This is a genomic window from Aeromonas sp. R7-4 (genome assembly GCF_040908055.1).
GTDB classification, from domain to species: domain Bacteria; phylum Pseudomonadota; class Gammaproteobacteria; order Enterobacterales; family Aeromonadaceae; genus Aeromonas; species Aeromonas sanarellii.
In genome coordinates this window covers 54100-268851 of record NZ_JBFODA010000031.1, presented here as the reverse complement: position 1 = coordinate 268851, position 214752 = coordinate 54100, and the positions used below count along the sequence as shown (strand labels likewise).

183 protein-coding genes, 3 tRNA genes, 5 pseudogenes and 2 riboswitches (1 of these 193 only partly in view) are annotated in these 214752 nt (G+C 63.6%); of the genes and pseudogenes, 79 read left to right on the top strand and 112 right to left on the bottom strand.

Translation table 11 applies throughout. The annotated features are described in order from the left end of the window. Positions 1-8: 8 nt before the first annotated feature. Entirely contained in the window at positions 9-1427 is a 1419-nt protein-coding gene (locus AB5Y72_RS08665; RefSeq protein ID WP_201972752.1) for an IS66-like element ISUnCu16 family transposase, read from the bottom strand. A gap of 104 nt (positions 1428-1531) precedes the next feature. Between AB5Y72_RS08665 and AB5Y72_RS08660 the strand changes: the two genes are divergently transcribed. Further along, positions 1532-2149 (top strand): nitroreductase family protein, encoded by a 618-nt coding sequence (locus AB5Y72_RS08660; protein ID WP_042075063.1) that lies wholly within the window; start codon positions 1532-1534, stop codon positions 2147-2149. Between the two features lie 254 nt (positions 2150-2403). On the opposite strand, the gene AB5Y72_RS08655 is transcribed toward AB5Y72_RS08660, so the two are convergent. The 4 genes from AB5Y72_RS08655 to AB5Y72_RS08640 form a co-directional block, all read right to left on the bottom strand. After that, complete coding sequence (locus AB5Y72_RS08655) at positions 2404-6159, bottom strand: AAA family ATPase (protein WP_325781968.1); 3756 nt, start codon at positions 6157-6159, stop codon at positions 2404-2406. Beyond that, entirely contained in the window at positions 6156-6338 is a 183-nt protein-coding gene (locus AB5Y72_RS08650; protein WP_203091269.1) for an exonuclease SbcC, read from the bottom strand. Before AB5Y72_RS08650 ends, AB5Y72_RS08655 begins: the two co-directional genes overlap by 4 nt. A gap of 82 nt (positions 6339-6420) precedes the next feature. Then, the gene (locus AB5Y72_RS08645) at positions 6421-7647 is read right to left on the bottom strand and encodes an exonuclease SbcCD subunit D C-terminal domain-containing protein (RefSeq protein ID WP_325781966.1); all 1227 of its coding nucleotides are present in this window, start codon (positions 7645-7647) and stop codon (positions 6421-6423) included. Between the two features lie 100 nt (positions 7648-7747). Continuing rightward, positions 7748-8176 carry a GNAT family N-acetyltransferase gene (locus AB5Y72_RS08640; protein WP_325781965.1) on the bottom strand — a complete coding sequence of 143 codons (429 nt, stop codon included), beginning with the start codon at positions 8174-8176 and terminating at the stop codon, positions 7748-7750. A gap of 179 nt (positions 8177-8355) precedes the next feature. Between AB5Y72_RS08640 and rdgC the strand changes: the two genes are divergently transcribed. After that, entirely contained in the window at positions 8356-9267 is a 912-nt protein-coding gene (gene rdgC, locus AB5Y72_RS08635) for a recombination-associated protein RdgC (protein ID WP_325781964.1), read from the top strand. Between the two features lie 193 nt (positions 9268-9460). On the opposite strand, the gene AB5Y72_RS08630 is transcribed toward rdgC, so the two are convergent. Continuing rightward, positions 9461-10357, bottom strand: a complete 897-nt coding sequence (locus AB5Y72_RS08630; protein ID WP_368198871.1) for a LysR family transcriptional regulator — start codon at positions 10355-10357, stop codon at positions 9461-9463. Positions 10358-10501: 144 nt separating this feature from the next. Between AB5Y72_RS08630 and AB5Y72_RS08625 the strand changes: the two genes are divergently transcribed. The 3 genes from AB5Y72_RS08625 (at position 10502) to ybaL (ending at position 15995) form a co-directional block, all read left to right on the top strand. Continuing rightward, positions 10502-12025: an MFS transporter gene (locus tag AB5Y72_RS08625; RefSeq protein WP_325781962.1), complete on the top strand. Its 1524-nt coding sequence runs from the start codon at positions 10502-10504 to the stop codon at positions 12023-12025. 162 nt (positions 12026-12187) lie between these two features. Next, positions 12188-13969, top strand: a complete 1782-nt coding sequence (ggt, locus tag AB5Y72_RS08620) for a gamma-glutamyltransferase (RefSeq protein ID WP_325781961.1) — start codon at positions 12188-12190, stop codon at positions 13967-13969. Positions 13970-14345: 376 nt separating this feature from the next. Beyond that, positions 14346-15995 carry a YbaL family putative K(+) efflux transporter gene (ybaL, locus tag AB5Y72_RS08615; RefSeq protein ID WP_325781960.1) on the top strand — a complete coding sequence of 550 codons (1650 nt, stop codon included), beginning with the start codon at positions 14346-14348 and terminating at the stop codon, positions 15993-15995. A gap of 102 nt (positions 15996-16097) precedes the next feature. Here ybaL and AB5Y72_RS08610 read toward each other — a convergent pair whose 3' ends face one another. Next, on the bottom strand, positions 16098-17375 hold the full coding sequence (locus tag AB5Y72_RS08610) for an FAD-binding oxidoreductase (protein ID WP_209794494.1): 1278 nt from the start codon (positions 17373-17375) through the stop codon (positions 16098-16100). 49 nt (positions 17376-17424) lie between these two features. After that, entirely contained in the window at positions 17425-18036 is a 612-nt protein-coding gene (puuR, locus tag AB5Y72_RS08605; RefSeq protein ID WP_042075077.1) for an HTH-type transcriptional regulator PuuR, read from the bottom strand. Positions 18037-18346: 310 nt separating this feature from the next. Between puuR and AB5Y72_RS08600 the strand changes: the two genes are divergently transcribed. From AB5Y72_RS08600 to AB5Y72_RS08580, 5 genes are all read left to right on the top strand, one after another. Further along, a complete protein-coding gene (locus AB5Y72_RS08600; protein WP_325781959.1) occupies positions 18347-19810 on the top strand; it encodes an NAD-dependent succinate-semialdehyde dehydrogenase in 1464 nt (487 codons plus the stop codon). A gap of 147 nt (positions 19811-19957) precedes the next feature. Next, positions 19958-21247, top strand: coding sequence for a 4-aminobutyrate--2-oxoglutarate transaminase (gene gabT / locus AB5Y72_RS08595; RefSeq protein WP_042075081.1), 1290 nt, complete (start codon positions 19958-19960; stop codon positions 21245-21247). A 234-nt stretch (positions 21248-21481) separates the two neighbouring features. Continuing rightward, on the top strand, positions 21482-21619 hold the full coding sequence (locus tag AB5Y72_RS08590; protein ID WP_209794491.1) for a hypothetical protein: 138 nt from the start codon (positions 21482-21484) through the stop codon (positions 21617-21619). After that, positions 21619-22962 (top strand): APC family permease, encoded by a 1344-nt coding sequence (locus AB5Y72_RS08585; protein WP_325781991.1) that lies wholly within the window; start codon positions 21619-21621, stop codon positions 22960-22962. Before AB5Y72_RS08590 ends, AB5Y72_RS08585 begins: the two co-directional genes overlap by 1 nt. Before the next feature lie 483 nt (positions 22963-23445). Next, positions 23446-24789, top strand: coding sequence for an APC family permease (locus AB5Y72_RS08580; RefSeq protein WP_042075087.1), 1344 nt, complete (start codon positions 23446-23448; stop codon positions 24787-24789). A 75-nt stretch (positions 24790-24864) separates the two neighbouring features. Here AB5Y72_RS08580 and AB5Y72_RS08575 read toward each other — a convergent pair whose 3' ends face one another. After that, entirely contained in the window at positions 24865-25278 is a 414-nt protein-coding gene (locus AB5Y72_RS08575; RefSeq protein ID WP_325781958.1) for a hypothetical protein, read from the bottom strand. Positions 25279-25533: 255 nt separating this feature from the next. Between AB5Y72_RS08575 and AB5Y72_RS08570 the strand changes: the two genes are divergently transcribed. The 4 genes from AB5Y72_RS08570 to AB5Y72_RS08555 all read left to right on the top strand — a co-directional run bounded on the left by AB5Y72_RS08570 (position 25534) and on the right by AB5Y72_RS08555 (position 31758). After that, positions 25534-26688: a Na/Pi symporter gene (locus AB5Y72_RS08570; RefSeq protein WP_325781957.1), complete on the top strand. Its 1155-nt coding sequence runs from the start codon at positions 25534-25536 to the stop codon at positions 26686-26688. Positions 26689-26821: 133 nt separating this feature from the next. Then, positions 26822-27292, top strand: coding sequence for an FKBP-type peptidyl-prolyl cis-trans isomerase (locus AB5Y72_RS08565; RefSeq protein ID WP_325781956.1), 471 nt, complete (start codon positions 26822-26824; stop codon positions 27290-27292). 314 nt (positions 27293-27606) lie between these two features. After that, the gene (locus AB5Y72_RS08560; protein ID WP_368198869.1) at positions 27607-28374 is read left to right on the top strand and encodes a class III extradiol ring-cleavage dioxygenase; all 768 of its coding nucleotides are present in this window, start codon (positions 27607-27609) and stop codon (positions 28372-28374) included. A gap of 165 nt (positions 28375-28539) precedes the next feature. Further along, positions 28540-31758: a transporter substrate-binding domain-containing protein gene (locus AB5Y72_RS08555; RefSeq protein ID WP_368198867.1), complete on the top strand. Its 3219-nt coding sequence runs from the start codon at positions 28540-28542 to the stop codon at positions 31756-31758. Between the two features lie 104 nt (positions 31759-31862). On the opposite strand, the gene AB5Y72_RS08550 is transcribed toward AB5Y72_RS08555, so the two are convergent. After that, the gene (locus AB5Y72_RS08550; protein ID WP_039039323.1) at positions 31863-32063 is read right to left on the bottom strand and encodes a YbfA family protein; all 201 of its coding nucleotides are present in this window, start codon (positions 32061-32063) and stop codon (positions 31863-31865) included. A 215-nt stretch (positions 32064-32278) separates the two neighbouring features. On the opposite strand from AB5Y72_RS08550, the gene AB5Y72_RS08545 reads away from it, so the two are divergent. Then, the gene (locus tag AB5Y72_RS08545) at positions 32279-32566 is read left to right on the top strand and encodes a hypothetical protein (protein ID WP_042074377.1); all 288 of its coding nucleotides are present in this window, start codon (positions 32279-32281) and stop codon (positions 32564-32566) included. Positions 32567-32632: 66 nt separating this feature from the next. On the opposite strand, the gene AB5Y72_RS08540 is transcribed toward AB5Y72_RS08545, so the two are convergent. Together AB5Y72_RS08540 and AB5Y72_RS08535 are read right to left on the bottom strand one after the other, a co-directional pair. Beyond that, positions 32633-32706: transfer RNA gene (locus tag AB5Y72_RS08540), tRNA-Cys, on the bottom strand. 55 nt (positions 32707-32761) lie between these two features. Next, positions 32762-32837 (bottom strand) — tRNA-Gly (locus tag AB5Y72_RS08535). 249 nt (positions 32838-33086) lie between these two features. Here AB5Y72_RS08535 and AB5Y72_RS08530 point away from each other — a divergent pair. Continuing rightward, positions 33087-36524, top strand: a complete 3438-nt coding sequence (locus AB5Y72_RS08530; protein ID WP_368198866.1) for an ATP-binding protein — start codon at positions 33087-33089, stop codon at positions 36522-36524. Positions 36525-36829: 305 nt separating this feature from the next. Here AB5Y72_RS08530 and AB5Y72_RS08525 read toward each other — a convergent pair. From AB5Y72_RS08525 to AB5Y72_RS08515, 3 genes and pseudogenes are all read right to left on the bottom strand, one after another. Further along, positions 36830-36967 (bottom strand): annotated as a pseudogene (locus AB5Y72_RS08525) (hypothetical protein); the annotation flags it as partial. Between the two features lie 21 nt (positions 36968-36988). Continuing rightward, positions 36989-37660: a hypothetical protein gene (locus AB5Y72_RS08520; protein WP_368198864.1), complete on the bottom strand. Its 672-nt coding sequence runs from the start codon at positions 37658-37660 to the stop codon at positions 36989-36991. Between the two features lie 473 nt (positions 37661-38133). Beyond that, a complete protein-coding gene (locus AB5Y72_RS08515) occupies positions 38134-39018 on the bottom strand; it encodes a LysR family transcriptional regulator (protein ID WP_325781953.1) in 885 nt (294 codons plus the stop codon). A 201-nt stretch (positions 39019-39219) separates the two neighbouring features. On the opposite strand from AB5Y72_RS08515, the gene AB5Y72_RS08510 reads away from it, so the two are divergent. Further along, positions 39220-40293: an alpha/beta hydrolase gene (locus AB5Y72_RS08510; protein ID WP_325781952.1), complete on the top strand. Its 1074-nt coding sequence runs from the start codon at positions 39220-39222 to the stop codon at positions 40291-40293. A 75-nt stretch (positions 40294-40368) separates the two neighbouring features. Further along, positions 40369-40713 carry a cyclophilin-like fold protein gene (locus AB5Y72_RS08505; RefSeq protein ID WP_368198863.1) on the top strand — a complete coding sequence of 115 codons (345 nt, stop codon included), beginning with the start codon at positions 40369-40371 and terminating at the stop codon, positions 40711-40713. A 398-nt stretch (positions 40714-41111) separates the two neighbouring features. On the opposite strand, the gene AB5Y72_RS08500 is transcribed toward AB5Y72_RS08505, so the two are convergent. Beyond that, positions 41112-41201: transfer RNA gene (locus AB5Y72_RS08500), tRNA-Ser, on the bottom strand. Between the two features lie 355 nt (positions 41202-41556). Here AB5Y72_RS08500 and AB5Y72_RS08495 point away from each other — a divergent pair. Together AB5Y72_RS08495 and AB5Y72_RS08490 are read left to right on the top strand one after the other, a co-directional pair. Beyond that, positions 41557-42474: a L,D-transpeptidase family protein gene (locus AB5Y72_RS08495; RefSeq protein WP_042074371.1), complete on the top strand. Its 918-nt coding sequence runs from the start codon at positions 41557-41559 to the stop codon at positions 42472-42474. 22 nt (positions 42475-42496) lie between these two features. After that, positions 42497-43480, top strand: a complete 984-nt coding sequence (locus AB5Y72_RS08490) for a DUF481 domain-containing protein (protein WP_368198861.1) — start codon at positions 42497-42499, stop codon at positions 43478-43480. Positions 43481-43537: 57 nt separating this feature from the next. Here AB5Y72_RS08490 and AB5Y72_RS08485 read toward each other — a convergent pair whose 3' ends face one another. From AB5Y72_RS08485 to AB5Y72_RS08475, 3 genes are all read right to left on the bottom strand, one after another. After that, positions 43538-44263: a MaoC family dehydratase gene (locus AB5Y72_RS08485; protein ID WP_042074368.1), complete on the bottom strand. Its 726-nt coding sequence runs from the start codon at positions 44261-44263 to the stop codon at positions 43538-43540. A 242-nt stretch (positions 44264-44505) separates the two neighbouring features. Further along, positions 44506-45459 carry a 23S rRNA (adenine(1618)-N(6))-methyltransferase RlmF gene (rlmF, locus tag AB5Y72_RS08480; RefSeq protein WP_368198860.1) on the bottom strand — a complete coding sequence of 318 codons (954 nt, stop codon included), beginning with the start codon at positions 45457-45459 and terminating at the stop codon, positions 44506-44508. A 152-nt stretch (positions 45460-45611) separates the two neighbouring features. Next, positions 45612-46100: a C40 family peptidase gene (locus AB5Y72_RS08475; RefSeq protein ID WP_042074365.1), complete on the bottom strand. Its 489-nt coding sequence runs from the start codon at positions 46098-46100 to the stop codon at positions 45612-45614. 275 nt (positions 46101-46375) lie between these two features. Here AB5Y72_RS08475 and AB5Y72_RS08470 point away from each other — a divergent pair, with 275 nt between their 5' ends. After that, positions 46376-47098, top strand: coding sequence for a 4'-phosphopantetheinyl transferase superfamily protein (locus tag AB5Y72_RS08470; RefSeq protein WP_042074364.1), 723 nt, complete (start codon positions 46376-46378; stop codon positions 47096-47098). Further along, complete coding sequence (locus AB5Y72_RS08465; protein WP_318161798.1) at positions 47095-47943, top strand: tetratricopeptide repeat protein; 849 nt, start codon at positions 47095-47097, stop codon at positions 47941-47943. Before AB5Y72_RS08470 ends, AB5Y72_RS08465 begins: the two co-directional genes overlap by 4 nt. A gap of 133 nt (positions 47944-48076) precedes the next feature. Here AB5Y72_RS08465 and AB5Y72_RS08460 read toward each other — a convergent pair whose 3' ends face one another. Both AB5Y72_RS08460 and ribB read right to left on the bottom strand, forming a co-directional pair. Continuing rightward, the gene (locus tag AB5Y72_RS08460; RefSeq protein WP_010634682.1) at positions 48077-48319 is read right to left on the bottom strand and encodes an Lpp/OprI family alanine-zipper lipoprotein; all 243 of its coding nucleotides are present in this window, start codon (positions 48317-48319) and stop codon (positions 48077-48079) included. A gap of 225 nt (positions 48320-48544) precedes the next feature. Further along, a complete protein-coding gene (gene ribB / locus AB5Y72_RS08455; protein ID WP_102948765.1) occupies positions 48545-49198 on the bottom strand; it encodes a 3,4-dihydroxy-2-butanone-4-phosphate synthase in 654 nt (217 codons plus the stop codon). Between the two features lie 104 nt (positions 49199-49302). Beyond that, positions 49303-49460, bottom strand: a riboswitch (FMN riboswitch). Positions 49461-49667: 207 nt separating this feature from the next. On the opposite strand from ribB, the gene purU reads away from it, so the two are divergent. After that, complete coding sequence (gene purU / locus AB5Y72_RS08450; protein WP_042074361.1) at positions 49668-50504, top strand: formyltetrahydrofolate deformylase; 837 nt, start codon at positions 49668-49670, stop codon at positions 50502-50504. 60 nt (positions 50505-50564) lie between these two features. Here purU and AB5Y72_RS08445 read toward each other — a convergent pair whose 3' ends face one another. Further along, entirely contained in the window at positions 50565-51833 is a 1269-nt protein-coding gene (locus AB5Y72_RS08445; protein ID WP_209793838.1) for a DUF945 family protein, read from the bottom strand. A gap of 107 nt (positions 51834-51940) precedes the next feature. Further along, complete coding sequence (gene cls, locus AB5Y72_RS08440) at positions 51941-53422, bottom strand: cardiolipin synthase (RefSeq protein WP_219142536.1); 1482 nt, start codon at positions 53420-53422, stop codon at positions 51941-51943. Between the two features lie 96 nt (positions 53423-53518). Here cls and AB5Y72_RS08435 point away from each other — a divergent pair, with 96 nt between their 5' ends. After that, entirely contained in the window at positions 53519-54061 is a 543-nt protein-coding gene (locus tag AB5Y72_RS08435) for a DUF1439 domain-containing protein (protein WP_042074357.1), read from the top strand. A gap of 4 nt (positions 54062-54065) precedes the next feature. Here AB5Y72_RS08435 and AB5Y72_RS08430 read toward each other — a convergent pair whose 3' ends face one another. After that, on the bottom strand, positions 54066-54524 hold the full coding sequence (locus tag AB5Y72_RS08430) for a GNAT family N-acetyltransferase (RefSeq protein ID WP_042074356.1): 459 nt from the start codon (positions 54522-54524) through the stop codon (positions 54066-54068). Positions 54525-54840: 316 nt separating this feature from the next. On the opposite strand from AB5Y72_RS08430, the gene AB5Y72_RS08425 reads away from it, so the two are divergent. Beyond that, positions 54841-55581: a lytic transglycosylase domain-containing protein gene (locus AB5Y72_RS08425; protein ID WP_042074355.1), complete on the top strand. Its 741-nt coding sequence runs from the start codon at positions 54841-54843 to the stop codon at positions 55579-55581. A gap of 251 nt (positions 55582-55832) precedes the next feature. Here AB5Y72_RS08425 and aqpZ read toward each other — a convergent pair whose 3' ends face one another. The 3 genes from aqpZ to AB5Y72_RS08410 form a co-directional block, all read right to left on the bottom strand. Beyond that, positions 55833-56519, bottom strand: a complete 687-nt coding sequence (aqpZ, locus tag AB5Y72_RS08420; protein ID WP_042074354.1) for an aquaporin Z — start codon at positions 56517-56519, stop codon at positions 55833-55835. Positions 56520-56826: 307 nt separating this feature from the next. Continuing rightward, the gene (gene ruvC, locus AB5Y72_RS08415) at positions 56827-57348 is read right to left on the bottom strand and encodes a crossover junction endodeoxyribonuclease RuvC (RefSeq protein ID WP_042074353.1); all 522 of its coding nucleotides are present in this window, start codon (positions 57346-57348) and stop codon (positions 56827-56829) included. Positions 57349-57513: 165 nt separating this feature from the next. Further along, positions 57514-58422: a Gfo/Idh/MocA family protein gene (locus AB5Y72_RS08410; RefSeq protein ID WP_368198856.1), complete on the bottom strand. Its 909-nt coding sequence runs from the start codon at positions 58420-58422 to the stop codon at positions 57514-57516. A 171-nt stretch (positions 58423-58593) separates the two neighbouring features. Here AB5Y72_RS08410 and AB5Y72_RS08405 point away from each other — a divergent pair, with 171 nt between their 5' ends. After that, a complete protein-coding gene (locus tag AB5Y72_RS08405; protein WP_125117423.1) occupies positions 58594-59097 on the top strand; it encodes a DinB family protein in 504 nt (167 codons plus the stop codon). Positions 59098-59130: 33 nt separating this feature from the next. Here AB5Y72_RS08405 and AB5Y72_RS08400 read toward each other — a convergent pair whose 3' ends face one another. Next, positions 59131-59355: a hypothetical protein gene (locus AB5Y72_RS08400; protein WP_368198855.1), complete on the bottom strand. Its 225-nt coding sequence runs from the start codon at positions 59353-59355 to the stop codon at positions 59131-59133. Between the two features lie 449 nt (positions 59356-59804). On the opposite strand from AB5Y72_RS08400, the gene AB5Y72_RS08395 reads away from it, so the two are divergent. Together AB5Y72_RS08395 and AB5Y72_RS08390 are read left to right on the top strand one after the other, a co-directional pair. Further along, positions 59805-60662, top strand: a complete 858-nt coding sequence (locus AB5Y72_RS08395) for a hypothetical protein (RefSeq protein WP_368198853.1) — start codon at positions 59805-59807, stop codon at positions 60660-60662. Between the two features lie 39 nt (positions 60663-60701). After that, the gene (locus tag AB5Y72_RS08390; RefSeq protein WP_368198852.1) at positions 60702-61517 is read left to right on the top strand and encodes a hypothetical protein; all 816 of its coding nucleotides are present in this window, start codon (positions 60702-60704) and stop codon (positions 61515-61517) included. A 163-nt stretch (positions 61518-61680) separates the two neighbouring features. Here AB5Y72_RS08390 and AB5Y72_RS08385 read toward each other — a convergent pair whose 3' ends face one another. The 3 genes from AB5Y72_RS08385 to AB5Y72_RS08375 form a co-directional block, all read right to left on the bottom strand. Beyond that, positions 61681-64044: a YgiQ family radical SAM protein gene (locus AB5Y72_RS08385; RefSeq protein ID WP_368198851.1), complete on the bottom strand. Its 2364-nt coding sequence runs from the start codon at positions 64042-64044 to the stop codon at positions 61681-61683. A 197-nt stretch (positions 64045-64241) separates the two neighbouring features. Next, positions 64242-67394, bottom strand: coding sequence for an efflux RND transporter permease subunit (locus AB5Y72_RS08380; protein WP_368198850.1), 3153 nt, complete (start codon positions 67392-67394; stop codon positions 64242-64244). Continuing rightward, the gene (locus AB5Y72_RS08375; RefSeq protein ID WP_223930339.1) at positions 67394-68446 is read right to left on the bottom strand and encodes an efflux RND transporter periplasmic adaptor subunit; all 1053 of its coding nucleotides are present in this window, start codon (positions 68444-68446) and stop codon (positions 67394-67396) included. Before AB5Y72_RS08375 ends, AB5Y72_RS08380 begins: the two co-directional genes overlap by 1 nt. Before the next feature lie 376 nt (positions 68447-68822). On the opposite strand from AB5Y72_RS08375, the gene AB5Y72_RS08370 reads away from it, so the two are divergent. Beyond that, positions 68823-69686, top strand: a complete 864-nt coding sequence (locus AB5Y72_RS08370; protein WP_209793845.1) for a patatin-like phospholipase family protein — start codon at positions 68823-68825, stop codon at positions 69684-69686. Between the two features lie 62 nt (positions 69687-69748). On the opposite strand, the gene AB5Y72_RS08365 is transcribed toward AB5Y72_RS08370, so the two are convergent. Then, on the bottom strand, positions 69749-71110 hold the full coding sequence (locus tag AB5Y72_RS08365; RefSeq protein WP_042074344.1) for a sodium-dependent transporter: 1362 nt from the start codon (positions 71108-71110) through the stop codon (positions 69749-69751). A 195-nt stretch (positions 71111-71305) separates the two neighbouring features. Next, on the bottom strand, positions 71306-71572 hold the full coding sequence (locus tag AB5Y72_RS08360; protein WP_005298604.1) for a DNA-binding transcriptional regulator: 267 nt from the start codon (positions 71570-71572) through the stop codon (positions 71306-71308). 257 nt (positions 71573-71829) lie between these two features. Between AB5Y72_RS08360 and AB5Y72_RS08355 the strand changes: the two genes are divergently transcribed. The 4 genes from AB5Y72_RS08355 (at position 71830) to AB5Y72_RS08340 (ending at position 76490) form a co-directional block, all read left to right on the top strand. After that, complete coding sequence (locus tag AB5Y72_RS08355) at positions 71830-72423, top strand: hypothetical protein (RefSeq protein WP_325781944.1); 594 nt, start codon at positions 71830-71832, stop codon at positions 72421-72423. A 308-nt stretch (positions 72424-72731) separates the two neighbouring features. Next, positions 72732-73751: a porin OmpA gene (gene ompA / locus AB5Y72_RS08350; protein WP_209793848.1), complete on the top strand. Its 1020-nt coding sequence runs from the start codon at positions 72732-72734 to the stop codon at positions 73749-73751. 412 nt (positions 73752-74163) lie between these two features. Further along, positions 74164-75165, top strand: a complete 1002-nt coding sequence (gene ompA / locus AB5Y72_RS08345; RefSeq protein ID WP_209793849.1) for a porin OmpA — start codon at positions 74164-74166, stop codon at positions 75163-75165. Positions 75166-75392: 227 nt separating this feature from the next. Next, positions 75393-76490: an OmpA family protein gene (locus AB5Y72_RS08340; protein WP_368198848.1), complete on the top strand. Its 1098-nt coding sequence runs from the start codon at positions 75393-75395 to the stop codon at positions 76488-76490. Between the two features lie 72 nt (positions 76491-76562). On the opposite strand, the gene AB5Y72_RS08335 is transcribed toward AB5Y72_RS08340, so the two are convergent. Next, on the bottom strand, positions 76563-78257 hold the full coding sequence (locus AB5Y72_RS08335) for an NAD-dependent malic enzyme (RefSeq protein ID WP_042074337.1): 1695 nt from the start codon (positions 78255-78257) through the stop codon (positions 76563-76565). Between the two features lie 55 nt (positions 78258-78312). Further along, positions 78313-79170, bottom strand: a complete 858-nt coding sequence (locus AB5Y72_RS08330) for an AraC family transcriptional regulator (RefSeq protein ID WP_042074335.1) — start codon at positions 79168-79170, stop codon at positions 78313-78315. Between the two features lie 120 nt (positions 79171-79290). Between AB5Y72_RS08330 and AB5Y72_RS08325 the strand changes: the two genes are divergently transcribed. After that, on the top strand, positions 79291-80670 hold the full coding sequence (locus tag AB5Y72_RS08325) for an MATE family efflux transporter (protein WP_368198846.1): 1380 nt from the start codon (positions 79291-79293) through the stop codon (positions 80668-80670). A 121-nt stretch (positions 80671-80791) separates the two neighbouring features. Then, complete coding sequence (locus AB5Y72_RS08320) at positions 80792-81040, top strand: YciN family protein (protein WP_318161811.1); 249 nt, start codon at positions 80792-80794, stop codon at positions 81038-81040. 30 nt (positions 81041-81070) lie between these two features. Here the strand turns inward: AB5Y72_RS08320 and AB5Y72_RS08315 are convergent, their stop codons facing one another. Further along, positions 81071-82210 (bottom strand): diguanylate cyclase, encoded by a 1140-nt coding sequence (locus tag AB5Y72_RS08315; RefSeq protein WP_368198845.1) that lies wholly within the window; start codon positions 82208-82210, stop codon positions 81071-81073. A gap of 245 nt (positions 82211-82455) precedes the next feature. Here AB5Y72_RS08315 and AB5Y72_RS08310 point away from each other — a divergent pair, with 245 nt between their 5' ends. Next, positions 82456-83850, top strand: a complete 1395-nt coding sequence (locus AB5Y72_RS08310) for a nucleobase:cation symporter-2 family protein (RefSeq protein ID WP_368198844.1) — start codon at positions 82456-82458, stop codon at positions 83848-83850. Between the two features lie 99 nt (positions 83851-83949). Continuing rightward, entirely contained in the window at positions 83950-84660 is a 711-nt protein-coding gene (locus AB5Y72_RS08305) for a protein ligase (protein WP_325781939.1), read from the top strand. A 98-nt stretch (positions 84661-84758) separates the two neighbouring features. On the opposite strand, the gene AB5Y72_RS08300 is transcribed toward AB5Y72_RS08305, so the two are convergent. Next, entirely contained in the window at positions 84759-86135 is a 1377-nt protein-coding gene (locus AB5Y72_RS08300) for a sodium:alanine symporter family protein (protein WP_325781938.1), read from the bottom strand. 265 nt (positions 86136-86400) lie between these two features. Next, a riboswitch (glycine riboswitch) is annotated at positions 86401-86511 on the bottom strand. A 506-nt stretch (positions 86512-87017) separates the two neighbouring features. On the opposite strand from AB5Y72_RS08300, the gene AB5Y72_RS08295 reads away from it, so the two are divergent. Beyond that, positions 87018-88166, top strand: a complete 1149-nt coding sequence (locus AB5Y72_RS08295) for a type III PLP-dependent enzyme (protein WP_209793856.1) — start codon at positions 87018-87020, stop codon at positions 88164-88166. 65 nt (positions 88167-88231) lie between these two features. Here AB5Y72_RS08295 and AB5Y72_RS08290 read toward each other — a convergent pair whose 3' ends face one another. The 3 genes from AB5Y72_RS08290 to yfcD all read right to left on the bottom strand — a co-directional run bounded on the left by AB5Y72_RS08290 (position 88232) and on the right by yfcD (position 90442). Then, positions 88232-89200: a calcium/sodium antiporter gene (locus AB5Y72_RS08290; protein ID WP_325781937.1), complete on the bottom strand. Its 969-nt coding sequence runs from the start codon at positions 89198-89200 to the stop codon at positions 88232-88234. A gap of 124 nt (positions 89201-89324) precedes the next feature. Continuing rightward, the gene (locus tag AB5Y72_RS08285) at positions 89325-89798 is read right to left on the bottom strand and encodes a peroxiredoxin (protein WP_216990762.1); all 474 of its coding nucleotides are present in this window, start codon (positions 89796-89798) and stop codon (positions 89325-89327) included. Positions 89799-89911: 113 nt separating this feature from the next. After that, entirely contained in the window at positions 89912-90442 is a 531-nt protein-coding gene (yfcD, locus tag AB5Y72_RS08280) for an NUDIX hydrolase YfcD (protein WP_216990763.1), read from the bottom strand. Positions 90443-90619: 177 nt separating this feature from the next. Between yfcD and AB5Y72_RS08275 the strand changes: the two genes are divergently transcribed. Beyond that, positions 90620-90835 (top strand): DUF1107 family protein, encoded by a 216-nt coding sequence (locus AB5Y72_RS08275; RefSeq protein ID WP_042074318.1) that lies wholly within the window; start codon positions 90620-90622, stop codon positions 90833-90835. Between the two features lie 93 nt (positions 90836-90928). On the opposite strand, the gene AB5Y72_RS08270 is transcribed toward AB5Y72_RS08275, so the two are convergent. The 21 genes and pseudogenes from AB5Y72_RS08270 to AB5Y72_RS08170 all read right to left on the bottom strand — a co-directional run bounded on the left by AB5Y72_RS08270 (position 90929) and on the right by AB5Y72_RS08170 (position 109447). Then, positions 90929-91672, bottom strand: coding sequence for an amino acid ABC transporter ATP-binding protein (locus tag AB5Y72_RS08270; protein ID WP_042074317.1), 744 nt, complete (start codon positions 91670-91672; stop codon positions 90929-90931). Between the two features lie 13 nt (positions 91673-91685). Further along, positions 91686-92780 (bottom strand): amino acid ABC transporter permease, encoded by a 1095-nt coding sequence (locus tag AB5Y72_RS08265; protein ID WP_318161818.1) that lies wholly within the window; start codon positions 92778-92780, stop codon positions 91686-91688. Between the two features lie 9 nt (positions 92781-92789). Continuing rightward, positions 92790-93977, bottom strand: coding sequence for an amino acid ABC transporter permease (locus AB5Y72_RS08260; RefSeq protein WP_318161819.1), 1188 nt, complete (start codon positions 93975-93977; stop codon positions 92790-92792). Positions 93978-94037: 60 nt separating this feature from the next. After that, complete coding sequence (locus tag AB5Y72_RS08255; RefSeq protein WP_042074314.1) at positions 94038-95057, bottom strand: amino acid ABC transporter substrate-binding protein; 1020 nt, start codon at positions 95055-95057, stop codon at positions 94038-94040. Between the two features lie 453 nt (positions 95058-95510). Beyond that, positions 95511-95810 carry a DUF2845 domain-containing protein gene (locus AB5Y72_RS08250; protein ID WP_084202532.1) on the bottom strand — a complete coding sequence of 100 codons (300 nt, stop codon included), beginning with the start codon at positions 95808-95810 and terminating at the stop codon, positions 95511-95513. After that, on the bottom strand, positions 95807-96820 hold the full coding sequence (locus tag AB5Y72_RS08245) for an ABC transporter permease (protein ID WP_318161820.1): 1014 nt from the start codon (positions 96818-96820) through the stop codon (positions 95807-95809). Before AB5Y72_RS08245 ends, AB5Y72_RS08250 begins: the two co-directional genes overlap by 4 nt. A 73-nt stretch (positions 96821-96893) precedes the next feature. Beyond that, a complete protein-coding gene (locus AB5Y72_RS08240) occupies positions 96894-97775 on the bottom strand; it encodes an ABC transporter ATP-binding protein (RefSeq protein ID WP_202006974.1) in 882 nt (293 codons plus the stop codon). A gap of 134 nt (positions 97776-97909) precedes the next feature. Further along, positions 97910-98521 carry an FKBP-type peptidyl-prolyl cis-trans isomerase gene (locus tag AB5Y72_RS08235; RefSeq protein ID WP_202006975.1) on the bottom strand — a complete coding sequence of 204 codons (612 nt, stop codon included), beginning with the start codon at positions 98519-98521 and terminating at the stop codon, positions 97910-97912. Between the two features lie 183 nt (positions 98522-98704). Beyond that, positions 98705-98815 (bottom strand): annotated as a pseudogene (locus AB5Y72_RS08230) (copper homeostasis protein CutC); the annotation flags it as partial. Positions 98816-98831: 16 nt separating this feature from the next. After that, positions 98832-98945, bottom strand: a pseudogene (locus AB5Y72_RS08225) (copper homeostasis protein CutC); the annotation flags it as partial. Positions 98946-98961: 16 nt separating this feature from the next. Beyond that, positions 98962-99075 (bottom strand): annotated as a pseudogene (locus AB5Y72_RS08220) (copper homeostasis protein CutC); the annotation flags it as partial. A 16-nt stretch (positions 99076-99091) separates the two neighbouring features. Further along, positions 99092-99817 carry a copper homeostasis protein CutC gene (locus AB5Y72_RS08215; protein WP_042074307.1) on the bottom strand — a complete coding sequence of 242 codons (726 nt, stop codon included), beginning with the start codon at positions 99815-99817 and terminating at the stop codon, positions 99092-99094. Between the two features lie 42 nt (positions 99818-99859). Further along, a complete protein-coding gene (locus AB5Y72_RS08210; protein ID WP_042074305.1) occupies positions 99860-100762 on the bottom strand; it encodes an ROK family protein in 903 nt (300 codons plus the stop codon). 108 nt (positions 100763-100870) lie between these two features. After that, entirely contained in the window at positions 100871-101377 is a 507-nt protein-coding gene (locus tag AB5Y72_RS08205) for a GNAT family N-acetyltransferase (RefSeq protein WP_325781936.1), read from the bottom strand. Next, complete coding sequence (locus AB5Y72_RS08200) at positions 101365-102180, bottom strand: M48 family metallopeptidase (protein ID WP_157005276.1); 816 nt, start codon at positions 102178-102180, stop codon at positions 101365-101367. Before AB5Y72_RS08200 ends, AB5Y72_RS08205 begins: the two co-directional genes overlap by 13 nt. 153 nt (positions 102181-102333) lie before the next feature. After that, complete coding sequence (locus AB5Y72_RS08195) at positions 102334-103308, bottom strand: PstS family phosphate ABC transporter substrate-binding protein (RefSeq protein WP_209793866.1); 975 nt, start codon at positions 103306-103308, stop codon at positions 102334-102336. A 247-nt stretch (positions 103309-103555) separates the two neighbouring features. Further along, positions 103556-104851: a phosphate regulon sensor histidine kinase PhoR gene (phoR, locus tag AB5Y72_RS08190; protein ID WP_216990770.1), complete on the bottom strand. Its 1296-nt coding sequence runs from the start codon at positions 104849-104851 to the stop codon at positions 103556-103558. A gap of 63 nt (positions 104852-104914) precedes the next feature. After that, the gene (gene phoB, locus AB5Y72_RS08185; protein WP_005338414.1) at positions 104915-105604 is read right to left on the bottom strand and encodes a phosphate regulon transcriptional regulator PhoB; all 690 of its coding nucleotides are present in this window, start codon (positions 105602-105604) and stop codon (positions 104915-104917) included. 102 nt (positions 105605-105706) lie between these two features. After that, positions 105707-106117 carry a VOC family protein gene (locus tag AB5Y72_RS08180; protein ID WP_325781935.1) on the bottom strand — a complete coding sequence of 137 codons (411 nt, stop codon included), beginning with the start codon at positions 106115-106117 and terminating at the stop codon, positions 105707-105709. Between the two features lie 78 nt (positions 106118-106195). After that, a complete protein-coding gene (locus AB5Y72_RS08175) occupies positions 106196-107476 on the bottom strand; it encodes a GGDEF domain-containing protein (protein ID WP_325781934.1) in 1281 nt (426 codons plus the stop codon). Positions 107477-107770: 294 nt separating this feature from the next. Beyond that, positions 107771-109447: a sigma-54-dependent Fis family transcriptional regulator gene (locus AB5Y72_RS08170; RefSeq protein WP_325781933.1), complete on the bottom strand. Its 1677-nt coding sequence runs from the start codon at positions 109445-109447 to the stop codon at positions 107771-107773. Positions 109448-109744: 297 nt separating this feature from the next. Here AB5Y72_RS08170 and AB5Y72_RS08165 point away from each other — a divergent pair, with 297 nt between their 5' ends. Further along, entirely contained in the window at positions 109745-111262 is a 1518-nt protein-coding gene (locus AB5Y72_RS08165; RefSeq protein ID WP_325781932.1) for an aldehyde dehydrogenase family protein, read from the top strand. Between the two features lie 51 nt (positions 111263-111313). On the opposite strand, the gene AB5Y72_RS08160 is transcribed toward AB5Y72_RS08165, so the two are convergent. Further along, the gene (locus AB5Y72_RS08160; protein WP_368198840.1) at positions 111314-112108 is read right to left on the bottom strand and encodes a helix-turn-helix transcriptional regulator; all 795 of its coding nucleotides are present in this window, start codon (positions 112106-112108) and stop codon (positions 111314-111316) included. Positions 112109-112204: 96 nt separating this feature from the next. Between AB5Y72_RS08160 and AB5Y72_RS08155 the strand changes: the two genes are divergently transcribed. Further along, the gene (locus AB5Y72_RS08155; protein WP_368198838.1) at positions 112205-113092 is read left to right on the top strand and encodes a DMT family transporter; all 888 of its coding nucleotides are present in this window, start codon (positions 112205-112207) and stop codon (positions 113090-113092) included. A gap of 64 nt (positions 113093-113156) precedes the next feature. Here AB5Y72_RS08155 and AB5Y72_RS08150 read toward each other — a convergent pair whose 3' ends face one another. Genes AB5Y72_RS08150 through AB5Y72_RS08135 form a run of 4 tightly spaced genes read right to left on the bottom strand, consistent with a single transcriptional unit; the run spans position 113157 to position 118307 of the window. Then, entirely contained in the window at positions 113157-113849 is a 693-nt protein-coding gene (locus AB5Y72_RS08150) for a response regulator (protein WP_368198837.1), read from the bottom strand. 3 nt (positions 113850-113852) lie between these two features. After that, positions 113853-115418, bottom strand: coding sequence for an ATP-binding protein (locus AB5Y72_RS08145; RefSeq protein WP_368198836.1), 1566 nt, complete (start codon positions 115416-115418; stop codon positions 113853-113855). 17 nt (positions 115419-115435) lie between these two features. After that, positions 115436-116986, bottom strand: a complete 1551-nt coding sequence (locus tag AB5Y72_RS08140; RefSeq protein ID WP_325781930.1) for an NAD-dependent malic enzyme — start codon at positions 116984-116986, stop codon at positions 115436-115438. A gap of 10 nt (positions 116987-116996) precedes the next feature. Next, on the bottom strand, positions 116997-118307 hold the full coding sequence (locus AB5Y72_RS08135) for a 2-hydroxycarboxylate transporter family protein (RefSeq protein ID WP_325781929.1): 1311 nt from the start codon (positions 118305-118307) through the stop codon (positions 116997-116999). 270 nt (positions 118308-118577) lie between these two features. Between AB5Y72_RS08135 and slyA the strand changes: the two genes are divergently transcribed. From slyA to AB5Y72_RS08115, 4 genes are all read left to right on the top strand, one after another. Beyond that, the gene (gene slyA, locus AB5Y72_RS08130; RefSeq protein ID WP_209793877.1) at positions 118578-119051 is read left to right on the top strand and encodes a transcriptional regulator SlyA; all 474 of its coding nucleotides are present in this window, start codon (positions 118578-118580) and stop codon (positions 119049-119051) included. Between the two features lies 1 nt (position 119052). Continuing rightward, positions 119053-120108: an HlyD family secretion protein gene (locus AB5Y72_RS08125; RefSeq protein WP_325781928.1), complete on the top strand. Its 1056-nt coding sequence runs from the start codon at positions 119053-119055 to the stop codon at positions 120106-120108. Between the two features lie 10 nt (positions 120109-120118). Further along, positions 120119-121147 carry a DUF2955 domain-containing protein gene (locus AB5Y72_RS08120; RefSeq protein ID WP_325781927.1) on the top strand — a complete coding sequence of 343 codons (1029 nt, stop codon included), beginning with the start codon at positions 120119-120121 and terminating at the stop codon, positions 121145-121147. 200 nt (positions 121148-121347) lie between these two features. After that, the gene (locus AB5Y72_RS08115; protein ID WP_042074284.1) at positions 121348-121707 is read left to right on the top strand and encodes an MliC family protein; all 360 of its coding nucleotides are present in this window, start codon (positions 121348-121350) and stop codon (positions 121705-121707) included. Between the two features lie 58 nt (positions 121708-121765). On the opposite strand, the gene AB5Y72_RS08110 is transcribed toward AB5Y72_RS08115, so the two are convergent. The 4 genes from AB5Y72_RS08110 to nrdD all read right to left on the bottom strand — a co-directional run bounded on the left by AB5Y72_RS08110 (position 121766) and on the right by nrdD (position 125257). Beyond that, positions 121766-122152 carry an energy transducer TonB gene (locus AB5Y72_RS08110; protein ID WP_216990783.1) on the bottom strand — a complete coding sequence of 129 codons (387 nt, stop codon included), beginning with the start codon at positions 122150-122152 and terminating at the stop codon, positions 121766-121768. Between the two features lie 138 nt (positions 122153-122290). Then, on the bottom strand, positions 122291-122461 hold the full coding sequence (locus tag AB5Y72_RS08105) for a YqaE/Pmp3 family membrane protein (protein WP_042074281.1): 171 nt from the start codon (positions 122459-122461) through the stop codon (positions 122291-122293). Positions 122462-122516: 55 nt separating this feature from the next. Then, the gene (nrdG, locus tag AB5Y72_RS08100) at positions 122517-123026 is read right to left on the bottom strand and encodes an anaerobic ribonucleoside-triphosphate reductase-activating protein (RefSeq protein ID WP_325781926.1); all 510 of its coding nucleotides are present in this window, start codon (positions 123024-123026) and stop codon (positions 122517-122519) included. A 113-nt stretch (positions 123027-123139) separates the two neighbouring features. Next, positions 123140-125257, bottom strand: coding sequence for an anaerobic ribonucleoside-triphosphate reductase (gene nrdD / locus AB5Y72_RS08095; protein WP_325781925.1), 2118 nt, complete (start codon positions 125255-125257; stop codon positions 123140-123142). Positions 125258-125698: 441 nt separating this feature from the next. On the opposite strand from nrdD, the gene AB5Y72_RS08090 reads away from it, so the two are divergent. Continuing rightward, positions 125699-126682, top strand: coding sequence for an ABC transporter substrate binding protein (locus AB5Y72_RS08090; protein WP_325781924.1), 984 nt, complete (start codon positions 125699-125701; stop codon positions 126680-126682). Positions 126683-126746: 64 nt separating this feature from the next. Here the strand turns inward: AB5Y72_RS08090 and ligA are convergent, their stop codons facing one another. The 3 genes from ligA to AB5Y72_RS08075 form a co-directional block, all read right to left on the bottom strand. After that, on the bottom strand, positions 126747-128753 hold the full coding sequence (gene ligA / locus AB5Y72_RS08085) for an NAD-dependent DNA ligase LigA (protein WP_368198834.1): 2007 nt from the start codon (positions 128751-128753) through the stop codon (positions 126747-126749). Between the two features lie 102 nt (positions 128754-128855). Further along, complete coding sequence (gene zipA / locus AB5Y72_RS08080; protein ID WP_042074273.1) at positions 128856-129989, bottom strand: cell division protein ZipA; 1134 nt, start codon at positions 129987-129989, stop codon at positions 128856-128858. 15 nt (positions 129990-130004) lie between these two features. Then, a complete protein-coding gene (locus AB5Y72_RS08075) occupies positions 130005-133379 on the bottom strand; it encodes an AAA family ATPase (RefSeq protein ID WP_325781922.1) in 3375 nt (1124 codons plus the stop codon). Between the two features lie 201 nt (positions 133380-133580). Between AB5Y72_RS08075 and cysZ the strand changes: the two genes are divergently transcribed. Beyond that, entirely contained in the window at positions 133581-134345 is a 765-nt protein-coding gene (gene cysZ, locus AB5Y72_RS08070; RefSeq protein ID WP_042074270.1) for a sulfate transporter CysZ, read from the top strand. A 134-nt stretch (positions 134346-134479) separates the two neighbouring features. Continuing rightward, complete coding sequence (locus tag AB5Y72_RS08065; RefSeq protein ID WP_325781921.1) at positions 134480-135094, top strand: trimeric intracellular cation channel family protein; 615 nt, start codon at positions 134480-134482, stop codon at positions 135092-135094. Positions 135095-135187: 93 nt separating this feature from the next. Here the strand turns inward: AB5Y72_RS08065 and AB5Y72_RS08060 are convergent, their stop codons facing one another. From AB5Y72_RS08060 to AB5Y72_RS08045, 4 genes are all read right to left on the bottom strand, one after another. After that, the gene (locus AB5Y72_RS08060) at positions 135188-135439 is read right to left on the bottom strand and encodes a DUF3862 domain-containing protein (protein ID WP_209793886.1); all 252 of its coding nucleotides are present in this window, start codon (positions 135437-135439) and stop codon (positions 135188-135190) included. Between the two features lie 93 nt (positions 135440-135532). Further along, complete coding sequence (locus AB5Y72_RS08055; protein ID WP_042074266.1) at positions 135533-136078, bottom strand: DUF882 domain-containing protein; 546 nt, start codon at positions 136076-136078, stop codon at positions 135533-135535. Positions 136079-136212: 134 nt separating this feature from the next. After that, positions 136213-137694 (bottom strand): L,D-transpeptidase family protein, encoded by a 1482-nt coding sequence (locus AB5Y72_RS08050; RefSeq protein WP_325781920.1) that lies wholly within the window; start codon positions 137692-137694, stop codon positions 136213-136215. A gap of 91 nt (positions 137695-137785) precedes the next feature. After that, complete coding sequence (locus AB5Y72_RS08045; RefSeq protein WP_325781919.1) at positions 137786-138553, bottom strand: transporter substrate-binding domain-containing protein; 768 nt, start codon at positions 138551-138553, stop codon at positions 137786-137788. A 309-nt stretch (positions 138554-138862) separates the two neighbouring features. Here AB5Y72_RS08045 and AB5Y72_RS08040 point away from each other — a divergent pair, with 309 nt between their 5' ends. The 5 genes from AB5Y72_RS08040 to AB5Y72_RS08020 all read left to right on the top strand — a co-directional run bounded on the left by AB5Y72_RS08040 (position 138863) and on the right by AB5Y72_RS08020 (position 144336). Next, positions 138863-139408: a hypothetical protein gene (locus AB5Y72_RS08040; protein ID WP_042074263.1), complete on the top strand. Its 546-nt coding sequence runs from the start codon at positions 138863-138865 to the stop codon at positions 139406-139408. A 56-nt stretch (positions 139409-139464) separates the two neighbouring features. Further along, positions 139465-140481: a glycosyltransferase family 2 protein gene (locus AB5Y72_RS08035; RefSeq protein WP_325781918.1), complete on the top strand. Its 1017-nt coding sequence runs from the start codon at positions 139465-139467 to the stop codon at positions 140479-140481. Further along, on the top strand, positions 140478-140849 hold the full coding sequence (locus AB5Y72_RS08030; protein WP_216990793.1) for a GtrA family protein: 372 nt from the start codon (positions 140478-140480) through the stop codon (positions 140847-140849). Before AB5Y72_RS08035 ends, AB5Y72_RS08030 begins: the two co-directional genes overlap by 4 nt. Beyond that, positions 140849-142015 carry a hypothetical protein gene (locus AB5Y72_RS08025; RefSeq protein ID WP_216990794.1) on the top strand — a complete coding sequence of 389 codons (1167 nt, stop codon included), beginning with the start codon at positions 140849-140851 and terminating at the stop codon, positions 142013-142015. Before AB5Y72_RS08030 ends, AB5Y72_RS08025 begins: the two co-directional genes overlap by 1 nt. A 197-nt stretch (positions 142016-142212) precedes the next feature. Continuing rightward, positions 142213-144336 (top strand): alpha-amylase, encoded by a 2124-nt coding sequence (locus AB5Y72_RS08020; RefSeq protein WP_325781917.1) that lies wholly within the window; start codon positions 142213-142215, stop codon positions 144334-144336. Positions 144337-144397: 61 nt separating this feature from the next. Here AB5Y72_RS08020 and AB5Y72_RS08015 read toward each other — a convergent pair whose 3' ends face one another. Next, positions 144398-145024: a glutathione S-transferase N-terminal domain-containing protein gene (locus tag AB5Y72_RS08015; RefSeq protein ID WP_325781916.1), complete on the bottom strand. Its 627-nt coding sequence runs from the start codon at positions 145022-145024 to the stop codon at positions 144398-144400. Between the two features lie 158 nt (positions 145025-145182). Between AB5Y72_RS08015 and AB5Y72_RS08010 the strand changes: the two genes are divergently transcribed. The 5 genes and pseudogenes from AB5Y72_RS08010 to AB5Y72_RS07990 all read left to right on the top strand — a co-directional run bounded on the left by AB5Y72_RS08010 (position 145183) and on the right by AB5Y72_RS07990 (position 148938). Then, positions 145183-145827: a response regulator transcription factor gene (locus AB5Y72_RS08010; protein ID WP_209793895.1), complete on the top strand. Its 645-nt coding sequence runs from the start codon at positions 145183-145185 to the stop codon at positions 145825-145827. 29 nt (positions 145828-145856) lie between these two features. Further along, a pseudogene (locus AB5Y72_RS08005) lies at positions 145857-145937 on the top strand (DNA-binding response regulator); the annotation flags it as partial. Positions 145938-146085: 148 nt separating this feature from the next. Beyond that, entirely contained in the window at positions 146086-146667 is a 582-nt protein-coding gene (locus AB5Y72_RS08000; protein ID WP_325781915.1) for a TetR family transcriptional regulator, read from the top strand. A gap of 72 nt (positions 146668-146739) precedes the next feature. Next, entirely contained in the window at positions 146740-147609 is an 870-nt protein-coding gene (locus AB5Y72_RS07995) for an alpha/beta fold hydrolase (protein ID WP_325781914.1), read from the top strand. A gap of 171 nt (positions 147610-147780) precedes the next feature. Then, positions 147781-148938 carry a patatin-like phospholipase family protein gene (locus AB5Y72_RS07990; protein ID WP_042074252.1) on the top strand — a complete coding sequence of 386 codons (1158 nt, stop codon included), beginning with the start codon at positions 147781-147783 and terminating at the stop codon, positions 148936-148938. A 2-nt stretch (positions 148939-148940) separates the two neighbouring features. Here the strand turns inward: AB5Y72_RS07990 and AB5Y72_RS07985 are convergent, their stop codons facing one another. Continuing rightward, on the bottom strand, positions 148941-150893 hold the full coding sequence (locus AB5Y72_RS07985; protein WP_325781913.1) for a cation:proton antiporter: 1953 nt from the start codon (positions 150891-150893) through the stop codon (positions 148941-148943). Between the two features lie 223 nt (positions 150894-151116). Here AB5Y72_RS07985 and AB5Y72_RS07980 point away from each other — a divergent pair, with 223 nt between their 5' ends. Next, positions 151117-152019: a GGDEF domain-containing protein gene (locus AB5Y72_RS07980; RefSeq protein ID WP_209793898.1), complete on the top strand. Its 903-nt coding sequence runs from the start codon at positions 151117-151119 to the stop codon at positions 152017-152019. 21 nt (positions 152020-152040) lie between these two features. Here AB5Y72_RS07980 and tilS read toward each other — a convergent pair whose 3' ends face one another. Next, complete coding sequence (gene tilS, locus AB5Y72_RS07975; protein WP_368198831.1) at positions 152041-153375, bottom strand: tRNA lysidine(34) synthetase TilS; 1335 nt, start codon at positions 153373-153375, stop codon at positions 152041-152043. A gap of 128 nt (positions 153376-153503) precedes the next feature. On the opposite strand from tilS, the gene AB5Y72_RS07970 reads away from it, so the two are divergent. Next, positions 153504-155534: a M13 family metallopeptidase gene (locus tag AB5Y72_RS07970; protein ID WP_325781911.1), complete on the top strand. Its 2031-nt coding sequence runs from the start codon at positions 153504-153506 to the stop codon at positions 155532-155534. 113 nt (positions 155535-155647) lie between these two features. Then, on the top strand, positions 155648-156085 hold the full coding sequence (locus AB5Y72_RS07965) for a PliI family lysozyme inhibitor of I-type lysozyme (RefSeq protein ID WP_209793901.1): 438 nt from the start codon (positions 155648-155650) through the stop codon (positions 156083-156085). Between the two features lie 60 nt (positions 156086-156145). On the opposite strand, the gene yjeH is transcribed toward AB5Y72_RS07965, so the two are convergent. Both yjeH and AB5Y72_RS07955 read right to left on the bottom strand, forming a co-directional pair. Next, positions 156146-157426, bottom strand: coding sequence for an L-methionine/branched-chain amino acid transporter (gene yjeH / locus AB5Y72_RS07960; RefSeq protein ID WP_368198828.1), 1281 nt, complete (start codon positions 157424-157426; stop codon positions 156146-156148). 128 nt (positions 157427-157554) lie between these two features. Next, positions 157555-158847 carry an HAAAP family serine/threonine permease gene (locus AB5Y72_RS07955; protein WP_042074690.1) on the bottom strand — a complete coding sequence of 431 codons (1293 nt, stop codon included), beginning with the start codon at positions 158845-158847 and terminating at the stop codon, positions 157555-157557. Between the two features lie 500 nt (positions 158848-159347). On the opposite strand from AB5Y72_RS07955, the gene AB5Y72_RS07950 reads away from it, so the two are divergent. Next, complete coding sequence (locus tag AB5Y72_RS07950; RefSeq protein ID WP_209793903.1) at positions 159348-160253, top strand: LysR family transcriptional regulator; 906 nt, start codon at positions 159348-159350, stop codon at positions 160251-160253. A gap of 106 nt (positions 160254-160359) precedes the next feature. Continuing rightward, complete coding sequence (locus AB5Y72_RS07945; RefSeq protein WP_368198827.1) at positions 160360-161778, top strand: MATE family efflux transporter; 1419 nt, start codon at positions 160360-160362, stop codon at positions 161776-161778. A 97-nt stretch (positions 161779-161875) separates the two neighbouring features. Here AB5Y72_RS07945 and AB5Y72_RS07940 read toward each other — a convergent pair whose 3' ends face one another. The 20 genes from AB5Y72_RS07940 to rpsB form a co-directional block, all read right to left on the bottom strand. Further along, complete coding sequence (locus AB5Y72_RS07940) at positions 161876-164008, bottom strand: lysine decarboxylase CadA (protein WP_368198825.1); 2133 nt, start codon at positions 164006-164008, stop codon at positions 161876-161878. A 76-nt stretch (positions 164009-164084) separates the two neighbouring features. After that, positions 164085-165419 carry a cadaverine/lysine antiporter gene (gene cadB / locus AB5Y72_RS07935; RefSeq protein WP_325781907.1) on the bottom strand — a complete coding sequence of 445 codons (1335 nt, stop codon included), beginning with the start codon at positions 165417-165419 and terminating at the stop codon, positions 164085-164087. 672 nt (positions 165420-166091) lie between these two features. Next, positions 166092-167600 (bottom strand): lysine decarboxylation/transport transcriptional activator CadC, encoded by a 1509-nt coding sequence (gene cadC / locus AB5Y72_RS07930; protein ID WP_325781906.1) that lies wholly within the window; start codon positions 167598-167600, stop codon positions 166092-166094. 369 nt (positions 167601-167969) lie between these two features. Beyond that, positions 167970-168920, bottom strand: a complete 951-nt coding sequence (accA, locus tag AB5Y72_RS07925; protein WP_042074697.1) for an acetyl-CoA carboxylase carboxyl transferase subunit alpha — start codon at positions 168918-168920, stop codon at positions 167970-167972. A gap of 16 nt (positions 168921-168936) precedes the next feature. Further along, positions 168937-172416 carry a DNA polymerase III subunit alpha gene (dnaE, locus tag AB5Y72_RS07920; RefSeq protein ID WP_325781905.1) on the bottom strand — a complete coding sequence of 1160 codons (3480 nt, stop codon included), beginning with the start codon at positions 172414-172416 and terminating at the stop codon, positions 168937-168939. Positions 172417-172484: 68 nt separating this feature from the next. Next, complete coding sequence (gene rnhB / locus AB5Y72_RS07915; RefSeq protein WP_325781904.1) at positions 172485-173075, bottom strand: ribonuclease HII; 591 nt, start codon at positions 173073-173075, stop codon at positions 172485-172487. A gap of 80 nt (positions 173076-173155) precedes the next feature. Continuing rightward, positions 173156-174295, bottom strand: coding sequence for a lipid-A-disaccharide synthase (lpxB, locus tag AB5Y72_RS07910; protein ID WP_209793909.1), 1140 nt, complete (start codon positions 174293-174295; stop codon positions 173156-173158). Beyond that, entirely contained in the window at positions 174288-175079 is a 792-nt protein-coding gene (lpxA, locus tag AB5Y72_RS07905; protein WP_209793910.1) for an acyl-ACP--UDP-N-acetylglucosamine O-acyltransferase, read from the bottom strand. Before lpxA ends, lpxB begins: the two co-directional genes overlap by 8 nt. A 2-nt stretch (positions 175080-175081) precedes the next feature. Beyond that, positions 175082-175543, bottom strand: coding sequence for a 3-hydroxyacyl-ACP dehydratase FabZ (gene fabZ / locus AB5Y72_RS07900; protein WP_010673414.1), 462 nt, complete (start codon positions 175541-175543; stop codon positions 175082-175084). Positions 175544-175567: 24 nt separating this feature from the next. Continuing rightward, positions 175568-176587 carry a UDP-3-O-(3-hydroxymyristoyl)glucosamine N-acyltransferase gene (gene lpxD, locus AB5Y72_RS07895; protein ID WP_042075018.1) on the bottom strand — a complete coding sequence of 340 codons (1020 nt, stop codon included), beginning with the start codon at positions 176585-176587 and terminating at the stop codon, positions 175568-175570. Positions 176588-176590: 3 nt separating this feature from the next. Continuing rightward, positions 176591-177103: an OmpH family outer membrane protein gene (locus tag AB5Y72_RS07890; RefSeq protein ID WP_042074703.1), complete on the bottom strand. Its 513-nt coding sequence runs from the start codon at positions 177101-177103 to the stop codon at positions 176591-176593. Positions 177104-177250: 147 nt separating this feature from the next. Next, complete coding sequence (bamA, locus tag AB5Y72_RS07885; RefSeq protein WP_042074704.1) at positions 177251-179674, bottom strand: outer membrane protein assembly factor BamA; 2424 nt, start codon at positions 179672-179674, stop codon at positions 177251-177253. Between the two features lie 34 nt (positions 179675-179708). After that, positions 179709-181061, bottom strand: coding sequence for a sigma E protease regulator RseP (gene rseP / locus AB5Y72_RS07880; RefSeq protein ID WP_042074707.1), 1353 nt, complete (start codon positions 181059-181061; stop codon positions 179709-179711). Between the two features lie 73 nt (positions 181062-181134). After that, a complete protein-coding gene (gene ispC / locus AB5Y72_RS07875) occupies positions 181135-182331 on the bottom strand; it encodes a 1-deoxy-D-xylulose-5-phosphate reductoisomerase (protein WP_042074710.1) in 1197 nt (398 codons plus the stop codon). A gap of 67 nt (positions 182332-182398) precedes the next feature. Continuing rightward, a complete protein-coding gene (locus AB5Y72_RS07870; protein WP_042074712.1) occupies positions 182399-183256 on the bottom strand; it encodes a phosphatidate cytidylyltransferase in 858 nt (285 codons plus the stop codon). 27 nt (positions 183257-183283) lie between these two features. Then, entirely contained in the window at positions 183284-184060 is a 777-nt protein-coding gene (uppS, locus tag AB5Y72_RS07865) for a polyprenyl diphosphate synthase (RefSeq protein WP_368198822.1), read from the bottom strand. 72 nt (positions 184061-184132) lie between these two features. After that, on the bottom strand, positions 184133-184690 hold the full coding sequence (gene frr / locus AB5Y72_RS07860) for a ribosome recycling factor (protein WP_042074717.1): 558 nt from the start codon (positions 184688-184690) through the stop codon (positions 184133-184135). 95 nt (positions 184691-184785) lie between these two features. Next, positions 184786-185520, bottom strand: a complete 735-nt coding sequence (gene pyrH / locus AB5Y72_RS07855) for a UMP kinase (RefSeq protein ID WP_010673405.1) — start codon at positions 185518-185520, stop codon at positions 184786-184788. Between the two features lie 71 nt (positions 185521-185591). Continuing rightward, on the bottom strand, positions 185592-186473 hold the full coding sequence (gene tsf, locus AB5Y72_RS07850; RefSeq protein ID WP_042074720.1) for a translation elongation factor Ts: 882 nt from the start codon (positions 186471-186473) through the stop codon (positions 185592-185594). A gap of 104 nt (positions 186474-186577) precedes the next feature. Then, positions 186578-187306: a 30S ribosomal protein S2 gene (gene rpsB, locus AB5Y72_RS07845; RefSeq protein WP_042074723.1), complete on the bottom strand. Its 729-nt coding sequence runs from the start codon at positions 187304-187306 to the stop codon at positions 186578-186580. Between the two features lie 359 nt (positions 187307-187665). Here rpsB and map point away from each other — a divergent pair, with 359 nt between their 5' ends. The 4 genes from map (at position 187666) to AB5Y72_RS07825 (ending at position 192818) form a co-directional block, all read left to right on the top strand. Continuing rightward, positions 187666-188454 carry a type I methionyl aminopeptidase gene (map, locus tag AB5Y72_RS07840; protein ID WP_368198821.1) on the top strand — a complete coding sequence of 263 codons (789 nt, stop codon included), beginning with the start codon at positions 187666-187668 and terminating at the stop codon, positions 188452-188454. Positions 188455-188518: 64 nt separating this feature from the next. Then, on the top strand, positions 188519-191161 hold the full coding sequence (gene glnD / locus AB5Y72_RS07835) for a bifunctional uridylyltransferase/uridylyl-removing protein GlnD (RefSeq protein ID WP_202211502.1): 2643 nt from the start codon (positions 188519-188521) through the stop codon (positions 191159-191161). Positions 191162-191340: 179 nt separating this feature from the next. Next, positions 191341-192168 (top strand): 2,3,4,5-tetrahydropyridine-2,6-dicarboxylate N-succinyltransferase, encoded by an 828-nt coding sequence (dapD, locus tag AB5Y72_RS07830; RefSeq protein WP_025327920.1) that lies wholly within the window; start codon positions 191341-191343, stop codon positions 192166-192168. A 266-nt stretch (positions 192169-192434) separates the two neighbouring features. After that, positions 192435-192818, top strand: coding sequence for a DUF3461 family protein (locus AB5Y72_RS07825; RefSeq protein ID WP_042074730.1), 384 nt, complete (start codon positions 192435-192437; stop codon positions 192816-192818). Positions 192819-192988: 170 nt separating this feature from the next. Here the strand turns inward: AB5Y72_RS07825 and ptsG are convergent, their stop codons facing one another. The 6 genes from ptsG to AB5Y72_RS07795 form a co-directional block, all read right to left on the bottom strand. Next, positions 192989-194422 (bottom strand): PTS glucose transporter subunit IIBC, encoded by a 1434-nt coding sequence (gene ptsG / locus AB5Y72_RS07820; RefSeq protein WP_368198819.1) that lies wholly within the window; start codon positions 194420-194422, stop codon positions 192989-192991. 429 nt (positions 194423-194851) lie between these two features. After that, the gene (locus AB5Y72_RS07815; RefSeq protein ID WP_368198818.1) at positions 194852-195826 is read right to left on the bottom strand and encodes a MalM family protein; all 975 of its coding nucleotides are present in this window, start codon (positions 195824-195826) and stop codon (positions 194852-194854) included. 90 nt (positions 195827-195916) lie between these two features. Continuing rightward, the gene (locus tag AB5Y72_RS07810) at positions 195917-197239 is read right to left on the bottom strand and encodes a maltoporin (RefSeq protein ID WP_325781902.1); all 1323 of its coding nucleotides are present in this window, start codon (positions 197237-197239) and stop codon (positions 195917-195919) included. A gap of 524 nt (positions 197240-197763) precedes the next feature. Beyond that, the gene (locus tag AB5Y72_RS07805; RefSeq protein WP_042074738.1) at positions 197764-198204 is read right to left on the bottom strand and encodes a flavodoxin; all 441 of its coding nucleotides are present in this window, start codon (positions 198202-198204) and stop codon (positions 197764-197766) included. 184 nt (positions 198205-198388) lie between these two features. Further along, positions 198389-199165 (bottom strand): tRNA pseudouridine(65) synthase TruC, encoded by a 777-nt coding sequence (truC, locus tag AB5Y72_RS07800; RefSeq protein WP_202211931.1) that lies wholly within the window; start codon positions 199163-199165, stop codon positions 198389-198391. Then, on the bottom strand, positions 199165-199500 hold the full coding sequence (locus tag AB5Y72_RS07795) for a YqcC family protein (RefSeq protein WP_042074742.1): 336 nt from the start codon (positions 199498-199500) through the stop codon (positions 199165-199167). Before AB5Y72_RS07795 ends, truC begins: the two co-directional genes overlap by 1 nt. A gap of 193 nt (positions 199501-199693) precedes the next feature. On the opposite strand from AB5Y72_RS07795, the gene AB5Y72_RS07790 reads away from it, so the two are divergent. The 5 genes from AB5Y72_RS07790 to AB5Y72_RS07770 all read left to right on the top strand — a co-directional run bounded on the left by AB5Y72_RS07790 (position 199694) and on the right by AB5Y72_RS07770 (position 202669). Further along, a complete protein-coding gene (locus AB5Y72_RS07790; RefSeq protein WP_325781901.1) occupies positions 199694-200722 on the top strand; it encodes a DUF3549 family protein in 1029 nt (342 codons plus the stop codon). 67 nt (positions 200723-200789) lie between these two features. Beyond that, positions 200790-201086: a DUF3301 domain-containing protein gene (locus AB5Y72_RS07785; RefSeq protein WP_039039421.1), complete on the top strand. Its 297-nt coding sequence runs from the start codon at positions 200790-200792 to the stop codon at positions 201084-201086. Positions 201087-201149: 63 nt separating this feature from the next. Beyond that, entirely contained in the window at positions 201150-201386 is a 237-nt protein-coding gene (locus AB5Y72_RS07780) for a DUF2789 domain-containing protein (protein ID WP_042074744.1), read from the top strand. A gap of 188 nt (positions 201387-201574) precedes the next feature. Next, complete coding sequence (locus AB5Y72_RS07775) at positions 201575-201874, top strand: hypothetical protein (protein ID WP_325781900.1); 300 nt, start codon at positions 201575-201577, stop codon at positions 201872-201874. Between the two features lie 9 nt (positions 201875-201883). Then, on the top strand, positions 201884-202669 hold the full coding sequence (locus AB5Y72_RS07770; protein ID WP_325781899.1) for a Zn-ribbon-containing protein: 786 nt from the start codon (positions 201884-201886) through the stop codon (positions 202667-202669). A 91-nt stretch (positions 202670-202760) separates the two neighbouring features. Here the strand turns inward: AB5Y72_RS07770 and syd are convergent, their stop codons facing one another. After that, positions 202761-203309 carry a SecY-interacting protein gene (gene syd, locus AB5Y72_RS07765; RefSeq protein WP_368198816.1) on the bottom strand — a complete coding sequence of 183 codons (549 nt, stop codon included), beginning with the start codon at positions 203307-203309 and terminating at the stop codon, positions 202761-202763. Positions 203310-203414: 105 nt separating this feature from the next. Here syd and queF point away from each other — a divergent pair, with 105 nt between their 5' ends. From queF to AB5Y72_RS07730, 7 genes are all read left to right on the top strand, one after another. Continuing rightward, a complete protein-coding gene (gene queF / locus AB5Y72_RS07760) occupies positions 203415-204263 on the top strand; it encodes an NADPH-dependent 7-cyano-7-deazaguanine reductase QueF (protein WP_325781898.1) in 849 nt (282 codons plus the stop codon). Between the two features lie 115 nt (positions 204264-204378). Beyond that, entirely contained in the window at positions 204379-206649 is a 2271-nt protein-coding gene (locus tag AB5Y72_RS07755) for a hypothetical protein (RefSeq protein ID WP_202211510.1), read from the top strand. Positions 206650-206734: 85 nt separating this feature from the next. Continuing rightward, positions 206735-208336, top strand: a complete 1602-nt coding sequence (locus AB5Y72_RS07750; RefSeq protein ID WP_202211511.1) for a diguanylate cyclase — start codon at positions 206735-206737, stop codon at positions 208334-208336. Between the two features lie 157 nt (positions 208337-208493). Then, positions 208494-209849, top strand: a complete 1356-nt coding sequence (gene ppnN / locus AB5Y72_RS07745) for a nucleotide 5'-monophosphate nucleosidase PpnN (protein WP_042074757.1) — start codon at positions 208494-208496, stop codon at positions 209847-209849. A 134-nt stretch (positions 209850-209983) separates the two neighbouring features. After that, positions 209984-210793: a flap endonuclease Xni gene (gene xni / locus AB5Y72_RS07740; RefSeq protein WP_202211512.1), complete on the top strand. Its 810-nt coding sequence runs from the start codon at positions 209984-209986 to the stop codon at positions 210791-210793. Positions 210794-210935: 142 nt separating this feature from the next. Then, on the top strand, positions 210936-211943 hold the full coding sequence (locus AB5Y72_RS07735; RefSeq protein ID WP_202211513.1) for an isocitrate dehydrogenase: 1008 nt from the start codon (positions 210936-210938) through the stop codon (positions 211941-211943). Between the two features lie 119 nt (positions 211944-212062). Continuing rightward, positions 212063-212506, top strand: a complete 444-nt coding sequence (locus AB5Y72_RS07730; protein ID WP_368198814.1) for a hypothetical protein — start codon at positions 212063-212065, stop codon at positions 212504-212506. A gap of 128 nt (positions 212507-212634) precedes the next feature. Here the strand turns inward: AB5Y72_RS07730 and rlmM are convergent, their stop codons facing one another. The 3 genes in view from rlmM to AB5Y72_RS07715 are tightly spaced (at most 24 nt apart) and all read right to left on the bottom strand, a layout consistent with a single transcriptional unit that may run on beyond the window. Then, the gene (rlmM, locus tag AB5Y72_RS07725; protein WP_202211514.1) at positions 212635-213729 is read right to left on the bottom strand and encodes a 23S rRNA (cytidine(2498)-2'-O)-methyltransferase RlmM; all 1095 of its coding nucleotides are present in this window, start codon (positions 213727-213729) and stop codon (positions 212635-212637) included. After that, positions 213722-214108, bottom strand: coding sequence for a DUF423 domain-containing protein (locus tag AB5Y72_RS07720; protein ID WP_202211515.1), 387 nt, complete (start codon positions 214106-214108; stop codon positions 213722-213724). Before AB5Y72_RS07720 ends, rlmM begins: the two co-directional genes overlap by 8 nt. Positions 214109-214132: 24 nt before the next feature. Next, positions 214133-214752 carry the 3' portion of an alpha/beta fold hydrolase gene (locus AB5Y72_RS07715; RefSeq protein WP_202211516.1) on the bottom strand. Its footprint extends 28 nt past the window's final position, so only the last 620 of its 648 coding nucleotides appear in the window; its start codon lies off the right edge, out of view; it ends in the stop codon at positions 214133-214135.

Here is a 214752-nt window from a genome sequence, read left to right as displayed (position 1 = left end):
GTAACCGTTCACCGGGAGGATGTTGACAACAACTCTTCCGGGAGCGGGTAGTCTGTTTTCTCTATGCAGGCACCGACCACGGCCCTCAGCCATTCCTGCGGACAGCGACCTAACCGCTTGGCTGTCTCTATCAAAGACAAGATGCGCTGCCGAAACAGCTCTCCCCGATGTGACCAAACGCCATAGCTCCCCTTGCGCCACAGCACATACCCGCGTAGCGCCCGTTCCGCCTCATTATTGGTCAAGGCTATCTCGTCGTTTTCCAGAAAACGCCACAGCATTTCATCATCCTTGAGCAGTAGCCGACAGCGACCTCGGTAGCGCTTGCTGCACAGCAAACTGCCTCGCCCCAGCTCTTTTCGCCAGCTTTGCCGACATCGCTCAAGCCTTCGCTGATATTGTTTCTGGCTCAACACGCCTTGTTCATAGCCATGTCGAACCCTGAATACGCTATTTGCGAGAAGCACCAGTCGGGCCCCAATGGGCTGATTGACCTTTTCGCCGCTGTCGGCAATCGCTGCCACATTGCGCAGTACATGGGCCCAGCACAGCTGACGCTGGCTGCTGTCGATGAAACGGTATCCTGCGTACTGGTCTGTCACCAACACGCCATCCAATTCTGAGCCCAGCAGCCGTTTGGCCGCATCCTGACCCCGGCCAAACGCCGTCATGAAACAGACGGCCACCTTGCTCAGTGCCAGCCACATCCAGCGCCGCTCACCACCACGCTGATGCCGTGTTTCATCGGCATGGATACAGGAGGCTGATTGCACTTGTTGTTTGATGGCCTGGTGCGTCGGGGTCAACATGGCACTGACTCGCCCTTGCGCCTCGCTGATGGCGCCGCGACTGAAGCTCAGGCCGAAGTGCTGTTTAAGCTGTTGTTGTATCTGGCTAATGCTCTGGTGAAACAGACCACTTTGCAGGGCGATGTAGCTCAGCAGGTTGGTCCCCATCTGGCTGCTGCTCACCGTCTCGGGCAACGGAGCCGGGCTGGTCTCGATGCAATGACAACAGGTGCCGCTAAAGAGCTGATGTTCGGTCACCCTGTAGCTGACCTCGGGCAGGTCAAAGACCTGATGGACGCGGTAGGGTTTGTCATGAAATACCACATTGCCCCCACAGCAGGCGCACTGTCTGGCAGGGTAATGGGGTATTACCGTCAGCCGTTCATCCGCTGGATGACGCTCACGCCGAGCGCCTTTGTGGCCCGGTTGGGCGCCGCGTTTTTTACCTGAGGCAAGGCGCGGCCGAGCAGGTGGTGGTGAGCCTGGCCCATCACTGGAAGGAGGCTTGGAGGAATTGCCGCTGTGCTGGTTGAGTCGGTCTTCTAGCTCGGCGATGCGCGCCATCAGCTTCTGAATAAGTTCATTAGCCTGCTCAAGGGTCAGCGGCGAAGCGGCCGGTGGGGTCATGGATGTGCTCATGCCCCTGATGGTGCCAAGCTGACAGGATCACGCAAGAGGCAATAGTGGATCACCGGACGATCGTCTCATTTTTTACCTGTCAACTGGTCTGGGTGAACCGTTACATGACGACAGCCATTCAGAACATCATTGACGCTCGTACTTCCATCAATCACTTTCAGCCAGACCGCCCTCTGGAGGATGGGGTGATTGCATCCCTGATCAGCCTCGCAACCAAGGCGCCCTCGGCTTACAACATGCAGAACTGGCGATTCATTGCCGTGCAGTCCGAGGCGGCCAAGCGCCGCCTGAGAGCCGCCGCCTTTGAACAGCAGAAGATCATGGATGCCTCGGTCGCCTTCATCGTCTGCGGCACCCTGGCGGCCCACTCTCAGTTGGCCGCCACCCTGCAGCCCAGCGTGAAACACGGCATAATGGCGCAGCAAGTGGTCGATGGATGGGTCAGCCTGGCCAGCACGGCCCATGAGGGGAATGTCCTCCTGCAGCGGGATGAGGCCATCCGTTCTGCCTCCCTGGCCGCCATGACACTGATGCTGGCGGCACAGGGGATGGGGCTGGGGTCGTGCGCCATGAGCGGATTCGATGCTGTGCAGGTCGCTCGGGCGTTTGAACTCTCGACGAGCGAGCTACCCGTGATGATCGTCGCTGTGGGTTATCCCGCCACCAAGAACTGGCCGCAAAAGCCCCGCAAGGCCCTGTCGGAAGTGCTGTCCATCGTTTGATGCCATGACGATCCACACAGGGGGGCCCGCATCAGAGCGCGGGGGACGGCCACAAACATCTGGGCCCTGTCGATCCGCTCGGGTGCCATTGACCACTCCTCTGATGAACGACAATCCAGGCTCCATTGCTCGGTCTCGGACCAATCCAATGGTCTGTCTGATCCACAGCCCGCAGGCCAGACTTGCCGGACTGCGTCTTTTCGGCCCCCTCACAGGGGCCTTCTTGTTCATGCATGGTCATGGATGACGCGCCGTTATCCGGGCAACACCACCCGGCTTTCACCGCCGCCGAGGGCCTCCACCCGCACCTGCACGCCGATCCGCTCCACCAGGGTCTGCACGTGGGAGATGACCCCGATCTGGCGACCGGCCGCCTGCAGGGAGTCGAGGCTGGCGAGCGCCAGATCCAGGCTGTCGGGATCGAGCGTGCCGAACCCCTCGTCGATGAACAGCGATTCGACCTGGGTCTGACGCGACGACAGGCTGGAGAGCGCCAGCGCCAGCGCCAGCGACACCAGGAAACTCTCGCCACCGGAGAGGGAATCCACCGAGCGCACCTCGTCCCCCATGTCGAGATCCACCACCTGCAGCGCCAGATCGGTGCCGGGCACCCGCTCCAGTCGATAGCGGGGGGAGAGCTCGGCGAGCTGGGCGTTGGCCTCCAGCAGCAGCCGCTCCAGCGTGAGGCTCTGGGCGAAGGTGCGCAGCTTGGCGCCGCTGGCCGAGCCGATGAGATCGGACAGCCGCTGCCAGTGATCCGCCACCGCCTGCTGGGCGGCCAGCTCCTCCTGCAAGGTGCCCGCCTTGAGGGCAGCCGCCTCGGCCTGGGCCAACGTGCTCTTGCACTGGAACAACTGCTCGTCGAGGGCGCGGCAGTGCGCCTCCAACGCCGTCAACCGGCTGTCGAGCTCCTGTGGCGCCAACGCGGCCAGCTCGGGGTGATGCTCGCGGTAACGATCTCGCTTGCTCTCCTCCAGCGCCAGCGCCCGCTGCCGCTCGGTCAAGCGGGTTCGTGCCTCGGCGCGGGCATCCTCCAGCGCCTGCAAGGCGGTGCGGCGCGCCTTGAGCTCATCCGGGCTCATGGCCAGCAGGCGGCGCAGGTCATACTCGGCGATGCCGAGGCTGCTGGCGTGGGCAGCCCAGCGCCCCAGCACCTCCCGCCGCCGCCGGCTGCTCACCTGCTTCTCCTGCTCCAGATGGCTGAGACGGGTCTTGAGCTCGGTCTGGCGCTCGCGCAAGGCGCGGGCCGCCCCCTGCATCGTCTCCAGCTCGCTCGCCAGTTGCTGCAGCCGCTGCTGCCAGCGGCTCTCGACCAGGGCAATCTCCTCCCCCCCCAGACAGGCAGCGCGGCTGGTGATCAGCCCCTGCCGTTGCTGTTCATGCTCTTTGTAGTCGCGCTCGAGCTTGTGCAACAGATCGCGCTGGGTCTGTAGGCGCGCCTCCTGAGCGCTCAGGGCCGGGGTGAGGCTGGCAATCTCGCCGGTCAACCGCTCCCACTCGCTCTGACCGTGCAGCCAGGCCTCGCAGGCCCGCTGCCACTCGCGCCACTGCTGGCTGCCCAGCCACTGACGCCAGGGCTGGCCCCCCATCTGCTCGTCGAGCCGGCTGCCCCCCTGCTCAAGGCGCTGGCGCAGGGTCGTTTCCTGCTCGCCCATCGCCTTCATCTCCCCTTCCAGGGCGATGCGCTGGCGGTCAGCCTCCTGCCACTGCTGCTCGAACTGCTGGTGCTGGCTGGCCAGCTGGCTCAGCTGCTGGCGCACGGTCTGCAACTGCTGCTGACCGAGCTGGGCTTCGCGCAGTTGCTGCTGGCTGCGGGCCAGCCCCTGCTCCAGGCTCTGGCCGCGGCCCAGCAGGATGCTCATCAATTCGTTCCACTCGATCGGGCTCTGACGCAGCGGCAACGGATGTCCCAGCAGCTCGGCACCGCCGAGCTGTTGCCAGCGCTGGGTCAGCTGCTCGGCGCGCGTCTCCAGCTCCGGCAGATGTTGCTGGCGCACCGCCAGCTGGCGGGCCAGCTCCTGGCGCTCGCTCTCGCACTGGATGTATTGGTGATTGAGCCGCTCCCACTCGAGCTCGAGGCCGCGGACGCGCTCCGCCAGTTGCCCCAGAATGCCCGCCACCTGCGGCTGGCTCTGGCGGTAGGGGTGCTCCTCGGCGCCGCAGAGCGGGCAGGGTTCACCGTCGCTCAGGATGTGGCGATGCTGCTCGAAACTGGCGATGGCGCGAGACTGCTCCAGCGCGTGGCGCGCCTCGTCCCGTTGCAGGGCGAGCCGATCGCGGGCCGGCGCCAGCTCGTCGCCGAGGATGGCCAACTTGCCGAGCGCCTGCTCCAGCTGGGCGATCTCCTGCTGCAGGCGACCATGCTGTTCGCCGTGGTTGCGGCCATAGTCGGCCAGCTCCAGCAGCTGGCGCAGCTGGCCGAGCTGCTCGGTCTGCCCTTGCCACTGCTCCTGCGCCTTGGCCAGGCGCCCCTCCCACTGCTGCTCCTGCAGCTCGTGCTGCTGTTGCTGCAGTCTCTCCTGCTCGCGCTGCCAGTAGTCCCGCTCCTGCTGCCCCTGCTCCAACTGGCGCTGCACCTGCCTGAGGGCGCGCAGCTTGTGATCCCGCAAGGTGAGCAGCTGCTGCAGCCTGTTGGCATCCTCGGCCCAATCCTGGATAGCGGTGAGCAGGGGCTGCCACTGGCGGGCCACCGGCGCCAGCTCCTTGTGCTCCTCAAGCCAGGCCCCCCACTGCTGGTGCTGGGCCTTGAGCTGCTCCACCTGTTGGCGCTGCTGGCGCCAGCCCTGCTCCAGGGTGAGCTGCACCTCCCGCTCCTGCGCCCCCTCCTGCTGGATCTTCTGCAGTTGCTGCTGCTTTTCCCGAATGCGGGTATCGAGCTCCTGCGCCCGTTTGAGCTCGGGTTGCAGGGCGCCCCACTCGCGCTCGGCGGCGATCTTCTCCGCCAGCAGCTGCTGTTCGGTGAGGGCGCTCTGCTGGGTCTGCTCCTCCAGCTTGCCAAGCTCGGGGCCAAGCTCGGCCAGCGCCTTCTCCTGCTGCTGCACCTCCAGGGTGAGGCGAGCCAGCTCGTCGTGATCGGCGCGGGCCACCTGGGCCTGCTCGGCGCGGGCGAATTCCTCGCGCTCCGGGGCGGCCGCACCGTGGGCCGCCTCCGCCGCGGCAAGGGCCGCTTCCCCCTCTTGACAGGCCTGCAACTGGGCGGCGATGCGGCCGTTGAGATCCCGCAAGTCCTGCAGCAGCTGCTGCTGTTGCTGCTCGTGCTTGAGGCTGGTGGCGAGGCTGACCTGCTGGCTCACCCACTGCTCGCGGGTCGCCTCGTCCATCAGCGCCACGTCGCCGAGCCGCTGGCTGATGGCGGCGAGTTTCTGCTGCTCCTCCCGCGCCCGCTCATGGGTCTGAATCGAGATGGCGGAGTAGAGCTCGGTGCCGGTCATCCGTTCGAGCAGGGCGGAACGCTCGTCGGCGCTCGACTTGAGGAAGGCGGCAAACTCCCCCTGGGGTAGGATGACGGCGCGGCGAAACTGCTCCCAGGAGAGCCCCACCAGCTCGTCGATGCGATCCTGCAGCTCCCGCTTGCTGCCACTGAACACCTGGCCCGACGCCACGTCGGTCAGGCTGCGCTCCTGGGCCTGAAAGCGCCCCTCGGCGCGGTTGCGGGCACGGCGTACCGCCCAGCGGGCCAGCCAGATGCGGCCGTCACAGCCGCGAAACTGCACCTCGGCAAAACCGCTGGCGTGGCCGCGGCTGAGGATGCCGCGCACGTCGTTGGCCTTGAGCTTCTCCTCGTCATCCATGCGGCCCACTTCGGCCACGTTCTTGCGATTGGCGATGAAGCGCGGCATCTCGTCGTAGAGCGCCAGACAGATGGCATCGAGCAGGGTGCTCTTGCCGGCGCCGGTATTGCCGGTGATGGCAAACAGGCCGGCGGCCCCCAGGGCGCCACCGGCAAAATCGATGGTGAATTGACCGGTCAGGCTGGCAAGGTTCTCACCACTCAAAGAGAGGATCTTCATACGCCACACACCTCCATCCATACCGACCCGATATCGCGCGTGCTCTTGCCCCCATCAGCCCGGGTATTGCCGGTGATGGCGAACAGGCCGGCGGCCCCCAGGGCGCCACCGGCAAAGTCGATGGAGAAGGGGCCGGTCAGACTGGCCAGATTCTCCCCTGACAGCGACAAGATTTTCATGAGTTGCACTCCTCCATCCGTGCCTCTGTCTTCGCTGGCAGCTTGGCGCTGCCCAGATTCTCATCGGATGGGGTCAAGATTGTCATGCATTGGCCTCCTTCACCTGCTCCAGGATCTCTTCAAACGATGCAACCAACCCGGCCTCCGGCTCACCCTCGAACTGACGCCGATAGCAGAGGCGAAACACCTCGCTGGGGGAAAGCTCATCGAGCCGGCGCTGGCCGGCACCGTCCGCCAGCCCCTGGCCCGAGCCCTGATAACTGGTCGTGATGCGGGCCAGGCGCACCGGCTTGTCGCCGATGGCGGCCAGCACGCGCTCGCGGATGCGGGCTTCGGGCTTGGGCAGCAGCAGCCGTACCTCGAGGAAGGGCTGTGCTTCTTGTGGGCAAGGGTGCAGCGCCAGCGCCTCGATGGCCTTGAGCGCCTCGTCGAGGCCGCTCTGGGGCAGCCGGATCATCTCCACCGCGCGGGGCACCGGGATCCGCTCAAGGCGGGCCAGCTTGCCCCCCTCGAACGTCACCTCCAGCACCTGATGGTGGTAGTTCGCTTCGGCCAGCGAAAGCGGCAGCGGTGAGCCGCTGTAGTGCACCCTCTCGGCCGGGCTCTGGGCCAGGTGCAGGTGACCCAGCGCCGTGTAATCGGCGGCGGCAAACAGCTCGGCGGGCAGGGCATGCTGGTTGCCGCCGAGCACCCGCCGCTCGGAGAGCTCGGAGAGCTGGCCCGATGCCAGATAGGCGTGGCCCATGGCGATGAGGGCCTGATCCGGATTGCAGCGCGTTCGCCCCTCGCTCAGCACAGCCTCATAGACCTGGCGTACCCCTTCGATCAGTCTGTCCTGCCCCTCGCTGAGCCCTTCGGGGCGCAGATCGCTGCTGCGCAGAAACGGCACGGCGGCGCACCAGGCGGCCACCTCGCCGTCCTTGCCCCGCAGCGGCACCAGCAGGCGCTCGGTCTCGAGGCGCCCCTCGTCGTCCCGGCTGATACTGCCCACCAGATGCAGGTCGAAGGCGCGCAGCAGTTCGTGGGGGGCATCCAGCTTGGAGGGGGAGTCGTGGTTGCCGCCGATCAGCACCATCTCCAGAGCCGGGTGCTCGGCGCGCAGACGTGCCAGGAAGCGGTAGAGCTGCTGCCAGGCGCTGGCAGGGGGGTTGGCGGTGTCGAACAGATCGCCCGCCACCAGCAGGGCGTCTATTGCCCGTGTCTTGATGGTGTCGGCCAGCCAGTCGAGGAAGGCATCGTGTTCGAAGCGGCGGTCGTGGCCATGGAGTTGATGGCCAAGATGCCAGTCGGCGGTATGCAGGATCTTCATGAAAAAACGACTCGTATGGAGGTGGTGCCAGCGGCACCCGATGCAGACAAGATGAGGATAGGCCCCTCTTTTTTCAAGCAAAAAGGGGCTGACGTCAGATTCAGACGGCTTGGTAATGCATCTGGTACTGAAGATGGCCGGTGAGGGGATCGGGCACCTCCCCCCCAATTTCAAAGCCGTGGCGACGATAGAAACGCACCGCCGGCTCGTTCTCCACGAAGACCCGGGTATGCAGTGCGGCGCACCTGGATTTGGCCTCCTGCAGCAGGGCGTGCCCCACCCCTCGCCCCTGCCGGTCGGGGCGCACGAAGAGGGCGGCCAGATAGTCATCCACCAGGGCCATGAAGCCGAGCAGATCGCCGCGCTCCTCGAACACCCAGATGCGGGCGTGATCGAGATAGCGGGTGCGCAGATCTTCCTGTGCCTGCCACCAGCAGGAAGCGTCGACGAAATCGTGGGCCTGCAGGGAGGCCAGCAACCAGATTTCGACGATCTCTTCCATGTCTTCCGGCCGGCTCTGTCTCAACATAGTCGCATCCCTGTCAACAATTTGAACACTCGCAGTCTAGGGGAGTTGGACGCGCTGGCGGGTGAGCAAGGTGGGGCCCTGTGAGGTCGATCGCCCTTTATTTAGCGAGAATGATTGGCTGATCACAAAGCGCCTCTCTAGTACAATGCCCGCCGGACAATCTAGAGACCGAGGACGCCATGTGGTTTAAAAACCTGCAGATTTATCGCTTTACCCGCCCCTTCGACCTGACCGTGGAACAGCTGGAAACCCAGCTCGAGGCCTGTGCCTTCACCCCCTGCGGCAGTCAGGACATCTCCCGGTTCGGGTGGGTCAAGCCCCTTGGCAAATTCGGCTCCACCCTGACCCACGCCGCCTCTGGCCACCTCCTCATCTGCGCCCGCAAGGAAGAGAAGATGCTGCCCGGCACCGTGGTCAAGGAGATTCTGGCGGAGAAGATAGAGGCGATCGAATTCGAGCAGGGCCGCGCCCTCAAGAAGAAGGAGAAGGAGGCGCTCAAGGAGGAGATCATGCATACCCTGCTGCCCCGCGCCTTCAGCCGCACCAGCCAGACCTTCGCCTGGATCAACCCCGCCGACAACCTGATGGTGGTGGATGCAGGCTCCGCCAAGAAGGCGGACGACCTGCTGGCGCTCTTGCGCAAATCCATCGGCACCCTGCCTGTGGTGCCGGTGGCCCTGAAGAACCCGCCCGAGATCACCATGACCGAGTGGCTCAACGAGGGCAACCTGCCCGCCGCCTTCACCCTGGAGGACGAGGCGGAGCTGCGCAGCGCCATGGAGCACGGCGGCATCATCCGCTGCAAGCAGCAGGATCTGATGAGCGACGAGATCAAGAATCACCTGGCCAACGACAAGCTGGTGACCAAGCTGGCCCTCAACTGGGGCGAGACCTTGAGCTTCGTGCTCGGCGACGATCTCTCCATCAAGCGCCTCAAGTTCAGCGAGGAGCTGCGCGAGCAGAACGACGATGTCACCAGCGAGGATCCCGCCGCCCGCCTGGATGCCGACTTCGCCCTGGTGACCGCCGAGTTGGCCCAGTTCATCCCGGCCCTGTTCGCCGCCCTGGGTGGGGAAGAGCAGTCCATCTAGTCAGCCCGCAGGCGACAGACATCATCATAAAAAAACCGCCTGATGGCGGTTTTTTTATGTCTCAATGACTCCAGCCCGGCATGTCGACGGGCTACGCCAAAGCCAAAGAGCGCGATGGAAGGCCGGCACCTTCGCTGTTCCCTCGATGCACTCAGGACGCCACCTCGGGCGTGTTGCCGGAATACCGCACCCCTTACCCGCCCAACACCTTCTTGTCGACCAGGAAATCCACAAACACCCTCAGTTTGGGCGCCATGTAGCGATTGCCAGGCCAGAGGATGGAGAACTGTCCGCCTTCGACCACATAGTCATCGAGGATGGATACCAGCGCTCCCGATCCTATGCCCTCACGGACGGCGAAATCGGGCAGGTAGGCGATTCCCAGCCCAGCCACCGAGGCGTAGATCAGCCCTTCCACGCTGTTGAACGTGTGCGTGGTCGGAACAGACAGACACGGGACATTCGTCCGCTCGGTGCCAAGCCCCCACCCCTGCAACTGGCCCGTCGTCGGGAACCTGTACCGCAGACAGTCATGGCCCACGAGGTCAGCCGGAGCTTGCGGTGTGCCGCGTTCGGCGAAGTAGCGCGGGGCGCCCACCACCACAAAGCGGAACGTGCCCAAGGGACGAGCCTTGAGCTGGGAACTGCCGGTATCACCGCTGCGGATGACGGCATCCACTCCCTCGGCGATGACGTCGATCAACCTGTCGTTGAAGTCGAAATCGAGTCTGATGTCGGGATACCGGGCGGTGAATTCGGGCAGAACGGGCATCAACATCCGATAGCCAATGGCCGGCACGCCGATTTTCAGCTTGCCGCTGGGACTGCCCGCCAGCCGGGACAACTCGGATTCCGCCTCTTCGATCTCTTCGACGATGCGCTGGCTGCGATCGAAGAAAAGCGCGCCTTCTTCCGTCAGGCTCAGGCGCCGAGTACTGCGGTTGAACAAGCGCACCCCAAGCTCGGCCTCCAGGCGTGCCACACTCTTGCTGATCGCAGAGGCGGACACCCCCAGGCGCTTGCTGGCCGCGACAAAACTGTTTGCTTCCGCTGCGCGGACGAACGCCATCAATCCGCTCAAACTATCCATCGCCATCGTTCAATTAGTGAGTTTTTGTCATTTAAGAAAGGAATAATGCCATGTTTTTCAATGACTGGTGATCTTTTGGCATGTCATGCATCCCCCATGACCTATGCGGCCCCTGCAACCAGCGGGCCGCGCCGAGAGATACCGATGAAAGTCACCAATACCGTCATTCGCCACCATCAGGCGTCGCTGCTTGCCGCCATCTGCCTGGCGGCCCTGATCCTTCCTCTCAGCTTCACTGGCGGGACTGTCGCCACCCCCATGATCGGTCGCGATCTCGGGGGCAGTCCGCAGGCACTGAACTGGATCACCAATGCGTTCATGTTGAGCTTCGGCAGCCTCCTGATGACGGCCGGTGCATTGGCCGATACCTTCGGCCGCAAACGGGTGTTTGCCAGCGGAGTGCTGGCTTTCGTGATCATCTCCATCGTCATCGCCTGGGCACCGAGCATCCTCTGGCTCGATGTGCTGCGCGCGGCTCAGGGAATCGCCGCAGCGGCGGCATTGGCAGGCGGGTCGGCGGCGCTTGCCCAGGCGTTTGACGGCATGGCGCGCACGCGAGCGTTCAGCCTGCTGGGCACCAGCTTTGGTGTGGGACTGGCTTTCGGCCCGCTCCTGGCGGGCATGCTCATCGAACACCTGGGCTGGCGTTCGGTGTTCTTCTCAAGTGCCTGCGTGGGTGCACTCGCCTTGCTGCTGGGAGTGCCCAGGATGCTCGAATCGCGCGACCCCGATGCGGCGGTTTTTGATTGGGCTGGCGCGGTCAGTTTCACCGACGCACTCGGTTTGTTCACCTGGGGGGCTCTGCAATTGCCGGCCAGCGGCTGGGGCAGTTGGCAGGCGTGGGGGCTGCTGCTGGGCGCCGCCCTGTCATTGGGGATTTTTCTTGGCGTGGAGAGACGTGCGGCCCGCCCGATGCTGGATCTGTCGCTGTTTCGGTATCCGCGCTTCCTGGGCGTGCAGATGCTGCCGGTGGCCACATGCTATTGCTATGTGGTCTTGCTGGTGTTGCTCCCGTTGCGGCTGATCGGCATTGAGGGCAAGAGCGAGGTCAGCGCCGGGATGAGCATGATCGCCTTGTCGATTCCGATGTTGATCGTGCCAAGTCTGGCGGCCAGCCTGACACGCTGGGCCTCGGCCGGAAAAATCTCGGCACTGGGGCTATTTGTCGCTGCTGCAGGGCTGTTCTGGCTCGGCAAGATAACCCCATCGGATCCTCACACATCGCTGCTGGGGCCGCTCCTTGTCATCGGCATCGGCACGGGGCTGCCGTGGGGCTTGATGGATGGTTTGGCGGTCAGTGTCGTGCCGAAGGAGCGCGCTGGCATGGCGACGGGGATTTTCAGCACGACGCGGGTGGCGGGCGAAGGCGTGGCCATCGCCATCGTAGGTGCGCTGGTGACGCTGTTCATCCAGATGCACTTGCCGCAAGGCAGCGCAGCGGCAACCATTGAGACGGCCCGGCAGCTTGCGATGGGCAATGTCGCCGCCGCAAGCCAGGTCTCCAACGACAGTGCCCAGGCTCTGATCCGCGCCTATGGGGACGCTTTCCAGTGGCTGATCTATGTGCTGATGCTCGTCACGGTTGGCTCTGGCGTTGTCGTGGGCTGGCTTCTGGATGAAGCCACTCCAGCGCCGCTGTATGACTTGAACCGGCAGCGAGCCAACTAGCCGTCAGGTGCAGGGTGCAGCCCCTTCCCAGATTCGCCTTGTGCCTTGTGGCGTTCTTCCTGATAGTTTTGTAACCATATGAGTATTAACAACAATCTTTTCATCAGGTTCCAAGTGTGACACATTTCGACTGATGAACAAGAAACCGACAAGGAGCCCGTCATGTCCCTCAAACCCCTCGGCCTGCTGGTTGCCTTCGGCCTGCTCGCCGGCTGCGCCCCCCAGAGCGCCTTTCACTATGTCCCCCCACCCCAGACCCTGATCGCCCCCGAGGCGGCGAGCGGCTGGACCGACAAGCCGGGCTGGCAGGGTCGCCACTTCATGGTGGCGGCGGCCAACCCGCTGGCGGTGGACGCGGGCTACCAGATCGTCAAGGCGGGAGGCAGCGCCGTGGACGCGGCCATCGCGGTCCAGCTGGTGCTGACCCTGGTGGAGCCGCAGTCGTCCGGCATCGGTGGCGGCTCCCTGTTGCTGGTGTGGGACGGCAAAGGGGTGGTTGCCGTGGATGGCCGGGAGACGGCCCCCGCCGCCGCCACGGATCAGCTGTTCATGCAGGATGGCAAACCCATGGCCTTCTACGACGGCGTGGTGGGCGGCCGCTCGGTGGGCGCCCCCGGCACGGTGCGCGCCCTGGCCCTGGCCCACGGGCGCTATGGCAAGCTGCCCTGGGCCACGCTGTTCGAGCCCGCCATCGCCCTGGCGGAGCAGGGCTTCATCATCAGCCCGCGCCTCGCCACCCTGATCGCCAAGGATCCCTATCTCGCCAGAGATCCCGAGGCCCGCGCCTACTTCTATCAGCCGGACGGCTCCCCCAAGGCGGCGGGGACCCGGCTCACCAACCCGGCCCTGGCCAGGGTGCTGAGAACCCTGGCCCAAGAGGGGGCAGATGCCTTCTATCGGGGGCAACTCGCCGACGCCATGGTGGCCAAGGTGCGCAGCCACCCCACCAATCCCGGCGTGCTGGCGGCGGCGGATCTCGCCAGCTACAGCGCCAAACTGCGGGACGGCCTCTGCTTCGACTATCGCCAGAGCGAGGTGTGCGGCTTCCCCACCCCCTCCTCCGGCACCCTGGCCCTCGGCCAGATCTTCGGCATGCTGGAGAGCCGGGACATGGCAGCGCTCAAACCCGTGCCCGGGCCGGACGGCCGGCTGGCCGCCTCGACCGATGCCATCCACCTCTACAGCGAGGCGGCGCGGCTCGCCTTTGCCGACCGCAACCAGTACGTGGCCGACGCCGACTTCGTCGAGGTGCCGGTGGTCGGCCTGCTGGACAAGGGCTATCTGGCCGAGCGGGGCCGCCTCATCGGCAACCGCTCCATGGGGGTGGCCCAGCCCGGCAAGCCGCCCCGTTCGCTCGCCCGTGGCCGGGATGCCACTCCAGAGCGCCCGTCCACCAGCCATGTCTCCATCGTCGACCAGGCGGGGATGGCGGTCTCCATGACCAGCTCCATCGAGGATGGCTTCGGCTCGCGGCTGATGGTCAACGGCTACCTGCTCAACAACCAGCTCACGGATTTCTCCTTCACCTCGGTGGATGCGGCCGGCCTGCCGGTGGCGAACCGGGTCGAGCCCGGCAAGCGCCCGCGCTCCTCCATGTCCCCCCTGCTGGTGTTTGACAAGCAGAGCGGCGAGCTCGAGATGAGCCTGGGCTCCCCCGGGGGCTCGGCCATCATCAACTACGTGGGCAAGGCGCTGCTGGGGACCCAGGACTGGGGGCTCAATCTGCAGCAGGCCATCGCGCTGCCGAACTTCGGCAGCCGCAACGGCCCCACCGAGCTGGAGCAGGGGCGCACGCCAGATGCCGTGGTTCAGGGGTTGAAAGCCAGGGGACACGAGATCCTGCTGGGCGAGCAGACCTCCGGGCTGCAGGGGGTGCAGCGCAATGCCGGTGGCTGGCTGGGCGCCGCCGACCCCAGGCGGGAGGGGATCGCCAGGGGCGACTAACCCGCCCTTTGCGCCCGTTTATCGCTGACGACGGAGGAGGGCCGCCTCCTCCGTGCCGTCGGCGGCAGGGTGAACCGCAGCGAAGAAAACAATCGCGGATTGATTTTTTCTGCCAAAAATTGCATTCAAGAGTCAGCCTTTCACTTTAAAACAATGCGTTACAGACATTTCCCGTCAAAATCCCTCTCAATCTTGGAATAATGTTGTCCTAGCCATAAAAATGCATTATTTTTCAATGGAAACGGCATCTGTTGTCCTCAAGAAAATGTCTTGATGCGGCCAACTTCTGTCTCTTTCGCCCCCTGCTCATTGACAGCTGCCCTCTTCCCCTTCGGGTGATCTGGTAGCCCCTGACTGCCATTAGCGAGGTGACGACATGGACCACTCACTCCCCCTTATCACGACCCTGGTTGGCGGCCTGGTGCTGGCCTATCTGCTTGGCATGCTGGCAAGCCGCCTGCGAGTCTCTCCCATGGTGGGCTATCTGGCGGCCGGCGTGGTGTGCGGTCCCTTCACCCCAGGCTATGTGGCCGATCTGCAGCTCGCCCCCGAGCTCGCGGAGATCGGCGTCATCCTGCTGATGTTCGGCGTCGGCCTGCACTTCTCCCTCAAGGATCTGCTGTCGGTCAAGCACATCGCCATCCCGGGGGCCATAGTCCAGATCACCCTGGCAACCCTGCTCGGGCTCGGCCTCTCCCAGTTGCTAGGCTGGAGCCTGACCGCCGGCCTGGTGTTTGGTCTGGCCCTCTCCACCGCCAGCACTGTGGTGCTGCTGCGCGCCCTGGAGAGCCGAGGCCAGATCGACACCAAGGAGGGGCGCATCGCCATCGGCTGGCTCATCGTCGAGGATCTGGTGATGGTGCTGGCCCTGGTGCTGCTCCCCATACTCGCGAACCTGCAGCAGGGGGGTGAGAGCCTGACCCTGGTCCAGGTGCTCGCCGACATTGGCCTGACCCTGGCCAAGGTGGCGGCCTTCATCACCCTGATGATCATCGGCGGACGCCGCCTCATCCCCTGGCTGCTGGCCCGCACCGCCGCCACCGGCTCCCGCGAGCTCTTCACCCTGGCCGTGCTCTCCTGTTCACTGGGCATCGCCTTCGGCGCCGTCAAGCTGTTCGGGGTCTCCTTCGCCCTCGGGGCCTTCTTCGCCGGGGTGGTGATGAACAGCTCCCACCTGAGCCACAAGGCCGCCAACGACACCCTGCCCCTGCAGGACGCCTTCGCCGTGCTCTTCTTCGTCTCGGTGGGCATGCTGTTCGATCCCGTCATCCTGTTGCGCGAGCCCCTGGCGGTGCTGGCCACCCTGTTCGTCATCGTGATCGGCAAGTCGGTGGCGGCCTTCGCCATCGTCCGGCTGTTTGGCCACAGCCGGCGTACGGCGCTGACCATCTCCGCCAGCCTGGCCCAGGTGGGGGAGTTCTCCTTCATCCTGATGGGGCTGGGGGTCATGCTCGGCCTGGTGCCGGCGGTGGCTCGTGATCTGGTGCTGATCGGCGCCTGCTTCTCCATCGTGTTCAACCCCCTGGTATTCAATCGGGTGGAGCGCTGGCTGAGCCGCCACCCCGAGCCGCAAACCGAAGACGTCGCCCCGCTCTGCCCGCTGCAAGGCCACGTGGTGGTGGTCGGCGCCGACGGCATCGGCACCCCGCTGATCCGTCAGTTGCACGAGCAGGGGCGAGAGATGGTGGTGATCGACTCGGATGAGCGGCTGCTGGCGCCCTGGCGAGCCCGGGGGATCACCTGTCTGGCCGGCCATCCTGTCCAGCCGGATCTGCTCGCGGCGGCCCTGCCCAATGCCAGCTGGCTGCTGATCACCCTGGAAGACAGCCTGCTGGCCGGCGAAATCGCCGCCATCGCGCGGGAACAGGGGGCTCTGCTGCAGATAGCCGCCTGCGCCCATCAGGGCGAAGAGGTGCATCATCTGCGGCTGCGCGGGGTCCATCGGGTGGTGCTGAGCGAGGAAGAGGCGGCGCGGCGCTTGTGCCATCTGGCGACACGCCTCCCCGCCGACCCGGCTCCGGCCTGACGCCCGCACGGCGAGGCCGGGGCTCACGCCGCAACCGCCCCAGAAAACGCAAGGCCACCCCCTGGGGTGGCCTTGTAGGTATCCGAGTCCGGGCAGGCGGGATCACACCCCCAGCCGATCGCGCAGGGTGTACCAGGCGGCGCCGGCGGCGGTGAAGGGGATACGGAACAGACGCCCCCCCGGGAAGGGGTAGTGAGGGAGCTTCGCGAACGCATCGAAGCGCTCCGCCTGACCGCTCAGCACCTCGGAGAGCAGCTTGCCCGCCAGATGGGTACAGGTCACGCCGTGGCCGCTGTAGCCCTGCATGTAGTAGATGTTGGGACCGATGCGGCCGAACTGCGGCAGACGCGACAGGGTCAGCAGGAAGTTGCCGGTCCAGGTGTACTCCACCTTGACGCCGGCCAGCTGGGGGAAGGTCTTCAGCATCTTGGGGATGATCAGTCGCTCGATGTCCGCCGGATCCCGCGCGCCGTAGACCACGCCGCCGCCATAGATGAGCCGGTGATCGGCGCTGGTGCGGTAGTAGTCGAGCAGGTAGTTGCAATCCTCGATGCAGTAGTTTTGCGGCAACAGCGAGCGGGCCCGCGCCTCCCCCAGCACCTCGGTGGCGATCACCTGGGTGCCGCAGGGCATGCTCTTGCCGGCGAGCTCGGGCACCAGGTTGCCGAGGTAGGCGTTGCCCGCCACGACGACATAACGCGCCTTCACCGCCCCCTTGGCGGTCTTGACCAGGGCGGGCTGACCCGGGGTGATGCTGGTGACGGCGGACTGCTCGAAGATCTGCCCCCCCTGCATGCGGATGGCCTCCGCCTCCCCCAGAGCCAGGTTGAGGGGGTGGATATGGCCGCCGCTCTTGTCCAGCAGCGCGCCGACGTAGCGATCGCTCGCCACCACCTCGCGTACCCCGTCGGCATCGAGCAGCTCCAGCTTGTCGTTGCCCCACTTCTCCCAGCGAGCCTGCTGCGCCTTGAGCTCGTGCAACTGCTTCTCGGTCTCGGCGGCGAAGACCCCCCCCTCACGCAGATCGCACTGGATGTTGTAGCGCTTGATCCGCTCGCGGATGATCTGGCCTCCCTCAAACAGCATGGAGCCGAGCAGCCTGGCCTGTTCCGGCGGGCAATTCGCTTCTATGGTGTCGATGTCGCGGCTGTAGGAGTTGACGATCTGGCCGCCGTTGCGACCGCTGGCGCCAAAGCCCACCCGGGCCGCCTCCAGCACCACCACCTTGTAGCCCTTCTCCACCAGGTGCAGGGCGCTGGAGAGGCCGGTGTAGCCCGCGCCTATGATGCAGACGTCGCACTCCAGCTGCTCGGTGAGCGTGGGATAGGGGGCGTGCTTGTTGGCACTGGCTGCGTAGTAACTGTTTACATGTTCGGTCATGATCCCTGTTTCCTTACCGGTTCTTTTCCAACACGAGTCGTTGTTCACATTAAAAACTGGCCGGGGTATGGGCGCTGACGATGCGGCAGGTCTCCCCCGACGGATTGCTGAAGCTGTGGGGCTCGCCGGTGTCGATGACGTAGCTGTCCCCGGCGCACAGTTCATAGGTCTGGCCCGCCAGGGTCAGCAGCACGGATCCTTCCAGCACGGTACCCACCTCTTCCCCCTGGTGCTTCACCACCCCCCCGGTGTCCGTGCCGGGGGCATAGGTCTCCAGCATGAAGCCGAGCTGACGCCGGTTGTTGCCGTTGTGCACCAGCTTCATGGAGACCCCCTGGCTGCCCAGCTCGATGAGCTGCTCCGCCTTGATCACCACGCTCGGCGTCTGCTGCTCCTCCTCGGCGAAGAAGCGCGACAGCGGCAGCTCGTAGACGCTGAGCAACTTCTGCAGCGAGGCCACCGAGGGGCTCACCTTGTTCTGCTCTATCATGCAGATGGCGCCGTGGGTCAGGCCGCTCAGCTCGGCCGCCCGGCGCTGGGAGAAGCCGAGCCGCCGGCGGATCTGGGCGAGGCGCTCGCCCATGCTCTTGTCCATCTCTTTGTCGGCCAAGGGGTTATCCGTCATGGTCCGCCACTGGACCTCTCCCCGGGGGTGCTGCATCGCCTGTCTCCTTCCATGGTCATTCGAATACCTGGTGACGACTGGTTAATATAGTGCGTCAGCGCCCTTGGCCTGTTCACTATCCTGCACAACCCTAGCCGTTCATTATTTTGCACACTTGGGGCGATAAAAAACGCCACAGTCGCGCCATCAGCCCCATTTCTAGCATGCCACGCACCATGCACTCAAATATATTTAACACTTGAAAAACATTTCGGCTCACTTTATGGTCGTTACGTGCTTATTATTCTATACGGTGGCACCCCGACATGCGTGAGCCACCCAGACCCACAATCGAGGCTTCCTATCTATGTCAGCATCACAACCCGCTCTCTCCCTGATCAAGTCCCTTGCCTATATAGACGGTCGCTGGTGCGAGGCCAGGGACGGGCGCCGGTTCGAGGTCCTGAACCCGGCGACCGGCCAGCCCATCACCCAGGTGCCCGACATGGACGGGGAGGACACCCGGCTCGCCATCGAAGCGGCCCACGCGGCCCAGCCCGCCTGGGCGGCCCTCACCGCCAAGGAGCGCAGCAGCCGGCTCCAGGCATGGTTCGAGCTCATCATGGCCAACCAGGAGGAGCTCGCCCGCATCATGACCTGCGAGCAGGGCAAGCCGCTGGCGGAGGCCAAAGGAGAGGTGGCCTACGGCGCCAGCTTCATCCAGTGGTTCGCGGAAGAGGGCAAGCGCGCCTATGGCCGCACCATACCCGGCTTCTCCGGCGATAGGCGCCTGGCCACCATCAAACAGCCGGTGGGCGTGGTCGCCGCCATCACCCCCTGGAACTTCCCCATCGCCATGATCACCCGCAAGGCGGGGCCGGCCCTGGCCGCCGGCTGCACCATCGTCATCAAGCCCGCCGCCGAGACCCCGCTCTGCGCCCTGGCCCTGGCGGCCCTGGCGGAGCAGGCGGGCATCCCCGCCGGGGTCATCAACATCGTCACCAGCCATCAGGCGAGCGCGGTGGGCGACGAGCTGTGCAGCAACAAGACGGTGCGCAAGCTCTCCTTCACCGGCTCCACCCGCATCGGCAAGCTGTTGATGCGCCAGTGCGCCGACACCATGAAGCGGCTCTCCCTCGAGCTCGGCGGCAACGCCCCCTTCATCGTGTTTGACGATGCGGATCTCGACGCCGCCGTGGCCGGGGCCCTGGCCTCCAAGTACCGCAACGCGGGCCAGACCTGCGTCTGCGCCAACCGCATCCTGGTGCAGGCCGGGGTCTATGACGCCTTCGCAGACAAGCTGGCGGCCGCGGTGCGGGACTTCAAGGTGGGGGACGGCATGGGGGAAGGCACCCAGATAGGCCCGCTCATCAACCCGGCCGCCGCCAGCAAGGTGGCCGAGCTGGTGCAGCAATCGGTCGCCGCCGGTGCCCGGGTGCTGGTGGGCGGCGAAGCCCACCCCGCCGGCCCGCTCTTCTACCGCCCCACCATCCTCACCGGGGTCGGCAAGGGTAACCCCATCCTGGACGAGGAGATCTTCGGGCCCGTCGCCCCCCTGGTGCGCTTCGAGACCGAGGATGAGGCCATCGCGCTCGCCAACGACACCCCCTATGGCCTGGCCGCCTACTTCTATGGCCGCGACATCGCCCGCGTCTGGCGGGTGGCCGAGCGGCTGGAATACGGCATGGTGGGCATCAACGAGGGGATCATCTCGACCGAGCTGGCCCCCTTCGGCGGCATCAAGGAGTCGGGGCTGGGCCGGGAAGGGGCGGCCGAGGGGCTGGAGGAGTACCTCGAGACCAAATACCTCTGCTTCGGCGGCATCCGCTAGGCAGCCACACCTTGCGCCGGCGGCCGGGCCCCTGCATCAGGCCCGCCATCCGCCGGCGCAGCCATATCGGTCAACAAGGACGAAGTGAGTGCTCCCAAGGGGCCTCGCCACATTGAGACAGGGGCCCGTGCCCCTCAGGGAGGAAAGATGAGTCATTCAAGCAACAACCAGGGCTGGCAGGCCCGCCGCGAAGCGGCCGTGGTACAGGGGGTCGGCACCCTGCTGCCGGTCTTCATCGACCGGGCGCACAACGCCGAGCTGTGGGACGTGGAGGGCAACCGCTACATCGACTTCGCCTCCGGCATCGCCGTGCTCAACACCGGCCACAACCACCCCAAGGTGGTGGCGGCGGTGCGCGCCCAGCTGGAGAAGTTCAGCCACACCTGCTTCCAGGTCACCCCCTACCCCGGCTACATCGAGCTGGCGGAAAAATTGAATGCCCTGGTGCCGGGGCCGACCCCCAAGCGCACCCTCTTCCTCTCCACCGGTGCCGAGGCGGTGGAGAACGCCATCAAGATCGCCCGCGCCCACACCGGTCGCAGCGGCACCATCGCCTTCAAGGGGGGCTTCCACGGCCGCACCATGATGGGGATGGCGCTCACCGGCAAGGTGGTGCCCTACAAGACCGGCTTCGGCCCCTTCCCGGGCGAGGTCTATCACCTGCCCTTCCCCGCCGACTACCTGGGGGTGAGTGAGGCGGACGCCCTGGCCGCCCTTGAGCTCTGCTTCAGCGCCGACATCGAGCCGGGCCGGGTGGCCGCCATCATCATAGAGCCGGTGCAGGGCGAGGGGGGCTTCTACGTCGCCTCCCCGAGCTTCCTGCAGAAGCTGCGCAGCGTGTGCGATCAGCACGGCATCCTGCTCATCTGCGACGAGATCCAGAGCGGCTTCTGTCGCACCGGCAAGACCTTCGCCACCGAATATGCCGGCATAGAGCCGGACATCATGACACTCGCCAAGAGCCTGGCCGGCGGCTTCCCCCTCTCCGCCGTGGTGGGCAAGAGCGACATCATGAACGCCGCCAAGCCGGGCGGCCTCGGCGGCACCTATGCCGGCTCCCCCATCGCCTGCGCCGCCGCCCTGGCGGTGCTCGAGGTCATCGAGGAGGAGCGTCTGAACCAGCAGGCCCTGGCCCAGGGCGAGCAGATCAAGGCGCGCCTGCACAAGCTGGCGACGCGGTTCGACTGCATCGGCGACATCCGCGGTCCCGGCGCCATGGTGGCCATGGAGCTGGTCAAGGGAGGCGACGCCAGCCGGCCGGATCCCGACCTCACCAGGCGACTGGTGGCCGAGGCGGGCAAGCGCGGTCTGGTGCTGCTGGCCTGCGGCGTGCGCGGCAACGTGATCCGCTTCCTGGCCCCCCTGACCGCCCCGGCGGCCATCGTCGACGAGGGGCTGGACCTGCTCGAGCAGGCCCTGCTCACCGCCCTGGATTAGCCAGGGAGAGAGCGCCGCGCCTGAGTGCAAAAAAATGCGTTTTTGCCTCCTTGATATGCTTGTCAAGGGGGCAGCACGAATGCACAATGCGCCTCCGCTTCAAAGGACCGTCCGCTCATCGCAGCCCGGTTCTTTTTTTGCGGCAAACAAATCCATAACGAGGCCGGAACCGACCGGAAATGATAGCGAGATGGACAGCCATCTCACGACACCGCTTCTTCGATGAGGAACACCATGGGGCATTTCACCGCTTTCCTGCCGGCCTGCGCCGGTCTGCGCCACTCGTCTGTGCAACAGACCGGCGCCCCCACTGCACAGGATGACGCCGCCGTCAGCCTGATCCCCTCGGTCCGGACAGGGGAGAACGCATGATGAATGCCCACCCCGTCGGCCTGAAAAAGAGCCTGAAACTCTGGCACGTGGTCATCATGGGTCTGGCCTATCTGACCCCCATGGCCGTGTTCGACACCTTCGGCATCGTCACCGAGATCACCGAAGGCCATGTGCCCACCGCCTACCTGTTCGCCCTGGTCGGCATGCTGTTCACCGCCATGAGCTACGGCCACCTGGTGCGCAAGTTCCCCTCGGCAGGCTCCGCCTACACCTATGCCCAGAAGGTGTTTCACCCCTATGTGGGCTTCATGGTGGGTTGGGTCTCCCTGCTCGACTACATGTTCATGCCGATGATCAACATGCTGCTGGCCAAGATCTACATGGAGGCCCTGTTCCCGAACGTGGAGCCCTGGACCTACATCCTGGCCCTGACCGCCGTCATGACCTTCCTGAACCTGCGCGGCATCAAGCTGGTGGCGAACTTCAACAGCCTGATCGTCATCATGCAGTTCAGCATCATCGCCGTCTTCATCGGCCTCATCGCCTGGGGCGTTGCCCATGGCGAGGGGCTCGGCACAGTGGCGAGCAGCCGTCCCTTCTTCTCGGATCAGATGGCCCTGGTGCCCCTGTTCACCGGTGCCTCCATCCTCTGCCTGTCGTTCCTGGGCTTCGACGCCATCAGCACATTGTGCGAGGAGACCCCGAACGCAGACCGGGTGATCCCCCGCGCCATCGTGCTGACCGCGCTCATCGGCGGCGTGCTCTTCATCTCCGTCTCCTACTTCCTGCAGCTGTTCTTCCCGGACATCTCCCGCTTCCAGCAGCCGGATGCGGTGCTGCCGGAGATCGCGCTCTACGTCGGCGGCAAGCTGTTCCAGGCGGTGGTGCTGGTCTGCACGACCGTGGCGGTGCTCGCCTCCGGGCTCGCCTCCCACGCCGGGGTGTCGCGCCTGCTCTACGTGATGGGGCGGGATCGCGCCCTGCCGAGCCGTTTCTTCTCCTACATCCACCCCAGGTGGCAGACCCCGGCTCTGAACGTGCTGCTGGTGGGGGCTCTGGCGCTCTCCGCCGTGTCGTTCGACCTGGAGATGGCGCTGGCCCTGATCAACTTCGGCGCCCTGGTGGCCTTCACCTTCGTCAACCTGGCGGTGATCGCCCACTTCTACGTCAAGCTCGGCCACAACAAGACGCTGCGGGATCACCTGGTGTTCCTGGCCCTGCCGCTGTGCGGCGCCGCCTGCATCGGGGTGCTCTGGCTCAACCTCGAACCCTCCTCCTTCGAGCTGGGGCTGATCTGGGCCGCCCTCGGCGCCCTCTACCTGCTGCTGCGCCTGACGGTGTTCCGGGTTCCCCTCGGCCGGCCGGAGACCGATCTCTCCTGATAGCGCCCTTCCCCCCAACGAGCCCGCCCGGTGCGGGCTCTTTTCCGGATAATCCGGGCCACTGTCCCCCCGCCCCACCCCTTCGGTCACGACCGCTGCGCACACCCGATGACGGGGTTGACTCCGGTCAACAAAATCCCCGTTTGCGGCCTTTTTCCCTTGTCTCCGTCCCCCCCTGAGGGCACAATACGGCGCCCCTTGAGAGCCGATGTTGTTACGACATCGGTTCTTTGCTTTTTTGGGGCACACCACCATCCACCAAGAGGCCGGACCTTGTGCCGGAATTGATACCGAGATTGCCGGGCAATCTCCCGACGTTGTGAGGAAAAACATGGGGCATTTCACTGCTTTCCTGCCGGTCCCCGCCGGCGTGCGCCACGCATCTGTGTCACAGACAGGCGCCCCCTGTGTCCAGGAGCGCGCTGCCGCGTCCCTGATCCCGTCCCCCTTCGCCTCCCGGGCGTTCGCAGAGGAGAAAGCGTGATGGCCGGCGCCAAGCTGCTCAAGACGCTCACCCTGTTCCAGGTGGTGGTGATGGGTCTGGCTTACCTCACCCCCATGGCGGTGTTCGATACCTTCGCCATCGTCGGCGACATCACCGATGGCCGCGTGGCCACCGCCTACCTGCTGGCGCTCGGCGGCATCCTGCTCACCGCCTTCAGCTACGGCCACCTGGTGCGCAAGTTCCCCTCGGCGGGCTCCGCCTACACCTATGCCCAGAAGGTGTTCAACCCCTATGTGGGCTTCATGGTGGGCTGGTCCTCCCTGCTGGACTACATGTTCATGCCGATGATCAACATCCTGCTGGCCAAGATCTACCTGACCGCCATGTTCCCGAACGTGGAGCCCTGGATCTTCATCTTCGGCCTGGTGACCGTGATGACCTTCCTGAACCTGCGCGGCATCAAGCTGGTGGCGAACTTCAACGGCGTCATCGTCTTCATCCAGATCGCCATCATCGTCACCTTCCTCGGCCTCATCGCCTGGGGCCTGAGCCATGGCGAGGGGGCTGGCACCCTGGTGAGCAGCCGTCCGTTCCACGTGGAGTCCGCCAGCATGCTGCCGCTGTTCACCGGCGCCACCATCTTGTGCTTCTCCTTCCTCGGCTTCGACGGCCTGAGTTCGCTGTCGGAGGAGACCCCGAACGCCGGCAAGGTGATCCCCCGCGCCATCGTGCTGACGGCACTGATCGGCGGCATCATCTTCGTCACCGTCTCCTACAGCCTGCAGCTCTTCTTCCCGGATCTGGCCCGCTTCAAGGAGCCGGACGCCGTGCTGCCTGAGATCGCGCTCTACGTGGGTGGCACCCTGTTCCAGAGCATCGTGCTGGTCTGCACCACGGTGGCGGTACTCGCCTCCGGCATGGCGGCCCACGCCGGGGTGTCGCGCATCCTCTACGTGATGGGGCGCGATCGCATGATCCCGGAGCGGGTGTTCGGCTACATCCACCCCACCTGGCGCACCCCGGCCATCAACGTGCTACTGGTGGGGGCCCTGGCGCTCTCCGCGGTGTCGTTCGATCTGGACATGGCGCTGGCCCTGGTGAACTTCGGCGCCCTGGTGGCCTTCACCTTCGTCAACCTGTCGGTGATAGGCCAGTTCTGGGTGCGCGAGCAGCGCAACAAGAGCCTGAAGGACAACCTGCTGTTCCTGGTGCTGCCCCTGCTCGGCGCCGCCACCATAGGGGCGCTCTGGATCAATCTGGAGCAGAGCTCCCTGGAGCTGGGCCTCATCTGGGCGGGGATCGGGGTGGCCTACCTCTTCCTGCGGATCGCGGTGCTGCGCATCCCCTTCCGTCAGTACGAGGAGGCGGCCGACGGCCAGTAAGCCGCGGCGATCGGCCAAACAGAAGGGGAGCCCATGGCTCCCCTTCTTGCATCCAGACATCCGCCGCGCGAACAATCAGCCCTGATTGATGACCGCAGTGGCGGCGGCCTTGACCGGATCCTTGGCCACGGCCTTCACGTTCTGCTCGGTCTGGTTGACCTTCTGCCGGGTCGCCTTCAGTTCCTCGTTGGTCTCCTTGAAGCCGGAGGTCTTCTTGTCCAGCGTGTCCGTGGCACTCTTCTTCGCCTCTTTCAGCCCGGCCGTCTGCTTGTCCACCACCGCCGAGGTGCTCTTCTTCACCTCGGTGGCCGCCTTCTCCTTCTGCTGGCGCACCAGCTTGTCGGCATCGCAGTTGCCCTTGACCCCCAGGGTGGCGTTCATCGCCTCGTTCCTGACCGCCTTGTCGAGGTTGCATTCGGACTTGAACACGCCAGCCTGCGCACCGGCAGACAGCAGACCCAGGGAAAGACACAACACCCATGCTTTCATAACAGCACCACTCTCGTTGAAGGAAAGGGTCAGCATATAACCCTGGGCGCACGGTGCAAGGCGCCCGTCGGGTTGTGGGCCGGATGGCGCCCTAATCCGGCTGGCTCCGACACTTTCTGTCAGCACCCGGCCGCAGGCACCGCCCTGAGAGATGTCATCAAACCATCATAAAAGTGTCACTTTGTCATATTTCTGTCATGGAGCACTGCTCTAATGCGCCCGTCCCATTCAACGCAGCACGTCCCAAGAGGCCACATGCACAGCACCGCTTCTTCCACACCGCACGAGTCCCGCGCGACCAGTCCATTGTTCAACTGGCTGGCGGTGATCACCCTCGTCTACCTGATCCTGGTCGCCGTCGGCGCCGTCTCCCACGGCTTCAAGGGCTTCTCCGGTGGCGCCGAGGGCGCGGCCCAGATCTTCGCGTTTGCCAACAACCCCTTCGTGGCCCTGCTGCTCGGCATCCTGGCCACGGCCCTGGTGCAGTCCTCCAGCACGGTCACCTCGGTGATCGTCGGCCTGGTGGCCGGCGGCCTGCCCATGGGCATGGCCATCCCCATGGTGATGGGGGCCAACCTCGGCACCACCATCACCAACACCATCGTCTCCCTCGGCCACATCCGGGACAGGGGCGAGTTTCGCCGCGCCTTCGCCGCTGCCACGGTGCACGACTTCTTCAACCTGCTGGCGGTCTTCATCTTCCTGCCGCTGGAGCTGATGTTCGGTCTGCTGCAAAAGAGCGCGGAAGGGATCGCCGGCCTGCTGCTGGGCTCCACCGACCTGTCCATGAAGGGGATGGACTTCATGAAGCCCCTCATCTCCCCGTCCCTGGATCTCATCGACGGTGCCGTCGCCTTCCTGCCGGGCAAGGGGGCATCCATCGCCACCATCGTCATCGGCATCCTGCTGATCCTGTTCTGCGTCACCGCCCTCGGCAAGGTGCTGCAACGGGTCATGGTGGGCCGCGCCAAGGAGCTGCTGCACAAGGCCCTGGGCCGCGGTCCGCTGACCGGCATCGCCTCCGGCACCCTGGTCACCGTCATGGTGCAGTCCTCCTCCACCACCACCAGCCTGATGATCCCCCTGGCCGGCGGCGGCGTGTTCAACACCCGCCAGCTCTACCCCTTCACCCTGGGGGCCAACATCGGCACCACCATCACGGCCCTGCTGGCCGCCACCGCCATCAGCGGCGCCGGAGCCCAGCTGGCCCTGACCATCGCTTTGGTGCACGTGCTGTTCAACCTGTTTGCCGTGGTGCTCATCTACGGGGTGCCCTTCCTGCGGGAGCTGCCCATCCGGGCCGCCGAGACCCTGGCCCGGGTCGGCAGCGAGAACAAGCTGCTGGCGCTGGGTTACGTGGGCGGGCTCTTCTTCGCCCTGCCCGCCCTGATGATGGTAGCGGTCAAGTAACGGCACGACGGCCGGGGGAGGCGCCGCAGCCCCCGGCACATTGCCCGCCCGGTCACATCCCCCGGCATCCCCCCTCGCCCTCCCTCCCCGGCTGGGATAAGATGCGCCCTTCATGGCATGTAAGGAAAACCCGATGAAATTCATTCTGATCGCGCTGCTGGTTGCCGGCGTCGCCTACTACTTCTATTCGAGCAGCAACAACAGGAAGCTGGCGGAAGAGAACGTGCGCAAGGGCGCCGAGTTCCTCGCCGGCAACAAGGAGAAGCCCCTGGTGACCACCACGGCTTCCGGCCTGCAGTACGAGGTGCTGACCCCGGGCACCGGCACCGTCCACCCCACCGCCACCAGCAAGGTGAAGGTGCACTACGAGGGCAAGCTGCTGGACGGCACAGTGTTCGACAGCTCCATCGCCCGTGGCGAGCCCATCGAGTTCGGCCTGAACCAGGTGATCAAGGGCTGGACCGAAGGGGTGCAGCTGATGGTGGAAGGGGAGAAGACCCGCTTCTACATCCCCGCCAACCTGGCCTACGGCGATCGCGCCGCCGGCAAGATACCGCCGGGATCCGTGCTGATCTTCGATGTGGAACTGCTGGGCATTCAGTGACGCCCTCCGGCAAGATCCCACTGGGTACAGTCCTCATCTTCGACATGGAGCTGCTGGGCATTCAGTAACCCCCCTTCGTCACGGCAACAAGGCCGGCGCATTGCGCCGGCCTTGTTGTTTCTGTTCCTGTCGTTGCCGCCCGCCATCTCAGCTCCAGGACTATCAACCCAAGGTGAACAGTGCTTACACATTGCACTGGATTGTTAACTCCACTCCCGGGGCAGATAATGACCTCATCGTCAGCGGCCCAGCCCCTGACCCGTTTATCGCGGTGCCGGCCAAGCGGGCCCACACCGCCAACAAGGAGTCTCGCCATGGCTATCGCCCCCGTCTGGTTCATCTCTCACGGCGCCCCGGATCTGGTCCTGCGCGACCAGCCTGCGACCCAATTTCTCAAGACCCTGCGCCTTGGGGATATCAAGGGGCTGGTGGTGCTCTCGGCCCACTGGTTCAGCCGAAGCGAGCCGCAGATCAACGTCGAGCCCAGCCCGGCCTTGATGTACGACTTCTACGGCTTCCCCGAGCCTCTCTATCGGATCCGCTGGCCCGCCAGGAGCCCCCAGTGGCTGCAAGAGGCGGTGAGCGATCAGCTGCTGCTGGCCGGCCTGCCCGCCACCCCGGTCAGGCGCGAACTGGATCACGGGGTCTGGTCGCCCCTCTCCCTGATGGATCCCCACAGCGAGATCCCCCTGGTGCAGCTCTCCCTGCCCGCCGGCTTCGGCCCCGGCCAGCTGTGGCGGCAGGGAGAGGCGCTGCAGAGCCTGCGCGAGCAGGGGATCGGCATCCTCGCCTCCGGTGCCATCACCCACAACCTGCGCGCCCTCGGGCCGGACGGCGCTCCCGTCCCCCTGTGGGCGAGCCAGTTCGCCCGCTGGCTGGAGCAGGCCATGGAGGAGGGGGACAGGGAGGCGCTGGAGGATTACCGCGCCCGCGCCCCCGGGGCGGTGGAGTCCCACCCCCACGACGATCACCTGCGCCCGCTGTTCGTGGCGCTGGGGGCCGCCGGCACCGACAGGCCCCGGAAGCTGCACGACAGCTGGGACTACGGCAGCCTCTACATGGGGGCCTACAGGTTCGGGTGAGCGAGGGACGCGACGGGGGTGTCCGGCGGGTGGCCAGGCCGTCGACCGGGCGCCTTTTTATGGGGGGGATGAGCCCAAATAAGGGACTCGTTATAGCCGTTTTCCGGTAGAATGGCCGCCTTTGAACAAGACCGGGCAGGGATGACTGTCGCGTCGGGTGGCATGATGAACCTCTATCGATCACTGATCCTGCTCTGTCTGCTGTGCCTGCAACCGGTGCAGGCCTTGACCCTCTACAGCCGCCACGCTCCCGAGATCCTCCCGCCCCGCTGGACAGACGCCGAGCTGGCGTGGTTGCGGCAGACCCCGCAACTGCGGGTCGGCCTCCTGCAGCACGACTATCGCCCGTTCAGCATGATCATCGCGCAGCAGCGTTTCGAGGGCCTCTGCGCCGATTATCTCGATCTCCTGGCAAGGACCCTGCAAAAACCCCTGGAGCTGCGCACCTTTCCGGACAAGGCGCACCTGCTGCGCGCCCTGCGCCAGGGGGAGATCCACCTCGCCAGCCTCGGCAACCTGACCCTGGCGGACACGGACAGCAGCGGCATCCGCCTGAGTGTCCCCTACTTCAGTGCCCCCCTCATCTTCTCGACCCCCAAAGCCCATCAGGGGCCTCTGCTGACACCGGGGCAGCGCGTCGCCGCCGTCCAGGGGCAGATCGACGTGCAGAGGTTCAAGCGCTACTACCCCACCCTCACCCTGGCGACCTACCCCTCCAACGCGGAGGCCTTCGACGCCGTCTTCTTCGGCCGCCAGGACGTGCTCTTGGGGGATGCCCACTCCATGCACTACCTCAACAGCGAGCGCTTCGACTACCTGCGCCAGCGCGGCGAGGCCCCGCCCGAGCTGGCGCCTGCGGATTTCCGCTTCGCCATGCCGGCCCACCCCCTCGCGCTGTCGAGCCTGGTCGACAAGAGCCTGAAGGCGATCGGCGAGGGCACCCGCAATGCCGTCTTCACCCAGTGGAACGGGCCCATTCGCGACATGAACGACAGGGCGAGCGATCTCTATGACGCCGCCGAGCGGGCCTGGATCCGGCGCTCGCCCCCCATCAGGGTGTGGCTGATGGACAACCTCTACCCCTATGGCGCCCTGGATCACGACGGCCAGCTCACCGGCATGACGGTCGACATGCTGGCCAGGGTGGGCAAACGCTCCGGCCTTCGCTTCGAGTTCGTGAGCGCAGACTCCGAGCGCCAGCTGGCGAAGGCCATGCAGTCAGGCGCCATCGACCTTATCGGCGCCATCTCGCGGCCCGTGGCCGAGGGCTACGGCCTGCGTCCCTCGGCTCCCTATGCCGCCGACGACATCTACGTGATCCTCACCCGCCAGGAGGTATCCGCCATCGACACCCTGCAGAGCCTGGCAGGAAAGACGGTGGGGATGACCCGCCATACCCCCCTCGCCGGGCGGCTAGGTCGCAGCCGTATCACCATTGTGGAGAACGCCGAAGAGGCCATGCAGGCGGTCGAGCGGGGCAGGCTGGACGCCGCCATAGTGCCGCTCTACTTTGCCCGCCACGCGCTGGAGAACGATCCGCAGACCCGGCTGCGCATCGCCGGTCCCGCCGACGAGGAGCCGATCCGGATGGGATTTGCCAGCCTGCGCGACCAGGGGATGCTGATGGGGATCCTCGACAAGACCATTCTCGCCATCCCCCCCAACGAGCTGGCCATGATGAGCTACGAGTGGCGCAACCGCAAACTGCCGGTGCCCGGCTTCATGGAGCGCCACGCCCACGCCTTCTACCTGCTGTTTGCCGTGCTGTTCGCCCTGGCGCTGGTGCTGCTCTACCGCAACCTCATGCTCAAGCGGCTCGCCAGCTCGGAGCAGGCCTCCCGCCAGCAGCTGGAGGCCCACGTCAGGTTCATCCGGGCGCTGGGGGAGAGCCTGCCCCACCCCATCGTCGTGCGGGACAAGGGTGGCAAGGTATTGCTGTGCAACAGCAAGTACCTGAGCCAGCTCGGTGCCCGGCCGGAAGCCGTCATGGGCCAGCCCTTAGCCCGGGGGCTGGCGGGGCTGATCGATGACCAGAGCATCGCGGTGCTGGAGCAGGATTTCGCCAGGGTGCTGCGGGAGGGTCGGCCCGTCTTTGCCGATCGCCTCTTCCACCGGCAGGGGGAGCAGACCGACATCTACCACTGGATGGTGCCCTACTTCGATGGTGACGGGACCATCAGCGGGGTGATCGACGGCTGGATCGACATCACGGAGCGCAAGCGGCTGGAAGAGGCCCTGCGTCAGGCCAAGCTGCAGGCCGACAGCGCCAGCCGGGCCAAGAGCGATTTCCTCGCCACCATGAGCCACGAGATCCGCACCCCCATGAACGCCATCCTCGGCATGCTGGAGCTGGCCACCGAGGATCCCGCCCTCAGCCGCCACAGCGGCGAGTGGCTGCGCATCGCCGCGGACTCGGCGCACGGCCTGCTGGATCTGCTCGGGGACAGCCTGGATATCGCCAGCATAGAGGCGGGCCAGATGACTTTGACGCCCGTGCCCTGCGCGCTCACGCCGCTGCTGGTGTCGGTGACCCGGGTGTTCAGGGGCATGGCCGAGCAGAAGGGGCTGGCCTATGACGTCAGGCTGCCCGACTCTCCCCTGCCGCAGGTGCTGATCGATCCCCTTCGCCTGCGCCAGATCCTCTTCAACCTCATCGGCAACGCCATCAAGTTCACCGAACAGGGCCGGGTCAGCATCACGGCAACCCTGAACGATGGCGCACACCAGCCCCCGGTGCTGCACCTGACCATCACCGACACCGGGGTCGGCATTGCGGCAGACAAACTGCCCCAACTCTTCACCCCCTTCTACCGCGCCCACGGCCAGGGCCACTTCCCGGGCAGCGGCCTGGGTCTGAACATCGCCCGCATACTGTGCCAAATGATGGGGGGAGAGATAGGCGTCCACAGCCGGGTCGGCGAGGGCACCCGCCTCGAGATCAGGCTGCCCCTGACGCTGGCGGAGCACGACCCCCTCCCGGCGCCGGCCCTGGTACCCGCCCTCCCCCAGGCGCCGTCGACCCGGCTGCGCATCCTGGTGGTGGATGACAACCACGCCAACCAGACCCTGCTGCGCCAGCAGCTCAAGCACCTGGGGCACGACGTCAGCGTGCGCAGCAACGGGCTGGAGGCCCTGCGCGCCGTCGCCAGCCACTCCTTCGATCTCGTCATCACCGACTGCCAGATGCCGGTCATGGACGGCTTCGAGCTGACGCGCAACCTGCGTGCCCGCGGCCATGAGCTGCCCGTCTGGGGCTTCACCGCCCATGCCCAGCCCAGGGAGCGGGAACTCTGCCTCGCCGCCGGCATGAACGACTGCCTGTTCAAGCCCATCGGCCTCGCCCGCCTGCGGGCGGCGCTGGCCGGGCTGGAGCCCTCGCCCTGACGGGCATGCCGTCCCCCAGGGCGCCGGGGCCTTGGCCCTGAGTCTGGAAACACGCCCAATAAAAAAGACAGCCAAGGCTGTCTTTTTTCACTGCTGGAGCGGAGTCAGTAGAAGATCCGCTCCCCTCGCTCGCTCATCTTGAGCCACACCGGCTTGGTGCTGGTCTTGTTCCAGATGCGGTGCAGGTAGCTGTAAAAACGGGCGCGATCGCGGCGAAACAGCATCACCGGGAAGGCGAGCAGACCCGCCATCAGGACGAAGATGCGGCGAAGGATTATCTGAGTCAGAGAGAAGGGATGAAACATGATATAACGCCTCACTGGTAAGACCACTGAACAAAGATTACTCCACAAGCTGTAGGATTACTACACCGCAATGGCCATTTTTTTGTAAAAAAATGGCTAAAAAGCCATAAAATGAAATTGGGTTACATTTTTTAACCAAAAAACAACAAGCGTGGCAAAAAGCGACGACTGGACCAGAGTTAACGGGGGGATGGGAACGACGGGGAGAGAAGAGGATGAGACTCGCGGATGTGGCGCTCCTGAGCGTGCTGGGACTGCTCGCCTGGAGCCAGTGGCAGGAGTGGCGGCTCAATCGCGCCGACGCCATCGACATCGCCTATCACGGCGTGCCCACCGTCAGCCTGTGGCAGTGCGCGATCCTGACCCAGCGCATGACCGCCCTGGCCGAGCACGGCGGTGAACTGGCGTTCAGGTTCCGGGGGGAGGCGCTGATCGAGATGGAACACCATCTGCACAAAGAGTGGCAACGACAGGGGTGCGATCGACTCGCCGAGCAGCCATGATCTTGGCGCACGGGATGTGCAATCTCTTGCTTCAGCTTGCCGCTGACTGGGAAAACAGGGGGAAGATGGAGGCACGTTCCGGAGTCGAACCGGACTAAACGGATTTGCAATCCGCTGCATAACCGCTTTGCTAACGCGCCATGCTGACAAGGCATTGCCTTGAGAGTGATATCCATCGTTGGTGCGATGGAGAATTGGAGCGGGAAACGAGACTCGAACTCGCGACCCCGACCTTGGCAAGGTCGTGCTCTACCAACTGAGCTATTCCCGCATGACTGCTTGCGTGCCAGTTGCCTGACAACGAGGCGCATTATACGTACCCCGAGCCCGGGCACAACCCTTTTTTATGACTTTGCGCGCTTTTTCGGAGCGTTTGCTCAGGCTTTGAACGCCTTGGTCGAAAATCCCGCCATTCCCTGTGACCCGGCGAGCGAATTTCAGATAAAGCCATTGAAATAGTTAGCCTTTAGTCAGAAACTCGTCGCGCTTAGTAACCGGATTCTCAATTGAAAATCGCGCGATGAAATGGATCTTCAGGCCTCGTGGGCTCAGACCCCAGCTGATGCTGGCTTTCTTCATGTTGGGCCTGGTGCCCTTCCTGGTCGTCACCCTGTTTTTCCTCTATAGCCACGGCAAGGATCTCACCACCCAGACCTCCAATCACCTGGTGTCGGTGCGCAACATCAAGAAGAGCCAGCTGGAAGACTACTTCGACAACCTCAGGGAGCAGATCATCAACTTCTCCCAGCAGGACTTTGCCGGCAACAGTATCGGCCGTTTCTACGGCTTCACCGGCGCCTTCGAAAAGCTCGGCACCACCCCCCAGGAGGCCCGCGCCCGCGCCCAGGCCCGCTATGTGCCCGGCTCCTGGGATCAGCTGCAAAAACCCGACAGCACCAGCGACATCGAGCCCTCCATCAGCGCCCTCATCCTGGCGGACGAGATGTATGGCCGGGTCCACCAGCGCTTCCACCGCGGCTATGCCGACATGGTGCGCAAGTCCAACTACAGCGACATCTTCCTGGTGGATCTCAACGGCGACGTGGTCTATTCGGTCACCAAGCACGCCAACTTCGCCACCAACCTGCTCTCCGGCCCCTATCAGACCAGCGGCCTTGGCAACACCTTCGCCAAGATCAAGCGCCGCCTCGACGGTGGCCAGAAGCCCCAGCAGATCTTCGAGTTCACCGATTTCGGCCGCAACGAGCTGACCGGCCAGGTGGTCGCCTATATGGCGGCCCCCGTGATGCAGTACGACTATGTGCGCGGCGTGGTGATCTTCGAGCTGCTGCCGGACAAGCTGAACCAGATCATGGCCGAGCGGGAGGGACTCGGCGAGACCGGCGAGACCATCCTCATCGGCCCGGACAAACGGATGCGCGCCAACGCCTCCCTGGCCCCCGAGTTCAGCGTGGAGAAGAGCTTCGGCCCCGACTTCCGGCCGCTGCAGACCCCGCTGGTCATCAAGGCGCTCTCCGGCGAGCAGGGGGTGGGCCCCTTCCTCTCCTACCACGATGACGAGGTGCTGGCCGCCTACACCCAGGTCAAGGTGTTCGACACCGAGTGGGCCTTCATCGCCGAGATCTCCACCCGCGAGGCCTATGCCCCCATACGCCAGCTGGAGACCCTGGTCATCGCCCTCGGGGCAGGCTCATTGCTGCTGCTGATCCTGTTCTCCCGCTGGCTCTCCCACTCCATCACGGCGCCCCTGCGATCCCTCACCGCTGCCGCCGAGCAGGTGGCCGACGGCGCCCTGGATCACCCCATCACCATACCACGCACCGACGACGACATAGACCGCCTCGCCCAGGCGTTTCGCCACATGCAGCGTTCGGTGAAGGACAAGATAGAGCTCATCGAACGCCAGACCCAGGAGCTGCAGCAGCAGGTCAAGCTGACCCACAAGCAGAACCTGAGCCTGCAGCAGGCGGACAAGCTCAAGGACGAGCTCCTGGCCAACACCTCCCACGAGCTGCGCACCCCCATCCACGGCATCAAGGGGATGGCCGAATCCATGCTCGCCAGCCAGCAGGATCTCACCGAGGGGCAACAGAAACAGCTCGGCCTCATCATCAAGAGCGCCGACGGCCTGGCCCGCCTGGTGGACGATCTGCTCGACTACCACCAGATGCGCTACGGCCAGCTGGAGATCCATCCCCAGCCGGTCTCCTCCAAGGGCGTCATCCGGCTGGTGCTGGATCTCTGCCAGCACCTAGTGCAGGCCAAGCCCCTCACCCTGGTGGACATCAGCCCCGCCGAGCTGCCGCCGGTGCTGGCGGACGAGCAGCGGCTCGAACAGGTGCTCTACAACCTGGTGGGCAACGCCATCAAGTACACGCCTCAGGGCAAGGTGGTGCTGAGCGCCCTGGTGGAGGGCAACTTCCTGCGCATCAGGGTGACTGACACCGGCATCGGCATAGCCCCGGATCATCTGGAGCACATCTTCGAGCCCCTGGTGCAGATGAGCCCTGAAGTGAGCAAGCAGGGGGCCGGCCTCGGCCTCTCCATCACCCGCCAGCTGGTGCACCTGATGGGGGGCGAACTGTTCGTGGAGAGCGAGCCGAGCGTTGGCTCCACCTTCGCCTTCACCCTGCCGCTCGCCAGCGGCAAGGCGGGCAGCCTGACCCTCGACAGCCGTCAGATAGAGCACCAGCTGGTGCGTCAGCAACCCCTCATCCTGCCGGACTGGGAGAGCGAGGATCTGCCCCCTCCCCCCGAGGGTGCGCCCCTCATCCTGGTGGTGGATGACGAGCCCATCAATCTGCACATACTGCGCCACCTGCTGCAGCCCTGTGGTTATCGCATCCTGCCCAGCAGCGACGGCCACGACGCCCTGGCCAAGCTGGCTCAGGAGCCGGTGGATCTCATCCTGCTTGACGTGATGATGCCCACCCTCTCCGGCTTCGACGTCTGCCGCCGCCTGCGCCAGCAGCACCCCAAGGACAAACTGCCGGTACTGCTGCTCACCGCCCTCAACCAGCCCAAGGAGATCGAGGAGGGCTTCAACGCCGGGGCCAATGACTATCTGGTGAAACCCTTCTGCAAGGAGGAGCTGTTCGCCCGGGTCAAGGCCCTGCTGGAGGCGATCGCCGGGCGCGCCTCCCTGGTGGAGAACCGATTGCTCAAGCAGGAGATAGAGCATCGGCTGGTGCTGCAGGAGCAGCTGCATCAGGATCAGGAGCGGCTGCTGGCCCTGCTCGGCGAGGGGGCCGACCCCATCGTCTTCATCGACGGTCAGGGCGTGGTGCTGTTCGCCTCCCGGGTGCTGGCACGGCGGCTGGGACAGGAGCCCGAGGCCATGGAGGGACTGCCGCTGGACGAGTGGCTGGCGGCGCCGCTGGTGCGCCAGTGGCCCGATCTGCACGCCCAGCCGGAGCGGCCGCTGGCGTTTCTGGTGGCCGGGCAGTTGGACGAGCTCAATGCCCGCGCCCTGCCCATCAACCTTGGGGGGCAGCACGCCTATGCGCTGACCCTCGGCACCGAGCAGCGGCCCGACGACAACCGGGTGATGGCGCTGGAGAACGCCCTCAAGAGCCTGTCGCGCCAGGCCATCATCGAGGATGGTCATCTGCTGGGGGAACTGAGCCGGCTCGGCGGCGAATTCAGATCGCTCGCCGACAACCTCATTCGCCAGCAGGATGACGAGCCCCTGCGCCGCGCCCTGGTGGACACCATGCGCCTCACCCTGGATGCCTGGCAGCAGAGCACCGGCAAGGGCAAGATAGTGCTGGCGGAGAAGAGCAAGCTGTGGCGGGTCTACATGGACAGATCCAGCCCCCAGACCCGCACCCTCGACAAGTACCTGAGCCTGGACACCCTGCCCAAGGCACCGCGCTGGAAGACGGTGGTGGCCAGCGCCGAATATGTGCTCAAGCAGTGCCCCCTGAACGAGGTGCAGCAGCAGAGCCTGCTCCAGAGCACCCAGCGCCTGCGCCAGCTCGCCAGCCGCAAGGGCTGATGAGCCGGCGCGATCTCGGATGGCGTTTATCCCGTTGACGGAATGAGCCTGAGACATGGAGCTGATGGCATGCCAGAAACAACACACCCGCGAATGACGCGGGTGTGTTGTTTTAGACATTGTGCCATAGAGGGGCAAAGAGGCTGCTCCGGCTGTGCGACTCAGCAAGCGGCCCGGCACATCCAAAACGAGGGCAGACAGCCTACTCCATATCAGCCTCCCCTCACCTATCCCACAAGGGCGCCGGCAACCCAAGTCCCATGGGAGCAGGCCTGTTCACTCAGGCCCATCCCCTTCCTGCTGGCTTATGACTTCAACTCTCGATTCACCTGGGCAAAGGACTTGGGCCAGGGCTCCGCCTTCTGCAGGGCTGGCGACAGCTGGCGAATGGCCGCCTGGGCCTGGCTCAGGCCGGCATACTCCCCCTTCAGCACCACGTACCAGGGGCTGCCGTGGAACCGGGTCTAATAGATCCACACCTGACCGACGAGTCGATTGACGCGCACGAACTGCGCGACGGCATCCAGACTGCTCGCGCCCATCAGCTGGATGCTGAGGTGGTTGATGTTCTTCTGGTGCAGGACGCTGGCGGGCGTCAGGCTGACCTTGCCGGACGCCTTGCCTTGCGGCGCGGGGGCCGGTTTGGACACCGATGTCGCTGCCGGCTTGGACACGGGCTCCGGGGCAGGCGTGGACACGGGCTCGGGGATCGCGGCAGGCTCGGCCGCAACCAGGGGCGCCGAGGGGGCGGCAGCCATTGGCGGCTCAGACGGCACGACCTCTTCGGCCACGATGGGCAGGGCGCCGCTGACCGGCGCATCCAGCATGGGGGTCAGCCTGCCGGCCGCACCGTCGGCCTGCCCCTTGATCGACTCGGACGCGGAAGGCAGGGGGAACCCGGTCTCAGCCGGTGGGCTCAACGTCGCTGCGACGCCACTGGCCCCATCCGGGCCAGCAGCAGACAGACTGGCCTCCGCCGGTGCAGGAGCGACCTCCCCCACCTCGGGCTCGTCCTTTCGGGCAGAAGGATCTGAATAACTCAGCACCAGGAAGCACAAGATGCCGGCGGCCAGACCGATCCCTGTCTGGCGAATGAGAGAGGCGGGGTGGCACTTGCGCAGATGGCATCCGGTCATATGTCCTCCTGGACGGCATGAGAATGGGGGGGCCGCCGGTGCGGCAGAAAGGCATCATGGCCGGCATCGGAACCGGCGGCTCCCGGCGGCTCATAGGGCAGGGGCAGGAAATGGATATCGCCCGTGAGAACAAGCCCTGGGAGTCACTCCGGGTCGCGCTCCTGGCGTCTCGGGCGGTCGACGGGCAGGCCTGCGCCGGCAGCCGCCTCGCTTGCCATTCGTTGCATCGCATCGGCGCTGAGCACCATACCGGGGTCGCGCTGAACTTGGCCTGAATCCTGTGCCCATCCAGGGGGCCAATTCGCCTCCTGACGCCTGTTTCCTCTGGTATTTACCCCGTGTCGCGCCGATGGGCGATACCACCATAGGCGCCCGGCAGGCCGACATGCCCGAGTCCCCCCCTGCAAACACGGTTGAGGCATCATGGCGTTCACCCAGTCGGCGCCATATGCCAAGGCCTCAGTCGTCTGTCTTTACAGTTTCAGCGTGTCAATGACGGCCCTCAGGGCTGGTGACACGTTGCGATGGGGGTAGTAAAGAAAGAGGCCATCCAGGCGGTGGCTGAAGCGCTGTAGCACCCGGATCAGGGTTCCGCGCTCCAACTCATCGGTGACCAGCTCCTCCGGCACATAGGCCAGCCCCAGCCCCCTTCTTGCCGCCGCCGCCTCCATGTAGCTGTCGGAGAAGACCCACTGCCCCCGGGGCCTGTGTCTGACGGGCTTGCCCTCCTGCCACAGCTCCCACGAATAGAGGCTGCCATCGGCAAACTGGTAGGCGATGCAGGGATGCCCCGCCAGATCGGCAGGTGCCTGCGGAAAACCGTACTGCAGAAAGTGATCCGGCGTCGCCACCATCACCATCTCCATGTCCGGGGTGATGCGCACGGCCACCATTCCCTCGTCCACCTCGCCCCCCAGCCGCACACCGGCATCGAAGCGCTCGTCGATGATGTTCACGAAGCGGTTCTCGCTGATGAGCTCCAGCCGAATGTCGGGATAACGTTGTCTGAAGAGGGCCAGCTTGGGCAGCAGCACCTTGTCGATGGCGTGCTGACTGGCGTTGATCCGCACCGTGCCTGACGGGGTGTCACGAAAGTGGGCGAGCGTGGCCAGCCCCGCATCCAGGGCCTGAAAGCTGCCCTGCGTCGTGCGGTACAGCTGCTCGCCGGCCTGGGTCAGCGACAGGCTGCGGGTCGTGCGCACCAACAGCTGAACCCCAAGCCTGGCTTCGAGCTCCCGGATGGTGCGGCTGACTCCCGACTGGGCCAGCCCCAGCCTGGCAGCCGCCCGGGTAAAACTGCCTTCCCGGGCAACCAGCATGAAGACGTGGAGATCGTTGTAATTCTCTCGGCTTGTCATCTTGGTTCCACTCCCCTTTCTCAGCCCGCAATGGTCCGTTCAGGGCCCAATGCACGCCCAGATTAATAACAAATACGCATTAATTTTATCAAAAATCCCGGCCTAATCATCACGAATTGTTCTAACTAGAATGCTGCCGTGGGTCACGCCACCACCTCCCTGATGCCAGGGATCGGGAATCTGTTTTCAAGGAGCCTTGCCATGAATGTTCTTCCCAAGAAACTGAGCACCATCGCGTCCGCCCTGTTGCTGGGCGCCGCATTGACCGGAGCATCCGCCATGAGCCACGCACAAACCACCGACCCTACCGAGCCCGTCTCCATGGTGACACTGTGGGACAAGACCTTTGCCCAGAGCGACAAGGTCGATCATCGCAAGGTGACCTTCAAGAACCGCTACGGCCTCACCCTGGTCGCCGACCTCTACCTGCCGAAGAACCGGGGGGATGGCAAGCTGGCGGCCATTGCCGTGAGCGGCCCCTTCGGCGCGGTGAAGGAGCAATCGAGCGGCCTCTATGCCCAGACCCTGGCCGAGCAAGGTTTCATCACCCTGGCGTTTGACCCCTCCTTTACCGGCGAGAGCGGCGGCCAACCGCGGGATGTGGCCTCGCCCGACATCAACACCGAGGATTTCAGCGCCGCCGTCGATTTCCTCGGCCTGCAAAAGGAAGTCGACCGCAACCGCATCGGCATCATAGGCATCTGTGGTTGGGGCGGCATGGCCCTCAATGCGACCGCTGTGGACAAGCGGGTCAAGGCCGTGGTTGCCAGTACCATGTACGACATGACCCGCGTCATGTCCAAGGGCTACAACGACAGCATGATCCTTGCGCAACGAACCGAGATACTGGAGCAACTGAGCCAGCAGCGTTGGCAGGATGCGGCAAACGGCGCGCCAGCCTACCAAGCCGCTTACAACACGCTCAAGGGGGGCGAGGCGCAGTTTCTGGTGGACTATCACGACTACTACATGACCAAGCGCGGCTATCACGCGAGGGCGGTCAACTCCGGTCACGCATGGACACAGACCACCCCCCTCTCGTTTATGAATATGCCGCTCTTGAGTTACATCAAGGAGATCTCGCCACGTCCGCTGCTGCTGATCCACGGCGAGAAGGCCCATTCGCGCTACTTCAGCGAGACGGCTTACGCGGCAGCCAATGAGCCCAAGGAGCTGTACATCGTCAAAGGTGCCAGCCACGTCGATCTCTACGATCGGGTGGACCAGATCCCATTTGACAGGATTGAACAGTTCTTCAAGACCAACCTGAAGTGAATGCCGAAAACACGGCGGCCCCGTTTCGCCGTGTTTTCTCATCGATGACGGCGCCGCGCCCATGTCGGGAGACGAATGATGATCAGAGGCAAGTTCCCCTGTGCGATAGCCCTGCTCCTGGCGGTCACCTGCGCATCGGCCGCCAACCGGAGTACAAGAGAGATGAACATCAAGATCACCATCGCCGGCCAGCTCATCACGGCCACCCTGGAAGAGAGTGACAGCGCCCGGGACTTTTTCGCCATGCTCCCCCTGACATTGCCGTTCGAGGACTATGCCGAGACCGAAAAGATTGCCTATCTACCGCGCCAATTGACCACCCTGGGTGCGCCCAAGGGCATGGACCCGGACGTGGGGGATATCAGCTATTACGCCCCCTGGGGCAATCTGGCGATCTTCTATCGGGACTTTGGCTATTGAACCGGGCTCATCAAGCTGGGACGCATTGAATCGGGTCTGGATGCCTTGACCACCCTGCCCTCTGGCACCCTCACCATCGACGCCGTCAAATGACGCGCCCCCCTTCATCATCAGGTCGTGAAATAAAGGCGCACCATGCCGCTGTCGAAACCGCTCTAGGGGGGCACTAGAATGCCTACGGCCGGGTCACGAATGATGACTCGCTCTTTCAGCCGCCTTGCGGCTGTTTTTTGTCTCGGTCAGAGGGAGGAGGGGCAAACCCGGAGGGGGCATGTGCAGGCGACCAGCACGGGCAGATTCACCGGGCCAAGGCCGGCACCACGCCATGCGGGAGGGCCGCACCACGACAGGTGCATAAACAAAAAACCCAACCTGTTGTACAGATTGGGTTTGATGAATGGCGGAGAGACAGGGATTCGAACCCTGGGTGGCATTGCTGCCACAATTGATTTCGAGTCAATCCCGTTCGGCCACTCCGGCATCTCTCCGCGGGCCCTCATATTGACTCAACCCCGGCTGGGAAATCAACGTAAATCTCGTTGCAGATCAGACGACTGGCGATAAAACCGCCATCTCGCGACCCCGTGCGCGCCTCGGATGCCTCCAAGGCTTAACGGAGGGCCAGCCCAACCATGCCAGAAGCTGTCACCAGGCGGGACGGGGGCATAATGACCCCTTTCCCGGCGACGAGGAGCCTTTGTGCCGAAAACCGGCTCAACCTGCCGCCATCCAGGCAGGAAGGACCTGGGCTGACGCTGGTAATCCCCGAACGATTGGTTGACAATCGCTGCTCATTTTTTGGGAGGGACGCGCATCCCTCACCCACAGTCGATAGGAAAAACCATGTTGCACACACGTATCGTCTCACTGCTGCTGGCCGCCGCCAGCCTCTGGGCCGCGCCGGTCTGGTCCAAAACCTATCCCCTGCCGCCAGCCAACAGCCGTCTCATCGGCGAGCTGGAGGACTACATAGTACAACCGGGCGATCATCTGGAGCTGGTTGGCAAGCATACCCAGATCGGCTTTCTGGCGCTGCTCGAGGCCAATCCTGGTGTCGATCCCTATCTGCCCACCCCAGGTACCCGGCTGACCCTGCCCACCCAGATGCTGCTGCCCGACGTGCCGCGGGAGGGCATCGTCATCAACCTGCCGGAGCTGCGGCTCTATTACTTCCCCAAGGACAAGGCGGAGGTGATGGTGCTGCCCATCGGCATCGGGGACATCGGGCGCGAGACGCCGGAGATGACCACCACCGTCATCGCGAAAAACCCGAACCCGACCTGGGTACCCGGCCCCATGGTGCGCAAGTCCTGGCTGGAGCAGAAGGGCATCGACCTGCCCGCCGTGGTCCCCCCGGGCCCGGACAATCCCCTCGGCAAGTTCGCCATGCGCCTCGGCTATGGCAACAGGGACTACCTCATTCACGGCACCAACAAGGACTTCGGGGTCGGCCTGCGAGTCAGCGCCGGCTGCATCCGGCTGCGCCCGGACGACATCGAGACCCTGTTCGGCCTGGTCCCCGTCGGCACCCAGGTGCGGGTGATCAATCAGCCGGTCAAGATGGCGGTGGAACCCGATGGCCGCCGCTGGCTGGAGGTCCACTCCCCCCTCTCCCGCACCGAAGCGGAGATGGCCGACGGTGCGCCTCTGGTGCTCTCCCCCGAGGCCGAGCAATTCATCGCCGACCCTGAGATAGACAATGCCAGGGTGACGGCCCTGCTCGACAGCCGGAACGGCCTGCCGGCGCCCGTGAGCGGCTGAGGCCAGGGCGATGATGAACAGGATGCGATACGCACTTTGCCTGCTGCTTCTGCTGCCGGGCTCCGCCGCCATGGCCGACATCCTCTGGATGCACAACGGCGATCGCCTGACCGGGACCATAGAGGAGATCACGGACGAGCAGATCCGCATCAAGCCCGCCTACAGCCAGGCCATGACTGTCCAGCGTCAGGCCATCAAGCGCTGGCGCCTGGACAAGCAGGAGAAGCCCAGGCCCCTGACCAAGACGGGGATCCCCCTGCTGGATTCCCCTGACGACGCCCATGCCTGGCTGCTGACCGGGACCGGAGATCTGAACATCAAGTTGAAAGAGAGCGACAAGAAGACCAACAACGTCAATCTCAAGGTCTCCACCGAGCTTGCCAATCTGGACTGGCGTTACAGCCTGGATGGCGAATACATCTACGAGACGGCGAACAACATCACCGACAGCCACGAATACAAGCTCAAGCCCAAGCTCGACTTCTTCTTCGACGACCACTGGTTCCTGCGCTCTTCCGTCGACATCGATTACAACATGATCGATGCCGGCTATCTGGAGATTGACTATGCTTCCGGCCCCGGCTACCGCTTCTGGAATGACAGGCAACGCCGGCTGGAGATCATCAGCCAGCTCGGCCTGGAGCGGGCCTATTTCAGGCCGGAGGTGTGGAGCAACTCAGACCTGTTTGACGACAGGATCATCAATTACCCCTTCGTCAGCCTGGGTTGGGACTACCGGCAGCCCTTGGCACTCTGGGAAGAGAAGTTCGAGCTGTTTGGCAAGGGCAGTTATGAAAAATTCGTCGATCAACCCTCCCCCTACCTGACCAGAAAACAGTCCATCAGCGGCAGCCTGGGGCTCAGGTACTACTTCAACGACCACCTGCGCCTCTCCTGGTCCAGCGAGCTGGACTGGGACGATGCCTGGCTCGACTACCACGACGTCCAGCTGGACTTGAGCGAGAAGGAGTGGCGCCACCTCATCACCCTGGGCGCGAGCTTCTAGCCCGGAAACGACGCAGGCCCACCGAAGTGGGCCTGCGTTCATCGCCGCGAGCGGGCGTCAGAAGTAGATCCGGGTTACCGACTCGATGACGCAGCCAGGGCGGCGGATCCCTTCGATCTCTATCTTGATCTCCTTGAGCAGCTCTATCCCGCCCTTGATGGGAGTGACGCGCGACAGCCTGGTGCGCGCACGGATGTTGCTGTCCACCTTGATGGGATAGGGAAAGCGAACCTGCTCCAGGCCGAAGTTCACCACCATGCGGGCGGTCGGGAACTCAGGGGTCGCCTCATCCACCGAACCGGTCAGCTGCGGCAGCAGGGCCAGGGTCAGGAAGCCGTGGGCTATGGTGGTCTTGAACGGCGACTCGGCCGCCGCGCGCTCGGGGTCGGTGTGGATCCATTGATGATCACCGGTCACGGCCGCGAACTGATCGATCAGCCCCTGGGTAATAGACAGCCATTCGCCGACGTGGGTCTCCTCCCCGATGCGGGTCTGCAGCGCCGCATAGAGTGCGGCGGCTTCCCCCTCGAGTTCGACGACGGGATCCTGCGTCATGGCAGGCTGGCCGTTCGCCACCTGCGACACCCTGGCGGAGTCCTGCTGCCGGGCGTTCTGGGACTCCCCCTGCAGATCCAGCACTCGCCCCAGCAAGGGGTGAAGGTGTGCCTTTTGCTGAAACTCACGCCAGTAGTCGCGGATAGCCGGGGAGAGCCAATCCTTGAGCTCAAAGGGGTGTTGCGCCAGGATTTCGCGCTTGTGCTTCAGAAAATCGACAACTTTCATTTACCGATCCCTATTCGATTAACAGCCTGTAAAGAGGTCTAACCAGTCCCATTTTATGAAAGTTTCATCCGCAAGTACAAAAAAATCTCGGCGTACAACTGTACCAGGCGCGGGAGTGGTCACTAACATGCGGGGGAAAACGGGCAGGAAAACGATTGAGATAAGGGTCGCAAACGAGAAAATATCGGGGCCGAAAAAGGGGAAACAGGCGGGGCCCTTGCCATCGCAACGCCCCGCCGCCGTTACCGCCCGCGGGCAGACCACCAGGCGGTGCGGTGCTCCTCGTCCAGGAAACTCCAGGCCAGGATCCGGCTCACCTTGTTGCCCTGCGCCATGTCGATCACCCGAACCTCCCGTGCCCCCGCCCGGGTCAGCGCCTTGCGGGCGGCCGGCAGGTTCTCCTTCTTCGAGACCAGCGAGCTGAACCAGAGGCATTGGGCGGCAAACTCCCGGCTCTGCTCTATCATGGCCGCCAGAAACGCCGCCTCGCCCCCCTCGCACCAGAGCTCGGCCTTCTGACCGCCGAAGTTGAGCACGGGGGCCCCGGTCACCGCCTTGCCCTGACCCTTGCCTAGGTTGCGCAGCTTGCGCTCCGTCCCCTTGCTCGCCTCCGCCAGCGAGGCATGGAACGGCGGGTTGCACAGGGTCAGGGCGAAGTGCTCCTTCGGCTCCAGGATGCCGCGAAAGATATGTCCGGGGTTGCCCTGATGACGGCACGCGATCTGGCTGCCCAGGCCATTGCTCGCGGCCAGCAGGGCCGCCGCCTTGACCGACACGGGATCGATGTCAGACCCCACGAAACGCCAGCCATACTCCCGGGCCCCCAGCAGGGGATAGATGCAGTTGGCCCCGACGCCTATGTCCAGCACCCTCACCCCCTTGCCGGTCGGCACCTTGCCGGCACTCTCCGCCAGCAGATCCGCCACCCGGTGCAGGTAATCGACCCGGCCCGGAATGGGCGGACAGAGGTAGCCCGGCGGCAGATCCCAATGCGCAATGCCGTAGTGCAGCGCAAGCAGCGCCCGGTTCAGCGCCTTGACGGCGGCCGGATCGGCGAAATCCAGGGTCCGGGTGCCGTGTTCGTTGATGAACACGAAGGGCAGCAGCTCGGGGGTGCGCTGACAGAGCGCATCGAAGTCGTAGGGGGCCTGATGGCGGTTGCGCGGGTGCAATCCGGATTTGTGCTGGGGCTTCATGCTGGACCTGCCGAGGATCAAGGGGGCCACACTATAGAGAGTCGGCCAGGGAAAGTCTAAACGAGGGTCATAAAAAAACCGGGCCCTTCGGGGCCCGGTTCAAGTGAGGTTGGAAAAACAGTCCGTACTGCGAGCCGTTTGTCCAGCCTGACTCAGATATCGATCCGGCGTGCCTGCCAGAACTTGCTGCGCCAGTAAGAGCTGTCGAGCTTGGAGCGCGTCACCCCGGCGCGGGTGGAGGCATGGATGAATTCGCCGTTGCCGACATAGATGCCGACGTGATTGAGACGGGGATTGATTTTGAAGAAGACCAGATCCCCTTCGACCAGCTCCTGTTTGGAGACCCGGGTCCCCTCGTGTACCTGGGAGCGGGTATCGCGGGGCAATTCGATGCCGACGGCGTTGCGGAACACTTCACGGGCGAAGGCGGAGCAATCGATGCCTCGCTGGCTGCTGCCCCCCATGCGGTAAGGAACGCCACGCCACTCTTTGTATACGGTCAGGATTTCGTTGACATCAGGGGTGGTTGAAACTTCGGGTTCAATCACGGGCTCCATCATGGAAACCTCGATCTTACTCGCGACCTCGGGTTGGGGTGCCGAGGCACAACCCACCATTCCGAGCGCGACCAGCAGTAGCATCAGGTGGCGCAATCCTTTATCCCCGCAAAAGAGTGAAACTTGTTAAAATGCAGCCCGAGAGGGCAATTTATAAGGCAACAGCACCCGACTATATCCAAGAATTCTATCGAGGCAAGCGAAAATCCCAATCGATCTCACATTTTTGCAAGGAAATGCTCTGTTTAGCGCAATTTATGTGATCATGACCAAACAATATACAATCTGGGAAGTACCGGTTTTGCCCTCGTCAAACCGGCTGTTATCGCTACTTCGCCCCCATTTTTAAGTGAAATATTATGCTCTCTGCGGATCTCTATTTGTTAAATACGGCATGTGTCGATGCAGGGCAGTGGCTCAGTCTGCCGTCCGAGCTCTCCCCACAGGAACAGGGCCACTGGCACGAGATCCGTCAGCCCGGCCGCCAGCGGGAATACCTGCTCGGCCGGGTGCTGCTGCGCCGTCTGCTGGCAGAGCGACTCCACTGCCCTCCCGATGCGCTGGCATTTTCCATCGGCGAGCATGGCAAGCCCGCACTGCGCAGCCACTCCTGGCAGTTCAACCTGAGTCATAGCGGGGAGTGGCTGGTGCTCGCCCTCTGTCGGGAGGGGCCCCTCGGCGTGGACATCGAGATGGGGTTGCGCCGCCGGCCCGTACTGCCGCTGGCTGAGCGCTTCTATGCCCCGGGCGAACACAGGTGGCTGTGCAGCTTGCCGCCACAGGAGCAGGCGTCCGCCTTCTACCGGCTGTGGGCACGCAAGGAGGCGGTACTCAAGGCCCATGGTGCCGGCATTGCCGCCGGACTGGACAAGATCTGTTTCATCCCGGCGCAGGGATGGCGGCTGGAGAATCGCCTCGATGCCCGCAACTATGAAGTGAGCGACTGGCGGGTCGGCAACGGCTGGCTCAGCCTCGCCGCCCCGACCCGCCAGGTCAGCGCCCATCTGCTGGATGCGCGCTTGAAATCCACCCCGTTGGACCCCATGTTGATCCACACCATTTTCCGAGAGTCAGCCTCATGATCGTCGACATCACTCCCCAGAATTTTCACGCCGAACTGATCGATGCATCCCTGAAGAAGCCGGTCGTCATCTATTTCCACGCGCCGCAGATGCCGGAATGCCAGGGCATGACCCCCCTGGTGGAAGCCCTGGTCGGCCCGGCCAATCCCGGCGTCACCCTGGCCAAGGTCGACATGAACGATCCCCAGCTGCAGCCGCTGGCCAGCCAGCTTGCCCTGCGTGCCTTGCCGGCACTGGTGCTGTTCCATCAGGGGCGCCCGGACGAACAGGCCATCCTCGAAGGTCCGCAGGATGAAGCCACCCTGCGCCAGTACTTCGCCGCCTTTGCCCCCAAGGAAGAAGAGCTGCTGCTCGAACAGGCAAAGCAGGCACTGGCCGCGGAGCAGGCCGATGTGGCGCACAGTCATCTGAGCAAGGCCCATCGCCTCGCCCCCGAGCGCCACGACATCAGCCTCTGGCTGGCACAGGCCGCGCTGGATCTGAACCTGCTGGATGAAGCCCAGTCCCTGCTCGCCGCCATCCCCATGGTGGCGCAGGACGATCACTATCAGACCCTGAGCTCCCGCCTCTCTCTCGCGCAGCAGGCCAGCGACAGTCCGGAGCTGCGCGCACTGGAGCTGCGTCACGCCGAACAGCCGGACGACGCTGCCATCGCCCAGGAGCTGGCGGTGCTCTACAGCCAGGTTGGCCGCCAGGAGGAGGCCCTGGCCTTGCTGTTCACGATTCTCAAGCGGGATCTGGCCTTTGGGGATGCCAAGAAGATCTACCTCGACGTGCTGGCCACCATGGGCGCACACCCGGCGGCACAGAATTACCGCCGCAAGCTCTACAGCCTGCTCTATTGATCGAATGGGAAATCAGGACGGGGAATGCCGATCAGTCGGCATTGCCTTGTTCAGGCGGAGTGAAACGCGGGGAATAACCAAATTTCAGGCAAAAAAAAATGGCGCATTGAAATGCGCCATTTTTTCGCATGGATTACTTCTTGTAGGAAGTAGCCATGTTGTCGATGCGCTGGTTAGCACGCATAGCTTCTTGCTTGGCTTCTGCAACATCAGCAGCGATCTTGGACTGATCAGCACGAACAGCGCTAACATCTTGAGCCAGTTGGTCAACTTTGTTAGACAGATTCTGAACGGAAGTTTCCAGTTCGCTGGTGTTTGCACAACCGCCCAGCAGAGCGGACAGACCAACAACACCTACCAACAACATTTTTTTCATTTTTAAAAGCTCCCTTTAACTCGCCAGACGTTTAGCAAGCGGCGTGATTATGGCACAAAAAAATCATAGTTTGGATAGGCCCCATCACAGATAAATGCGTTAAAACCCTCATTTTTTTTTAGTTGCACACTTTATGCGCAAACTTTAAGCAAAAATAAGTGTCCCTGGATGAGGTTCGTGCAAAGCGTAACCAAATTTTCGGCTTATTACAATTTCGTATGAGGCTCAGGCCGAACGCTCTGACAGCAATTGACGATATTGCACCAGATCCTCGATGGTCAGCACCGGCATCCGATGCTGACGACCGAAGGCCACCAGGTCGGGCAGTCTGGCCATGGAGCCATCCTCCTTGGTCAGCTCGCACAGCACCCCGTAGGGTTTGAGGCCGGCGAGTTGCATCAGGTCGACCGTGGCTTCGGTGTGACCGCGCCGGGTCAGCACGCCCCCCGTGCGGGCGCGCAGCGGGAAGACGTGGCCAGGGCGATGCAGGTCGGATGGTCTGGCACCGTCTGCAATGGCCGCGCGGATAGTGGTGATGCGGTCGGCGGCGGACACCCCGGTAGTCACCCCCTGCGCCGCTTCTATGGTCACGGTGAAGGCGGTCTGGTAGTGGCTGGAGTTCGCCTCCACCATCATGGGCAGTTCGAGCTGGCGGACCCGCTCATCGGTCAGACAGAGGCAGACGATGCCGGAGCACTCGCGGATCATCATGGCCATCTGTTCGTTGGTCATGGATTCTGCGGCGAAGATGAGGTCCCCCTCATTTTCCCGATCTTCGTCGTCGGCCACCAGCACACCCTGGCCGGCACGCAGTGCGGCCAGCGCGGCCTCGACGCGAGCAATGGGATCACCGAATTCACTGAGCAGAGACTGATTCATGGTAAGACTCCTAAAAAAGACAAGGACCAGAATCAGGGCATGGAAAGGCAGACAGAGGCAGGCATGCGGCGGCCAACCCACGGGGGGCTCGCCAGCATTATCTGTCTTATCCTCTTTCATCCGGACTATGACCGTCGGCTCCGGCATCTCACCGGATCTGCTGACCCCGAACCGGTCCAAGACCGGGTCGGGCGCTCGCGGGCTCCCCGAGTCACATCGGGATACCGCCGGTGGGGAATTTCACCCCGCCCTGAGAATAAGCGCAGACAGCCTAAAGAAAAAAGGCACAGGATGCCAGCCCAAAACCCATCAAAGACCAAGGGGCACAGGCGGCGAACCGGCCCACCCACCTGCCACTCCGATTCACGGCGCGCTGTCCTTTCTGATTTTGTTTGTGGCATAGTGCCAGCAAAAACGTGCAGCCCGCGCAGACTCGGGCGCCAACAACACAAACGGAATCATGACAGAGATGGAAAAGAAAATACTGCTGACCGATTGTCCCGACGCCAAGGGGCTCATCGCCAAGATCACCAACATCTGCTACAAGCACCAGCTCAACATCAACAAGAACGACGAGTTCGTGGACCACGAAAACGGCCGCTTCTTCATGCGTACCGAGCTGGAAGGACGCTTCAACGACGAGACCCTGCTGGCGGATCTCGACGACGCCCTGCCGGCGGGCGCCCAGCGCCGCCTGGTCAAGGCGGGCAAGAAGCGCATCGTCATCCTGGTGACCAAGGAGACCCACTGCCTGGGCGACATCCTGATGAAGAACTATGCCGGCGCCCTGGACATGGACATAGTGGCGGTGATCGGCAACTACGACACCCTCGCCGAGCTGACGGGCAAGTTCGACATTCCCTTCCACTGCGTGAGCCACGAGGATCTCAGCCGTACCGAGCACGAAGAGCAGGTGCGCACCCTCATCGACGGCTACCAGCCGGATTACGTGATCCTCGCCAAGTACATGCGGGTGCTCACCCCGAGCTTCGTGGCGGCCTATCCCCGCAAGATCCTCAACATCCACCACTCCTTCCTGCCCGCCTTCATCGGCGCCCGCCCCTATCGCCAGGCCTTCGATCGCGGGGTCAAGCTGATCGGCGCCACCGCCCACTTCGTCACCGACGATCTGGATGAGGGCCCCATCGTCGAGCAGGACGTGATCCACGTCGACCACACTTTCAGCGCCGACGACATGGCCAAGGCTGGCCGTGACGTGGAGAAGTCCGTGCTGAGCCGCGCCCTGGAGCTGGTACTGAACGAACGGGTGTTCGTCTACGGCAACAAGACGGTGGTGTTCAAGTAAGCCGCCGCCAGCCATCCAGCAAAAAGGCTCCCGAGGGAGCCTTTTTTCATCGCGCGGCACTCATGGCTGCAGCGGCAGACCGTTGACGGTGAGCTGCCCCTTGTCGAGCTTGAGCTCGGCCTGGAGCTGCGCCTGCTCCGCCTTCAGATACCCCAGGGCGGTGAACTGCGCCAGCATGGGGGCCAGCTGGGGAACCGCCTGACCCAGCTTGTCACCCAGGTGGGCATGGAGCAGCCCCGACAGGGCCTGCATCCCCTCCTCGCTACCCATCAGCTGTGCCAGGGTCGTTGACGCCAGCCTGGCCTCCCCTTGCAGGCTGACGGGTTCACCGTTGAGCCGGGCGCTGAAATCCGTCAGCTGCAGCGTAACGCCCCGCTGGAGCATCTTGTCCAGCGCCTCCTGGATGGCAGACTCATCCACCCGCTGACCGCTCACCTCCTGCAGTGTCTGATACCCCTCCAGATCCAGCCCGTTGAGCGCCAGGTCCAGGTTGCCTTCGGTCAGCGTCAGGCTGTCCTCCTCGCTCTCCAGATTGAGGGTTTCCACCTTCATCTGGTAACGGCTGGAGAGGGTCTGGGCGTCGTCCCCCGCCAGCTGGGTGGCCGTGGAGAGCCCCTGCAGGGAGATCCTGATGTTCCCCGGCTGCGTCAGGGTGAAGGCGGACAGGGTCGCATCGCTGCGGGGGGAGAGCCAGAGGCCGCTGATCTCGGCCATGTCGGCACTGCCCTTGAGATCGGCCAGGGCCAGATCCATCTTGCTCTGCGCATCGTGAACCGTCATGCCCAGCCACTGGACCGTCATGTGGCCGTTGCCGTCGAGATCCCCGCGATAGTCGCCGCTCAGGGGCAGGAAGTTGAACTCGTTCATCCCCTCTCTGACCTTGAAGTCACCGACCCAGAAACGGGAACTGTTGCTCATGGTCCAGAGGCTGCTGGCCGACTCCGCTCCCAGCTGCCACTGCTGCATGCCAAGGGAGCTGAATATCGGCGCCAGGGTGCCCTGTGCGGTATCCAGCAGCAGGTGGCTCTTGATATAGAGCGGCAGCATGCGGCTGTTGAACGCGAACTGCATCTCGATGGGCTCGCTCCCCGCCAGCTGGGGGTCCAGGCTCGCCAGCGTCTCTGGCGGCACCACCACCTTGAGCATGCCGTCACGGGCGAACAGGTGCTCCGTGGTAGGGTGCCAGGTGATCTCGATCCCGCTCTCCTGCTGCGCCCTGGCGATCTGTTCGGCCAGGATCCGGTCGAACGTATTGCCCGTGTACCAGCAGGCGCCAAGCCCCCCGACCACCAATACGGCCCCAACGGCCAAGGCCACTTTTTTCTTCATCTGTTCTGTTTCTCCACATTATTCGATGGCGGGTGCATGGGCGCACTCTACGGGGAGGATGGGAGGCCACGCAAGCCGGATGAGGCCGCCGGGTCCACGCTCCATTGTCACAGCAGGGGGCTGAACAGGTAGAAGATGTTCTCAAGCAATTTTTTGTACCAGGGCCTCGCACGCCACCTGGTCAGGGACATGGGGGTCGCCTCCAGCATGTAGCCCTGCACCAGCTGGTTCATCTCGGCGACAAACACCGGGTTGTCGATGAGCAGGGTGACTTCGAAATTGAGCCAGAGGCTGCGTCTGTCCAGATTGACCGTGCCCACCAGAGCGAAGTCATCGTCCACCAGCACGCTCTTGGTGTGCAGCAGGCCGGCATCGTAGCGGTAGATCTCGACCCCGGCCGCCAGCAGATCCTCCATGAAGGAGTTGCTGGCGTGGTTGGCCATCAGGGAGTCGTTGCGCGCCGGCAACACCAGTTGCACCAGCACGCCCCGGGCCGCCGCCGAGGAGAGCGCGGCCGCCAACGGGTCATCGGGCACGAAATAGGGGGTGGTCAGCACCAGATGGTGGCGGGCCTGATAGATGGCCAGCAGCAGGCTCTGCTGGATGCAGTCCCCCCCGACGAAGGGGCCTGAGGGGATGAGCTGGGCCCGGTAGTTGGTTTGCGGCCAGGCCTCGGGCTCGTGCTGCAGGCTGTCGAGCAGGCGCTCGCCGGTCTCCATCTCCCAGTCCCAGACGAAGGTGGACCACATCAGCGGCACCACGGGCCCCTGCACCCGGATCATGATGTCGACCCACTGGCCGACCCCGGCATCCTGCTTGAAGAAACGCGGATCCACCATGTTCATGGAGCCGGTGTAACCGACCCTGTCGTCGATCACCACCAGCTTGCGGTGCATGCGCAAGTCCTGGCGCTGGAAGGGGATGCGCCAGGCGCCGACCGGCAGCACCTCCACCACCTTGACGCCGGCCGCGCCCAGGGTGTTCGGCCAATGGGAGCGGAAGAAGGTCTTGCTGCCGACGGAATCGAGCAACACACGACAATCCACGCCGCGTGCCGCCACCTCCATCAGCGCCTCGCACACCGCGTCCACGTCCCCGCCGGGATGCCAGATGTAGAACTCCAGGTAGCAGGATTGGGAGGAGCCCCGGATGTCGCGCACTATCTCCTGGATGATGGTGTCGGGCTTGTGCAGCAGCGTCATCCGGTTGCCGGAGAGCATGGGCATGGCCAGCCGGCCCTGGATCAGATCATGGAGCGGACGGGCCTTGCTCCCCACCTCGCAACAGTGCTGCGGGAAGAGGCGAGCCAGCTGGCGGATCCAGATGGCGTAAGGGCGGTACATGGCCTGGGCGCGCTCCGCCCGCTTGCGGCCGAGCCGGATCTCGCCGAACAGCACATAGAAGCCGACCCCGGCGAAGGGGATGGCATAGATGAGGGCCAGCCAGGCCAGCGACACCCCGATGGGACGCCGCTTCATCACCACCCGCAGGGAAATCCCCGCCACGATCACGGTGTGAAACAGCAGCAACAACCAGCCGAGAAAGCGGGAAAACAGCAACTGAATGTCGTATTCCAGACCGTCGAGCAAGGCGACTCCTTGGTGTGTTGAACAAGTGGCATGGGCAGATCCCACAAGGCCGGAATGGTATGCTGTAGGACAAACCCATTCTATCAGGTCGTTAGCATGATCCTGCAATCTATGCTGCTGAGTCTGGCCATGCTAGGTCAAGGCTCATATGACATCAATGAGCAGCAGATAAATCAGTACCTGCAATCCCAGGTGCAAGTGGACAAACAGCTGGAACTGCCCGGCATCATCAAGGCCCATGTGAAGCTTGAGCAGAGCGATGTGCAGATCGGCCGCCAGAGTCCGGACACCGCCAGGGTGTTTGGCAAGGGCAAGCTGAAGATAGCGCTGCCGGACCAGACCGAGTACGACGCCCTGCTGAACATGACCTATGAGGCGAGGCCCCGCTACGACAAGGCCCAGAGCGCGCTCTTTCTCGACAACATGAAGCTCGTCGACTACAAGCTGGAGCCGGCGGCGGCCGAGCAGAAGTTCGGTTTCATGTTGCGCATGCTGCTGCAGAGCATGGAGAAGCGGCTGGAGACCCAGCCCGTCTACAGGCTCGACGACAAGGATCCCAATCAGGCCTGGCTCAAGGAGAATCTGCTGGGGCTGGAGCTGTCACCGGGCAAGATCCACCTGCTGACCAAGCCACAGTGACGCCTCAGTTGAAGACGGGAGCCCTCGCCTGACGCACCAGCAGCTCGATCTGGTAACCCTGTTCGCGCTGCTGGTGGTAGAGGGCATGAAGTGGCCCGTCGAGTTCGTGCAGGGGAAGGTGGTCGAAGCCGGCCTTGAGGTAGAAGGGCTTCTCGAAGGGCAGGGCATGGCAGATCACGGGTTTGTCCAGCAGACCGCGGCAGGCATGCTGCAACAGCCGGGAGCCCAGGCCCAGGGACTGGTAATGGGGCAGCAGCCGGAAACCGCACAGATGGTAGTACTCCTGCTCGTCGCGCAGACGCACAGCACCCACCAGCCAATGGGCGTCGCGCACCACGAAGATCCGCTCGGCCAGGTCCGGCACATAGTGGGAAAAAGTCGTTTCGTAATAGTCCCTGATCAGGGACAGATCCGCATCACAGTACTCTTCGAATCTGAGCTCCATCGCCCGCCTGCTTGTCATACCCATGTCGCTCTGGCCACCCCGCCTTCTCCTGACCCATCATCCGGCCCCACGAAGAGATCTGACCAGAGTGGAGCCACAGCAAGATAACACGGCTTTAACTTACAAAAAAGCCAATAGCCTGATGGAAAAGACGACGCTGTGGGCACGATGCCGTGCCGGACATCGGCCATTCCCCTGCCCTTTGCAGCCATCCGGCCCCCTCTTTCCTGAACTTTTCCTGCGACGCTCCGCCGGCGGACTTGTTCTGTCCCGCCCCGGATGCTTTACTCAACGTGGCTAACGAGGCTTAAGGAGCAAGCCGTTGAAAGCATGGATGTTGCTGGGCATGATCCCGCTGTTTTCCCACCTTGCCTGGGGCCAGATGCCGCCACCGGCCGAGGTGGTGATCCTGACGCCGGAGTCGATAGCCCCGGCTCCCAAGCCCCAGACAGTGGCCGCCGCCACGGCCCCCCTATCCTCGCCACCTCCCGGGTCCGCCACGCCCGCCAGCCGCCAGATCCAGGTCTACAAGTCGGTGCAGAAGAACGGGGTCATCCGCTACTCCGACATGATGCCGGAGCAGGGCCACTACGAGTTGCTGCTGTTCAACGACTGCTATGCCTGCGATCCCGCCTCCAAGGTCAACTGGCGCACCACAGGCCTCTTCCTCTATGACTACGCCAGCACCATCAAGGCGGCAGCCAAGGCGTATCAGGTCGAGCCCGCCCTCATTCGGGCGCTGATCCACGCCGAATCCGCCTTCAACCCCCTGGCGGTCTCCCGCAAGGGGGCCATGGGGCTGACCCAGCTGATGCCGGCCACCGCCCGCGAGCTGGGGGTCGGCAACGCCCTGATGGCGGAGCAGAACATCTTCGGCGGGGTGAAGTACCTGGCGGGGCTGCTCAAGCAGTACGACGGCAACGTCGCCCTGGCCACCGCGGCCTACAACGCAGGGGCCGGCGCGGTGCAAAAGCATGGCGGCATCCCGCCCTACGCCGAGACCCGCGCCTATGTGGAGCGAGTCAAACTGCTGCATCAGCGCTACAAGGAGATGCTGAGCGCCCGGGGCCTGTAAGCCCCTGGCAAGACACAAGCCCGGCGTCATCCCTTCCCATCCGTCATGCCGAGACCCGCGCCTATGTGGAGCGGGTCAAGCTGCTGCACCAGCGCTACAAGGAGATGCTGAGCGCCCGCGGTCTGTAACCCCTTCCCTCTTTCAGCCGGCCGAACAATACTGCGGGCCCTTGGTGGCCCGTTTTCGTGCCCGCCAGAAACAAAAAAACACGCCCCGGGGCGTGTCGATACCACACGTTGTTTAGCAACACATCACTCTTTCGTGGCGATCACACGATAGGCCAATGCACCCAGAATGGCACCGACGATGGGGGCAACCCAGAACAGCCAGAGCTGGCCGATGGCCCAGTCACCCACGAACAGCGCCACACCCGTGCTGCGCGCCGGGTTGACCGAGGTGTTGGTCACCGGAATGCTGATGAGGTGAATGAGGGTCAGGCACAGGCCGATGGCGATGGGCGCGAACCCGGCCGGGGCACGGCTGTCGGTGGCGCCCATGATGACGAACAGGAAGAAGCCGGTCATCACCACTTCACACACCAGGGCCGCCAGCAGGCTGTAGCCGCCGGGGGAGTGCTCGCCATAACCGTTGGAGGCAAAACCGGCGCTCACATCAAAACCCGCTTGCCCGCTGGCAATGACATAGAGCACGCCACCCGCCGCGATCCCGCCAAGCACCTGAGCCACTATGTAGGGCAGCACGTTGGAGGCCGGGAAACGACCACCGGCCCAGAGCCCGACGGTCACGGCCGGGTTCAGGTGGCAGCCGGAGATATGACCGATGGCATAGGCCATGGTCAGCACGGTCAGGCCGAACGCCAGGGCCACGCCCAGCAGACCTATCCCCACGTTCGGAAACGCGGCGGCCAGCACGGCGCTGCCGCAGCCCCCCAGCACCAGCCAGAAGGTCCCCATAAATTCAGCAGCAAAAGGTTTCACTCTTGTCTCTCCCCATGATGACTAACACAGGAGCCAGGAAAGGCTCATACGAACACTGTTATTAAACAGGCGCCATATTATGGGAGTGTGGCGGCACAAGGCGAAGCCGGCCCACACCAGGGGGAATGTGTGATCTTAATCACAAGTTGTTGATTAGGTAGAAAGAACCAGTCCCGCCCCATGGGGCTTTCTCATGGGAGTCCCCTGAGGAGGTGCGACAAATCGTGACTCAATCAGCGCTTTTGCCAACAGGCGCCGACATCTGGCTCACCCTTCTCTCGCACTCTGCCAAGGCGGAGCACCAGGCTCAGCGATAACGTCCGCGCACCGAGCCGCTGGCCTGGCCCGCCATCCGGATCAGGCTCTGGCGGGTATGGAAGTGGCAGAGCGCCACCCCGAGGGCGTCCGCCGCATCCGCCTGGGGGGTGGCCGAGAGCTTGAGCAGGTGCATCACCATGTGCTGCACCTGCTCCTTGCCCGCGCCGCCGGTGCCCACCACCGCCTGCTTGATCTGGGTCGCCGAGTACTCGCTCACCGGCAAGCTGGCATTGACCGCCGCGACGATGGCGCTGCCACGGGCCTGGCCGAGTTTCAGGGCCGAGTCCGCGTTGCGGGCCATAAAGACCCGCTCGATGGCAAACTCGTCCGGCTTGAACTGGGTGATGATCTCGCTCACCCCGTCGTAAACTTGCTTGAGGCGGGACGGCAGCTCGCCCAGGTCGGTACGGATGCAGCCGGACCCCAGGTACTGCGCCTTGCCGGAGACGATGCGGATGACGCCGTAACCGGTGATCCGGGAGCCGGGGTCGATCCCCAAGATAATGCTCATGAGACTCTGCTGTGTTGAAGGCTGTTCATGGCGGCCAAGATAGCAAACTCGCCCCCGCTTGGCTCGCGCGGCAGCGCCCAGGTCGCCTGACTGCGCAGGGATGCGCCATCTTGTACAGTGGTCTGCCGCTTCTCTGGCCAGTTATGCCGGCCGGTTGCGACGGGGTCACTCCCCCGCCAGGGTCACCAGTCGTTCCGCCAGCCGGTGGCCGTGCAGATAGCTCTCAATCAACGCCTCGTCGGCCCGACCCAGCTCAACCTGCCGATACCAGTGATCGAGCATCGCCACGAAACCCCGGCTCGCCAGCACCGGCTGCCAGTCGTCCGGTGCCAACATCTGCACGGCCTTGTCCCGCGCGCACGTGCCCCGGGTGCAGTTTTCGATATGCAGGGAGAGGTTGTCGCCATAGGCGTCGATGCGCTCCTCCGTGATGCCGGCGCTACGGTTCATGCTGCCGCTCACCGCCGTCTGCCCGCTCTGCCAGGCCACGCTCGCGCTCACCAGCATGTCCGGATCCTGCGCACTGCGCCGCAGCACGGCATGAAGATCCCCGTCCGGCACGCCGCCGTAGAAGCAGAGGCTGTCAAGCACATGGATAAAGTCGTCGAACAGGAACTGGCGTGGTGCCCCAGGCAGATAGTGTCTGTGCTTCTGCCAGTGCAGCTCGGTGAGCTGCTCGGCACGAGCAGCCCCCATGGTGGGCAGATAGCGGCGGTTGAAACCCACAAAGAGCGGGCAGCCCTTCGCGATGGCGAGATTGGCGAGCGCCTCCACCTCGGCGTAATCAAAGCAGAGCGGTTTGTCCACAAAGGTGGGGATGCCTGCCCGCAGACATTGTTCGGCCAATGCGAAGTGCACCGAGGTGGCGGCATGGATCATCACCGCATCCGGGCGGCTAGCCAGCAACGCCTCCACCTCGGTAAAGCACTCGGCGATCCGGTACTGGCGGGCCAGCTTGCCTAGCACAGAGGGACTCCGGGTGCAGAGCAGTGGGGTGACTCGCTCGTCGCTCGCGAGCAGCGGCAGATAAGCCTTCTGGGCGATATCGCCAAGGCCTACGAGGGCAATGCGCATGGGGACTCCTTGTCATGAGTGCGATGGCACAGGGTAACATCTCGCTCGTACCTGGCACATCCGATGGACTGCACGCTGGCCAGTCACCGGCCCTGTCAGGTGGGGGAGTTTCCTTGCTGGCTCCATCTGGCTAAGATACCTGCTTCACGCGATACCCCATCAAGGAAGACCATGCATCACTCGACCCTCCACTCTCTGTTTCGCTACAAGGCCTGGGCCGATGGCGAACTGCTGGATGCCCTCGCCACCCTGGATGCCGCGCAATATGGCGAGGCTCACCACACGGCCCTGCGCATCTTCAACCATATCCATGTGGTCGATGCCATCTTCAAGGGCAATCTGCTGGGGGAACCCCACGGCTTCAGTGCCACCAATACCCCGGAAACGCCGACCCTGGCGGCGCTGCGCAGTGCCATCGGCAAGCTAGATGCCTGGTATCTGGATTACGTTGCCAGCCTGAGTCAGGCGGATGGCGAGGCCGTGCTCTCGTTCAACTTCGTGGACGGGGACAAGGGGCAGATGAGCCGCGCCGAGATGCTGCTGCATCTGGTGACCCACGGCGGTTATCACAGGGGAGCCATCGGGCGGCTTCTGGTGCAATGCGGCATCACGCCGCCCCGGGATACCCTGACCGCCTTCCTGCATCGCAACGAACCGGAGCGCCGCGGCGGCTAAACGACAAACGAGGGCGGCCCATGCCGCCCTCTACTAAGAAGATCTGGCCCGCTCTCTGGTATCCAGCCACTTGCCGATTCTGGCCCCCAGCTCGGAGCAGAGCATGGCGCTGACCACAGCCCAGAGTAGCTGGTTGAAATCAAAGTTCGCCTGCTTCTCAAACAGCAGGGGCACCATAAGGTTGAAGCCGATGATCCCCAGCACCAGCCCGAGCCCGCTTCCTATCTTTTCTCTTCTGGATCTGCTCTTTACTGCCATCTCACTGCTCCTGTGCCGGTCTCTTTGTCGGTGCTCGTGCGAGGAATGCCGTGCCGCCTCCACGCAAAATTAATCGGCCGCCAAGATAGCAAAACCGCCCCCGCCTGGCTGCCCTTATCGGCAGCCTGCTGGCACTTTGATGACGGGGTTCAAAAAACCGCAACGTTCTGCTGGTGATATCGCTGCTGATGCTCGCACAGGCGGCTTCGTTTGGCTTACAGTGGCTATCTGGAACCTGTTGAGCTGCGATGGGTTGCTACCAACGCGGGTCAAGGGAGCATTTTGGAAGCTGTCATCCACGGGCGCTAGCGTGAAATTTGACAGCGCTATTCCTTGCTCAGAAAGGTGGGTGTCCCAGATTTCTCTTTTCGCTAATACAGTATTTCCTAAGCATGAAATTGGAAGCCTAGAAACCAAAGAGAAAATAAATTTCGTGAGGAGAATAACGTATGGATACCGCTTTATGTACTCTGGATAACTCACATTGGAAAGCATCAGAATTCTTTGCACTAAGCGATGCCGAGCTACAAACACGCAGACGCAATCTTGTGTGTTCTACATGTGGTGGTGACGCTTGGTTTAGGAAATCAAGCTATGGAAATAAATCACCTCACTTTTGTGCCCACCATATTGATCAATGTATAGAGGCAACAAATTATGAAGTTGTAGGTGAGGGCGATGGTGGAGATGGGCAACCTGCGGCTGAACCAGATAGTGGAATTATTATCGACTTAGGTTTGGATAAGAATTACTCAATAGATGTAAAACAAAAAGATGTTGACCTTCATATTGCCACGGGCCAGCAAAGAGCCCCAATAAAAATTACTAATGCTGGGGGAGTAGATTATCCAGCACACTTAACATTAAAAAACATACTTTATAAATTAGTTCGTTCTGACAAGCTATATTTATCTGATACAAAGGTCGTTCTCCCTGATGATAGATTTCCAGGATTACCAGATAGAGCCAATAAACTTTTTGTTAACTTTAAAGATGTTAGTGAAGCACTGGATCGCCAAAAACGCATCTACTGGGGGTTTATTAGTGATGCAGGATACACTCCTGATGGCAAATTATGGTTAAATGCAGGCCGGCGAACAGATGGACTCAGCGTTGCGATAAATCCCGACATCACTGAAACTTTTAGAGAGTACTTTAAGGTTAAGGAATCGCTAGAACAACTTGAAGGGTGTCATGCATTAATAATTGGCGATTGTTATTATACTAGCACAGGAAAACCTGTGATCTGGTGTGCTAATTTAGATTTCATTGTGTTACGTCGATATAATTTTGACTCTGAAATATAAATAATCGAGCAATCATCAAACATATTAAGTGAGAAAAAAATGCCATACTCAGCAACAGTTTTTAATGTACTAATTGCATCACCATCTGATGTACCAAATGAACGTCAGGCGATCGCAGAAAGTTTACATGAATGGAATGCACTTCATTCAGAAAGCACAGGAAAGGTTCTCTTACCCGTCATGTGGGAGTCACATAGTGCCCCGAGTATGGGTGACCGCCCTCAAGGTATAATTAATGAGTTAGTTGTTAAATCCTGCGACATGTTAATTGGAGCATTTTGGACTCGCATAGGCTCACCAACTGGAATAGAAAATAGTGGAACTGTTGAAGAAATAAAGTGGTTTCTGAAACAGAAAAAACCTGTAATGCTTTACTACTCTGACGCCCCAGTTCAACCAAGTAAAATAGATAATTATCAACTCGAAAAACTTGAAGAATTTAAAACTAGCATTCGCAATCAAGGTATTCAAGAAAGCTATTCAACCGTTGAAGAACTTAAAACAAAACTATCTCGTCATCTAACCATTGTAACACGAGGTATATCTGTTGGAACTGTGGTTACTGCATCAGTTGTTAAAGAGGCTAAAGAATCCACAAAATCTGTTTTGAAAGCCCCATCACCATCTGTGGCAAACACTACAAGCGCTCAAGACTCAATGATTTATCTTGAGGACTACACAGAAAAATCATTTGTAGTTCGTGGTGATACAAAGTCCAAAAAAGAAGAGTTAAAAGCTCTCGGTGGAAAATGGATAAACACCCGAGATGGAAGTTCCGCCTGGAATTTCTCAAAGAAGAAAATAGAAGAAGTAGGTAGGCTTCTCGGAATATCACCTACCTTAAAAAATATATAGTTTTAACATTTTTTGATCTTAAGGATATCGCAATTAAGACCAGATAAATTATGTTGATAGTTTGAACTTACTCCATGGATATAGGAACCATTCAATATATATAAAATAAAAAGGCGACCATCCGGTCGCCTTTTTATTTCTATCGCTTTCCAATCAGAAAAACTCACCGGGCTGGTCGCTTGGCACCGTTTCCTTTTGCTGCGGGCTTGCCGCCTTGAGTTGCAGGTTTAGTTCCCGGCTTGGCGGAGCCTGCACGGGTTGGCGCCTTGCCCTTGTGAGCCGGTTTGCTCTTACCAGCACTCTGGCCTGCGCCTTGCGCGGCGGGTTTGCCATTGCCCGTCTTGCCGCCATGTTTGCTGGCCGCAGGGGCATTGGCTGCGCCAGCCTCGCTGCGGGCGGCCTTGTTGCCAGCCCCATTGCTGCGCTGATGGGTGATGGCACTGTGGCGAGTCAGGGCAGGCTTGAGGCCCTTGTTGCGACTGCGCTCGGCCTTGGCTTCGCCACGGCCTTCCGGCGGCACCAGGCAGTCGGGGCCGTTGCCGATGAGGTGGCCCTTGCCCATCTCCAGCAGAGCTTCGCGGATCATCGGCCAGCCAGCCGGATCGTGATAGCGCAGCAGCGCCTTGTGCAGGCGACGGCGACGCTCCCCTTTCACCACGAACACGTCCCCGCCCTGGCGGCTCACCTTGTTGAGCGGGTTTTTCTCGGTGTAATACATGGTGGTGGCGTTGGCGAGCGGCGACGGGTAGAAGTTCTGCACCTGATCGAGCTTGAAGCGATTGGACTTGATCCAGAGCGCCATGTTCACCATGTCTTCATCCGTGGTGCCCGGGTGGGCGGAGATGAAGTAGGGGATCAGGTACTGCTGCTTGCCCGCCTCTTTGGAATATTTGTCGAACAGCTCCTTGAAGCTGTAGTAGCTGCCCATGCCCGGCTTCATCATCTTGGAGAGCGGGCCCTCCTCGGTGTGTTCCGGCGCGATCTTGAGGTAGCCGCCGACGTGGTACTTGGCCAGCTCCTTGATGTAGCGAGGATCTTCCACCGCGATGTCGTAGCGCACCCCGGAGGCGATCAGGATCTTCTTGATGCCCTTGAGGTCGCGCGCCTTGCGGTAGAGGTTGATGGTCGGGCTGTGGTCGGTGTCCATGTGCGGGCAGATGGTCGGCCAGACGCAGGAGGCGCGGCGGCAGGTCTGCTCGGCCTTGGGGCTCTTGCAGCGGAGCTTATACATGTTGGCGGTAGGGCCGCCCAGATCCGAGATGACGCCGGTAAAGCCCGGCACTTTGTCGCGGATCTCTTCGATTTCTTTGAGGATCGACTCTTCCGAGCGGCTCTGGATGATGCGCCCCTCGTGCTCGGTGATGGAGCAGAAGGAGCAGCCGCCGAAGCAGCCGCGCATGATGTTGACCGAGGTCTTGATCATGTCGTAGGCCGGGATCTTCTCCTTGCCATAGGCCGGGTGCGGCACCCGCTGATACGGCAGGCCGAACACCCCGTCCATCTCGTCGGTTTCGAGGGGGAAGGCGGGCGGGTTGACCCAGATGATGCGATCGCCGTGGGCCTGGGAGAGCGCGCGGGCGCAGCCCGGGTTGGTCTCGTGGTGCAGGATGCGGGACGCGTGGGCGTAGAGCACCTTGTCCTCTTTGACCCGCTCGAACGCCGGCAGCTTGACGTAGGTCTTCTCCCAGGGCTTCTGCTTGGGTGGCTGCACCAGGATGGGCTTGGCCTCCTGCTCCATCGGCGCGGTGCCTTCTTCGTCCGCACAGGGCGCCCCTTCCATATAGGGGTTGGGGATGGGGTCGATGCGGCCAATCTGGTCGAGCTTGCTCGAATCCACCCCGCGCCAGCCCGGCAGCGGCTCCTTGCGGATGACGGCGGTGCCGCGAATGTCCTGCATGGTGTCGATGGTCTCGCCACCTGCGATGCGGTGCGCCACCTCCACCAGGGGGCGCTCGGCGTTGCCATAGATGAGGATGTCGGCCTTGGCGTCGATCAGGATGGAGCGACGGATGGTCTCGGACCAGTAGTCGTAGTGGGCGATACGGCGCAGGGATGCCTCGATGCCGCCGATGACCACCGGGACCTCTTTATAGGCCTCCTTGCAGCGCTGGGTATAGACCAGGGTTGCGCGGTCCGGCCGCTTGCCGCCCACGTCCCCCGGGGTGTAGGCGTCGTCGTGGCGCAGCTTCTTGTCGGCGGTGTAGCGGTTGATCATGGAGTCCATGTTGCCCGCAGTGACGCCATAAAACAGGTTCGGCTTGCCCAGGCGCATAAAGTCATCCTTGGATGACCAGTCCGGCTGGGCGATGATGCCGACCCGAAAGCCCTGGGATTCGAGCATGCGGCCGATCACCGCCATGCCGAAGCTCGGGTGATCCACGTAGGCGTCGCCTGTCACCAGCACGATGTCGCAGCTGTCCCAGCCGAGCTTGTCCATCTCCGCGCGGGACATGGGCAGGAAGGGCGCCGTGCCGTAGCACTCGGCCCAGTAACGGGGATAGGAGAAGAGGTTGGTAACCGGCTGCATTTTGACCACCTGGAACAATTCGGGTCGCGCATTATACCGGCAGAGCCAGGCGGGGGCGACGGCTTTTTGCCCCCACAGAACGCGAGGGGAAAGGGCCGCTTCGAGCGGGTGCCGCGGGTCGGCGTGACAGACTCGGTGTTCATCAACAAGCAGGGCACCCATGGGCGCCCTGCTTGTTGTCATGGCGGGTCGGCACGCTAGGCCGCCGGTTTGTCCCGCCCCTCGGGGGCGTCCTCCCCCTGCACTGGGGACGGGCTGGCCGGGGCTGCCGTGGCCAGCACCTCGTCCACCAGCCGATCCCGCGCCCCCGTCAACCCCGCGCGTCTGGCGATCAGGTGATAGATGGCGGGCACCACCAGCAGGGTGACCAGGGTCGCGAGCGACAACCCGAAGAAGACCACTGTCCCCACGGCCATCCTGCTCTCGTAGCCCGCCCCCATGGAGAGCATCAGGGGCACGGCACCTATGATGGCGGTGAGCGACGTCATCAATATGGGGCGCAGACGGCGCACCGAGCCCTTGATGATCGCCTCCTCGAACCCTTCACCCCGCTGGCGCAACTGGTTGATGAACTCCACGATGAGGATGCCGTTCTTGGTCACCATGCCGATCAGCATGATCATGCCGATCTGGCTGTAGATGCTGAGCTCCTGCCCCGTGAGCCAGAGGCCGAGCAGGCCGCCGAAGATGCCGAGCGGCACCGTCATCATCACCACCGCCGGAGTCAGCAGGCTCTCGAACTGGGCCACCAGCACCAGGTAGACCACCAGCAGGGCCAGGCCGAACACCAGCGCCATCTCCCCCTGGTTGTCGCGATAATCCTTGGACTCGCCGGCGTAATCCACCGACATGCCGATGGGCAGATGATCCGCAGCCCAGCCATCCAGGAAGTCCAGCGCCTCCCCCAGGGTGTGGTCGGGGGCCAGGTCCGCGGTGAGGGTGACCGCCTTCTGGCGCTGATAGTGGTTGAGGCGCTGGGGGCTGGCCACCTGGGTGACGGTGGCCAGGGTGGAGAGGCTCACCATCTCGCCGCTGGCGGCCTTGAGGTAGATACGGCTCACATCCGAGATGCCGTTGAACTGGGTCTGGTTGGCGCGCAGATAGACGTCGTACTCCTCCCCCCTGTCCACATAGGTGGTCTGGCTGACGCCCCCGAGCAGGGCCTGCAGGGAGCTTGCTATGGTGGAGACCGGGATGCCAAGCTGGCTGGCCCGCTCCCGCTCTATGGTCACCTGCAGCTCCGGGGTCTTCTCGGCATAGTCGAGATCCGGGCTCTGCATCAGCCCGCTCTGGCGCGCCGCCTGCTGCAAGATGAGCCCCTGCTGGTATAGCTCGCCGTAATCGGAGCCCTGCAGCACGAACTGCACGGCGGCGGTGGAGCCACCGCGAAAGCCCGGCTGGAAGGTGCGGATCATCACGTCCGGAATGTCGGCGAGCAGCCCGCTCAGGGAGCGGCCGAACTCGGTGGCCGTCTGCTCCCGCACCGCCCAGTCGCTGAGCTGGATGATGGCCATACCGGTCTGATCGCCCCCGCGGCCGAAGGCCGGGGTGCTGAAGCTCACCGCCTGCACCACCCCCTTGCCGAGCAGCGGCAGGACGGCGGCCTCCACCTGCTGCATGTTGCGCTTCATCCGCTCTATGCTGGTGCCCTCGGCCCCCTTCACGAACACATAGAGCACGCCCCTGTCCTCTGTGGGAGTGAGGCTCGCGGGCAGCTTGCCAAAGAGGGCGCCGATGCCGCCGAGGCAGAGCAGCAGCACCAGGGGCATCCAGACGGCGTGGCGCAGCACGCCCCCCAGCAGGGCGCGATAGCGCCGCTCCACCCAGCCGAGGCCTTTGTCCAGCGTGGCGGTCAGGGCGTTGGGTTTGTCCACGGCACGCATCAGCCAGGAGCCCATGGCCGGGGTCAGGGTGAGCGCCACCAGGGAGGAGAAGAGCACGGCGAGCGAGAGCAATATTGCAAACTCGGTAAAGAGCCGCCCCACCATGCCCTCCATGAAGGCGATGGGCACGAACACCATCACCAGCACGGCGGTGGTGGCGATGACCGCAAACCCCACCTCCCGGGTGCCATGCCAGGCCGCCATCAATGGGGATTCCCCCCGCTGCAGGTGGTGGTGGATGTTCTCCACCACCACAATGGCGTCGTCCACCACCAGGCCGATGGCGAGGATGAGCGCCAGCAAGGTGATGAGGTTGATGGAAAAGCCCAGATACCAGGCGCCGATAAAGGCGGAGATGAGGGAGACCGGCACCGTGATGGCGGGGATCAGGGTGGTACGCCCCTGCCCGAGGAAGAGGTAGAGCACGGCGACCACCAGCAGGGCACAGATGGCCAGGGTCTCGTACACCTCGTCGATGGCCTGCTTGATGAAGATGGTGGAATCGTAGTCGACCTCAAGCTTTGCCCCCTCGGGCAGGAAGCGCTGCATCTCGACCAGCTTCTTCTCGATGCCCTGGGCCACCGCCAGGGGGTTGGCGGTGGACTGCGCGACTATGCCAATCCCCAGGCTCTCGCGGCCGTTGCGCTGGTAGGCGCTGTCTTCGTTTTTGGCCCCCACCTCCACATCCGCGATGTCCGCCAGGTAGATGCTCTCGCCGTTGACGGCGGTCGTCACCGGCAGGGAGCGGAAATCCTCGGCGCTGTGGTAGAGGCGGGCGATCTGCACCGCCATGGTCATGGTGTTGTTGCGGATCTCGCCGCCAGGGAGCTCGATGTTCTCCCGCTTGAGGGCATCCTGCACGTCGGCCACCGTGATGCCGCGGGCCGCCATGTCGGCCGGGCGCAGCCGCACGTACATCACCTGGGTCAGATCCCCCGAGAGTTGCACCTCGCTCACCCCGTCCACCAGGCTCAGGGGATCCACCAGCATGCGATTGGCGTAGTCGGTCAGGGCGGTGCGGTCCATCTGGGTGCTGCTGAAGTTCAGCCAGATGGCCACGTCGCCGTTGCCGTTGTCCTTGGTCACCATGGGCTCGTCCGCGTCGTCCGGGAGCCTGGGTCTGGCGCGGGAGATGGCGTCGCGCACGTCCGAGGTGCCTTCCAGCATGTTCCAGCCGAGCTTGAACTCCACCGTGATGGAGGAGCGCCCCTTGCGGGTCACCGAGTTGATGTTCTTGATGCCGCTGATGCCGGAGAGCTGGTCCTCGATGGGCTTGGTGATCTGGCTCTCCATCACCTCGGGGGCCGCCCCCTCATAGGTGGTGGTGATGGAGACGGACGGGGTCTGCACGTCCGGCATCTCCCGCACCGTCAGCTTGGAAAAGGCCACCAGGCCGAACACGGTGAGCAGGGCGCTGATGACCACCGCCACCAGGGGGCGGCGCACTGAGATATCGGAGAGCCACATCAGCCTTTCACCTCGCCCAGATCCCGTACCAGGGCGCCGTCGCGCAGATTCACCAACCCCTCCACCGCGATGCGATCGCCGACGTTCAGCCCCTTGAGCACCCACACTTCTTCGCCATGGGTGTCGCCAAGCTCCACCGGCACGCGCTTCACCCGGCCGTCCGCCTCCAGGCGATAGACGAAGCGCTGCTCGCCGGCGTATTCCACCGACTGGGCCGGGATCAGGGTCATCTTCTGGGCCGGCAGGGAGAGCTCCACATTCATCAGCATGCCGGGGCGCAACTGGCCGCCGGGGTTGGGCAGGATGACCCGCGCCTTGATGTTCTGGGTGTCGCTGGAGATCCGGCTGTCGAGGGTCTCCAGCACCCCGGAGAAGGATTGATCCGGCCAGGCGGAGCTGGTCGCCGTCACCGCCATGCCGGGGCGCAGCAGGGAAAGGTAGCGCTCGGGCACAGCCAGATCGAGCCGCAGCTTCGCCAGCTCGTCCAGGTGCAGCAGCACGTCACCGCTGTTGACCAGGGCCCCTTCACTCAGGTCGATGAGGCTGACGGTGCCGTCGAAGGGGGCGGCCAGGGTGCGCAGGGAGAGCTCGTAACGGGCCGCGTCCACCCGGGCCTGGGCCTGGGCGACGGTCGCCTCCTGCCCCTCCAGCTCGGAGGTGGTGATGGCGCCGCGCGCCACCAGGCGGCGCATGTCCCGCAGCTTGCGCGCCTCATCGCGCACGCTGGCGCTCTGCTCGGCGAGCTCCGCCTGCTGCTTGCCCGCGTCCAGGGCGATCAGGGTCTGCCCCTGCTCCACCTGCTGGCCGGATCGCACCGCAATGTTGACGATGCGGCCGGTCACCTCGGGACTCACCACCACGGAGCGATTGGCCGACAGCTTGCTGACCAGCTTGATGGAGGGCTCGGCCAGGCTCTGCCTGACCGTTTCGGCCCTGATGTTGATCTCTCTTGGTGCAGGCTTGCTGGCGGGTTCAGCCTGCCGCAGATGCCAGGCGCCCGCCGCCAGCAATAGTAGAAGAGGGAAAAGCCACAGCCACACGCGCGTTTTCATCACAGGATCCATGCCGTCAAAGAGAGAAAGGGAAAGAGCTTCATCAAGGATGGCACCATGTTACCCCCTGACTATGCCGCGACTATGTATAAATGTGACAAAACGTAACAGTCTGGCGAGAAGATCATCAAAAACCATCTTCCCGGGGCGATGACGAGGGTTCTGCCCTGCACTGATGGCCGATTTGCGCCTCATGCTCAGCCTGGGCCATTGCCGCCAGCCCCCTTCGATCACACTGTTGGAGACCATTCACCGCGCCGATCTCGCCCTCTATCAGGCCAAGGGCAACGGTCGCAATCGCCGCGAAAGTTGGCAGGATGACGGGCAGGAGAAGCCGGGGTAAGCTGGAACCCCAATTCACATCAGGAGACGCACTGTGGCACGAAAACCCCGCCTGGGTCTGGCCCTGGGCAGCGGCGCTGCCCGAGGATGGGCACACATCGGCATCATACGGGCGCTGGAGCGCCTCGGCGTCAAGCCGGATCTGGTGGCTGGCTGCTCCATCGGCAGCTTCGTCGGCGCTGCCTACGCTGCTGGCGAACTGGACAAACTGGAGAACTGGGTGCGCGGTTTCAACCGGTTGCAGGTGATGGGGCTGCTCGACCCCGCCCTCTCCGGCGGCCTGTTCCGCGGTGACAAGGTGTTCGGCATCGCCGCCGGCCATCTGGGGGATCCCGCCATCGAGAGCCTGCCGCTGCCCTTCGCCTGCGTCGCCACCGAACTCGATACCGGCCGCGAGATCTGGTTGCAGCAGGGCCCCCTGCGCCAGTGCGTGCGCGCCTCCTGCGGCATGCCCGGCATCCTGACCCCGACCCGGATCGATGACCGCTGGCTGGTGGACGGTGCCGTGGTCAACCCCGTGCCCATCTCGCTCGCCCGCGCCATGGGGGCCGAGGTGGTGATCGCCGTCAACCTCAACACCGACCTGCACCAGCCCTGGACGGACGAGCCGGACGAACCCGCCCCGGGGGGGCTGTTCAGTCAATGGCTCGGCCGCACCGAACCCAGTACCCCCGGCATGTGGGGGGTGATGACCGGCTCCATCAACATCATGCAGGAGCGCATCACCCGGGCCCGGATGGCCGGCGATCCCCCCGAGATCCAGCTCTGCCCTCGCCTCGGCAACCTCTCCATCATGGACTTCCACCGCGCCAGCGACGCCATCAACGAGGGGGAGGCCTGTGTCGAGCGCAGCCTGGATCAGCTCAAGGAGGAACTCTCCCGGCTCGGCCTGCTCTGACGCCCAGGGATGCCAATGAAAAGAGCGCCATCAGGCGCTCTTTTGCTGTCCGGGCCTCGGGGTCAGAACAGCCCCAGCCCCTTGAGCATCACGATCAGGATCAGCAGGGGCGACACGTAACGGATGATGAAGAACAGGGGCTTGAGGATGGGCAGCTCCAGCTCGCCGCCATTGGTCAGCGCCGTCTTCATCCGCTCGAAGCCCCAGACCCAGCCGACGAACAGGCAGAGGAAGATGCCGCCAAGGGGCATCAGCACGTTGGAGGAGACGAAGTCGAACAGATCGAAGAAGGTCTTGCCGGCGATCTGCACATCCGCCAGGGTGCTGTTGGAGAGCGCACAGGTCGACCCGACCGCCCCCAGCACTAAGAGGTTGATCAGGGTGGCCCTTCTGCGGCTCATGTGAAAACGCTCGGAGAGCACGGAGACCGGCACCTCCAGGATGGAGAGCATGGCCCCCGTGGCCGCGATGGCGGAGAGCACGAAGAACAGCACCATGAAAAGGTGACCGAACGGAATGCTGGCAAACACCGCGGGTATGGTGATGAACAGCAGGGAGGGGCCGGCGCTCGGCTCGAAGCCGAAGGCGAACACCGCCGGGAAGATGGCGATCCCCGCCAGCATGGAGACGAAGAGATCGGCGCACATCACCCGGACCGTGGTCAGGGGAATGTGCTGGTCATCCCGAAAGTAGCTGCCATAGGTCATCATGCAGCCCATGCCGATGGAGAGCTTGAAGAACGCCAGTCCCATGGCCGTCAGCACGACGCCTGCGGTCACCTTGGAGAAATCGGGGGAGAACAGGAAGTCCAGCCCCTCGCTCGCCCCGGGCAGGGTCAGGCTGCGGATGCCTATCACCAGCAGCAGGATGAAGAGCAGCGGCATCAGCCGCTTGGTGACCGCCTCAATCCCCTTGGCCACCCCCATCAGCAGTATGCCCCCCATCAGGGCCAGCACCAGCCACTGCCATAGCAGGCTCTGCAGCGGATTGGTGATGAGCGCGTTGAAGGCCGCCCCCGTCACGGCGGGATCGGTCGAGAGGATATCCCCGCTGGCCGCCTTGAAGATGTAGGCAAACACCCAGGCCGCCACCTCGGAGTAGAACGACATGATGAGGAAGGCCGCGCTCACCCCCATGGCCGCGATCAGCCACCAGGGTTGTCCCTTCGGCGCCAGCTTGATGAGCCCGCTCACCGCATCGGATTTGGCCTGACGCCCCAGCATGATCTCGGAGATCATCACCGGCAGCCCCACCAGCAGGGTGGCGATGACATAGACCAGCAGGAAGCCGGCGCCGCCGTTCTCCCCGGTCAGGTAGGGGAACTTCCAGATGTTGCCAAGCCCGACGGCCGACCCCAGGGTCGCAGCCAGCACGCCAAAGGTACTGGTAAAGCCATCTCTGGCCTTGGATGTGGTTTGACTCATGTTTGTCTCGTTGTGCGCAGCAGTGGCCTGAATTCAAAGGGTGGGAATATTCCGGGGATTAATCCAGTTCCACAAGCTGATTTCGCTGAAATCGCCACACATCGCACATAACGCCGTATTTATTTAAACAAGTCTCTGTTTTGAAAAATAAAAAATGCCGCCTCCAGGGCGGCATTTTTATCAAGGCTCAGGCCATCAAGCCTTGGCAATATCGTCCGGACCGATCTGGCCGATTTCGGCGACTTTCTTGTCGGCCAGCAGCCAGAGGGTGAACTTGTGCAGCTCCGGGTGATGAGCCAGGGCGACCAGGAAGGCGCCTCCGACTTCACGGTAACCCAGTTCATAGTTCTTCAGGGTGGTTGGGGGGACGCCCAGCAGATCGGCAAACTTGGGACGGCTCAGGCCTACCGCTTCGCGGATCTGACGGATCTTCTTGCCAACAGTTACGATATTTGAATTCATGTGTTCCATACTCCGTTCGGCGGATTGACTCCACCTTTATTTTTCGCGACGACTCGTAGTCAAGTGTATCAGTTTTGAACGGACTCGTTATGGTCGAGCCTCTATCTATAATCAGCGTCTTTCGACGACAACCCTAACAAACCTCGGGGATGGTAATCGCAGAGCCGCTTCAGGTAAACAGTCTCGAAAAGAAACCTTTCTGGTTGCCCGGCCATCGCTCGTATAATTCGCCGATTATTTCCAAGAGAGTCATCAGCATGGCATTTCCCGGCATCATTTCCCGTCTCCACCCGGATTCGGATCCCGCATCCCTCCCCCGTCAACTCAGCCAGGGCCAGCAGACCCGGGCCGAGGCATTCTGGCTGCCCGCGGCCATGCAGCACGACGCGGCCACCGTGCTGGCGGCCCTCTCGGACAAGTGCAGCCTCTATCTCGAATGCCCGGCGACGTCGGGGCTGCGCAGCCACGACGGAGTCCTGCAGGAAGATGGCACCCTGAGGCTGGAAAATGGTAACCGGATGGCGCTCGCAAAGGCCAAAGGGGATGGCGGCATAGTGCCCGAGCTGGGTCTGCACGAGATGGAAGCCTGGCTGGCTGCCGGTCACCTCCATTTCATCTGTTCAGCCGCCGTTCAGCCTGTGGCGCGGGCCATCCTCAATATCTGGCCCCTCGACCCCTATCTCGCCCGCCATTTTTTGCTCAGCTTCACCCCCTTGCTATGCGAAGCAACCGAGGCCGATTATCTCGCGGTCTTCTCGGCCAGGGTGGCAGGCGCAAGCCCGCAGCACGCCTGGGCTAAGGCCTATATGAAGCTTGAGAAAAAACTGCACCGCGCCTACTTGGATCACTAATAAATTCGAAGAAACAGCCAGTTATCCATACGACACAATTTGCCCCATGGGTTATCTGTGAGCTTGATCATGTTTTGAAATGGGCATAAAGTGCGCCACGTCATCGGAATGACATCGGCTGTTCGTGGCGGAGTTCGTGCATTGTCGACAGTGCAACCCGCTCACTTGTGCACCCAGATGCGTGCCTCCTGGATGGATCTAGGATCCCTGTTCGCGCCAACGGTCGTTGGTCGACAGAGCCAGCAGCTTACATAAATTACAAAGTGCGAAGCACGTGGACAACGTGCCATCTCAACGAGGATTATTTTATGATGAAAATGGCTCCTTCCCTGATCGCCATCGCCATGGCTGCCATGGGTGCAACTGCAGCGCACGCCGCTGACGACATCTACTTCGGTGCCGGTGTTGGTGCGACTCACTTCAACGGTCTGAACAAGATCGAAGGCGTGAACGCTGGTGAAGAAGACGCGGCTGCTGCCAATGCCTTCGTTGGTTACAACTTCAACGAATACTTCGGTTCCGAGCTGGGCTACCAATACACCGGCCGTGGCAACACCAACGGCAACCGTTACGAGAGCCAGGGTGCCACCCTGTCCGGTATCGCTCGTCTGCCGCTGGGCAACGATTTCTCCCTGTTCGGTGAAGCTGGCGCCTACTGGGGCCACACCGACGGTCTGGGCACCAGCGATACCAAGGTATCCCCGCTGGCCGGTGCCGGTGTGACCTACAAGGTCAACGACGCGCTGGACCTGCAAGCTCGTTACCGCTACATGTGGGACGTGGCTGACCTGCACGCCGACGACGTACGCTACAAGTCCAACCAGAGCGTTGCGACCCTGGAAGCCGTTTACCACCCGTTCCGCACTTCCTACGTAGCGCCGGCTCCGGCTCCGGTTGTTGAAGAAGCTCCGGCTCCTGCTCCGCAAATCGTTGAGAAGAACTTCGCCCTGAACTCCGACGTGCTGTTTGCCTTTGGCAAAGACAGCCTGAAGGCCGAAGGCGTGGAAGCCCTGAACGCCCTGTACCAGCAGATCGTTGAGTTCCAGCCGAAAGACGGCAACGCCGTTGTCGTTGGTTACACCGACCGCATCGGTTCCGACGCTTACAACCAGAAGCTGTCTGAAGCCCGTGCCCGTACCGTTGCCAACTTCCTGGTCAGCAAGGGTATGGCTGCCAGCAAGGTTGCCATCGAAGGTCGTGGCGAAGCCAACCCTGTCACCGGCACCAAGTGTGACGGCGTCAAGGCCAAGGCTCAGCTGATCTCCTGCCTGGCTCCGGACCGTCGCGTAGAAGTACGCGTATCCGGCGTACAGGAAGTTCAGCAGTAATCTGACCTCGCTCAGATAATGCGAAAAGGGGATGCCACGGCATCCCCTTTTGCTTGTCTGGCGTTTTCCCCGGCGACATCTCCTGTCTCACCTCTCCCCCTCTTCCCACTCTGGCGGTAGCCCCATGGTACCGGCGCCAGCGCTGCATATCTGACCGGAAACTTGATCAAGCTGATTCAAAAGAATACAGTAGCTGCGCTTGTAAGACATTGGATGTACTATTAAAAGTGCTGAATGCCCGGTGCGTTGTCCATGGAGAATAAGCTTCATGAGAATCCAGGTTACCATCCATTTTTTTATTCAAGCCGTCCGTGACGCGTTCACGGTGTCGCACATGAAGTGTCATCTGCGACCGGTATAACAAAGAGTGCGCAGTACGCCCTTAGCACGGCAACTCAACGAGGATAAAACGATGAAAATGAAAATGGCACCAACCCTGATTGCTCTGGCTATTGCAGCCATGGGAACCACCACGGCCCAGGCGGCTGACGACTGGTACACAGGCATGGGGGCAGGTTGGGCATATGGGCACGACCTGGACTCCTTCGGCCTGGATGCCGACAAGGACGCCACCGCGATCTCCCTGTTCGGCGGCTACAACTTCACCGAAAACTTTGCCGCCGAGCTGGGCTATCTCTATGCCGGCAAGGGTGGCGTCGACGGCGTCGACTTCAAGACCCAGGGTGGGACCCTGTCCGGTATCGCCCGCCTGCCCATGAACGACATCTTCTCCGTGTTCGCCGAAGGCGGTGCCTACTTCAACCACGTCAACGGCAACGGTGACAGCGACAACGGCACCTCGCCGCTGGCCGGTCTGGGCCTGAGCGCCAAGCTCACCGATCTGCTCGATCTGCAGGCTCGCTATCGCTACATCTGGGATCTGGGCGACGATCAGAAGACCTGGAAGACCGACATGAGCGTCGCCACCCTGGAGCTGGTGATGCACCCGAACCGCAAAGCCTATGTAGCACCTGTGGCAGCCCCGGCTCCCGAGCCGGCTCCCGAGCCCGTCATGGTCGACAAGAGCTTCGCCCTGAGCTCAGACGTGCTGTTTGCCTTCGGCAAGTCCACCCTGAAGCCGGAAGGAACCGCGGCGCTCAACACCCTGTATCAGCAGATCGTCGACGTCCAGCCGAAAGACGGCAGCGCCGTGGTGGTGGGTTACACCGACCGCATCGGCTCCGACGCCTATAACCTGAAGCTGTCCGAAGCCCGTGCCCGCACCGTGGCCGACTTCCTGGTCGGCAAGGGTCTGCCGGCGGGCAAGGTCTCCATCGAGGGCCGTGGTGAAGCCAATCCGGTCACCGGCACCCAGTGTGACGGCGTCAAGGGCAAGAACCAGCTGATCTCCTGCCTGGCACCGGATCGCCGCGTCGAAGTGCGCGTCACCGGCGTGCAGGAAGTCCAGCAGTAAGCGGGCTACCCGCAACCAAACAAGGGGCAACTCGGCCCCTTTTTGTTCATCAACCAGTCCTTCCCACCCCCGTTCTGGGGCGAACCAGTTGTCACCTTCCTCACAGATTTTCCATACGGGGTCGCCACTTAAGTGGTTAAACGTCTCATATGGCCTATACATAATGTTGGTTATACATAACAAAGGGCTGGGAGCCCTATAACACCCAACATCGACGAGGAAACGCGATGAACATTAGACTGAAACCGGTATGGATTGCACTGGTATTGGCGACGGGAGCGGCACAGGCGGCACCTGTTCATGACTGGTATATAGGCGCGGGGGCAGGCTGGGCATGGGCCCATGATCTCGATGACTTCAGCAAGGATGTCAGCAACGATGACACCGCGTACAACGCCTTCGCCGGCTACAACTTCACCGAAAACCTGGGGGCCGAACTGGGTTATCTCTCGGGCGGGGACTGGGACGTCAATGGTCACGAATTCAGCAACCAGGGGGCGACCCTGTCGATCCTGGGCCGCCTGCCATTGAACGACATCTTCTCGGTGTTTGCCGAGGGTGGTGGCTACCTCTACAGCGTCAAGTCCATCAACGGCAGCGAGGACAACCTGGCGCCGCTGGCCGGACTCGGCATGACCGCCAGGCTGCACGACTGGATCGACATCCAGGCCCGCTATCGCTACATGGTGCGGGTGGGGGATGACTCGGACAACGACAAGGTGGGCAGCGGTACCCAGCGCTGGGTTAGCGACATCAGCACCGCCACCATAGAGCTGGTGCTGCACCCCAACCGCACCGTCGCCGCCGTGCCGGTGGCGGCCCCCATGGTGGTGACCCCCCCGCCGGCCCCCGAACCGGTGGATCAGACCTTCAACCTGAGCTCTGACGTGCTGTTTGCCTTTGGCAAGGCGGAGCTCAAGCCGGAAGGCATGGCCGCCCTGGACGATCTCTACCAGCAGATCGTCGACGTCAAACCCAAGGACGGCAACGCTCTGGTGATGGGCTATACCGACCGCATCGGCTCCGACGCCAACAACCAGGCGCTGTCCGAAGCCCGTGCGCGCACCGTGGCCGATTTCCTCATCGGCAAGGGCCTGCCTGCCGACAAGGTCAGCATTCAGGGCAATGGCGAGAGCAACCCGGTCACCGGCACCCAGTGTGATGCCGTCAAGGCCAGGGCCGCCCTCATCGACTGCCTGGCCCCGGATCGCCGGGTCGAGGTGCGGGTCACCGGCGTGCAGTCCGTGCCGGCCGCCGAACCTGCTGCCGAACCCGCCCCTGAAGAAGCCGTCACCGAGCCGGCCGCCGAGCAGCCGGCCCAATAACCCCTCCCTCGGCCGCCGTGCACAAAAAAGGGATGCTGATGCATCCCTTCTGTTTTTCGGTGGCTCCCCCGCTCAGAACGAGGTGCGGCGATAGCGGCGGTATTCTGGACGCCAGAAGTTCGCCTCTATGGCCTGATCTATCACATCATCCGGGGTCTGCACCGCCTTGCCCTGCAGCATGGCGGTCTTGGCCACCATCTTGGCGATGTAGCGGGAGACCCGGTGGATGTCCGCCAGATCCGGCAGGAGGGAGCCCTCCTCCCCCTTCACCAGGGGCGAGCAGTCCGCCAGGGCGCGGCTGGCCGACATCAGCATGGCATCGGTCACCCGGTTGGCACCGGAGGCGATGACGCCAAGGCCAATGCCCGGGAAGATGAAGGAGTTGTTGCACTGGGCGATGACATAGCGCTTGCCCTTGTACTCCACCGGTGCGAACGGGCTGCCGGTGGCCACCAGCACCTGGCCGTCGGTCCAGCGGATGAGATCCGCCGGCGTGGCCTCCACCCGGGAAGTGGGGTTGGAGAGCGGGAAGATGATGGGGCGGGCGCAGTGCTTGTGCATGGTCTTGACCACCTCCTCGGTGAAGAGGCCGGGCTGACCGGAGACCCCGATCAGGATGTCCGGGCGACCGTGTTCCATCACCTCCAGCAGGGAGATGTTGTCCCCCACCGGCCACTCCTTGATCCGCTCCAGCGGCTGGGAGAGCTTGCGCTGGAAGTCGAGCTGGTTGGGGATCTTGTCGGTGATGAGACCGAAGCGGTCAACCATGAAGACCCGGCCCCGCGCCTCGGCGTCGGTCAGCCCTTCGGCCTTCATCTGCGCCACTATCTGCTCGGCGATGCCGCAGCCCGCGCTGCCGGCACCGAGGAAGGCGACCCGCTTCTCAGAGAGCTTGGCGCCGGAGGCCTTGCAGGCGGCGATGAGGCTGCCGAGGGTCACGGCGGCGGTCCCCTGGATGTCATCGTTGAAGCAGCACAGCTCGTCCTTGTAGCGGTTGAGCAGCGGAGTGGCATTGCCCTGGGCGAAGTCCTCGAACTGCAGCAGGATGTCCGGCCAGCGACGCTTGACCGCCTGGATGAAGGCGTCGACGAACTCATCGTACTCCTCCCCGGAGATGCGCGGGTGGCGCCAGCCCATGTAGAAGGGGTCGTTCAGCAGTTGCTGGTTGTTGGTGCCCACGTCCAGCACCACCGGCAGGCAGTAGGCGGGCGAGATGCCGCCGCAGGCGGTGTAGAGGGACAGCTTGCCGATGGGAATGCCCATGCCGCCGATGCCCTGATCCCCAAGACCCAGGATCCGTTCGCCGTCGGTGACCACGATCACCTTGACGTTCTGCTTGGTGGCGTTCTGCAGCATGTCATCGATCCTGTCCTTGTCCGGATAGGAGATGAACAGCCCGCGGGCACGGCGATAGATGTTGGAGAACTCCTCGCACGCCTTGCCCACGGTCGGGGTGTAGATGACCGGCAGCATCTCGGTCAGGTGGTTGTTCAGCAGGCGGTAGAACAGGGTCTCGTTGGTATCCTGGATGTTGCGCAAATAGATGTGCTTGTCCATGTCGTTGCCGAACGCCATGAACTGGCGGTAGGCGCGCTCGGCCTGCTCTTCGATGGTCTCGATGTTCTGGGGCAGCAGGCCTTCCAGGTTGAAGCTGCTGCGCTCTTCGCTGGTGAAGGCGCTGCCCTTGTTGAGCAGGGGCGTCTCCAGCAGGGCCGGACCTGCGTAGGGGATGTAGAGGGGACGTTTCTGATTATTGTCTTCAAACATGGATCTGTACCTTGACTGTGTGGCCCGCCGATCCTATGGGCTTGAGCCAACAATTTCAAAGGGTTTGCATGTCTGTTGCGAAAGGTTTGCGACCCAGGCGGCGAAAGGCCCCAGGGGTCTGACCAGTCAGGCGCCGGAAGCGGTTCGCGAAGTTGGCTCCGTCGCTGTAACCGACCCGGCTGGCGAGCTCGCCGAGGGGCCAGTTGGTGTAGAGCAGCAGCTGGCGCGCCTTGTTCATGCGAAGCTGGGTCAGCCAGGCCATGGGGCCCATGCCGAACGCCTGCTGACATAGACGGTGCAGGTGGGGCACGGAACAGGCCATCTGCTCGGCGAGCAGGGCCACGCTCCAGGGCTCGTCCAGGCGCGCCTCCACCCGGCGAAACAGCGCCTGCAGCCGCAGCTCCGGGGTGCCGCGCACCTCCCCTTGCAGGGTGCGGTCCAGCAGGGCCAGCAGCAGGCTCAGCAGCTGGGGTTGCAGGGGCGAGCGGACCCCCTCCCCCTGCATCAGACTGAGCAGGTGATAGAGCCGATCCCCTTCCTCCCCCTGCCAGATGCGATGGCCGAGCCGATGCAAGTGGTGCCAGCGCGGCACGTCGTCCAGCAGGATCCAGCTGATCTGCCAGCGCTCCCCGGCGAGGCGTAGCCCCCCCGGCACGGCCGCCGGCAGGAATACCAGGGCCCCGGCCGGGATCGGCTGCTCCCCTGCCTCGGTCAGCAGCATGCCCCCCTCGTCGTGACTCACCATCAGGATGTGGAATTCGGGCCTGTTGCGACGGATCAGATAGTGATCCCGCAGCTGGGAGAGCCCGGTCAGGAAGATCCCCGCCTCCCCGAGCAGGGGCAGACCTTCGCGCCCCAGCATCCGCTCCTCGCAGGCCGGGGCAATCTCCAGACACTCGCTGACAAATGGCATAGCACCTCAACAGGATAGTTTTACACAAGAAAGCCGAGAGAGGCTCACAGTGGAACAGCCCCTTGCCTCCCCTATCATACCCAAGACAAACCTTGATTTTCACATACCCGGTTAACATAAATGAATTATTGGCAAGCGATTTTAAAACAAACCACCGATCGTGAGTTCATGACCAGACTGTGGCGGCTGGCCCTGCCGGTGTCGCTGCAGTCCATGATGTTCTCCCTGCTCGGCCTCATCGACATCATGATGGTGAGCCAGCTCGGCACCACGGCTGTGGCGGCGGTCGGCTTGGGTAACCGGGTCTTCTTCTTCAATCTGCTGGTGATAGCGGGGCTCTCGGGTGGCGTCTCGGTGTTGGCGGCACAGTATTACGGCCGGGGGGATCTCGCCGGGGTGCGCCGCTCCCTGGCGCTGGCCCTGGTGGGTGCCCTGCTGGTGAGCCTGCCGTTTGCCCTCATCTATGTGCTCTCGCCGGGCAGTGTGCTGGGCTTCGCCAGCCAGGATCCCGAACTGCGTCCCCTGGCTGACGAGTTCCTGATGATCACCGGCGCCACTATCCTCTGCACCGCCGTGGTGGTGCCCCTGGAGGCGGCACTGCGCGCCGTGGGCAACGCGGCGGCACCGACCCGGATCGGCATCGTCGCCATCATCGCCAACGTCATCCTCAACTATGCCCTCATCTTCGGCCACTTCGGCTTCGAGGCCATGGGGGTGGCAGGCTCGGCCTGGGGCACCACGCTGTCGCGCCTGCTGCAGACCGCGCTGCTGCTCGTCTATGTGCTGCGCCAGGAGCCCCGGCTGGTGCCGCGCCTGGCGGACTGGCTGGCGGCCTTCAAGCGCAGGGAGGTGGTGCGCTTCACCCTGATCGCCCTGCCGCTGCTGCTGCACGACGGGCTCTGGGCCTTCGGCATGCTGCTCTACGGCTTCCTCTACGCCCACCTCGGCACGGATTCCCTGGCCATCATGACCACCCTGGGGACGCTCGAGAGCATCCTCATCTCCCTCTTCTTCGGGCTGGCGGTGGCCTGCTCAACCCTGCTCGGCCACCGGCTCGGGGCCGAGGAGTATGACGAGGCCTGGCAGCACTCCCAGCTGTTCCTGCTGCTCGCCCCCGTCGGCGCCCTGCTGGTGGGGATCGCGGTCTGGCTGATGCAGGGCAGCCTGCTGCAGTGGGTCGGCAACCTGCCCGGCGAGCTCATGGGGGAGGCGGGCCAGGTGCTCGCCATCATGTGCCTCGGCATGCTGCTCAAGGTGTTCAACATGGTGGGCATCGTCGGGGTGCTGCGCTCGGGGGGCGACGTGAACTACAGCATCTTCATCGACATCGTCGGCATGTGGTGCATCGGCCTGCCGCTCGCCTGGGTGGCGGTCAGCCTGCTCGGCTGGCACCTCTCCTGGGTGGTCGCCGTGGTGCTGCTGGAGGAGCTCGCCAAGGTGCTGCTGGTGCAGCGCCGCATCCGTCAGCGCCACTGGCTCCGAAACCTGGTGCTGGGATAAAAGAGGGGCGAGGCGGGGTCATATCAATGACAGAAAATCCCCCCTTGCAGTATGCTGGCCCCCTCTTCAATCAGCGACGGGGCGCATTTTGCTCCGTCAGCAGTCGTTAAAGGAGATGCACATGCAACCACAGAAAGAGGCGATCACCGAGACGGCCCTGCTGGAGATGGCCAACAGGATCATCCGGGAACACGAGGACTTCATCCACGGCATGCGCGCCGACTCGGTGGAGCAGAAGGGGGACATCCTGGTGTTCAAGGGGGAGTTCTTCCTGGCGGAAGATGGCACCCCGACCGGCAAGACCATGGCGGTCTTCAACATGTTCAAGCTGCTGGCCCAGCAACTCTCCGGCAAGTATCGCCTGAGCTGAGATCGCAATCCCTCCGACAAGATGCCGCCTTCAGGCGGCATCCGTCCTAGTGGGCCCGGATTGTTCCGACGTCTTCGCCAGTTCGCCCACCACGCAGTTTCGCCCCGCCATCTTGGCGCGATAGAGACTCTCGTCGGCCCGGTTGAGCAGCGCCTCTATTCCCTCCCCGCGCCGCGCCAGGGTCAGGCCTATGCTCACCGTCACCTCCAGCAGCTCGTCCGAGGTGGGGCTCTTCACCAGGCGCGCCTCCACCGCCACCCGCAGCCGCTCCGCCACCCGCTTCGCCTGGGCCAGCTCCGGGCAACGGGGTAGCAGGATGGCAAACTCCTCGCCGCCATAACGCCCCAGCACCATGCCGGGCTCCAGCTGCTCCGCCAGGGTCGTCGCCACCTCCCGCAATACCGCATCTCCCGCCAGATGGCCGAAGGTATCGTTGATGCGTTTGAAGCGATCCAGATCCAGCAGCAGCACCGCGAACGGTGCCTGCTTGCGGATCATGGCGGCCCTGGCCTTTTCCAGCTGCTTCATCAGCAGGCGACGGTTCATCATGCCGGTCAGCTCGTCCGTGGTGGACTCCCGGTAGAGCTGCAGCAGCATGTTGAGCTGGCCGCACTGCACCCAGGCGCTGGCGACGGCAAAGAGCCCGAGCAGCCAGATCTGGTTGAGGGTCTGCACGCTCCAGAGCGACTGCCCCACCAGCAGCCAGTTGCCGGCCAGCATGGTCACCAGTATGCCACCCGACAGTTGCAGGCTGAGGGAGAGCGGAATGGGGAAGATGGCGAACAGGCTGATCAGCAGATAGGGAAAGGCCATGTAGCCTGCCTGCAACTCCTGATCCGCGCCGAAGCTGTGCAGGCAGATGAGGGAGAAGAGCATCATCACCCCCATCAGATAGCCCAGCGCCAGCTTCATGCGCGCGCGCCTGAAGTGAATAAGATAGGAGAGCGGGATCAGGGGGGAGAGGGCCAGCAGGCAGAAGACGCGCGCCTGGAGCAGTGCCTCGAACTGGGTGGCGGGCAGGGTCAGCCAGTCCACCAGCGCCCAGGCGGGCAGCCCCACCATCAGCACGCAGATGAGCAGCCGCAGGCGCACCGTCATAAAGCCCATGCGGGTCAGGGTAAAATCTTCGGAGTGGGCACGGGCACTCCAGAACTCCGACAGCTTCAGCATCCAGAGCCTCCATCTTCCAACTGAGGGCTCATTCTACACCGTCCCCGCCGGGATGCATCAGCACGCCTCCGGTTTATGACGGTATCGGTCCCACGCAAACCGGCGGATCATAAACGTCACAGGAAAACGTTTCAACCTGTCAGAAAATAAACCTTTTCCCGCTCAATTAACGCTGGAAAGCCTCATTTCAATCACTACAATGGCGCCCAATTTTCTCCCCCTCCCCCACAATATCCGAGGTATTTATGGAACAGGCAGCCGTCGCGCGCGCCCCCGTCGAGGCCCATCCCCCCAGGCGACCCCACAGCGAACTGGTCTACGGCATAGAGGATGTCCCGCCCCTGCCCCAGACCCTGTTCGCCGCCCTGCAGCATATGCTCGCCATGTTCGTCGCCATCATCACCCCGCCCCTCATCATCGCCAATGCCCTCGGCCTCCCCGCCGAAGACACCCGCTATATCGTCTCCATGTCCCTGGTCATGTCCGGCATCGCCTCCTTCATCCAGACCCGCCGCTTCGGCCCCCTCGGCTCCGGCCTGCTGTCGGTGCAGGGCACCAGCTTCAACTTCCTCGGCCCCATCATCGCCTCCGGCCTCGCCCTCAAGCAGGCGGCCATGCCCACCGAAGATCTGTTGGGCACCCTGTTTGGCACCATGCTGGCCGCCGCTCTCACCATCGTCGTGATGAGCCGCTTCCTGCACCTGGTCAAACGGATCATCACCCCCCTGGTGACCGGCATCGTCGTGCTGCTCATCGGTCTGACCCTGATCAAGGTCGGCCTCATCAGCATGGGTGGCGGCTACGGCGCTCTGTCGGACGGCAGCTTCGCCAGCCACACCAACCTCTTCCTCTCCCTGCTGGTGCTCGGCCTCATCGTGCTGCTGCAGCGCAGCCGCAACCCCTGGCTGCGCCTCTCCGCCATCATGATCGCCATGCTGGTGGGCTATGCGGTGGCGCTGCTGCTGGGCAAGGTGAGCGCCCCCACCTTCGAGGGTCCCCTGGTGATGGTGCCCATTCCGCTGCACTACGGTCTCGGCTTTGACTGGCAGCTGTTCGTGCCGCTCGCCATCATCTTCGTGGTGACGGCGCTGGAAGCCATCGGCGACATGACCGCCACCTCGGACATCTCCGGCGAGCCGCTGGAAGGGCCCGTCTACATGGCGCGGATCAAGGGGGGCGTGCTGGCCGATGGCGCCAACTCCATGCTGGCGGCGGTCTTCTCCACCTTCCCCATGTCCACCTTCGCCCAGAACAACGGCGTCATCCAGCTAACCGGGGTGGCCAGCCGCCACGTCGGACTCTTCATCGCCGCCATGCTGGCCCTGCTCGGCCTGTTCCCGGCGGTGGCGAGCCTGGTACAGCAGATCCCCGAGCCCGTGCTCGGCGGCGCCACCATCGTCATGTTCGGCACCATCGCCGCCGCCGGCGTGCGCATCATCTCCCGGGAGGAGCTGGATCGCCGCGCCCTGATGATACTGGCGGTATCGCTCGCCATGGGTCTCGGGGTAGCCCAGGTGCCCGAGGTGTTGCAGCACCTGCCGGAGCTCGCCAGGAGCGTGCTCTCCTACGGTGTCGCCACCGGCGGCCTCACCGCCATCGTGCTGAACCTGCTGCTGCCCAAGCGCGCCCCCCAGGCCTGACGCCCCGCCATGTCACAGGTAAAGCCCCGCAGTGCGGGGCTTTACCTTGTTTACCGCCACGGGTACTGTGCTGGGCAGCCTCTGCCCGAGAATGCCGCCATGCCCTATACCCTGCTGCCCCCGCCGCCCGCCAGCCACACCCCGGATCAGATCCTGGCCGAGGAGCAGCGCTGGCTGCGGGAGTGTGCCCATGACCGCCTGCCCCGCGCCCACCTCTGGCAGGCCCCCCAATGCCTCATCGTCACCCGCAAGGACACCCGCTTGCCCCGCTACCAGGCCGCCTGCAAGCAGCTTGCCGCCGAGGGCTGGCCGGTGTTCGTGCGCGACAGTGGCGGCACCGCCGTGCCCCACGGCGCCGGCATCCTCAACCTGTCGCTCATGCTGCCCCGTACCACCACGGATCTCGCCCACTACTACCGGCGGCTGGGGGCGCCGCTGCTCGGCCTGTTGGGGGAGTACGGTCTCGCGGGAAACTACGACTTCGTGCCCGGCTCGTTTTGCGACGGCCAGTACAATCTGGTGATCGGGGGACGCAAGGTGACCGGCACCGCCCAACGCTGGCTGGCGCCGGGGCAGGATCACCAAGGGGCCGTGCTGGCCCAGGCCATGCTGCTCGTAGCGGGGGATGTGGATGAAGGCACCCGGATGGCGAGCCGCTTCTACGAGCTGGCGGGCGGGGAGCTGCGTTTCTTGCCCGGCACCTCCACCACGCTGGCGCGCTGCATTGGTTGGCAGGAGAGCGATGAAAGGCTGGTGGACAAGGTACGAACACGGCTGGAGAGCCTGCTGGGCGAGGAGCAGACGTCCTGATCCTCTCCCAGAAAGAGCGGAAAGGCCCCATCCATGGCGCCATGAAACAAAAAGCCACGACTGGGGTCGTGGCTTTTTCATTTCTGCGTGGTGCAGGGTCAGGCCGTCTGCGGCTCGGGCTCGGACTCCGTATCCCGATCCCGGCTGAAGTAGGCCCGGGTCTCGGCGATCACCACGTGACGCAGGCCGATGAGGCCGATGAGGTTGGGCACCGCCATCAGGCCGTTGACGATGTCGGCCAACAGCCAGATCAGGTCCAGATGGAGGAAGGCGCCGCTTGCCACCAGCACCAGATAGATGAGGCGGTAAGGTTTGATCGCCTTCACCCCGAACAGGTACTCGGTGCAGCGCTCGCCGTAGTAGTTCCAGCCAAGGATGGTGGTAAAGGCGAAGAACAGGAGGCCGATGCTCACCAGATACTGGCCGACATGGGCATCCAGCCCCTGGGCAAAGGCCAGACTAGTCATGGCCGCACCGCTCACATCCCCGCTCCACACCCCGGTCACCACCAGGGTCAGGCCGGTCATGGTGCAGATGATGATGGTGTCGATGAAGGTACCTGTCATGGAGACCAGCCCCTGCTCCACGCACGAATCCGTCTTGGCCGCCGCCGCCGCGATGGGCGCCGAGCCCAGCCCCGATTCGTTGGAGAAGACCCCGCGGGCCACACCGGACTGAATGGCCAGCATGATGCCGGCACCGACGAAGCCGCCGGTGGCCGCATGGCCGGTGAAGGCACTCCCGATCACCAGGGCGATCGCCTCCGGCAGGGCAGCGGCGTTGTTCACCAGCACCCCGGCACAGGCGAGAATGTAGAAGATGGCCATGAAGGGGACCACCTTGCTCGACACGCTGGAGATGGACTGGATGCCCCCCAGGGTCACCAGCGCCACGATCAGGGTCAGCACCACGGCGGTCGCCTCGCGGGGCACCGAGAAGGAGAGGCTCATGGCGTCACTGATGGCGTTGACCTGGGGGAAGGTGCCGATGCCGAAGAAGGCGACGCCGATGCCGAACAGGGCGAACAGCCTGGCGAGCGGCCTGGAGCCGAGCCCCTTCTCCAGGTAGTACATGGGGCCGCCCGCCATCTGGCCGTTGGCGTCCTGCTGGCGATATTTGACCGCCAGCAGGCACTCGGCGTACTTGGTGGCCATGCCGAACAGGGCGGCCATCCACATCCAGAACAGGGCGCCGGGACCGCCCAGCTTGATGGCGGTGGCGACCCCGACGATGTTGCCGGTGCCTATGGTGGCGGAGAGGGCGGTGCAGAGCGCGCCGAAGCTGGAGACATCCCCCTGCTTGCCCTGGCCCTGATCGCGACCAAAGACCAGCTTGAGGGCGAGCGGCAAACGCACAATCTGAAGCAGACCCAGACGCAGGGTGAGGTAGACGCCGGTCCCGACCAGCAGGATCAGCAGGGGCGGACCCCAGACAAAGCTATCGATGGCGGCGAGCGCCGATTGAATTGATGACATGCATCCTCCTTAAAAAAACAACGATTAAGGAGGAGAAGGATGATCTTCCCATAGGTGTCGCGATCGGCCAGAGGCGATCGGATGCAGGCCAGGAATGTGTTCACACTCTGACTGCGAGGCCGTGATCAAGGCTCATGCGCAGCTCGCTTATGTGGGACCGAGAGGCTCATGTATTCACATACACTCCGGTTCCTGCGAGGCGCTTTACCTTGCTGACGACCTCTCGTGACAGATCGTGAACAGTTCCAAGCCCAGGTACAACCATCCCATCCCCTCTGTCCTTTTGCCTGAGAGTTTCCGGCGCCAGATTGCGATGCAATCGTGGTGCCTTGCTCCTTCGGCGCCCGATCTAACGGGTCTCTCCAGAGTATCGTCCAGTAGCAGTCCACACCGGTTGCCCGGTACCTGAAAGATTCACTTCTTCGGTGGATGGTTGCCCATCGCTCTCCTGCTACCTTCATCCGAACTAGTTTGGATTAGGAAGCGGGCATGGTAATCCAAAAACTGTGAGCTGTCTCCCACTCCCTGGCCCCGGCGCCCCCTTTTTACATGGCCGCAACACCCAGGCCTGATGTTATTAGTTCGTTAACTATCAACAACTTATCAAGCTCCCTTCGGGGGCGATCCCCATCACGGCCCTGAACGCTCCCCGTATCAAGAGCCTGTTTCGTCTCGACCAGAAAAACTTGCCAACATATCCAATCAAAATGCTTGCACACAAACTCAATAAGCCGATAATCCCGCGCATAACTAAGCACTTCGCAAGGGAGTTATGCATTGTGCCTGGTTGGTCCCTCCGGACCGCTCGCCTGAGCCGGCCGTCGCCGGTTCAATCGCATATGGCTTGGGCATATCACGCCCCCTAAGGATTTTCAAAAGAGAATGAACGAGACCCTGGTCGCACAAGATTACCGTCAGTTGGTTGAACAATTCGGCTCCCCCCTGCTGCTGCTCGACAAGGCAGCCGTCCGCAAACAGTATCGGGCCCTGGCAGCCGCCCTGCCCGATGTGCGCTTGCATTATGCACTCAAGCCCCTGCCCCACGAGGCGGTGGTCTCTGTCTTGAAGGAAGAGGGGGCCTGTTTCGATCTGGCCACCAATGGCGAAGTGGATCTGGTGCGCAGCCAAGGGGTTCGCCCGGGGCGCTGCATCCATACCCATCCCATCAAGCGCGACAGCGACATCCGTTATGCCCTGGAATTCGGCTGCACCGTGTTTGTCTATGACAACCCGCTGGAGCTGGAGAAGTTCCTGCCCTACAAGGACGAGGTGAAACTGCTGCTGCGGGTCAGCTTCCCGAACCCCGAGACCAAGGTCGATCTCTCCAAGAAGTTCGGCTGCACCCCGGAACAGGCGCTGCCGCTGCTGCAGCTGGCCCAGGCCAAGGGGATCAAGGTGATGGGGCTGTCGTTCCACGTCGGCTCCCAGGTGCCCCACGCCCGTCGCCACGTGCAGGCCATCGACGCCTGCCGCGAGATCATGGAGCAGGCCTGGGCGCTCGGCCTCAAGCCCTGGGTGCTGGACATCGGCGGCGGCTTCCCGGTGGACTATGACGGCGGCGAGTTCGACATCGACGGCTTCTGCGCCCCCATTCGCGAGGCGCTGGCGAAGCTGCCGGCCACGGTGCAGAAGATTGCCGAGCCGGGCCGCTTCATCAGCGCGCCGGCCATGACCTCGGTCGCCAGCGTGATGGGCAAGGCCCACCGCGGCGACAAGATCTGGTACTACCTGGATGACGGCCTCTACGGCAGCTACAACGGTCAGCTCTACGACCACGTCACCTACCCGGTGAGCACCCCCTATGCCCAGGGCCCGCTGCACAATGCGGTGCTCTCCGGCCCCACCTGCGACAGCGTGGACGTCATTCGCGACGACATCATGCTGCCGGATCTGGCCATCGGCGAGCTGGTGGTGGGCCGGGTGATGGGGGCCTACACCTGGGCCTCCGCCTCCACCTTCAACTTCTTCCCCAAGGCGAACATCCTGATCCTGGACAGCGCCCAGAAGCAGAAGCTGGTCGCCGTGGCCTGACGAGTTGCCAGCACCAGAAACGAGAGGGGGAAGCCGATGCTTCCCCCTCTCTCATTTCATCCGGCCTAGATGAACTGGCTCGTCAGCAGCCAGCCCGTGTAGGCGACGAAGATGGCGAGCAGCGCGCCCCCCTCCAGCCGGTTGATCCGCCCCGGCCCCTTGCGGCCCAGACACATCACCAGCAGCAACAGGGTCAGCCCCATCATCAGGCTCCAGTCACGGCTGAGCACCTCGGGCGCTACCGCGAGCGGATGGATGCCGGCGGCGATGCCCACCACGGCCAGAGCGTTGAACAGGTTGGAACCGAGCACGTTGCCGAGGGCCAGATCGTGCTCGTTCTTGCGAATGGCGATGAGGGAAGAGGCGAGCTCCGGCAGCGAGGTGCCCACCGCCACTATGGTGAGGCCAATCACCAGATCGCTGATGCCGAGCGCCTGGGCGATGGAGACCGCCCCCCAGACCAGCAGGCGGGATGCCGCGATCAGCAGCACCAGGCCGACGATGAGCCAGAGGATGGCGCTCTTGAGGGACATGCCTTCGCTCTCGATGTCTTCCTCGGTCTCCACATCCAGCGCGTCCCCCTTGCCCGCGAGCCCGGCCCGGATGGACCAGCCCATCAGGCCGACGAAGACCACGCCGAGGATGGCGGCATCCGCGCGATCCAGCTGGCCGTCCAGCAACAGGGCACCGGAGAGCAAGGTGATGCCGAGCAGGATGGGGATCTCCTTGCGCACCACCTGGGAGGCCACCGCGATGGGACTGATCAGGGCGGTCAACCCCAGGATCAACGCGATATTGGTGATGTTGGAGCCATAGGCGTTGCCGAGTGCAAGCCCGGGGTTGCCCTGGGAGGCCGCCAGGGCCGACACCACCATTTCCGGGGCCGAGGTGCCAAAACCGATGATCACCATGCCGATGAGCAGCGGCGGCATGCCGGCATAACGGGCGGTCGCGGCGGCGCCGTCCACGAACTTGTCCGCACTCCAGACCAGCAGCGCCAGTCCGGCTATCAGGGCAACAAAAGCCAGGGTCATAACATCTCCATTCCATCGCCAGCAAATGCGAGAGCCAGGCGATGGCCCGGCTCTCTCCAGAAGTGGGCCCAGTGTAACGGGCCGACTTTCCATTTCAAGGGAAAATCAAACGGCGATTAATCTTTCACAGCGCCGCCAGCAGGCTCTGGGCATCCGAGACCTCGAACTTGCCGGGGGCCTCCACAAACAGCCGCTCCACCACCCCGTCGTTGGCGATGAGGGCAAAGCGCTGGGCGCGCAGGCCGCCAAAGGCACCGGTCTCCTTGGCAAGGCCCAGGGCGCGGGTCCAGCTGCCGTCCCCATCCGCCAGCATGGTGATGGCCTCCGCGTTCTGGGCGTCCTGCCAGGCCCTCATCACGAAGGCGTCGTTCACCGACAGGCAGCAGAGGGCATCGACCCCCTTCTCCTTGAACTTGTCCGCCAGCACCACATAGCCGGGCAGGTGGGCGTTGGAGCAGGTGGGGGTGAAGGCGCCGGGCACCGCAAACAGCACCACCCGCTTGCCCGCGAACAGGGTCTGGGTATCCTTCACCTGCTTGCCCTCGGCGGTGATAAAGGTAAATTCCCCTGCGGGCAGGGTCTGACCGACCGTGATCATGATGACTCGTCCTTATGTGGTTCAAAGAGGCCCAGTCTACCCCAATCCGCAAAAGGACGAACAGGCTTCCGTCCGGGATAACAAAGGGGATGCCCTACGAGCACTTCCGGCGGCTACCCCTGACCTGATTGCGAGCGCCGCGCCTGCCAGGTGGCGATCGCCAGCAGGGAGTCCGGCGTGAATTCGGCGGCCCGCTCGGCGATCTCGCCCAGGCTCATCCAGTGCACCTCGCTCACCTCCTCCGCCTGAAGTTGCACCGGCCCCTGATAATGGCAACTGAAGAGCCCGCCCCAGACCCGGTAGCCACCGCCGCTCGCCTCCCCTTCTGCGTAGAAGGTGCCGAAATCCTGGAGGGGCACGCCGTGGATCCCCAGCTCCTCCGCCAGCTCGCGCCGGGCGGAGGGCTCCATCGCCTCACCCTGGGTGACCACGCCGCCGGCGCAGGCATCCAGCATGCCGGGACAGAAGTCCTTGCCGAGGGTTCGCCGCTGCACCAGCACGCGCTCCTGCTCGTCCAGCACCAGGATGTAGCTGGCGCGATGGCGCAGGTTTTCCCGCCGAACCCTGGCGCGCTCGGCAACTCCTATCACCCTGTCCTGCTCGTCTACTATGTCCACCCACTCCACGTGCGGCACCTTTGTCATTCCTGAAATGGCCGCAGTATATCGGGGCCGGGGTCGGGGACGGCACTACTTTTTCGGCCCCAGTGTGGATCCTTCCCTGATGAGATGTGGATTCATACAAACCTTTCTCAAACTGTCACATCAGTGTCACTGTCCATCGGCATAGTGTGCCCTGTCCAAACAACAGGGTCTCTTGCCATGAAGGTGTTCAAGCAGTGGTCTCCCCGTCGAATTGCTCGCTATATCAAGAGTTTTCATCATGGAAGCTTCATGGTGGAGGCGCTGGGGCGGTTTGAGTTTCAAGGGGGAATCATCGATGTGAGGACGCTGAGCTGCCGTCAGGCGTTGAGCCTGGCCCGGCAGATCAACCTGGCGGTGCGCGACCTGCGCACCAGCACCCCGTTGCCGGGCTGACATACTCCTTTCCGTCTGTAGTCTGCTTCCATGCACGTCTTTGCCCGCCGCTCACTGGAGCGTGCGGGCCGTTTTTATGGCGGCGACTCGGTTTCAGTGCTGCAGGATCTGGGAGAGGAACAGCTTGGTTCGCTCCGACTGGGGATGGTCGAAGAACTGATCCGGCACGTTCTCCTCGATGATCTGGCCGCGGTCCATGAAGATCACCCGATCCGCCACCTGCTTGGCAAAGCCCATCTCGTGGGTGACGCAGAGCATGGTCATCCCCTCGTGGGCCAGCTCCACCATGACATCCAGCACCTCGCGCACCATCTCGGGGTCGAGCGCCGAGGTTGGCTCGTCAAACAGCATCACCTGGGGGTTCATGCAGAGGCTGCGGGCGATGGCGACGCGCTGCTGCTGGCCGCCGGAGAGCTGGCCCGGGTACTTGAGGGCCTGCTCCGGGATCCTGACACGGCGCAGGAAGGTCATGGCGATCTCCTCGGCCTCCTTGCGCGGCAACTGCTTGACCCAGATGGGGGCCAGGCAGCAGTTCTCCAGCACCGTCAGGTGGGGGAAGAGGTTGAAGTGCTGGAACACCATGCCCACCTCACGGCGCACCGTCTCTATGTTCTTGAGATCCGAGGTGAGCGCCGTGCCCTTGACCAGGATGTCCCCGCTCTGGTGCTCCTCCAGCCGGTTGATGCAGCGGATCATGGTGGACTTGCCCGACCCCGATGGCCCGCAGATGACGATCTTCTCCCCTCTGCCCACCTGCAGATTGATGTTGCGCAACACATGAAACTCACCGTACCACTTGTTGACGGCTTTCAGTTCTACTACCGCGTCCGTTTTCATATCGAAACTGCTCCTAATGCTTGTGGCCCGTGTTGAGTTTGCGCTCCAGATAGATGGAGTAGCGGGACATGCCAAAACAGAACATCCAGAAGATCATGGCAATGAAGACATAAGCCTCGGTGGAAAAGCCCAGCCAGGCCGGATCCGCCAGCGCCACCTTGGAGATGGCCAGCAGATCGAACAGGCCGATGATCAGCACCAGGCTGGTGTCCTTGAACAATGAGATGAAGGTGTTCACCAGGGAGGGAATGGTGATCTTGAGGGCCTGGGGCATGATGATGAGCCCCATCACCTTCCAGTAGGAGAGCCCCAGCGCATCCCCCGCCTCGTACTGTCCCTTGGGGATCGCCTGCAGCCCCCCTCTCACCACCTCTGCCACATAGGCCGCCTGGAACAGGATGATGCCGATGAGCGCCCGCAGCAGCTTGTCGAGCTCCACCTCGGTACTCATGAAGAGCGGCAGCATGACGGACGCCATGAAGAGTACTGTGATGAGCGGCACCGCCCGCCAGAACTCGATGTAGACGGTGGAGAGGCTGGAGATGACCGGCATGTGGGAGCGACGCCCCAGCGCCAGCAGGATGCCGAACGGCAGGGCCACCACTATGCCCACCACCGCCAGTACCAGGGTCAGCATCAGGCCGCCCCAGCGGTTCGTCTCCACCACGGTGAGGCCGGCCCCGCCATGGATCAGGAAGAAGGCGATGACGGGGAATACCAGCAGCGTAAACAGCGCCAGCCACCCCTTGCGCGGGGTGCGCGGCCAGATCAGCAAGGCCAGCAGCACCGCCAGGCCGGCGAAGACCAGATTGATGCGCCAGTACTGATCGACCGGGTAGAAGCCATAGAGGTATTGCCCCAGACGGCTCTCGATAAAGACCCAGCATGCCCCGCCCTGGCTGCAGTCCGCACGGCTGCTGCCCTGCCAGGTGGCGGAAAACAGCGCCCAGTCCAGTGCCGACCAGAGCAGCGGCAGCAACAGCCAGGCCAGCACCAGGGTCAGCAGGCCGTTCCACCAGTTGGGAAAGAGATTCTGCCTGAGCCAGGCGACCAGCCCCCGGCGATGGCTGGGAGGCGGCAGTGCCTCCTGCAATTCATTCACGAACATGACAGCTCCCTAGCGCTCGACCAGCGTCATCCTGCGGTTGTAGATGTTCATCAACACCGAGGTGGTGATACTGATGATGAGATAGACCCCCATGGTCATGGCGATGACCTCGATGGCCTGCCCGGTCTGGTTGAGGGTGGTACCCATGAACACAGAGACGAGATCCGGGTAGCCGATAGCCGTGGCCAGCGAGGAGTTCTTGGTGAGGTTCAGGTACTGGCTGGTCAGGGGAGGAATGATGACTCGCATCGCCTGGGGGATGACCACCAGCCGCAACGTCTTGGTGGGCGACAGCCCGAGGGCGGAGGCCGCCTCCGTCTGTCCCTTGCTGATGGCCAGGATGCCGGATCGCACTATCTCGGCGATGAAGGCCGCCGTGTAGATGGTCAGCGCCAGCAACAGGGCCGCAAGCTCAGGCAGTACCGTCAGCCCCCCCCGGAAGTTGAACCCCTGCAGGGTCGGCACGCTCCAGGTGAGCGGGCTGCCCGCCAGCAGGAAGGTGACGGCCGGGAGCAGAATGACCAGACCGGCTGTCGTGCGCCAGAACGGGAAGATCCTGCCGGTCAGCGCCTGGCGGCGCCGCGCCCAGCGGCTCAGTCCCCAGCTCAGCACGACGGCCAGCAACAGGGCCCAGAGCACATAACCAAATCCCTCTTCAAACAAGGGCTTGGGCAGATAGAAGCCCCGCACGTTGAGAAAGGCGAGCCCTCCCAGCTCCACGCTCTCGCGGGGGGAAGGCAGGGTGCGCAGCACCGAGAAATACCAGAAGAAGATCTGCAGCAGCAACGGAATGTTGCGAAACGTCTCTATGTAGACGGCCGCAATCCGCGCCACCAGCCAGTTGCGCGACAGGCGCGCCACCCCGAGCACGAAGCCGAGCAGGGTGGCAAATAGGATGCCGAGCACCGAGACCAGCAGGGTGTTGAGCAGACCCACCAGGAAGGTGCGGCCGAAGGTATAAGTCTCGTCATAGGGGATCAGGCTCTGCAAGATGCCGAAGCCGGCCGTGTTGCCCAGGAAATCGAAGCCGGTGGTGATGCCACGGGTGGCCAGATTGGTCAGGGCATTGTTGACGATGTAGAACAGGAACGCGATAACGGCCGCCACGGCCAGGCACTGGAAGAGCAGCGCCCGCACCTTGGCGTCATACCACCAGCGGCCCTGTTCCTTCCTATGGTTTGATGCTTGTAGCGCCATGAGGATGACTCCGACAAAGCCAGGGGAAATGGGGGGCAAGGCCCCCCGACTGCAGTCAACTCAGCGGATGGGCGGCGCGTACATCAGGCCGCCCTTGTTCCAGAGCGCATTGATGCCGCGATCGATCTTGAGGGGGGAGCCGGCACCGACGTTGCGATCGAAGGATTCGCCATAGTTGCCGACCTGTTTGACTATGTTGTAGGCCCATTTGTCATCCAGGCCCAGCACGCTGCCCTTGGGTTCTTCCAGCCCCAGCAGACGGCGGATATCCGGGTTGGTGGACTTGAGCATCTCGTCCACATTGGCGCTGGTGACCCCGGCCTCCTCGGCGTTGAGCATGGCATTCAGACTCCAGCGCACCACCTTGAACCACTGTTCATCCCCCTGACGCACCGCCGGGCCCAGGGGCTCCTTGGAGATGACTTCTGGCAGCACCAGGGCCTCGTCCGGCTTGGTCAGCTTGATCTTGAGGGAGTAAAGCTGAGACTGATCCGAGGTCAGCACGTCGCAGCGGCCTGCTTCGAATCCCTTGACGGTCTGATCCGAGGTGTCGAACACCACAGGGGTGTATTTCATGCCGCCGTTGGCACGGAAGTAGTCGGCCAGGTTGAGCTCGGTTGTGGTGCCGGACTGGATGCAGACGGCGGCGCCGTCCAGCTCCTTGGCGCTCTTGACCCCGAGGGCCTTGTTCACCAGGAAACCCTGGCCATCGTAGTAGTTCACCCCGGCAAAGGTGAGGCCGAGGGAGCCATCCCGGGTCAGGGTCCAGGTGGTGTTGCGCGACAGCAGATCCACCTCACCGGATTGCAGGGCGGTGAAACGCTCCTTGGCGGTCAGGGAGACATACTTCACCTTGCCGGCATCCCCCAGCACGGCGGCGGCGACGGCGCGGCACACGTCCACGTCCAGGCCGGTCCAGACCCCCTTGGCATCCGGGTTGGAGAAGCCGGGCAGACCATCGCCGACCCCGCACTGCACGAAGCCCTTCTTCTTGACCGAGTCCAGAGTCCCCTCTGCCCACACATTGGCTGCCACCAGCGACAGCACCACTACCATACCTGCCTTGTGTATCTGCTTCATGTCACTCTTCCCTGTGGTTTGATTCGAACAGGCACCCAAACCAAGCAAGATGCCGTCACTTCCCTGCGTTTTCGCAGCTTATCCAGCGGCTCAAAAACCTGTCAATCGGTGCAACCCGGCCCAAGCATGGTGCAACAGCACAAAATATGAGAACGAGGTGATATGCACTCTTAGAATCAAAAGTAGACCCTTATTTGCCAAATAGCCTGCTGTCAAAAGCCTTCCATCCTATGAGGATTTTTTTTCGCAAAAATGTCGAATGCACCGTGATGGGGCAGAGAAATCTGCTGATAACTCACTCATCAGACTCGTTTTTCTGCCGGCAGGCCCGCTATTGGGTGGGATGAACCAATATCGGGCAGCCACGCTCTCTTGCATTGAAACCGAGGGATAGAGGGGGGATGAAGCCGGGAGCCACAGGACAGAATATGGGGTGAGATCCCGGCCGGGGACTCAGCCGCCGCGGGGGCCGTCTTCGATCTCGGTGATGACGCCGTTCTCGACGGTGACAAACTGCATGAACTCGCTCCTGCCGAAGTTGTAGGTCCAGCGCTCGGCATATTTGACCGTCATCCTCGCCCCGAAGCCGTTCTCCTCGTAGCGGGTGAGATCCTCCTTGAGCAGCGGCTGACCGCAGCGGATCAGCAGTTCGGCCGTGGTGTCCCCCTCGGTCAGCAGGGCGCTCTTGCAGCGCAGGGTGCCGGCATGCACCGGTAAGGCTGCCACCAGCAGCAACCACAGAATTGGCTTCATTTTGCGCTCCATTTGAACAGCACCGCCCCCAGCGTGACGCACACCAGGGCAAACACCATGACTTGACCCAGGGTCCCCGCCACCGCCTGCCACCCGGCCCCTTCCAGCATCACGGCACGGGCGGCCTCGATGATCTGGCTGAGCGGCAAGCGCGCCCCCAGGGCCTGCAGCCAGGGAGGAGAGCCTTCCAGCGAGAACCAGACGCCGGATAAGAACATCATGGGCAAGCTGATGAGATTGAGCAAACCGCTCGCCAGCTCCTCGTTCTGGATCCGGGCGGCGATAAGCAGCCCGAGGGAGGCCATGGCCGTGCCGCCGACCAGGGCGATCAGCAGCAACAGCCAGCCCGACCCGAGCAGGGGTACATCCAGCAACCAATGGGCCACCAGAAAGACCAGCAGGCTCACCACCAGGGTGATCAGCACCCGTGACAGCAGCTGGGCACAGAGAAACTCGGCGGCCGAGAGCGGGGTGGCCCGCAGCCGCTTGAGCACCCCGTTCTTGCGATAGCGCACGATGACGAAGCCGACCCCGAACAGGCCGGAGAACATCAGGTTCATGCCGATCACCCCGGGCAGCAGCCAGTCGCCGTAGCGGATGGCCCGGCCGCTCAGAGTCTCCCTTTGCAAGGGGGCCTGCACCGCCTGGCGCAGCAGGTATTCGGCCATGGCCCCCTGGGGGGCGTCAGGGTTGACCCAATAGCGGCCCGCCTCTGGTGAGAGCAGCAGGTCCAGCTGGTGGTGGCGCACCCTGAGCCGACCCCTGGCTTCCTCGTCATAGGGTATGATCTTGAGCAGCGGGACGGCGCGCAGCGGGGCGTAAGTGGCAGGCAGCTCCCCCAGCACGCCGATCTGCACCAGCGGCCTGGGCGGGCCAGAGAAGATGAGGGAGAAGCCGATGACCAGCAGGAGTGGAAAGACCAGGTTCCACACCAGGGCGGCCCGATCGCGCACGAACTCCAGGTTGCGGGCATAGAAGAGCGCACCTATGCGCCTGAGGGATCCCGTCATCTTCCGCTCCTTGAACAGGCTGGCGTCGGTAACATGCTGGCAGGCGCCGCAGGGCGCCACCATGAGGCGGCGTTCATGCGCCGCTCCGCAGGCTGTGGCCGGTCAGGTGCAAAAAGAGATCCTCCAGGTTTGGGGAGCGCACCTGCATGCCGGTGAGCGGCACGCCCAGACTCAGCAGCCTTGGCAGCAGGGCCGCCACGTCGGGACAGCTCAGCTCCACCTGATCGCCGCAGGGGCGCAGCGCATAGCCGAGCCCGGCGAGGGCCGGGTGATCCCCGAGGCGCACCAGCACGCCGTCGAAGTGGTGGGCCAGCAGGGCGGCAGGGGTATCCAGGCTGAGCAGGTGACCGTGATCGACGATGGCAATCCGATCGCACAGCTGCTGGGCCTCGTCCATGTAGTGGGTGGTGAGCACCACCGTCTTGCCCTGGGCCTTGATCGCTTCGATGCGCTGCCAGAAGTGATGGCGCGCCTGGGGATCCAGTCCGGTGGTGGGCTCGTCCAGAAACAGCAGCTCGGGATCCCCGAGCAGGGCCAGGGCCAGCAGCAGGCGTTGGCGCTGGCCGCCGGAGAGCTTGCGACTGTCCCTGTCGATGAACTCGCCGAGGGCGCACAGCTCGATGAGCAGCTCCCGCGGCAGGGGGTTGGGATAGAGGCTGGCGAACAGGCGCAGGGTATCGCGCACCGTCAGAAAATCCTGCAGCGCGGTGTGCTGGAACTGGATGCCGATGCGGGAACGATAGTCGGGGCCGCGTGGCGCGCCGTGAAACAGGATCTCGCCGCTGTCCGGGGTGAGGATCCCCTCCAGCAGCTCTATGGTGGTGGTCTTGCCCGCCCCGTTCGGGCCGAGCAGGCCGAAGCAGCTGCCGGCGGGAATGGCAAAGTTGAGCCCGTCCACCGCCTTTACCCCGGGGAAGTGCTTGACGAGATCGACGACCTCGATGATGGCTGACATGGCGCCTCTCCTCCCGACCGGCATGGACGACGCTCTGACTATATCCAAATCCCGGGTGAAGGCCCATGGCCCGTCTGCGCGCCACCAAAACAAACGGCGACCCTGGGGTCGCCGTTTGCATCACGCCAGCCGGATCACAGGATGTCCAGCAGCTCCACTTCGAAGACCAGGGCGGAGTACGGCGGGATGGAGCCGGCGCCACGGGCACCGTAGGCCAGATCCTGCGGAATGTAGAGCTTCCACTTGGAACCAACCGGCATCAACTGCAGGGCTTCCACCCAGCCGGCGATCACGCCGGTCACCGGGAATTCGGCCGGCTGGCCGCGGGCGACGGAGCTGTCGAACACGCCGCCGTGGGTGAAGGTGCCGTGGTAGTGCACACGCACGGACTGACCGGCCACCGGGACAGCGCCATTGCCTTCGACCATGACTTCGTATTGCAGACCGGAGTCGGTCACCTTCACGCCGGCACGCTTGGCGTTGTCGGCCAGGAAGGCTTCGCCTTCGGCGGCAGCGGCCTTGGCGGCGGCTTCCTGCTCTTCCTGCATGCGGGCAGTGATGACCTGGAAGGCCTCGTTGATATCGTCACGGCTGACCGCGAACTCCAGACCGTTCAGGGCATCTGCCAGACCTTGTTGCAGGGCCGGGATATCCAGGCCGGCGAAGGCTTGCTGCGCCAGCTGATCACCCATGTTGCGGCCGATGCCATAGCTGGCCTTCTGTTCGATAGAGTCGTATTGGGACATTGAGAAGTTGCTCCGGGTCCTGAGGGTAAAAGAGTCGGGATGATATCAGACTTTTTCGCGAGGTGCTGCGGGCGACGGTCCTGATTTCCCAGCCTCTGGGAGGGAGTTCACATCCGCCCCTCATCCCCGGGCCCTTCTCCCGCGAGGGGCGAAGGGGGAAGAAACGGCTGCACCAATCCCTCCTCAGGCCTGAAGCAGGGCCCTCACCGCCGCGACCTTGGCGCCGTCGGTGAGATTGACCCGGCCGTCGTCCGAGGTCCTCATGTTGACCCCGCAGGGAGGGACACCATGCCGCCGCGTCAATTCACCCTCAGGCCAGATCCAGCAGGGCCCGCACCGCCGCGACCTTTGCGCCGTCAGTGATATTGACCCGGCCGTCGTCCGAGGTCCTCATGTTGACCCCGCAGGGAGGGACACCATGCCGCCGCGTCAATTCACCCTCAGGCCTGATCCAGCAGGGCCCGCACCGCCGCGACCTTGGCACCGTCGGTGATATTGACCCGGCCGTCGTCCGAGCTCCTCATGTTGACCCCGCTGGGAGGGACACCATGCCGCCGCGTCAATTCACCCTCAAGCCTGATCCAGCAGGGCCCGCACCGCCGCGACCTTGGCGCCGTCGGTGATATTGACCCGGCCGTCGTCCGAGGTGCCCATGTTGACGCCATGGGGCACCATGCCGCCGCGCCAGCCCATGCCGGACATGTGCACCTCGCTCACCCCGGTAAATTCGATGATGGTGCGCACGTTGTCCGCATTGACCCCGGCGCCGGGCATCAGGCTGGCGCGACCCGCCAGCGCCTGCTGCATCGCCTGCAGGGTCTCGAGCCCCGCCAGCGCGGTCGGCGCGTGACCCGAACTCAGGATGCGCTCGCAACCGGCGGCCAGGATCACTTCCAGATCGGCGCGCCAGTCTGAGCTGAGATCGATGGCGCGATGGAAGGTGACGCCAAGGGGGCCCGCCGCCTCGACCAGTTTCTTGAGCCTGGCGGCGGGCACCCGCCCCGCCTGATCCAGCAGACCGACCACCACCCCTTGCAGGCCGGCGGCACGGGCGGCGGCGATGTCCTGCAGCATGATCTCGAACTCGCCGTCACCAAAGCAGAAATCCCCGGCGCGGGGGCGGATCATGGCGTAGACGGGGACAGTGGCATGGCGCGCGGCCTGCTGCATGAAGCCGTGGGAGGGGGTCAGGCCGCCGAGGCCCAGGGCGGAGCAGAGCTCGATGCGATCCGCGCCGGCCTCTTGGGCGGTGAACAGGGATTCCAGGTTGTCGATACAGATTTCAAGACGGGTCATGATGACTCCTTGATTCGGGGAGATCAGACCCTAGGTCCGATCTCACAGATTGAGCAGGGCGGCGCCGCGCACACCGCCGGCACCGCCGAAGCGGGCCTCGCGGATCTCGGGCAGGGCGACGCCGGGCAGCAGGTGGCCGGGCAGGCGCTTGGGCAGCTCGTCATACAGGGCGGGCAATCCGCTGAGGCCGCCCCCCAGCACCACCACATCGGGATCGATCACCGAGATGGCGGTGGCAAGGCCCGCCGCCAGGATCTCCAGCCAGCAGTCGAGGGTGGAGAGCGCCGCCGGCTCCCGGGCCTCGGCACGCTCAACGATCTGGTGCCCGCTGGCACGCTCCCCCCGAAAGTGGTGATAAAGCCGCTCCAGCCCGGTGCCGGAGGCATAGGTTTCGAAACAGACCAGGCGGCCGCAGCCGCAGCGGGGACGGGGCAAATCCGGGTATTTCATCAGGATGGTGGCGGGCAGCGGATAGTGCCCGATCTCGCCGGCCAGCCAGTTGCGACCCTGGATGAGCCGACCCGCCAGATAGACGGCGCCGCCGATCCCCGTCCCTATGGTGACGGCCAGCGCACTGCCGGCCCCCTCCGCGGCACCCTGGTGCACTTCGGACCAGAGGAAGCAGTTCGCATCGTTGTCCACCCTGACCGGGCGGTCCAGCAGCTCGGCCAGATCGGCCCCCAGGTGGCGGCCGTGGATGGCGGGCAGGTTCGCCGCCACTATGCTCCCATCGTCTCGATTGAGGATGCCAGGAAACCCGATCCCCACGGCTCCTTTCGCCCCAAAACGCACATCGGCCGCTTCGACCCGCTCGCGGATCGCCTGCTTGAGCGCCTGGTAATCCTTGCCTGGGGTACTCATGCGCTCCTCATGGCAGAGGGTCAGGGCGCCGTCATACACCGCGAACGCAATCTTGGTGCCGCCGATATCAAATCCGTAATACATGCCACACTCCCTTGCGGTGGAGCCGTCCACCCAGTCTGTCCAGATGGGGCACATTGTATTAATTCGCAAAAAAAATAAAGTGACCGAGGGCGAAAAACGGGAGAGAGATCAAAGCAAACGGAACATTTGTCGCTGCTGACAGGCCTGTCCCAGGCTCGTCAGGGTGCGTTCCTGACCGTCGAACACGAAGCCACGGCGCAGGTAGAACCCCTCGCCGATGTGATTGCCATCGAGCAGCCAGAGTCTGGCGCACTCGCAGCCGGCCCGGCGCATCTGCACCGCCACCGCCTGCCACAGCCGCTTGCCGTGCCCCTGACGCCAATGGTCGGGGTGCAGATAGAGCGCCCGGATGCGCGCCGTCATGAGCCCCTCTTCCACGCACGCCTGCCAGTAGAGCAGGCCGATCACGACCTCGTCCCGGCAGATCAGCATGGGGACGGGGCCTGGCTCTGCCAGCCGGCGACGCCAGATCTGCAGGTGGTCGGTGACGGCCAGCTGGGCCAGCATGTCGCTGCCGAGCACGCCGCCGTAGGCCGCCAGCCAGCTGGCCCGCTGCATCACCGTCATGGCGGCGGCATCGGCAGGACGGGCCAGGCGCAGGCTTATGCCTTGCACTGGGGCACCAGACCTGAGGCTCTCGCCTGTTGATACAGGGGCAGCACTTCGGCTTGCTGGGCCTGCAGATTGGCGATCCGGCTCTGATCGCTTGGGTGGGTGGAGAGCAGCTGGGGCGGCGCCTTGCCGCCGGCGGCGGCGCTCATGTTCTGCCACAGGGGAATGGCCTGCGCCGGATCGAAGCCGGCACGGGCCATCAGCTCCAGACCCAGCCTGTCGGCCTCGCTCTCCTGGGTTCTGCCATAGGGCAGAGCTATCCCCACCTGAACCCCCAGCCCCAGGGCAGCCATGGTGGCCGCGCCCCCGAGGCTGTCACTGCTGCCGATGGCGGCGTCGGCCACCGCGAGGCCGATACCGGTCAGCTGATCCCGGGAGAGCCGCTCGTTGGAGTGCTGTGCCAGCACGTGGGTCAGCTCGTGACCGATGACGGTGGCGAGCTGATCCTGATTCTTGGCGACTTTCAGCAAGCCGCTGTAGACCCCGATCTTGCCGCCGGGCAGGGCGAAGGCGTTGACCTCCTTGGAATCGAACACCACCACCTCCCAGCTGGTGATGCCATAGCTGGCGGGGACCTGGGCGGTCACCGCCTTGGCCACGCAGGCCACATAGGCATTCATCCTGGCATCCTTGCTCACCTTCTCCTGCTGCTTCATCTGCGCAAAGGAGTCGGCCCCCAGCTGGTTCATCTGCTGGGGGGAGAAGAGCAGCATCTGGTTGCGGCCCGTCGGTGACTGGGCACAACCGGCCAGCAAGGCGCCGCACAGGGCCGACAGGATGAATTGGGAGAGAGAGGAGGCGCGCATGAGAAAGTCCTTTACCATGAAATTGCCCTATTCTCGGAAATGCCGCCGTCCGGCGCAAGCCAGGCGCTGCGCCCTGCGACCAAAAAGATCCCATGGCGCACCAATGAAAACGAGCCCGCTTGGGGCTCGTTTTTTTCTGAAGGAGACGGGTGATTACATGATGCCCAGCTTCTTCAGGTCGGCCTGCACTACCTTGGCCGGCACAGGCACATAGCCGTCCTTGGCAACGATGTTCTGGCCCGCCTTGGAGAGCATCATCTTCACGAACTCCTGCTCCATGGGGGAGAGCGGCTTGTTCGGATGCTTGTTCACGTAGACGTACAGGAAGCGGGAGAGCGGGTACTTGCCGGTGATGGCGTTGTCCGAAGTCGCTTCGATGAAGGTCTTGCCATCCTTGGAGAGCGGCACGGCGCGCACGCCTGAGGTGACGTAGCCGATGCCGGAGTAGCCGATGCCGTTCAGGGAGGAGGAGACGGACTGCACCACGGAGGCGGAGCCCGGCTGCTCGTTCACGCCGCTCTTGAAGTCACCGTTGCACAGGGCGTGTTCCTTGAAGTAACCGTAGGTACCGGACACCGAGTTGCGACCGAACAGTTGCAGATCCTTGCCGGACCAGCTGCCATCCAGACCCAGATCGGACCACTTGGTGGCGGCCTTGGCTTCGCCGCACTTCAGGGTGCTGGAGAAGATGGAGTCGATTTGCGACATGGTCAGCCCCTTGATGGGGTTGTCCTTGTTGACGAACACGGCCAGGGCGTCGACCGCGACGCGGATGGCGGTCGGCTTGTAGCCGTAGCGCTTCTCGAATGCCTCCTCTTCACCGGCCTTCATGGCGCGGCTCATGGGGCCAAACTGGGCGACACCTTCGGTCAGGGCAGTGGGCGCGGTAGAGGAACCGGCGGCCTGGATCTGCACGTTGACGTTGGGGTACATGCGCTTAAATTCTTCGGCCCACAGGGTCATCATGTTGGCCAGGGTGTCCGAGCCGACAGAGGACAGGTTGCCCGAGATGCCGCTGGTCGGTGCATATTCCGGCAGGTCTTTATCCACACCGGCAGCCAGGGCGCTGACAGAAAACAGGGTTGCTGCGGTGAATCCGATGACACCAGCCAGTTTGTTGAGTTTCATCCAATCTCTCCAAGTCCAAGGTTGCAGAAGGCAATCGTCAGCATGACGTTGATACGTGGTTCAAACCCGATCACCCTCCCCAAAGTTACAGAAGGTCCGTTCTTGAAACGGCGCCAGTATCTGACCTGGCAGTGACAAATTTATGGATTTAATGTGACACTTTGATGACATGGCCAGGGAATTGCCCACAAGCAAGGAGGGCTGCAGACGCAGCCCTCCTCTCGTTCTAACTCATTGCCAGAAAAGACTATTTAACCACCACCATCCGGGCGGGGATGAGGAAGCTGAAACGGCTGCCCGCCCCGACCCGGCTCTCTATCTCGAGCTGGGCATCGTGATGGCTCAGGGCATGCTTGACGATGGCAAGGCCCAGACCCGAGCCCCCGGTGTGGCGGGAGCGGGCCTTGTCGACCCGGTAGAAGCGCTCGGTGAGACGCGCCAGGTGCTCGGGTGCAATCCCCTCCCCCTCGTCCTGCACCACGAACAGCGCCATGGCTCCCTGCTGGCGCCACTCCACGGTGATCTTGCGCCCCGCCGGGGTGTAGTGGATGGCGTTGTAGACCAGGTTGGAGACGGCGCTGCGCAGCTGATCCTGATCCCCGCGCACGAAGAGGTTCGACTGCACGTTGAACACGATCTGGTGCCCCCGCTCGCCGGAGAGCGCCCGCGCCTCCTGCTCCAGCAGCCCCAGCATGGCGGGCATGTCCACCAGATGGGAGAGATCCACCGTGGGGGCGGCCTCGATGCGCGACAGGGTGAGCAGTTGGTTGACCAGGTTGTCCATGCGGATGGTCTGCTCCATCATCACCCTGTGGGCCTTGGCCCACATGGCGGGAGGGGGCGGCTCCTCGGTCATCTCCAGATAGCCCTTGAGCACGGTGAGCGGGGTGCGCAGCTCGTGGGAGACGTTGGAGACGAAGTGCTTGCGGGTCTTCTCCAGGCTGCGCAGCCGGGTCACGTCACGCGCCACCAGCATAGCCTGATCCTCGGCGTAGGGCATGATGCGAAATTCGAGGAACTTCTCCTCGTTGATGGGGGACGCCATCTCGAACGGCTCGTCATACTGCCCCTTGCCGAGGTAGGCGACGAAGGCGGGATGGCGGATGAGGTTGCCGATGTGCTGGCCGGCGTCCTCCGGCCAGCGAAAACCGAGCAGCTGCTCCGCCAGCCGGTTGCACCAGAGGATGCTGCCGTCGGTGCGAAACACCACGGCCGCGTCGGGCAGCGCCTCGGCCCCTTCCCTAAAGCGGCGGATGAGCCCCGCCAGCTCGCGCCGCCGTGCCCGGTGGCGCTGCTGCAGCTTGTAGATGCCGTTGAAGATGTATTCCCAGCTGCCGCTGCCGTGGGGGGGGACCAGGCTGCGATCGTGCCACAGCCAGTCCGACAGCCGCTTCTGGAAGCGGTAGTGCCAGCCCAGGTGCAGCACGGTCGCCACCAGCAGACAGAGCGCGAGATAATCGATTAACCAACCTACCAAGACGAAAGGGGCGTAGAAGAACGCCATTCGCCACAACTGTCGCCGCCAGGCGTAAGGTTGCAACATTCAGGTCTCCTAGAGACGACAAAGAGCGAGGATCAGCCGGCGGGCGTGGCCGGCATGGAGTCCCTAGAGACGGGTCGAGAAGCGGTAACCGGCTCCGCGCACCGTCTGGATCAGCCTGTCGTGCCCCGTCTCCTCGATGGCCTTGCGCAGGCGGCGGATGTGGACGTCCACCGTCCTGTCCTCCACGTACACATTGGTACCCCAGACGTTGTTGAGCAGTTGTTCACGGCTGTAGACCCGCTCGGGATGGGTCATGAAGAAATGTAGCAGCTTGAATTCGGTCGGCCCCATGTCGAGCGCCTTCTCCTCGGCGCTGACCCGGTGGGAAACCGGATCCAGCTTGAGCCCCTGCACCTCGATCACCTCGTCCACCGAGGTGGGGGAGACCCGGCGCATCACCGCATGCAGGCGGGCGGTCAGCTCCTTGGGGGAGAAGGGCTTGGTGATGTAGTCGTCGGCCCCCGCCTCGAGCCCGCGCACCTTGTCCTCTTCCTCGCCGCGGGCGGTCAGCATCACCACCGGGATCTGGCGGGTCACCTCATCCTGCTTGAGCTGTTTGATGAACTGGATGCCGCTGCCGCCCGGCATCATCCAGTCCAGCACGATGAGTTCGGGGTAGGGTTCGCGCACCTTCGCCAGTCCGTCGGCGTAATCTTCAGCTTCAATCGTCTCATATCCCTTCTGCTCGAGCACGAAGCAGAGCATTTCGCGGATCGGTGCCTCGTCCTCGACCACCAGAATTCGCTTAGCCATATCCCTTCTCTCTCCTCTGTGAAGATGGGTGCGCCAATTATTAGAACTTTCTGTGACACTTTTATGACTTTATGACGGGCGGGATGATAAACGTTTTCAGATTCAGTTGGCAGCAGTGCGTTGCAGCAGGTCCCAACGGTTGCCGCTGATGTCCTCGAACACCACCACGGTACCGTAAGGCTCGCACCTGGGTTCTTCACAGAAATGGACGCCGTACTCCCGCATGCGTTCGTAGTCCCCCCAGAAGTCGTCGGTCTCGAGGAAGAGGAAGACCCGGCCGCCTCCCTGCCGGCCGATGGCGGCCCGCTGCTCCTCGCTGGCAGCCTGGGCCAGCAGCAGGGCAGAGCCGCAGGCGCCCCTGGGGGCGACCCGCACCCAGCGCTTGCCCGGTTTGCCCGGCTCCTTGAGGGGGGTGTCTTCCAGCAGTTCGAACCCCAACCCCCGGGTGAAGAAGGTGATGGCCTGGTCGTAGTCGGCCACCAGCAGGGTCAGAGCGCCGATATGTTGTGCCATGGGAATGCCTCCAGAGATGAATGGACGGGGCGCATCATAGCGGGGGCGCCGCCCGGGCTCCAGCCATCCCGAACCGGCTCATCCCCTCTCGACCCGGTTGCGGCCCCGCCTCTTGGCCTGATAGAGCGCCTCGTCTGCCCGCTTGAGAACGTGTTTCAGCGGCTCGCCGCGCCGCTCGGCCACCCCGAATGACGCCGTGATGGCCAGCCCCTCCGGCCACTGGGCATAGGCCTCCAGCGCCCCCCGCAGCCGCTCCGCCAGGGCGGCGGCCCTGGCCTCTTCGTAATGGAGGCAGACCAGCACAAACTCCTCCCCGCCCCAGCGAACCAGGCGGCAAAGGGAGTCACAGTGGCGCAACAACTCGCTCACCATGTGCTTGAGCACCTCGTCCCCCATGGGGTGGCCGTGGCCGTCGTTGACCCGCTTGAAGTGATCGATGTCGATATAGATGAAGGAGAGCGGCATCTCGCCGAGCTCGCTCAAGAGCTTCTCGCCGCCGAGCCGGTTGAGGGCCCCGGTGAGCGGATCGTAGCGGGCCTCCTCCTCGGTGCGGCGATGCTGCTCGCACAGGCTCTCGCTCAGGGCCTCCGCCGCCAGGCGCGCCTCGCGGGCCTTGCGCAGCTTGTCCCCGAACAGCAGATTCTGGATCAGAAACAGCAGGATCCCGTACGCCAGCCAGCTCAGCAGCAGGCCGCGGTAAAAGTCCCCCGGGCGCACCCAGCGACCATAAAACTCCAGCCGGTCCAGCCGCAGCTGGTAATTCCCCGGCTGCATCTTGTCATCTGAGGCGATCTCGATGGCATAGACATGGTGCAGATCCGGCCCCTGCTGGGCCAGCGGAATATTGTACTGCTGCACCCACCAGGAGCTGGGCGCAAACACGTTCAGAGGCACATCCTGCTCACTGCCAAAATCATTAGAGGTGAAGAGCACTTCGTTGAACTTGTGGGAGCTCTCATCCGCCGGCGTCGAGTAGGCGGGGTCATAGTTGCGCAGATAAAGGCGCCAGGCCTGCTCTCCCTGCCCTTTGGCATCCAGCTTCACCCGCACCCCAGTGAACTGGGAGAGATCCAGCCCCTGCTCGGGGTCGGTCAGCGTCAGGATCAGCTCGCAAAAGGGGTACTCATACTGGCGGCGCAGGGTGCAGTCGATGGCGGGCCGGCCAGCGCCCTCGCTCAGGGTCGCGACCGAGGAGCCGTCATGGACCCTGTCATCCTGCGCGCGGACGGCTATCCCGGCCTGGCTCAGGATATCGACCCGTCGCTCGGGACCGAATTCAAATATCACCATGGCCAGCAGGCTCGCCGCCAGCAGGCACCAGAACAACAGCGTCGTCATGCGGGAATAGGAAGGGATCATCGACATCACACCTGAAAAGGGGCTTTAACCCTACACCTTGTGGCTCCGGACCGCGCTGATCCAGATCCAAGGTTGTGACACGCGCCGGGCGCAGGCCGGTGCCGGCTCAGCCGACACGCACCGGGCTGGCGACCACCGGCATGAAAACGGAGATCGTCTGTCCAGAGCCGGGGGAGAGACGGGCCGCCCCGTCAGTCATGATCTTGGTCATTGCGCACTCCATGCGATGGAAAAATAAAGAGAAAAGGTCCTTCCATCGGCAGTCTACACAAGCGCAGGGCGTCGCAACACCCTTCACCCCTCCTTTCGCAGTGCCCGGTAGAGGGTGGTACGGCTGATGCCGAGCCGGCGCGCCGCCTCGCTCACGTTGCCGCCGCACTCGGCCAGGGTCTGCTGCACCCGCTGCCGGTTCTGCTGGCGCAGGGTGATGGCCCCATGGGATGGGACCTGCACGCCTGCCGCCTCCGGCAGATGCAGGTGAGCAGGCTCAATCCAGCCCTGACCCTCCGCCAGCACGCAGGCCACCTCCAGCGCCTGCTTGAGCTGGCGCACGTTGCCGGGCAGCGGGTGAGCCAGCAGCTGTCCCTCGGCCTCATCGGTCAGGCGCAGGGCGGGATCCATCTCGGCGAGCAGGCGCGAGATCAGCACCTGCCGCTCGCGCGCCGGCCAGGCCCGCAGCGGCGCCAGTTGCTGACGCCAGCCGCAGATCCGGTAGTAGAGATCTTCCCTGAACGTCCCGGCCGCCACCATGGCCGCCAGATCCCGATGACTGGCGCTGACCAGCCAAAAATCCACCGCTTCGGGCTTGTGGCTGCCAACCGGAGTGACGACGCGCTCCTGCAGCACCCGCAGCAACCGGGTCTGGGCCAGGAGCGGCAGCTCGCCGATCTCGTCCAGCATCAGGATGCCGCCGTGGGCGGCACGCAGATAACCCTGGCTGCCCTGGCTGCGGGCGCCGCTGAAGGCCCCGCCGACGTAGCCGAACAGCTCGGCCTCCACCAGCTCCGCCGGCAGGGCGCCGCAGTTGACGCACACCAGGGGGCGCTCCCGACGGCTCGACTGGGCGTGCAGGGCGCGCACCAGATGTTCCTTGCCGCTGCCGGTCTCCCCCTCGATGAGCAGCGAGATGCCGCGCTCCAGCATCTTGAGCGGCACCTGCTGCGCCTGCGATCCCCCCTCCTCAACCGCGCTCGGCAGGGGGAGCCTGGCGGCGCGCTCCCCCGCCTCCGGCACCAGCCGCAGGCCGCGGTGATCCCGCAGCAGCTGAGGGCCGTCGAAAGGGTGCTGGCCGAGCCAGAGCCGACCGGCCCGGTTGGCCCCGAGCAGCTCGCCCCCCTCCCCCAGCAGCAGGCGGGCGGACCAGAGGCTCTGGGGATCGAGATCCACCAGCCAGCCCGGCTGGCGGGCCAGCAGGGCGTTTTCCAGGGTCATGGCCAGCAGTCGCACCGTGCCCAGCATATCGCCGCCGTGGTGGGCCGCATCGGTGGAGATGTCGAGCACGCCGAGCAGTTGCCCGTCCGGCCCGAGCAATGGGCAGGCGCTGCAACTGAGAAAGCTGTGCTGGGCGAAGAAGTGCTGCGCCCCCAGCACCTGCACCTCGCTCTGCTCGGCCAGCGCGGTACCGATGGCGTTGGTGCCCTTGCTCGCCTCCCCCCAGCGGGCGCCGCTGCGCAAGAAGATCCGCTCGGCGTGGCGGGCGAAGCCGTCGTCACCGCTCACCGCCAGGATGGCCCCCTCGGCGTCGCACAGCAGCAACCGGCAGGGCCTGCCCGCCAGCAGCTGGGCAAAGAGCGGCAGCACGAAGCGCTGGAAGCAGGTGATAAGGGTTCTGTGCTGCTCCTGGCGGGCCGACAGCTCCCCCTGGGGCAGCAGGTCCAGCTCGGCGCTCTGCTGGCGGCTGAGCCCCTGGTGCAGGCAGCGCTCCCAGGAGCGCTGGATTGGGCTCGGGCTGGATTGGGGAAGTTCGCTCATCACGCCTCCTGTTCACACAGAACATGAATAGGGCCGGGGCTGGATTGGGGAAGTTCGCTCATCGGGCCTCCTGTTCACAAAGGGCACAGTGTCGCGGCCACTGTCCAGAAACGGCACAGCCTCGTCGCCACGACCGGGATCACTGGTTAATCAAGATACGCCGCCGCACCCCATTTGATAACGTTTTTGTAACTTTTCATCTACTGGTCAGCTCCTCTGGCACGTCCCTTGCGATACCCAACGCAACCGGACTGCCCGCCAGGCCGGTCAGGACCACACACACATAAGGATGATGAGATGATTTATACCGCTCCCGGTCAGGCAGGTGCCCTGGTCAGCTTCAAGTCCCGTTACGACAACTTCATCGGTGGCGACTGGGTGGCGCCGCGCGCCGGCCGCTACTTTGAAAACATCTCGCCGGTGGACGGCAAGGTGTTCTGCGAAGTGGCCCGCTCCGACGCCGCCGACATCGAGCTCGCCCTGGACGCGGCCCACAAGGCGTTCGCCAGCTGGAGCAAGACCAGCGTCACCGAGCGCAGCAACCTGCTGCTGCGCATCGCCGATCGCATCGAGCAGAACATCGAGCGGCTCGCCGTCGCCGAGACCTGGGAGAACGGCAAGGCGGTGCGCGAGACCCTGGCCGCCGACCTTCCGCTGGTGGTGGATCACTTCCGCTACTTCGCCGGCTGCATCCGTGCCCAGGAGGGCTCCGCCGCCGAGCTGGATCAGAACACCGTCAGCTACCACTTCAAGGAGCCCATCGGCGTGGTCGGCCAGATCATCCCGTGGAACTTCCCGCTGCTGATGGCGGCCTGGAAGCTGGCCCCTGTGCTGGCGGCCGGCTGCTGCAGCGTGCTCAAGCCCGCCGAGCAGACCCCGGTCACCATCATGCTGATGATGGATCTCATCAAGGACATCCTGCCCCCCGGCGTGGTCAACGTGGTCAACGGCTTCGGCGCCGAGGCGGGCCAGGCGCTTGCCACCAGCAACCGGATCCAGAAGCTGGCGTTTACCGGCTCCACCGAGGTAGGCGCCCATATCCTGCGCTGCGCTGCCGACAAGCTGATCCCCTCCACCGTGGAGCTCGGTGGCAAGTCCCCCAACATCTACTTCGCCGACGTGATGCAGCACGAGAGCAGCTACATCGACAAGGCGGTGGAAGGGATGCTGATGACCTTCTTCAACCAGGGCGAGGTGTGCACCTGCCCCTCCCGCGCCCTGGTGCAAGAAAGTATTTATGACGACTTTATGGATCGGGTGCTGGCCCGCGCCCGCACCATAGTGCAGGGCAACCCCCTCGACACCGCCACCCAGGTCGGCGCCCAGGCGTCCCGCGAGCAGTTCGACAAGATCCTGAGCTACATGGAGATCGGCCGTGGCGAGGGGGCAAAAATGCTGATCGGCGGCGGCCCCGCCAAAGTCAGCGGGCTGGAGGGGGGCTTCTACATCCAGCCCACCATCTTCTCGGGCCAGAACAAGATGCGGGTGTTCCAGGAGGAGATCTTCGGGCCGGCGCTCGGGGTCACCACCTTCAAGGACGAGGCGGATGCCCTGGCCATTGCCAACGACACCCAGTACGGGCTGGGGGCGGGCCTGTGGACCCGGGACAGCAACCTGGCCTGGCGCATGGGGCGCGGCATCCAGGCCGGCCGGGTCTGGGTCAACTGCTACCACGCCTACCCGGCCCACGCGGCCTTCGGTGGCTACAAGAAGTCGGGGATAGGCCGCGAGACCCACAAGATGATGCTGGACCACTACCAGAACACCAAGAACCTGCTGGTGAGCCACGACATCAACCCCCTCGGCTTCTTCTAAGCCCATCCCGTGATCCACAAGGGCGCCTGCGGGCGCCCTTTTTCATGCGGTTCAGGCCACGGGTTGGCCCAGTTGCTGGCGATAGCGCTGGGGGGCGCAGCCCTGTTGGCGCTGGAACATGGCGATGAAAGCCGAGGTCGAGGCGTAACCGAGGCGCCAGGCGATCTCCTGCACCGGCATCTCGCCCCGCAGCCAGTCCAGTGCCTTCACCAGCCGCAGCCGGGTGCGCCACTGCCCCAGGCTCATGCCGAGCTCCTTCTGGCAGCGCCGCGCCAGGGTGCGCTCGGTGCTGTGCAACACCTTGGCCCACTGGGCCAGGGTGCGGTTGTCCTCCGGCGCCGCCTGCAGCGCCGCCAGCAGGGGGGCGAGCAGGCGATCCCGGCTCTGGGGCAGGTAGCTCGGCTGGCAGCGGGTGCGAGCCAGCTTCTCGATGAAGAGCGCCCCCTGGCGCGCGTCCCACTCATCCTCCATGTGACCGACCCGGCGCTGGGTAAAATCCTCCAGCAGGGCCCGCAGCAAGGGGGTCAGGGCCAGCAGCTGGGGTTCCCTTGGCAGACGCGGGGCCAGTTCGTGGCTCACGTAGATGGAGGTGTAATCCAGGGTCTGCTCGTTGAAGGCGGTGTGGGGCAGGTCAGCCGGCACCCAGATGAGGTAGTCCGGAGGCGCTACCAGTCGCTCTCCCCCCACCTCCACCACCATGACCCCCAGGCTGATGAGGCTGAGCTGGCCCCAGGGGTGGGCGTGCTCGGCGCAGGCGTTGCCCCCCTGGATCTGGCTGTAGCGAAAGTAGAGGGGGTTGGGGTCGGCCAGCAGGCGATCCTGCTCGGCCAGGGTGAGGCTACTCATGCAGATTGTCCCAAAGCGGTTATGACATGTCTTATTTACGCTACTTACCTCGTTCAAGACAAGGCTAGACTCTCCCCATCGTACCAAGGAGTGCCTATGCCCTTTCTCTTCCCCCTGCTCGCCATCCTGATCTGGGCCGCCAATACCGTGGTCTCCAAGGCCGCCGCCGACGTGCTGGATCCCGCCGCCATCTCCTTCTATCGCTGGGTGATCGCCGCCCTCGCGCTCTCCCCCTTCTGCCTGCCGCAGCTCTGGCGCCGCCGGGCCGACATCCGCTCCTGGCTCGGCAAGCTGCTGGTGCTCTCCCTGCTCGGCATGGTGCTCTACCAGTGCCTCGCCTACTACGCCGCCCACAGCACCTCGGCCACCAACATGGGGGTCATCGGCTCCCTGCTGCCCCTGCTCACCCTGCTCATCGGGGCCTGCTGCTTCGGCCAGAAGCCGGGCAAGCAGGCGCTGCTCGGCATGAGCCTCTCCCTGTTCGGGGTGCTCTGGCTGCTGGGTCAGGGGGATCCCCTGGCGCTGCTGCACAGCGGCATCAACCCGGGCGATGGCATGATGCTGCTGGGGGCGGCCAGCTATGCCCTCTATGGCCTGCTGATCCGCCGCTGGCAGCTGCCGTTCGGCCCCTGGCTCAACCTCTACCTGCAGATCCTGCTGGCGGTGCTGCTGCTCATCCCGGTGGCCCTCTCTGCCGACTCCCTGGCCATTCCCGCCCAGGGCTGGAGCATGGTGCTGTTCGCCGGGCTCGCCTCCTCCATCTTCGCCGCCTACTGCTGGATGCGCGGCCTCGCCACCCTGGGGGCGGAGCGCACCTCGGTCTTCATGAACCTGATGCCCCTGTGCACGGCCCTCATCGCCGTCATCACCCTGGGAGAGCCCATCCACGGCTATCACCTGCTGGGGGGCGGCCTCATCCTGACCGGGGTCATGCTCTCCCAGCTCAAGCCGCGAACCCGCCGCCCCCTGCTGGAAGGGGCATAGCCGGCGCCACACACGCAAAAAGGGAGCCCAGGCTCCCTCGTTGTTTCTGTCTTGCTCTGTATTCCTACCCGACCCGACGCCAGTGGTAGCGGCGCTCAGGACGACCGCGCTGGCCGTAGTTGAGCTCCACATCCAGCTTGTCTTCAGACTCAAGAAACTCCAGGTAGCGACGCGCCGTGGTACGACTCAGGGAGAGGCGCAGCGCCACCGTGTCGGTGGAGAAGGTGGTATCCGGCTCGCCGGCCAGCAGCTCCAGCACTTGGCGCAGGGTGATGGCGTCGATCCCCTTGGGGGTCTCGCGCACTTCCCTCGGCTGGATCCGCCCCTTGCCCATCAGCCGATCGAGATCGCTCTGCTCCAGCAGGCCGCGCTCGCACAGGCGACGGTGCAGGGTGAGGATCTCGTCCAGGCTCTGCTGGATGCGAAACAGTCGTAGGGGCTTGATGATGTAGTCCTGTACCCCGAGGTTCAGGGCCTGCTGTATGGTCTCCACGTCGCAGGAGGCGGTAACCATGACCACGAACACCTCCCGGTTGTGGTTTCGCAATCTGTTGACCCACTCCAGCCCCGAGCCATCGGGCAGGGAGATGTCCACCACCAGCAACTGGGGCTCGGTGGCGCGCAGCATGAGATCGGCCTCGGCCAGGCTCCCGGCCCGCCCCAGCAAAGAGTATCCCGGGGTCGAGGCGATCAGCTCGGCCAGGATGGCGCTGATCCTCTCATCATCCTCGATAATCAACGTGAAAATTGGCTTCATGACTTACACCAATTGGTTTTTATTCAAATAGATACCGAACAGTGTCGTCTGCTCGGCGGTGCGCCGCCATTCTATCACACCGCCGCGGCGGGCCACGGTCTTCTTGACCAGAAAGAGACCTACGCCATGATCTCCGGTTTGACGACTCACGCCGTAGTCGAACAGATGATCCGCCAGCGCCTCATCCACCCCCTCGCCGCTGTCCTCCACCTCGATCACCAGCCGCCGGCCGAAATCATCGATGGAGACCAACACTCTGGGGGGACAGTGCTCACGGTTCCCCCAGGCGGCGCGCAGGCCGTTGTCCAGCAGATTGCCGAGGCAGGTGATGAGATCCGCCGACACCTCCGCCGGGTACTCCCCGAGGGACGAGCCAGGATCCAGTACCAGCTCGACCCCCAGCTCCCGCGCCCGGCTGAACTTGCCGAGGATGAGCCCGGCCACCGGCTTGTTCTCGATGGCTCGCAGCAGATCCTGCAACATGTTCTGGCAGGCCTCGTTCTCCTGCTGGATCAGCTCCACCGCCTCCTCCACGTGGCCGAGCTGCAGCAGGCCGGAGAGGCTGCCGAGCTTGTTGGCGAACTCGTGGGTCTGGATGCGCAGCATCTCGGCATACTGGCGCAGGTGGGTGACCTGCATGCCAAGGCTGCCGGTGCCGTCCGGCCGACTGAAGATCAGCATGCGCCCCGGCTCGCGACCGCTCAGCTCCTGCCAGTGTCCGACGAAGTCCTCCCCCTGCACGGTGAAGCGCACGCTGCCCTCCTGGGTCAGGGCCGGTAGCAGGCTGGGGGCCAGCTCGGCCAGCGACTGGCCAAGCAGGGCGTGGCGGCCGGTGCCCGGCAGCCGCAGCTGGTAGAAGGCCGCGCTGTTGAGCATGGTGATCCCATGCTGGCTGTCGAGGGCCACTATCCCCTCAGAGATCCCCTCCAGCACCAGATCCTGCTGGGCGAAGCGATTGACTATGGTCTCAGGCTCCAGATCCAGCAGGGTACGCTTGAGCCGGTGCTGCAACCAGAGCGCCAGCAGCAGGCCACAGCCCAGCACGGCGCCGATGGCACCGAGGAGCAGGGCAATGCGGTCCAGGTAGATGCCCTCCACCGTCCGCATCAGATACCCCACCACCACCACGCCGATGGCGCTTCCGTCCACCCCGATCACCGGGGAGAAGCAGCGGATGGCGGGGCCCAGGGTACCCACGTCCCGGGAGCAGTAGCTCCGGCGCTCGTGGATCGCCGGCCAGATGTCCTCCCCCCGGAAGGTCTGGCCCACCAGCTCGGGCGAGGGGTGGCTCAGGCGCCGGGCGTGCTCGTCGGTCACCACCATGTAGGCGGCGTCGGTGCGCTTGCAGATCCCCTGCACATAGTCCCTAAGGCCGGGATCGCTGCCCAGTTGCAGGGCCTGCACCACCCGGTTGTCCGCCGCCAGCACCCGCGCCAGATCGCTGCCCTTCTCCTCCAGGCTGTTCTCCAGCAGATGGCGGATGAAGAGCGCGAGCAACGCTCCCAGGATCAGGATCAGCAGCAGCGACAGGCTGAGGGAGAGGGTGACTAGCTGGTGGCGCAGTTTCATCTATGTACCTTGCAGGCTCAGGAGGCGGACCAATAGTGCGGGCGCCACCAGGTCTGGTCAATCAAAGGTGCGGGATCGCCGACAAAATCCGCCAACCCCTCATCGCGGGCGCAAAGTGCCACCGCCCTGGCCACGGCGCGGGCCACCTCTCCCACCTGCTCGATGGGAGGCAGCAAACGGCCAGCCACCAGGGGATAGGCCCCCACCGCACGCACCGCCGCCTGCAGCATGCCATCGCTGATGCGGCGCGCCTTGACCGCGCAGGCACCCAGGCCGATGCCGGGGAAGACGTAGACGTTGTTGCACTGGGAGACGACCCTCATAGTCCCGACCACCTCTACCGGCGGGAAGGGGCTGCCGGTGGCAAGCAGGGCACGCCCGTCGGTGGCACGCCACACCTCGGCTGGCGTCGCCTCGGCGCTGCGGGTCGGGTTGGAGAGCGGCAGGATCACCGGACGCTCACACACGGTTCCCATGGCTGTCAGCACCGATTCGTCGAACAGTCCGCCCTGGCCGCTCACCCCGATCAGCACCCCGGGGCGCTGGCGGGCGATCAGCGCCGGCAGCTCGGCGCAGGCCTCTTCCGGTGCGCGGGCGAAGGGCTGCTGGGACGGCGTCAGATCGGCGCGATCCCGGCACACCAGGCCGTGCTGATCGAACAACCAGATCTGCTCCGGGCTGCCCGCCAGCTGGGCCAGCATGGCGGCGATCCCGCACCCCGCCGAGCCCGCCCCGACGATCAGCACAGGGGTGTCGGCAAGCCGGCTGCCCGCCTGCTGCAAGCCCGCCAGCACGCAGGCGGAGGCGACCGCCGCCGTGCCCTGGATGTCGTCGTTGAACATGCAGAGCTCGTCCCGGTAGCGGGCTAGGAGGTTCGCGGCATGCTTGCCGGCGAAGTCCTCGAACTGCAGCACCACCTCGGGCCAGCGCTTGTGAATGGCGGCCACCACCTTGTCCATGAAGCGGTAGTAGGCCTCCCCGTCGACCCGGGGCGCCTGCCAGCCGAGGTAGGAGTCATCCTCCAGCAGCTCCGGGTTGTTGGTGCCCACGTCCACGCACAGCGGCAGGGTGCGCGCCGGGTTGATGCCGCCAGCGGCGCTGTAGAGCGCCAGCTTGCCGATGCAGATCCCCATGCCGCCGATGCCAAGATCCCCGAGCCCCAGCACCCGCTCCCCGTCGGAGATGACAATCACATCCACCTCCTGCTCCACGCTGGCGAAGATGTCGTCCAGATCGTCCCTGTCATGCCAGGAGAGGTAGAGGCCGTGGCTGCGCAGGTAGAGATCGCTGTGGCGCTGGCACGCCTCCCCTACAACAGGGGTGTAGATGATCGGCAATAGCTCCGGCAGGTGGTGGCGCACGAGATCGTAGAACAGCACCGGGTTGTCCTCCTGCAGCTGGCGCAGCAGCAGGTGCTGATCGAACGGGCTCTGCATGGCGCTGACCAAGCGGTAGATCCGGCGCCGCTGCTGGGAGAGGGACTCCTCCTTGTGGGGCATGCGCCCCATCAGGCCCTGACGCTTGCGCTCGGCATAGGGCAGGCTGGTGCCCATCATGGTGTCGTTCATTCTGTGTTCCTTATGCCAGCAGGGAGATGATGAGGGTGGCCAAGATCAACATGAAGGCCCCCCCGAGACGGGACGAGATCTGGGCGAACGGCATCAGCTTCATGCGCTGGGCCGCCGACAGCACGGCCACGTCGCCGGTGCCCCCCATGTTGGCCATGCACAGGCCGCCGGTGATGGCCGCCTCGATGGGATAGAAGCCGATCATCCGGCCCACAATGGCCGCCCCTAGGGAGCCGCCCACCACGGTCGTCAGCACCATGATGAAGTAGTTGACCGAGAAGGCGCCGATGAGCTCCGGGATGCTGGTGTAGGCGATTCCGATGCCCACCAGCAGGGAAGGGGTGAGGTTGCTCACCACGAATTGATACCAGTCGGCGGCCGCCTGCTCGTAGCGGCGCGGCAGCAGGCCGCTCACCTTGATGATGGCCACCGCCAGGATCATCAGGGCGAAGGGGTGCATGGGGATGAAGTTGCCGAGCAGGGAGCCGAGCACGAACATGCTGGAGCTGATGAAGAGGCCGAGCCCCAGGCTCTCCAGGGTCGGCGCCTGGGCCTTCTCCTCGGCCACGCCGTCGGCACTCTCCTTGATCATCAGCTTGCCGTTGCCGGTCAGGGCGGGGTAGCGGCGGCCGAAGCGCGCCAGCAGCGAGCCCACCAGGATCGCCAGGGTGTTGGCGATCACCACGGCGGGCACCATGCGCGACAGCAGCTCCGCGCTGGACATCTGCAGCGGGCCGGAGAGGATCTCCACCAGCGGCACGGCGCCGGCGCCCATGCCACCGCCCATGATGGGCAGGCCGATAAGCAGCACGGCGTTCTTGAAGCCGTAACCCAGTAGGGTGCCAACCAGGCCGACGCTGACCAGCGCCAGCACCACGCCCCCCAGGATCACCGGCAGGTAGCGCATGGCGGCATTCTTGAGTAGGGCGCCGCTCATGCCGAACACAGAGCCGGTCACCAGGCTCGCGATGAAGAAGTTCAGGAAGCCCCCCTCCTTCATGAAGTTCGTGATCACCTGGCCCGCCTCGGCCGGCATGACGCCGTACTCGAACAGGGCTGCGCCACCGAAGATCGCGAGTATGGTGCCGCCGCCCAGGTATTCACGGATGGGGGGGATGCGCTCGCCGAGCTCGGTCAGCAGGGTGCCGAGCACGAACATCAGCGCCAGGGCGCCGACCATGCCGAGCGGCAATGAGCCGTTCCAGCCGGAGAAGAGGACGCAGGTGGCGAGCCCCAGGAAGATCATCATGGGCATGCCGGCTATCTGCAGGTCGCCCCAGGGCGCCTTGGCTTGTACTCGGGGGGTAGAGAGGTTTGTCATTGTTATGCTCCAGCTTGTGGTGTGGCGCCACTCTACTGATCCCCCCCGCCGCTGTCGGTTAGCAGCCTTACAAAGCCATATAAAAACATTGAAACCTTAAGCACCATTGGGCGCCGGTGCGCCCCTTGCCGTCGCCACCCTCTCCTCCCCCCGTCCGGACGCCTAACACCTTTTTCCGATCCAAACCTGAATGTGACCTTTATCACACCATTTACTTAGCCTGCGAAATAACTATAATGCTTCGCAAGCTAACTAAATAAGGAGCACGTCATGGGAAAGGATCTGGAGATGTTGCGCGAGCTCTCCCTCGCCGAGCAGCTGGGGCGGCTGCACCGGCTGTGGCGCACCGTGGCCGACCTCGAGCTGGCGCCCCTGGGGCTCACCCATCCCCGCTGGACCGCCCTGTGGAAACTCAGCCGGCTCGGTGGCCATCTCAGCCAGAAGACCCTGGCCGAGGCGCTGGAGATCGAGCTACCCTCCCTGATGCGCACCCTGGGCCAGCTGGAGGAGCAGGGTCTGGTGGAACGCCACTGCTGCAGCCAGGACAAGCGGGCCCGCATCGTCACCCTGACCCCGGCCGGCAAGGCGCTGCTCGACCAGATCGAGGATCGCATCATGGAGGTACGCCGTGAGCTGCTCGTCGGCATCAGCCAGCAGGAGCTGGCCCAGTTTGAAGACATTGTGCACCGCATCTCCGCCAACGCCCTCGGCAAGATAGCCGCACAGCACGAAGAGAGAGAATGAGATGACTCCGGATCAACAATTCAAGCGCTGGATAAAGTGGGCCATCGCCTGCTTCACCCTGGTGTTTGGCTACTTTCTGCTGGCCGACATCAAGATGCCCCTGACGCCCCAGGCCATGGCGACCCGGGTCGTCACCCGGATGGCGCCCCAGGTCAGCGGCAAGGTGACCGAGGTCGCCGTGACCAACAACCAGCACGTCAGACAGGGGGACCTGCTGTTCGCCCTCGACCCCGTCTCCTTCGAACTCGCGGTCGAGCAGGCCAGGCTGGCCCTGGATCAGGCCGAGCAGCAGAACCGCCAGCTGGACGCGACCCTGACCGCCTATGAGGCGGAGTACAGCTCACTGCGGACCCAGGCCGACCAGAAGCAGCGGGAAGCGGCCCGTATCGACGCCCTCTATCGCCGTCACATGGTGTCGGAGCAGCAGAAGGACGACGCCGACAGCGCCGCCCGCACCGCCCGGGCCAACCTGCTCGGCAGCCAGGCCCGGGTAGAGCAGGCTCGCGTCAGTCGGGGGCTGCCCGGCGACGACAACCTGCTGCTGCGCCAGGCCCGCAACCGCCTCGCCCAGGCCGAGCTCAACCTCGCCTACAGCCGGGTCCATGCAAGCCAGGACGGCATCATCACCAACCTGCAGCTCAAGCCGGGCAGCGTGGCCAACGCGGGCTCCCCCCTGCTGGCCCTGGTATCCGAGCAGGTGGACGTGATCGCCGATTTTCGCGAGAAGAGCCTGCGCCACGTCAGCCCGGGCAGCCAGGCCCTCGTCGCCTTCGACGGCGAGCCAGGCCGCCTCTATCCGGCCCATGTCGCCAGCCTGGACGCCGGGGTCAGCGCCGGCCAGTTCGACGCCAACGGCCAGCTCGCGAATCCTGTCGAGTCCGATCGCTGGGTGCGCGATGCCCAGCGCCTGCGCCTGCACCTGACCCTGGAGCAGTTGCCCGCCCACCTGCCGGCCGGGGCCCGCGCCACGGTGCAACTGCTGCCGGACAACACCCTGACCGGGTTGCTGGCCCGCGGCCAGATCCGCCTGCTCAGCCTGCTGCACTACATCTACTGAGATGACCACCATGAACCTGTGGCACAGACCCCTCACCGCCAACGAGCTGCGCCAGTGTCTGCGCATCGCCTTCGGCTGCACCCTGGGGTTTGTGCTATGCAAGATCTTCGGCTGGAGCAACGGAGTCTTCTTCACCGTCACCCCGGTGCTGCTGCTCGGCATGGTGCCGGTGATGAACGGCCACGCCGCCCGCCAGCTCATCGCCTCCGCCGCCATGTGCGGGCTGGAGGTGGGTCTGCTGGGGGGCCTGTTCGGCAGCCACCCCGGGCTCATGACCCCCCTGGTCTTCCTGCTGTTCCTCTACCGCTTCGCCGCCATGTCCAGGGGCAGTCTGTTCCTGTTCGGCGCCAATGGCGTGCTCAGCCTCAGCATCATGCTGCACTTTGCCAGCTACCCCGGCACCGATCTGAACGACCTCATCTTCAGCAACCTCTGGGCCAGCGTCCTGTCGGTGCTCATCGCTTACCTGATGACGGCCCTGATCCCGGACGTGGAGGCCAGGCCCATCCCTGCCCCCTCCCCCAAGGCACCGCACCGGATGCGTCACGAGGCCCTGCTGGGTGCCAGCATCGCCACCCTGTCGTTCCTGGTGTTCCAGACCCTCGATCTGCGCGACTCCATGTCGGCCCAGGCTACCACCCTGCTGCTGCTCTTCCCCATGCACTGGAACGGCGCCCTCGGCTATGCCCGTAAGCGGGCCATGGGCACTTTGCTCGGGGTCAGCTTCGGCCTGGTCGGCCAGCTGGTGCTCTACGACTGGTCCGGGTTGCTGCTGCTGGTGACCCCGGTGCTCTGGCTCGGCGCCATGCTGTTCAGCTACACCCATGTGAAGGAGGCGAGCGGCTCCGGGGTCGGGTTCGGCGCCCTCACCACCCTCGGCATCCTGTTCGGCCAGTACCTGACGCCCGGCAACGATCTGGTGTTCAGCGCCCTCTACCGGGTGAGCAGCATCCTGGTGGCCATAGTGGCCACCCTGCTGGCCTGCTACCTCATCCACCGCCTGCTCAACCACTTCGAGGCGACGCGGTTCGGCCATTGACCCTTTTCTGTTGCCATCGGACGGCTCCCTTTCGCCCCGCTTGCCTGCCGGGGCGTTTTTTTGTCCGCCGCACGGCCGAGGCGGCGGCCCTCCTGCCCGTCAGCAAGACGCATCCCGACGCAGGGGGCCCATGATGAGGTTGCAGTTGATCCTCATCCTGTTAGGCTCAATGCCATATGACACCGTTCAAAGGATGCGACATGAAACACGCCAAGCTCTTTCTACTGGGAACCGGGGCCCTGACCCTGCTCGGCGGCTGCGATCTGGGCGCCGGCAAGCTGGGCGTCACCGGCGGGGATCCCGTCACCTACCTGTGTGAGCAGAACCAGAAGGTGCAGGTGCGCTACTTCTCCCTCTCGGACGAGAGCCTGAACTTCGTCAAGCTCGCCCTGCCCGATGGCAAGGACTACACCCTGCCCCAGGCGGTCTCCGCCTCCGGCGCCCGCTACACGGACGATCATCAGGTGGTCTGGTGGAACAAGGGCAAGGAGGGATTCGTCGAGATGCGCGATGACGCCGGGGAGTGGCAGAGCCGCTACAACGACTGCAAGGAGCAGTGAGCCGCGCCGCCATGGCACACAGCCCACACGAAACACCCCGGCCTGGCCGGGGTGTTTGTCATTTCACTTCCACTTCGAATCGGGCCACTACCCGAGCCGGAATGGCTTGTGGATTCTGCTCGGATGGCCGGTAGCGCATCTTCGCCAGCCCGGAGATGGCAATGAGATCCAGCACGCCGGGGGGATGGGATTCCAGCACCTCGGGGCTGAACAGCGTGCCATTGGAATCGATGAGATAGCGAAGTGTTACATACCCCTTGACCGGCCGCTTCTCCGGCAGCCCCCCGACCGGGTTAAAGGTGCCTATATCCCCCACCAGCACCCAGTATTCGGGCAGCTCTTCCCAGGTGACATCCACCGGAGGCTGATTCAGCTTGGCGGTGGGGCTGGCACAGCCCCCCAGCAGGGCCAGGCTGGCCCACAGCAACAACAGTTTCAAACGCACTGACACTCCCTCTTCGTTGCACCGTTCGGCTCCTTGAGCGGATTGCCAGTGTCAGGCAAAGAGGCTCATTCGGAAAGTCCCCATCTGGCACGCAATAAAAAAGGCCAACCCAGGGTTGGCCTTTTTCAATCGGACGGATCAGCCGCGCTTGTCGCTCACCACCAGCCAGAGCGCATGGACCATGCCGGGCAGACCGCCGAGCAGGGTCAGCACTATGTTGATGAAAAAATGCAGGCTCAAACCCACCTGGATAAAGGCGCAGACCGGGGGCAGGAAGATGGCCAGCAGGATCTTGAGCAGATTGTTCATGGGGCTCCTCGTGAAAGATGTCTTGGGGTTGGCCTAACCATAAACACCCAAGGCCTCAACTGCAAACCAGACAGGGGATCCGCTCCCCTCCTTCCCGCCAGGCGTTGAGGTCGTGGATCTGCTGATTGCTGCTGCCACGCCACAGCAGGCCTGGGTCTGCCAACTCCTTTTCAAACTTGCCATCCACCAGCACGTCCAGCAAGGCCACCAGCTCGCGCTGGGCCGGCGAAAGCTCATCCAGGCGATAGCCAGTCCAGCACCAGATGTCCTTGCCGGGACACTCGGCCCGCACCCGTTTCACGAGCGCCAGCACAAAAGGGACGTTGGCGGGGTGCAGCGGATCGCCGCCGGAGAGCGACAGACCCCGGCGTTTGATGCGGCTGTCGTTGAGATCCTGGATGATGCGATCGCTCATGGCCTCATCGAACGGCCTGCCGCCATCGAGGCGCCAGGTGCTCTGGTTGTAGCAGCCGGGGCACTGGTGCTCGCAGCCCGACACGAACAGGGTGGCGCGGGTGCCGGGGCCGTTGATCACATCGACCGGGTAGTACTGGTGGTAGTGCATTCGAGTTCTCTGGGTTAACGGCCAACCCCCTCCCAACCTCCCCCTTCGAAAGGGGGAGGAGCTTCTTTGCCCCCTCCCCTGCCAAGGGGAGGGCTGGGGTGGGGTCTGCTCGCTTACATATGCTTGACCCGGCGCTTCACCTCTTCCTGCTTGCCCGCGTTGAAGGGGCGCGCATCCGGACTGCCGAGGTAGCCGCACACCCGGCGGGTCACCGACACCTTGGCCGGGTCGTGGTTGCCGCAGCGCGGGCAGGTAAAGCCCTTGGAGGTGCACTCGAACTCGCCGGTGAAGCCGCAGTCGTAGCACTCGTCGATGGGGGTGTTGGTGCCGTAGTAGGGCACCTTGTCATAGCTGTAGTCCCAGACGTTCTCCAGCGCCTCCAGGTTGTGCTGGATGTTGGGGTACTCGCCGTAGCAGATGAAGCCGCCGCTGGCGATGGGCGGATAGGGCGCCTCGAAGTCCAGCTTGTCATAGGGGTTCACCCGCTTCTCCACGTCCAGGTGGAAGCTGTTGGTATAGTAGCCCTTGTCGGTCACCCCGGGCACCACGCCGAACTCCTTGGCGTCGATGCGGCAGAAGCGGGTGCAGAGGTTCTCGCTCGGGGTGGAGTAGAGGCTGAAGCCGTAGCCTGTCTCCTCCTTCCACTCGTCGGTGGCCGCCTTGAGCCGCGCTATGATGGCGATGGCCTTCTGGCGCAGGGTCTCGCTGTCGAACAGGTGGACGTCGGTGCCATAGAGGGCGTTGATGGTCTCGTGCACCCCTATGTAGCCCAGGGAAATGGAGGCGCGGCCGCGTTTGAAGATCTCGCTGATGTTGTCATCGGCCTTGAGGCGCACCCCGCAGGCCCCCTCCATGTAGAGGATGGGGGCGACCCGGGCCTTGACCCCGTCCAGGCGCTCGATGCGGTACATGAGCGCCGTCCTGGCCACCCGCAGGGCGGCATCCAGCCGGTCCCAGAAATCCGCCTCATCGCGGGATTTCAGCGCGATGCGCGGCAGGTTGAGGCTCACGACACCCAGGTTGTTGCGTCCCTCGTGGATGAGCTCGCCCTGCTCCTCGTAGGCACCGAGGAAGGAGCGGCACCCCATGGGGGTCTTGAAGGAGCCGGTCACCTTGACCACCTGATCGTGGTTGAGGATGTCCGGGTACATCCGCTTGGAGGCGCACTCCAGCGCCAGGCGCTTGATGTCGTAGTTGGGATCCCCCGGCTTGTGGTTCAGGCCGTCCTTGATGGCGAACACCAGTTTCGGGAACACCGCGGTCTTCCTGTTCTTGCCGAGGCCCGCGATGCGGTTGCCGAGGATGGCGCGCTGGATCATGCGCGACTCCCAGCTGTCCCCCAGGCCGAAACCGAAGGTGACGAAGGGGGTCTGGCCGTTGGCGGTGTGCAGGGTGTTCACCTCGTACTCCAGGGACTGGAAGGCGTCGTGGCACTCCTTCTCGGTGCGAGCCATGGCGTAGGCGTCCACGTCCTGGATCCCCCACTCCTCGGCCACCTCCCGGTGCTTGTGCCAGCTGATGGTCACATAGGGAGCCAGCACCTCGTCGATGCGGTTGATGGTGGTGCCACCGTAGATGTGGCTCGCCACCTGGGCGATGATCTGGGCGGTGACCGCGGTGGCGGTGCTGATGGATTTCGGGGTGTCTATCTCCGCATTGCCCATCTTGAAGCCGTGGGTCAGCATCCCCTGCAGATCGATCAGCATGCAGTTGAACATGGGGAAGAAGGGGGAGTAGTCGAGATCGTGGAAGTGCAGATCGCCGCTCTCGTGGGCCTGCACCACGTCGCGGGGCAGCATGTGGCTGATGGCATAGTGCTTGGCGACTATGCCCGCCAGCAGGTCGCGCTGGGTCGGGATCACCTTGGAGTCCTTGTTGGCGTTCTCGTTGAGCAGGGCCGCGTTGGTCTGCTCCACCAGGCCGCGGATCTCCTGGGCCAGCCGGCCACGGGCCTCGCGGGCCTGATCCCTGTCGTGCCGGTACTCGATGTAGGCGCGGGCGATGGCCTTGTCGTCGGAAGCCATCAGGTGGTTTTCGACCCGGTTCTGGATCTCGTGGATGTCCACCTCGCCTCGCCCCTCCAGCTCCTGGCTGACGGCGCCGGCGATGCGTTCGGCCAGCGCCGGATTGGCTTGATTGACAGCTTCCGCCGCCCGGCTCACCGCCTCGGCGATCAGCTGGCCATTGAATGGTGCACGACATCCATCGCGTTTGATCACTACCGGTTTCATCGATTTTCCCCGCGTTAAAGGCCTGGCTCTCGCCCTCGGCTCACCCTTGTTGAGTCCCCTTCTCCACGCCCGTCCCCGGCGCAAACAAATTCAGCCAAGGCTTGGACAACCCGGGCTGACACTGAGAGGGTGACGACTTATGCACAGCTTTATAACACTATATATGGGTGTTTTTTTTATGCTTACCCCTATATGTGGGGTCTATTAGGCACCAAAGCGGTACCTCGTTTCTTGATCCAGAACAGGTTTTCGGAGGGGTGGGGCAGTTCACAACCAGCGCCAAAAGAGGCTTTCCTTGTGCATCCCAGACGGGGGGCGGGCTGGCGCGTCATCCGGCCAACTGGAAAAAGATTTTCCCTCCGACAGTAATTGACCGGGACAGGCCTGCACCAAAATGGACATAATGAGTGACGACTCTCTTCCTGTCCGATGGGACGCGACATGACCAAGCCTCTACTGCGGCGACTGCTACTGCTGCTGTGTGCCCTGCCGCTGCGGCTGTGGGGGGCCGAGATCCTGGTGATCAGCAGCTATCACCCCGAATACCTGTGGGATCGAAGCTACAACGCCAGCCTGGAGGCCCATCTGGGCAGCGCCCACCGCATCAGCCACTTCTACATGGACACCAAGCGCCGTCCCCCCGAGGAGTTCGACCGGATCGCCGAACAGGCCCTGGCCTTCTACCGGCAGGTCAGGCCGGATCTGGTGGTGCTCGGCGATGACAACGCCATCAACTACCTGGCCGGCGAGATAGCCACCCTGGGCACGCCCGTGGTGTTCCTCGGCATGAACGAGAATCCGCGCCACAATGGGCTGGTGGGCCATCCCATGATCACCGGTGTGCTGGAGCGCCCCCTGCTCAAGCGCAACATCAGCGAGATGAGCCAGTTGATGGGGGGGATCAAGAAGGCGCTGGTACTGTTTGATTCCAGCCAGGTGTCGCTCACCGCCATCGAGGACGAGTTCAAGATCCAGACCGAGCTGCGGGTCGGCCAGACTCTGATCAACAGCCAGCTGATCGGCGACTACGGCCTGTGGCAGGAGGCCGTGCTCCATGCCAAGCAGAACGGCTATCAGGCCATCTTTATCGGCCTCTACCACACCCTCACCGACGATCAGGGCCGGCATGTGAACGAGCAGGAGGTACTGGCGTGGGCCAGCGCCCACAGCCCGGTGCCGCTGTTCTGCTTCTGGGAGTTTTCGGTGGGCCAGGGCAGGGCCATCGGCTGCCTGGTGTTGGATGGCCGCGATCAGGGGGCCAGGGCGGCCGAGCTGATCGGCGCCATCCTGGCGGGCGCCCAACCCGGAACCCTGGCACCGCGCGCCGCCCTGCGCGGCGAATATGTCTTCAGCGAGAGCCAGCTGACCCGCTGGCGGCTCACCCTGCCCGACAAGTGGCGCTACAAGACCCTCTGGCGCGAGTGATGACCCAAAGAAGAAGAACCCGGCACCAGGCCGGGTTCTTCGTTTGGCGTGAAGGCAGGGCCCGTCAGCCCTGCAGCGCCTGCTGCAGCTCCGCTTCGCTCCAGACGGTGATGCCGAGCTCCTGGGCCTTGGCGAGCTTGGATCCCGCCGCCTCGCCGGCCACCAGCACATCGGTCTTGGCCGACACCGAGCCCGCCACCTTGGCCCCCAGGGCCTGCAGCGCCGACTTGGCGTCATTGCGGGACAGGGTGGTGAGGGTGCCGGTCAGCACGAAGGTCTTGCCGGCAAAGGGCTGCTCGGTGGCGGCTTTCTTCTCGATGACCGGCCAGTGGATGCCGGCGGCCAGCAGGGCCTCCAGCACCTCTATGTTGTGGGGCTGGCGCAGGAAGTAGTAGACGTGCTTGGCCACTATGTCCCCCACGTCGGGTACCTCGAGCAGCTGCTCCACCGAGGCGGCGCGCAGAGCTTCCAGGGTGAGGAAGTGGTTGGCGAGGTTGAGCGCAGTCGCCTCCCCCACCTCGCGGATCCCCAGGGCGAACAGGAAGCGCGGCAGCGTGGTGCTGCGCGCCTTGTCGATGGCCGCCACCAGGTTGAGGGCGGACTTTTGCCCCATTCGCTCCAGACCGGCCAGCTGGATGGCGTTGAGGCTGAACAGATCGGCGGGAGTCTTCACCAGCCCCTTGTCCACCAGCTGCTCCACTATCTTGTCGCCGAGGCCGTCCACGTCCATGGCGCGCCGCGCCGCGAAGTGCTTGATCGCCTCCTTGCGCTGGGCCTCGCAGAACAGGCCGCCGGAGCAACGGGTCACCGCCTCCCCCTCCAGCCGCTCCAGGGTGGAGCCGCACACAGGGCACTGGCTGGGGAAGAGGATAGCGCGGGCATCCGCCGGGCGCTGCGCCTCCACCACCGCCACGATCTGCGGGATCACGTCCCCGGCCCGGCGCACGATCACGGTGTCGCCGATCATGACGCCGAGGCGCTCGATCTCGTCGGCATTGTGCAGGGTGGCGTTGGAGACGGTGACGCCGCCGACAAACACGGGCTTGAGCTTGGCCACCGGGGTCACGGCGCCGGTGCGACCGACCTGGAACTCGACGTTCTCAAGCAGGGTCATCTCCTCCTGGGCCGGGAACTTGTGGGCGGTGGCCCAGCGCGGGGCCCGCGCCACGAAGCCGAGCTCCTCCTGCAGGGGGATGGCATCCACCTTGTAGACCACGCCGTCGATTTCGTAGGGCAGATCGCCACGGCGGGCCAGGATGTCGTCGTGGAACGCCTGGCAGCCGGCCGCCCCCTCCTTGAGCTTCACCTCGGGGCTGAGTGGCAGGCCCCAGGCTTTCAGCTGGTTGAGGCGCTCGAAGTGGGAGTCCCCCAGTTGCTCGCCGCCTACCCCGACGCCATAGGCATAGAAGCTCAGGGGGCGGCTCGCGGTGATGCGCGAGTCGAGCTGGCGCAGGCTGCCGGCGGCGGCGTTGCGCGGGTTGACGAACACCTTCTCCCCCGCCGCCAGCGCCTTGGCATTCATCGCCTCGAACCCGGCCCTGGGCATGAACACCTCCCCCCTGACCTCTAATCGGGCAGGCCAGCCCTCGCCGCGCAGGGCGAGCGGTATGGCCTTGATGGTGCGCACGTTCTCGGTGATCTCCTCCCCCGTGGTGCCATCTCCCCGGGTGGCGGCCTGAACCAGCTGGCCGTCCACGTAGAGCAGGCTCACCGCCAGACCGTCCAGCTTGGGCTCGCAGCAGAAGGTGAAGCTCAGCTCCCGCTTGAGGCGATCCCGCATGCGCTGCTCGAAGGCAAGCAGCTCCTCGTCGCTGAACACGTTGTCCAGGCTCAGCATGGGGATCTCGTGGCGCACCTGCTTGAAGGCGGTCAGCGGCTGGCCCCCCACCCGCACGCTCGGCGAGGTCGGGGTCTTCAGCTCGGGATGCTCGGCCTCCAGCGCGATCAGCTCGCGCATCAGGCGGTCGTATTCGGCGTCCGGCACGGTCGGATCGTCCAGCACATAGTACTGATGACCGTACTCGGTCAGCAGCTCACACAGTTGACGGTGGCGGGAAAGGATATCGCTCATGGGGAAGTCTCGGACTGTGATTGAAGTAGGCAGGGTAAGAATACAAACAAAAATGCGGTACCTGGGTACCGCACTTTTCATTCATTCGACCCGCATGGCGTATTAGTCGCGGCTCGCCTCGTAGGCCGCCAGCTCGTGGCGGTAGCGGGCGATGGTATCGTCGCTCAGCGGGCTGCGCGAGGCGTCGGTCAGCATGGCGTCGAGATCGCTGGCCAGCTGATCCGCCGCCTGCAACATGTGCTCGAACGCGAAGGCGGCATTGCTGCGCAGCGGCAGCTGCATGAAGAGCGACACACCCGGGGTGCTGAACTGCTCCATGCGATAGGGGTTGAAGGTGCCCGGCTTGACCATGTTGATCATGGAGAAGAGCACCTCGCCCTTGCCGCCCAGATCCTCGTGGCGGTGGAAGATGTCCATCTCGCCAAACTTGAAGCCGAGCGCCAGCAGGGAGGAGAGCAGGGTGGCCCCTTGCAGGTCGTGACCGGGACGCGCCATCAGGTTGATGACATAGACATCCTGCCAGATCTTCTCGACCGGGGCCGGGGCGGGTTCAGGCTCGGTCGCATGAACCGGCTCCTGATAGGCGGGCTCGTCATCATAGGCAGGCTCTTCATAGGCCGGTGCCGGCTGGGCATAACGGGGCGCCTGCTGCGGAGCGGCCTCGCGGGCACCGAAGGTCGGCGCCTGGGCGTAGGCGGGCTCCACCAGCGGCTCTTCGTCCAGCGGCTGCATCATGGGTTCGCGCTGCGGGCGGGAACGGTGTACCGGGGTACGGCGGATCACCTGGGCAGGCTTGCGCACAGGCGCGGCAGGCGCCTCTTCCACTGGCTCTGCACTCGGCTCCTCATACTCGTCCTCTTCTTCTTGGTAGACGGGCTGGGGCGCCACCGGGCGGGCGGCGGGCTTGCGCACCACGGGGGGCGGCAGATCGACATCGTCATCTTCGTCATCGAAGGCGGGCGCGGCGGCGCGGCGGCTGACGTCCGGCTGGCGGGGTTCATCGTGGTGGAGCTTGGGCTCGGCACGGCGGCCACCGCTGACCACGCGCACCTGACCGATACCATCGCTGTCAAACGCATCGCTGTCGCGTTCCCGCGACTTGGATTCCATCCGACCCAGGGGTTTCTCCTTGATCGGTGCCTGACGGTTCTTTCTGTTGCTCCACAACCCGTGAATGAGCAATGCCGCGATGGCAATACCGCCCAGGGCAACCAAGATGTAACGCAATTCCTGCATTAGCTGCTTCTCTTTCTAGTTTTGCTCAGCCAAAGCGACGGCTTCGCCGATATCGACCGACACTATGCGCGAAACCCCGGGCTCTTGCATCGTGACGCCGACCAACTGCTCTGCCATCTCCATGGAGACCTTATTATGACTGATGTAGACGAACTGTACTGTGCTCGACATCTCTTTGACAAGAGAACAGAAGCGACCCACGTTCACTTCATCGAGCGGTGCATCCACCTCATCCAGCAGACAAAATGGTGCTGGATTGAGTCTGAAGATGGCAAAAACCAGCGCAAGGGCGGTTAGCGCCTTCTCCCCCCCGGAAAGCAGGGCAATGGTAGCATTCTTCTTGCCCGGAGGTCTCGCCATGATGCTCACCCCGGCCTCCAAAAGATCGTCGGAGGTGAGTTCAAGCCAGGCACTGCCCCCCCCGAACACTTTCGGAAACAGGGATTTTAAATCTTCATTGACCTTATCGAAAGTGTCGCGGAAGCGTATTTGTGTTTCTTTATCAATTCTTTTAATGGCTTGGCTCAGGGTTTCCAGCGCCTGCTCCAGATCCTGGCACTGGTTTTCCAGGTAGCTGGCGCGGGTTTTCGCCTCTTCATACTCCTCAAGCGCCGCCAGGTTGATGGCGCCAAGCGCCTCCACCTGAGCCTCCAGGGTCTGGATCTCCTGGCGCAGCTTGCCGCGATCGGCGGCGATGAGCCGCGCCTGATCGAGATCCACCAGCCTCACCCCCAGCTCCTCGAACTGCTCGTGCAGCCCCTGCCGCCGGGTGAGGTTGCGCTCGCGCTCGAGGCGCAGGGTTGCGAGCCTCTCCTGGAGCTGTACCAGCTGCTTGTGGTCGGCGCTCCTGGCCTGCTCCAGCTCGGCCAGCTGACGCTCCAGCTCGGCGAGCCGCTGATGACAGGCAAGCTGCTGCGCCTCCAGGTTGCGCTGCTCCACCAGCAGGGGGGTCAGATCCTGATCCGGCGCAGCCCCCGGCTCCTTGAGCTCGGCCAGCTCCAGCCCGAGGCGCGAGAGCTCCTGCTCCCGCAGGGCGATGAGCTGGGACAGATTCTGCTGCTCCAGCTGCAGCCGCTGACAGGCGGCCTGCTGCTGCTCCCGCCGTGCACGGGCCTCTTCCAGCCCCCGCTCCGCCGCGCTCACCTTCTCCTGGGCGAGCAGCAGCGCCTCGGCCAGCGCCTCCCCCTGCTCCTGCAGCTCGCTCAGGGCCGCCTCGTCCTGCTCGAGCCGGGTCCTGGCTACGTCCAGCCGCTCGGCCTCCTCTGCCTGTTCTTGCGCCAGCCGGGCCAGCTCTTCCCCCAATTGGCCCAGGCGCTGCAACCGCTCCTGGCGCTGTCCCTCGCGCAGGCTCCAGGCCTCGCGCAGCTGCTGCCACCGCTGCTCCTGCTCGCGCAGGGTACGTTGGGCCAGCTCAACGGCGCCGTGCAGCTGGGCCCGAGTCCCGTCGGCCTCGGCCAGTTGCTCATCGAGCCGGCGCAGCGCCTCCCGGCCCGCGGCCTGCTCGGTGTGCAACCGCTCACGCTCGCCGAGCAGCGCCAGGGTGCCGAGGGCCTTGCCCTCGCCGAGATCCGCCCAGTTCGGGCCAAACCAGTCGCCGGCGGGAGTGAGCAGCGACTCACCGGCAGAGAGGCGGTGCTGGCGGGCCAGCGCCTCCCCCCGGCTCCCCACCAGCCAGATGGCGTTGAGGAAGGCGGGGATGTGCGCCCCCCCGATCTGGGCCGCCAGGGTCCCCGGCACCGCGGGCCTGGACGGACCGATCCAGAGCGCATGCTGTTCTGGATGGCACTCATCCGCAGGCGTCGCGGTGAGCCAGCGGCCGAGTACCTTGTCCAGTCCCCGGGCCCACTCGGGGGGAACCTGCAGCCGATCCGCCAGGGTGGCGCCCGCCATCTGATCCCCCAAGATCTGATCCAGGGTGGCGAGGCGGGCCTCCAGCTCCCGCAGCAAGCCCTGCTGGTGACTCTGCTCTGCCTTGAGTGCTTCATGGCGGGCCACGCCGGCCTGCCAGGCCTCTTCGGATTCCTCATGGCGGGCGCGGGAGAGCGCGAGCGCCTCCGCCAGGGCGTCGAGCTCGGGTTGCAGGTTCTCCCCTTCCCCGCCGAGGGGGCCGGCCTGCTCATCCTCCAGCTTGAGACGGGCCAGCCGGGTCTTGGCCTGCAGCTCCTGCAGCCCGTTCACCTCGGCCCGGGTCTGGTTGAGCCGCCCCTGCAACTGGCCCAGCTGCTGCTGCCACTGCTGCTGGCGCTGACGCGCCTGCTCGAGCCCTTCGCCGGCCGCCGCACGCACGCCCTGCTGGTCGGCGAGCAACTGCTCACACTGCTCGAGGCGTGCCGACGCCACCTCAGCCTGGAGGGCGCCCTCGGCCTGCTGTTCCTGCTGGCTGGTCAGCTGGGCCTTGAGCCCGTCGATGCGCTCGCCGAGGGCCTGGCGCCTGGCCTGCCAGTCGCGGCCCAGCTCGGTCTGGTGAAGCTGTTGCTGCTCGAGGCGGGCGATGGCCTGGCCGCCGAGGAAGATCTGCTGCTGGCGGCTCGCCTGCTCGGCCTGGGCCTCCTGGCGGGCCACCGACAGCGTGACGTGGCGGCCCTCGTCTGCGGTGCGCTTCGCATCGAGGGCCGCCAGCGCCTGCTCGGCCTGGGCCAGATCGCTCTTGGCCTCGCCGAGGCGCGTCTCCAGCGCCCATAGCTCGGAGCCGATCAGCTCGGCCTTGGCGGCGCGGGTGCGGCTCTTGAGCTGCTTGTAACGCTCGGCGGTCTCGGCCTGGGCCTTGAGGTGTTCGAGGCGCGACCCCAGCTCGGTGCGGATGTCGCCGAGGCGCTCCAGATTCTCCTGGGTGTGGCGGATGCGCTGCTCTGTCTCGCGGCGCCGCTCCTTGTAACGGGAGACCCCGGCGGCCTCCTCCATGAACAGCTTGAGATCGGCAGGGCGGGACTCCACCAGCCGGCTGACGGTGCCCTGCTCTATGATGGCGTAGCTGCGCGGCCCGAGGCCGGTGCCGAGGAAGAGGTCGGTGACGTCCTTGCGGCGGCACTTCTGGCCGTTGATCAGATAGTGGTTGGAGCCGTCGCGCAGCACCTCGCGGCGCACCGAGATCTCGGTGAAGCGGCCGAACTCGCCGGGCACCCGGTTGTGGGGGTTGTCGAACACCAGCTCCACCGAGGCGCGACCGTGGGCGCTGCGGTTGACGGAGCCGTTGAAGATGACGTCCGTCATGTTCTCGCCACGCAGGTGGCGGGCGGAGCTCTCCCCCAGCACCCAGCGCACGGCGTCGATGACGTTGGACTTGCCGCAACCGTTGGGTCCCACCACGGCGGTCATGTCGGCGTTGAGCTCGATGCGGGTCGGCTCGACAAACGACTTGAAACCGGCGAGTTTGATCAATTTCAGACGCATGGCGGCCTATGTCGGTAGCGAAAATTAAGGAGGAGGCGGGCAAAGAGCCAAGCCCGGCTTTGCTTGTCAGATGCAGGCAGCATCCCAAGGCCCGGCGGCCAGTCGCAACGGGCAAGAGACAAGGAATAGTCGGCGACTTTACCAAATCAAGGGCTTGTTTGTAATATGCTGGCACTTTCCCCATTCACTGATGGAGCTCACATGAGCCAATCACCCCACATGGTCAAAGATTCGGTCAGCGGCGCAGACTACTTCCTGCGCGGCTTCTCCCTCCTGCGCCAGCCCGGCATCCGCACCTTCGTGATGATCCCCCTGCTGGTCAACTTCGTGCTGTTTGCCGGGGCCTTCTACGCCCTGCTGCTGCAGCTGGACGGCCTGTTCGCCTGGCTGCACCAGCAGATCCCGAGCTGGCTCTCCTGGCTCGACTACCTGCTCTGGCCCATCGCCCTGATCACCATACTGGTGGTCTTCTCCTTCATCTTCAGCTCGGTGGCCAACTGGATAGCCGCCCCCTTCAACGGCCTGCTGGCGGAGAAGGTGGAACAGGTCCTCACCGGCGAGACCATGAACGACACCGGCATGCTGGACGTGGTCAAGGATGTACCGCGCACCTTCGGCCGCGAATGGACCAAGCTGAAATACTACCTGCCCAAGGCCATCGGCTGCCTGATCCTCTTCCTCATCCCCGTGGTGGGACAGACCTTGGCCCCCGTGCTCTGGTTCCTCCTCAGCGCCTGGATGATGGCGATCCAGTACGTCGACTATCCGTTCGACAACCACAAGATCGACTTCATCACCATGCGCGACGCCCTCAAGCAGCGCCGCGGAAAGTGCCTGAGCTTCGGCGCCCTGGTCACCCTCTTCTCCGCCATCCCGGTGGTGAACCTGTTCGTGATGCCAGTCGCCATCTGCGGCGCCACCGCCATGTGGGTGGATCAGTACAGATCCGAGCAGCTGCGCCGCTGAGCCGGAAAGCCATGATCAAAACTGGGGGCGAAAGCCCCCTTTTCATTACTTAATCTAATGCACTGGCAAGAGTGCTTGTCGCACCAGCGCTGGATTGTTAGGATGCGGGCCTTTCTCGCACCCTGGGATATCTCATGTTACATGCACTCTTCTTGCTGGGCCTGGTGGCCGAAGGAATGACGGGCGCGCTGGCGGCGGGCCGGCGGCGGATGGATCTGTTTGGCGTGGTGATCATCGCCTCGGCGACGGCCATCGGGGGTGGCACCATCCGGGACGTGTTGCTGGGGCACTACCCCCTGCTCTGGGTGGAGCACCCCGAATACGTGCTGCTGGTGGCGGGCGCCGCCATGGCGGGGGTCATCTCGGCCCCCCTGATGCGCTACCTCGGCAAGTTGTTCCTGGCCCTCGATGCCCTGGGGCTGGTGGTCTTCTCCATCTTCGGGGCCGCCCGGGCACTGGAGATGGGGCACGGGGCCAGCATCGCCTGCATCATGGCCGTGGTGACCGGCGTCTTCGGCGGCGTGCTGCGGGATCTCTTGTGCCAGCGCATCCCCCTGGTGTTCAAGCGCGAGCTCTATGCCGCCGTCTCCCTGGTGACGGCCGCCCTCTACTGCCTCGCCCTGGATCAGGGACTGCCCAACGACTGGGCCGCCTTCGGCGCCATCGGCATCGGTTTCGTGCTGCGGCTGCTGGCGGTGCGCTTCAAGTGGGGGCTGCCCACCTTCAACTACCAGTACGCGACCCACTGAGTGCGCCAGCTTCTGGCCGCCCTGGGCGGATCGCGAACAACAAAAAAGCGCCGGACGGCGCTTTTTTGCTGGCAATGAACCGATGAATCTGACTCAGTTGATCCCTTCAGAGCTGAAGAAGGTCGCCTTGTCGGCGATGAAACGGATCTTGATGTTCTTGCCCTCTCCTCCCCAGACGCAGCTGGTGGTGCCGAGGGCATCGTCGCAACGCTCGGCCTTGCCGAGGATGGCGCTCGCCTCGGCATAGCTGATCCCCACTTTCAGCTTGTCGTAGTTCTCCCGGTTGAGCTTGCTGCAACCGGTCAGCAGCAGGGCGATCATTCCCCCGATCAAAATCTGCTTCATCTTTCTCTCCTCTGGCTGGAGTCCAGAGCCTAGCAGCCGCCCCCCACTCATTGCCAGCGTTCATCGGCGACATACGACACCACTGCGCACCTGTCACCAGCTGCGAACGGGCCCGGTATCCAGGTGCACGAAGTTGTCGGACGGGTAATACCCCACCCCGCCGACGCTGAGATCCAGGGCGGCCCTGCGCAAATGGGCCAGCTGCACGCCTGGCAGGCGCACGTCCACCGCCTGGCCCAGGGTGTGGTAGCTTTGCTTGGCGACGCCGCGGCTCTTGCGCCGCTTCTGCCGGTTGGTGGCCGGGGAGCGGTAGCCCGAGATGAGCTGGATCTCCCCCTTGCGGCCCAGCTTGTGCTGCAGCAGGAACAGCTGATCGAACAGCCTCCTGTCGATATTGAACACTTCGTTGCGGCGGTAGTCGCGGAAGATATGGTTGAGCTCCGCCAGACCGTCGCTCAGGTAGTGGCCATCTTCCCAGTAGCTGGCACGCACCCGCTCGCCGGTGTTGAGGTTGAAGAAGCTGAGCTCACGCCCCGAGGTGCTGCGGCTCGCCACCGCCGGAAACGACAGCAGGCTGGTGCCCATCAGGCAACCGGCTCCCAGCAGCAGACGGCGTCGGCTTATCCCTTGTTCCAGCATCCGTTGTCCGTCCATCTCATGGTGAATGAATGTCATACAGAGGCCGAAACTACCTGCCGGGAAAAGCGCTGTCAAACCGCAAACGCCCATGAAAAAGCCCGGCACAGGCCGGGCTCTTCACTCTGTGGCGAGGATCACAACAAGCGGCTTTGATAGCTGACCCTGTCGAATCCGTAGATGTCGTTGCGCAGTTGCTGGCGTCCCTCCTCGTCGATCCAGCTGCTCCAGTAGACGGTGAACACCGGTATCGGGGTGCTGAGCGGCAGCCACTTGGTCTGGGTCTCTTTCAGGATGCTGGCCACCTTGTCCGGCTGATAGCGGGAGTCCGCCAGCAGCAGCTCCGCCAGATCGTCGGCGTGTTCAACCCGGATGCAGCCCGAGCTGAAGGCGCGGGCCCCCTGCTCGAACAGCGACTTGCGCGGCGTCGAGTGCAGGTAGATGGCGTCGTTGTTCGGCAGGTAGAACTTGTAGCGGCCCAGGGCATTGTGGTCCCCCGGCTTTTGCCGCAGCCGGTAGGGGAAACCGGATGCCAGCGCGTGGTGCCAGCCGTCTTCGCTGAACTGCACCGGATTGCCCTCGCCGTCGATCACCTCGAACTGCTCGCGATCCAGGTAGGCGGGATCGCGCCCGAGTTTCGGCAGAATGTCCTTGCTCAGGATGGAGCGCGGCACATGCCAGGCAGGGTTGAGCACGATGGAGCGGATTTCGCTCGCGAGTATGGGGGTGGCCCGCTGCTCCTTGCCGACGATGACCCGGCTGGTGAAGACCTCGCTGCCGGACTCCACCACGCTCAGGCGGTAATCCGGGATGTTGACCAGCACGTAGCGACCGGCGAGGTGATCCACCAGATCCCGGCGCCACAGGTTGCGAACCAGCAGGCTGGCGCGCACCTCGGGCCCGGTATTGAGCCAGGAGCGGGTCTGGCGGCCTATGATGCCGTCGGCGGTCAGGCCGTGGCGACGCTGGAACTGCTTGATGGCCTGCTCGGTCTCGGGATCATAGGTGCTGTCCTGGTGGTTGGGGGCGCCATCCCCCAGCTCGTTCAGGATGGAGCGGATCTGGCCGAGCTCGGCCGAACTCTCGCCGGCCCTCAGGGTCGGCATCTCCAGATTGGGCCAGCGCTTGGCCATGGGCATGGCCAGCAACTTGCGCACTTCCTCGCGCACGGCGTCGTATTCCGCCACCTGGGGCCTGAGCTGCCTGACCCGATCCAGCAGGTTGTCACCGACCGGCTCATGGGCCAGGGGCTGGTTCAGATCGAGCTTCTGGGTCTGCATCTGTTCACGAGCGACCAGATCCATGGCCCGCCAGGCCTGCTGGAAGCGGGCCAGCTTGGCGAAGGCTTCGTCATAGAGTGCGCCGCGCCGATCGGCCGGAGTTTTCTGCAGCCGTTGCCAGAGCAGGTAGAAGTCCGGGTGCAACTGGGCCAGCACCGCCTCCTGCAGTTGCTGCTCCAGCTCCTGGCGCGCCAGCTCTGCGGTGCTGTTCTGATACCAGTCATGCTGGATGCTGGGACTGGCCACCACAGCTTGCTCAGTGTTGGCATGGACCATGCCAGCCGGCCAGCAGCCGAGCCAGATCAGATTCGCCAACGCCAACCAATACTTCTTACCCATGCTTCTTACCACGCTTGCCTCAAATCGGTTCACTTCGGCCTGTCAGGCGCAACGGTCAGGTGCCCATGATGCGGGAATGGCGGCGACTTTGCTAGCGGGCGGAGGTGTAGCGTCGCCAGATGAGTGCATGCTCCCCGCTCTTGCCGACGGCCAGGATCGCCTGATTGAATCGCTGCACGAATTCGCTCGATACCGTCTTCTTGCTCAACATGAAAGAGGTCGGCGTCTCGTAGATCCCCATCACATGAGGGACCACCTCCTCCGACAGCCCCTCTTTCTTCAGACCCCAGGGCGTGGCCAAACTATCCCCGAGAAAACCGTCTATCCGGCCCAGCACCAGCTTGCGGTAATTCTGCACATCGTTGACCGCACTCACCTGATCAGGGTAGCGGCGCAGCAGCTCGGTGATCTCGGCGCCATAGTAGTAGTCCCGGGTGACCCCCAGTCGGTGCCCCCGGGCCAGCCAGCTCTCCAGATCTGCTTCATCGCCGGTGCCGGCCTTGCGCACCCAGAGCGCCGTCCTGCCGGGATTGTAGGGGATGGAGAACCAGGCATAACGCGCCCTGTCCTCGGAGAAGTAGGCCTCCATGGCGATGTCCTGCCGCCCCAGCTCCAGATCGTGCAGCCCCCGTTTCCAGGGTCGCTCCAGATAGACGAGGCGGCATCCCAGCCGGGCCGAGATGGCGTTGAGATAGTCGATCGCAAAGCCGCGCAGCCGTCGTTTGTCGCCATCCTGCTGGTAATAGTGATAGGGGGGCCAGTCGTCGAAACCGACGCGCAGCGGGGAAGGACAGAGGGATTGCGCCCACAGGGGTTGCAGGGGCAGGCAGCAGAGCACGCACAGAGATAGCAGTCGCATGAGTCATCCTTGACGGCGGGACAAGCCATCTTAATGGTGCTTGGGCGAAATGGCGACAGATCCTGCCACAAGGATGATAAATATCAGCCGTTTGCCTGAGAGGAGCACGGCCAGGGCAGCCAGGCGGCGGTGCAAAGGCCCCCCGGAAAACAGCGGTGACGAACGAGCCCAAAACCGCTTGGAGAGCAGGGAAATCAAGGGTTAATATGTGAGCAAATATATTTTTGTGATCCACTATGCTTTTTTTGCAATTGGATTAGCATATGCGCGAAATCTGCCTACCAATCTGTCGGGCGTCGAGTGAGTGATATGACCTACAAAAAGTTCGGTTTTCTGGCTGCCATCCTGGCACTGAGCGGTTTTTACCTGTACACCCTCTACCTGGCCGCTCACCCCAACGTGAGCCTGGCTTACAAGCTCTATTACCTGGAAGGCAAGACCCGCTTCTGGGAGCACAACTCCAGCATGACCTACCAGCCGGGCAACGAACTCAACCTGACCAAGCCGAGCCGCTTCCTCTCCAGCGAAGGCTGGGCCAAGAAGCCGAGCGAGCAAGGCACCGAGCTGAGCGGTCAGGGCGGGCTCTATTTCGTGCTGCCCAAGCAGCAGGCCCAACCGGAGCAGCTCACCATCCAGGCCAGGATCAACAGCCCCGAAGCCGGCGCCCTGCTCAAGGTGGCCCTGGGTCATGACTTCACCACCACGGTCAAGCTGGCCAAGGCGGGCATCAACGAGATCCGCCTCAGCCTGCCGGGAGACTCCCTGACCGCCGATCCCAAGCACCCCAACTTCCTGGCGCTCTCCGCCCCGACACCGCTCAACGTCCAGTCGGTGCGCCTGACCGTCGCTCAGTGAAGCTGAAGACTCAACAAGCTGTTTTATAAAATAATTCTTTCAATAAGGAAGTTCACATGTCGCATGCCGATTTTCGACTCTCTCTGGTCGTGCCCGTTTACAACGAGGAAGAGAGCATAGACGCCTTCATCAGCGCGATAGACAACGAACTGGCCCCCCTCAAAGACCGGCTTGAGATCGTGTTCGTCAACGACGGCAGCCGTGACCGCACCCGCGAAGTGGTCGAGCAGGCCATCGCCCGCGATCCCCGCGTCACCCTGGTCAACCTGGCCCGCAACTTCGGCAAGGAGGCGGCCATGACCGCCGGCCTGCACCAGGCCAAGGGCGACGCCATCGTCCCCATGGACGTGGATCTGCAGGATCCCCCGGCCCTCATCCTGGAGTTCGTCAAGCTGTGGCAGACCGGTGACTATGACACCGTCTACGGCATCCGGGTGGATCGCAGCGCCGACACCCCCATGAAGCGCCTGACCGCCGGCGGCTTCTACCGCTTCTTCAACGCGCTCTCCACCAGCACCAAGCTGCCGGAGAACGCCGGCGACTTCCGCCTCATCGATCGCAAGGTGGTCGAGGCCCTCAAGCTGCTGCCCGAGCGCAACCGCTTCATGAAGGGGCTGTTTGCCTGGGCCGGTTTCCGCGCCGTCGGCGTCCCTTACGAGCGCCCCGCCCGCCACGCCGGCGAGACCAAGTTCAACTACTGGAAGCTGTGGAACTTCGCCCTCGACGGCCTGATGAGCTTCTCCAGCTGGCCGCTGCGGGTGTGGAGCTACGTGGGGGTCGGCGTCTCCCTGATCGCCTTCCTCTACATCCTCAAGATCATCACCCAGGTGCTGTTCTTCGGCATCGACGTGCCGGGCTACGCCTCCCTGATGTCGGTGATGCTGTTCCTCGGCGGCATCCAGCTGCTGTCGCTCGGCATCATCGGCGAATACATAGGCCGCATGTTCGTGGAAGTGAAGCAGCGCCCCGTCTACCTCATCGAGGGAGTCTACGGCCAGTATGCCCGGCCCGAGGCGGACAAACCGCAGGCTGCCGACGGCAAGCAGAATGACCAGGAGCCGACGCCCCAATGATCTCCCGCGAGGAATTCTGGCGGCTGGTGCGCTTCGGTTTCGTCGGCGGGGGGGCCACCCTCGTCGATCTGGGCACCTCAGTCGCCCTGTTCCATACCTGGCCCGCCATCTCCGAGCACCTGGTCACGACCCTGGCCTTTGCCATCGCGTTCTGGTTCTCGTTTTTCGGCCACCGCTACATCACCTTCCAGAAACAGGGTGCCGCCAGCAAGTTCCTGCTGGTGGCCCTCTTCTCCCTGGCGGTGCGTAACCTCATCCTGAGCGGTCTGCTGTTTGCCGGTCTCTCCGGCCTGTTGCCGGTGGTGATCGCCACCCTGACCGTCACCGTGCTCACCTACGTTCTCTCCCGTATCTGGGTTTTTGCCTGATGAATGATATGACCAATACTGCCTCGTCAACCGGGGCTGCACTCCCCTATCGCCCGTCACTGCGCATCAGCAGCCGCGACTGGCTGATGATCGTCGCCGCCTTCGTGCTGAGCCGGGTGGCGCTGTACGGCATGGGCTATTTCGGCGTCCAGCTCTATGGCACCGCCGACATAGGGCCGCTGCAGGCCTACTGTCAGTTCGACTGCGTCTGGTTCCAGCGCATCATAGAGAATGGCTACGACCTCTATCCGCGCTGGCTCAGCAAGGGCAATGCGGCGAACTGGGCCTTCATGCCGCTCTATCCCATGCTCGCCGGCGGGCTCTCCAGCCTGCTCAACATCGAGAGCCTCATCGGCCTGATGCTGGTGGCCAACGTCGCCTTCTTCATCAGCCTGCCCCTGATGCTGCTGGTGTTGCGCCAGCTCAAGCTGGGGGATGAGACCGCCCGCTTCGGGGTCTGGCTGCTGGCCTTCTCCCCCTTCTCCGCCTACTTCGTCTCCGGCTACACCGAGCCCATGTTCATGGCGCTGATGCTGGGGATGTTCCTGTTCGCCTATCGCGAGCAGTGGCTGATGGTCGCCTTCCTCGGCATCTTCATCTCGGCGACCCGCAATCTGGGGGTCATGATGGTGTTCCCCGTGCTGATCCTGGCCCTGCAGGCCTACGGCTGGCGCGAGTTCTTCCGCTTCACCGAGCGGGCCTTCAAGGTGGTATTCACCCTCTGGCTCATCCCCCTCGGCCTCTTCTCCTACATGGTCTACCTCTACCACCTGACCGGGGATGCGCTCGCCTTCAAGCACATCCAGGTCGCCTGGGGCCGCTACATGGACAGCCCGCTGGACTGGTGGCTGAGCGGCTTCGAGCTGGGCGGTCGCAAGGCCTACCTCTCCATCATGGTGATCTTCGGCTGGTGTCTGAACGGCTACCTGTTCAGCCAGAAACGCTGGGCCGAGGCGACCCTGATGTTCATCTGTACCACCATACCGCTGATGACAGGCCTCAACGCCATGCCGCGCTACATGTTCGGCCTCTACCCGACCCTACTGGCCATCATCTTGCTGGCCCATCGCTGGCCCGCCATCCGTCCGGCGGTGCTCTGCATCAGCGGCATGGTCGCCTCCTTCATCGCGGTGGCCTTCGTCAACTTCAAGTTCTTCACCGTGTGACGAGCCCCGAGCACCAACGAGCCGGTCAACTGACCGGCTTTTTTCATGGGCGCGACACCCGCTTCACACTTTTCCATTCTTGAAAACGTAACCATTTGAACTGACGTCACAAATCGGCATTTTGCCGGTCCAAGCCCGGCATCATGACCCCTAGAATGAGTGCCTCAACGGACCCCACTCAGCTCAAGGAATGGCCTATGCGCTCCTCGTCTCGTCTCGATCTCCGTCCATCAGCCCTGTGGCTCGCCGTACTGGCCACGCCACTGTTCGCCGGCCAGGCGCTGGCCGCCCCCGAGGTCTATCTCCATGTGGATGGCAAACCGGTGGCCGAGGCGCTGGCGCTGGACAAGGGCACCGTCACCCTGACCCACAGGCTGGACAAGGGCAGCCACCAGATCCGCATCAGCGATACCGGCAACAGCTGTGGCACCAGCTTCGGGCCGACCGAGGCCAAGCCGCTCCCCTTCGGCACCGCTCAGCCCATGGACAAGTGCAGCAAGGGGGCGAGCTTCAATCTGAGGGTGATGCTGGCGGGGGACTACGAGTTCACCTTCAACCCGGATACCCCCAGCCTCAAGGTGCTTCGGGCGACCAAAAAGAGCGAGTTCAAACGCCAGCCCCCGACAGAGCCCTGCATCAGCTGGGATGGCGGCCCGGTGACGACCTCACTCAAGGGGGTCTGGCCAGACGGCACCCGGCTGCGGGACGCCTACTCCGGCCAGGAAGGGGTGGTCAAGGGGGGCAAGCTCACCCTTACGCCGAGCAAGGAGAGCGGCGGCCTGCTGCTGCTAGAGCCGGTCAAGGCCGCCAAGACCGAGCCCTTCAGTTGGGATCAGGCGAGCGTCTATTTCCTCCTGACCGACCGCTTCCACAACGGCGATCCGAGCAACGATCACAGCTTCGGCCGCCAGAAGGATGGCCAGGACGAAGTCGCCACCTGGCATGGCGGCGACTTCAAGGGGCTGACCGAGAAGCTCGACTACATCAAGCAGCTCGGCATCAACGCCATCTGGATCACCCCCATGGTGGAGCAGGTACACGGTTTCATCGGCGGTGGCGAGCAGGGCAACTTCCCCTTCTATGCCTACCACGGCTACTGGGCGCTGGACTTCACCAGGATTGACCCCAACTACGGCGACGAGGAGAGCCTGAAGACCCTGGTGGACGAGGCCCACAAGCGCGGCATGCGGATCATCCTGGACGTGGTGATGAACCACGCGGGCTACGCCACCCTGGCGGATCTGCAGGATCTGGGGCTCACCGATCTCACCCAGAACACCGGCAAGCTGCCGACCCGCTGGAACGAATGGCGCCCGAGCGGCGGCCTCAACTGGCATGGCTACAACCAGTTTATCGACTACCAGTCCAGCGAGTGGCGCAAGTGGTGGGGGCCCGACTGGGTGCGGGCCGGTCTGCCCGGCTATCCCCAGCCCGGCACCGACGACGTCACCGGCTCGGTGGCCGGGCTGCCGGACTTCCTGACCGAATCCACCAAACCGGTGGGCCTGCCGCCGCTGCTGGCCGCGAAAAAAGACACCAGGGCCAAGGCCCTGCCCGACGCCACCGTGAGCGACTATCTCATCGCCTGGCACACCGACTGGGTGCGTCGCTTTGGCATCGACGGCTTCCGGGCCGACACCGTCAAGCACCTGGAGCCCGCCGTCTGGGCCAAGCTCAAGGAGGCGGGGACGACGGCGCTCAAGGAGTGGAAGGCTGCCAACCCGACCAAGAAGCTCGACGACCTCCCCTTCTACATGGTGGGCGAGGTGTGGGATCACGGGGTCGCCAAGGATTTCTGGTACCAGAATGGCTTCGATTCCCTGATCAACTTCGACTATCAGCGGGAGTTCGCCCTGCCCCAGGCCCAGTGCATGGCGGGGGCCGAACCCACCTATGCCGGCTACGCCAGCCGCATCAACCAGGATCCCGAGTTCAACGTGCTGAGCTACATCAGCTCCCACGACACCAAGCTCTTCTTCGGCGACTACCAGGACGTGGCGCTGCAGCGCCGGGTCGCGAGCAGCTTCATGATGCTGCCGGGTGGCATCCAGATCTACTACGGGGACGAGTCGGGACGCGGGCTCGCCAAGGATGGCGGCGTGTTCGATCAGAGCGTGCGCTCGGACATGAACTGGCAGGAGCTGGGGAGCGGCGAGAAGGCCGAGCTGGTCAAACACTGGCAACGGCTAGGCCAGTTCCGCGCCGCCCATCCGGCCATTGCGGCGGGCAGCCACAAGAAGCTGTCCGATGCCCCCTACGGCTTCGTGCGGGAGAAGGGGGAAGACAAGGTGGTGGTGGTCTTCGCCGGCCGACAGCAATAACGGCAGATCAAGCGAACAGAGGGGAGCCGATGGCTCCCCTCTGTCGTCTTGCCACTCAGAGTCAATCGGGTTGGCGGGCCGCCACCGGCCACTGCAGGCGCGCCCTGAGCAGGGTCTGCTGCCACAGGGGCCAGGCCAGCAGGGCCTGCTGATAGGCGCCGGCCTGACCGGGCAGCAGGATGCCGTAGCTCGCCAGCCGATAGGCCATCACCGCATAGAAGGCGTCCAGAATGCCCGCCTCGTCGAAGTAGAAGGGCCCCCGCGCCTGGGACCAGAGGGTCTGCAGCCGCGCCAGCTCCCCCAGGGTCTCCACCGGTGGCTCGCTCTGGGTCGGCGCGCCGAGGAAGAAGGGCAGCAGGGTGCGGATCTGGCGAAAACCGGCGTGCAGCTCGGCACACAGGCTGCGCGCCAACGCCCGCTCGGCCCGATCCGCCGGATAGAGGTGGCGCCCCGGGCACAGCTCGTGCAGGTACTCGGCGATGGCCAGGGAGTCGTGGATGCGCAGCGTCCCGTCATCCAGCCAGGGCACCAGGCCGGCCGGTGCCACCCGCTTGAGTCGCTGCAGCGACCTGGCATCCTCCAGATCGAACACCTGCTCCTGCCACTCCAGCCCGCTCATGGCGAGCACCAGCGTCGCCCTCATTGCCCAGGTGGAACCTGTGCCTACCGTCAATACCAGGGATCCCATCGATTGCCTCCTGCGTGGGTTGTTCACGACCATCCCATCTGCCCCAACGGCACGACATCCGACGGTCGCCTCACATTTGCGCACCCGCGGGTTTGACCCTCTTGGGGAGCGGTGCTAGTTTGATTTTTCAAAACAATCAGTTAGCAACAATGTGAGCAATGGACAGCCAATTTACCATCGTCATCGCAGATGACCACCCCCTGTTTCGGGGCGCCCTCTATCAAGCGGTGCACATGGCCATCGACGACGCCAGGCTGCTGGAAGCGGATTCCATCGACAGCCTGACCCACCTGCTCGCCGAGCACCCCGAAGTCGACCTGCTGCTGCTGGACCTCAAGATGCCCGGGGCCAATGGCTTCGAAGGGCTCGCCTATCTGCGCGGCCACCATCCGGATCTGCCCATCGTCGTGGTCTCGGCGTCGGAGGATGCCGCCATCATCCAGCAGGTGCTGCGGCTCGGGGCCCTGGGCTTCATTCCCAAGTCCGCCCCCATGAAGGAGCTGGTCAGCGCCCTCAATACGGTGATCGGGGGGGACAACTGGGTGCCGGAAGGGGTTTCCCTCCATCCCGAGCCCGTCGACGGCCCGGATTTCGCCAGCAAGCTGGCCAGCCTCACTCCCCAGCAGTACAAGGTGCTGATCATGCTGCGGGACGGCAGCCTCAACAAGCAGATCGCCTGGGAGCTCAACGTCTCCGAGGCCACCATCAAGGCCCATATCACCGCCATCTTCCGCAAACTCGGCGTCAAGAATCGCACCCAGGCGGTGATCGCCCTGCAGCAGATGGATATCAAGGACAGTTGAGCCCCTGCCACCATCAGGGCCCATATCACTCCACCTTCCGCAAACTTGGCGTCAAGAACCGCACCCAGGCGGTGAGCGCCCTGCAGCAGATGGATATCAAGGACAACTGAGCCTGCTTCCCGGCAGGCCCAAATAACAGCCATCTTCCGTGAGCCAGGCGCCAAAAACCGCACCCTGGCCCCCTCAGTGCGGCCTTTGTTCCTCGACAATTAGCACGGTCGTACTTTATGCTGGCCGCGGCCATCAGAGGAGACCAGGATGAGCAAGGGACGCCAGACCCGCGACACGATTTTGCAGACCGCCTTCGAGCAGGCGAGCCGGCAGGGGCTGGAGAGCCTCACCATAGGCTCGCTCGCCACGACCTGCGAGATGTCCAAGAGCGGTCTGTTCGCCCACTTCCAGTCCCGCGACAACCTGCAGATCGCCGTGCTCACCTACTCCGCCGAGGTGTTCCGGGAGCGGGTGATCCAGCCGGTGCGCCAGCAGCAGCACCAGACCCAGCAGGAGAAGCTGATCGCCCTGCTGCAGGCCTGGCTGGCCTGGAACCAGAGCTTCGCCGGCCGCTGCATGTTCCTCGATGCCTGGACCTCGGCCCAGGAGGGAGAGGTGCAGCAAGCGGCACGCCGGCTGGTGCGCTTCTGGCTCGACTACCTGGCCCGCCAGGTGGTGCAGGGACAGGCCAGGGGGGAGTGGCGCAGCGATCTCGATCCCTGGCGCGCCGTCTATCGGCTCTACGGCCTCTACCTCGGGGATCAGGTGTTCCACGCCCTGGCGCTCTGCGAGGATCCGGCCCGCCACTTCTGGCCGGAGGTGACCGCCCTGCTGGCCAGTTGGCGCTGAGCCGATCGGCCCTTCTTTTTAAAAACCGACAAAAAAGCACGACCGTTCGAACACAAAAACCACAGGACCATCATGAGCAGCAAGATCTACTTCAATACCCGCCGCTTCAGCCCGAGCAAGTTGCTGCTGGGCCTCGGCACCCGGTTGCATCACGCGCTGGCCCCCGCTCACGCAAAACGCACCGCCAGCAAACTGCTGCTCACCCCGCAGCGGCTCACCCGGGAGGTCGCCACGCCAGCCGGCCTGGTGCAGCAGGCCATGCACACCGGCGAAGGCACTCTGATGAGCTACCGGCTCGGCCAGGGGCCGGTCTGGTTGTTGATGCACGGCTGGTCCGGCAGCGCCAGCCAGTTCTACCCGCTGATGAGCCACATCGCCGCCCAGGGCTTCACGGCCATTGCCTACGATCACCCGGCGCACGGCCACAGCGCCGGCCATACCGGCCACCTGCCCCGTTTCGTGCGCGCCTTCGACGAACTGGTGGAGAAGATGACGGCCGAGTACGGCCCGTTGCAGGGCGTCATCGCCCACAGCATGGGGGGCGCCGTCACCCTCAGCAGCCGTCACCCGGCCATGGATGCGCTGCCGCTGCTGCTCATCTCCCCCGTGCTCGACTACGTGCCCCAGCTCTACGGCATGGTGGCGCGCTCCGGCTACTCCATCCGGCTGTTCGATGCTGTGGTCAAGGAGATTGAACACGAATACCAGCACCCTCTCAGCACGGTCGACCCGCTGGGCCGGCTCGCCAGCCGGACGGGCGAGGCCATCATAGTGCACGACGAAGAGGACAGATTTGCTCCCCATGGCGACTCCCTGCGCGCGACCCAGGATGGCCGCACCCGGCTGATGAGCACCCGGGGTCTCGGCCATGGCCGCATCCTGGCGAGCCCCCCCGTGTTCGCCGCCTTCGACCAACTGAGCCAGACGCCCCCTCGGGCCTGAGCCCGGAAAACGGGTCGCAAAAAATGCGTTCGCGGCCCGTTTTTATCCGCGATACAACGTCTTATAGTTAAATTGCGCGGTGGCAACCCGCCCTGGCGATCACCATAAGGCGTCCCCTATGACCGACCTTCTTTTATCAGCCGTGACGCCATCACAACAAGGGACAGCAGCATGGCCAGACCCAATACAGCGCTTCTGTTGACCGGTGGCGGTGCCCGCGCCGCCTATCAAGTCGGCGTCCTCAAGGCGGTGGCCGAGCTCTACCCCCGCAACATCGGCATCCCCTTCCCCATTTTGTGCGGCACCTCGGCGGGGGCCCTCAACATCACGGCGCTGGCCTGCTACGCCTCCTGCTTCCACCTGGGGGTGCGCAAGCTGGAGTGGGTCTGGCGACGCTTCGAGACCCACCACATCTTCGACTTTCATCCCTGCCAGCTGCTGTGGCGCACCCTCTATCAGGGGTCGGCCGGTCTCATCACGCCCCAAAGCAACCACGCCTTCCACCTGTTCGACAACGCCCCCCTGCGCCGCCTGCTGGATCAGCTCATCGACTATCACCGCATCGACGACAACATCCTCTACGGCAGCCTGGAGGCCATCGCCATCACAGCCTCCGACTACGACGACGGCCTCTCCACCACCTTCTTCCAGGGACGGGCCGAGCATCAGCCCTGGGAGCGGGCCAGGCGGCGCGGCCTGCGCACCCTGCTCACCTCGGATCACCTGCTGGCCTCGTCGGCGCTGCCCTTCGTCTTTCCCGCCACCCCCATAGGCGATCGCTTCTACGGGGACGGCTCCATCCACCAGCTGAGCCCGCTCAGCCCCGCCATCCACCTGGGGGCGGAGCGGATCCTGCTGGTCACCCTGGACTCCCCCCACCAGGGGAGCGCGGCCCCCCGCCAACGCCATCTGACCAGCTCCAACATCGCGAGCCACCTGCTCAACACCGTCTTCTCCGACACCCTGAACTCGGATCTGGAGCGGCTCGGGCGCATCAACCAGACCCTGTCGCTCATCCCGGCGCGGGAGCGCAGCCGTCTGAAGCTGCGCCAGGTGGAGACCTGCGTCATCCGGCCTAGCCAGGATCTCGACCTCATCGCCCTCGACTACCTGGCCAGACTGCCGACCCAGGTGCGCCGCCTGCTGCGGGTGCTCGGGGTGAACGGCGAGGAGAGCAGCAGCCTGGCCAGCTTCCTGATGTTTGATCCGGGTTACTGCCAGCGCCTGCTCAAGCTGGGGTATCAGGATGCGATGGCGCAGCGCCAGCGCATAGAGGCGTTTCTGGACTTGCCTGGCCGAAGGGAGGAGCGCCTTCGCGAGGAGGCCTGAGCCTAGCGCCCCTCCAGCAGGCGCTGCTCCGCCTGCTCCATGGCGACGGCGGTGCCGAAGAGCACCAGGGTATCTCCCGCCGCCAGCCGCAGCTCCGCCCTCGGCTCCAGGCTGCGCTCCCCGCGCTGTACCGCCTTGATGCGCACCTCTCCCAGGGCGAGCTCCCGCACCCTGTGCCCCACCGCCCAGGCCTGATCGTGCAGCAGAACGGGGTGCAGCCGCTCCAGCAGCTGGTCCGTCTCCAGGTTGCCGGCGCTCTGTCCCCCCCAGTAGAAGCCGTGCAGGAAGCGGTACTGGCTGCTGCGCTCGTGCTCCATGCGCCGGATCACCCGGCCGATGGGAACGTCGCAGTTGAGCAGCAGGTGGGAGACCAGCATCAGGGCTCCCTCCTGGGACTCGGGGATCACCTCGAAGGCGCCGGCCTGCTTGTAGTGCTCGAGGAAGCTGTCGTCCCGGGTGCGCACCAGCACCTTGAGCTCCCCCGCCAGCTCCCGGATCAGCGTCAGCATGGCGTCGACCCGCTTGATGTCGTCGAAGGTGATGATCACCAGCCTGGCCCGCAGCAGGCCGGCGGCCAGCAGGATGTCGCGGCGGCTGGCATCGCCGAACGCCACCTGCTCCCCCGCCAGCTTGGCCTCGCTCACCCGCTCGGGGTCGAGATCCAGAGCCAGAAAGGGGATCTCCTCAAGCTTGAGAAAGCGGGCGCAGGTCTGCCCGGCGCGGCCGAATCCGGCGATGATGACGTGCTGATGCTTGCCGAGGCCCGACTGGGCGACCTCGGCGCGGGAGAGCAGGGCGCTGTCGGTGAGGGAGCGGGCCAGCCCCAGGGCCCGCAACACCAGCCAGGGGGTGAAGGCGATGGAGATGACGCCGATGCCGATGAGCAGGGAGACCAGCCGGTGGTCGAGCAGGCCGTGGTGACTCGCCAGCGCCAGCAGCACGAAGCCGAACTCCCCCACCTGGCTCAGCATGATGCCGGCCGCCATGGCGTCGCGCTTGCGCTCCCCCATCAGCCGGCCCGCCAGCAGCACCAGCAGCGACTTGCACAGGATGAGGCCGGCCACGCACAGCAGCACCTGCCACCAGGCGCTAGCCACTAGGGCCCAGTCCATGGTCATGCCGATGGTGATGAAGAAGAGCCCCATCAGCACGTCCCGAAACGGCTTGATGTCCACCTCCAGCTGGTGGCGGTAGTGGGACTCCCCCAGCATCATGCCCGCCAGGAAGGCACCGAGGGCCATGGAGAGCCCCATCCACTGGGTGAGGGAGGCCGCCAGCAGGGCCACCAGCAGGGTGCAGAGCACGAACAGCTCGTCGGATCGCGCCCGCGCCACCTCGTGAAACACCATGGGCAGCAGCCACTTGCCCACCGCCAGCAGCACCGACAGGGCGAACAGCCCCTTGAGGGAGGCCCAGGCGACCTCCGCCAGCAGGGCGCTGCCCTGCACCTCGGGTTGGGCCAGGATGGGGATCATCACCAGCAGGGGCACCACGGCGAGATCCTGGAACAAGAGCACGCTCACCCCGAGCTGGGCCCGCCGGGTATGCAGTTGCTTGAGCTCGCCGAGCTGCTTGATCACCACGGCGGTGGAGGAGAGCGCCAGGGTGCCCGACACCACCAGCGCCTGGGAGAGGCTCAGCCCCCACCACCAGGCGAGCCAGAAAAACAGCAAGGAGGTGAGCAGCACCTGCAGGCCGCCGACCCCCAGCACCAGCTTGCGCATGGCGAGCAGGCGCGGCAGCGAGAACTCGAGGCCGAGGGAGAACATCAGGAAGACGATGCCAAGCTCCCCTATGGTCTGCATCATGGCCTGCCCCGTGACGATGGCCATCCCGTGGGGGCCGAGCAGCATGCCGACGAACAGATAGGCGAGGATCACCGGCTGGCCGAGGCGGCGAAAAATGGCCACCAGCAGGACGGCGAACAGCAGCAGGATCAACACATCGGCGTACACGCACTCCTCCCCTTTTCTCTTCGTGAATTGCCCATCGGCAGGCCTGCCGACTCGCCGCTGCGGTGCCCTGCCAGGCCGGCCCGGGAAGGGGCTAGGCTCCCCTTTTTCCCTCCCGTTTCATCCCGTTAAGCCTAGCCAGCCCCTTTGTTTTTCATCGGACATATTTTGGGCACAAGGATTGCAAGAACCCACGCAATGAGTGGAGAGGTGTAAGGGCTGTAACGTGGAAAACACATCGTCATTGAACGGCTTCGGACATGGCATAGAGCAGTGGGTGCAGCAGATGGAGCGCCTTGCGCCCCTGAGCGGGCAGGACCGTTATCAGCAGCTGGAGCAGTTGCTGGGGCAGCGGGATCTTGACGCCCTGCTGGCAATCTTTGCCGAGCGGGTGGCAAAGATTGTCCGGATCCACGCCCTCCACTTCGACTGTGGCCAGCCCCACCCCCTCATCTCCCACCCGCCCCAGGCCAGGCAGGTGCTGCACGGTTATCGCTTCGAGCTGCGGGGCCAGCACGACCAGTTGCTCGGCCAGCTGCACTACGAGCTGGAGCAGCCCCTCGGCGACGGCCAGCGCCGGCTGCTGGAGCAGTACCATCAGCTGTTCAGCCTCCCCCTGCCCCTCTATCTGCGGCTGGATCGGCTGGAGCAGCAGGTGCGGCTCGACCACCTGACCGGGCTCGGCAATCGCGCCTACTTCGACGAGGCCATCGGCCGGGCGGTGGAGCAGCACAGCCGGGAGCCCCACGGCCTGGTGCTGGTGCTGCTGGATCTCGATCGCTTCAAGCAGGTCAACGACACCTGGGGTCACCCTGTGGGGGATCTGGTGCTGAGCCGCTTCGCCCAGCTGCTGCAGGGTTGCATTCGCGGCACGGATCAGGCGTTTCGCCTCGGCGGGGACGAGTTTGCCCTGCTGCTGCAACCCGCCGACCCCGAGGCCTGGCGCCCGGTCTGGCTGCGGCTGCAACATGTGCTGCACAGCCACAAGGAGCTCAGCGCCTTCTCGGTGGGTTGCAGCCTGGGGGCCGCGAGCTGGCACTCGGGCATGGACGTGGAGCGGCTCTACGCGACGGCGGATGCCCACCTCTACGCCCGCAAGAAGGCCGGCGAAGCGGGCATCCCCGAATAGGGCGCCGTCAACCCCGCGCCATCAATCGGCATCCGGGGTGACGGCACGCCGCCACTCCCAGGCCATGCCCCCTTCGGGCGCCAGAAATCCGTCGCAGACGAAGAGCCCGGCCACCAGGGCCGCCTGCTCGCCGTAATGGAGGATGGGAATGCGTCCCCGCTGCCAGGAGGGCACCCCATGCTCCTGCAGCAGCTTCTTCAGGCGCCGGCTGCCAACCCGTCCCACCGGCTTGAGCATCACACCGGGCGCCACCTGGAAGCGTATCGAGAGCGGTTCGTCCTCCCGCGGCGCCCTCAGCCCCTCGCCACCCGATGACCACAGCCTGAACTGCCCCAGGCCGTCCGGCAGGGTGAGCACCTCCCCCACCCCGATGGGCAGCACCTCCTCGCGGGGCGCCAGACCCGGCGCCACCAGATACAGCCGTCCCTGAAAGCGGCGACACTCCAGTCCCTGCAGATTCAGCCTGGGGTTGGCATCCTCGCGCGCCAGCGCCACCTCCTGCCACAGCAGGTCCAGCTGCGCCCGGGACGGCATCTCCCCCCCCTGGCGGCGGATCCAGTGGCGCAGCAGGTTGTTGCGCCGCACCTCGGACAACCCGTGCAGAGGCGCGATGCGCAGCGCCTCTCCCTCCCCGGTCCGTTGCCAGTCCGCTTCGGCCAGCTCGCCGATGAGCGCCTCCTGCTCGGCGCACAGGGCCATGCTGCGCGCCGCCGTCTGGGCCATGGCGGGCCAGCGCGCCTTGAGCTGGGGGATGAGCTGCTGGCGCAGGAAGTTGCGGTCATAGCTCGGGTCCTCGTTGCTCTCGTCCTCCACCCAGCCATAGGGCAGAGTAGCGGCCGCGTCGGCCAGCTCGGCCCGGCTGATCTCCAGCAAGGGGCGCAGCAAGCGGCCGCCGGCAAAGGGCTGGTCTGGCACCATGCCCGCCAGCCCGCGCAGCCCGGCGCCACGTTTGAGCGCCAGCAGCAGGGTCTCCAGCTGATCGTCCTGATGATGGGCGGTGAGCAGCCACTCCCCCTCCCCCAGGTGGGCGGCGAGGCGCTGATAGCGGGCCTCCCGCGCCTGGGCCTCCAGGCTATCGCCGTTGCCCCGGGCGAGGTGCACCCGCTCCACCACGAGGGGCACCGCCAGCTGCCGGCACACCCCCTCGCAATGGGCCACCCAGTCGTCGGCGTGGGAGCTCAGGCCATGGTGGACGTGCAGGGCGCGCAAGGCCAGGCCCTGTTCACGGGCAAAGCGGGCCGCCAGCACCAGCAGCACTGTGGAGTCGAGCCCGCCGCTGAAGGCCACCAGCAGGCCGCGGGAACCTTCCGGCGCGGGCAGAGTCTGACAAAAACGAGAATAAATACGAGAAATCATAGGCTTCCCCAATACGACCAGGCCGATCTTAGCAGAGTCGGGCTTATCAAGCGCTAACCCGGCTGCTAGAGTGAGACGCTCCCTGCGTGGGCAAGGAAGCCACCTAACCCGAATTGGAATACAACATAATGAACAACAAGAAAAACCTGCTGGCCGCCCTCGTCGGGCTGGCCCTGCTGGCCGGTTGCAGTCAGGCACCGGACGGCTCAGACAAGCACTCCGGCCTCGCGCTGGCCAACATGGACACCAGCGTCAAGCCTGGTGACGACTTCTTCCGCTACGTGAACGGCCACTGGCTCGCCACCGCCAAGATCCCGGACGACAGGCCCGCCGACGGCGCCTTCTACCTGCTGCGGGACAAGTCCCTGGCGGACGTGCGGGTACTGGTGGAAGGGCTGGACGGCAAGGCCGCCGCCGGCACCCCGGCCCAGCAGATCCACGACCTTTACCAGAGCTATCTGGATCAGACGACCCGCAACGCCAAGGGCACCACGCCCCTGCTGCCGATGCTGAGCGAGATCGAGCAGATCCGGACCCCGAGTGATCTCGCCCGCGCCTTCGCCCAGAGCGGCCGCATCGGTGGCGGCGCTCCCTTCGGCTTCTGGATAGACGCGGACGCCAAGGCGCCGGACAGCTATGCGGTCTACCTCTACCAGGCCGGACTCAGCCTGCCGGACAGGGACTATTACCTCAAGACGGATGCCGCCAGCCAGGCGCTGCTGCACAAGTACGAGCAGCACATCGCCGCCATGCTGGCCCGTTTCGGCGAGACAGACGCGGGGGCCAAGGCCAAGCGCATCCTGGCCCTCGAGACCCGGATCGCCCGGATCCAGTGGGACAACGTGGCCCTGCGGGACAGAGAGAAGAACTACAACAAGGGGCCGGTGAGCGAGCTGGGGCGCCTCGCCCCCGCCATCGACTGGGACGCCTATCTCGGCCAGGCCGGCCTCGCGGGCCAGAGCAGCCTCGTCATCGGCCAGCCCACCTACCTCTCGGCCCTGAACGAGCTGATGACGACGACCCCGGTCGGCGACTGGCAGGCCTACCTCAAGTGGCAGCTCATCACGGACTACGCCCCCTACCTCGACAGCCAGACCGATGCCCTGAACTTCGCCTTCTTCGGCACCGCCCTGAGCGGCACGCCCAAGCAGCGCGCCCCCTGGGAGCGGGCGCTCGGGGTGCTGGACAACAACCTGGGGGAGGCGGTGGGCAAGCTCTACGTGGAACGCTACTTCCCGCCAGAGGCCAAGGCCCGCATGGAGCAGCTGGTGGAGAACCTGCGCACCGCCTACGGCCAGAGCATTCAGGAGCTGGACTGGATGTCGCCGGCCACCAAAGCCCAAGCCCTCGAGAAGCTCGCCAAGTTCAGGCCCAAGATAGGCTACCCGGACAAGTGGAAGGACTACGGCGCCATTGCGATCCGTGCCGATGATCTGGTGGGCAACCTGCAACGGGCCCGCGCCTTCGAATACGCCGACAACCTGGCGCGCCTCGGCAAGCCGGTGGACAGGGACGAGTGGCACATGTCGCCCCAGACGGTGAACGCCTACTACAACCCGAGCAACAACGAGATCGTCTTCCCAGCTGCCATCTTGCAGCCCCCCTTCTTCGACATGACGGCGGATGACGCGGTCAACTACGGCGCCATCGGCGGGGTCATCGGCCACGAGATGGGCCACGGTTTTGATGATCAGGGGGCCAAATCCGACGGTGACGGCGTGATGCGCGACTGGTGGACGCCCCAGGATCTCAAGGAGTTCCGCTTCCGCACCAGCCGGCTGGTGGCCCAGTACAACCGCTTCGAGCCCATCAAGGGCCAGTATGTCAACGGCCAGTTCACCCTGGGGGAGAACATCGGCGATCTGGGCGGCCTCACCATAGCCCACAAGGCCTATCTGCTGTCCCTGGATGGCAAGGAGGCGCCGGTGCTGGACGGCTTTACCGGGGAGCAGCGCTTCTTCCTCGGCTGGGCCCAGGTGTGGAAGGGCATGTATCGCCCCGAGCTGATGCAGATGCTGCTCGCCTCGGATCCCCACTCCCCGCCCGAATACAGGGTCAACGGCGTGGTGCCGAACATCCCCGCCTTCTACGAGGCGTTCAAGATCCAGCCGGGTGACAAGCTCTATCTGGACCCGGCCAAACGGGTCAAGATATGGTGATCACAGGGCGCTCAGGGGTTGCCGACAGGCGGCCCCGGACCGCATTCCGATGTGGCGGGGGCCAGCCCCTGCCCGTCGACACAGCAAGACAAGCAGCAACAAGGGTCATCTCCATGAAAGCCTTATACCTTACTCTCGGTCTGCTCACCCTGCCCCTGGCCAGCCAGGCGGCAGACGGGTTCTTCCAGCAGCAGACCCTGCCGGCAGGCCAGGTCATCACCGTCAGCGAGGGGCGCGGCGAGCCCGCCTCCACCGGCAGCTACGACGTACGCCTCTACTCGGGTGCCAACCCCCAGTTTCCCCTGGATCAGTTCGTCGACGGCAAGGTGCTGCCGCGGGACGGCAGCATCAAGGCGCTGAAACTGCTGGATCTCAACGGTGACAAGCAGCCCGAACTCATCGTCATCGTCGAGAGTGCCGGCAGCGGCAGCTACCTGAGCGCCGACGCCTTCACCATCCATCCCCAGGAGGGGCTGGAGAGCTTCAACCACGTGGAGGGGCTGGCCCCCGATGAAGATGTGATCCAGGCGCTCAAGGCCCCCCGCGACTGAACGCGCACCACAGCAAAGAGAACAAACCCCGCCATGCGGGGTTTGTTCTCTTTAGGGCCATCACTTGATGGCGCAGGGCGAATCGCTCCCCGGGGTACGGCGGCGCCGGCGCCGCCACAGGGAGAAGACGCCGTAGCCTGCGCTTAGCAGCACCGCATAGAGCACCTGGGAGGAGAGCGCCACCAGCACGGCGAGGCAGAGCAGGGCGCTCACCCCCGCCAGCCCCTTGCCCAGGCCGCCGAGCAGGCGCCAGCCTGCCGCCATGCAGAGCAGGTAGACCAGCACGAAGTTGCCGTTGGCGTAGCGGATGAGGGCGTCGAGCGGCAGCCTGAGCCAGAGGATCAGGGTGATGGAGACGAGGCAGATGGCGAGCACCCAGCACAGGGCGTTGAGGGGGGCGCCACGGGCCGAGAGCCGGGCCATCGCGCCCGGCAGCTTGCCCTCCCGCGCCATGCTCCAGATAAGCCGCGCGAAGCCCTGCAGGTAGATGTTGATGCTGGCGAAGCAGGAGAGGTAGCCAAGCACCGCCACCAGCCACTTGGCGGTGGGACCGAACAGCAGCGAGAGCAGGGCCGGGATGGCGGTGGCGTTGGTCGCCTCGTCCCCGTAGAGACCGTATTTCAGCACCACCAGGGAGTGGATCCAGTAGATGAGCCCGGCCAGCAGCACGCCGCCGAGCAGGGCGAGCGGGTAGTCCCGCTGCGGCCGCTTGAACTCCTCCCCCATGTGGGCGAAGGCCTCGAGCCCGACGAAACACCAGAACATCACCGCCAGCGCCGAGCCCATGGCGGGCCATTCGCTCGCCGCCGGCAACGGCTGGGCCGCGTCGCGCCAGCCGAGCTCCCCCTTGAACCAGATGAGCAGGGTCAGCCCCAGGATCGCCAGGGCGATCAGCAGTTGCAGGTTGCCGGAGGAGCGCGCCCCCCTGAGTCCCAGCAGGAAGACCCCGAGCAGGGTGAGCAGCTGGATGGCCCAGAGGGTCCACTCCCCCATGTCGAACAGGGCGTGCCAGAAACCGGCGGCTATGGTGAGGGCGGCGGGCAGCCCCACCGGCAGCACCGCCAGAAACAGGAAGGCGGAGAAGCGCTCGGCGCCGTTGCCGAAGGCGAGCCCGATGAGGTGGGGCGCCCCGCCGGCGTGGGGATAGCGGCGCCCGAGCCGCGCGAAGGTGAAGGCGATGGGCAGCACCAGCACGATGAGCAGCAGCCAGGCCCAGAGCGACGCCCCGCCCGCCAGCGAGGCAGCAGCCGCCGGTACCACGAAGATCCCGGTACCGAGCAGGGAGGTGGCGAGCAGCCCCATCCCCTGCCAGAGCCCGAGTTCCTTTTTCAACCCAGACATATCCTTTTGTCCTGTCTAGAAAAACATCCCGCCATGTTAGGCCGCTGCCGTGGCTTTGTTAAGCTTTCGCGCATATAAAAAGGCCGCCTCAATCGAGGCGGCCTTTTCACCGAGACTGACCGGAGTCGTCAGGCAATCAGCTTGTAGATGATGCCGGACATGGCGATGAGGCCGATGAGAGTCACGAAGCCGTTGCTCAGGTTGCCGGCGTATTTGCGCATGGCGGGCACCTTGGCGATGGCGTACATCGGCATCAGGAACAGCAGCATCGCGATGATGGGGCCGCCCAGGTCTTCGATCATGCCGAGGATGCTCGGGTTGATGGTGGCGATGGCCCAGGTGGTCAGGATCATGAAGATCGCGGTCACCTTGTTGAGCTGCTTGACGTCGACGTTCTTGCCCTTCTCGCGCAGGGACTTGGCCATCAGACCGTTCATGCCCTCTTGCGCCCCCAGGTAGTGACCCAGGAAGGACTTGCTGATGGCGACCATGGCGATGAGCGGTGCCACGGTGGCGATCACCGGGTTGTCGAAGTGGTTGGCCAGGTAGGAGAGGATGGAGATGTTCTGCTCCTTGGCCGCCGCCAGGTCAGCCGGGGAGAGGCTCAACACGCAGCTGAACACGAAGAACATCACTGTCATCACCATCATGACGTGGGCGCCCAGCAGGATGTTGCTGCACTTCTTCTCGGCGTTGGCGCCGTAGCGGCCTTTGTTGTCCACCGCGAAGGAGGAGATGATCGGGGAGTGGTTGAAGGAGAACACCATCACCGGAATGGCCAGCCACAGGGTCTTGATGAAGTCACCGTTGAAGGCGTCGGACAGCGCCGGGGCTTCGGTGATGATGGCGCCGTTCCAGTGCGGGATCAGGTAGACCGCCAGGCCCATCAGGGTGATCACGAAGGGGAAGACCAGCACGCTCATCGCCTTGACGATGACCTGGCCGCCGAGGCGAACGATCGCCATCAGACCCAGGATCAGCACCAGGGAGAGGATGGCGCGGGGGGGCGCAGTCATGCCCAGCTGGTGCACCATCAGGCTCTCGACCGTGTTGGTGATGGCCACGGAGTACATCAGCAGGATGGGGTAGATGGCGAAGAAGTAGAGCAGGGTGATGAACTTGCCCGCGGTCTTGCCGAAGTGCTCCTCCACTACCTCGGTGATGTCGCCGTCACGGGTGGCGCCGGACAGCACGAAGCGGGTCAGGCCACGGTGGGCGAAGAAGGTCAGCGGCAGGGCCAGGATCAGCATGGCCACCAGCGGCCACAGACCACCGACGCCTGCGTTGATCGGCAGGAAGAGGACACCGGCACCGATGGCGGTACCGTACAGACCCAGCATCCAGACCACGTCGGCCTTGTTGATGCCACGGGAGGAGGCGTTGCTTAAGCTGCCTTCAACTGCAATGTTCATGTCAGACATAGGGGTAATCCTGTCATCAAGGAAAGTGGAATCTCGTTGCTTATTTGGCCACCTGGCCGGTTCCGCATCCCTGGAACTGCTGCTGTTCATCCCTGCTCTTGTGTTCTCACGCCAGGGCAACCGGGCCATCACGTCCCGCGACAACCGAATTGCAACATACTGCGGCATGAAATCCTGAACCTGATGGCGGCGCCCTCTGTCGTTAACAAACTGACAACGACCGCCTCATCCGATGCGCTGACTCTAATTAAATGACCCAATTAATCACAGTGTTTTTTTGAATTAATCAACCAAAGTTTGACTCTGGTCGCCTTTCGATCGTGTCAGCTCACATTTTTAGCGCCGGATTGTTAGTATTTTTTAACAATTCAAATTTGTTTCAATAGATTCCAATACTTACCGCGATCACAAGTTCGCTACAAGGCCCGGCTCCGGGGTCGATTGTCTGGGTCGGCGCCTTGGCGTACCCTTGTGACTCGCCCTCTTCCTGCCGAGCCATGATGACCATCACCCGCACCGATCTCGCCGAACTGGCGGTGTTTGCCGCCGTCGCCCGCCACCAGAGTTTCAGCAAGGCCGCCCTTGAGCTCGGAGTCTCGGCCTCGGCGCTCAGCCACAGCCTGAAGGGGCTGGAGAACCGGTTGGGGGTGCGGCTGCTCAACCGCAGCACCCGGGCCGTGGTGGCCACCGATGCGGGCCAGCGGCTGCTGGCCCAGTTGCTGCCCACCCTGACCCAGCTGGAGGGGGCGCTGGAGGAGCTGACCCGCCACGGCGACGAACCGGTCGGCCGCCTCAAGATCTGCGGACCCAGGGCCGCCATCCAGGAGCTGCTGGCCCCGGTACTGATCGACTATCTGGTGCGCTACCCGCGCATGCAGGTGGAGGTGGTGGAGCTGGAGCTGATGCCGCGCCTCATCGAGGATGGATTCGACGCCGCCCTCTTCTACGGGGATCTGCTGCCCAAGGAGATGATCGCCGTGCCCCTCGGGGCCCAGCAGCGCTACCTGGTGGTGGGCGCCCCCACCTATCTGGCGGCCAGGGGCATCCCCCGGCACCCGAGCGAGCTGAGCCAGCACGACTGCATCGGCTATCGCCTCACTCCCCATCACCACTATCGCTGGGCCTTCGCCGCCGACGACAAGCTGCTGGAAATAGAGGTGAGCGGCCCGCTCACCACCAGCACCCCGGCGCTCTACCTGGGGGCGGCCGAGGCGGGGCTGGGGCTGGCCTACTGCCAGGAGGAGGAGGTGAGGGAGGCGCTGGCCGCGGGGCGGCTGGTGAGCGTGCTGGACGACTGGAGCCCCAGCTTCGCCGGCTTCAACCTCTTCTATCCCGGCCGCCACCAGCTGGGCAGCGGCCTGCGCGCCCTGATCGACATGCTGAAGGCCCACCATCGGACGGACTGATTACTGAATAATACTCAGCAATCCATCAAGGAAAAGCCTGATTATCGGTAAAAATAGAATAATTTAGACTGTCTGTCCGAGCATCGAACTCCCCGAGAGAACAGATATGTCCGCCTACTTCCATCTGCGCCAGCGGGCCATGACCCGCCGCTTCTGGGGCTACGCCCTCCCCTCCGTCCTCGCCATGCTGGTCTCCGGCGCCTACTACCTGGTGGACGGCATCTTCGTCGGCCACTACGTGGGGGCCGCGGGCCTCGCCGGCATCAACCTGGTCTACCCGGTCATCATGGTGCTGATAGGCCTGGCCGCCATGATCGCCATGGGGGCGGCCACCCTCATCTCCTTCCAGCAGGGCGCCAGAAACACGGCGCTCGCCCGTCAGGGGCTGGTCAACGGGCTCTGGCTGCTGGGGCTGCTGGGGGCCCTGGCCCCGCTGCTGCTGCACCGCTGGCACATCGACATCCTGCTGGCCCTCGGCCTTGAGCAGGGCAGCGACACCTGGCAGCAGGCCAGCGACTATCTCGGCTGGATCGGCGGCGGCACCCTGCTGCTGGCGGGCAACCTCGCCGTGCCCTATCTGCTGCGCAACGACGGCCGCCCCCGCCTCGCCATGGTGCTGGTGAGCGGCGGCGCCCTGCTCAACATCCTGCTCAACTACATCATGGTCGGCCGGCTCGGGCTCGGCCTGACGGGCACGGCCCAGGCGACCCTGATGGCCGAGGGGATGGTCTGCCTGCTGGGCCTGGGCTACTTCTTCACCCCTTATGCCCGCCTGCGCCTCTCCTGGCGCCAGCTGCGCCCCAGCTTCCCGGCCATGCCGAACCTGCTGTTCACCGGGCTGCCGAGCCTCATCGCCCAGTTCAACCTGGGGCTCTTGCTGATGCTGCACAACAGCCAGCTGATGGTGCACGGCTCGGTCAAGGATCTGGCGGGTTTCACCGTGGCCGGCTACACAGAGGCGGTGTTCATCGTGGTGCTGCAGGGGTTGGCGTTTGGCATCCAGCCCCTGGTCAGCCAGGCGGCGGGCGCCCGTCGCCACCGCGATCTGAAATTCCTGATGGAAATGGGGCTCAGGATCACGCTCCTCTACGGTCTGGCGGTCTGGCTGCTGATCCAGCTGCTGCCGCAACCTGTCGCCATGCTCTACACCGGCAGCCAGGATGTCGAGCTGCTGGCCGCGGCCATGCGCAGCCTGACCCTCAACCTCGCCGCCATCCCGCTGGAGGGGATCGTCATGTTCGGCATAATGCTGCTGCAAGCCATGGCCCGCACCCGCCAGGCGCTGCTGATCTCGGTCGCTAAGACGGTGCTGCTGCTGCCGCTCATCTTCCTGCTGCCGCTGCAATGGGGCCGGGACGGGGTGCTGCTGGCCCAGCCCACCACGGTGCTGCTGCTGACTCTGCCCCTGTGCTGGCTGCTGTGGCGGGAGTGGCATCGCCTCAGGCTGGCTTGCGCCCCCCTGAGCCGGCGTCGCCGGTCGCAGCCCGCCCGCCGGGAGGGTACCCTGGCGCGCCACACGAGCTAGCGTCGCGAGCGCCCTCGCCGGGTGATCCGTCCCTGATGGCAGATGACTGGAATCCAATAGAAAAACGGGCCTCGCGGCCCGTTGTTGTCACTCTCGCTTAACGCAGCACCTTGACGGTGTAACTGCCGTCGGCCTGACGATAGAGGCCGTGGATGTCGGTCTCGAAGCCCGGGTAGTGGGCCCCGATCTCGCACAGCATCTCGAGGAACTCGAGCACCAGCAGAGAATCCTGGGTCACCATCTCGCCCGGCAGAACCAACGGAACTCCCGGCGGGTACGGCAGGATCATGTTGGCGCTGATGCGGTCAACCATGTCACGCAACGGCACCTCTTCCAGATTGCCCGCCAGCTCTTGCTGCCATGCAGCATGCGGGGTCATCTTCATCTCCGGCAGCACGTCGAACGCCTTGAACATCAGCTCCGGCAGACGGTATTTGCAGGTCAGATCGTGGATGCTCTGGGCCAGCTCCTGAATGCGCATCCCTTCGTAGAAGCTCGGATCTTCACGATAGAGGCTCGGCAGTATGTTCTTGATGGTCAGGTTCAGGTCATAGCCACGCTTGAACTCGGTCAGGGCGCGCAGCAGCTGCATCGCCTTGGACTGATCGATACCGATGGAGAAGAGGAACAGCATGTTGTAAGGGCCGGTCTTCTCCACCACTATGCCGCGCTCGTCCAGGAACTTGGAGACCAGTGAAGCAGGAATGCCCTTCTCCAGCAGCTGGCCGTCACGACCCATACCCGGGGTCAGCAGAGTGACCTTGATGGGATCCAGGTACATGTGGTTGTCATCGATGTCCTTGAAGCCGTGCCAGTCATCTTTCGGATCCAGCTTCCAGCACTCGACGGTGTCGATGTTGTCCGGCTGCCATACGTCGAAGAACCAGCCTTCGCTCTGATCACGCAGACGCTTGATCTCTTTGCGGAAGGAGATGGCGCGATCGATGGAGTCCTTGATCAGACGCTTGCCGGTGTTGCCACGCATCATGGCAGCGGAGATCTCGGTGGACGCCACGATGCCGTACTGCGGCGAGGTAGAGGTGTGCATCATGAAGGCTTCGTTGAAGGTCTCTTCCTCCACGTCACCCTTGATGTGGATCATCGAGGCCTGGGAGAAGGCCGCCAGCAGCTTGTGGGTGGACTGGGTCTCGTAGAACACCTTGCCCGGCATGGCGTCGCCGCTCATGCCGCACTTGCCTTCATAGATCGGGCTGAAGTTGGTGTAGGGCACCCAGGCACTGTCGAAGTGGATGTAGGGGGTGTCCAGCGCCTCCTTGATGAAGCCGGTGTTGTAGAGCAGGCCGTCGTAGGTGGAGTTGGTGATCACGGCGTAGCGCGGCGCCTGGGCACCCGGCGTCGCGGCCACCTTGGCGGCTATGGTGTCGCGGCTGAATTCGCTCCGGGGGATGCCGCCCAGGATGCCGTAGGCGTTGCGGGTCGGACGGAAGTAGAGCGGGGTCACGTCGTTCATCATCATCAGGTGGGTGATCGACTTGTGGCAGTTGCGGTCCACCAGCACTGTGCTGCCGGCCGGGGCGGAGTACATGCCGACAATCTTGTTGGCGGTGGAGGTGCCGTTGGTGACGATGTAGGAGCGATCGGCGTTGAAAGTACGGGCGATGTACTCCTCGGCCTCCTTGTGCGGACCCGAGTGGTCCAGCAGGGAGCCGAGCTCCGGCATGGAGATGGAGACGTCGGCCTTGAACGCGTTCGGGCCGTAGAAGTCATAGAAGAGGCTGCCGGCCGGGCTCATCTGGAAGGCGGTACCGCCCATGTGACCCGGGGTACAGAAGGTGTACTTGCCCTCTTCCACGTACTTGAACAGCGCCTTGGTGAAGGGCGGCAGGATGGCGTCCTGATACTCCTGGGTGGCCTGACCTATCTTGAGGGCGATGTCGTCGGCCATGCCGAGACGGTACTCGAAGAAGTGCACGTTCAGACGCAGGTCGGTCAGGTGAATGTCCAGGGTGGACTGGTCGTTGGCGAAGGCGAAGATCGGCAGCTTCTCGTTGCGATCGTGGATCTCCTTGCACAGGCCCAGGGAGTATTTGTCCCAGTCGAAGATGGCGCCGCAGACGCGGGGGTTCTTCTCGATGAGTTTCAGCAGATCGGCCACGTCGACCGGGTAGACGACCTCGAAGCCCTTGCGCTCGAGGGAGGCTTGCAGCTGGCGAATCGGTTCTTCTTTGAAGAAAACGCCCAGGTGGTTGAGGATGGCAATGATGTTCATCTTGATGCTCCACACATAAGGGGGCGCTCTCCATCGGGGATGGGGAGTGGAGAGCGCAGGAATGGAAAAGGGAGGATTAGTGGCTGGCCTGTTCGCTCAGCAGGGAGTCGTGCTGACGCAGACCCTGTTTCTTGGCGTAGAACATCAGGATGATGAGCGACACCACGAAGGTGGCCGTGAGGTTGGAGCCCTTGGCCCCCATCAGCGCCACCAGGCTGAACACGCAGGCCACGCCGGAGAAGATCATGACGCCCATGCTGCGGGAGGTCATGCCCTCGAAGCGAATGAGGTTAATGCTGGAGTAGAAGTAGGGCAGCATGGTCAGCAGCACCGCATCCGTGGTCAGCACGTTGAACAAGTCGGCGGCGTGGGCGGACTGGGAGGTGAAGGCGGTCAGGCCGATCATCAGGGCGGTCATCTTGAGGGAGCCGAGTATCAGCCCCTTCTTGGCGACGCCGTTCTCGTCCACTTCGCCGTAGATTTTCGGGAAGTTGCCGTCCTGGGCGGCGCGCTTGCCCGCCTCCCCCACCAGCATCATCCAGGAGCCCAGCGAGGTGAAGCAGGCCAGGGCGGTGAAGGCGGAGACGAAGGGGGCGGACCAGTCGCCGAAGATGGCGGACGACGCCATGGCGAAGGGCGCGCCTGAGGCAGCCACTTCACCTGCCGGGAACATGCCGCCGATCACCTGGGTGGAGAGGATGTAGATGACGCCGGCGATGGCGGTACCCAGCATGGTGGCGAGCGGTACGGTGCGCTTGGGGTTCTTCACCATGCCGGAGGAGACGGCGGCAGATTCAACACCGACGAAGGACCAGAGGCAGATCAGCACGGCGCTGATGACCGCATGCAGATCGCTGCCGCTGGTGGTGTTCCAGTTCTGGCTGTAGACGGCGGCATCAAAATGGCCCCACCCCATCACGGCAGTACCGACGACCGGCAGCAGGATCAGCACCAGTCCCAGAGTACAGAGCCGGCTCACCCAGCTGCCGCCCAGCAGGTTGACGAAGGTGAAGATCCAGACCGCCGCTATGGTGGCCAGGGCCGCCGGAATGGGGTCGTTGAGGATGGGGAAGAAGACCGAGAGGTAGGAGACGCCGGTGATGGCGATGGCCAGGTTGCCTATCCAGTTCGCGTGGTAGTAGAGCACGCCGGTCTGGAAGCCGAACACGGGGGAGATCTCGCCGGCGTAGGCGATGGGGCCGCCCTCCTGCGGGTTCTTGGTGGCGAGGCGGGCGAACACGAAGGCCAGCCCCATGGCGCCCACCAGGCAGATGGCCCAGCTGAACAGGGAGATGGAGCCGATGGTGGCCAGGGCCGAGGGCAGCAGCGCGATGCCGCTCCCCATCATGTTGCCGGCCACCACACCTGTACAGGCGATGAGGCCGATCTTCTTGCTCGAATCTAGGGGCATAAGCTCTCCGGGTCGATAAAGGGGCGAGTCGTGACAATGGCGGACGGGCCGCCAGCGAATGGCCACAGACTAGGCCCCCGCGCCCCGGAAAACATAAGGACCCGCTCAGGGATAAAATCATGAGGGAAATTTCTTTCCCCTCCAGGAGATTGACTTAAAACCTTTTTAAAAACAGCACATTGACGACATGCAGCCCAGCCGCCTTGATAAAACCCTGATATCCCCACCCCACCCCTATGGCGCCCTGATACTCCTTGCCAGAGCCCCTGAACATCCCTTGATATCTTTTCGGCCCCTCTCTGCCCGGATCCACCTCCCCTTGTCCCCAACCTGCCTCGCTCGGGCCCCAGTCTCCGGCCTTGACCCGCGCACCGAGGCAAAACCGGTGAGTCGGCGGGACTGGCAAAAGCGGGGGGACATGGCGGTCGGGAAGGTTGGAGGGATTGAGCGGATCTGGAAGAGAAGGAGGGAAGATGCCTTTGGTGGGAGCGAGTCGGCAGGGAGAAGCCGGATGTCGCCGGGGCTGCCCGCAGGCAGCCCCGCGTTCGGCAAGACGCTGGCGTTGGCCCCAGCTAGAACAGCTTCACCTTGCTCTGACCCAGGCTGTTGAACAGCGCCGGCACCAGGGCCTCCATCCTGTCGTAGAAACCGAGGCGCTGGCGTTGGCTCCAGCTAGAACAGCTTCACCTTGCTCTGACCCAGGCTGTTGAACAGCGCCGGCGCCAGGGCCTCCATATTGCTGTAGAAGCCGAGGCGCTGGCACAGCAGATAGGTCTGCTCGGTCGCCTCCATCAGGAAGGCCTGGCTGTAGGCGTCTCCCGCCGCCTCGGGGCGGCCGTCCAGCTCCGCCAGCTTGCCGCGCAAGATGTGATAGAGCACGGTGCGCCCCCGCTCGGCGGCCCGGGCCAGCTGACGCTGTGCCTCCTGCGGCTGGCCACCCAGAATGGCCTGCAGGGCCAGGGCCTCCCATACCCGGGCCGGCAAGCCGGCCTGCTCCCCCGCGATCCGGGCCAGATGGGAGCCGATCGCCTGCACCCGCTCGCTCTGGGGCTTCCCGGCCAGGGTGGCCAGCGCCTCCCCCGCCAGGTAGCGCTCCGCCAGCAGCAGCGGCTGATCCGGCTGGGCCGCCAGCGACCCGTCGAGCAGCTCGACGCCGCGCCCGAGGGCCACCTGATCCTGCTTGTTGGTGTAGTAGTGGGCCTCCATCAGCGCCATCAGCGCCCCGTCATCCGTGGGCCAGCCCACCCCGGGCGTGGCGTCCGGCCGCTCCAGCACCCGCAGCAGATCCAGGCTGCTGGCCTCTAGCACCTCGTGCACGTTGTGGCGGCTGAGCCGGTACTGGTGGCTGAACAGCACCCGGTTGGTGTTGATGTTGCGGTATTCCAGATCCAGGTAGGTGCCCCCCGGCTGGCGGGAGACCCGCACGCTCAGCTCCTTGCCTGGCCGTATCCCCCCCACCAGGGTATTGGCGCCGTACTGCACCCGCAGCGGCGTGGCGGCGGCCACCTCCCCCATCAGGGCGCGGGTGATGCCGTCGGCGAGGCGCACGTTCTCATTGCTGCCGTCCATGCCGGTGTGGAAGCGAAACACCAGCAGCTCGGGATCCAGCATGCCGTGCACGCTGGGGCTGGTGTGCTGGTAGCCGAGCAGGCTGACCAGGGTCACCAGCAGCAAGGCCACGAAGATGTCGAACCCGATCATCCGCCGGCGGCTTTGCCCGTCCCTGGCCCGGGTCGAGATGGCGCGGGTCAGGGGGCCCGCCGGGAAGGGGGCCGCACCGGGGGCCAGAGCGTCTGCCTCCACCGGCGGTTCGGCCTCGGGAGCCTCCGCCTCGGACGCGGACTGCACCGACTCCGCCTGCAACGGGCGCACCGGCGCCACCAGCTTGTAGCCGCGCTTGGGGACGGTGGCGATGTAGTCGGCCGCATCGGGACGGCCATCTTTCAGGATCTTGCGCAGCTCGAAGATGGACTGGGTGACCACCTGATCGGTCACCTCGGCGCCGTCCCACACCTCGTCGATCAGGGTGTCGCGACAGAATACGGTGCCGGCGTGGCTCGCCAGGAAGTGCAGCAGGTTGACCAGCCTGGGCTCGAGGTAGACCTCGCGCTCGGGGCGACACAGCATGTTGTCGTCGACCCTCAGGGTCCAGTCATGGATCTCAAAAACCGATTCGCTCATGTTTCACTCACTGCAGATGAAGACGGTGACGATGAGAGTGACGGGCAGGAGCCGAGGACGCAGAGACACGGGGAAGCGATACAGCCGGGGCGATGATGCGTTCTGCGAGTCAGCCTGGCGGGGCCAGCCTGCCGACGTCTGGGGCGCATCCTTGCGGGCATTTCGCTCCGGGGAGCGAAAGGAGGGCACTGTAAGCAAAACGGGAGCCGGATCCCACTTTTTTCGCCGATTAATCGCCGCGGCCTTGATCCCGCAGGGGTTTTTGGTGGGCTCACCGCCGAGGCGGTAGTCCTATGAGCCTGGATTGCCGGCAACAAAAAGGCCCCCGACGGAGCGGGGGCCTCTTGGTCTCGTTCGGGAAGAAACGGCTTAGCAGTAGCCGTAACCCAGCAGACGCTGGTAGCGCTGCTCCAGCAGCTGCTCGCTGTCCAGCGGGCGCAGGGCGTCGAGGTCCTGCTTGATGCGGGTCTTGAGGTTCTTCGCCATCTTCTCCAGATCCCGGTGAGCGCCGCCGAGGGGCTCTTCCACGATGGAATCGATGAGCTTCAGCTCCTTCAGGCGCTGGGCGGTGATGCCCATGGCGTCCGCGGCCACCGGCGCCTTATCGGCGCTCTTCCACAGGATGGAGGCGCAGCCTTCCGGCGAGATGACGGAGTAGGTGGAGTACTGCAGCATGTTGACGCGGTCGCCCACACCGATGGCCAGGGCGCCGCCGGAGCCGCCTTCACCGATCACGGTGCAGACCACGGGCACGGTCAGACCGGCCATGACTTTCAGGTTGCGGGCGATGGCCTCGGACTGGCCACGCTCCTCGGCCCCCACACCCGGATAGGCGCCCGGGGTGTCGATGAAGGTGATGATCGGCATCTTGAAGCGCTCGGCCATCTCCATCAGGCGCAGGGCCTTGCGGTACCCTTCCGGGCGCGGCATGCCGAAGTTGCGCTTGATCTTCTCCTTGGTCTCGCGGCCCTTCTGGTGGCCGATGATCATCACGGGCTCGCCGTCGAGGCGGGCGATGCCGCCGACGATGGCCTTGTCATCCGCATAGGCGCGATCCCCGGCCAGCTCGTCGAAGTCGGTGAAGATGTGCTCGATGTAGTCGAGGGTGTAGGGGCGCTGGGGATGACGCGCCATCTGGGACACCTGCCAGGCCCCCAGATCGCCGAAGATCTTCTTGGTCAGCTCTTCGTTTTTCTTCTCCAGCCGACGAATATCCTCGCTGAGATCCACGGCACTGTTGTGCTCGCTCACATGGCGAAGTTCATCGATCTGTGCCTGCAATTCGGCGATCGGCTGTTCAAAATCCAGAAAAAGACTCATAGGGACAATAGATCCTCTAATCAAAAACCAATTCAACCCGCTCTCGTCCAAGCAGGACTCGCAAGTCATCTATCAGTTGATCGGTGGGCGTCACCCGCCACTCGGTACCGAGCGTCAATCGCACCCGGGAGCCGGGGCGACGATAGTTTACCTGAACCGGACAGACTCCGGCACGGGCGGGCTCCAAAATCTCGCACAAACGCGGGAAAAAGCGCTCGTCAATGCGTTGTTCATCGAGGGAAATCCGGATCGCCCTGGCGAAACGCTCCCTCGCATCGTTGATATCCAGCAATTCGCGGGCCGACATTTTAAGGCCACCGGAGAAGTCATCAAAGCTGACCTGTCCAGAAACCACTAAAATACGGTCTTTTTGCATCAATTCTTCGTATTTTTCCAGCGCTTCACTGAAGAGGGTCACATCCAGACGGCCGGATCTGTCGTCCAGGGTGAAGATCCCCATCTTGTTGCCGCGCTTGGTCACCATGCTGCGCGCCGCGATCACCAGCCCCGCCGCCGTGGTCACGGTATCGCGGGAGGTGGGATGCAGATCGCACAGCCGGCCCGAGGTGTAGCGCCGCAGTTCGCTGCTGTACTGGTTGATGGGGTGACCGGTCAGGTAGAGCCCGAGGGTCTCCCGCTCCCCTTCCAGCCACACCTTGTCGGGCCAGTGGGGCACGTTGGCGAACGCCTTCTTGACGTCGTCGATCTCCTCGGTGAGCACGCCGAACATGTCGACCTGGCCCACCGCCTGCGCCTTGGCGTGCTGCTCGGCGGCGCGCATCGCCTCCTCCAGGGTCGCCATCAGGGCGGCGCGGTGGGGGCCGAGGCGGTCCATGGCGCCGGAGAGGATCAGCTTCTCCATCACCCGCTTGTTGAGCTTCTTGATGTCGACCCGGTTGCAGAAGTCGAACAGATCCCGGAAGGGGCCGTCCCGATCCCGCGCCTCCAGGATCGCCTCGATGGGGCCCTCGCCCACCCCCTTCACCGCGCCGATGCCGTAGACGATGTGGCCGTCCTCGTTGACGCTGAAACGGTAGCGGCCGGTGTTGACGTCCGGCGGTATCACGGTCAGCCCCATGCGCTGACACTCGTCCACCAGGGTCACTATCTTGTCGGTGTTGTCCATGTCGGCGGTCATCACCGCCGCCATGAACTCCGCCGGGAAGTGGGTCTTGAGCCAGAGCGTCTGGTAGGAGACCAGCGCATAGGCGGCGGAGTGGGACTTGTTGAAGCCATAGCCCGCGAACTTCTCCACCAGATCGAAGATCTTCATCGCCAGCTCGCCGTCGACCCCGTTCTTGACGGCCCCCTCCTCGAAGCCGGCCCGCTGCTTGGCCATCTCCTCGGGTTTCTTCTTGCCCATGGCCCGGCGCAGCATGTCCGCGCCGCCGAGCGTGTAGCCCGCCAGGGTCTGGGCGATCTGCATCACCTGCTCCTGGTAGAGGATGATGCCGTAGGTGGGCTCGAGTATGGGTTTGAGGCTCTCGTGCTGCCACTTCTCGTCCGGGTAGGAGATGGCCTCGTTGCCGTGCTTGCGGTCGATGAAGTTGTCCACCATGCCGGACTGGAGCGGGCCCGGCCGGAACAGAGCCACCAGGGCGATCATGTCTTCGAAGCAGTCGGGCTGCAGCCGCTTGATGAGGTCCTTCATGCCGCGGGATTCGAGCTGGAACACCGCCGTCGTCTCGTAGCGCTGCAAGAGCGCGAACGACTTTTTGTCGTCGATGGGGATGGCGGCGATGTCGACCGGCGGCTTGCCCTCTTTGGCGAGACGCGGGTTAATCATGCCGAGGGCCCAGTCGATGATGGTCAGGGTGCGCAGCCCCAGGAAGTCGAACTTCACCAGACCCGCGTATTCCACGTCGTTCTTGTCGAACTGGGTGACCGGGTGGTGACCCTCGTCATCGCAATAGAGGGGCGCGAAGTCGGTGATCCTGGTGGGGGCGATGACCACGCCACCGGCGTGCTTGCCGGCGTTGCGCACCACCCCTTCCAGCCTCTTCGCCATGTCGATGAGGTCCTTGACCTCCTCGTCCTGCTCGTAGAGCTCCGGCAGCTTGGGCTCGACCTCGAACGCCTTGGCGAGCGTCATGCCAGGGTCGGGCGGAATGAGCTTGGAGATGCGATCGACGAAGCCGTAGGCGTGGCCCAGCACCCTTCCCACGTCCCGCACCACCGCCTTGGCCGCCATGCTGCCGAAGGTGATGATCTGGGAGACAGCCTCCCGGCCGTACATCTCGGAGACGTGCTCGATCACCTCGTCCCGCCTGTCCATGCAGAAGTCGACGTCGAAGTCGGGCATGGAGACCCGCTCGGGGTTCAGGAAGCGTTCGAACAGCAGGTCAAATTCCAGCGGGTCCAGATCGGTGATCTTGAGGGCGTAGGCCACGAGCGACCCCGCCCCCGAACCCCGGCCCGGACCGACCGGGATGCCGTTGTCCTTGGACCACTGGATAAACTCCATCACGATGAGGAAGTAACCCGGGAAGCCCATCTGGTTGATCACCTTGAGCTCGATGTCGAGACGCTCGTCATACTCGGGGCGGCGCTCGGCCCGCACCGCGGGATCCGGGAACAGGAAGGCGAGCCTGTCCTCCAAGCCCTCTTTTGACTTCATCACCAGGAAGTCTTCGGTGGTCATGTCACCGGTGGGGAAGTTCGGCAGGAAGTATTCGCCCAGGCGCACCGTCACGTTGCAGCGCTTGGCGATCTCCACCGTGTTCTCCAGGGCCTCCGGGATGTCGGCGAACAGCTCGCACATCTCCTCCTGGCTGCGCAGGTACTGCTGCGGGCTGTAGCGGCGCGGACGGCGCTTGTCCATCAGGGTGTAGCCGTCGTGGATGGCAACCCGGATCTCGTGGGCGTCGAAGTCGTCGGCACCGAGGAACACCACCTCGTTCGTGGCCACCACGGGCACCTCGAACTCGGTCGCCAGGGCGACCGCCATATGGAGGTAGACCTCCTCGTCCGGGCGACCGGTACGCAGCAGCTCCAGGTAGTAGGCATCGGGGAAGTGGGTCTGGTAGAAGGCGAGGCACTGCTCCACCATCTGGCGGTTGCCCTTGAGCAGGAACTTGCCCACGTCCCCCTCGCGGCCGCCGGAGAGGACGATCACCCCTTTGGCGTGCTCGCCCAGCCAGGCCTTGTCGATGACGGGGCGGCCCTGCACGTGGCCACGCTGATAGCCCCGGGAGATGAGCAGGGTGATGTTCTGGTAGCCGTCGTTGTCCATGGCCAGCAGGGTGAGACGGAACTGCTCGTCCCCGAGCTCGTCGCTCTGCACCCAGAAATCCGCCCCGACGATGGGCTTGATCCCCTTGCCGTGGGCAGAGCCGTAGAAGCGCACCAGGCCGCACATGTTCATCTGGTCCGTCAGGGCCAGGGCCGGCATGTTGTTGGCGGCGGCGGCCGAGACGATGGGACCGATCTTCTGCAGGCCGTCGACCATGGAGAAGTCGGAGTGCACCCTCAGGTGGATGAAACGCGGATCAGCCATGGTCACGCCCTCTCATTACGCAAGCAGAAATCGCCAGAGCGGCAATCGTTCAGACAGATCGACATGGGTTATTCGATCCCCAGGGCGCGGCGCACCGGTTTGAAGCTCTGCCGGTATTCGGGCAGCGGGCCCCGTTCGGCCAGAATGGCGAGGTGCTCGGCGGTGGGATAGCCCTTGTGGCGGGCGAAGCCGTACTCGGGATGGCGGGCATCCAGCTCGGTCATCTCGGCGTCGCGGGTCACCTTGGCGAGGATGGAGGCGGCACTGATGGCGGCCACCAGGCTGTCGCCCTTGACCACGGCGCGGGCCTCCATCGGCAGGGACGGGCAGCGGTTGCCGTCGATAAACACCAGCTCCGGCTGGACGGAGAGCCCCGCCACCGCGCGCTGCATCGCCAGCATGGTGGCGTGCAGTATGTTGAGTTCGTCGATCTCCGCCGGGCTGGCGCGGCCGATGGCCCAGGCCAGGGCCTTCTCCTTGATTTCGCTAAACAAGGCGAGGCGCTTCTTCTCGGAGAGCTTCTTGGAGTCGGCCAGGCCTTCGATCGGGTTGGCGGGATCCAGGATCACCGCGGCGGTGACCACGTCACCCACCAGGGGGCCGCGCCCCACCTCGTCCACCCCGGCAATCAGCTTGTCTTGAGGAATATCGATCGTCATCTCACAGCCTTGAATCAAAACCGGCCCCGCAGGGCCAGTATCAGCACAACATCACGCCAAAAGCGCACATTCCAGCCCAACTAGCGGTCAAGCAGCGCCACCACCGCCTCGGCGGCCTGCACGTCGGCATTGCAGCGGATCTTCTCGTGCAGCTTGGTGAAGGTCGCGATGAGCTCGCTGTTGTCGTGCTCCAGCAGTTTGCTGACCTCTTCCACCAGATTGCAGGGGGTGCACTCGTGCTGGATGAGTTCGGGCACCAGCATCCTGTCCGCCAGCAGGTTGGGCAGGGAGACGTATTCCGTCTTCACCAGCCACTGGGCCAGCCAGTAGCTGAAGGGTTTGAGCTTGTAGCCCACCACCATGGGTTTCTTCACCAGCATGGCTTCCAGCGCGGCTGTGCCGGAGGCGAGCATCACCACGTCGGCGGCGATCATGGCCTCGCGGCCCTGGCCGTCCAGCAGCACCATGTCGAGATCCGGCGCCACCTCGGCCTTGATGGCGAGGAACTGCTCGCGCCGCTTCTGGTTGACCAGGGGCACGATGAAGCCGAGATCCGGGCAGTGCACCGTCAGGTGCTTGCACGCCTCGAGGAAGACCGGCGCCATGAAGGCCACCTCCGCATGCCGGCTGCCAGGCAGCACCGCCAGCCAGCGGCGGGCGGGATCGATGCCGAGCTCCTTGCGCACGGCGGCCTGATCCGGTACCAGCGGGATGTCGTCCGCCATGGTGTGGCCGACGAACCGGCAGGGGGCATCGAAACGGTCGTAGAAGGCTTTCTCGAACGGCAGGAAGGCGAGCACCATGTCGGTGGCGGCCTTGATCTTGTGAATGCGGCCCTGACGCCAGGCCCAGACCGAGGGGCTGACGTAGTGGACCGTCTTGATACCGGCGCGGCGCAGTTTCAGCTCCACCCCGATATTGAAATCGGGCGCATCCACACCGACGAAGATGTCGGGAGGATTGGCAATGAAGTGGCGCAGCAGCTCGCGGCGCACCTGCAGGATGCGGGGCAGACGTCCCAGCACCTCGGCGATGCCCATGACGGAGAGCTCCTCCATCTCGAACAGCGCCTTGACGCCCAGGGCCTGCATGCGCGGCCCGGCGATCCCTTCAAACTGCGCGTCGGGGTAGCGACGCTGCAGCTCGCGCACCAGCCCTGCGGCCAGGATGTCGCCGGAGGTCTCTCCGGCGACGATGCCGATGCGGATGGGCTTAGGCACGGATGATCCCGCGCTCGTTGTCCTTGAGGAAATCCACATAAAGCTGGATGGCAGGCTCGGCCTGGGCCATCTCGCTCAGCACCGGCAGCACCTCTTCGATGGTCTTGCCGGAGCGGAAGATCTCCTTGTAGGCACGCTTGACGGCGGAGATCGCCTCGGCGCTGAAGCCGCGACGACGCAGCCCCTCGGAGTTGACCCCGAACGGCTTGGCATAGTTGCCGGCCGCCATCACGTAGGGGGGCACGTCCTTGTTCAGGGCGGCGCAGCCACCGACGAAGGCGTGGGAGCCGACGCGACCGAACTGGTGAATGGCAGACAGACCGCCGAAGATCACGAAGTCACCGATGTGCACGTGGCCCGCCAGGGTGGCGTTGTTGGCGAAGATGCAGTTGTCACCGATGATGCAGTCGTGGGCCACGTGGACGTTGACCATGAACAGGTTGCCGCTGCCCACCTTGGTCAGGCTCTGATCCTGGGTGGTGCCGCGGTGCACGGTGCAGTTCTCGCGAAACACGTTGTTGTCGCCAATCTCGAGGAAGGTGCGCTCGCCGGCGTACTTCTTGTCCTGGCAATCCTCACCGATGGAGGTGTGCTGGAAGATCTTGTTGCCGCGACCTATCCTGGTCGGCCCCTTGATCACCACATGGGAGCTCACCCAGGTGTTGTCGCCGATTTCCACGTCGGCACCGATGACGGTAAAGGGACCGATCTCGACCCCTTTGCCGATGACGGCAGACTCATGGACGATGGCGCTGTCGTGGATGATGGCAGTCTGGTCGATCACGGTTACACCTCGCGTTTGGCGCACATCAGTTCGGCGGTACAGACCACTTCACCGTCGACGGTGGCGACACCGGTGAACTTGGCAATGCCGCGGCGCTCCTTCAGAAACTCTACGTCCAGCACCAGCTGATCGCCAGGGCCGACCGGGCGCTTGAAGCGGGCGTTGTCGATGGAGGCGAAATAGTAGAGCTCGTTGGGGGACGGCTTGCCCACCATGGTAAAGGCCAGGATACCGGTCGCCTGGGCCATGGCCTCCAGGATCAGCACGCCGGGGAACACCGGCTTGGCCGGGAAATGGCCCTGGAAGATCGGCTCGTTGAACGAAACGTTCTTGATGGCGCGCAGGGTCTTGCGCTCATCGCTGATCTCGTAGTTTTCCACCTTGTCCACCATCAGGAAGGGATAACGGTGGGGCAGCAGATCCATGATTTCCTGGATGCCCAGGCTCTTCTTTTCAGTAGTCAAAACAGTACCCTATACCAATCGTGATTATTCTTGATCCAGCTTTTTCTCAAGTCGGCTCAACCGCTTGTGCATCTCTTCGATACGCATCACCCGGGCGGCGGTCTTGCGCCACTCTTTATTGGTTTGCAGGGGGATGCCGGAAGAATAGATACCGGGCTCCGTGATGGGTCGCATCACCATGGCCATGCCGGTGACGGTGGCCTGGTCGCAGATCTCCATGTGCCCGTTGAAGACGGAGGCGCCGCCAATGATACAGTATTTGCCGACCTTGAGACTACCGGCCATCACGGTGGAGCCCGCCACGGCGGTGCCGTAGCCGATCTCGACGTTGTGGGCGATCTGGCACTGGTTGTCGATGATGACGTTGTCGGCGATGCGGGTATCTTCCAGCGCACCGCGGTCGATGGTGGTGCAGGCACCGATCTCGACCCGGTTGCCTATGGTCACGCCACCGAGCTGGGGGATCTTGATCCACTCGCCACGCTCGTTGGCATAACCGAAACCGTCGGCCCCGATCACGGTCCCGGCTTGCACCAGACAGTCCGTGCCCAGGGTCACGTTGTGATAGAGGGTAACGTTGGCCCACAACCGGGAGCGTGCTCCCAGTCGGGTGTTCTGGCCAACGAAACAGCCAGGACCGATGCGGACATCATCCCCCAGCACCACGCCGGATTCGATGACCGCATTGGCGCCGATGGCCACTCTCTCGCCCAGTTGCACGTCCGCCGCGATGACGGCGCTCGGATGGATATCCATGGCCGGCTGCGGGGTGGTGTCCAGCAGTTGGGCTACCCGGGCAAAGCCCACGTAGGGGTCCTTGAGCACCAGGGCATTGGTGGGACAAAACGGCAGGTCCGCTTCGGTGATGAGCACGGCGGTCGCCTTGCTCTGCTCCAGGAAATGCCGGTACTTCTTGTTGGACAGGAAGGCGATCTCCCCCTCCCCGGCTTTTTCCAGTGTCGCGACCTTGCGAATTTCCCGGGTCCCATCCCCATGGACCTCGGCCCCCAGTTGCTGGGCCAGCTGTGCGAGAGTGAATGCCATCAATTAGTTGCTCTTGCTAACCTGAGAAATGACCTGGCCGGAGATGTCCAGCTTGCTGGCGGCATAGGGCGCGGCGTTGCGCTCCAGCACCAGATCGTAGCCATTGCTCTTGGCGATGGCATCGATGGCAGCCTGTACCTTGGTCAGGATCTTGTTGCGCTCTTCCGCCTGACGACGGCCGTTGTCCTGCTCAAACGCCTGACGCTTCTGGTTGAACTCCATCTGCAGCTTGGCCAGCTTCTCCTGGCTCTGCTTCTTCTGCTCGGCGCTCATGAAGGCTTCGTCCTTCTTGAACTTCTCGACCAGCGCCTGACCATCGGACTCCAGCTTCTGCAGCTCGCGCATGCGCGGCTCGAATTCACCTTTCAGCTTCTTGGCAACGGCTTCACGCTGGGGCAGCTTCTGGAAGACTTCGCCCATGTCGACCACGGCAATCTTGGTCTCAGCCCAGGCGGAGCCCATGCCGGCAGCCATCAGTGCAAAACTCAAACCAGCTACTTTCAACGCTTTATTCACACTTACTCCTTGGTCCCTCGGTCGAGGGCTACCTGATTTACCTGATTGTGCAAGCGATCCACAAGACCGTCTTGTTACCTGGTGAGGCACGCAAACCGCGCGACCCATCATGCTTCTCCCCCGCCGCAGCGGGGTCGTCCGACCCGATTAGAAGGTACGGCCGATGTTGAAGGAGAAGACTTCGGTGTCGTCCCCTTCGTATTTCTTGATCGGTTTCGCCAGCACGAACACCAGGGGCCCCATGGGAGAGAGCCACTGCAGCGACAGACCGGTCGACACCCGGATGTTGGTGGGGTCGGAGTAGTCCATCAGATAGTTGCAGCCGCTGAAGCAACGGTTCTGGTACTGGCCATATTCGAAGGTGGTGTCCCACACGGTGCCCGCATCGACGAAGAAGCTGGTTCTAAGCTGGGGCTGGTAGCTTTCCGAGGCGAACGGCGTCGGCACTATCATCTCGAGGGACGCCACCGCCAGGGCATTGCCGCCCACCGAGCTGTCGGTGCCCTGGATGACGTCGTTGCCGCCCAGGTTGTAGTAATAGAGCGCCTTCGGACCCACGGTGTTGCTCTTGAAGCCGCGCAGGGTGTCGAAGCCACCGGCATAGTAGTTCTCGAAGAACGGCAGCACGTGGTCGTAGTCGCCGTTGCTGCCGTAGCCGTTGCCATAGGAGGCGCGGGCCTTGGCCAGCATCACCCACTGGTGATCCGCATCGAACGGGAAGTAGTGGGAGTCTTCGGCGTTGAGCTTGAAGTACTGCAGATCCATGCCAGGTACCGTCACCTTGGCGTTCACCCGCTGACGGTCACCGGCGGTCGGGAACTGGCCCTTGTTGAGGGTGGAACGGGTCCAGCCGGCGGTGACGTCGACGGTGTTGAACACCATGCGGTTGTCGCCGTCCAGGTTCGCCTGATAGACCTTCCAGAACTCGTCCACCTGCACATAGGGGTTGGGCTGGGAGAGCTTGTTGTTCTCGTAGCCCAGGCTGAAGTCGAGACGGTTGTTCTCGTTGACCGGGAAGCCGCTGGAGAGACGGAAGCCGATGGTGGTGTTCTCGTAGTCGACGATGTTGGCATCGGCCGCGCTGAACTTGTTGTAGTAGAGACGGCCGCCCAGGCTGACTCCATCGACGGTGAAGTAGGGATCGTTGTAGCTCAGATCGATGTTCTTCGAGTAGTCGTTGGTGCTGGCGTTGATGCCGATCTTCTTGCCGGTCCCCATGAAGTTGTCCTGCTGCAGGCCCGCCTGCAGGCTCAGACCCGATTCGGTGCCATAGCCGATGCCGGCGTTGATGGACCCCGCGGGCTGCTCCTTCACCTTGAAGTCGAGATCGACCTGGTCGTCGCTGCCGGGCACCCGCTTGGTATCCACTTCTGCGGTTTCGAAGAAGCCGAGCCGGTTGAGACGGGTCTTGGACTGCTCGACGTTGTCGGAGGAGAGCCAGGTGCCCTCCATCTGGCGCATCTCGCGACGCAGCACTTCGTCCTTGGTGGTGACGTTGCCGCTGAAGTTGATGTTGCGCACGTAGACCCGGGGGCCCGGCTCCACGTTGACGATGAGCTCGACTTCCTTGGTCTCGTCATTGATCTGGGGGAAGGTGACGACTTTGGGATAGGCGTAGCCGTAACGGCCGAGGAACTTGGAGAGCACCTCTTCGGTGTGGGTCACCTGGCTCGCGGAATAGACGCTGCCGGCCTCGATGGGGATCAGCCCCTTCATCTCGCCGCCGCGATCGATGAGGTCGCCCTTGAGCTGGACGCCTGAGACCTTGTACTGGTCCCCTTCCTTGATGTTGAGGGTGACGTAGACCCCCTTCTTGTCCGGGGTCATGGAGACCTGGGTGGACTCCTGGGCGAAGCGGATGTAGCCGCGGTCCATGTAGTAGGAGCGCAGCACTTCGATGTCGCCGGCCAGCTTCTGCTTCTGATAGCGCTGATCGCCGGTGAAGTTCCACCAGGGCACGTCGTCCTTGAGGGAGAGCTGGGCCAGCAGCTTCTCTTCCGGGAACACCTGGTTGCCGACGATGTTGATCTGCTGGATCTTCGCCGCTTCCCCTTCCACGAAGGTGAACTTGAGGTCGACCCGGTTGCGCGGCAGCGGAGTGACGATGGCCTTGACCTTGGCGGAGTACTTGCCCACGCCGTAGTAGAAATCTTCCAGTCCCTTCTCGAGGGAGCTCAGCACGGTGCGATCCAGGGGATCACCGACCCGGATGCCGGAGGACTCCAGGCTCTGGGTCAGCTGCTCCTCCTTGATGTCCTTGTTACCGGAGAACTCGATGCTGGAGATGGTCGGGCGTTCCTTCACCACAACCTGCAGCACCTGGCCGTCACGATAGACCTTGACGTCCTCGAAGTTGCCGGAGGCATAGAGCTTCTTGATGGCGTTCGCCAGGGCCACGGAGTCGACGGAGTCACCGACCCGCACCGGCAGATTCAACAGGGCGGCACCCAGGGTCACCCGCTGCAGACCCTCGACCTGAATGTCTTGCACCACAAAAGAGGCCGGGGCAGCCTGAGCCAGGAAGCTGGCCCCCAGCAGGCAACTCAACACCAATGCTTTTTTAACAGCCATTTTGTTCTTATGTGTCCTTGTTGATGCTCTGGCCTCAGAGGCGAGCGAAATCATTAAACAGCGCAATGCCCATCAGTAACATCAGAATGGCGGCGCCTATCCTGAACCCAACTTCCTGAATTTTTTCCGGTACCGGCTTGCCGGTGATCGCCTCGATGAGGAAATAGACCAGGTGGCCACCATCGAGAACCGGCAGGGGGAACAGATTGATGATCCCCAGGTTGACGCTGATGAGCGCCAGGAACCCCAGGAAATAGACCAACCCGTAATCGGCGCTGCTGCCGGCCCCCTTGGCGATGGAGATGGGGCCGCTCAGATTGTCCAGGGAGACGATGCCACCGATCAGCTTGCCAATCATGTCGAAGGTCAGGGTGATCAGGCTCCAGGTCTTCTGGACCCCATGCCACAGGGCTTGCAAAGGCCCATACTGTAACAGAGTTCGATACTCATCCGGTAATGGAACCAGTTGCGGCGACAGGCCGACGAAACCGACCAGCTGGCCTCTCACCTTCTTCACATCCGGGGTCAGGGTCAGGGTCAGATCGCTGCCCGCCCGCTCCACCGTCACCTGCAGTGGCTGCTCCGGGGATTGCTGCACGCGCTCGACAAACTGGGCCCATTCGGTGATGGCTTGGCCATCGACGCCCTTGATGCGATCCCCAACCAGCAGGCCGGCCTTCTCGCTGGCGCTCGATGGCACCACGGCCTCGACCACGGGCAGCACCTTGCCGCCCAGCGGCACTATCCCCAGGCTGCCGATGGGGGACTCCTTGTCCGGATCGAACTGCCAGCCGGCGAGCTGCAGCGTCTTGTCCACCGCATAGCTGGTGTGGGCCGCCTTGAGCTTGAGCTGGACCGAATCGTCCCCCAGGTGGCTGATGAGGGCATAGGTCACGCTTTCCCAGTCACCTGTCTCCTCGCCACCGACGCCGACTATCTCCATGCCCGGTTCGATGCCGGCCTGGGCGACGATGGAGGCGGGGCGCACCTCGCCCACCACAGGTTTGACGCTCGGGACGCCGATCATGAACATCAGCCAGAAGGCGAACAGGGCAAACACGAAGTTGGCCATGGGGCCGGCCGCGACGATGGCCATCCGTGCCCAGACGCTCTTGTGGTTGAAGGCGTACTGCTCCTCACCCGGCTTGAGATCGTCGACCCGGCCGTCCAGCATCTTGACGTAGCCACCCAGGGGAATGAGCGCCAGCACGTATTCGGTGCCATCCTTGCCGAGCCGGCGCCAGATAGCCTTGCCAAAGCCGATGGAGAAACGCTCCACCTTGACGCCACAGCGACGGGCGACCCAGAAGTGGCCGAATTCATGGACCGCTACCAGGAGCCCGAGGGCGACGATGAAGGCGCCTATGTTCCACAGCAGGGTTCCCATCAGCCACGCACCTCGAGGTCATGACCAGTCCTGCGCAGAGCATGGAGAGAGGCACCTGGCCACCACAGTCCGTTCATACGGCAAGCTCCTTTATCAGTTGCTGGGCACGGACACGGGCCGCACCATCCAGGGCAATGAGATCCTCCAGGGAGCCTGCGGCACTCGTGCCCAGCGCGCTCATGACGGATTCGTTGACTCTGGCAATATCCATAAATCCAATCCGCTCTGCAAGAAAAGCCGCGACGGCCTCCTCGTTGGCGGCATTGAGGGAGGTAGTAGCCCCCTGCCCCTGCTGGCAGGCAGCGATGGCCAGCCGCAAGCAAGGATAGCGCTCGTAGTCGGGGCGAATGAAGCTGAACTCTCCGACACTGAAGAAATCCAAAGGTTCCACACTGGACTCGATGCGAGCCGGATAGGCCAGGGCGTGGGCGATGGGGGTGCACATGTCGGGGTTGCCGAGCTGGGCCAGCACGGAGCCGTCTTTGTACTGCACCATGGAGTGGATGACCGACTGGGGGTGGATCACCACCTGGATCTGCTCGGGGGCGGCGTTGAACAGCCAGCGCGCCTCTATGTACTCCAGCCCCTTGTTGATCATGGTGGCGGAGTCCACCGAGATCTTGGCCCCCATGGACCAGTTAGGATGGGCCACCGCCTGGGCAGGGGTGACCTTGGCCAGCTCGCCGATCTCCGTGTAGCGGAACGGACCGCCCGAGCCGGTCAACAGTATCTTGCTGATGCCAGCCGCGGCCAGATCGCAGAAGCCCGGCTGGCGCTGGATGGCCTCGGGCAGGCACTGGAAGATGGCGTTGTGTTCGCTGTCGATGGGCAGCAGCTCGGCGCCGTGCTGGCGCACCGCCTCCATGAAGAAGGCGCCCGACATGACCAGCGCCTCCTTGTTGGCCAGCAGGATGCGCTTGCCGGCCCGCACCGCGGCCATGGTGGGCGCCAGACCCGCCGCGCCGACGATGGCCGCCATCACGCTGTGGGCCTCGGGGTGGGACGCCACCTCGCACAGGGCCGCCTGGCCACTGAGCACCCGGGTCGCAGAGCCATGGGCCTTGAGCCTGCCCGCCAGATCGCTGGCTGCGCCTTCGTCCACCATGACGGCGAAGCGGGGAGAGAATTCGAGGCAGTCGCGCAGCATGGCCTCCACGCTGCGAGCCGCCGTCAGCGCCAGCACCTGCCAGCGCCCAGGATTGTGCCGCAGTACCTTGAGGGTGCTCTGACCGATGGAGCCGGACGCTCCCAGGATCACCAGGTTATGCATCAAGACTCCTGAATGGGTAACAGACTGATGGAGCGGGACGCTCCCGGGATCATCAGCGCGCGGGGCATCAAAACTCCTGACCGAGCAACAGGTAGCTGAGCAGGAACACGGGCAGGGCCGCCGTCAGGCTGTCGATGCGATCGAGGATGCCGCCGTGGCCCGGCAGCAGGGTGCCGGAATCCTTGATGCCCGCTTCACGCTTGAACATGCTCTCGGTGAGATCGCCGAGTACGGAGGCGAGCACCGCCAGCAGGGAGCAGATCAGCACGGCCGCCATCTTGGCCGGCACGAAGCCCATGAACCAGGTGACGCCGATGGCCAGAAGGCTCGCGGTGAACAGGCCGCCCAGCATGCCCTCTATGGTCTTGCCCGGGCTGACGGCCGGCGCCAGCTTGTGTTTGCCGAACGCCTTGCCGAAAAAATATGCGCCAGAATCTGCCGCCCAGACCAGTCCCATCACGAACAGCAGTATCCAGGCCCCCATCATGGGGTCGTGGTAGAAGTTGTAGCCCCGGATGGCCACCAGGGACCAGAAGAAGGGCACCAGGGTCACCAGGCCGAACAGGGACTTGAGCCAGACGGACTCTCGCCACAGCTTGGCGCTCTGCGGGTAGCGCAGCACCAGCAGCAGCCCCAGCAGCCACCAGCTGACCGCGGTCCAGAGCACGCCCATCACCAGTGGGTGCAGTTGAGGGATCCAGAGCTGCTCTACCGGCACCCAGAACAGGCTGGCCCCCAGCAGCAGACAGAACACCACCGGCAGCCATTGCTGCGGCTGGGCGGTCACGAAGGCGCTCCACTCGCGGCTGGCCAGCAGAAAGACCAGGGCGGCGAGCAGGGCAAAGAATTTCAATGGCAGGAAAAACAGCGCCCCCAACACCAGGGGCACTAACAGTAATGCGGTAATAATTCGTTGTTTTAGCAAAAGAAACCTCTCTCTTGGGAGCGGGGTTTAGCCGGTCTGTTGCGCGGCGATCAGTTCCCGGATCTGTTCGCCCGTACAGCCGAAGCGACGCTCGCGAGCAACGAAGGAGGCAACCGCCCCACTGAACTCGGCCTCGTCGAAATCGGGCCACAGGACCGGGGTAAAATAGAGTTCAGCATAGGCAAGCTGCCACAGCATGAAGTTGCTGATGCGATGGTCCCCGCCGGTGCGGATCAGCAGATCCACCGGCGGCAGGTCGGCCATGCAGACCTCGCGCGCCAGCGCGGCCTCATCGACCGCCTCGGCATCCAGCTCGCCGGCGGCCACGGCACGGGCCAGCTTGCGGGCCGCCTGGGCGATGTCCCACTGGCCGCCATAGTTGGCGGCGATGTTGAGGGTCATCCCCCGGTTGTTGGCGGTCAGGGCCTCGGCCTTGGCGATCCTGGCCTGCAGCCGCTCGCTGAAGCGGGCGGTATCGCCAATGACCTTGAGACGGATGCCGTTGCTGTGCAGCTTGCTCACCTCACGCCCCAACACCGTCATGAAGAGCTCCATGAGCGCATTGACCTCCCCCTCGGGGCGGCGCCAGTTTTCACTGGAGAACGCAAACAGGGTCAGCGCCTCCATCTTGGCACGGGCGGCAAAGGAGACGGCCTCACGCACGGATTTCACGCCCGCCTTGTGGCCAGAGACCCGCATCTTGCCACGGTTCTGAGCCCAGCGACCGTTGCCATCCATGATGATGGCGACGTGACGGGGCAAGGACGAGCTGGCGCTATCGCCCAGCGCTGCCAAAAGCGACATTCATTTCTCCCACAAAGACAAAAGCGCCGTGCAGGGGCACTACACGGCGCTCGTAATATACCTGTCGGAGGCTTAGATTTCCATTAGCTCCTTTTCCTTCACAACCAGGGCGTCATCCACCAGCTTGATGAAGGTATCGGTCAGCTTCTGGATCTCTTCCTGGGCGCGACGGTCGTCATCCTCGGAGATCTCTTTGTCTTTGAGCAGGGCTTTCAGGTCGGCGTTGGCATCGCGGCGGATGTTGCGAATGGCAACCCGGGCGCCTTCGGCCTCGGCACGGACGATCTTGGTCAGATCGCGACGACGCTCCTCGGTCAGCGGCGGCAGCGGCACGCGCAGGGTCTGGCCGTTGCTGGACGGATTCAGGCCCAGATCGGAGGTCAGGATGGCTTTTTCCACCGCCTGGATCATGGAGCGATCGAAGATGGAGATGGAGAGGGTACGGGCATCTTCTGCCACCACGTTGGCCAACTGCTTCAGAGGAGTGGCAGCACCGTAATACTCCACCTGGATGCCGTCGAGCAGGCTCGGGTGAGCACGACCGGTACGGATCTTGGACATCTGGGTCTTGAGCGACTCTACGCTTTTGCCCATGCGGTCCTTGGCGTCGTTTTTAATCTCGTTGATCACAGTGGTTTTCCTTTTGGCGAACGAGCCGGCGGGCGGCCCGTATCTATCTTGTTGACTGGCGTAATGGACAAGCGAGCCTGGGGCTCACACTTGCCTTACTTGCTGGCCTGGTGGATCAGGGTACCTTCCGGCTCGCCCATGATCACCCGGCGCAGTGCGCCCGGTTTGTTCATGTTGAACACCCGGATCGGCAGATCGTGGTCGCGGGCCAGGGTAAAAGCAGCAAGATCCATCACTTTGAGTTCTTTTTCAAGAACTTCATCATAACTCAGTTCTTGATAGAGCACGGCATCCGGGTTCTTGACCGGATCGTCGGTGAACACACCATCGACCTTGGTGGCCTTGAGCACGACGTCGGCTTCGATCTCGATGCCGCGCAGGCAGGCTGCCGAGTCGGTGGTAAAGAAGGGGTTGCCGGTACCGGCAGAGAAGATCACCACCTTGCCGGCGCGCAGCTGGCTGATGGCCTCTGCCCAGCTGTAGGAGTCGCAGACCCCCTGCAGGGAGATGGCCGACATCAGGCGAGCATTCACATAAGCACGATGCAGGGCATCACGCATGGCCAGGCCGTTCATGACGGTCGCCAGCATGCCCATGTGGTCACCCACCACGCGGTTCATGCCCGCCTTGGCGAGGCCGGCACCACGGAACAGGTTGCCGCCACCGATGACCAGACCGACCTGAACACCCAGCTCAACCAGCTCTTTGATCTCTTGGGCCATCCGTTCCAGCACCGCCGGATCAATGCCGAAACCCTCGGATCCTTGCAGGGCTTCACCACTCAACTTCAGAAGAACACGTCTGTATGCAGGCTTGGGATTGGTACTCATGTCACTGATTCCTGGTCATATAAAGACCGCGACATAAGTCGCGGTCTGGGGAAACGGAAAAACCGGTTCGATTAGGCCTTCTGAGCGGCCGCGATCTGGGCTGCTACTTCAGCAGCGAAGTCGGTCTCTTGCTTCTCGATGCCTTCGCCCACTTCGAAACGGGTGAAGGAAACAACGTCAGCGCCTTCTTTCTTCAGCAGCTCGGCAACGGTCATGGAAGGATCCTTCACGAACGGCTGACCAGTCAGGGAAACCTCACCGGTGAACTTCTTCATGCGGCCTTCAACCATCTTCTCGGCGATTTCTTTCGGCTTGCCGGAGTTGATGGCGATGTCGATCTGGATTTCGCGCTCTTTGGCAACGACTTCGGCAGACACGTCTTCCGGCTTGACGAATTGCGGGCTGTTGGCAGCGACGTGCATGGCCAGATCTTTGGCCAGCTCTTCGGAGCCACCGGCCAGCTTGGTGATAACACCGATGCGGGAGCCGTGAACGTAGGTGCCCAGGTTGTCACCTTCAACCAGCATCACGCGACGCAGGTTCATGTTCTCACCGATCTTGGCGATCAGGTTGGTGATGGTCAGCTCGACGGACTCACCGTTGCCGAAGTCGGCGGCTTTCAGCGCGTCAACGTCAGCGATTTTCTGGGTAGCGGCGATCTCGACGATCTTCTGACCCATGGCCAGGAAACCGGCATCCTTGGAAACGAAGTCAGTCTCGCAGTTCAGCTCGATCATGACGGCAACGTTGCCTTCGGTACGGGCGAAGATCACGCCTTCGGCGGCGATACGGCCCGCTTTCTTGGCGGCCTTGGCCTGACCGGATTTACGCATGTTCTCGATAGCCAGTTCGATGTCACCGTTGGCTTCTTCCAGCGCTTTTTTGCAATCCATCATGCCAGCGGCGGTGCGCTCGCGCAGTTCTTTTACCAGGGCGGCAGAAATGTTTGCCATGTCCAGTATCCTCGGTCTTGAATTGACAAGAAACAGGGGCCACAAGGGCCCCTGCTAACCAATTACATCAGCTTGGTTAATAAGGGCTTTGCAGTCCTTATCAATTACTCAGCTTCAACGAAGCCATCTTGTTCGGCTTGAACAACGATGTCCTGCTCACGGGCTTCCAGAACGGTGTCAGCAGCAGCGTTCAGGTACAGCTGTACGGCACGGATAGCGTCGTCGTTACCCGGGATGACATAGTCAACGCCGTCCGGGTTGGAGTTGGTATCAACGATGGAAACTACCGGGATACCCAGGTTGTTGGCTTCTTTGATAGCGATGTGCTCGTGGTCGGCGTCGACAACGAACAGAACGTCAGGCAGGCCGCCCATGTTCTTGATACCACCCAGGCTCTTCTCCAGCTTGTCCATTTCGCGAGTACGCATCAGCGCCTCTTTCTTGGTCAGCTTGTCGAAGGTACCGTCCTGGCTCTGGGTTTCCAGATCTTTCAGGCGCTTGATAGACTGACGAACGGTTTTCCAGTTGGTCAGCATGCCGCCCAGCCAGCGGTGGTTAACATAGAACTGGTCGCAACGCTCAGCGGCTTCTTTAACGGCTTCAGACGCGGCACGCTTGGTACCAACGAACAGTACCTTGCCTTTCTTGGCAGCTACGGAGCTGATGAAGTTCATGGCATCGTCAAACATCGGAACGGTTTTTTCCAGGTTGATGATGTGAACCTTGCTGCGGGCGCCGAAGATGTAGGACTTCATTTTCGGGTTCCAGTAACGGGTCTGGTGACCGAAGTGAACGCCGGCTTGCAGCATGTCGCGCATAGAAACTTTAGCCATTTTATACCTCTGTATTGGGGTTAGGCCTCCACACATCCCATGTAACCGACCCCAGAGGGGCACCCCGGTACAGGTGTCGATGTGTGTGTGTTGTTTGAGTAAGGGTGATGGTATGGGAAGACAAGTTCCCCATTCCGGCGCGCTTTATACCATAAGTTTGGTCACGACACCACCAGCCAGGGCGCTAAAAATGGATCCCGAACCAGGGTGCGACCGCCTGATGACGTTGCGATGACGATCACACTGGAAGTAAACGGGGGTTGGGGATAAAATTTCGCCCTGATTACAAACGCATCTATTTTTCATTACCCGATTGCCGGACATCAACGGATGCGCGATCGGGCCCCAAGAGAGATCCCATGTCCATTAAAATCAAGACACCGGAAGAGATTGAAAAAATGCGCGTTGCCGGCCAGCTGGCCGCCGACGTGCTGGTCATGATCGCCCCCCACGTCAAGGCGGGCGTCACCACCGACGAACTGAACACCCTGTGCCACAACCACATCGTCGACGTACAGCAGGCCATCCCCGCGCCGCTGAATTATCACGGCTTCCCCAAGTCCATCTGCACTTCGGTGAACGATGTCATCTGCCACGGCATCCCGAACCACAAGAAGCTGCGCGATGGCGACATCATCAATCTGGACATCACCGTCATCAAGGACGGCTATCACGGCGACACCTCCGCCATGTTCATCGTGGGCCAGACCACTCCCCTGCGCCGCCAGCTGTGCAAGGTTGCCCAGGATAGCCTCTACGCCGCCATCAAGCGGGTACGCCCCGGCATGTGCATCACCGAGATCGGCGCCGTGATCCAGCCCATCGTCGAGCAGGCCGGCTTCTCCGTGGTGCGCGACTACTGCGGCCACGGCATCGGCGCCGAATTCCACGAGGAGCCGCAGATCCTGCACTACCGCAACGGCGGCAAGCTGGAGCTGAGACCTGGCATGTGCTTCACCATAGAGCCCATGGTCAACAGCAAGAAGTACCACTGCAAGGTCAACCCGAAGGATGGCTGGACCGTCACCACCAAGGATGGCGGCGACTCCGCCCAGTGGGAACACACTCTGCTGGTGACCGAGGACGGCTGCGAGGTGCTGACCCTGCGCCCCGACGACACCATCGAGCGCGTTATCCGCCACGTTTGACATTCAACCCCGGCCGCACGCCGGGGTTGCTCTTTATCCGGCCAGACCGAGAGTGCGAGATGCCATGGATGCCAGCCTGCTTTCCCCCCACCTGTTGCCCGACGATCAGCTCACCCGCGACAACTGCAAGGAGTACCTGAGCCGCTTCCTCGCCTGGTTGCACGAACGCTTCGATGCCGGTGACAACATCATCGAACTGGTGGCCACCCGCTCCGAATACATGGATGCGCTGCTGACGAGGCTGTGGCACAAGTTCGGTTTCGACAAGACGGAACTCACCCTCATTGCGGTGGGCGGCTATGGCCGGGGCGAGCTGCACCCCCACTCCGACATCGACCTGCTGCTGCTCTACGAAGGGGATGAACTGGACGAGGTGCTGGGGCTGCGCATCGGCGAGTTCATCACCCTCTTGTGGGATCTCAAGCTGGAAGTGGGACAATCGGTGCGCAACGTGGCCGAGTGCATCGAGCAGGGGCGCGCCGACATCACGGTCGCCACCAACCTCATCGAGGCGCGCTACATCACGGGTCGCCTGGCGGGGTTCGAACAGTTGCAGGCTGCCACCCAGCCCCAGCATTTCTGGCCGAGCGAGGCTTTCTTTCGCGCCAAGCGCGAAGAGCAGGCCCTGCGCCACCAGCAGTTTCTCGGCACCGCCTACAAGCTGGAGCCGGATCTCAAAAACAATCCGGGGGGGCTGCGCGACATCCAGACCCTGGCCTGGGTCGCCCGCCGCCACTTCGGCGCCACCACCCTGTTCGAGATGACCAGCCACGGTTTCCTCAACCGGGCCGAGTACCGCGAACTGCTCGACTGCCAGAATTTCCTCTGGAAGGTGCGCTTCGCCCTGCACATGGCCATCAACAAGGGGGACAACCGCCTGCTGTTCGACCGCCAGCGCACCGTGGCCCAGATGCTGGGCTTCGAGGGGGAAGGCAACGGCCCGGTCGAGCAGATGATGAAGCGCTTCTACCAGACGGTGCGGCGGGTGGCCGAGCTCAACGAGATGCTGCTGCAACTGTTTGACGAGGCGATCCTCGGCAACACCGCCATGGACGTGCGCCGCATCAGCGACGAGTTCCAACTGCGCGGTCGCCTCATCGATGCGGTGGATTCCGAACTGTTCGGCCGCGATCCGGCCGCCATCCTGCGGCTCTTCTACCAGATAGCCCAGCACCCGGAGATCGCCGGCATCCACTCCGCCACCCTGCGCCAGTTGCGCGAGGCCAGGCGCACCCTGAGCTGCTGGCTGCAGGACCTGCCCGAGTGCCGCCGCCTCTTCATGGCGCTGCTGCGCCACCCTAACGGCATCGGCCAGCCGCTCACGCTCATGCACAAGTACGGGATCCTCGCAGCCTACCTGCCCCAGTGGAATCTCATCGTCGGCCAGATGCAGTTCGACATGTTCCACGCCTACACGGTGGACGAACACACCCACAGGCTGCTCCAGAACATCCATCGCTTCCCCAACCCGGCTAGCCGCCAGACCCACCCGCTCTGCCACGAGGTATTCACCCAGCTGCGCAAGCCCGAGCTGCTCAGCATCGCGGCCCTGTTCCACGACATCGCCAAGGGCCGGCGGGGGGATCACTCCGAACTCGGCGCCGTGGATGCGCTGGAGTTCTGCCAGTTGCACGGGCTGGATCGCTACGAGAGCCGGCTGGTCGCCTGGCTGGTGCGCCACCACCTGCTGATGTCGGTCACCGCCCAGCGCCGCGACATCTACGATCCGGACGTGGTCACCGACTTTGCCCAGAAGGTGCGCGACGAATTACACCTCGATCTGCTCTATTGCCTGACCGTGGCGGACATCTGCGCCACCAACGACACCCTGTGGAACGACTGGAAAGGGACCCTGCTTCGCGAGCTCTACTTCGCCACCCAGAAGGCCCTGCGCCAGGGTCTGGAGAACCCGCCGGACATGCGGCTCAAGATCCGCGAGAACCAGCGTCAGGCACGGCAGATCCTGGCCCAGCGCGAGGTATCCCTGGATGCGGTCAACGCCCTCTGGAACGACTTCAAGGCCGACTACTTCCTGCGCCACAGTCCGGAGCAGATCGCCTGGCACTGCCGCAAGATCATCGCCCACGGCGATAACCCGGCGCCCCTGGTGCTCATCGGCAAGCACCCCATCCGGGGCGGCAGCGAGGTGTTCATCTATTGCCGCGACATGCCCAACCTGTTCGCCACCGTAGCCTCGGCGCTGGATCAGAAGAACCTCAGCATCCACGACGCCCAGATCATGAACTCGCGCAACGACTATGTGCTGGATACCTTCATCGTGCTGGAACCAAGCGGCGAACCCATCAGCCCCAACCGCACCGCCACCATCAAGAAGGCGCTGGAGAAGGCGCTGCAGGAGCCAGGCAAGCTGGTGCTACGCAGCAAGCCCCTGTCACGGCGCCACCGCCAGTTCAGCGTGCCGACCCGGGTGGTGTTTCTGCCCCACAGGGGCGAAAACCGTCACACCCTGCTGGAGCTGACGGCACTGGATACCCCTGGCCTGCTGGCCCGCATCGGTGCCGTGTTCCAGCAGTGCGGCCTGTCGCTGCACGCCGCCAAGATCACCACCATAGGCGAACGGGTGGAGGACTTCTTCAGCCTCACCACCCTGGCCGGGGAGCCCCTGAGCCAGGCCGAGCAGCAGGCGCTGGAAGAGCGGCTGGTCAATCAGCTCAACCCGCAGGAACCCGGCGAGGCGGAGGGCTGAACAGGCCGGACGAAGGTCCCATAAGAGCCTTTGTCTCGTATTAATTTTTCAATCATAACAAGTGGTTGGGCCACTCAAGCACAATAAATCGCCTTTCTTCTCAAGAAATCGGCGAGAGCCCTTAAAAACAATTGGAAAAGTGTGATACAACAAACAGAATTTTTTAGAGGAAACTTGTCATGACCCAGTTGCAACAGACCATCGAAGCGGCCTTCGAGCGCCGTGACTCCATCACCCCCGGCTCCGTCGATGCCGCCACCAAGGCCGCCATCCTGGAGGCCATCGATCTGCTGGACTCCGGCAAGGCCCGCGTCGCCGAGAAGATCGCCGGCGAGTGGGTCGTCCACCAGTGGCTGAAGAAGGCGGTGCTGCTCTATTTCCGCATCAATGACAACGGCATCATCAAGGGCGACGATGCCCAGTACTACGACAAGGTTCCCCTCAAGTTCTCCGACTACAGCGCCGAGCAGTTCAAGGCCGCCGGTGTACGCGTGGTGCCGCCGGCCACCGCGCGCAAGGGCTCCTTCATCGCCCCCAATACCGTGCTGATGCCCTCCTACGTCAACATCGGCGCCTTCGTGGATGAAGGTACCATGGTCGACACCTGGGCCACCGTTGGCTCCTGCGCCCAGATCGGCAAGAACGTGCACCTCTCCGGCGGCGTCGGCATCGGTGGCGTACTGGAGCCGCTGCAGGCCAACCCGACCATCATCGAAGACAACTGCTTCATCGGTGCCCGTTCCGAGGTGGTGGAAGGGGTGATCGTCGAGGAGGGCTCCGTCATCTCCATGGGTGTCTTCATCGGCCAGTCCACCCGTATCTATGACCGTGAAACCGGCGAGATCCACTATGGCCGCGTCCCGGCCGGCTCCGTGGTCGTCTCCGGCTCCCTGCCTTCCAAGTGCGGCAAGTACAGCCTGTACGCCGCCGTCATCGTCAAGAAGGTGGATGCCAAGACCCGCGCCAAGGTCGGCATCAACGCCCTGCTGCGTTCCATCGACGAGTAATCCTCTTGGCCGTGATTAAAAGGGCGCCTGATGGCGCCTTTTTGGTTGCTCTTGTCCCGCCCGCACCCGCTTTTCTAGTAGATCGACGAGAGTCCCTTCATCACTTCGCCAGACGGCGATAGCGGCAAGGGGCTCTTCCCATGATCCATCCCCTGAACACAGCACTCCTTTGAGCCCCTCCTGAATTTGGCGCACCTGTCACAGGCAAGCGGGCCCGACTCGGGTAAGATAAACAGGTCAGGATCGTTTCAAACCAAGGAAGCCCGATGTACGAGAATCTGAAGAGCCTGGGGATCCAGGAACCCACCTCAGTGGACAGCTACACCCTGCGCCAGGAGGCCAACCACGACATTCTCAAGATCTATTTCAAGAAGCAGAAGGGCGAGTTCTTCGCCAAGAGCGTCAAGTTCAAGTATCCCCGCCAGCGCAAGACCATGCTGGTCAACTCGGGTACCCATGAATACAAGGACGTCACCGAGATCAACGCCAACCTCAAGTACGTGGTGGACGAACTCGACAGCCTGACCCAGGGCGGACAGACCCAGGCCGATCCGGACATCAAGCAGAAGATACTGCGGGACCTGCGCCACCTGGAGAAGGTGGTACAGAACAAGATCAGCGAGATTGAGCGGGATCTGGAGAAACTCTGACCCCATTCCATTCAAAAAGGCGCCATCAGGCGCCTTTTTTATGGCCGCTGGCCAGCCCTACGCCACGAGCCAGGCCCGGGACCCTGCGCGATGATGCCGACTCCTGAACGGCGGGCAGAAAAAAGGGAGGCTTGTGCCTCCCCTTTCGGAACTCGGTATGAAAGCAGGGATTAGTTGCTCTTCATCCAGATGTCCATGTCGGTTTTCAGGTTGTCGGACTTGGTGCCGAAGATGGCCTGTACACCGGAACCGGCAACCACCACACCGGCAGCGCCCAGCTTCTTCAGACCAGCCTGGTCAACCTTGGCCACGTCCTTCACACCGACACGCAGACGGGTGATGCAGGCGTCCAGGGAGGCGATGTTCTCTTTGCCACCGAAGGCGTAGACCAGAGCGGCAGACATCTCATCCTTGCTCTGACCGGCAGAGGACTCTTGTGCGCTCTCATCTTCGCGACCCGGCGTCTTCAGGTTCATGGCACGGATCACCACGGTGAAGACCACGTAGTAGATGACGGCGTAAACCAGACCCAGACCCACCAGCAGCAACATGTTGTCGGCACGGGGTGATTGCACCACGAAGTCGATGAAGCCGTTGGAGAAGGTGTGACCGTGCACGACACCCAGCGTGTTGGTCAGGACATAGGCCAGACCCGCCAGCAGCGCGTGAATGGCGTACAGCACCGGAGCCACGAACAGGAAGGAGAACTCGATAGGTTCGGTAATACCGGTCAGGAAGGAGGTCAGGGCGGCAGAGGCCATGATACCGACGATCTTGGCACGGTTTTCCGGCTTGGCAGCGTGTGCGATGGCAAACGCAGCGGCAGGCAGACCGAACATCTTGAACAGGTAACCACCGGCCAGCTGACCGAAGCCGTTACCGGCAGCGCGGGACGCATCGTCCGCGGTCAGGAAGCAGGTCATGATGCCGTGCACGGTTTCACCGGCGGCGTTGACACAGGTACCCGCCTGGTAGAAGAAAGGCACGTTCCAGATGTGGTGCAGACCGAACGGGATCAGGGAGCGCTCAACCACGCCGTAGATACCGAAGGCCAGAACCGGGTTCTGGTTGGCAGCCCAGTCGGAGAAGGCACCGATGGCACCACCGATCGGCGGCCAGATGAAGGAGAGGACCACACCCAGACCGATGGAGACGAAACCGGTGATGATGGGCACGGCACGCTTGCCTGCGAAGAAGCCGAGGTACTCGGGCAGCTGGATCTTGTAGAAGCGGTTGAACGCCCAGGCGGCAACACCACCGGCGAGGATACCGCCCAGCACACCGGTATCGATGCTCTCGACGCCCATCACAGGGGCCATCACCTTCAGGGTGGCGACCATGATGCCGTAGCCGACGATGGCGGACAGGCCGGATACACCGTCGTTATTGGTGAAGCCGAGAGCGACGCCCACGGCAAACAGCAGAGCCATCTGGCCAAAGACGGAACCACCGGCCTGCTCCATCAGTTGAGAGACGATTTCCGGCAGCCAGCTGAAGTGGGCAGCCCCCACCCCCAGCAGAATACCTGCTACGGGCAAGACCGATACAGGCAGCATCAGCGCCTTACCGACCTTTTGCAGATTAGAGAATGCATTTTTTAACATGTGTGCGCTCCTGAATGGATTTTTTTTCCGACAACGACCCCGTACAGTTTATGGATGACCACCTGCTTCATCCGCGATTGTACTGGAGCGTTTCCCGGGTTGCTTATTTTGACCACCAGAATATAACCCAGCAGATATGGAATTGCCTCTACCGAGGACAAGGGAATAATAAATTTGGAGGAGAGATCACAAGATAATAAATAAGCAGGAAGGGTGTAATCTTGAATATTATTTCGCGTTGTTATAGCAATACCGCAAAAAGAAAAAAACCACTTCAAAATAAATCAAGGAGAAACAAAATAATACACAGAGAAACCCAATGTAACTAAACGTAACCAAGCACTGCTTTATATTATCAAGTCTACCGATTAAAAAGGCCTCCAACAAGGGAGGCCTCCAACAAATAGCAATTTAAATAAGTCAGGATATTTAGTTCTTTTGTGACCGTTTCACCGCATCAATAAAGACGGATTTCGCCTTGGTTGACCCGGCACGTTCCGCTTCATTCACCAGTTGCATCGCCTTGTCGATATCCCCGGCCTTCACCGCCTTCTCGATCTGGGCGTTGTAGAAGCTCTCGGTCTCGCTCAGCATGGCGGGAGCCGGCGTACTCGGTGCTGCGGCCACTGCCGCCGTGGTGACGGCCGAGGCAGCCACGGCTGTTGTGGCCGGCTTGGCCTGACTCATCGCCACCTTGTCCGAATACTCGGGCTTGAAGACGGCCTCGATACCCTGCCCCTTGGCCATGTCGACCGCCTTGATCTGAACCAGACCCCAGGGTGAATGCGGGATCACGGGGTCCTGGATCTCCGGCTCCACCGTGCCATTGGCGCGGGCAAAGGCCTTGGCCGGGTGCAAGATGGTGGTACTGCCGGACAACTCGTCCCCCGGCGCGTATATCACCATATAGGTTTCAGCGGCGGGATTGCCCGGCATGCTGCGGTCCACGAACACCTTGCCTTCGATCCTGTCATTGTCGAGCAGGTGGGCGGGTTGGTAGCTGAATACGGACTCACCCAATACGCGAGTCACCTTGAACTGGGCATCCAGCATGATGACCTTGGGGATCAGCACCGTCTTGCTCACCTGGGATGCCAGCGTGATGGCCAGGTTGCCGGTATTGATGGGCAGACGATAGGCGGCGAAGTAGCTCATCCCCTCGTCAAACTGATAACTGGGCTGCTTGCCATCTATGGTCAGCAGCGTCTCGCCTTCCGGCAGAGAAACATAATTGAATTCGTTGAAATCCTTGCAGCAGCTCGTCGCCTGGGAGAGCGCCTGCTTGGCCTGATCGGCATTGCTCAGGATGGAGGCGTGATCCTGCACGGGCACGACCATGCTACCGGAACAGCCGGCCAACAGCGCGGTAACCACGGCCGCGATAGACATCTTTACCAGTTTCATTCTTCTTCTCTCCATAACCCGATTGCCAATTCCTGAGAAACAAAACTGCCCCCATAAGGGGGCAGTGACTAACTTAACTGAAGATATTGCTTACCACCAGGCTTCTGCTTGCACACCAACCTGATAAGTGTCTTTGGAGGTACCGCCTTCAAAGGCGTTGTTGTCCTCGGTGTTCTCCAGGTAGGAGGCGAACACACGGATTTCCGGACGGGCCCAGAAGCTGGAGCCGGCGGACCAGGCCTGGGCCAGGGTCAGCTTGTAAGCACCGTCTTTGTCGGTGGTACCGGAGGTGGACTTGTTCTTGTCCTGGAAGTAGCCGCCTTCGAAGATGGTCTTGTTGAAGTCATCCCACTTGTACATCGGGCGGATAACGGCAGACAGGGTTTCGTACTTGTCGTTACCATTCCACATCTCGTTGCCTACACCGTAGACCAACTGGTGACCCATCTCCCAGGAGTTGCCCATCGGGATGACACCCCAGTTGATGATACGGTAGCCATCGGCACCGTCTTTCGCTTCAGCACCGTACCAGGAGCCGTCACCGTAGAAGGCCATGGTCTTGGAGTAGCCTTCGGTACCGTACTGCAGCACGGTCTTGTTGAAGCCACCGAAGATGCCCTGGGTTAGTTCGGCAGTCAGCATGACGCCGTTCTTCATGTTGTCGTTTTTCAGCTCTTTCTGAGCGTCGGTCTCATTGATCAGGGCATACATGGCGCCCACTTCCAGAGAGCCGTCTTGCCACAGCGGGATGCCGGCATAACGCACGTCCAGGGTGTTGACGTTCAGATTTTCGTTCTTCTGGTAAACCGGATCACCATTGCCATCTACACCGGTCTGGGTGTACTGACCGAAGACATCGGCTGCGCTGCGGTCGTTGCGAACCCAGGCGAAGGAGACCTTGCCAGGACCAGCCTGGATGCCTTCGATACCGGCACCGGCACCGGAGATGTTCCAGTAGTAGAAGTCAGAGATGTGAATGTCGTGACGTTGGTAGTAACGCTTACCGGCCCAGAGGGTGGCTTCCGGGGCGAAGCCCAGCAGGCCCTTGGCTTGCACGTTGAACTGGCGCAGAGCGAAGTCGGAGTCGCCGTTGCACTGCTTGGCGTCGAAGTTGCAGACGGTGCCGGTCCCTTCCCAGTCGTTGGAACCGTCAGAAGACATGGCGAACATGGAATCAACGTAGAAAGTCTTGCCATCTTTGTTGAAGACTTCCTGACCCAGTTGCACTTCGCCGTAGGTGTCGTTTTCGTTACCCAGACGACCAACCTTGTTGACGCTGTATTTCACCATGTCGCCGTCACCGGAAACGCCGACACCTGAACGGAAGTAGCCGTGGAAATCAACGGCGAAGGCGGCTTGGGAAGCCAGGGCTGCGGTAACTGCTGCAGCGATCGGGAGCCACTTTGCTTTCATTTTCATTTTCCTTATTCCCGCTGAGAGGAGTGTGATCCTGATATTCAAGTTCTTATCACCGGAAAAACGTTTTGGTGATAACCGAGGCCGATTATAGGTAGCCAATTTCGGGACAAACATGAGCTGATTCACAAAATGGTGACAAATCGCTCCCCTCAAGCCACAGGAGAGAGCGTCAGTCAAGAAAAGCATAACAAGAACAACAAATCACCCCAAAAAAGCCAGTCACAGCAATAATAGACTATGAAAAATGCATTCAAACATTAATTTGCGATGAGAGTTAAGTTAAAAACCAGTCGCTCAGTGGCAAAAACATGATTGAAATCGCTTTCAATGGGGAACTTTTAATTTTCTGGTTTGTCGCGTTTTTGATGAATATGGGTCTGTCGGTGCACTCTGTTCGAGAGAAAAATAACCGGCAATCAGACAGGATAATATTTGAGAGTAGAAGCAATGAGTCCCAAAATAATGCTCCCCCGTCAGCAGGCTCACGGGGGAGACATTTAAAATATGCGCCAATCCGGCTACAGCCTATTTTCCCAGGTTTTCAACCAGGCCAGCGCCGCCACCTCTGGCTCGTCCACCACGGTCGCGTCTATCTCCAGACGCGGTATCAGGGGAACGGCCGCCAGCTCCTGCAACAACTCATCCAGCCTTCGCCCCGCCCCGCAGAAATGCTCATAGCTGCTGTCCCCCATGGCGATGAGGGCATAGCGCCACCCCTTCATATAAGGGGCACGATCGGCCAGAGCGCTGGCAAAGGGTTGCAAGTTGGGGGGAATATCGCCCTGCCCCGTGGTGGCGCTGACGATCAGCAGAAAACGGGAGGCATCGATGTCCTCCAGTTCGGCCTCGTCGAAGATACGGCAGACATGGCCGCTGGCCTGCAGGTGGTCGCTCAGGGTCTCGGCCACCAGCATGGCGGCGCCATAGACTGTGCCGACCAGGATGTCGATCTCGGCCATCAGCGACTCCTCAGGGGAAGAGGCTGGCCCGCTTCGGGCGGGACGCTCGGGGCATTTCCCCCAGGCTGGATATGATGACACACGGTGAAGGGAGAAGTATCTCGTTGAGCCATAAGTCATTCCTCTGACGGACCTGGCCTACAGCATGCCACAGCCCGGTCAGAGGAAACAGATGAAGACTGACTCAAACGCCGTAGTCGCTCTCGCTGGCGGGCCAGCCCAGTTCGGCGAACAGCTGCAGCACCTGGGGCCCCAACGGCGCCTGGATCCGCATCGGCACCTTGAGCACGGGATGCTCGAAGCTGAGCTTGTGGGCGATCAGCAGCAGCCTGTCGCAGCCGTAGTGCTCGCGAAAGAAGCGGTTATGCCGGCCATCGCCATGGGTGGTGTCGCCGACGATGGGATGGAACAGGTGATCCAGGTGGCGGCGCAGCTGGTGCTTGCGCCCCGTCTTGGGGAAGAGCCGTACCAGGCTGTAGCGGCTGGTGGGGTGCTTCTTGGAGACCGCATGGGGCAGCTCGACCTTGTGCAGGCGGCGAAACGCGGTCACCGCCTCCTGGGCGGGGCGATCCGGGTCGCTCATGGCGTCGGCTATCTTGTCCAGCTGCTCCTTGAGCGGGTAATCGATGAGCCCCTCCTCGGGGGCCCATCCCCGCACCAGCGCCAGATACTCCTTGTGTACGCGGCGCGCGGCGAAAGCCTCTGTCAGAGTGCGGGCCACCGCCGGATCCAGCGCAAACAGCAGCACCCCAGAGGTGGGCCTGTCGAGCCTGTGTACCGGATAGACATGGCGACCGCCGATGAGATCCCGGGTCATCTGCATGGCGAAGCGGGTCTCCCCCTTGTCGAGCCAACTGCGGTGCACCAGGAGACCCGACGGCTTGTTGACCGCCACCAGCCAGTCATCCTGATAGAGCAGGGTCGGTACCAAGGCGTTCTTTGCGCTGACCGGCTCACCCATCATTGCTCGACCACTTTGCCGGAGAGCAGCAGATCGAAGCGGGCGATCAGACGCAGCAGGGCTTCCACCTCGGCCAGCTCTTCCTTGTAGACTTCGCTCGCCATGGGGTAGAGGGAGACGCTGGTCGGCAACGGCGCCTGCAGCAGCACCAGCTGCTCCATGCGGGGGATCAGCACGAATTGCAGCCACTGATCGAAACTCAGGGTATCGACGCAGAACGGCAGCTCGCTTGCCAGCGCCTCGCTGCCCGGATGCTCGGCTTGCCAGCGTTCCAGGCGTTGCAGCTCGGCTGTCAACTCTCCCAGCAGGCCGGCGACCAGCAGATATTGATTCATCTCACTTCCTCATCGTGTGGCCGACGGGTGTCGACGCCCCACTCAACAGAGCCATCAAAAAGGGGCGTTACTATACACCGCCCCCGGGACGGCTGCCATGCTGCCGTCGCCCTCTCGCCCGCTGCGACCGCCACTGGCTATCTGGTGCAGCCTCCTTATAATCCCCGGCATCACCTTCAAGCCGGATCTCCTCATGTCTTCCATCAATACGCTGACCGAATTTCTGACCCAGGCCGATACCCAGTTCCAGCTGTTCGACATGGGCCGCCAGGTGCGCCCGCTGGCGAGCGACCTCTTCGTGCGCATCGAGCAGCAGCAGGAGCCCTACCCCTGGCCGTTGCAGCAACATGCCTGGCTCGGCGTGCACTTCTTCCAGCCCGCCGAGTCAAGACACTACCTCTGGTTCCTCAAGTTTGCCCTCGATGAGCGTGGTCTGCTCATCTCCAGCGGCCCCAAGCACTTCATGGACCAGGTGGTCGAGACCCTGGGTTACAAGCTCACCGGGGAGCTGGATGAGGAGAAGGCGCAGCGTCTGGCCGACAACCCCTACACCTTCCGTCCGGCCGAGGCCAAGATGGCCAGCCTGCACGCCAAGCTGGCCCGCCAGCTGGAGCAGGCCCCTTCCGCCTACTACGAGGCGCTCTGCCACTATCTGGCGGCGCCGGGGGAAGAGGGGTGGCAGCACCTGGGGCTGCAGGGCTTTGCCGATCTGGCGGAGCGGCTGCAGGATGAGCGCAACCTGGCCCTGGTGTGCAAGGCGTTGCCGAAGCTCCCGCAGGCACCGCTCTACGCCCTGTGCCAGAGCCTGGAGAACGCGCCCCTCCCCCTCGCCCTGCAAGGCGCGCTGCTGGAGCGCATCGGCAAGGAGCAGGAGTGCGTCGAGCCCGATGCCGAGACCCTGGCCTATCTGTGCCGGGCCCTGGCCTCCTGCCCGGGCAACGAGCTGCGCAGCAACAAGCTGCTGACCCTGCTGCAGACCCGCCCCAGCCCCTCCCTGCTGCTCGCCATCGCGGGCCGCCTCTGGCCCGATCTGAAAAGCCCGGCGCTGCTCGGCCTGTTCCTCGAGCAGCTTGCCCTGCAACCCACCCAGTTCTTCAACCAGGTATTTGCCGAGCTCGTCACTTTACCGGCCCTGCGCAATGATATGCTGGCGAGACTGCGCGACCCCGCACGCAGCGAGGCCCTCGGCCAGGCCATAGGTCGCCTGTTCGCCTCGGCGTAGGAACGCTTGCTGGCCCGGCTCCCCTCCTGGAGCCGGGCCCCACCGACATCACAGAAGGAACCCGTTGATGGGAGAAATGCTTGGGATCTTGCTGCTCGGCCTCGTTGGCTGGGCCTTCTGGCAACAGCGCCGTCAGGCGGAGCTGGCCTGGCAATACATGCGCCGCTACTGCCAGCACCACGACCTGCAACTGCTGTCGCTGGCACGCACCCATCGCGCGCTGGGGCACAAGCCCCTGCGCCTGCTCACCTACTACCAGTTCGAGTTCTCCAGCGACGGCGAGAGCCATTACCAGGGCCAGCTGTGCATGCAGGGGCTGCACGTCGCCGGGGTCGAGTTGCCACCCCATCGTCTGCCCTCCTAGGCCGGGTCAAGGCCCCGGGGGCTGACTATAATTCTCGACAACCCCCCTGCAAGGAGCGCCGAGATGGAATTGCTGACCCATGACATGACAGCCCTGTTTGCCCAGCTGGGACTGGCCAATGACGAGACCAGCCTGCACCGCTTCATCCGCGAGCACCCCCTGGACAACCAGACCCTGCTGCCCGAGGCCCCGTTCTGGACCCCTTCCCAGGCGGGCTTCCTGCGCGATGCGCTCTGGAATGACTCAGACTGGGCGGAAGCCATCGACCAGCTGGACGTGATGCTGCGCCAGACCCACTGACGCTCCCGCTTTTCCGGCAGCCGGGCTCTGGGTTAGCGCAGAGCCCCAGTCACATCTCAATCGCCCTGGCGTCCCCCCACGTCAACCAGCTGAGCCAGTCCCCCTCGCGCCGCTTTCCTGATGGGCAGGCTTTGATTAAGCTCTGTGCCACCATCCGCAAGCAGCAAGACGGCCGCGCAGGAGCCAAGATGTCAGCCCAAGAGATCATCCAGATAGCCAACGAACTCAGTGCCAGGGGGATCACCCCCTCCACCGCCATGGTCAAGGCCCGCCTCAGCCATCCCGTGCCCATGGCCGAGCTGCTCAAGGTGCTGAGCCAGTGGAAGCAGCAGCCCCAGTCGGCTGAGCCCGCGCCCGCCAGCGTCCCCGCGATGCCCCCTGCGGCCCCGGAAACCGTCGGCCTGCTGCAACTGAGCGAGCAGCTCGCTAGGCTCGAGCAGAAGGTCGATCGCCTCACCGACCTGCTGCTCGACCACAAGCGGGATTGACGCGTCACCATGTACATCCTCGAACTCACCTTTGAGTGCTACCGCGATACCTCCCTCGGGGAGGCCGAGCGGGCCATAGTCCACTACCTCGACATGCTGCGCTACCAGGGGCAGATCCTGGGGCGGGAGTTTCCCACCAGCATGCACCCAGGCCATTTTATCAGCCGGGTGGTCTGCCCGGAGCAGGACAGCCTGCATCCGGACAATCAGAGCGAACTGGTGGCCCTGGCCGAACAAGGCCTGCACCAGGCCGGGCTGCTGGCTCCCAAACTCCAGCTTCAGGGCATGGATCTGCTGTCCGACAGCACGGATCCGTGCGGCCAGGAGGGCGAGCGCCCGAGCTGGATGCTGCTCTATACCAGCTTCCTGCACAGCTGCTCTCCCCTGCGCTGCGGCGACCATTTCGCCCCCATTCCGCTCTATCGACTGCCTGCCGTCGCCAACGGCGACCACAAGCAGATCATCAAGTGGCAGGAGGATTGGGAGGCCTGCGATCAGCTGCAGATGAACGGCTCCATCGCCGAGCACGCCGCCCTGCACGAAATCGGCGAGGTGGGCAGCCGGCTGCAACGCCGGGGCAGCGATCTCGTCAGTCGACTGGAGGCCCTGAGCGGCATCCCTACCTATTACTATCTCTACCGGGTCGGCGGCCTGAGCGCCGCCGAAGAACGGGCCCGCCCCTGCCCCGGCTGTGGCGGCGACTGGGCGCTGACCGCCCCCCTGCACGAGATCTTCGACTTCAAGTGCGATCCCTGCCGCCTGGTGTCCAACCTCTCCTGGGACTTCAAGGACTAGGGGCCGCCGGCGCGGCCCCCATAAAAAGAGAGGGCCTTGCCAGATGGCAAGACCCTCTCTCATCCTGCTCATCCTGCTCATCCTGCCCGTCTCAATGGGGCAGGGTCTCCAGCCGCGCCAGAAATGCCGGCAACGAGGGGGCCAGCGCCAGGCGGCGACCTGAGTCCAGCCACTCCAGCCACACCTGGCCGCTCTCGTTGTCGAGCGACACCAACGTCATCTCGTTGCGGGTGGTGGCGATGAAGAGCGAGGGGGAACGCTTCAGCTTGCGCAGCATCAGCAGGTGACCGATGAGGTTCTCCTTGAGCAGGTCCAGATCGTCCTCGTTCCACGGCAGGATCAGCTCGATGCGCAGCCCCTTGTAGGAACAGGGAAGGGGGCGGCTGAACCAGTGACCAAACAGGACAAGGACGCTCGGATGTAGAGTCAGTTCGAGGGCATCGGCCATGGCCGCGAAGTCGGCAGGCTGGTCGCGCCTGTGGGGGCGCCAGGCCACCCGCCCCTCTTTGGGCTCATCCAGCTCGCAGGGAGAGCGCCACTCGGCCTCCCACTCGCACAGGGGCAGCCCCCGTCTCGCCTCGCCATCGCGCTGCCAGCGTAAAAAGAACTGCTCCAGAGCAGACAGGACTTGATCCGTCATCGATATTCCCCACAATAGCGGCCTCTGATCGCCGCAAGACAGTGACCGAAAAATCCGGCAATTGCACCATCAAACCCTTTGTCAGACAAGCGTGAGCAAACCAGCATGAGCAAACAAGAGAGATACGCCGGCGCCAGTGCGCTGCAGGGCCTGAGCCTGGGGCAGCAGTCCGCCTACATCAGCCAGTACACCCCGAGTCTGCTGCAACCTGTGCCACGCAGCCTGAACCGCGACGATCTGGGCCTTGGCGAGACCCTGCCGTTCGAGGGCTGCGACGTCTGGACCCTGTACGAACTCTCCTGGCTCAATGCCAAGGGCAAGCCCGTGGTCGCCCTCGGCGAGGTGGCCGTACCCGCCGCCAGCCCGAACCTCATCGAGTCAAAATCCTTCAAGCTCTACCTCAACTCCTTCAACCAGACGCGCTGCGACTCCCTGGAGGCGGTACAGGCGCTGCTGGTTCAGGATCTGAGCGCCTGCGCCGGCGCCCCCGTGAGCGTCACCCTCTTCCCCCTCGATGAGGCCCCCCATCAGATAGTGCAGCTGCCCGGTGAGTGCATCGACGATCTGGATATCGAGGTGGACGGCTACGAGTTTGACGAGACCCTGCTGCAAGGGGCCGCCGGCACCGAGATCGTGGAGGAGACCCTGCACAGCCACCTGCTCAAGTCCAACTGCCTGGTCACCAGCCAGCCGGACTGGGGTTCCGTGGTGATCCGCTATCGCGGCCCGCGCCTCGACCGGGAGAAGCTCTTGCGCTACCTCATCTCGTTCCGCCAGCACAACGAGTTCCACGAGCAGTGCATCGAGCGCATCTTCACCGATCTCAAGCACTTCTGCGCCCCGACACAGCTGACCGTCCACGCCCGCTACACCCGCCGCGGCGGACTGGACATCAACCCCTTCCGCAGCGACTGGGAGCCGGTTCCCGCGAATCTGCGCCTCATCCGCCAGTAAGCCGGGCACTCGGGTTCCGACACATCCGGCCCATCACGCATCTCATCAATGAACTCTGGACGGGCGGGGGTGGGCTTGGATAACATGCCTGCACCTCCGTGCCGTCCTTAATCCAATGAATCAACTGTTTTTTCTGGCAATGATGATGTCCTCCCTGTCGGCTCCGGATCTGGATCTGGCGAAGGAGCAGTTGTCCATCGATCTGCAGCAGGCCCAGACCCTGGTGCTGACCGATCCCGCCAGATGTGTCCAGATCGCCACCGCCTTTCTGGAACGCACGGCCAGCAACCCCAAGCAGATCATCAGCAATCGCCAGGAGTACGGTTATCGGGAGCCCATGCTGAACTACGGCTCCGCCACCCAGACCACGGGGGCCTACCTGCTCAAGGGAGAGTGCCTGCAGCAGCTGGGGCAATTCAAACCGGCCCAGGAGTCCTTCGCGAAGGGCATCGCCATGGCCGAGAAGGAGCAGCAGTTCGAGCTGCACGCCCATGGCCTCTACCTCCAGATCCGCAGCCAGACCCTGCAGCTGCACGCCCACGGTGCCGGCGCCGCCCAGCTCGACAAGCTGGACAAGCTGCTCGCCAGCCCCCCGCTCAAAGAGAGCCAGTTGCAGGTCTACGCCCGTCTGCTGCATGTCAACGCCAGCATGGAAGAGCGACAGTTCGATCTGGCCAAACGCCAGCTGGCGGAGGCGCGCCAGTGGGCCGAGCAGGCCAAGAACCCCCTGGCCAGGGCCTGGACCAGCGCCGTGGGGGGCGATCTCTATCAGGCCCTGGGCCAGCCCCAGCTCGCCCTCGGGGAGTATATCGATGCCCAGCAGCAGGCCAGGGATCTGCAGGATCCCCTGTTCCTCGGACTGCTCTCCAACCAGATGGTCAGCCTCTATCAGGCGGAACAGGAGCCACAGAAGGCGCTGCAATACGCCAACGAGGCGGCCAATTACTTCCATGCCCTCGGCAACCCCTCCCTGCTCAGCGACGCCCTGATCGTGCTCGCCCGTCTCAACCGCGATCTGGGGGAGATGAACATGGCGCTGGTCTATTTCTTCAATGCCCTGGATCTGCTGGACGGGAACAGCAACCGCATCCGCATCGCCCACCTCAAGTTCGAGATTGGCAAGACCTATCTGCAGACCGGCAACCTGAACCTGGCCCGCAACTACCTGAATGCCGCGCGCCAGTCCCACGAGCTGGGGGACGACAAGGAGTCCCTGATCGATACCCTGCTGCTGCTCGGGGATCTCCACCTCAAGCAGCAGGAGGCGGGGATCGCCATCCTGCAGCTGGAGAACGCCCTGACCCTGGCGAACCGGATTGGCGACATCCGGCGCCAGCTGGAGATCTTCCGCCTGCTCTCCATCGCCTACGAGCAGAAGGGCTACCTGCAGCAGGCCCTCGAGAGCTACAAGAATTTTCATCAGCGCAGCGAGCTGGTGCGCCAGCAGCAGATCGCGCTGGAGCAGGAGGCGGTGCGCGACAACTATGCCCAGGTGGAGCGGGCCCAGCAGGTCAAGGAGCTGGAGCAGCAGCTCGACCAGAGCCAGCACCAGCAGGAGCGCTACCTCTGGTCCAGCGTCAGCACCGGGCTGTTGCTGGCGCTCTTCATCTACCTGTTCTTCACCCTCTGGCTCAAGCTGAGGGTCGCCCGCCTGAATGCCAAGCAGCTGGGGGAAGCCCTGCTGGTGGAGCCGCGCAGCGGCCTGGCCAACTGGCAGCGGCTGATGAGCCGCTGGCCGAGGGAGATGGCCAAGCGCCAGCAGAAGTCCGAGCGCTGGTACCTGAGCGAGCGCCCCACCAGCGAGTTTGACGACAAGCTGCACTACCTGCTGTTCCGGGTGCCCTTCCTGGTCAACAGCCTGGAGCAGCATGGCTATCAGGTCAGCCGCGAGATTGAGCAGGCCTTCGGCCAGTACGTCGCCAAACTGACCCCGAAGGATGGCCGCATCTACGACCTGCGCGAGGGACATCTGCTCTATGTAGTGCCCCAGCGCCACGTGGCCCAGCTGCACCAGCTGGCGCAGGAGCTGCTGGACACCCTGGCCGCCTTCCCCTGCGAACACCCGCTGGACAGGCACATCAGCCTCGGCATCGTCAGCCATCCCTTCCTGCCCAAGGCGGCCATGGCGCTCGACCACCACGGCCTGTTCGACCTCTGCTACCTGGCGCTGTCGGGGGCCATGCAGCTCAGCGACAAATACCAGCAAAACGTCTGGCTCGAACTCGCGGCCATCGACTGCCAGCAGGCCGCATTTTTTAATGGGGATGTGTGGCAATGCTGCTTGATGGCAATTGACAAGGGACTGGTAAAAGTAAATTCTTCTCATGAAAAGCAATGGGTTAACTGGCTTGCTCTTTCACGGACAAAAGCGCCGGACCATGCGTGACAAAAAGGTACTCAACGGGGTCTTTCATTGGCTGACTGTTGCTGGACGATACAAAAACGATAATGACAACAGGGCGACCTGAACAATGAATGATATGGCTGCCGTAACCGGACAACTGGCAAGACTCAGGGAATCCCTCCAGCAAAAACAGCAGGAACTCGATGGCATGGCCACGTTCTCCGAAACCGAACGTGCCCGCAGCATCCAGTTCATCGGCAAGCTGATGCAGGCCTGCCGTGGCCACGATCGCGAGCTGGACAACCGGCTGGCCAAGCTCAAGCAGAAGCTGGACGGCTCCCCCCCGCTCACCTCCATCGATGCCGAACTCGCCGCCATCGAGAAGCTGTTGCAGCAGCACAGCCACGCCATGGAGGAGTCCATCAGCCTGACCCGGGCCGCCATCGATCTGGGCAGCAAGCAGCTCAAGACCATCAAGGGCTTCCCGGAAGAGACCCGGCGAGCGCTCAAGGAGTTTCTCGCCAGCCCGGAGAGCTACGGCATCGGGGATCACCAAAAGAAGGTGATCCGCCTGCTGGAGTTCTACCAGCAGGCCATCAAGATCCAGCTGCTGCCACGCCAGCCGCTGATCCCGCCTTCGGCGGAGATCCCCACCGAGCTCTCCAGTCCGTCCCCTTCAGATTCATTCGATGTCAAGGCGCATGCCCAGATCTCCGATGAGTTGCAGCGCCTCATCACAGAGCTGGATTTTGCCGGCGCCGTGGGCGAGAGCCTGGCCGACATCCGCCGCCAGTTGCTCGGGGGCATCACCCCTGCCCTGCTGGCCGAAGTCTGCCTGCAGATCATCGAGCTCATCATCGAAGGCACCCGGGAGGAGCGCAAAGCCTCCCAGGCCTTCCTCAGCACCCTGAACGAGAGCCTCTCCGCGGTCCATTTCAGCTTCACCGAGACCCTGGACGAGGGGCGCGCCCTGCAGGATGCCGCCCACCTCAGCGGCCAGGCGCTGGAACGGGAACTGGCCGCCATCGATCGGGCCCTGATCACCCATGACTCCCCCGCACGGCTCAAGGGAGCCATCGGCGGTCACCTGGACACCATCCGCCGCCTGCAGCAGGAACGGGAGGAGATGGTCAGCCGCGAACGCCATCTGCTCACCCACCTCTCCAACATGGAAGCCAAGCTGAGGCTGATGAAGGAGGAGACCGGCGAGTACAAGAAGCGGCTCACCATCCAGAAGCACAAGCTGTTCCTCGACAGCCTGACCCAGGTGCACAACCGGGCGGCCCTCGACGAGCGGCTGGAACTCGAATACAAGCGCTGGCTGCGTTACGGCACCCCGCTGTGCCTGGCCATCATCGACATCGATCACTTCAAGCACATCAACGACAACTACGGCCACATGGCTGGCGACAAGGCCCTGAAAGTGGTGGCCAAGGCCCTGCAGAACGCCTTGCGCGACACCGACTTCATCGCCCGCTTCGGCGGGGAGGAGTTCGTGGTATTGCTGCCGAACATCAACCCGGACAAGTACCAGAAGCCCCTGGAGAACCTGCGCCAGACGGTCAAGAGCATCCCGTTCCGCTTCCGCGATGCCAGGGTCGAAATCACCATCTCCATCGGGGCCACCCTGTTCCGCCCGGGCGACCATACCACGGACGTCTTCGAGCGCGCCGACAAGGCGCTCTACAGCTCCAAGCACTCGGGCCGGGATCAGGTCAATCTCGCCTGAATCCGGACTTGACCGCGGCTAAAAAACCGGCAAACGCACTTTCCCCCTATTCCCCTGCCCACCCCCTTGCCTCTACTATCGAACCGAGGGATGCCAAGGCATCCCGTTTTCTCCCCAGGGAAAGCACAACGATAACAAGCGAGTGAAAGGGGAAATTATGATTACACACATCAATCCCGTGGGCAGCATGGACCTGCTGTCCCAGCTCGAGGTGGATCGCCTCAAGCAGACCGCCTCCAGCGATATCTATCAACTGTTTCGCAACTGCTCGCTGGCGGTGCTCAACTCCGGCAGCCACACCGACAGTTCCAAAGAGATACTGGAACGCTTCAAGTCCTTCGATATTCACGTGATCCGGCGCGAGCGCGGGGTCAAGCTCGAGCTGTTCAACGCCCCCGAGCACGCCTTCGTCGATGGCGAGATCATCCGCGGCATCCAGGAGCACCTCTTCTCCGTGCTGCGGGACATCCTCTATGTGTCGACCCAGCTCGAGTCCAACCGACTGGTCAACCTGACCAGCTCCACCCACATCTCCAACGTGGTGTTCGCCATCCTACGCAACGCCAAGGCGATCCTGCCCGGCGCCGACCCCAACCTGGTGGTCTGCTGGGGCGGCCACTCCATCAACGAGGTGGAGTACCAGTACACCCGAGCGGTGGGGAGCGAGCTGGGGCTGCGGGAGCTCAACATCTGCACCGGCTGCGGCCCGGGTGCCATGGAGGGTCCCATGAAGGGAGCCGCCGTCGGCCACGCCAAGCAGCGGGTGCGCAACGGCCGCTACATCGGCCTGACCGAGCCCTCCATCATCGCCGCCGAGCCGCCGAACCCCATCGTCAACGAACTGGTGATCCTGCCGGACATCGAGAAGCGACTGGAGGCCTTCGTGCGCCTGGGCCACGGCATCATCATCTTCCCGGGCGGGGTGGGCACCGCCGAGGAGCTGCTCTACCTGCTCGGCATCATGATGCACCCGGCCAACGAGCGCCAACCCATCCCCATAGTGCTCACCGGCCCCAGGGAGAGCGCCGACTACTTCCGCGCCATCGACGACTTCGTCAAGGCGACCCTGGGGGAAACCGCCACCAGCCTCTACCGGATCATCATCGGCGATGCGCCCGAGGTGGCCCGCGTCATGAAGGAGGCGATGCCGAAGATCCGCGAGTATCGCAAGTCGGTGGGGGATGCCTACTCCTTCAACTGGTCATTGCGGATAGAGCCGGAGTTCCAGCTGCCGTTCGAGCCGGATCACGCCAGCATGGCCAGCCTGGATCTGCACCGCAACCAGCCGCCCCAGTTGCTGGCGGCCAACCTGCGCCGCGCCTTCTCCGGCATCGTCGCCGGCAACGTCAAGGAAGGGGGCATCCGGGCCATCGAGAAGAAGGGCCCCTTCAAGCTGCACGGCGACAAGGAGCTGATGCACCTGATGGACAGGCTGCTGGAGAGCTTCGTCAGGCAGCAGCGCATGAAGCTGCCGGGCAGCCAGTACATCCCCTGCTACGAAATCGTGAAATGAGGGGCATGCCCCCGAGTGACCCAAGGGGCCGACAGGCCCCTTCTTCGCATCTTGCCGTCACGCCCCTTCAGGGTTAGCAAGGCGTTCATCCCTTGTTACAATGGGCCGTCCCGACCGCCAAGAGTGCCCCTTCCATGCCAAACCTCAGGCCGCACCTGCTTATCATCGATGCCCTCAACCTGATCCGCCGGCTGCACGCGGTCCAGTCCCAGCAGGGGTTGACTCCGGCCCAGGCCCTGATCGCCACCCGTGCCAACCTCATCAACACCAGCAAGAAGCTGCTGGCCAACAGCGAGCCGACCCATGCCATCGCGGTATTCGACGGCGAGGTGCACAGCTGGCGCAAGGAGATCTATCCGGCCTACAAGGAGGGGCGAACCCCCATGCCCCAGGAGCTGAGAGAGGGGCTCGCCGAGCTGCAGGATGCCTTCTGGGAGTGCGGCGTCGATGCCCTGCTCTCCCAGACCGACGAGGCGGACGATCTCATCGCCACCCTGGCCGACGGCATGGCCAGGCGCGGGGCGCGGGCCACCATCATCTCCACCGACAAGGGGTTCTGCCAACTCATCTGCCCGCAGATCCGGGTACGGGACTACTTCAACAAGCGCTGGCTGGATGCCGCCTTCGTCCAGCAGCAGTACGGCGTCGCCCCGGAGCAGCTGGTGGACTTCTGGGCCCTGACCGGGATAGGCGGCTCCAACATCAAGGGGGTGCCGGGCATAGGTCCCAAGACCGCAACCCAGTTGCTGCAGCAATACGGGACCCTGGCCACCCTGCTCGATGCCTGCGAGCAGGAGCGCGCGGCCAAACCCCTGCTCAAGCTGCGCCAGCACAGGGATGACGCCCTGCTGGCCCAGCGGCTGGTACGGCTGCAGCTGGACATTCCCCTCGGCTTCAACCTCAGGGAGATCCGCTACCCGCCCGCACAGGAAGCAGGGGCCTGATCACCAGCACACCCTTCCCCCAGACAGGCCGTACCTGTTGACATAAATGGGATATATGTAAAGAAACATGGAGAAAGTGGTGCAAAAATGGTATAAAACCGCCGAATCCTCCCCCTCTGTTCCCTAGAAGTGGATACGTCTCATGTCAAAAAGAAAAATTACCGTCATCCCGGGCGACGGCATAGGCCCCAGCATCATCGAATCCGCCATCCAGATCCTGACCCACGCGGGGTGTGATTTCGACTACGAATATGCAGACGCAGGCCTGGTCGCGCTGGAGAAACACGGCGAGCTGCTGCCCCAGTCCACGCTGGATCTCATCGAGAAGAACAAGGTCACCCTGAAGGGCCCGCTCACCACCCCGGTCGGCGGCGGCTTTACCTCCATCAACGTCTCCCTGCGCAAGAAGTTCAACCTCTACGCCAACGTGCGCCCCGTGCTCTCCTTCAAGGGCACCAGGAGCCGCTACGACAACATCGACATCATCACGGTGCGCGAGAACACCGAGGGCATGTACTCGGGCACGGGCCAGAAGCGCAGCGATGACAACCAGAGCGCCGAGGCGATGAGCATCATCACCCGGGAAGGGGCCGAGCGCATCGTCACCTTCGCCTTCGAGCTGGCGCGTCAGGAAGGGCGCAAGAAGGTCACCATCATCCACAAGGCCAACATCCTCAAGTCCACCTCCGGCCTGTTCCTGGAAGTGGCCCGCCAGGTGGCCGCCCGCTACCCGGACATCCAGAACGAGGAGATGATCGTCGACGCCGCCTGCATGAACCTGGTGATGTACCCGGAGCGGTTCGATGTCATGGTCACCACCAACCTGTTCGGCGACATCCTCTCGGATCTGTGCGCCGGTCTGGTGGGGGGCTTAGGCATGGCGCCGGGCGCCAACATAGGCGAAGGGGCCGCCATCTTCGAAGCGGTGCACGGCTCTGCGCCGGACATCGCCGGCAAGAACATCGCCAACCCCACCTCGGTGATCCTCGCCTCCATCCAGATGCTGGAGTACCTGGGCATGCAGGACAAGGCGGAGCGCATTCGCGAGGCCGTGCGCTCGACCATCGAGTCCGGCGATCGGGTGACCCGGGACCTGGGGGGCTCCGCCTCCACCAGCGAATTCACCCAGGCCATCATAGATCGTCTGTGAATCCTGTCTAACCGATTGATCTAAAAAGGGAGCTTAGGCTCCCTTCATTTCATGCCGGATCCCCCTACCTCCCTCGTCAGATGAATACTATGTTCATATGGAGGATAAGGAGATCCACCATGCGTGCTACTTTCATCTTGCTGATCGTCAGCAGCAGTGCCCTGGCCCTGGACAGGCCCATCGACAATGCCTGGCTGACAAAACCTCCCCAGCACGAGCCACCTGCCCAGCAGGTCTGGACGTCGAACCTGGATACCAACGACCTGCTCAAGGCCCCCAAACCCCTCTCCTTCGGCCTGGACATCGTGACCGACAGCAACGGCAACAGCCAAGTGACCCCCTATCAGAAACTGAACCTGACCGCCGAGAAGAGCGTGAGCCTCTCCTTCGAGAAGCACAAACCCAGGATCAAGTTCAACGCCGGGGGACTCAACACCGCGGTCAAGCTGCGCGGAGACGGCGTCAAGATGCAGTTCACCCCGACCGACAAGAGCATCCCCCTGCAGGTGGAGATCAAGGTCACGGACGACGAATCCAAGGTTACCTTCGACTACCGTTTCTAACGGGGTCAGGGAACAAAAAAACCGGACGGGTTACCCCGTCCGGTTTTTTTTGCCATCACTCTTGCCATCACTATGGTCGTGATCGTCCGATTACGCCTCGCCAATCGAACTGGCTTTCTGACCGGCGATCAGGTCTTGGGCGACAGCTTGGAGACCCAGAACTTGTTGTAGACGTGTACCGTGATCTCTTCCCGATCGTGGTAGAGCTGCTTGGCCTGGATCACGAAGCTGTTGTCGATCTCCCTGAGCAGCTCCCGCAGCACCTCGATGTTGTGCACCGCCTCGGCGTAGCGCTTCTTCATCGGCAGCTTGAGGTTGAACATGGCCTCCTGGCAGTCGTTCTCCCGGAACCAGTCGGCGATCATGTGGGTCACCCGCGCCGGCTTGTCCACCATGTCGCACACCAGCCAGTAGGTGTTCTTCTTGTTCGGACGCCAGACGAAGCCGTCGTCGCGGATGTGCTTGACCTGACCGGTATCCATCAGGGACTGCGCCATCATGCCGTTGTCCACCGCGGTCACCATCATGCCGCGACGCACCAGCTGATAAGTCCAGCCCCCCGGGCAGGCGCCGAGATCCACCGCTTTCAGGCCGGAGCACAGGCGCAAGTCCCACTCTTCCCGCGGCACGAAGACGTAGAAGGCCTCTTCCAGCTTGAGGCTGGAGCGGCTCGGCGCATCCGCCGGGAAGCGCAGGCGCGGGATCCCCATGTGGAACGCGGAGTTGTTGAAGGAGTAGGAGTAACCCAGCATCAGGTGATCGTTGGCCAGGAAGAAGGCGTGGAACACCGGACGGTGGGGCGTCTCCTTCTTGGTCAGGATCTCGTTGCCGCGCAGGGCCTGGCGCAGGGGTACGGTGAACTTGCGGCAGAAGGCGGAGAGCTCCTTCGCCTCGTTGGTGTCGGCCGTCTCCACCCGCAGATCGCCGCAGATGGCGTAGCCCCGGGTCGCCTCGACGATGGGAGTGACCCGATCGGAGAGATCCAGCTCCTTCAGCTCGTGGGTCACCACCAGCATCTGGCGGATGAAGATGAGCTCCCGGAACGGCAGCTTGCGGGCCAGCAGGTCGGCCTGCTCCTCGTCATACAGCTCGAAGAGCACGTAACCGCTGTCGTCCTTGACCCGGGCGAAACCGTAGCACTGCATGTTGCTGGCACGCTCGGTGATCTCTGCCGCCGCCTCTTTCTCAAAACCCGGGCGGCAATAAAGCAGCAGATTATTCATTCTTTCCTCCAAGACGACAGCCGGCCCATATCAGAGCCGCCCATCCCAACATAAAACAGAGGCCACCGGCAGGGGTGATGAGCCCCAGCCCCTTGCTGCCAAGCAGCACCATGGCGTAAATACTGCCGGAGAATCCCAGGATCCCCAGCACAAAGGCCGTGCCCGCGAAGGTGATCACCTTGCTGCGCACGTCGCAGAGCCCCAGCACCATCAGGGCCAGGGCGTGGAAAAACTGATACTGCACGGCGGTGTTGAACGCCGCCAGGCGCTCGGGCGTGATACCGGTCGCCGCCAGCCCGTGGGCGCCATAGGCCCCCAGCAGGGTGGCCGTCAGGCCGAAGAAACCGGCAAGCACCAGCCAGTGTCGTTGGATCTGCATCCTCTCTCCTTGCATTCGCGCCCCTCAGGCGTGCGCCAGCCTGTCGGCGACAAAGGCCCGGATCCGCTCCGCCGCCTCCCGCAGGTTGTCCTGCTCGCCAAGACCGCTCGCCTTTCTCGGCTTGAAACCATGATCCCCGTCGGTCAGCCAGTGGACCGATACGACGGGTGAGAAGGGGAAGTCGGCCAGCTCGGCGCGGCTGCCGAAGGTATCGCGCTCCCCCTGCATCAGCAGGGTGGGCGTGGTGATCTGCTTGAGCACCTCGCCTCGCCAGCGGTCGGGCCTGGCCGGGGGGTGGAAAGGATACCCGAGAACGATCAATCCTGCAGCATCCATCTCGTCCCCACCGTCCTGATAGAGTTCTGCCGCCATGCGCCCGCCCATGGACTTGCCCGCCAGAAACAGCCGGGGATGGGCAAAATCCTTCACCACCTGGCGCCAGTGTGCGAGCAGCACGGGTTGTCTGTCCGGCGGTCTGCGTTTGCCATCGAGTACGCGCTTGCTCATATAGGGGAAGTTGAAGCGCACCACTTCGATGTCCGGCCCGGCCAGCAGAGCCGAGAGCCGGGCGAGGAAGTCGTGCTCCATGCCCGCACCCGCGCCGTGGGCCAGCAGAATGCGAACGGGGGCGTCGTGCGCCCCCT

Excerpts from the sequence above, each read along its gene's own strand:
- AB5Y72_RS08665 (WP_201972752.1), bottom strand. The coding sequence starts at position 1,427 with ATGAGCACATCCATGACCCCACCGGCCGCTTCGCCGCTGACCCTTGAG.
- AB5Y72_RS08660 (WP_042075063.1), top strand. The coding sequence starts at position 1,532 with ATGACGACAGCCATTCAGAACATCATTGACGCTCGTACTTCCATCAAT.
- AB5Y72_RS08655 (WP_325781968.1), bottom strand. The coding sequence starts at position 6,159 with ATGAAGATCCTCTCTTTGAGTGGTGAGAACCTTGCCAGCCTGACCGGT.
- AB5Y72_RS08650 (WP_203091269.1), bottom strand. The coding sequence starts at position 6,338 with ATGAAAATCTTGTCGCTGTCAGGGGAGAATCTGGCCAGTCTGACCGGC.
- AB5Y72_RS08645 (WP_325781966.1), bottom strand. The coding sequence starts at position 7,647 with ATGAAGATCCTGCATACCGCCGACTGGCATCTTGGCCATCAACTCCAT.
- AB5Y72_RS08640 (WP_325781965.1), bottom strand. The coding sequence starts at position 8,176 with ATGTTGAGACAGAGCCGGCCGGAAGACATGGAAGAGATCGTCGAAATC.
- rdgC (WP_325781964.1), top strand. The coding sequence starts at position 8,356 with ATGTGGTTTAAAAACCTGCAGATTTATCGCTTTACCCGCCCCTTCGAC.
- AB5Y72_RS08630 (WP_368198871.1), bottom strand. The coding sequence starts at position 10,357 with ATGGATAGTTTGAGCGGATTGATGGCGTTCGTCCGCGCAGCGGAAGCA.
- AB5Y72_RS08625 (WP_325781962.1), top strand. The coding sequence starts at position 10,502 with ATGAAAGTCACCAATACCGTCATTCGCCACCATCAGGCGTCGCTGCTT.
- ggt (WP_325781961.1), top strand. The coding sequence starts at position 12,188 with ATGTCCCTCAAACCCCTCGGCCTGCTGGTTGCCTTCGGCCTGCTCGCC.
- ybaL (WP_325781960.1), top strand. The coding sequence starts at position 14,346 with ATGGACCACTCACTCCCCCTTATCACGACCCTGGTTGGCGGCCTGGTG.
- AB5Y72_RS08610 (WP_209794494.1), bottom strand. The coding sequence starts at position 17,375 with ATGACCGAACATGTAAACAGTTACTACGCAGCCAGTGCCAACAAGCAC.
- puuR (WP_042075077.1), bottom strand. The coding sequence starts at position 18,036 with ATGCAGCACCCCCGGGGAGAGGTCCAGTGGCGGACCATGACGGATAAC.
- AB5Y72_RS08600 (WP_325781959.1), top strand. The coding sequence starts at position 18,347 with ATGTCAGCATCACAACCCGCTCTCTCCCTGATCAAGTCCCTTGCCTAT.
- gabT (WP_042075081.1), top strand. The coding sequence starts at position 19,958 with ATGAGTCATTCAAGCAACAACCAGGGCTGGCAGGCCCGCCGCGAAGCG.
- AB5Y72_RS08590 (WP_209794491.1), top strand. The coding sequence starts at position 21,482 with ATGGGGCATTTCACCGCTTTCCTGCCGGCCTGCGCCGGTCTGCGCCAC.
- AB5Y72_RS08585 (WP_325781991.1), top strand. The coding sequence starts at position 21,619 with ATGAATGCCCACCCCGTCGGCCTGAAAAAGAGCCTGAAACTCTGGCAC.
- AB5Y72_RS08580 (WP_042075087.1), top strand. The coding sequence starts at position 23,446 with ATGGCCGGCGCCAAGCTGCTCAAGACGCTCACCCTGTTCCAGGTGGTG.
- AB5Y72_RS08575 (WP_325781958.1), bottom strand. The coding sequence starts at position 25,278 with ATGAAAGCATGGGTGTTGTGTCTTTCCCTGGGTCTGCTGTCTGCCGGT.
- AB5Y72_RS08570 (WP_325781957.1), top strand. The coding sequence starts at position 25,534 with ATGCACAGCACCGCTTCTTCCACACCGCACGAGTCCCGCGCGACCAGT.
- AB5Y72_RS08565 (WP_325781956.1), top strand. The coding sequence starts at position 26,822 with ATGAAATTCATTCTGATCGCGCTGCTGGTTGCCGGCGTCGCCTACTAC.
- AB5Y72_RS08560 (WP_368198869.1), top strand. The coding sequence starts at position 27,607 with ATGGCTATCGCCCCCGTCTGGTTCATCTCTCACGGCGCCCCGGATCTG.
- AB5Y72_RS08555 (WP_368198867.1), top strand. The coding sequence starts at position 28,540 with ATGAACCTCTATCGATCACTGATCCTGCTCTGTCTGCTGTGCCTGCAA.
- AB5Y72_RS08550 (WP_039039323.1), bottom strand. The coding sequence starts at position 32,063 with ATGTTTCATCCCTTCTCTCTGACTCAGATAATCCTTCGCCGCATCTTC.
- AB5Y72_RS08545 (WP_042074377.1), top strand. The coding sequence starts at position 32,279 with ATGAGACTCGCGGATGTGGCGCTCCTGAGCGTGCTGGGACTGCTCGCC.
- AB5Y72_RS08530 (WP_368198866.1), top strand. The coding sequence starts at position 33,087 with ATGAAATGGATCTTCAGGCCTCGTGGGCTCAGACCCCAGCTGATGCTG.
- AB5Y72_RS08520 (WP_368198864.1), bottom strand. The coding sequence starts at position 37,660 with ATGACCGGATGCCATCTGCGCAAGTGCCACCCCGCCTCTCTCATTCGC.
- AB5Y72_RS08515 (WP_325781953.1), bottom strand. The coding sequence starts at position 39,018 with ATGACAAGCCGAGAGAATTACAACGATCTCCACGTCTTCATGCTGGTT.
- AB5Y72_RS08510 (WP_325781952.1), top strand. The coding sequence starts at position 39,220 with ATGAATGTTCTTCCCAAGAAACTGAGCACCATCGCGTCCGCCCTGTTG.
- AB5Y72_RS08505 (WP_368198863.1), top strand. The coding sequence starts at position 40,369 with ATGATGATCAGAGGCAAGTTCCCCTGTGCGATAGCCCTGCTCCTGGCG.
- AB5Y72_RS08495 (WP_042074371.1), top strand. The coding sequence starts at position 41,557 with ATGTTGCACACACGTATCGTCTCACTGCTGCTGGCCGCCGCCAGCCTC.
- AB5Y72_RS08490 (WP_368198861.1), top strand. The coding sequence starts at position 42,497 with ATGCGATACGCACTTTGCCTGCTGCTTCTGCTGCCGGGCTCCGCCGCC.
- AB5Y72_RS08485 (WP_042074368.1), bottom strand. The coding sequence starts at position 44,263 with ATGAAAGTTGTCGATTTTCTGAAGCACAAGCGCGAAATCCTGGCGCAA.
- rlmF (WP_368198860.1), bottom strand. The coding sequence starts at position 45,459 with ATGAAGCCCCAGCACAAATCCGGATTGCACCCGCGCAACCGCCATCAG.
- AB5Y72_RS08475 (WP_042074365.1), bottom strand. The coding sequence starts at position 46,100 with ATGCTACTGCTGGTCGCGCTCGGAATGGTGGGTTGTGCCTCGGCACCC.
- AB5Y72_RS08470 (WP_042074364.1), top strand. The coding sequence starts at position 46,376 with ATGCTCTCTGCGGATCTCTATTTGTTAAATACGGCATGTGTCGATGCA.
- AB5Y72_RS08465 (WP_318161798.1), top strand. The coding sequence starts at position 47,095 with ATGATCGTCGACATCACTCCCCAGAATTTTCACGCCGAACTGATCGAT.
- AB5Y72_RS08460 (WP_010634682.1), bottom strand. The coding sequence starts at position 48,319 with ATGAAAAAAATGTTGTTGGTAGGTGTTGTTGGTCTGTCCGCTCTGCTG.
- ribB (WP_102948765.1), bottom strand. The coding sequence starts at position 49,198 with ATGAATCAGTCTCTGCTCAGTGAATTCGGTGATCCCATTGCTCGCGTC.
- purU (WP_042074361.1), top strand. The coding sequence starts at position 49,668 with ATGGAAAAGAAAATACTGCTGACCGATTGTCCCGACGCCAAGGGGCTC.
- AB5Y72_RS08445 (WP_209793838.1), bottom strand. The coding sequence starts at position 51,833 with ATGAAGAAAAAAGTGGCCTTGGCCGTTGGGGCCGTATTGGTGGTCGGG.
- AB5Y72_RS08435 (WP_042074357.1), top strand. The coding sequence starts at position 53,519 with ATGATCCTGCAATCTATGCTGCTGAGTCTGGCCATGCTAGGTCAAGGC.
- AB5Y72_RS08430 (WP_042074356.1), bottom strand. The coding sequence starts at position 54,524 with ATGACAAGCAGGCGGGCGATGGAGCTCAGATTCGAAGAGTACTGTGAT.
- AB5Y72_RS08425 (WP_042074355.1), top strand. The coding sequence starts at position 54,841 with ATGTTGCTGGGCATGATCCCGCTGTTTTCCCACCTTGCCTGGGGCCAG.
- ruvC (WP_042074353.1), bottom strand. The coding sequence starts at position 57,348 with ATGAGCATTATCTTGGGGATCGACCCCGGCTCCCGGATCACCGGTTAC.
- AB5Y72_RS08410 (WP_368198856.1), bottom strand. The coding sequence starts at position 58,422 with ATGCGCATTGCCCTCGTAGGCCTTGGCGATATCGCCCAGAAGGCTTAT.
- AB5Y72_RS08405 (WP_125117423.1), top strand. The coding sequence starts at position 58,594 with ATGCATCACTCGACCCTCCACTCTCTGTTTCGCTACAAGGCCTGGGCC.
- AB5Y72_RS08400 (WP_368198855.1), bottom strand. The coding sequence starts at position 59,355 with ATGGCAGTAAAGAGCAGATCCAGAAGAGAAAAGATAGGAAGCGGGCTC.
- AB5Y72_RS08395 (WP_368198853.1), top strand. The coding sequence starts at position 59,805 with ATGGATACCGCTTTATGTACTCTGGATAACTCACATTGGAAAGCATCA.
- AB5Y72_RS08390 (WP_368198852.1), top strand. The coding sequence starts at position 60,702 with ATGCCATACTCAGCAACAGTTTTTAATGTACTAATTGCATCACCATCT.
- AB5Y72_RS08385 (WP_368198851.1), bottom strand. The coding sequence starts at position 64,044 with ATGCAGCCGGTTACCAACCTCTTCTCCTATCCCCGTTACTGGGCCGAG.
- AB5Y72_RS08380 (WP_368198850.1), bottom strand. The coding sequence starts at position 67,394 with ATGTGGCTCTCCGATATCTCAGTGCGCCGCCCCCTGGTGGCGGTGGTC.
- AB5Y72_RS08375 (WP_223930339.1), bottom strand. The coding sequence starts at position 68,446 with ATGAAAACGCGCGTGTGGCTGTGGCTTTTCCCTCTTCTACTATTGCTG.
- AB5Y72_RS08365 (WP_042074344.1), bottom strand. The coding sequence starts at position 71,110 with ATGAGTCAAACCACATCCAAGGCCAGAGATGGCTTTACCAGTACCTTT.
- AB5Y72_RS08360 (WP_005298604.1), bottom strand. The coding sequence starts at position 71,572 with ATGAATTCAAATATCGTAACTGTTGGCAAGAAGATCCGTCAGATCCGC.
- AB5Y72_RS08355 (WP_325781944.1), top strand. The coding sequence starts at position 71,830 with ATGGCATTTCCCGGCATCATTTCCCGTCTCCACCCGGATTCGGATCCC.
- ompA (WP_209793848.1), top strand. The coding sequence starts at position 72,732 with ATGATGAAAATGGCTCCTTCCCTGATCGCCATCGCCATGGCTGCCATG.
- ompA (WP_209793849.1), top strand. The coding sequence starts at position 74,164 with ATGAAAATGAAAATGGCACCAACCCTGATTGCTCTGGCTATTGCAGCC.
- AB5Y72_RS08340 (WP_368198848.1), top strand. The coding sequence starts at position 75,393 with ATGAACATTAGACTGAAACCGGTATGGATTGCACTGGTATTGGCGACG.
- AB5Y72_RS08335 (WP_042074337.1), bottom strand. The coding sequence starts at position 78,257 with ATGTTTGAAGACAATAATCAGAAACGTCCCCTCTACATCCCCTACGCA.
- AB5Y72_RS08330 (WP_042074335.1), bottom strand. The coding sequence starts at position 79,170 with ATGCCATTTGTCAGCGAGTGTCTGGAGATTGCCCCGGCCTGCGAGGAG.
- AB5Y72_RS08325 (WP_368198846.1), top strand. The coding sequence starts at position 79,291 with ATGAATTATTGGCAAGCGATTTTAAAACAAACCACCGATCGTGAGTTC.
- AB5Y72_RS08320 (WP_318161811.1), top strand. The coding sequence starts at position 80,792 with ATGCAACCACAGAAAGAGGCGATCACCGAGACGGCCCTGCTGGAGATG.
- AB5Y72_RS08315 (WP_368198845.1), bottom strand. The coding sequence starts at position 82,210 with ATGCTGAAGCTGTCGGAGTTCTGGAGTGCCCGTGCCCACTCCGAAGAT.
- AB5Y72_RS08310 (WP_368198844.1), top strand. The coding sequence starts at position 82,456 with ATGGAACAGGCAGCCGTCGCGCGCGCCCCCGTCGAGGCCCATCCCCCC.
- AB5Y72_RS08305 (WP_325781939.1), top strand. The coding sequence starts at position 83,950 with ATGCCCTATACCCTGCTGCCCCCGCCGCCCGCCAGCCACACCCCGGAT.
- AB5Y72_RS08300 (WP_325781938.1), bottom strand. The coding sequence starts at position 86,135 with ATGTCATCAATTCAATCGGCGCTCGCCGCCATCGATAGCTTTGTCTGG.
- AB5Y72_RS08295 (WP_209793856.1), top strand. The coding sequence starts at position 87,018 with ATGAACGAGACCCTGGTCGCACAAGATTACCGTCAGTTGGTTGAACAA.
- AB5Y72_RS08290 (WP_325781937.1), bottom strand. The coding sequence starts at position 89,200 with ATGACCCTGGCTTTTGTTGCCCTGATAGCCGGACTGGCGCTGCTGGTC.
- AB5Y72_RS08285 (WP_216990762.1), bottom strand. The coding sequence starts at position 89,798 with ATGATCACGGTCGGTCAGACCCTGCCCGCAGGGGAATTTACCTTTATC.
- yfcD (WP_216990763.1), bottom strand. The coding sequence starts at position 90,442 with ATGACAAAGGTGCCGCACGTGGAGTGGGTGGACATAGTAGACGAGCAG.
- AB5Y72_RS08275 (WP_042074318.1), top strand. The coding sequence starts at position 90,620 with ATGAAGGTGTTCAAGCAGTGGTCTCCCCGTCGAATTGCTCGCTATATC.
- AB5Y72_RS08270 (WP_042074317.1), bottom strand. The coding sequence starts at position 91,672 with ATGAAAACGGACGCGGTAGTAGAACTGAAAGCCGTCAACAAGTGGTAC.
- AB5Y72_RS08265 (WP_318161818.1), bottom strand. The coding sequence starts at position 92,780 with ATGTTCGTGAATGAATTGCAGGAGGCACTGCCGCCTCCCAGCCATCGC.
- AB5Y72_RS08260 (WP_318161819.1), bottom strand. The coding sequence starts at position 93,977 with ATGGCGCTACAAGCATCAAACCATAGGAAGGAACAGGGCCGCTGGTGG.
- AB5Y72_RS08255 (WP_042074314.1), bottom strand. The coding sequence starts at position 95,057 with ATGAAGCAGATACACAAGGCAGGTATGGTAGTGGTGCTGTCGCTGGTG.
- AB5Y72_RS08250 (WP_084202532.1), bottom strand. The coding sequence starts at position 95,810 with ATGAAGCCAATTCTGTGGTTGCTGCTGGTGGCAGCCTTACCGGTGCAT.
- AB5Y72_RS08245 (WP_318161820.1), bottom strand. The coding sequence starts at position 96,820 with ATGACGGGATCCCTCAGGCGCATAGGTGCGCTCTTCTATGCCCGCAAC.
- AB5Y72_RS08240 (WP_202006974.1), bottom strand. The coding sequence starts at position 97,775 with ATGTCAGCCATCATCGAGGTCGTCGATCTCGTCAAGCACTTCCCCGGG.
- AB5Y72_RS08235 (WP_202006975.1), bottom strand. The coding sequence starts at position 98,521 with ATGTCCCAATACGACTCTATCGAACAGAAGGCCAGCTATGGCATCGGC.
- AB5Y72_RS08215 (WP_042074307.1), bottom strand. The coding sequence starts at position 99,817 with ATGACCCGTCTTGAAATCTGTATCGACAACCTGGAATCCCTGTTCACC.
- AB5Y72_RS08210 (WP_042074305.1), bottom strand. The coding sequence starts at position 100,762 with ATGTATTACGGATTTGATATCGGCGGCACCAAGATTGCGTTCGCGGTG.
- AB5Y72_RS08200 (WP_157005276.1), bottom strand. The coding sequence starts at position 102,180 with ATGCGCGCCTCCTCTCTCTCCCAATTCATCCTGTCGGCCCTGTGCGGC.
- AB5Y72_RS08195 (WP_209793866.1), bottom strand. The coding sequence starts at position 103,308 with ATGAAACTCAACAAACTGGCTGGTGTCATCGGATTCACCGCAGCAACC.
- phoR (WP_216990770.1), bottom strand. The coding sequence starts at position 104,851 with ATGTTGCAACCTTACGCCTGGCGGCGACAGTTGTGGCGAATGGCGTTC.
- phoB (WP_005338414.1), bottom strand. The coding sequence starts at position 105,604 with ATGGCTAAGCGAATTCTGGTGGTCGAGGACGAGGCACCGATCCGCGAA.
- AB5Y72_RS08180 (WP_325781935.1), bottom strand. The coding sequence starts at position 106,117 with ATGGCACAACATATCGGCGCTCTGACCCTGCTGGTGGCCGACTACGAC.
- AB5Y72_RS08175 (WP_325781934.1), bottom strand. The coding sequence starts at position 107,476 with ATGATCCCTTCCTATTCCCGCATGACGACGCTGTTGTTCTGGTGCCTG.
- AB5Y72_RS08170 (WP_325781933.1), bottom strand. The coding sequence starts at position 109,447 with ATGAGCGAACTTCCCCAATCCAGCCCGAGCCCAATCCAGCGCTCCTGG.
- AB5Y72_RS08165 (WP_325781932.1), top strand. The coding sequence starts at position 109,745 with ATGATTTATACCGCTCCCGGTCAGGCAGGTGCCCTGGTCAGCTTCAAG.
- AB5Y72_RS08160 (WP_368198840.1), bottom strand. The coding sequence starts at position 112,108 with ATGAGTAGCCTCACCCTGGCCGAGCAGGATCGCCTGCTGGCCGACCCC.
- AB5Y72_RS08155 (WP_368198838.1), top strand. The coding sequence starts at position 112,205 with ATGCCCTTTCTCTTCCCCCTGCTCGCCATCCTGATCTGGGCCGCCAAT.
- AB5Y72_RS08150 (WP_368198837.1), bottom strand. The coding sequence starts at position 113,849 with ATGAAGCCAATTTTCACGTTGATTATCGAGGATGATGAGAGGATCAGC.
- AB5Y72_RS08145 (WP_368198836.1), bottom strand. The coding sequence starts at position 115,418 with ATGAAACTGCGCCACCAGCTAGTCACCCTCTCCCTCAGCCTGTCGCTG.
- AB5Y72_RS08140 (WP_325781930.1), bottom strand. The coding sequence starts at position 116,986 with ATGAACGACACCATGATGGGCACCAGCCTGCCCTATGCCGAGCGCAAG.
- AB5Y72_RS08135 (WP_325781929.1), bottom strand. The coding sequence starts at position 118,307 with ATGACAAACCTCTCTACCCCCCGAGTACAAGCCAAGGCGCCCTGGGGC.
- slyA (WP_209793877.1), top strand. The coding sequence starts at position 118,578 with ATGGGAAAGGATCTGGAGATGTTGCGCGAGCTCTCCCTCGCCGAGCAG.
- AB5Y72_RS08125 (WP_325781928.1), top strand. The coding sequence starts at position 119,053 with ATGACTCCGGATCAACAATTCAAGCGCTGGATAAAGTGGGCCATCGCC.
- AB5Y72_RS08120 (WP_325781927.1), top strand. The coding sequence starts at position 120,119 with ATGAACCTGTGGCACAGACCCCTCACCGCCAACGAGCTGCGCCAGTGT.
- AB5Y72_RS08115 (WP_042074284.1), top strand. The coding sequence starts at position 121,348 with ATGAAACACGCCAAGCTCTTTCTACTGGGAACCGGGGCCCTGACCCTG.
- AB5Y72_RS08105 (WP_042074281.1), bottom strand. The coding sequence starts at position 122,461 with ATGAACAATCTGCTCAAGATCCTGCTGGCCATCTTCCTGCCCCCGGTC.
- nrdG (WP_325781926.1), bottom strand. The coding sequence starts at position 123,026 with ATGCACTACCACCAGTACTACCCGGTCGATGTGATCAACGGCCCCGGC.
- nrdD (WP_325781925.1), bottom strand. The coding sequence starts at position 125,257 with ATGAAACCGGTAGTGATCAAACGCGATGGATGTCGTGCACCATTCAAT.
- AB5Y72_RS08090 (WP_325781924.1), top strand. The coding sequence starts at position 125,699 with ATGACCAAGCCTCTACTGCGGCGACTGCTACTGCTGCTGTGTGCCCTG.
- ligA (WP_368198834.1), bottom strand. The coding sequence starts at position 128,753 with ATGAGCGATATCCTTTCCCGCCACCGTCAACTGTGTGAGCTGCTGACC.
- zipA (WP_042074273.1), bottom strand. The coding sequence starts at position 129,989 with ATGCAGGAATTGCGTTACATCTTGGTTGCCCTGGGCGGTATTGCCATC.
- AB5Y72_RS08075 (WP_325781922.1), bottom strand. The coding sequence starts at position 133,379 with ATGCGTCTGAAATTGATCAAACTCGCCGGTTTCAAGTCGTTTGTCGAG.
- cysZ (WP_042074270.1), top strand. The coding sequence starts at position 133,581 with ATGAGCCAATCACCCCACATGGTCAAAGATTCGGTCAGCGGCGCAGAC.
- AB5Y72_RS08065 (WP_325781921.1), top strand. The coding sequence starts at position 134,480 with ATGTTACATGCACTCTTCTTGCTGGGCCTGGTGGCCGAAGGAATGACG.
- AB5Y72_RS08060 (WP_209793886.1), bottom strand. The coding sequence starts at position 135,439 with ATGAAGCAGATTTTGATCGGGGGAATGATCGCCCTGCTGCTGACCGGT.
- AB5Y72_RS08055 (WP_042074266.1), bottom strand. The coding sequence starts at position 136,078 with ATGCTGGAACAAGGGATAAGCCGACGCCGTCTGCTGCTGGGAGCCGGT.
- AB5Y72_RS08050 (WP_325781920.1), bottom strand. The coding sequence starts at position 137,694 with ATGGGTAAGAAGTATTGGTTGGCGTTGGCGAATCTGATCTGGCTCGGC.
- AB5Y72_RS08045 (WP_325781919.1), bottom strand. The coding sequence starts at position 138,553 with ATGCGACTGCTATCTCTGTGCGTGCTCTGCTGCCTGCCCCTGCAACCC.
- AB5Y72_RS08040 (WP_042074263.1), top strand. The coding sequence starts at position 138,863 with ATGACCTACAAAAAGTTCGGTTTTCTGGCTGCCATCCTGGCACTGAGC.
- AB5Y72_RS08035 (WP_325781918.1), top strand. The coding sequence starts at position 139,465 with ATGTCGCATGCCGATTTTCGACTCTCTCTGGTCGTGCCCGTTTACAAC.
- AB5Y72_RS08030 (WP_216990793.1), top strand. The coding sequence starts at position 140,478 with ATGATCTCCCGCGAGGAATTCTGGCGGCTGGTGCGCTTCGGTTTCGTC.
- AB5Y72_RS08025 (WP_216990794.1), top strand. The coding sequence starts at position 140,849 with ATGAATGATATGACCAATACTGCCTCGTCAACCGGGGCTGCACTCCCC.
- AB5Y72_RS08020 (WP_325781917.1), top strand. The coding sequence starts at position 142,213 with ATGCGCTCCTCGTCTCGTCTCGATCTCCGTCCATCAGCCCTGTGGCTC.
- AB5Y72_RS08015 (WP_325781916.1), bottom strand. The coding sequence starts at position 145,024 with ATGGGATCCCTGGTATTGACGGTAGGCACAGGTTCCACCTGGGCAATG.
- AB5Y72_RS08010 (WP_209793895.1), top strand. The coding sequence starts at position 145,183 with ATGGACAGCCAATTTACCATCGTCATCGCAGATGACCACCCCCTGTTT.
- AB5Y72_RS08000 (WP_325781915.1), top strand. The coding sequence starts at position 146,086 with ATGAGCAAGGGACGCCAGACCCGCGACACGATTTTGCAGACCGCCTTC.
- AB5Y72_RS07995 (WP_325781914.1), top strand. The coding sequence starts at position 146,740 with ATGAGCAGCAAGATCTACTTCAATACCCGCCGCTTCAGCCCGAGCAAG.
- AB5Y72_RS07990 (WP_042074252.1), top strand. The coding sequence starts at position 147,781 with ATGGCCAGACCCAATACAGCGCTTCTGTTGACCGGTGGCGGTGCCCGC.
- tilS (WP_368198831.1), bottom strand. The coding sequence starts at position 153,375 with ATGATTTCTCGTATTTATTCTCGTTTTTGTCAGACTCTGCCCGCGCCG.
- AB5Y72_RS07970 (WP_325781911.1), top strand. The coding sequence starts at position 153,504 with ATGAACAACAAGAAAAACCTGCTGGCCGCCCTCGTCGGGCTGGCCCTG.
- AB5Y72_RS07965 (WP_209793901.1), top strand. The coding sequence starts at position 155,648 with ATGAAAGCCTTATACCTTACTCTCGGTCTGCTCACCCTGCCCCTGGCC.
- yjeH (WP_368198828.1), bottom strand. The coding sequence starts at position 157,426 with ATGTCTGGGTTGAAAAAGGAACTCGGGCTCTGGCAGGGGATGGGGCTG.
- AB5Y72_RS07955 (WP_042074690.1), bottom strand. The coding sequence starts at position 158,847 with ATGTCTGACATGAACATTGCAGTTGAAGGCAGCTTAAGCAACGCCTCC.
- AB5Y72_RS07950 (WP_209793903.1), top strand. The coding sequence starts at position 159,348 with ATGACCATCACCCGCACCGATCTCGCCGAACTGGCGGTGTTTGCCGCC.
- AB5Y72_RS07945 (WP_368198827.1), top strand. The coding sequence starts at position 160,360 with ATGTCCGCCTACTTCCATCTGCGCCAGCGGGCCATGACCCGCCGCTTC.
- AB5Y72_RS07940 (WP_368198825.1), bottom strand. The coding sequence starts at position 164,008 with ATGAACATCATTGCCATCCTCAACCACCTGGGCGTTTTCTTCAAAGAA.
- cadB (WP_325781907.1), bottom strand. The coding sequence starts at position 165,419 with ATGCCCCTAGATTCGAGCAAGAAGATCGGCCTCATCGCCTGTACAGGT.
- cadC (WP_325781906.1), bottom strand. The coding sequence starts at position 167,600 with ATGAGCGAATCGGTTTTTGAGATCCATGACTGGACCCTGAGGGTCGAC.
- accA (WP_042074697.1), bottom strand. The coding sequence starts at position 168,920 with ATGAGTCTTTTTCTGGATTTTGAACAGCCGATCGCCGAATTGCAGGCA.
- dnaE (WP_325781905.1), bottom strand. The coding sequence starts at position 172,416 with ATGGCTGATCCGCGTTTCATCCACCTGAGGGTGCACTCCGACTTCTCC.
- rnhB (WP_325781904.1), bottom strand. The coding sequence starts at position 173,075 with ATGACGATCGATATTCCTCAAGACAAGCTGATTGCCGGGGTGGACGAG.
- lpxD (WP_042075018.1), bottom strand. The coding sequence starts at position 176,587 with ATGGCATTCACTCTCGCACAGCTGGCCCAGCAACTGGGGGCCGAGGTC.
- bamA (WP_042074704.1), bottom strand. The coding sequence starts at position 179,674 with ATGGCTGTTAAAAAAGCATTGGTGTTGAGTTGCCTGCTGGGGGCCAGC.
- rseP (WP_042074707.1), bottom strand. The coding sequence starts at position 181,061 with ATGGGAACCCTGCTGTGGAACATAGGCGCCTTCATCGTCGCCCTCGGG.
- ispC (WP_042074710.1), bottom strand. The coding sequence starts at position 182,331 with ATGCATAACCTGGTGATCCTGGGAGCGTCCGGCTCCATCGGTCAGAGC.
- uppS (WP_368198822.1), bottom strand. The coding sequence starts at position 184,060 with ATGTCGCTTTTGGCAGCGCTGGGCGATAGCGCCAGCTCGTCCTTGCCC.
- pyrH (WP_010673405.1), bottom strand. The coding sequence starts at position 185,520 with ATGAGTACCAATCCCAAGCCTGCATACAGACGTGTTCTTCTGAAGTTG.
- tsf (WP_042074720.1), bottom strand. The coding sequence starts at position 186,473 with ATGGCAAACATTTCTGCCGCCCTGGTAAAAGAACTGCGCGAGCGCACC.
- rpsB (WP_042074723.1), bottom strand. The coding sequence starts at position 187,306 with ATGGCTAAAGTTTCTATGCGCGACATGCTGCAAGCCGGCGTTCACTTC.
- map (WP_368198821.1), top strand. The coding sequence starts at position 187,666 with ATGTCCATTAAAATCAAGACACCGGAAGAGATTGAAAAAATGCGCGTT.
- glnD (WP_202211502.1), top strand. The coding sequence starts at position 188,519 with ATGGATGCCAGCCTGCTTTCCCCCCACCTGTTGCCCGACGATCAGCTC.
- dapD (WP_025327920.1), top strand. The coding sequence starts at position 191,341 with ATGACCCAGTTGCAACAGACCATCGAAGCGGCCTTCGAGCGCCGTGAC.
- AB5Y72_RS07825 (WP_042074730.1), top strand. The coding sequence starts at position 192,435 with ATGTACGAGAATCTGAAGAGCCTGGGGATCCAGGAACCCACCTCAGTG.
- ptsG (WP_368198819.1), bottom strand. The coding sequence starts at position 194,422 with ATGTTAAAAAATGCATTCTCTAATCTGCAAAAGGTCGGTAAGGCGCTG.
- AB5Y72_RS07815 (WP_368198818.1), bottom strand. The coding sequence starts at position 195,826 with ATGAAACTGGTAAAGATGTCTATCGCGGCCGTGGTTACCGCGCTGTTG.
- AB5Y72_RS07810 (WP_325781902.1), bottom strand. The coding sequence starts at position 197,239 with ATGAAAGCAAAGTGGCTCCCGATCGCTGCAGCAGTTACCGCAGCCCTG.
- AB5Y72_RS07805 (WP_042074738.1), bottom strand. The coding sequence starts at position 198,204 with ATGGCCGAGATCGACATCCTGGTCGGCACAGTCTATGGCGCCGCCATG.
- truC (WP_202211931.1), bottom strand. The coding sequence starts at position 199,165 with ATGGGTGAGCCGGTCAGCGCAAAGAACGCCTTGGTACCGACCCTGCTC.
- AB5Y72_RS07795 (WP_042074742.1), bottom strand. The coding sequence starts at position 199,500 with ATGAATCAATATCTGCTGGTCGCCGGCCTGCTGGGAGAGTTGACAGCC.
- AB5Y72_RS07790 (WP_325781901.1), top strand. The coding sequence starts at position 199,694 with ATGTCTTCCATCAATACGCTGACCGAATTTCTGACCCAGGCCGATACC.
- AB5Y72_RS07785 (WP_039039421.1), top strand. The coding sequence starts at position 200,790 with ATGGGAGAAATGCTTGGGATCTTGCTGCTCGGCCTCGTTGGCTGGGCC.
- AB5Y72_RS07780 (WP_042074744.1), top strand. The coding sequence starts at position 201,150 with ATGGAATTGCTGACCCATGACATGACAGCCCTGTTTGCCCAGCTGGGA.
- AB5Y72_RS07775 (WP_325781900.1), top strand. The coding sequence starts at position 201,575 with ATGTCAGCCCAAGAGATCATCCAGATAGCCAACGAACTCAGTGCCAGG.
- AB5Y72_RS07770 (WP_325781899.1), top strand. The coding sequence starts at position 201,884 with ATGTACATCCTCGAACTCACCTTTGAGTGCTACCGCGATACCTCCCTC.
- syd (WP_368198816.1), bottom strand. The coding sequence starts at position 203,309 with ATGACGGATCAAGTCCTGTCTGCTCTGGAGCAGTTCTTTTTACGCTGG.
- queF (WP_325781898.1), top strand. The coding sequence starts at position 203,415 with ATGAGCAAACAAGAGAGATACGCCGGCGCCAGTGCGCTGCAGGGCCTG.
- AB5Y72_RS07755 (WP_202211510.1), top strand. The coding sequence starts at position 204,379 with ATGAATCAACTGTTTTTTCTGGCAATGATGATGTCCTCCCTGTCGGCT.
- AB5Y72_RS07750 (WP_202211511.1), top strand. The coding sequence starts at position 206,735 with ATGAATGATATGGCTGCCGTAACCGGACAACTGGCAAGACTCAGGGAA.
- ppnN (WP_042074757.1), top strand. The coding sequence starts at position 208,494 with ATGATTACACACATCAATCCCGTGGGCAGCATGGACCTGCTGTCCCAG.
- xni (WP_202211512.1), top strand. The coding sequence starts at position 209,984 with ATGCCAAACCTCAGGCCGCACCTGCTTATCATCGATGCCCTCAACCTG.
- AB5Y72_RS07735 (WP_202211513.1), top strand. The coding sequence starts at position 210,936 with ATGTCAAAAAGAAAAATTACCGTCATCCCGGGCGACGGCATAGGCCCC.
- AB5Y72_RS07730 (WP_368198814.1), top strand. The coding sequence starts at position 212,063 with ATGCGTGCTACTTTCATCTTGCTGATCGTCAGCAGCAGTGCCCTGGCC.
- rlmM (WP_202211514.1), bottom strand. The coding sequence starts at position 213,729 with ATGAATAATCTGCTGCTTTATTGCCGCCCGGGTTTTGAGAAAGAGGCG.
- AB5Y72_RS07720 (WP_202211515.1), bottom strand. The coding sequence starts at position 214,108 with ATGCAGATCCAACGACACTGGCTGGTGCTTGCCGGTTTCTTCGGCCTG.